The organism is Psychrobacter pacificensis (assembly GCF_018336615.1).
In the GTDB taxonomy this organism is placed as follows: Bacteria; Pseudomonadota; Gammaproteobacteria; order Pseudomonadales; family Moraxellaceae; genus Psychrobacter; species Psychrobacter pacificensis.
This window is the reverse complement of sequence record NZ_CP048752.1, coordinates 1672471-1903156: the sequence shown is the minus strand read 5'-3', so window position 1 is coordinate 1903156 and position 230686 is coordinate 1672471. Positions and strand designations below refer to the sequence as shown.

The following is a 230686-nucleotide window of genomic DNA, read 5'->3' as shown; positions in this document are numbered from 1 at the left end:
GATGATTCTGAAGCCTTTACAGGGTCGCTACTACTGTCTGTCGTCAACTGACTGGGATGGACGAAAACTGCCTTGTTATCAAACGAGCGAAACGTTAAGGCTAGATCATACTGTTTGCCCTCAGCGTTTAGCGCGTCGTAAGCATGACTCTCTTTTTGATGTGTATTGTTTTTAATCGCTTCGATTTTACTTTGGTATTGGTCGCTACGAAAGCGTTGGCTTAGTCGCTTTTTTGCCTGTTGCCACAAGTTATTGACCTGCTGTTGTAGCAAGGCGGCTTGTCCTGCAGGTAGACGCAGAGCCAGTGGCGTACGTGGATCGGTAAAATTGTGCACATAAACCCAATCATCAGGCGTTGGTGCGTCGGCGGCAATACGGGCCAACAGGCGACTGATGACAGTACGCTTACCCAAGCCGTTCTCACCAGCAGCAAACACATGATAGCCACTTGCATTGATGTCTAGCGCTGTATGCAAGGCTTTGAGCGCACGTTGTTGACCGAAGCCAACATCTAAGTCAGGCGCAGTACGTGTGTCTGTAGGCAGCTCATCAGGGTCGCTATAGCGTTTTAGTTGCTCAGCTGAAATACGGCAGCTTTTTTGAACCTCAGTAAAAATAGGATTTGGGGCGTTAGATATTACTGGTTTATCGTCTTGTGAGTCAGCGGTAGGTGGTACCATATTATTAGCGTCTTTTGATATTTGAGACATAAGGGGGTAGGGTCGTTCGGTCATAGGCGTTTAAGAGATCATCTTAGCAATAGTAACAGAGTTAAAGAAGCAGTACGGTATTATAAAAAAGCGCTTCTTAGATTTTTATAATCAAGCAGAATATCTTACAAGATATGGCCACAATTTAGCGAAATCATTGAGCATACTTTTGTATCATGGTGAGATAACTATGTAGCAATAGGCGACTGGAGCATAAATTAAGCGGAAGTTTTGCGCTATTAAAGTAGAATAACGCCTCACAAACCGTGCAGATAGTATAAGATGTCCCACATTGGCGCAATCTGCAACTATTCAATGAGCAGACTGCATGATAAAATAGGCGGTTCACATGTCAAAACTGGATAACTCGTTGTATGTCAGCTTCCGCTAAAACCTCTTCGTCGTCTACTAGCACGGGTAATATCAATATTGATCCGACTGGCTTTGTGAAGCTTGGCTCACAATTGCCAAAGCTGGCCAGTATCTTAGCCCAAGCCGTAAATGAGCTAAGTCTATCACTAAGTGAGAAACAGCAGCGCACGTTATTATTATACTTAGACCAGCTTTTGTTGTGGAATAAAGCGTATAATCTGACCGCCATCACCGATCCAGAAGAAGCGCTGATCAAACATGTGATTGATTGCTTGTCTATTATAACGCATTTGCCGACAGGGTCGCTGCTTGATATCGGTACAGGTGCAGGGTTGCCTGCAGTGATTATTGCGATTTGTCAGCCTGAGCGCTCGTGTACAGCCCTTGATAGTAATCAAAAAAAGATTCGCTTTATTAAGCAGATCAGCAGTGAGCTTGGCTTACGTAATATGCAACCGATCGCTTCGCGTATTGAAGCGCACGAAGCCAGCTATGATGTGGTGACTTCTAGAGCGTTTGCCAGTTTGATAGATTTTGTTGAAGTAGCGCAGCCGAGATTGGCAGATGGCGGTTATTTGTGTGCTATGAAAGGCAAAGTGCCAAGCGATGAAGAGCTACAAGCGCTTGATAGTGATTGGCACATTAAGACGATTAAGCTGACAGTGCCGCGTCTGCATGATAGTCGTCATTTGATTGAAATGTCTGCTAAAAATGCCTGAAAGGTAGATACTTCTCAGTCATGAAACAGCAGTCGTTTTTTGTGAAACGCAGTTTACGTTTGTACCTAAATGGCATAGTATTTAAAAGGCACTGAAAATATACAAACGAAAATTGGGTGATTTATAAAAGAATTTTTTTATAAATGGCTGACTTTCATGAAGCGCTGATTTAGTAGCACTGCATAAGCATATAAGATTGAGCGGCAAATAAATTAAAAGAAAAAGTCAGTAACAGACCTTAATAAAATTGAGTGAGTGTATGGAAATCATAGCAATTGCGAATCAAAAAGGCGGCGTGGGCAAAACCACGACGGCGGTAAACTTGACCGCCAGTTTAGCTGCTAAGCGCAAGCACGTACTACTGATTGACTTAGACCCACAGGGCAATGCAACCAGCGGTACGGGTGTCGACAAAAACGAGCTGATGCTTACCATAGCCGATGTTTTACTGGATGGTGTAGCGCTTTCAGAAGCGATTGTGACCAGTCCGGCAGGGTTTGATGTGATCGGTGCCAATCGTGATTTGGCTGGTATGGACATCACATTGATGAGTAAAACGGACAGTCACGAGCTGTTCAAAACGGCGATGAAAAATCTGGTTGATGCGCAGACATCCTCGCAACAGCCGCCATACGATTACGTGATTATAGACTGTGCACCCAGTTTGAACCTACTGACGATTAATGCCTTGGTTGCAACTGATAGTGTGATTATCCCAATGCAGTGTGAATATTATGCATTAGAGGGATTAGCGGATTTATCACAGACGATTGAGCGTCTTACTGAATTAAACCCTAAGTTATATATTCGCGGTGTTGTGAGAACGCTGTTTGATGCGCGTAACACGCTTGCCCGTGATGTGTCTGCTGAATTAGAAGCGCACTTTGGCGATATTATGTATAAGACTCATATTCCAAGAAACATTCGCCTAGCAGAAGCACCCGCGCATGGTCTACCAGTGATTGCTTATGAGAGATGGTCAAAAGGCGCGCGCGCCTATCAAAAATTGGCTGCTGAAGTGATGAAGCAAAGTAGCTAGTTTTTCTATAAAAGCTTTCGAACAATAAAGCACTTAACATTGTATTTAGTAAGCCGCAGCAGTAATCAATTGGCTTTTATTTTAGCGTTAGAGGATAGGTAATCATGGCGAAGAAAAGAGGGTTGGCTGCCAATCGAGGCTTAGATGCCTTATTAGGGTCAATCAAGAAAGAAAAGCAAATCACCGCCTCTGCCTTGCAAGATGATATGGCTGCACGCGATGTGGCCGTGCCAGCTGAAACGCTAGACACCAACATGCCTGTGAAAACTGCCCCCGTCGATGCGGCTGCGCCCAAAGCCAGTAAAAAATCGGCTGCAAAATCCACTGATAATGACACTACTGTCAGTAATAGTACTCGTTCATCACGTGTGACAAGCAAGACGGCTATCAACAAAACGCGTGGTAATAGCACAGACGTAAACGCTTCAGAGGATCAAATCAGCCTCGTGCAGATCGATGTCACGCGTCTACAAGCAGGTAAGTATCAACCGCGCCGTGACATGAGTGAAACGGCACTGGCAGAATTGGCATCTTCTATTGAGCAGCATGGCGTGATGCAGCCCATCGTTATCCGCCCATTGCTCGCCAATGAAGATAAGAGTGAAGTATTTGTCACTCATGAAATTATCGCTGGCGAACGTCGCTGGCGCGCGGCAAAAATGGCGGGTAAGTCGGTTATTCCAGCGATTGAGCGTGCGTTATCTGATGAGCTTGCTATTGCACTGGCCTTAATTGAGAATATCCAGCGTGAAGATCTATCGGTGATAGAGCAGGCAGCCGCGTTGCAGCGCTTTCATACAGAGTTTGGTATGAGCCATGCGATGATTGCTGAAGTGGTGGGCAAGGCGCGTACAACGGTATCGAATTTACTACGCCTAAATCAATTGCATGATACGGTAAAAGATCATTTGGCAAATAGCGCACTAGACATGGGTCACGCTCGAACGCTTTTAGCATTGTCTTCTGAGCAGCAGCCAATCATTGCACAAAAAATCATCGATGGCGGTATGACGGTGCGAGAAGCTGAAAAGCTGGTCAAATCCATTTTGAATCCTACACCCAAGGTTAACCGTGTCGAACAAGCACAGTCTCGTGACGAAGAGCGTCTCACGCAAAGATTGACAGATATGTTGGGTGCTGAAGTGAAGCTTAAGCACAAAAAAGACGGGCAGGGTAGTGTTGAGATCTTTTTTCACAGTCAAGACCAGTTAGCTGCTTTGATTAAACACATAGAAGCACAGGCTTAAGACAATACGCAAGCTAGTAGGACTGATTTATTAGTAACGACTATTTACGTATAAATCCATCTACGTAATAACTGTTTTTAAAAATATGGAAGAGAGCAAATATGTGGGAGTTAGTAAAGGCAGGCGGCTGGCTAATGACACCTATTGTCGTCTGCTCTATATTGGCATTGGTTATCATTATTGAGCGTAGTCATACATTGCAATTTAGCAAGACTGTGCCTAGCAGACTGCGTGAGCAGCTCATCACTCGCCTGCGCGAAAATGGCGATATCGGCCGTACACAATTGATGAATGTCAAAGAGAAGACAGCGCTTGGTGATATTTTGGCAACGGGGCTGCTCTATCGTCAGTACGGCCTAGAGTCTATGACCATGCATATGCAAAATCGTGCTAGCGTACAAGTCCACCAGCTAGAAAAAAATATCAATATGTTGGGTACAATTGGTGCCATTGCGCCATTGCTTGGATTATTAGGTACGGTATTAGGTATTATTTCTTCATTCTTAGCGATTACTGATGGTGCGATGCAAGATCCAACAATGCTTGCTGCTGGTGTCTCACAAGCACTAATTACCACGGCTGCTGGTATGATCGTCGCCATCCCAGCGCTTGTCGCGTATCGATACTTTCAGCGGCGTATCATCGACATCAATGCACAGTTCGAGACTCAAGCAGGGCTGATGATTCAAGAGCTATACGACTACCAATTGCTCGACAATACTTACGTAGCGGCACCTGCTAATAGTATGACTACTATTGATGAGCGTGCTACTGATCGATTAGATGTAGATAAAAGCAATATGGCGACAATATAATTGTCATAGTTTTGATCCTGAGTTTGATGCTCAAAGTACGTTCGTAATAGCAGGTAAGTAGAAGAGATTCATATGCGCTTTAGAAAACCGACTGTTGAGCCGCTTGAAATTAATCTGACGCCCATGATTGATTGCTTATTGTTTTTAATCGTCTTTTTACTACTGGCTACTTCTTTTAATCATTTTAGTCGTTTAAATATTATCCTTCCTGAAGCAGAAGGTGTGGCGCAGACAGAGCAAAAAAATAGTATAGAAGTAGCTGTACAAGAAGATGGCAGTTATTTGGTGAATGGTATTACGCTTGCTAGTAGTAACGAGGCTGAACTGACCAGCATGTTGCAGCAAGAAGCAGGAAGCAATCGCGATATGCTATTTGTCATCGCAGCGGATGCCAACGCTACCCATCAATCTGTCGTACGGGTGATGGATGTTGCTGGTAAACTCGGATTTTTGAACTTAAATATCAGCACCGTTGTCCCACTTGGTCAAACTTTGCCGCAATAATATTTGCCGCATCATTACTATAAACTGTGTATCAAGCACAGCCCATTCATGTCATGACACCTACATTGAGGCTTTTATGAGCCAAGCTTATACACCTGACTCTACAAAACCTTCTGCTAAAAAACCTTCAGCAGCCCCGTCTAATCCGCCAAAAAGTAAAACTTTACTGCGTCTATTAAAATATCTAAAACCGTATTGGTGGGCTTTGCTACTGACTGTTTTGGGCTTTGCTATCAACGCAGGAACTGAGATTTGGATTGCCAAGCTGTTGCAATACATTACTGATGCCATTAACCAAAGTGATCGAAGCAAACAGGCATTATTTCCATTACTCATCATTGCGCTATTTTTCGTACGCGGTTTGGGCAGTTTTTTGGGTAACTATTACTCGGCTTTGGTCTCACGTAATTTGGTTTATGAGCTGCGGGTCGAGGTTTTTAATAAACTACTGCGCTTGCCAAGTTCATTCTATTTGGCCAATCCTGCTGGTACGATCTCATCCAAGTTGATATTTGATGTTGAGCAAGTCACTGCTGCCAGTACAGACTCAATGAAGACCTTGCTGCGTGATGGTTTGACGGTTGTGGCATTGATAGGGTTTTTGCTTTATAGCAACTGGCGCTTGACTCTAATCCTATTTGTCGTATTGCCACCAATACTATGGCTCATTCGCATTGCCTCCAAGCGTTATCTTAAGCTCTCTAAAGGTATCCAAAAAACGATGGGTAGTGTCAGTCATATTACCAATGAGGTCATCAGTGGCTATCAGGTGGTAAAGAATTATGGCGGACAAGCATATGAAGCCGAGCGCTTTGATAAGACTTCAAAAAAGAACTTACGTCAAGGCATGAAGGTGGTCGTCACCAATAGCATCAATACCCCAGCAGTACAGCTGCTGATGGCGATAGCGATGTCGGTGGTGGTATGGCTTGCATTGAGACCTTCAGTTATTAGCGGTATTTCAGCAGGAGAGTTTATCTCTTATATTGCGGCAGCTGGTCTGCTCAGTAAGCCCGTCCGTTCATTGACTGATGTCAATCAAAAACTGCAAAAAGGCATTGCTGCTGGTGAGTCGATTTTTGCATTACTTGATGAGCCAGAAGAGGAAGACACAGGCACTATCAGCAAGGCGTTATCTGGTCAGATGTCTTTGGATAATATCAGTTTGGTATATCCAGATTCGACAGTTGCTCTACGTGATTTTACGTTAAATATAAAAGCAGGCGAGACGGTTGCATTGGTAGGACGAAGCGGAGCAGGCAAGTCCTCCTTGGTTAATCTCTTAACGCGTACTTTAGAAACCTCTTCAGGACAAATTACCTTAGATGGTGTGCCGATAGACCAGATTAAGCTAGAGAGCTTGCGCGCACAAATTGCGATGGTGAATCAGCAGGTTGTACTATTTAATACCACAGTATTTAATAACATTGCTTATGGGGGATTGGCCAACAAGAGCCAAGCTGAGGTCGAGGAGGCTGCAAAAGCGGCTTTCGCGCATGACTTTATCATGAAAATGCCAAACGGCTATCAAAGCGAGATTGGGGCCGAAGGGCTCCAGCTGTCTGGCGGCCAGCGTCAACGACTATCTATTGCTCGCGCGTTGTTAAAAGATGCGCCGATTCTGATTTTGGATGAAGCCACCAGTGCGCTTGATAATGAGTCAGAGTATTATATTCAGCAAGCGCTCGATAACGTCATGAAAAACCGTACGACGCTAGTGATTGCGCACCGCTTAACGACTATTGAATCTGCGGATCGTATTGCTGTGATGGATGGTGGTCAGATAGTTGAGCTTGGTACCCATAATGAGCTGATGCAGCTGCAAGGCCATTATGCGCAAATGTATGCTCGAGACTTTGAGTAGAATAGATTTATTTGATAAAGCGTCAACGCCTAAGCAGCGAATCGATAGGATACATGGCAATTATTTATGAGTATTGAGACGATAATTACTAATGCATGGCAACGTAAGGCCGCTTGGTTATGGCTGTTGCTACCTATTAGCTGGCTTTATGGACTGATCACCTTGCTTCGTCGTCACGCTTATAAAGTTGGGCTGCTATCAAGTTATCGCGCACCTATACCCGTCATGGTCATTGGTAATATCAGTGTGGGTGGTAGCGGCAAAACACCGTTAATTATCGCCTTGGTCAATCACTTGCAAAAACGAGGCATAAAAGTCGGCGTCATCAGCCGCGGTTATGGTGGCGATACGAGCCAAATGCCAGCATTGGTCAATGCCACCAGTTTGCCTAACGTAGTAGGCGACGAGCCATGTTTGATTGTTCATATGACAGGCGTTGCCATGGCAGTATGCCCGAATCGTCAGCAAGCAATTACTACCTTGTTGGATGCTGAACCTGATTTGCAATTGATTATCGCTGACGATGGTTTGCAACATTATGCGCTCAAGCGGGATATAGAGTGGATTGTGGTAGATGCCGCGCGAGGGTTTGGTAATGAGCAATTATTACCAACCGGATTTTTGCGTGAGCCAATGTCACGACTAGAAGGTGCTCATGTGATTTATCATGACAAGCCAAAAACAGACTTGTCGCATTATCATGAAAGCAGTAAAAATTCACACCCTCCTGAGCGCTTGAGCATGCATTTGCAAGCTGATGAATTGCAACATCTATGGAGTCCTCAATCACCTATTAAGCAAATAGATAATGTCGTTCCTGCCAGCAATAGTAGAGTACACGCAGTCAGTGGTATCGGCTACCCACAGCGTTTTTTTGATACGTTGGAGTCTCTTGGTTTTGACGTGATAGGGCATCCTTATCCTGATCACTATGACTTTAGTTTGGCTGAGCTTTTACAATACAGCGATTATCCTATCGTCGTTACCAGTAAAGATGCGGTAAAAATAAAAGCATTGTTGTCAGACTATACGGCGGAGCAAGCATCAAGTGATGAGTATGCACAGCTCGTTAGCAGGTTGTGGGTTTTGCCTGTGACGGCCGTATTATCCGATAACTGTTATGATAATCTAAACCAGCAATTAAAAGCTTTGGGTATTGAGGCTGACTCTGATGTTGGTACAAAAACGCCATCATAGATAATAGTCAATACGTCAAACTGACACAATTTTTAGGAATAAACCATGTCGCTTGTCACCACACCTGCCAAAACCCATATTGTGATTCCTGCACGCTTTAAGAGCACACGGTTACCCGGTAAGCCATTATTGAGCATTCATGGCAAAGCGATGATACTTTGGGTGGCTGAAAAGGCAAAAACAGCAACCTTTGCTGACGATATGTGTATTGCGACTGATGATGAGCAAATTGCAAAGGTCTGTATCGATGCCGGTTTTGATGTCGTGATGACAAGTAGCGAGCATGCTTCAGGCACTGACCGCTTGGCGGAAGTGGCGGCTATCAAAGGCTGGGCTGATCATGATATTGTGGTCAATATGCAGGGTGATGAGCCTCTTGTGCCGCCCTTACTGCTCGAGCAGGTACAGGCGCTTTTGGTAGCGGATGAGGCCAGCGTCATGGCGACACTCTGTGAGCCTATCGATGATTACGATACATTCCAGCGACCTTCTGTGGTAAAAGTGGTCAGCCAACATACGAATAATTTGCAGCGCGCGCTTTATTTTAGTCGAGCACCGATTCCTTGTGATCGTGATATCGTATTGGCGGATGACAATCAAAGACAGCCACCGAAGAACGCATATCGTCATTTGGGTTTATATGCTTACCGCGTTAGTCTATTACAGCAGTTTGTTGCATGGCCACAGACGCCGCTTGAGCAGCTTGAAAGCCTAGAGCAGCTACGAGTGCTAGAAAACGGTAAGCTTATCGCCATTGCAGAGGCCGCCTGTCAACTGCCGGCTGGTGTCGATACCCAAGAGGATCTAAACCGTTTAAATGCCATGCGCTTGGCTGATTTTCAAAACCCCACTAAATAATGATCTGAGCAAGCGCTCGCACATTATCCAGAGTATCATTAGCGTGCCGCATCCTAAATATCTAAAAACGTGATAGAGCTATTGTTATGAATGATCTGACAGCAAATGTAGGCGCGCAAGAGCGTTCAGATAGTATCTATTTTGCGCCCTTATTGCCGTGGCAACAGACATTGTGGTCGCAATTGACGCAGCGAGTATTGACTCAGCAGTCCTTGCCGCATGCATTGCTCGCTGCTGGTATGCAGGGAATGGGTAAACACGCCTTTGTATGGCGGTTGGTGGCTTGGTTATTATGCCGCGAGCATGATACGAATCCACTAGGCGCATGCGGCACGTGTGAAAGTTGTCAATGGCTCAAGTCGGGTACTCACCCAAGCTTGCAAGTGCTGCCAATCGTGAGTATGCCAATCAATGCGGATAGCGACACCCTCCAAGACAAATCAAGCAGCGCAAAAGACAAAAAAGCCACTAAGAGCACCAGCAACAGCGCGATTAAAATCAAAGTGGATGACATTCGTGCCTTGCAGCCTTTTATTTATCAAGGCGGGCAAGGGATGCGCATCTGTGTGTTAGATCATGCTGAGCAAATGACCGTCGCCGCTGCCAATGCGTTACTCAAAACCTTGGAGGAGCCGCAAGCGCAAGTTCATCTATTTTTAATCAGTGACACGCCTGCTCAGCTGCTTCCGACCATCAAGAGCCGTGTACAACAGCTGGCATTACAGACTATTGAGCCCGCTGTTGCTATCGATTATGTGACAAAAGCGCTCGGTCATACCATCAATCGTGAAGCCGTCAGTAAGATGGCGATTGAGCAGTTGATACAATTAGCAAACGGCGCACCTCTCGCTGCGGTAGCATTGGCACAGGCACCGTGGTACAGCAAACGTGCACTGTGGCTGACCACATGGCAGGCACTGCGAAGTGGTAAACGTAGTAGCGTAGCGGCAAGTGATTATTGGCAAAAACAGCTGAGTATTAAAGAGTTTATTCAACTGTCTGAACGGATGCTCCTAGACATAAAGCGCATCTGCCTAGGACTGAATGAATTACAAACAGATATCAACCTATCAGAAGCATTAGCCTCTTATCAACCCGATGCTCTCAATCTAGAAGTATTCGGCGATAGTTTGCAGCAAACCAAAGTTGCACTGCAACAAAATGTGCAAGAAAAATTTGCCTATGATAAGCTAATGCAAGAATTGGCCTGCTTGTAGGAGTGGTGACATAGCCTTTGTGAGCTATTGAAACTTATTGATATAAATTGCTTTTGTTTATATCTCACAATCATTTATAAAAATATATTTGACCCAATTGATAAAGGAAGCTGATTATGGCAATGCCAGGACGCGGCGGGATTTTAACCTGCCATATTGAGACTATCGAAACGTTGTATGCCAGCTATCTGTCTTTTGTGAACAATGGCGCTTTGTTTGTGCCCTCTGATCAGCCGCAGCAATTGGGTAATGAAGTTTTTATTGCTGTTACACTGCCCAACTCTAGTGAGCGTTTGCCAATGAATGGTAAGGTTGTTTGGATCAACTCCAAAACGCAGAGCGGTCGACCAGCAGGCTTTGCTGTGCAAATTGGTAGTGATATCGCAGGACAACGAATCAAGAACGAAGTTGAGCGTTTATTGGCTGGTAAAATAGATAGCCTGCAATCCACTTATACCATGTAGCCCATACCACTTAACCCAAAAACCTAGGCGTCTTTATCGATGGTCATCATGGCTATATTGTATGATTAATAAAAAAGCCTTATAACTGTATAAGGCTTTTTTTAGGATATATATCCATGAGTGCTAGTAGCGCGACGGTACGTACATATCATCAGGAATAGGCTCGCGGTAGTATTCGTCATCACGTTTGCGACTGGGCAATTCAACTTCCTCACGAGGTATCTCTTTATAAGGAATCTGGTCGAGCAGATGTGCAATACAGTTGAGCCTAGCGCGCTTCTTATTGTTGCCTTCAACCACCCACCATGGGGCCTCAGGGATATGAGTGCGCTCAAACATGGTCTCTTTTGCTTTGGTATAATCCTCCCAGCGCCTACGGGATTGTAAGTCCATCGGCGAGAGTTTCCACTGTTTTAGCGGATCGTATATTCGGCTCATAAAGCGTGCATGCTGCTCATCGTCAGTAATAGAAAACCAGTATTTCACCAAGCGAATGCCTGATCGCACAAGCATGCGTTCAAACTCTGGCACTGACTGGAAAAATTCCTCATATTGCTCATCAGTACAAAAGCCCATGACGCGCTCGACACCGCCGCGATTGTACCAACTACGATCAAACAAAACGATCTCACCTGCGGCTGGTAGATGCGCGACATAGCGCTGAAAATACCACTGGGTTTGCTCGCGTTCAGTAGGAGCAGGTAAGGCGGCAACACGGCACACGCGTGGATTTAGCCGCTGAGTGATACGTTTAATGGCCCCACCTTTGCCAGCAGAGTCTCGCCCTTCAAAGATAACGACGATACGCTCACCATTTGCGACCACCCAGTCTTGCAGCTTAATAAGTTCTCGCTGCAATCGTACCAACTCATGGAAATAGGTACGCCGATCCAGTTTTTCTTGCTCACTCATCTCACGACCATTGAAGCGAAAGTCACGTGCATAGTCATCTATTTCGTTTTCTAGCTCTTCATCGTAGGTATCGATAAGGTCTTGATGCATTTTTCGACGTAGCTCATCATCAAGAATGTCTTTTTCGATGCGCTCAGCCAAGATGGCTTGTTCTCGGTTGTATTGATCTAATTGCTCCTGGGTGGTGAGTGATTGAAAGTCAGTGGTTGTAATGGGTTTTGTCGTTACCAATTTATCAGAGCCAAAAATGATTTGTCTCATTTTTCTTAATAGAAACTTTTTTTTAAGTAGAAATTCTGTCTTACCCATAAATATTACCTTTGTTTGGCGTGTCAGCTTTTTTAAGAGGCTACTATCTAGGTCGGTTCTATCATAGCAAAGTACAGACAATAAAAAATGCCCTTTAACTATTTAAAGGGCATTTTTTATGAGAATAGATGAGCTGATAAAAATGATGAATCAAGTACTCATTTTCATTCGTTACTTACCGAACTTATTTTTCTAAGATGCAAGTCACGCCTTGACCACCGGCTGCGCAGATAGAGATTAGCGCACGGCCTGAGCCTTTTTGGTCAAGTAGTTTTGCGGCGGTGGCTAGGATACGACCACCGGTCGCGGCAAATGGATGGCCTGCTGCTAGCGATGAGCCATTCACGTTTAGCTTGCTGCGATCGATCGAGCCTAGTGGCGCATCAAGACCTAGGCGCTCTTCACAGAATGTCTCATCTTCCCAAGCGGCGAGTGTCGATAGCACTTGTGAGGCAAACGCTTCATGAATCTCATAGAAATCAAAGTCTTGTAGCGTGAGGCCAGCGCGCTCAAGCATACGCGGTACCGCATAAGCGGGTGCCATGAGTAAGCCTTCGGTAGTACCAGATTTACCGATAAAGTCTACCGCTGCTGTCTCTTGGTGCACGATATAAGCCAGTGGTTTTAGACCATGCTCTTTTGCCCATTCATCAGTACCCAATAGGACACAAGATGCGCCATCAGTCAGTGGCGTTGAGTTAGCAGCAGTCATCGTTGGATTGGCGTTCTTTTTGCCAAATACTGGCTTTAGCTTACCCAGTTTCTCTAGCGTGGTGTCTGGACGTAAGTTGTTATCACGAGTCAGACCTTTGTATGGGGTGATCAAGTCATCAAAGAAACCTTCGTCATAAGCGCGTGCTAGGTTTTTGTGACTGTTAAAGGCAAGCTCGTCTTGAGCTTCACGAGTGATGTTCCACTCAAGCGTGGTGATGGCTTGGTGCTCGCCCATCGATAGACCAGTGCGCGGCTCGCCATTTTGCGGTGAGTCAATCAAGTCTTTTGGATTTAGACCCATCAATGCCTTTAGGCGTTGCTTGTTGTCTTTGGCGGCACCAAGCTTGATCAGTACTTTACGCAGACCATCACCAATAGCGATAGGCGCATCTGAAGTAGTATCTACGCCGCCTGTAATGGCTGAATCGATAATACCCAGTGCGATTTTGTTCGCAGAAGCAAAGGTCGCTTGTAGGCCAGTTCCGCACGCTTGTGAGATATCATAGGCTGGTGTGTGTGGGTTCAGCGCTGTGTTCAATGTTGCTTCGCGAGTCAGGTTGATATCGCGGCTTAGCTTCATAACGGCACCAGCGACCACTTCGCCGATGACTTCGTCTTGTAAGTTGTAGCGCTCAACCAAGCCGTCTAGAGCCGCAGTCAACATATCTGTATTGCTGACGTCAGCGTATGAGCCATTTGAGCGAGCAAATGGAATACGGTTACCACCTAAGATTGCCACACGATTCTGGTTTGTAGCAGGTTTGGTTGTACTCGCTTTTTTAGTTGCAGTCGCTGGTTTTTTAGCTGCTGTGGTTTCTACTTTTTCATCATCTGGTTGTTTGCTAGTGGTATTTTTAGTCTCTGAGTCGTTGGTATCAGTTCCTTTAGCGTCAGATTTTTTAGTAGCTGGCGCTTCTTTTTTTGTGTTGTCAGCTTGTGTGCTATCAGCCTTGGTATCGTTGGCCTTAGTATCAGCTTTAACGTCAGCAGTTTTAGCAGGTTCATTGTTTTCAGCAATTTCTTGTGGTTTTGCATCGCTGGCTTTAACAACAGTGCTTTCGACAACTGGACTATCAGGGTGGTTATTTTTATTACTCATAATATTATCCTTAAAAAGTATGGGCAGAAAAGTTGAAGGGTAAAAATAAAAAGTGGCAAAGTCATGTTAAGCAAAAATCAAATATTATCATTTATCGCCTAGTGTCGCTGTGTATGATAAGTCGTTTTGTGCTCGTTTAATGTATGTCTTTAGCAAACGATGTGTCGCTTGTATAAGTTCAATGACAGCTTTAAGCGTACTGGTTAAGGCGCTGATAGACTGACGAGTACCAACGAATATCAGATAGTAGCATTGCATAATGATATGTTTGATAATATATTGTTATCAATAATTATGTTTGCCATAACTTATACGTCAGATTTTAACATGTTATGATGGTCAGTAAGTGGGTAAAAAGTCGTCAGCTTGTATACTGACTTGTTTACAGATTGTTGTAGACATTGTCTGTTTTTGGACATGTTTTTAATGGCAGTGTATAGTTTGGCCAGTTTTAAAATGATTTACCAAATATCAATAATTACAATGTTGATGAGTCTATATAATAGGCGTATTACATTTAGTGTTTATTATTATTTCAACCATTCATTATTTATAGGGAATATATTATGTCAGACCGTTATGGTGATTTTGTTCAATCTTCTATTGGTAAAAAAGTCGCAAAGAACTTAGGTTTGCCAATGCCAGCGACGCTTGATCGTTTTGAAAGCGGTGAGCGTTTGGTTCGTGGCAGTGTACTAGTTGGCCGTGCTAATGGTGAGGACAAAAGCATTAGTGAATCTGTTGCACGTATTTTGTTAGATGTGCATGCTGATGTATATGTAAACAGCAGTGATGATGTTAAAGACGCCCTTGCTGATGCAGGCGTTGAAGCAAAAGCCAATACAGGTGGTGACGATCAGTTCAAAGTATTGCTTTTTGATGCAAGTAATATCAGCAATGCAGATCAGCTAAAAGAAGTGTACGAGTTTTTTCATAGCGTTGCGCGCCGCGTTGAAAAATCAGGCCGTGTGATCGTTATTGGTCGTACGCCAGAGGACATCACTGATATCGAAACTGCCATGGCACAACGGGCACTTGAGGGCTTTGTAAAATCAGTAGGCAAAGAGTTCAAGCGCGGCATTACAGCTCAGCTTATCTATGTAGAAACAGGCGCTGAGCAAAACCTAGACTCGACCTTACGCTTTTTCACTTCAGCACGTTCAGCTTATGTCTCAGGACAAGTGGTACGCGTGAGCAAGGGCGACTCAGTTGATGTCGATTGGAATCAGCCTCTAGGCGGTAAAACGATGCTAGTGACGGGCGCAAGTCGCGGTATTGGCGAAGCAATTGCTCGCGTCTTGGCTCGCGAGGGCGCGCATGTAATCTGTCTTGATGTACCGCAGCAGCAAGCTGACCTACAAAAAGTTGCTAGCGAAATCAGTGGCTCTGTATTGACAGTAGACATCACTAGCGATGACGCTGGTGCAGAAATCGCAGATGCGGCGCAAAAGCGTGGTGGTCTGGATTCAGTCATTCATAATGCTGGCGTGACTCGTGATAAGACATTGGCCAGAATGGATGAGAAAAAGTGGGACATGGTCATCGATATTAACTTGGGCAGCATTGCTAAGCTGAATCGCTACTTGCTTGATAATGACGTGCTAAAAGAAAACGCCCGTATCGTCTGTGTGTCATCTATTTCAGGTATCGCTGGTAACATGGGTCAGACCAATTATGCCACTTCTAAAGCGGGTGTTATTGGCTTGGTTAATGCGACTGCTAAGCAGTTAGAAGACAACGCAAAAGGCATGACCATCAATGCAGTAGCACCAGGGTTTATCGAAACACAAATGACGGAAGCGATTCCGTTTGCTATTCGCGAAGCTGGTCGTCGTATGAATTCAATGAGCCAAGGCGGTTTACCAGTTGACGTGGCTGAGACCATTGCATGGTTGGCTTCACCTGCTTCGGGTGGCCTAAATGGCAACACAGTTCGTGTTTGTGGTCAAAGCTTACTTGGCGCATAATACTGATTTATTAGTGAGGCTATGTGGCAAATGAGGAGAAGGTAGCGTGATGGTATTATCCCTTGTTTTTGATTTGCCTCACATATGCTTACGAAATATTTGCTGATAAATTGTAATAAAGCTGCCCACGGGTGGCTTTTTTATGATAAAAACACAAGAGCCATCAGCCAAACTATTTTTTGCTATTAAAGATACTTGCAAAATTGATTGAATATAGTACTCATTGATAATAGGTATCAGTCAATGACTGCTTAATGTCTTTAGATACGTTAAAAATCTTGTTCAAGCCACATTTAGGATTTACTTATGCCAGACACCCATTATGACGCGTTGCCAAAAGCGCACACTACCTATGCCAATATTGTCAAAAGCTTACTACCGATTGGTAACAGCGGCAAAGTCAGTAAAGATCAATTGCCACAGGCCACCTATTACGTCGATGATTTGCATATCGATCATGATAATCTAAACGACTATCGTAAAATTTGTGGCTTTGCTGATAATAGTAAAGTTCCAGCGACGTACTTTTCAGTACTATCACAGACTCTACAGATGAATATGATGGTCAAAGAGCCGTTTCCGTTTGCGATGTTGGGTCTGGTACACGTAGACAATAGCGTCACGCAGCATCGTCCTATCGGTGAGCGCGAAACGGTGTCCATGTCGGTCACTTTTGATAACTTGCGTGACCATGCTCAAGGTCAGCAATTTGACTTTGTCACCACGGTCAAAGCAGAGGACAAAGTGATCTGGGAAGGAACGTCAACTTACCTATCACGCAGCAAAAAAACGGCCAGCAGCAAAGATAAAAAAAGCACACCGCGTCCAGTTGCTGTGAAGCCAGAAGTAGGTAAAAAAGACGTACACAGTATTTTTGAAGTGCCAGAAGATATCGGTCGCCGTTATGCTTTTGTTTCAGGTGACTTTAACCTGATTCATTTGCACCCACTATCAGCGCGCGCGTTTGGCTTCCCTAAAGCGATTGCACACGGCATGTGGTCAAAAGCTAAGTGTCTTGCTCTAATGGATGAGCTGCCTGATGCTTATACCGTTGATGTTTCTTTCAAGTTACCGATCTTTTTGCCAGCAGAAGTGGAGCTTATTGCGCAGCCAATCGCTCAGCTTGAAAGTGTCGGCGATACCTGTGATTTTGGCTTATATAGCTCCAAAAACAGTAAGCCACATTTGGCGGGTGTCGTGACGTTAAATAGCAAGTAGCAAGCATTGTACGACGTATTCAAACCGATATCTTAATAGCCATATTTAACCAACACGTTTATCATTATGACTGCACAAAACATGAATTCACAAAATAGCGCGACAAGTACGGATCAAGCTGACAGATCAATGACTATTGATACAGTAGCTGCTAATGACAACGCTGTCACTAATATCTCAATTAATGACCATAGCGATTCTGACAATGGTGTTGATTTGTCCGCTGTCTTTGAGCCTTATTTTCGTCCGGATGCCAATACTATTGTGTGCGGCGCGTTAAATGAGGAAAAAGTCGCCGCTCTAGCAAAAGCTGGCGTTGAGTTGGTGATTAATTTGCAGTCAGAGGATGAGTTGAGTTTTAATGAATCAGCGGCCGTTGAGCGTGCAGGAATGAGCTATGAGCACCTGCCTATTAATGGCGCTGAAGAGCTAAAGCAGCTTAAGATATTGGCTTTTGATAATATATTGCGTCAGTATCATGGTAAAAAGATGGCCATACACTGTGGTTCAGGCAACAGGGTAGGGGCTGCCATTGCACTACGCGCAGGCTGGTTGCGTGGTCGCAAGATGGATACGGCTATGGAGCGTGGACGTAGTCACGGCTTGACCAAGCTTGAACAAGAAGTCCATAATCGCTTGCTAGTACCGCGCTAAATTATCATAATAATTGAAGCATAAAAAGGCGACCGATAGGTGGCCTTTTTTATTGGTTATCAATGCATTTATACTGATCTCCAATATCTCTATAACGCATGTACCCAACTGATTTTAATACGAGGTCAGTTCACAATACTGGAGCAAGGTAGCAATGATGGACGACAACAAGCAAAATAATGATAAAAATATCGATACATCTATGAGCATAGATTTACAACGCCGCTTACAGCAGTTATTTACAGACTTACAGCTAGATGACGCGCCAGCTGGTGGTGCTGTGGTTGTGTATCAGGCAGGCGAGTGTATTGCACAGGCAAGTACAGGTATGGCGCGTTTGGATGCATCATGGCAGTCTGATACGCTTGCCATCAATTTTTCTACCGGTAAAGGCATCTTAGCGACGCTACTGCATGTATTGGTTTCGCAGCAGCTGCTTGGTTATGATGTGCCTATTGCTCACTATTGGCCAGAGTTTGCCGCAACAGGTAAAGACAAAATTACCTTGCGACAGGTGATGTCACATCAGGCGGATTTGTTTTCGATCACCAGTATCGATGTCGATAGTGACACGATGCTCGATTGGCGCGTTATGCTGAATCATATTGAAGAAATGCCTATCACAGCACCTGAGGACGCCGCTGTATATGACAGCGCTTATAGCGCGTTGGTCTATGGTTGGGTACTTGGCGGTGTGATAGAAGCCGTAACGCATATGTCATTAGCCGAAGCTTTACGTCAGTATCTAACCGAGCCTTTAGGTATTGCAGACAGTTGCTATTTTGGTGTACCAGATAGCAAAGTAGATCAAGTAGCAAAGCTTGCCAAAGACTTTGAGTCATCAAATGAGGATAGCGTACAACTGCGTAACAAGCGCCAAAAACCAACCCTAAAATCCGACTCACCAAGCACCTTACATACTTATGCAAGTCTGCCTAGCTATTATTGCTGGCAACAGAAAATGCTCAATGATGAGCGTACAGCTGAAACGCAAAGTAGCCTTAACGACGATCTGGACGATAAAAATATTGATAACATACAACCTGTATTAAATACTGCGCGTATTAATAGCCTATATTTTAATACCAGTCAGCTCAATCTTAAAAACTATAAAGCAGCGCTCATTCCTGCCGGAAAACAAGCACTTGATTATCACAATCGCAAGACACTACAGGCAATCATTCCCGCTGCTAATGGCGTCGCTTCAGCGGATGCGCTAGCCACTATCTATGCTATGTTGGCCAATGGTGGGGTTTGGCAAGGGCAGACGCTAATTGATAGTGCTACGTTTAAGCAGCTCTCCGCAATACAAGTCACAGGCCTAGATGCTGTCATGCCAGCGCCTATGCAGTGGCGACTGGGCTACCACAGATTATTCAGTATATGCAGTGGTAACGACACTATCGATAATAGCATTGATCCAGCACTATCAGGGTTTGGGCACATGGGATATAACGGCTCAGTCGCTTGGTGTGATCCTACGCGTCAACTGTCATTTGCCTTTATCCATAATTTTGATACCACCATGCTCAACGATATTCGTCAGTTTGCATTGACAGAAGCGGTTCTGGGCTGGGTTGATGAAGTACGCTGATAAAGGCAATTCTATAAATGAATCCACTTTATCAATGATAATAACAGCATGAGTGGTTAATGATGCTCTTTTGGTGTCATTTTAAGTAGCCTTGTTGCGCTCAGACCATGGATGAAGATGGAGGTCAGAATCACAATCGAGCAGACAATCCATAGTTTGAGCGCATCATCCTCAGCAAAGAAATCTGTGTTGAGCGCATAAGACAGATAGTACAAAGTACCAATACCGCGTATACCTAGTGCTGAAATTGCGTATTTTTCAGTACGGGGTAAATGAAGTCCTGATAACGCGATAAATCCGCCAATTGGGCGTATGAGTAGTAGGAAAGTAAAACTGACGATATACACACGCCATGTTAGCTCAACACCAGCTTGCAAACCTTGACCCAAGAACATACCAAAAATAACCAGTACTAACGACATCAACAAACCTTCTGATTGCTCAGCAAAATCGTGTAGTTTTTGATGGTAGGAGTGCTCACATTCTGAACGCCTAAATGCAAATGCAGCGACGAAGACAGCGATAAAACCATAGCTGTGCACATACTCTGCGACACCATATGCCACCAAAGTCAGAGCAATAACTACATATCCTTGCGATATCGTGGTCTCACGGGTGTGTTTAGAAAATACTACTTTGGCCATCGCCTTACCAACCAGCACACCAACCAATACCCCTGCGCCAATCTTCCACAAAACATCATGGGTGAACCATGACCACAGCATCTCACTGGTAAAAGCGTTTCCTTCACTAAAAGCTTCCGCAATTTTAATCGCCAAGTAAACAAAAGGAAAAGCCAATCCGTCGTTTAACCCTGCTTCTGAAGTCAACGTAAAGCGAGGTGTGTCTTCTCTTCCTGTATTAGGGGGGCCCACCTGAATACTAGATGCCAGAACAGGATCGGTAGGTGCTAATACCGCACCCAGCAAAATAGCAGCGCCAAGGCTCAAGCCAAAGGCATAATAGCCTAACCCTGCCATCGCAAAAATACCGATGGGCATCGTAATGAGTAAGAGCCTAACCGTCGGTCGCCACAGCTGCCAAGAGAAATCAGTATCAATTTTGATACCCGCACCAACCAATGAGACTAAAATGACAATTTCAGTCAGTTTTTCGATGATTATTCCATTATTGATAGGGTCCAAAAACGATAGAGACGTCCACCAGTAACCCATCATCAAGCCAAAACTCACTTGTAGCATAGGCAATGATATCGAGGTGCGTTTAAAGATAACAGGAAACAATGCCCCTAATAAAAAGGCGATACCGCAGATTAATAAAAATAAATTGTAGTTCTCAATCATAAGGTTTTCGCACGTTGTTATATTTTAAGGAATTGTTTTGAGAGGTTTGCTTTCGATATTGATAATGGTTGGTATAGATGTTTAATATCTAGCCTGCAATATGACTTATCATAACGATAAAAAAGAATTATTACCGAAAGAAATAGTTATCAGAACGACAGATGCGTTGTTTTTTGGTGAAAAAAAAGCCTGCATGGCGCAGGCTTGATAGATTTTTATAAATAAGTTATGAAAACGAAGGGTTTAGATAGAGTTCTTAGCGCTCAACTTGGCTTACGTCGCGCACAGCGCCAGTGTCCGCACTGGTCGTCATTGCAGCATAAGCACGTAATGCCGGCGAGACATGACGATCACGACTGACGGGTTTCCATGCGTCGCGACCGCGTGCTTCCATAGCTTCTCGGCGTGCGGCTAAGTCTGCATCACTGACTTGCATGTTGATAGTACGATTTGGAATGTCGATGTGAATGCTATCACCTTCTTCAACCAGACCAATGGCACCGCCTTCAGCAGCTTCTGGGCTAGCATGACCGATTGATAGACCGGATGTGCCACCAGAAAAACGACCATCAGTGAGTAGGGCGCATTCTTTACCCAAACCTTTTGACTTCAGATACGTCGTTGGATAGAGCATCTCTTGCATACCAGGGCCACCTTTAGGGCCTTCATAGCGGATGATGACCACATCGCCTGCAACGATTTTGTCGTCTAAAACTGCCGCGACAGCTGCATCTTGTGATTCAAAAATACGTGCGCGACCGGTAAAGGTTAAGATACTCTCATCGACACCAGCGGTTTTGACCACGCAGCCACGCTCGGCAATATTGCCATACAGTACAGCCAATCCACCATCTGCAGAGTAGGCGTGTTCGGCACTACGGATACAACCTGACTCACGGTTGACGTCAAGGTTTGACCATTCTTTTGATTGTGAAAACGCCTCGGTGGTGCGAACGCCACCCGGTGCAGCAAGGAAACGCGCGCGTGCCTCATGGTTATCATGATTCATGATATCCCATTTATCAATCGCTTCTTTCATTGTCGTACTATGGATAGTCGGTACGTCAGTTTTCAACAATCCCGCACGATCAAGTTCAGCCAACAACGCAAAGACACCGCCCGCACGATGCACGTCTTCCATATGGAATTTTTGTGAGGCAGGGGCTACTTTTGCTAGACAAGGCACACCGCGGCTTAGACGGTCAATATCAGCCATTTTAAAATCAATTTCGGCTTCATTGGCCGCAGCAAGTAGATGCAAGATGGTATTGGTTGAACCCCCCATGGCAATATCTAAGCTCATTGCGTTCTCAAAAGCGGCTTTGGTCGCGATTGAGCGTGGTAATACTGAATCATCATCTTGCTCGTAGCGACGTTTCGCAAGCGAGACAATAGTGCGTCCCGCTTCTAAGAACAGCTCACGGCGTAGTGAATGAGTAGCGAGTAGCGAGCCATTACCCGGTAGGGCCAAGCCTAACGCTTCGGTCAAGCAGTTCATCGAGTTGGCTGTGAACATCCCAGAGCACGAGCCGCAAGTCGGACAGGCTGAGGCTTCGATAGTGGCCACATCCTCATCACTGATGCTGTCATCAGCTGCGTCCATCATTGCATCGACGAGGTCAAGCTTACGAACGGCACTGTTATCATTACTATCGGTATTGTGGCTCTTACCGACGGTACTGGCTAGGATTTTGCCCGCTTCCATTGGGCCACCTGAAATAAATACCACAGGTATGTTGAGACGCATTGCCGCCATCAGCATACCGGGGGTGATTTTGTCACAGTTAGAAATACAAACCAGCGCATCTGCACAGTGGGCATTGACCATATACTCGACAGAATCAGCGATCAAATCACGGCTTGGTAGCGAGTACAACATACCGCTATGGCCCATCGCAATACCATCATCGACCGCAATGGTATTGAACTCTTTTGCAACGCCGCCTGCTTGCTCAATCTCACGGGCGACCAGTTGTCCAAGATCTTTTAGATGCACATGGCCGGGTACAAACTGGGTAAAAGAGTTAGCAATCGCAATGATTGGCTTGCCAAAGTCGCCGTCAGTCATGCCAGTGGCACGCCATAATGCGCGCGCGCCTGCCATATTACGACCGCCGGTAGAGGTTTTTGAGCGATAATCCATGTGATATTCCTTACAAATAGGCGGGGTTGTTAAAATCTGCACCCTCAGTTCTGATAAGGATAGTGTGCTTTTTATAGAGGGTGAGGACTAGTGAATAATACTAATTCATTACCATACCATTAGATATGAATAATAAAAAATCATGTGCCAATAATAATGAAGTTATAACCATAAAAGATGGGTAAAAATGGACTATTCAAGACGCGCTAAGATGGCTTTTTCAAACCAAGGTAGTTCAGCTTTATCGGCTTCTAGCTTCATAATAACTGCCAGCGCATGGGTGGCCAAAAGCTGTTGATAGCCACTACTCGCATCAATCGTCAATAGCGATTCGGCAGCTAACGCTTGAGTGTTGGCATTTTGCGCATCAATACTGATTAATATCTGCTTATTATTTTTATAAAGGACGTCTACACGACCAAAAAACTGCCAGTCTTCAAAGGCGGCAATAATAGCGTCGGCGGCATCCTTAGTATAGATTTGCTGCGTCTTTTTGCCCGTATTGGTCCAATGCAGACGAACGGCTAACTGCAATGCCTCACTAAATACCACCAATGAGCCCATAATTTTTACATGCCAAGGACTGGTCAGCAGCTCCTCGTCAATGCCAATTAACTGAGCCGCTTCACGAGCGGACATAGGTGTATTGAATTGAAGCAGTAATTCAGGTGTAAGCGGATGCGACTGCTTGACGGCATCGTCTAAGCTATCATAATGATATAGAAAAGGCAGTGGCAAATCTTGCGTGACGGTCTTTTTGATGATTTTACAGTTGTGTATCTGCCAGCTAATCGCCTTGTCAGTCAAAGCTTCTGCTAAGATGATAGCGTTTGGATCGATAGTTTGAGTACTGCTTTCACTCTCAATATCAGAGTGTTCTTCCTTATTATCAAGTGTTATAGCAGTATTATCCATATCTGTTTGAGTTGGCAAAGTAGACGAATCCATAAACATAGCGTTATTAAAGTAGAGGGTTAATATAACATTTAAAAGGCATGACCCGCCAATAAATTAGTGGGATAAGCTAGGGAGTGTACAGCTTGATTTTATCAACGACGGAAATGATAGCAACTTGTACTAAACTTATATTTCGTCCACTATATGACAAGCGCTCTAAACCATTTTAAAAGCTGTTAAGCATCCAACAATCAAATAATCAAAGGAAAAAATAATGACTGAAGTAAATCAAAAGACTGCTTATGACGACAATAATATTTTTGCCAAAATGTTAGATGGTGATATTCCTTGTCATAAAGTCTATGAAGACGATAAGACCCTTGCTTTTATGGATATCATGCCGCAAGCCGAAGGTCATGTATTGGTGATACCTAAGCAAAAGGCAGTGGACTTGGTAGATCTTGAGCCAGAGTATGCCGCTGCTGTCCTGATGACTTCTAAAAAGGTTGTGCAAGCACAGCGTCAAGTGTTTGAGCGTGAAGGCGTTATTCAGATGCAGTTGAATGGCTCACAAGCCGGTCAAACGGTTTTTCATTATCATGTGCATTTGATTCCATCGAGTATTCATGAGTTAGGACGTCATGCAGTAACGCAGGCTGATCAAGGTGAGCTTGCAGATATTGCTCAGCGACTTGCTACAGCTATTAGTGCTGCCTGATATCGAGGCATAAATTTTTAGGATGATAGGTATATAAGATTGAAGGGCAACTAACAAGTTGCCTTTTTTATTGCCCAGTAATCATTGTGTAATAAACGTTAAGTTATTGTTGTAAACACGCGTTTATCTTGGGATTCGGCTAAAGTTTATGTTACATAGTATTCCCATCTATACAGAATGCGTCGGTATTATTGCTAACGTGCTGTTTTAATATTGATGACATCTATTGTTTGTAGATTGATATCTATTATGTTGATGAGTATCAGGGATAGGATTCTTTATCACTTATTTTTACGGATTTGAGGACATCACTGCTTATGATTAACGGTTCACGCTCTACCATTTTACTACCAGTCTTTATACCCGCAGCTGTGATTATGCTGCTGTTGGTCATCGGTACCGCCATCAATCCTGAGGCAGCGGGTGCTCTGTTCAGTGATGTGCTTAGTTTTACGACCGAGACCTTCGGCTGGTTTTACATGCTGGCGGTTGCCCTGTTTTTGATGTTCATTATTGTACTGGCGTTTTCGTCTTATGGCAGTATCAAGCTGGGCCCTGATCATGGGGAGGCGGAATACGGATTCCTTGAATGGTTTGCCATGCTGTTTTCGGCAGGCTACGGGATTGCGCTACTATTTTATGGAGTAGCGGAACCAGTGATGCATTTTTCTAGTCCGCCAATGTCGGATCCGCAAACTATCGCCGCGGCAAAAGAGGCGATGCAAATTGCGTATTTCCATTGGGGTTTTCATATTTGGGCGATTTATGGTGTTGTTGGTCTATCCTTAGCGTATTTTGCCTTTCGCCATGGTTTGCCCCTATCGATACGCTCAACACTGTATCCACTCATCGGTGATAAGATTCATGGTCCTATTGGGCATATTGTTGATGTGTTTGCGATATTGGGTACGATGTTTGGTATTGCTACCAGTCTTGGTCTGTCAGTATCGCAAATCAATGCAGGTCTAAACTACTTGTTACCTGATATTATCCCCGTGAATACTACCATACAGGTCGTGGCGATTGCATTAGTGACATCAGCAGCACTGGTGTCCGTATTGGCAGGGATGGATAAAGGGGTAAAACGCTTGTCTATTCTAAATATGGTATTGGCAACCGCGTTGATGGTGTTTGTATTTGTAGTAGGGCCGACGATCTTTATCCTAAATGCCTTTATGGAAAATACGGGTAGTTATTTGGGTAATATCGTTGAGCGTACCTTTAGCTTACAAGCGTACGAGAATAGCGATTGGATCGGTAGCTGGACCTTGTTTATCTTTGCATGGACGATTGCATGGGCGCCTTTTGTCGGTCTGTTTATCGCCAAGATTAGCCGTGGTCGTACCATCCGTGAGTTTGTACTCGGTGTGATGTTGGTGCCAACGTTCTTTACGTTCTTCTGGTTTTCGGTGTTTGGTGATACTGCCCTACACATGATTATGGTCGATGGCTATAACTCACTCATCAGCGAGGTACAAAACAACCAAGCGATTGCTTTATTTAAATTATTAGAGCGGTTACCGTTTACCGAATTTGTGTCGTCATTGACTATTTTGTTGATTATTACGTTTTTTGTGACGTCATCGGATTCTGGCTCATTGGTGATCGATTCGCTGGCGGCTGGTGGTCGTAGTGATACGCCATGGTGGCAGCGCAGCTTTTGGGTAGTGACTGAAGGGGCCGTAGCCGCGGTGCTTTTGATTGCAGGCGGTCTCACAGCGCTACAAACGGCAGCAATCGTTAGTGCACTACCATTTGCGATTATCATTCTGATCTCCATGTTCGGTATGTGGCGCGCATTGCGTATCGAGGGACATCGTAATCAAAGCCTTGATCAAAATAACAAACTACCGCCGCACTTACTTAAACCGTCTGCATGGCGTGAGCGCATTGACTATATGGCTGATAAGCCCACACGTGACAAGGTGCTAAACTACATCAAAGAAGTGGTGATGCCTTCGATGATGGAAGTGTCGTCTAAATTTGCAGAAACCGGCTGGACGACTGAGGTGAATTATGATGCAGCCAATAACCGTGCCGTGCTTGAGTTGCAACGTGGTGACGATGTCGAGTTTTGGTATGAAGTGCGCTTGTCTGAACATGAAGCGCCTGATTATTATACTGAAAGTAGCGCCGACACCTTGCCGCAAGAGCACCATCATCGCGCTGAGGTGTATCTGCGCCGTGGTGGTCAGACCTATGACTTATACGGCTATAAGTCTGAATCGGTGATCAATGATATCATCGATCAGTTCGAGAAGTATTTGCACTTCTTGAATGTGTCACCTGATAGCCTACCGTGGCGTATGCAAGCGCATGATGATGCTATCACGCTAGAGCAGGGCAGTGTGCTTGATAAATAATGAATAGAATGTATCAAAAATGAGTAATGCTTATGCAAGCTATTCACGTTAATCGCTTGCAATAAATGTAAGAATCCTTAGAATAACGGCTTGTTTTCCTTACAAATCAAGCCGTTTTTTTATGTCTATTGATTCTCCTGTGTTACCTTCATCCTCGACTTCGTCCGACCATCCATTGTTGCAACCCTTAAACATAGGTGGCCTGACGATTGAAAACCGTTTGATGGTTGCGCCGATGGCGGGCGTGACGGACAATCCTTTTCGCCGATTGTGTAAGTCATTTGGCGCAGGTCATGCGGTCAGCGAGATGATCATCGCTGATACGGCACTTTATGCACGCAAAAAATCCCTGTATCGTGCCAATTTCGACAATGAGATTGCGCCTATTTCTGCACAGATAGCAGGCGCAGAGCCAGACAAATTGGCTGAAGCGGCTCGTTATCAAATCGATAATGGCGCGCAGATTATCGATATCAATATGGGCTGTCCGGCCAAAAAAGTCTGCCGTAAGCTGGCAGGCTCAGCGCTGCTGCAAGATGAGGATTTAGTAGCAAGATTGCTTGATGCTGCAGTCAATGCCGTTGATGCGCCTGTGACATTAAAAACACGATTGGGGTTTGAAAACGGTCGTGAAAACATCCTGCGAGTCGCCAAGCGGGCAGAGCAAGCAGGTATTGCCGCGATTGCGATTCATGGGCGTACGCGCGAGGATATGTATACTGGCGAGGCGCGTTATGAGTTAATACGCGAAGTCAAAGACAGCATTAGCATTCCTGTCATTGCGAATGGCGATATCGATAGCGCGCAAAAAGCGCAGCATGTTTATGAGATGACAGGCTGTGATGCAGTAATGATTGGACGAGCCGCACAAGGTCAGCCGTGGATATTTCGTGATATTGAGCGCTTTTTGCGCACAGGTGACGTGCTTGATGCCCCAAGTGTGAGCGAGATTAAGGAAGTTGTACTGGCGCATTTGCAAGAGCTGTATGACTTTTACGGCGAGTACTCCGGCTGCCGTATCGCCCGCAAGCATATTGCGTGGTATACGACAGGCATCCCCAACTCCAACGCCTTCCGTCAAGCGATGTATGGCGAGGAGAGTACAGCAGGGCAGTTCCGCGTGGTTGAGCGTTTTTTGCAGACGCATGAGTAGTAATGATCTGTACAGTTTCATCACGCTTATCATAAGCATAAATCACTGATACCTCTTTCAGCTCTATTGATTAGAGCTATATTTTATCAACAGGAGCGGCTTCGTTAAAAGGCATAGCATCAGGGTTTTTCTCAGATATTGGCTTTTCTTTTTGCCAAGGGAATCGGCCTTCTAGCTCAACTTGTAGTGATAAACTCAAAAACGTACGAATAAGCACGATAATACCCAATACTAAGACTCTGCGTAATGTCGGCTCTGTCACCACTGTTGCCATAATGTCTGCGGCAATCAGTACCTCAAGTCCCAAAAGAATGGATTTGCCAACGGTCTGCCTGCTCTCTACATAGGTATTATGGTTCAGGCCGCCCGATATCCGAAATGCTTTGTAAAAGGCAAAGAGGAGTCCAAAGAACATAATCAAGACACCAATGACTTCGACTATCTTGGCAATCAAGTCAATATAGTGGGTTAGGTTTCCGATCAAAATAATGTCTCCTCTGTATCAGTCAGCAAAAAGTATGGCGCTAAATATCGTCACTATTATATGATGATATATCACTATAAACCTCTAAAACCGTCAAGTTAACTATCAGCTATTGGTGTTTTGTTCACTGTATGCGATATTTTTTTGCTATGCTGTAAACGAATATTCATTGGCATAGGACAGACAAAAAGGACTTTTTATGGCTAATCCCTCGAAAAAAGCAATAACAAAAGCAGTAAAAGGCAAGAATATTATCATTACGGGTGCATCAAGTGGTATTGGCGAGCGTACGGCTTTTTTATTAAGTGAGTGCGGGGCGCATGTTATTTTGTTGGCGCGTACTGAAGACAAACTAAAAACCGTCAAAGAAAATATTGAAATATTGGGTGGCAGGGCCAGTTATTATCCATGTGACCTCACCAATATGGATGAGATTGAAAAAATCAGCGAACAAATTCTTGCTGATTTTAAACATGTGGATGTATTGGTCAATAATGCTGGTCGTTCGATTCGCCGTTCAGTCCATGAGTCGGTCAACCGTTTTCATGACTTTGAGCGCACCATGGAAATCAATTATTTTGGCGCGGTCAAAATTATTTTGGGTTTCTTGCCGACGATGATTAGCCGCCAAACAGGTCAAGTCGTCAATATCTCTTCGATTGGGGTATTGGCCAACAGCCCTCGTTTTGCCGCGTATGTGGCGTCAAAATCTGCACTAGATGCGTTTAGTCGTTGCTTAGCCGCGGAAGTCAAAGGCGATAATATCAAGGTCACCAATATCTTTATGCCTTTGGTACGTACCCCTATGATCGCCCCAACCAAGCTATACCGTTATATGCCAGCTTTGATGCCTGATGAAGCCGCGCTCATGGTCGCAAAAGCGATTGTCCATAAGCCAAACAGTATTGCCAGTAATATGGGCAAATTTGCCTCAGCCACTTACTCGTTGGTGCCAGCATTTAACGTCGGTATTCAATCAATTGGTTATCGTATCTTCCCAAGTTCGACAGCGGCGCAAACCACCGATAGTAAGCCGAATTTTGCGCAGCGTGCCTTTGCTAGAATTCTCCCTGGTGAGCATCACTAAGATAGGTTTACTCTCAATTATTACGAAAACAAAAAAAGGATACGATGGTATCCTTTTTTAATGCCCTATCTATTTGTATTAATGTTCCTATAATATAGATAGGTAAGGCGTTAGTAGCCTTTTATTCTTAGCAATTTGCTTCGGTTAAAGTCTATTTACCATAATGTACCTGTATAGGAATAAGAGTGGTCCCCTAGTGAGGACTTGAATCTTTGGCTGTGAGCTAATGGTATTAAGGTTTCAACTTGCTGAGATAGCCACAGTGTACTTCATGATGTACTTACCATAGATATTCTATCTATGATCGGTGCGCTAGTGAGGACTTGAAGAGACCATCCCAGATTCTGTGTAACTGACGTTTAGATTAAATACTTACACAAAATTTAGGAAGGTCTCTGAAAATTAACCACCTGACACAACTCGTCACCTACTAACAGATCTTGGCGGTCATAAAAGTTGCCCCAACGCTTATAATTATTATCCGTTCTCGACTCAGGGTTATAAGTAATGGCGATGTAGGTTTGAATTTTATTAGTGTCCTAAATTAGTTGACCACCACCAGATTCTTATCAAAGACTTCATCATCTATTATTCGCCAAACGGCAACTTGCTGATGGTCTTTGGTGGTGACTAGATTTAAAGTTTGTTCAATCATTGCTTGAGGTCTCATATCCTTATGATGTTTATTTGCTTCAAACCCAGTTACTTTACACTTAGCGGTTTAATTAAGCTACTTACTTGAGCTATTTGCTTCAGTTATTAGGCTTGGCTACTTACTCAACTTCAATATTCTAAAGGCGCCCTGAATAACTAAAGCAAATACGATGCTACCAATAATCAAATCAGGCGTACTAGAGTGTAACCAATTAACCAAAATCCCTGCAACAATTACCCCTAAATTGATAATCACATCGTTTGAAGTGAAAATCATACTGGCTTGCATATGGGCTTCTTCTTCTTTGCTTTTCGATTTTTGTAGTAAATAGAGGCAAATCAAGTTTGCAATTAGCGCAAGAATCGATATGACTATCATGGTAGAAAAGTCAGGTAACTGCTCATTGCCAAAGAAACGTCTTAGTACTTCTAAAAACCAAGAATCGCTAGCGTAATTTGAAAATATCCGGCAATTCTAGCAACTCCGTTTTTTCTTAATGACCGTTCCACCGACCGCAAATAAGCTAATTCCGTACACGAAGCTATCTGCTAACATATCTAAGCTGTCGGCGACCAACCCCATCGAACGAGAAATCAGTCCCGTGCTCATTTCAATAATAAAGAAAGCAAAGTTAATGACCAGCACTATCCATAGTAGCTTTCTTTGCTCAGCATCTTTTTTGTGACTAGAGTCAGCAACAATTTTAAAATTATTGTTGGGATCAGAGGGGTCAATGGTTTCGGTCGAGAGTAGGGTGTCTCCTAATTTTAGGTCATGAATAGCAGTCTCTATCCCTTCTATATTGTCATGATGAAACACAGTTAATTGACGGTTAGGAATGTCGAACTCAAGATGTTCAATATTCGAGTGGCCCTCTAATTTCATTCGGATTAGGTTTTCCTCCGAAGGGCAGTCCATCTTCGATATTTTAAAAGTTGTTTTATTCATAGTTACATTTATATCCGGGTGGTGGTTCAAAAAGTAGGCTGAAAAAAACAGGCTGAGAAATTGATAAATAGTGAAATGCAAATGACACTATACATCAAATGCCCAGCCTGTCTAAGTGACAATATAGTCGATACACTTTAAAAATGTCATAGCGCTACTGAGATGAATTTCGCGCAGCCTCTGGGCACGCAGCACGCAAGTAAAATTTATACCAGTAGCGCGTTTAAATCCATAACAGTTTTACATTCAGCTAACTATATAAAGAAAAATGGTTTCAAAAGCCATACCCCAAGGGAACTAGCAAAACAGACCTCTTAATCAATTAACAGACCACTTAAAACAGACTGGTATAATGGAACCACTTATAACAGACTAGCGAAACCAGCAGACCTTGCTTGGCTTTTCTATTATCCAGCCTGTGAGTAATAATACTCGCAGGCTACAGTATCAGCGATAAACGGTTCTATAAAAAGTATCGCGATTTAGTACTTTATTCAACCAAACACTCGCCACAATATCCAAAATATACCTATCATCAAGACAGCGATGACGAGTAATCGTTTTAGCCAATAAGGGAGTAAAGGTTTTTTATAGCCCAAGTCATTGAGTTGACTGTCGACACCCGCTTGTAAGCTTTTAAACCCTTGCCCTGGCTGAGTAGATTTGACACGATTTTTTACCAATGGACCAGGCTCATCTTCGACCTCTTGCTCTCTATCAAAGCTAATGGCTTGATTGGGGATGCCTTGTTTGCTGGCGATGGTATTGAGCTTTTGCTGTTGTTTTACTTTGAGTGCAGTCTCGTAGGCATCAATTCTGGTTTTGGCTTCATCCATACTGATGTTTTCGTCGGCCGCCAAGGTTTTTATGGCCATTACCAAGTTGTTTTTTTCGACCATCATGATGACGTCTTTTGGCAACTTGGTATTGACCGGCTTTTTGCTAGGGTCGGGGTTAAACATGGCTGTCCTTATTACGGCGTATGCGTGTGAATGAGTAATCGCGTTTATTATAACCATTTTACATATAGAGTATTCAAGTTACACACAGAGTATTCAAGCAAAAAAATACCGCGATCACATTGCGATCGCGGTATTTTGGTATTTATCTATGATTAGCATTTACGCCAATTTTAATAAATTATAGGTCTTTCCAGCGTTGGATAGATTCTTTGATGACCTCTTTCGCTTGCGCAACATCACCCCAAGATTCAACCACAGTAGTGCCCGCTTTTTTCAGGTCTTTATAGTGGCTGAAATGGAACTCTAGTTGGTTGATTAACTGCTTTGGTAGGTCTTCTAGGCTGTTGTAAGTATTACCTGTGTCACGGTCATCAGCAGGTACGACAACGATCTTGTCATCGACTTCGCCATCATCAACAAACTTCATGACACCGATGACTTTTGCTTTTAGGAAAACACCAGTCGGTAGTGGCTGTTCAGTCAAAATCAATGCATCTAGCTCATCACCATCTTCGTCAAGCGTTTGCGGGATGAAACCATAGTTACATGGCTTAGCAAAAATCTGTGGATCAATACGATCAAGCTCAAATACGGCCAATTCGCGATTCCACTCAATTTTATGGCTGCTACCAGCTGGGATCTCTACTACTACGTTGATGATACCGCCGTCTACGTCGCCTGCGTCCAAAATTTTATTAAAATCTGCCATGAAATACTCCAATTTGCTTTTGTTTTAGAGGTTTGAATGATTGATTTAGCTGGGGATACTGCAAAATCTTTGCCGCACCCGATTTGTACTGGGTGCGATTATAACAAGTTTGGTCTAAATTTTCTCTTAATGCTTAAGTCTAAGCGTGCAAGATATTATGCAAAAAAAGATTATGCAAAAATGGACTCAAAACTCACTTTGGCGCTATTGCTCGTAATTCAATCAGTCCAGCATGACGCTTGGCGATATTATCGATAAGTTTTTGAGTAACTATCTTGTAGTTTAATGCGTCGCTGATTTGTTGAGTCGTTTGTGTTTCTGACTCTTTTTGCTCTGAATCTATCTGCATGGCCACAAAATCAGACAAGCGCAACATCTGCATCCCCGCATAACCGCAAGGATTGATAGCATTAAATGCTGACAAATCACAGTCTAAGTTAATTGCGATACCATGATAGCTAAAGCCATGCTTAATCTTGAAACCCAACGACGCTATTTTTCCAAGCATAATCTTATTATCAGGAGATGGGTCATCTAGCGAGTTGCTATTAGCATTGCTACTGTCATCCGCTACAGTGGGGTCAGAATACATATAAACGCCAGGTGCATCACGGCGAGCATGGGCGCTGATATGCTCACTGCTAGCAGATGCTGAGTGACGCAGACAATCATTTACCACATCCTCTATCGCCTGCTCAGCGTGGGAGACCAGATGGCGTACACTCCAGCCCAAACTGTTTAAGTCAAACAACCAGTAAAGTACCAGCTGTCCGTGACCATGCCAAGTTACCTGACCACCGCGGTCGGTCTTGATGATAGGCGTGTCGGTGCGCTGCAATATGTGTTCTTCTTTGCCTGCTTGTCCAAGCGTATAAACATCGTTGTGATCAACGATCCATAACTCATCAGGCGTGCGCAGTCCTTGCTGTTTTTTTAGATCGATACGTTCGAGAGTACGTGACAGCATGGCATCGAGAGTGGGAACATAATCGGCTGCTGACAGAGATTTACTGATCAGCATGTCATTGAGCGGTTGTGTGTCGTTTTGCATGAGCGTGTCTGTCTTATGATTGTCCAGTGTAAAGGCGGAGGATGCCGATGGCTAGTGTAGCAGTTTTGGCAGGTATCGCTCAAAGATTATATGCTATCACGCAGTCTAAAAGACAGTTAAATACTAAGGGTGAAAAGTCATGAAGGATCCATAAAAATATTTATATATCATTGAGTTAGCTGATAGGTAGACAACACTAGTACAGACGCACTAGTCAACCAAAGAAGCTGTTCATTGCGCAGTCAATGCGCTACATTAAAGTTTGATAAGCAAAACCGAATAAAATGTACGGTCAGGGCATATAACGGATGCGCGCGTCTGACTAACAAAGTAACACCATAATTCAATAAACATAGTGACCATGTGACATCATATGAGCACGACAAGGAAGATAAATGACAGATAGCAACCAACACGCCCATGAGCAGGCACCAACCGATGCAGGTTTTGCGCTGCAGCGTATGCCTGAAGCGTTGAGTACCGCAAAAACCATCGATGAGATGAAATCTCAATTCTCACGCCTGCAAACATTGAGCCGTACGCGGCCGATCAATGACTGGGGCACTCGTGAGACTCAGCTAGATAATTTAGAAGTGATGCTGAGCGACAATCAAGAAAGCTTTGCAAAAGCAATCAGCGCAGACTTTGGCTATCGTAGCCAATCAGAGACTCAGTTTGCCGAGCTGTTCCCGAGCTTCACCGGTATTAGTCATGCCAAAAAGCACGGCAAAAAATGGATGAAAACGTATCGTGCGCCTATTTCACCTCTATATATGCCCGCTCACAACGAGATTCAGCCGCAGCCATTGGGGGTAATCGGTATCATGGTGCCTTGGAATTATCCTTTATTTTTGGCAATTGGTCCGATGATTGATGCAATCACCGCGGGCAACCGAATCATGGTCAAAATGAGCGAAGCTGCGCCGCAGTTTGCTCAGACATTTGCTGATGCCATTTCTCGTTATTTTTCGCCAGATATGATCTGTGTGGTACTGGGCGAGGTTGATATTGCTGCTGCCTTTAGTGAGTTACCATTTGACCACTTGCTATACACGGGTTCGACTGCGGTCGGCAAAAAGGTGATGGCTGCCGCCGCGCCTAACTTGACACCAGTGACGCTTGAGCTTGGCGGTAAGTCACCAGTAATTGTATTGGATGATGCCAATCTAGAGTCGGTGGTCAACCGTGTCATGATGGGTAAAACACTAAATGCAGGTCAGACGTGTATTGCCCCAGATTATGTATTGATTCAGCGTCAATATCATGACCAGTTTATCCATTTAGCAAAAGAGTGGATGGCCAAGCACTATCCCAATATCGAAAACAATCCAGACTATTCACGCATTATCAATGGTGAGCAGTTTAAACGTGTCAAAGGCTACTTGGATACGCTGACAGCGGGAGAGGTCTATGCCCTTACAACTACTGACGCCAATATAGAGACGCGCTTGATGCCGCCCGTGATCGTGAGTGAGCCTGATCCTGATAGCGATCTGATGCAAAACGAGATTTTTGCTCCGATTTTGCCATTGGTGCATTATGAGACATTGGATGATGCGATTTCTTTCGTCAACGCGCGTCCACGTCCATTAGCGCTGTATGTCTTTAGCGACAACCACAGCTATATCGAAAATGTGCGCAATCATACCGTCTCTGGTGGTCTATGTATCAATGAAGTGATCATGCATGTCGCCCAGCATGACTTGCCGTTTGGTGGGGTCGGTGACTCTGGTACAGGTGCATACCATGGCAAAGCGGGCTTTGAGCGCTTGAGCCATATGAAACCTATCTTTGTACAGACCAAGCTAAATGGTCTCAATTTTTTATTGCCGCCTTATGGTGGACTGTTTAAAAAGGCGATGGCATTGTTTTTGAAATAATTGCTCTATGGAAGTTATTCAAAAATTGATTTTGAACTCTCTTCATTCGATACCTATATCTATAGCATCTATGCAAATAGGTGCTATTTTTTTGTCCAAAAAATCAAAGGTTAGCATTGGGAAAAGATTTATCAATGATAGCGTTATATCTTCATGGCATGAAGTTTAACCATCTCAGTAATCGACAAATAAGCATTTGTTATTACTCCTATAAGTCGCTACACTTTGTAGTAAGTCTAAACAGCAGTGAATGATTCATAGATGTTGTGAGTCAATATGACATCGTGATGCTCTGTGGTTTTGATACTTCTTTCATACCAGTACAAAACAATAAATAGGACAAAGTATGCGCCAATGGATTGCATTAAGCTTACTGTGTATGAGCGCGTTGTTGCTGCCTTTATCAGCATCCGCAGCTTGTGAGTCACCGATCAAGTTTGGCGCACTGACGTGGGAGAGCGGACAGTTTACCTCTGGGGTACTTAAATATATTGCTGAAGAGGGTTACGGTTGTACGGTGGAAGAAGTGCCAGGGGCAGGACCTGCGCTTGAGACCGCGTTGTCTCAAAACGATATTCAGATCATCGGTGAGCAGTGGATTGGACGCTCACCAATCATGGAAGATGCCATCGAGCAGAACAAAGTGGCTGTCATTGGCGATACACTCAAAGGCGGCGCAACCCAAGGGTGGTATGTCCCAAAATATGTATTAGAAGAAAACCCAGGGCTACGTCGTTATCAAGACTTGCCCAAATATGCTCATCTATTCAAAGATCCTGAAGATCCGAGCAAATCTCGCTTTATGAATTGTCCTTCTGGATGGACCTGTGAGATTTTTAATACGCGCCTTCTAAAAAATACGGGGCTTGATAGTATTTTTAATAATGCTCATCCCGGTACGGGCGCTGCGCTCGATGCTGAAATCGCCTCTGCTTTTGAGCAGCATAAGCCACTATTGTTTTACTACTGGCAGCCTACGGGCCTAATGGCAAAGTATGACTTTGCTGCTTTAGAGTTCCCAGATCACAAAGATGCCTGCTGGCAAGACCTATTACTCGCTGACGGCACGTCTGATTGCGTATCAGGCTTTCCCGTATCGCCTCTTGGTATTGCAGCATCGACCCCATTTATCGACACCAATCCTGAGCTGGCAGAGGTCTTCAAAAAGATACAGTTTACGCCTGATGAGCTGAACGGCGCTATCTTGGAGATGAGTGAGAGTAAGCGTAGTGGCGATGAGCAGGCGTTGGTGTTTTTGCGTGATAACCCAGACGTTTGGCGCGGTTGGTTGTCTGAGGAAGCTGCTACCAATCTTGCGACTAAGCTAGGTGTCAGTTTGGACGGTACCACCTCGATTGATGATACTGCTTCTACTATGGATCAGTCGGTATTATCATCCAGTTTTCCATCATGGTCACTTGAGACCCCGCTCAACAATGCCTTATCAAGCGTCGTCCAAAACTACGGAGACGTATTTCGCACTATTAGCACGGTGACACTTACGTACTTGCTCTTACCTATTGAGCGATTATTAACGATTATTCCGCCTTGGCTGATTATCGCCTTAGTGGCTGTATTGGCGTGGTTTGGTGTACGCAAGATTTGGTTTGCGTTGGCATGCGGCGCGGGGCTATTTTTGATTGGTGCTTTTGGGTTATGGGGCGCGCTGATTGATACCTTAGCGTTACTCATCGTGTCAGTATTGGTCACGGTGGTGATTGGTATTCCTATCGGTATTGCCATGTCGGGTAGCAAGCTGCTGCGCAAGATTGTGACGCCAGTACTCGATGTGATGCAGACGATGCCAAGCTTTGTGTATCTCATACCGGTACTGATGCTGTTTGGTATTGGTAAAGTGCCTGCACTTTTTGCAACGGTTATTTACGCGCTGCCACCACTGATTCGCCTGACAACGTTGGGTGTTACCCAAGTGAATCATGAAATGGTCGAGGCAGGACGCTCTTTTGGTAGTACGCATTTGCAGCTACTCATTTGGATCAAGCTGCCACAAGCACTGCCCAGTATTATGGCAGGTATTAATCAGGCGGTCATGATGTCACTTGCGATGGTGGTGCTGGCGTCGATGATTGGTGCCCCAGGCCTTGGTGAAGATGTATTGCAATCTATCCAAACGCTTAATATCGGGCAAGGCTTACAAGCGGGTATGGCGATCGTTATCGTTGCCATTATCATTGACCGCATTACTCAAGCCTTTGGTCAAGGAAAGCGTGCTCGTCAAAAAACGATCAAAGCAGGCAGGCGTCCGATTGGGTAGAAACTTGTCCAATAGTCAATGAGTAAAGCCAGCATAAAAATCAAGCAAATAGCGAGAGTCACGATGAATCATATCCAGCTAAAAAATATCAGTAAAATCTATAATGCCAATAGCACGCAAGCCCAGTCTGCAATGGCGTTACTGGCTGAGGGTATGGATAGCGTTGCAGTTAAAGAACAAACTGGCTACTCGGTGGGGCTCTACGATATCAACTTGAATATCAAGGCAGGCGAGCTACATTGCATCATGGGGTTGTCAGGCTCTGGCAAGTCGACCTTGATACGTCATCTCAATCGATTGATTGATCCAACCAGCGGGGAGATATGGGTTAACACGACGGTCAATACCAAAACGCATGCCAAGGATAATACTCAGGCAAACACTGCGCCAGTAGACGAAAGCTCATCTAACGCTATCAATATTTTAGAACTTAATGATAAACAATTGCAGCACTACCGCCAGCAAACGGTCAGCATGGTTTTTCAGCATTTCGGCTTAGTTCCGCACATGACTGTGATTCAAAACGTCGCTTATGGTCTGCGTGTCCGTAAAATGAGTGTGAGCGAGCGTCATGAGATCGCGCGTTATTGGCTCAATGAAGTAGGGCTGACCAACCTAGAGCACAGCTACCCTGATGAGTTATCTGGCGGTATGCAGCAGCGAGTTGGGCTGGCTCGTGCGCTAGCAACGGACAATCCCATCTTATTGATGGATGAGGCATTCTCTGCGCTTGATCCGCTTATTCGCGCGCAGTTGCAAGATCAATTATTAGAACTACAAGAGCGCCTGAACAAAACCATCGTTTTTATCACCCATGATATCGATGAGGCTATTAAAGTTGGTCAGCGCATCAGTATTTTAAATGGCGGACGCTTAGTACAGACAGGAACACCAAGCGACTTAAGACACAATCCTGCTGATGATTATGTCGAGCAGTTTATGCGTGCCAAAGCTTAATTGGGATTGATGAGGGTGTCAGATACTTCTCTATCAGCACTCTTACTATCCTGTTAAATAAGTGTAGCTATCAACAGCTTACTATTAAAGTAGGCTCCAGTAGCGTTGTATACTATTAAGATGAACTAATGCGTCTCAACCATCAGAATCACTGTCTCTCCACCATTTTTCAAAGTCTTATCTCTTTAACTTGAGTTCCCTCATAATAGAATTTTGAGCTATTTATCGCTCATGGTTGCCAAAACTCGCACCATTCGTAACAAGGACATGTCATGTCATATAAAAACAATCAAAAAAATAGTAATCATGAAGAAATTAAGAAACCTCGCTCACCAAGCTGGCTAAAAAATGTTAGCGCCTTTAGCATGACAACAGTGCTAAGTGCAGGCATATTAGTCGCCTGTGGCCAGATGAGTAATGCAGAAAGCAGCGCAAGCAGTAGTACCAAATCAGGTAGTCAAAATACTGGTGTCACAAGCTCTCGTGACATGTTGCCTTCCGACATGCTCAAACAAATGCAAGCATTGCCGCAGCTAACGAGCGGCTTAGGCGACACAGGTGCGGCAGTGATTGATCCTAATAAGCCAACCTTGGTAAAATTTTGGGCGAGTTGGTGCCCGTTATGCTTGGGAACGTTAAAGGAGACTGAGACATGGCGCACTGATCCTAAATTTTCAGGGCTGAATGTCATGACTGTCGCCAGTCCTGGTCACCTGAATGAAAAAGCGGATGGTGAGTTTAGTACTTGGTATGCAGGCGTACAAGCGGACCACCCAAACTTGCCTGTCTTGACTGACCCTTCAGGTGAACTTATCAATAAGCTTGGTGTACAAGTTTATCCAAGCTGGGCTATCCTTGATAAAAATGGCAATCTAGTACACTTGGTAAAAGGTAATATATCAGTAGAGCAAGCCTACGCACTTGCCGAAAATGCAGATAATGGCTTCGCTGAGCTCAAAGCAGGTAACGCTAAACCTGCCAATGCACAAGCATCAGATAACAATAAAATCGAAACCATCAAGCAAAAAGATGGCGTGTACTACAATGAGACCGGCAAACCAATCAACACCCGCTCAATCTACCTTGCAGGGGGCTGTTTTTGGGGTGTTGAAGCTTATATGGAGCGCGTTGATGGCGTCATCGATGCCGTATCAGGTTACGCCAATGGCGATACAGCCAATCCAAGCTATGAGCAAGTCATTCGTGGCTCAGGTCATGCAGAAACCGTAAAAGTTACCTATGATGCCGACAAAACAGACCTCGATACCATCTTAAAATACTATTTCCGAGTGGTTGATCCAACGAGTCTGAACAAGCAAGGCAATGATCGCGGTGTGCAGTATCGCTCAGGTGTGTATTACACTGACAAAGAAGACAAAGCGGTGATTGATGCTGCGCTCAAGCGTGTACAAAGCAAATATGAGCAAAAAGTCGTGGTCGAAAATGAACCCTTAGATAATTTTTATTTGGCTGAGATGTATCATCAGGATTATCTGGCAAAAAATCCAAATGGCTATTGTCATATTGATTTGAGTCTTGCTGATGATAAGCCTGAAGGGGCAGCTCGCACCAAGCTTGCGCCAGTTGAGACTATTGCTGAGACGTTAGATCCCAAGCGCTATGCTAAATTTGACAAAGATGCGCTAAAGAATACCTTGACCAAAGCGCAATACAATATCACGCAAGAGGCTGGGACGGAGCGTGCTTTTAGTCATGAATATGACGATTTATTTGCACCAGGGATTTATGTCGACGTGGTGAGCGGTGAGCCGCTGTTTTTGTCGACTGATAAATACCAGTCAGGGTGCGGCTGGCCCAGCTTTACCAAGCCTATTGATATGCAAGTGATTACTCAGCATCAAGATACGGCATTCAATATGGTACGTACTGAGGTGCGCTCGCGCGTAGCAGATTCACATTTAGGTCATGTATTTTCTGATGGTCCAAAAGACCGTGGCGGGCTGCGTTATTGTATCAATGGCGGGGCGCTACAGTTCATCCCAGTCGATGTGATGCCGCAATCGGGCTATGCACCATTGGTAAAACTGGTGAAATCATAGTCGTTTTATTGCCACCTTTGAATAAATAAAAAAGACGTTAAGTTCACTCTTAGCGTCTTTTTTGTACCATGTACTGTTAGATATTCGATGATCATTTTCGCTAGTTGTACGAATTTTGCTGCAATCTCATGCGAACTCTGACATCAATACCAAACTTCGTTATACTGGATGGTTTATGGATGACGCATACTTTATGGGCGTCTATTATCCAGATGTTATTTATTATTCAGACATAAGGTCGCTTGGTTGATTCGGTGACACTTGTTTCTCATTTCTGCACTTTTAAGGCCATAGCATGACTGCTACTTATTCACCTATTATTACCTCACTGCTTGATAATGATTTGTACAAATTTACGATGTTGCAAGCCATGTTGCATCAATTTCCGCAGACGCATGGGGTCTACCGTTTTCGCTGCCGCAATCATAAAGACACCGCTTATCCACTCGCCAATATCAAAAAAGATCTAGAGCAGCAACTAGACAGTCTGTGTGAACTGCGCTTTTTGCCAGATGAGCTGGACTACCTACGTGGTTTGCGCTTTATGCGCTCAGACTTTGTTGATTATCTAGAATTATTTAAGTTAAAACGCCGGTTTATTACCGTCAGTATCGATGAAAAAGGTCGTTTGTCTATCGACATCGAAGGGCCGATGATTCAGGCAATGTTCTTTGAAGTATTTGTGCTGGCTATCGTCAATGAGCTTTATTTTAATGCGTTATCTGACGATAGTGTGATTGTAGAAGGACAGCGCCGCCTTGATGAAAAAGTGGCATTGCTGCATCAATATGCGGCAGAGCAGAAAAAAGAAGATCGTAATACGCCGCCGTTTATCGTCGCTGATTTTGGAACGCGTCGACGCTTTAGCAAACGCTGGCAGGCGCATGTGGTAGAGACACTATACAAGGCTGCGCCAAAAATCGTAGGCGGTACTTCTAATGTATATCTGGCAAAGCAGCTTGGCATGACGCCGATAGGCACGATGGCACATGAGTTTATGCAGGCATTTCAGGCATTGGATGTACGTCTGCGCGATTCACAAAAGGCAGCGCTTGAAGCATGGGTGCATGAATATCGCGGTGATTTGGGTATTGCATTGACAGACGTGGTTGGTATGGATGCGTTCTTGCGCGACTTTGATTTGTATTTTGCCAAGCTCTTTGATGGGCTGCGTCACGATAGTGGCGACCCTTACATCTGGGGTGATAAGGCAGTGGCACATTATGAAAAATTAAAAATAGATCCAAAGACAAAGATTTTGACTTTCAGTGATGGGCTGGATTTAGAAAAGGCTTGGGAGCTGCATCAATACTTCAAAGATCGTATTAGAACCAGCTTTGGCATTGGCACCAATTTGACCAATGACATGGGCATCACACCGATTAATATCGTGCTCAAATTAGTAGAGTGCAATGGTCAGCCAGTGGCCAAGCTGTCTGATAGCCCAGGCAAGACCATGATCAATAATGACACGTATCTTGCCTATCTACGCCAAGTCTTTGAAGTTGATGAGCCTGAATAAACTAACTGTCCGTGCTGCTAGTAGATTTTTCTTCGGCGAAGGCCGCATCCAATGCTTGCTGTACCGCGTTAATACGGGTTTCGCAAACGCGATAAGCCGCAATAGACTCTTCAACCGTGGTCATCAGATTATCAATATCAGGCTCGTCTTGTTGCTGTAATTCGGCCGCATTGGTTTTTAAAATATCGTAAGCCGCCTTAAAGGTTTTTGGGGCGGCTTTTTTGCGTCTGCGAGTAGGGGTGGTCATAAAATTTCCTAATTGTTAAAGGTAAGTAGATAAGTAGTTGTTAGATATTATTATATGATTAAATGGGCATGTCTGAGGTTTCAGTCGCTTTCTTGTCGATATTGACATCGATAATCTGCGCTTTTGCATTGCCATCTTTTAAAATGATATTGACGGTTTGCTCAGGAGACAGTTGGGTGCTGGTCGTGAGCGTTTGGTTGTTTTTGGCATCCGTGAGCATGGCATAGCCTTGTTTGAGCACGCGAGACGGGCGATGTAATAGCACAATATCACGTAGATGTTCGCTATCACGCTGTGATTGTATGACTTGCTGCTGCACGTTTTGCATAATCGATTCTTGATGAGTTTTGCTATTGGTCGCGGCTTTCGTCAGTTGTTGACGTGCCGAGGTTTGCGTTTGTGTATATCGCTCAGCCGTCAGTCTAGCGGCTTGCTTTACTTGACGCTGTGCGCTTTGTTGAATGCTGCGCCACGCATAATCATTGTCTTTTCGCAGAGCGGTGAGTTGCCCAATAGTTTGCGACTGTATTTGGCTCAACTGGCGTGTGCTTTGTTGTTCCGCCGTATTGAGTTGGCGCTGAGCGGCTTGTTTGATTTGCGCTTGATATTGTAGCGTCTGAGTGACGAGCTGGGCTAAATGACTATGGATAGCGGCAATCACTTTTGAGGGCGTATCAAAGCTGGTGTGCGCCACTTCATCTAAGATGACTTTGTCACGCTCATGACCGATACCCACCCAGACAGGCACAGGCTGCTCAGCCACCAACGCTGCCAGCTCATAATCATTAAGATAAGCCAAATCACCAACCGCACCGCCGCCGCGAATAATCACCAATAAATCAGGCAAACGCTGATAAATTTCATAAAACTGCTGCTGAGCACTAACGATGGCTTGGCGTATCTCAGCGGGTGCATGATTGCCTTGAAAAGTCGCATTATGGTAGTGGAAATGACAAGCACCTGTACTGGCTAAGCGATCCGCATCTGCTTGAAAGTCACCCAATCCAGCCGCCTTTTCAGGCGCGATGACCAGCACATGCTCGATATCAAAAGGGGTAGGCAGCTGCTGATTGAGGTGTAATAGCCCTTCGCCTGTTAAGCGATCAACCATTTCTGCATACTGCCGTGCCAAGTCGCCTAGGGTATAGCTGGGATCGATATCCTCAATCGTGATTGAAAAACCGTACTGGGGATGGAATCCTGCCGATACTTTAAGGAGTACGGTCAAGTCACGCTCAAGCGGCATACCCGTTGCGCGCTCAAATTTGGCTAATACACGAGCCGCTTTAAAGCGCCAAAGGTTGCCGCGGCAGCTGGCGACCACTTTGCCATCATCGTCTTTTTCTGCCAATTCAAAATAATAGTGACCACCCTTGCTCGACAGATTACGGATTTCAGCTTTGACCCATACCCGGTGGTCAAAGGTCTGTTTGATGACCATTTCAACCGCGGATAAGTAATCACTCAGGCGTAGGACCGTATCCTCTAAATGGTCTTCTTGCTCAGCGAGCTCGGCCTCTAGAGTGGCCAAATCTTTGGCAGGTGCGAGTACTTTGGCCTGTTTGATATTTGAAAGGTTAGGTTTGCGCATGATATAAGACCAAAGATAATGAAAATATAAAGACTGATGAAGATATGCTGAATACGATAGCGGATAGTTTAACCCAAAAGGGCGCGCACAAAAAGCAAAGCCAACAAGCTTTGATTGATATATCATCCATATCGCGGCTTGTTGGCTATTCCATCAATCACAGTATGTCAGGTGATGCTAGAGAAACGCAAATGGCGTCGCTCATTTAGAGAGTTGCTGATAGAGAGTTACTGGCAACGAAAATTGATCTTGTATTCATAATCATCATTGCGTGACAAATCTGGCGTGCCCGTGCCAAAGATTGAGCCGACCACGGAACCCACTTGCCCAACCATACGGCCAGTACGTTCATTTAAGATACCATTATATTTGACATTGTCATCAACAATAATGACTTGTTTGCTTCGACAGGTTTTTTGCGCACTATCAATTGCATTTTGCTGCGCTTTGACTTTGGTATCAGCGATTCCTGTGGTTTCATAAATAGAGTTGGCACGTTGAATCACTGGTGATGATGGCGTGCTTTGACAAGCGCTTAAAACGAGCGCACTGGCCAATATTGCACCTAAACTGGCAGTTTTGTTAAAGGTATTCATAAATAATTCCTAATGTATATAAACAGAACGTCTTAGCGATAGGCAAAGCTTCATGAATGTAGCGCATCTAGATATTACCTGTCTAGACGCTTATTGTGTGCGGTATTACAGCAGTATTACCTATCCAATTTATGACAAAAAAAGCGTGCTTAAATAAATCATATACTCAGCTGCTGGGCATCAACTTTGGCCTAACATAAAACAAGTCGCACCCGTACACAGCAAATCACTTGAAATAAAAATCATATCTAGGATAATTGAGCCATTCATTTTTATTAATAAGTAATACTATGCAATTGATTCCTGCTCCTGCTGGTGTGCTCGAGGTCGACGCACTATGGCAAAATGACAATCCTAACGACCCAAATACAGATACCGTTGCGCTGCTGTGTCATCCCAATCCGTTGTTCGATGGGACAATGAACAATAAAGTGGTCACGACTATGTACCGCTTTGCCCGTGACAATGGTATGCATGTGGTGCGCTTTAATTTTCGCGGTGTTGGCCAATCGACAGGCGAGCATGATTATGCGGAAGGTGAAGTGGTCGATGCAATGACCGTGCTACAATGGATTGCTGAACAAACCAATGCCCGAAAGCTATGGCTGGGCGGTTTTTCTTTTGGTGGTTATGTCACTGCCCGCGTGGCTGAGCAAGTACTTGAAGCCGCGCATATATGGGGATTGGGTGATTTTGACGTGTCAAAAATCGCGCTTATCGCACCCTCAGTTGAAAAAAATGACAGTACTGATATCAATTTACCCGCTGATAAAACCTTTGAGATTTATGGCAATGCGGATGAAGTAATCGCGCCTGAAAATATGCAGGCATTTGCAGATCGTTTAGGAATTGCAGTAAGCGTTGTCGATGGTGCTGGTCACTTTTTTCACGGTCGATTATCAGAGCTCAAAAAGTTATTAGAAACGCATAGTAATACGTAGTTTTAACCTTAACCGCTAATTTATGTTTTAGGGTAGCACTTAGCCACTCCAATATTTTGATATTTATTTAATCCAACGATGAGTCGTATTATGAGTTTATCTCCATTGCAACGTTACGAGAAAGCCGTCAGTACCGATGAGTTTACTCGGGATGAGCAGCAATTTCAGGCCATGAGCTATCTTGATGAGATCTACCATCAGCTCATCAATAGCGCACCGCAAAAGAAAGGGTTCTTTGGGTTTTTAAAATCTAAGCCTGCCGCGCCAACTGGATTATATATGTGGGGCGGTGTCGGTCGCGGCAAGACGTGGATGATGGATATGTTTTATGATTCATTGACCATTGAGCGCAAAATGCGTCTGCATTTCCATCATTTTATGCAGCGTGTTCATCAGGAGTTGAATAAGCTTCAAGGCGAAAGTGATCCACTCGAAAAAGTCGCCGATATTATTTATAAAGAAGCGGTCGTTATCTGTTTTGATGAGTTTTTTGTGTCTAACGTCTCTGATGCGATGATTTTGGGTGATTTGTTTACGATGCTGTTTAATCGCGGTATCACTTTGGTGGCTACCTCAAACATCGAGCCTTCTGGTTTATACAAAGATGGTTTGCACCGCGACCGTTTTCTACCCGCCATTGCAGAGGTTGAGAGCCATACGACTGTGATGAATATCGACTCCGGTGTTGATTATCGTCTGCGCGTGCTTCAGCAAGCAGAGTTGTACGAATCACCAATGACCAAAGCCAACCATCACTGGCTCGCCAACCGCTTTGCCAGCTTGTCTAATAATCAAAAAATCAGCAATGACCCGATTATTATCAATGGCCGCGAGATCCCAATCAACGCGCGTACCGAAGATATCTTGTTTTGCGATTTTCGACATCTGTGCATGGCACCGCGCTCGGCATCTGATTTTATTGAACTTGCAAAACAATTCAGCACGGTATTAGTTGATTCAGTACCCGCTTTAGATGATGATTTGCGTGATCCAACGCGCCGTTTTATTTATCTGGTCGATGAGTTTTATGATCGCCGTGTAAAACTGTTGGTACGCGCAGAGCAATCGATTTTGGACTTGTATCAAGGGGAAAAGCTAGCGTTTGAGATTGAGCGTACCCGCTCACGCTTGCTTGAGATGCAATCAGAAGATTATCTACGCATGGATCACCGCGTCGAAGATGCTGCGTAGTGGATGTTTTTTAAAACAGCATTGCTACAGCTTAAATATTTTTTCGCATTCGGTGCTTAGTATTTTCAATGACAAGTATCAGATTTAAAAGTAGTTCGTAAAAAGAAATAAATAATAATAAGTAAGGACAGGCAATGACGACAACAGATGAAAATAACCAAGCGCCACAGGACAATAAACTGCCCGTTAAAAATGTAGCCACAAATGATGTCTCAGCTAGCAGTGAAGAGCTGATTGGTTGGATTAATTCAAGACGCAGCATGGGCAATTTGGATACACCAGCGCCAACACGGGATCAAATCGAGTCTGCTATTGGGTGTGCAGCGACAGCGCCCGATCACAAAAAACTGCGTCCATGGCGCTTTATTGTGACCCAAGGAGAGGCACGTCACGAGTTAGGTAATGCTTTGGTAGCCGCAGCAAAAGAAAAAGCGCTCAAAGATGGCGAAGAGCTGTCTGAGAAAACCATCAAAAAAACCCATACCATGCCGCTCCGAGCACCTGTTATCATAACGGTCGTGACGCAAATGCAAGAGCATAAAAAAGTGCCACCTTTTGAGCAAATGCTCAGTGCAGGTGCTGCTGTGCAAAATTTGATACTGGCACTCAAAGCTCAGGGATTTAGTACAGTTTGGCGTACTGGGTTGTTATGTAATGAGCCTGCGGTAAAAGCTTATTTTGATGTGGGTCCAGATGATTATGTGACCGCTTTTGTTTATACTGGCACTAGTCCAAAAGATGAATCCAAACGCAAACCTATTGATATCGAGCCGTTAGTACGCTTCGAGTCGTAATTTGACTCGGTGTTGTCTCTTGGTAAAATTATTACCTCAAAAAGACCGCGAGCCCGAGTATCGGAGATATCTGGGAACAGTAGCTCCTATGAGAATAAGTCAGTCAACATGGATAAAAGAACATGACAAGTCCTAACGATAGCAATAAAAATAACAACAGCGCTAACAATGAGGCGGGCAACAATACGTCTGAAAAACAAAATGGTATGTTGGCAAGTATCTTAGAGCGTGCAAGTAAGTCAGGCATCGGTCGTAAAAAATCAACGCGCAGTCCAGTTGAGTCAGCAGTCGCAAAAGACATGGCAGATATTCACAGCAACCCTACCAAGCTGCGTTTGGCGTTTTTAGGTGGTGGTAGCTTTGGTACGGCAATGGCAAACTTGGCTGCGCGTAATGGCTGCGATGCTACGCTGTGGGTACGTAATAAACGTACGGTAAAAGCGATGGCAAAAACTCAAACCAATAAAAAATATCTGCCTGGCTACAAGCTTGATGACCGTTTGAAATACAGTCATGATTTGGCGGCTACCGTCAAAGACAAAGATATTATCTTTATCGCCGTGCCGGGATTGGCTTTTCGCGAAACGGTAAAAAACATTGCGCCTTTGATCAGTGGGCAGTCTATCGTATCGTTGACCAAAGGAATGGAGAAAGATACCTTTGCCATGATGAGCGACATTATTAAAGAAGTGTTGCCTGAAGTGAATTTCGGTGTTATGTCAGGGCCAAACCTTGCCATAGAAATCATGAAAAACATGCCGTCTGCCACAGTGATTGCAAGTGAGTCTGAGCCACTGCGTCATGCAGTACAAGCGGCCTTACACAGTGCCTTCTTTAGAGTGTTCGCGAGTGATGATGTACGCGGTGTCGAGCTTGGCGGCGCGCTCAAAAACATCTATGCCATCGCCATGGGTATGGCAGCTGCTTATGAAGTGGGTGAAAATACCAAAGCAATGATCCTTACTCGTGCCTTGGCAGAAATGAGTCGTTTCGGTGTTGAAGAGGGGGCCAACCCGCTAACCTTTTTAGGTTTGTCAGGAGTGGGGGATTTATATGCCACTTGTAGCTCAGAGTTAAGCCGCAACTATCGTATTGGTAATATGCTCGGTCGCGGCATGAGTATTGATGCTGCCGTCAAAAAACTGGGTCAAACTGCTGAAGGGGTCAATACGATTCAGCAAGTCCACGAAAAAGCCACTAAAGCGGGCATCTATATGCCTATCACCCATGCGCTCTATGCGGTCATTTATGAAGATAAAGCAGCATTAGGCGTGGCACTACATTTGATGGAAGCGGGTTTCCGTAGTGATGTTGAGTTTGTGATGGCGCATGATCATAGCAATGCTGCGCTTACCGCTCATATGAAAAACTCAAGTAACAGCGCCAAAGACGATGCCAAAAGTAAAAATAGCGATGCTGATAAGTAAGATATTTTATTAAAAGGTACTATTGAGAGACAGTGCTAACTCCGCGCACCAAGGAAGGTTATGAAAATTATATTAGTACGTCATGGTCAAGCCGAAGATGAGACGCGTCCGGATAGTGCGCGTCAGCTGACTGACTTTGGTCAACAGCAAGCGGCACAGACGGTAGAGTATGTGACTACACACTATCATCCAGATTGTTTTATCGTCAGTCCTTATGATAGGGCGCAGCAGACGCTGGCTGCATTCCAGTCACGAATGCCCAACGTACTTTCAACAGTACAAGATAATATCACGCCCTCTGATGATGCCCGTGAGGCTTTAATTGATATTGCGAATATTGATGCAGAATGTCTGGTCGTTGTTTGTCATATGTCAATCGTTGCTTATATCGCAGGCTTGTTGACTGGTGATTATCCTGAGTCATTCTCTTTGGCAGAAGCCAGAGTATTTGAAATGGAGTTTGTTATGACTGGGATGGCCACTGAAGTGGATCGTTTTGTACCTGACCAACCATACTAGGCTGACTTAGCCATTTCTTAGATAGGGTGAATTCAGAGTGAGGCAATCATGCCAATTAAGCGACTGGCTCAGCAGATAAAATGACTCAATCCTTTCTAAATAGTAGCACTGCTTCATCACAGTACTTTTATAACCGCAGCAATAATCGAGGACACGTTTAGTGTTACATGTTTGGTTACGAGCGCAGCATAGCCCGCTAGCTGTCTGGCGCGAAGATGTACAGCAATGGCAGACGGTTGATGGTTGGCAACAGTTACAAACTATCTATGGTCATCATAAATCGAATGGCCAAAAGGCAATTTGTTTATATTTCCCCTCAAGTCATGTATTGCAAGTAGACACAGCGCTTAACAATGCTCAGCTCAAGCAGCTGGGTAATAGTGGTAAGCAGTATTTGTTTGAAGAAACCTCCCTAACGCCAGTTGAGCAATTGGTTATTCGTCAGTTGAGCCATGCTGATACGACGCAGCTGTACGCATTGGCACAAAGCGATATTGAGGCATGGCAGCAAAGTGCTCAGCTCGTGGGTATGAATATAGTGGCACTACTGCCAGATTTCCTATTACTGCCACCGCCAGAAGAAGGTGCAGGTCAGCAAGTGACATTATATCAAGACGAGCAGACTCTGCTATTGCGCCAATCATTGCGCCAAGGTATGGCTGTCAGCTATTTGCCGTTGATCTTTGAGCGCTTTCCGCATTTAAGCGAAGTGATGTTGCTGACTTCTATTGAAGCCAATAGCCTTGCTATCAGTGATTCAGCCACTAATGAAATGGATAGTATGGGTATCAATGATATCCCAGCAGCATCAGCGACTACCAGTTCTATGGCACAAACTAAAGCGCTGATCGCTGATCACCAGCTGTTATTAACGAGCTTGCCCACGACACCAGCGCCCATTGACAACCCAGAACGTCATGCGCTGAACTTCTTTATCAAATCAACCGACTCACAGTTATCACCGTATTTACGGGTAGCAATGATGGTTGCGTTATCGGCCTTAGTGCTACAGATGGCAACCGATGGGGTGCAGTGGTACCAGTATAATGAGGCAACAGCTGCCACCAAGACTGAAATAGCAGCGCAATATCAATCTTGGTTCACTGATGAGCCCCTCAGCACTCGAACCAAGCTCCAAGTACAATTACAGCCAAAACTGCTTAGCGACAGCCAGGCACCTGCATCACACATGGCAGCGCTGTCAAAGATATCACCCTTAATCAAACAATCTTCACTGCGTGCGCAGACGCTAGTGATGCAGCCATCTGCACTCAGTTTTACGCTCATTGCACCTGATCGTGGCAGTTTGGATCAATTCACGAGCACGCTAATAGCGCAAGGTTTGAATGCCAAGCTTGCGCAAGTGAGTAGTAATGATCAAGGTCAATTTAGTGCTCAGGTCACTGTGGATGTGGTGGAAAACAGCGATACGGCGAACACTCCGGCAGCATCATAATTCATCAGTGTATTGGTAAGAAAAGGTCAAAACATGAAACAATTACAGCGCCGTACCAAACGCAGTGCAGCTGTCTCTGCAACCAATACTAAGGCGCACGCATTCTCTGAGCGTATGAGCAGTTACCAAAATATGCTATCAACGCGCTGGCAAGCATTACCACCACGCGATCAGCTAGCGTTAGCTATATTATCCGTATTTTTGTTGGTGTTTATCGGCGGTTATGGTGGTTATAGCATTCATCAAGCGGCAAAAGAGAGCGAAAATGATTATCAGGAACAAGTGGCTGATTATTTTTGGTTGCGGGCGCAAGCAGGTAATATCGATAGTAATGCATTAAGTGCTGGCAATAACGCTAATGGAGAGGCTGACATGCCGCCTGCCAATCGAATTAGTGCGCTGCTAAATACCACAGGAATTACAGATGCTCAGGTCGTTGCGGCTGGTGATTCGGTGCAGTTAAGCTTTATCCACCCCAGTCAAGCTGTCGTAAGTACCGCTCTTGGCAAGTTAGAGCAGCAAGGTTGGCAGTTCACGCAGTTATCCATGCAGCAAGACCTAACGAATAAATCTATCCAAGTGCAAGCCACTGTCACTTTATAACTCGATACTGTTTAGTGGCAGGTATGGTCTTAATAGTAGAATATGAGTAACAGAACATGATATGTTCCAATCCAATTTATTAGTAACTCGTTTTTCAAATGGCATTTTGAGTTAGATGTCATTGAAAAGCCTTTTATCTGTCACCATTAAATGTTTATTAGCCACTGCTAACGATAGATATTTAGCGTAAAGCACTTTCTTCATAACGATACTGATGAGCATAGTTTTCAGCAGACAAGATTACTGACCAGCAAGGACAACGCAAACCAATGAGTGACAGTATGAGCAACGATAAGCGCCGTTCTTTAACCATTTACAATCACATCACTTATTTCTTATATGTGATTAGCTATTTTACCGCTGGTCTGCTGTGGATCGTGCCGATTGTGATGAATTATGCTAAGCGTCACGATGCTGATGGTACATGGTTATCCACGCATTTTGATTGGCAAATCAAAACGTTTTGGTACAGTATCGTTTGGTTTATTATTGGTATTGTCATCACAGTTTTTGCTTTAGGTGGTTTTGGTGTGAGTATGCTAGCTGATAGTGGCAATATTGCTATTGGTTCGACGTTACTGGCTGGCTTTGGTCTGTTGATTGTGACATTCACCTTTATCTGGCATTTATATCGAATTATACGTGGTTGGATTGCACTCACTGACGGTCGCCCAGTACCTTGATATAATATACTAGTTGTCTTTCGCTGTTGATTCAGCTGAGCTTAAAAGACAGTGAATTATTATGGCTATTTAATAAATGCTTATATGCGCTGACGGCGGGTTAAATGTGGAAATTTACCGTGTGAAACTTTGCGCTTGTTTCTGTTAAGCTGATATAATCGCTCCGCCTGATTTCATTCATATTCTTTATCCACTATTTCTTTCGAGCAGGGTTTGCCATCACTATGTCTTATGCCTTACTTCGTCCTTTTTTGTTTAATATGGATCCCGAACACGCCCATGAGATGACGCTATCTTTATTGGATAAAGCACATAAAGCGCGTGTTTTAGGTTTGGCGTATGGTCAGTCGATGCAGCCTACTGACTGTATGGGATTACAGTTCTCTAATCCAGTGGGTCTTGCTGCAGGCTTGGACAAAAACGGTGACTACATTGACGCGCTAGCTGAGCTGGGTTTTGGTTTTATAGAAGTAGGTACGGTCACGCCAAGACCGCAAGCGGGTAACGATAGGCCAAGACTGTTTAGAATCAAGCAAGCAGACGCCATCATCAACCGTATGGGTTTTAATAATGAAGGCGTTGATTATCTGATTGACAATGTCAAACGCTGCAAATACAAAGGCAATATCGGTATCAACATTGGTAAAAATGCCGACACGCCGGTAGAGCAAGCCGCAGACGATTATGTGTATTGCTTAGAGCGTGTCTATCCGCATGCCTCATATATTACGGTCAATATCTCATCGCCAAACACCAAAAACTTACGTGACTTGCAAAGTGGTGAGGCTCTGACCCAGCTGATGGATACGATTAAAAACCGTCACAGTCAGCTGGCGACTGAATATGGGTTTTATGTGCCATTGGTGCTCAAGGTTGCGCCTGATCTAGAGCCACTGCAAGTTGACTATATCTCACAGCAATTATTAGACTTTGAAATTGACGGTTTGATTGCAACCAATACGACACTGAGCCGTGTGGGTGTCGAAGACCTACGTGATGGTGATCAAATGGGCGGCTTGTCAGGTCGTCCGGTGAGCCACATTAGTACCCAGATTTTACAACAGTTCTCTGATCAGCTAGATGGTAAAGTTGCTTTGATAGGTGTGGGCGGTATCGATAGCGGTGCCAAAGCCGTCAAAAAAATCGAAGCAGGTGCAGACATGGTACAGCTCTATACAGGACTGATCTACAGAGGTCCTGGCTTAGTACAATCCTGTATTCAAGCAATCGGTGGCTATTATGATGCCATGGAAAGCTAGTCAAGTGAATAAAATGGTGAGGCGCAAGATATGAGCGTTCTAGATATTGTGATTGCTATTGTTGTCTTGATTGGTTTGTGGCGCGGCTTTCAAGTTGGCCTGATCAAAACTGCGGTTGGCTTAGTAGGCTGGTTTATCGCTCTTATCGCTGCGACTCGGCTCGCAGAATCGGTGTCGCCTCAATTATCTGGTATCGTGCAAAGCCCAGTGCTACAAATGGCGATGGCCTTTTTGCTGGTGGTGATTGTGATATTGGCAGTTATGCACTTGGTGGCTTTTGTATTCTCAGGTGTGCTCAAGACACTGCGTCTGGGCGTAGTCGATAAAATGGCGGGCGGGGTGCTTGGTGCTGCCAAAAATGTACTCATGGTATTGGTTGTGTTAAGTGTGACTGCGCCACTACTAGTACAAATGCCGCAATGGCAAACCTCAGTCCTTGCCCCTGAGCTGCTACCTTATGCACCTATGGGGAAAGCATTGGTATCAGATGTGTTGGGCATGGCTTGGGATCAAGTCAATCAGTCGTAATTTTCTGTTGTTCTAATTCTTTTTATACTTCTAAACGTTTGCATGTGTTACTGATCATCGAAAACAGATGATCAAAAATTATCATGAAGTTTCTTGCAAAATCATCAGGTTAGCGGTGGACGACAGTGCGTGATTTTAGCCACATACTGTCAGCAGTTTTGCCGTTATTGTCGTACTAATGTATGAGTTAAATAGGATATAGCTATATGTGTGGAGTCATTGGAGTTGCAGCTCATGAGCCAGTCAATCAGATACTTTATGACGGTTTAACGATGCTACAGCATCGCGGGCAAGATGCAGCGGGTATTGTTACTTTGCAAGATGGTCGACTTTACCTACGTAAAGAAAACGGTATGGTACGTGACGTATTTATGAATCGTCACATGATGAAATTGGTCGGTAAGTTTGGTATCGGTCACGTTCGTTACCCAACTGCTGGTACTTCTAGTAGCGCTGAAGCCCAGCCATTTTATGTTAACTCACCTTATGGTATCACGCTTGCGCACAATGGAAACTTGACCAATGCTGAGAGTTTGGCCAAATCTTTATATATCGAAGATCGTCGCCACCTCAATACCGATTCAGATTCTGAAGTGCTGCTGAACGTACTCGCACATGAGATGCAAAATCTAGGTAAGACGCATCCAACAGCCGATGACATCTTTGAAGCGGTAAAAGCCGTTTATAGACGCTGTGAAGGGGCTTATGGCGTTGTGGCCTTGATTACTGGTCATGGATTACTAGCGTTCCGCGATCCAAACGGTATCCGTCCGCTTATCTTTGGTAAGCGCATGGCAGAAAACGGCGGCACCGAATATATGGTCGCCTCTGAATCAGTCGCATTGACAGGTTCTGGCTTCACTATCGTTCGTGATGTAAAACCAGGCGAAGCTATTTTTATTGATTTGAACCATAAGCTACATACGCATCAATGCGTAGCGCCAAAAGAATACACGCCTTGTATCTTTGAATATGTGTACTTTGCCCGTCCAGATTCTATTATGGATAATATCTCAGTTTATAAATCACGCCTACGTATGGGTGAAAAATTGGCTGACAAAATCCTTGCAGAGTGGGGCGAAGATCATGACATTGACGTGGTCATCCCGATTCCAGATACGTCACGTACCTCAGCGATGGAGCTAGCGCTAAAAATGAACGTCAAGTACCGTGAAGGGTTTATGAAAAACCGCTATATCGGTCGTACGTTTATCATGCCAGGTCAACAGCAGCGCAAAAAGTCCGTTCGTCAAAAGCTAAGCGCGGTGCCGTTAGAGTTTAAAGGCAAAAACGTACTATTGGTTGATGATTCAATCGTTCGTGGTACGACGTGTCATGAAATTATTCAAATGGCGCGTGATGCAGGTGCTAATAAAGTGTTTTTTGCGAGTGCCGCGCCACCAGTCAAGTTTCCAAACGTATACGGCATTGACATGCCAGTGCGTACCGAGCTGATTGCTTCAGGCAACAGTGTTGAGGAAGTACGTGAGATCATTGGTGCTGACCGTCTGATCTTCCAAGACCTAGATGATTTGATCGATGCCGTCAAGGATACCAAGCACAGCAGAGTCGAAGGGTTTGATTGTGCTGTATTTAATGGCTGCTACATTACTGGCCAGATCAATGAAGCGTATCTTGACCATCTGCAAGAGCAGCGTAATGATACGGCCAAAACTGGCAAGAAAGGCGTGCAGATAGTGGCTGATACCCCAGTCGATATGATGGGTGTTGAAGAGCTTTAAGCCAGATAGTAATAAATATATTGCTTGAAAATAAAAAGCTGGATTCTATTAAGAGTCCAGCTTTTTTTTGCCAAAAATACCAGTAAAATCAATATTGGATGTTGGTATAAGATAGGCTGCTGTCAGATCAAAAAATTGGTAAATATCCAGACAAAACCATTGATCGCGGCAATACCAACGATCATGCTGACCAAGAGCTGGCGGCTAATATGATAAATAAAAAGTACCAGTATAAGTGCGCAAACCTGTGCCATCAATAGATGTAGCTCAGGATCACTCAAGGCAATGTCTACTGGCAGGTTTTGATAAGACAGACTGGTTAAGATAAGTAGCACCATCACTGACAACGGTAAGCTCTCATTCAGTCGATGTAGCCAAGGCGTATCTAAAACTTTTCTAGGGATTAATGCTGGTAACGCACGAGTGATGAACGTCACTGCCGCCATCGCAAGCGTCGCAAAAATAAGATAACTACTGGTCATAAGATTCTCCTATTTCATGACGCTGCATCCAAAATCCACGTACCAAAATCATCAACATACAGATAGTGATAGCCACCAACAATAACCAATCGCTAGTGAATAAAGACGCGACAATCAAGCCAATTACAGCGATGCCAATGGGGAAATAACGTTTAATACTTTGGAATTGCTCATAAGCCAAAATTGCAAACAGACAAACCAAGGCAAAATCCAAATGTGGAATTAAGTCACTAAGCGTACTTCCAATTATCACGCCGATGGCACTCGCGAGTACCCACCAGCTTTGGTTAAATAAGCTAATAGGGAGTATGAGTGCTTGTCGTGCCTCGTTTGGCAAACTGGTCATGACTGAAAAGGTCTCGTCAGTCAGGGCAAATAAGCAATACGTTTTTGCCAGTTTATGTTTTGGTAGATATTGCAATAGTGGTATACCATAAAACACGTGGCGTAAATTAATGGCGGCGATATTGGTCGCGATATTACCGATCGGCAGACCAGCGCTTAGCATTGGCAAACAAGCATATTGAGCCGCTCCAGCATAGAGCACAATGCTGAGCATAACCGTTGCCCATACAGGAATACCAGCAACTTGTGCCAGTACACCAAAGGCAATACCAGCAGGCAGATATCCCATGGCAACGGGCAAGCTTTTTTTGAAGCCCTCAGCCCAATCGTGAGTGCGTTCTTGTTGATGACTGAGTTCGTTTGAATGAGTGGTCACATGGCATCCTAAATTTTCTTACACTGTTTTTATAAACGGATTGTTTTACACTTAAAAATAAACACTGTATTGCGTCAAAACGGTATGTGATGGCTGTATGATAAATGACTGCGTGATCATTGGCTGTACAATAAAAAGTGTTTAAGCCTCTGGCTGTAGCCTCTCATAACTACCTGATTGATGAGCACGGTACAAAAATCCGCCTAAGATAATTAGCCTCAATAGCAGTAAGCACCATACACTCAGCCAAATACCGGTCATATCCCATTGCTGATAAAGCAGCCAGCTCAACGGAAAGAAAATAGCAGCTAGTATCAGGGCAGCATTACGAATCACATTGCCTGCTGTCAAACCAAAAAATATACCATCTAACCAGTAGGCTCCAACACCCACGAGGGGTAACAATACGGCATATAGGTGGTACTCATAGGCGAGGGCAAACACCGATTCAATATTGGTCATAAAATCTAGATAACTTGGCATTGCAAGCCACCAGATAGCGCTCAGCAGGATTGCTAGGCTATAACTGACAATGCCCGTGCGTTTTATGATCATCAAAAAACGTGGCCAGTCACGCCGACCAGCAGCTTGCCCACTTAACGTCTCAGCAGAGACAGCAACGCCATCAAGTGCAAAAGCTGAGATGCTCAATACCTGTAGTAAAATGGCATTGGCGGCCAATATCACATCGCCACTTTGAGCCGATAGCCGAGTAATCCAAGCAAAACTGAGCGTTAAAATAAGAGTACGGACAAAAATATCTTTATTTAAAGAAAATAGCCTAAGCATTTTATTTTTTGTAAAATGCTGCTTATCTGCTCTGAGTAAAGCTGTCCATGATACCTTTAAATGATGGCGGCTTAGTGATAACGCTAGTAACACACCTAACCAAAACGCAATGGTCGTACCCAATGCCACACCAACCAAGCCCATATTCATAATGAACACAAAAAATAAAGTCAGCACGATATTGATCAGAGCAATAAATCCCTGCTGATACAGCATATATCGTGTCTTGCCTTGCCCTGCAAACCAACCTATAAAGGCAAAGTTCATCAGCTCAGCGATCACTCCCCAAAATCGCACATCCAAATAGATTTTTGCAGCGCGACCACTTTCAGGATTGGCTGATAACACTTGTAACCCAACATCGATCAGCCACGGTTTGGCCAGTAGCAAAACTGCGCCGATTAAGAAGGCTAATAACAACGCGCGCTGTAAAATAGACAGTAACGGTGACGCTGTTGTCGCAGTGCGCCCATTGTTATCAGTATGATTGGCCAGTTGTCCTAAAGCTTGCGCGGATAAACCAGAGGAGGCGTATTGTAAAAAGTTAAAGCTAACGAGCAACAAGGACAACAGCTGTATTGCCAAACCCATGCCAGCCAGTTTGGCCGTCTCATTCATATTACCGACAATCGCTGTGTCGATCACACTTTGCAATGGCATGGCGAGATTGGCCAATAGGACAGGTAGGGCAATGGCAATGATACGCTTATAGCTGGTATCGATAGGCGGCATGACGTTGGATGCTGAGGTATTGGCTGGCATTGGTGGCTCGTTTATACTGAGGCGATAAAGAGGGCAATATATTATTTGGTTTTGGCAAAGCAGCAGTGCAACGCATTTGATAAGTGAGGCAAAATTGCTATAAAGACAAAAGCACCTAGACTCATTATTCATAAGTCAGGTGCTCTTGTCGAAACATTATTACTATTTCATCAGCGATAATACAAAGGCTAACCGTACGCTACATAAGTGTACTATGTCCTCTAATATACCTTACTAGACGTTGTCTTGCTCAAACATTTTTGGATCATTGAAGGTGACAATCTCTTCTTCAAACTCTGGCTTCACTTTTACGATAAAATCATCGCGTGATAGACCCATGCGTAATGGAATCGAGCTTGCAATATAGGTCGATGAGTAAGTACCTGCAAGTAGACCAATAAATAGCGCGACTGAGAACCAGTATAGCCCTTCACCGCCTAGGAACAACATGGCCAATACGACCAATAGGACTGTTGAGATGGTCATGATGGTACGGCGTAGGGTTTCGGTCAAAGACAAGTCAATCGTCTGCTCTGGGGTAATACCACGGACACGGCGGAAGTTTTCGCGGATACGGTCATAAACCACAATCGTATCGTTCAATGAATAACCAATCAACGCTAATACAGCAGCTAATACCGTTAAGTCAAAAGGGAAGCCAAATAGCGCAAATACACCAATGGTCACCACTGCATCATGAAATAGTGACAGCACAGCACCAAGCGACAATTTGAACTGGAATCGTAGCGCTACATAGCCCAGCATACAAACCAATGCCAACACCAATGCCATAACGGAGTTTAGATAAACCTCATTACCCACTTGGCTACCAATGATATTGACGTTACTGATAGTAGCGGTATTGTTAGGCAATGCTAATGCTTGAGTTAGGTCAGTATTCAGCCCATCCACATTATCAGACTGGGGCGGTAGTCGTACCAGTAGCTCTTCACGTGTACCGAGATATTGAACGACAGCATCATCAAAACCATTGTCTGCCAGTGCTTGTACAACAGCAACTTGCTCAACAGGCTGCTCATAACGCACGTCTGCTGAGACACCGCCCGTAAAATCAAGACCCAAGTTCAGACCGTTGACGGCAATAGCAATGATACTACCGATCACCATAAATAAAGATAGCAGCGCCATTGGCTTTTCTATCTTCATAAAGGGAATGATGCGCTGATTACCAACGGCTTTGATACCGCCCTCAGCCATGGCTGCGGCATCATCAGCCGCGTCACTTGCTGCTAGGTTAGGATCAACAGCAGTAGAGAGGGCTTGATTGTCTGTACCAGCTTGGCCTTTACCACCACGGCGGCCACTACTTTTGCCAGATTTGGTGGTAGTTGGGTTATTGGTTTTGGTATTGCTACCTTTGCCATCACGGCGTGGTTTTTTGCGGCGGCGGGTACTTGCAGTAGTCGCATCACCGTTCGAGCCATTTCGATCAGGATTATTCTGCTGTTCTAAAGGGTTATTATTTTCGATCGCCATAATGTTCTCCTAACCGATGCTCAGACTTTTGATGGATTTACGCTTACCATAAGCAATTTGTACCAGTGCACGCGTCACCAAAATAGCGGTAAACAGTGAGCTGACAATACCAATAGCTAGCGTAACCGCAAAGCCTTTAATCGGACCCGTACCAATCGCAAATAGGATAAACGCGACCAATAAGGTTGTGATGTTGGCATCAAAAATACTACTAAATGCCCGATCAAAACCTGCCACGATGGCAGATTTTGGCCGTACCCCATTGGCAATCTCTTCTCGTATCCGCTCAAAGATCAGTACGTTGGCATCAACCGCCATACCAATGGTCAAGACGATACCAGCAATACCAGGTAGCGTCAGTGACGAACCCAAAATTGACATAATCGCAATAATAATAATAACGTTCACCGCCAATGCCACGTTGGCAATCACACCAAATAGGCGATAGAAGATAATCATAAATACGAAGACTAATAAATAGCCGACCTGCGTAGAGAATAAGCCTTTATCAATGTTCTCTTGACCCAGCGATGGGCCAATGGTGCGTTCTTCTACAAAGTACATTGGTGCGGCAAGTGCACCTGAGCGCAGTAGTAGCGCAAGCTCAGCGGCCTCAGCTGTGCTATCAAGACCAGTAATACGGAATGATGAACCCAGTACTGCTTGAATATTGGCACGGTTAATGACCTTGGTTTCAGCATAAGGCGTACGTACTTCAGTTGTCTCACCAGTCGCTGGATCTTCTTCGTAAGTGATTCTTTGCTTGTTTTCAATGAACAATACAGCCATCTGCTTGCCGACAGCGGTGCGAGTGGCGTTTTGCATGAGCTTACCACCAGCACTGTCTAGCGTGATGCTCACTTCTGGCGAGCCGTTTTCGTCGACGCCTGTCTGTGCATTGGTCACTTTATCGCCCGTGACGATCGCTTGGCGATCTAGCAACACTGGTGGACCATCGAGTGTCTCAAATGGGAATGCTTCAGTACCTGCTGGAGGAATACCGCCTGTGTAGGTATCAGCGTCTTCTGCCACCATACGGAACTCAAGGTTGGCAGTACGTCCAAGGACACGTTTTGCTTCAGCAGTGTCTTGTACGCCTGGCAGCTCGACCACGATACGGCTAGAGCCTTGAGATTGTACCAATGCTTCAGTCACACCCAGCTCGGCAATACGGTTACGTAGCGTTGTTAAGTTTTGATTGACCGCGTAACTATTGATTTCGTCAAGCGTTGCGTCGTTATATGACAATACCAATGCAGGACCTTGGTTATCAATTGAAGATTGCAAGTTGAAGGTATTGCTCATCGAGCCTTGCAAAATGTTTTGCGCACGATTACGGGTATCTGTATCAGCAAAATGTAGTATAACGCCGCGGTCTTCGGTTTTTATACCTTTAATCGCCACTCGCTCAGCACGTAACTCGCGTCGCATATCACGACTGGCGCTGTTCAAGCGCTGTTCAAGCGCCTTGTCCATATCGACTTCTAGTACAAAACGTACACCACCGCGTAAATCAAGGCCAAGTTTCATCGGTCTGGCACCGATATCACGCAGCCACTGCGGGGTCGTTTGTGCTAAGTTGAGAGCGACCACATAGTCCTCACCCAAGTTTTGACGTAGTACTTCTTGCGCTTTTAGCTGATCGACTGGGTTGTTGAGACGTACCAGTGCACTGTTGCCCTCAAACGTACCATTATGATTCTCTAGACCTGCCTCTTCGAGTAAGCTTTGAGACTGGGTCAAGATACCTTCAGACAGTTGAGTCCCTGCTGCTGCGCTCGTAATCTGCACGGCAGGTTCGTCAGGGTATAAGTTAGGAGCAGCATATAGACCGGCAATGATGAGCACGACGGCAATAAGTAAGTATTTCCAAGCGGGATATTGCATAATCACTTCTTTAAGTTGATAAACGACTGGCGACGTGAGCCACAAGTTAGCAGATGGGAAGTTAGCGACAGCAATGGCTGACTGCTATATTTAGCAGGCTCCATTATTCATCAGGCTCCATTGCGATCATCCGCGGTGATAGTAAAACATAAAACAGTAAAGCAAATAATACAGACGTATCTTTACCCAGTCACCAAGAATATCATTGGTGAAACAGGCAAAGTCAATATATCTACAGGCTAGGCTAGCTTATATAACAGCCGTACCTTACTACCTTAATAGCGACTACCTTAATAGCGAAAAATGACCGTAAATGATATACGGTCATTATTTGGTCATTGCACCCAGTGGTGATACGACCATTAAATTACTACCGATAAAGCTCAGTAATAATTAAACGTTTTCGATTAAACGCTTTCGATTGTGCCAGCAGGCAATACTGAAATAACAGAAGCACGTTGCACTTTGACATCCGTGTTGTTATTTAAGCTCACAACTGCATAATCGCCTTCTATCGCTTTGATACGACCCATCAAACCACCAGCAAAGATGATTTCGTTGCCAACCGTCAATGCATTCACCATGGCACGGTGCTCTTTGGTACGCTTAGACTGCGGGCGAATGACCAAAAAGTAAAAAATGGCAAAAAAAGCAACAGGAAGTAAAATCTGACCGAATAGCGATCCAGCACCAGCGGCTTCTGGTGCAGCATGGGCAGCTTGAATAAATAAGCTCATAATGTCTCTCAGTGGTTCATAGATAATAATAAAATTAGACGCATAGTAACAAAAAATCCCAGACTTGGTAACTGTTAATCATAGGCTGAGCGTGTTTTTGTTGATGTAATGGCAGAGAATAAGCCGCCGGATAGCAGGATAATATTTTTGCTATATCAAATATATGATGCCAAAATGATCAATATCATATGCCATTGAGCCAAATAATATTGAGGCAATACCAAACAATAAAAGTCACCAAAAAATAAAAACTTAAAAATAGTGACTTATTGTGAAAAGATATCATCAATGCTACTATCAAATGGCAATGACTGCATGCATTTAGTATGCTATTTATCGAAGCACTATTTTAGCTTTGAGACGGTGTCTAAATCAGCATTGAGCCGTTATGACTATTGATCAGTAGATATCTGATATCACCTCGATAATGTATATGATTGGCTCGTTATATCATCTTCCTTTTTCTCTTTTTAGGTTACCCAACTTGTTCACCACTTTTATGTTTGTACCTCGTTTATGTCGTCCGCGTGCTCATCGTGAAGACGCATCTGCAGAGCCTCCCCCGAGAATGACGACTAGTTCTCGATTTGGTTATACCTTCTTTGCCGTGCTTTGTGCGTTGGCGCTGATGTTGCCGCATTCTGTGTGGGCGGCGGGCGCTGCATCGCCAACCGCCGTGGCAGCCGCACCAACTGCCCTAAACGTGGGACTATTGATATTTTTTGTTGTCCTCGCTATTGGTGTCTCTTTTGCCTGCTCGTTGGCTGAGTCTGTTTTGCTGAGCATGACGCCATCGTTTATTGCAGATGTACAAGAAACCAATCCCAAAAAAGCGGATATGCTAAAGAGCCTAAAGGTCGACAATATCGATCAATCACTGGCAGCTATCTTGACCTTGAATACCGTTGCTCACACGTTGGGTTCTATCGGAGCGGGTGCCCAAGCCACCATTGTATTTGGTAGCGCATGGTTTGGATTGTTCTCAGCCATTATGACACTGGCTATTTTGTTCCTGTCTGAGATTATTCCAAAAACACTAGGCACTGTCTATTGGCGTCAGCTAAGTGGTATGGTGGCGTACTTTGTCCGCGGTATCATTATGATTTTATACCCACTTATTTGGGTATCAGAGCGTTTGACGAAGTTATTAGTACGCGGTAAAGAACCGCAAACGTTCAGCCGTCGTGAGTTTGCAGCCCTTGCTAGCATCGGTGAAGAATCGGGTCAAATCGATCCACTAGAGTCGCGCATCATTCGCAATCTACTAGCATTCGGCGCGATCAAAGTTGAAGACATCATGACGCCGCGCTCAGTGATGCTCGCATTTGAAGAAAACAAAACAGTGGCTGAGTTATTGGTTGATCGTCCAAAGCTCACGTTTTCTCGATTGCCCATTTATGATGGTGATCTAGATAACATTACTGGTTTTGTTTTAAAAACTGACATGCTATTGGCAAAAGTCAACCATGCCACGCACAAGCCTTTGACGCAGTTCAAAAGAGACATCACGTTTGTATTCTCTAAAATGAAACTGTTTGATCTGTTGGAGCTTATGCTAAAAAATCGTATTCATATCGCAATTACGGTTGGCGAATATGGTGAAGTCAAAGGGTTGGTCACATTAGAAGATGTCTTTGAGACATTGTTAGGTCTTGAGATTGTCGATGAAATAGATCGCGTGGAAGATATGCAGGCATTGGCTCGACAAATGATGGACAGACGCGTAGAGCGTTTGGGTATGAAACTCAGTGATGATGAGCAGTATGAAGACAGCAATAGCGAAAACAAATTTTAGCGTTATCGATTGAGTGCTATTGCTATTATCACGACTAAAGTTGTTGAAATCAGAGGATATAATAACCTTCGATTCAAAGAACGGCTTTTGTGAGCATCCTGTGCTTTTATATTCGCAATAATTACACAGGGTGTCACACGGCTGTGAGAATTTGATGATAGGCTCGGCATATGATATGAGTATACTTACTATATAAGTACATCAACAACACAAATGATAAAAGAGCGTTGATCGTCACTACGGCGCAAACGAAAAAATATCGCTAAGGATTATCATGAAAAAATTATTGGGAAGTAGGCTTTTGGCTTTATTGGTAAAGGGCGCCAGCGTCACTGCGATATTAGCAGTCGCCAGCACCATTAGTATCAATGCGCAAGCCGCTACGATGACCGAAGCGTTAGTGCAAAACTACGCAGCAGCGATGAAGTCATCCGCAAATAGCAAGAGTATTAATCAGGTCGCGCGTCTGGTATCTGACGATGCCTTGATTTCATTATCTAGAAAAGGTAAATCTACCAGCTTAGACAAAGATGCGTATCTAAAGCTGCTGCAAAACAGCTGGAATGATACGTCCAATTATCGCTACGATATCTCTGTAGATAACATTGTTATTACAGGAGATCAGGCAAAAGCCAATGTAACGACAAATGAGAGCTGGACGAAAGACGGTCAGCAAACATCATTTGTTACGACATCTCGTGTAACGCTGACGGTATCTACTGGTAACGCTGTATTATTACGTGCAGTATCACAAGTAGCTATTAACTAGATACTGGTCAATACAATCTATTAGATACTAATAAAAATGATTATTAGTGTCTTTTATATTAGGCTGGTCTTTACTTTACGTTGCATACTATACTATCTCTCAACTTTGTCTTATCACTTTCTGTCGTTAGGAAACTTCCAATATCATGTCTACTGTGCTATCAAAATCTCGCTCGTTTGTTGCGTTACCATTGACGCTTGCGGTATCAACTTTACTTATCAGTGCGTGTAGCAACACCTCAACAGTAAAAAACAAAGGTGCAACCAATAGCTCAGCTATTATTACTAAGCGTCCTGCTAATCAAGGGGCGACTACGAGCAGTGCAGATTACTCAACTGCGTTTTTGGATGCAGAGAGCTTGGATGAATTGGCAGATCTATTAGAAGCCACTGACATGACGATGGTGGAGGGCAACCAGCTTGCTATTCAGCAGTATGGTGATCTATGGAATCGTTTGCGTGCCGGCTACCGTATGAACGGTGGTAAGCCGATTTATAATCAGCGTATCGAAGGGCAAAAGAGTTGGTTTACCAGCAGACAAGACTATCTAAACCGTTTGACGGCGCGTGCCAGTCGCTACATTTACCATACGGTACGAGAGGCTGAGCGCCGCAACATTCCAACAGAGCTGGCGTTGTTACCAGTTATCGAAAGCTCGTACGATCCAAGTGGTACCAGTAGTGCAGCAGCGGCAGGCCTATGGCAGTTTATCCCAAGTACAGGTCGTATCTATGGTCTGAATCAGAGCAGCACCTATGATGGTCGCCGTGACGTTATCGAATCAACGCGCGCCGCTTATGACTTTTTGACCGCGCTACACAATCAGTTTGGTAGCTGGGAGCTGGCGCTAGCCGCCTACAACGCAGGACCTGGTCGTATCCAAAAAGCGATTGATGCCAATGCCGCACGTGGGCTACCAACAGACTACTGGTCACTACAACTACCAACTGAAACCATGAATTATGTGCCGCGCTTTTTGGCAGTAGCCGAAATCGTGGCCAAGCCTGAACAGTATGGCGTATATCTACCAGCTATCGCTAACCGTCAGCATTTCCGTAGTGTGCCGGTCAACTACGGTGTGAGCTTGTCTGAAGTATCACAGCTTACAGGCGTGAGTTATGATGAGTTAGAGCGACTCAACACGGCATTGACTTCAGGTCGTGTGGATTCCTCTGGTCCACAGCGCGTTATCATTCCTAACGATGTTAGCTTGAACGCTGATGCCAAACTGAGTCTATTGCGTGGTAATGGCACAAGCAATGTATTGGCTTTTAGCAATACAAGCACCCCAACTACAACGACACCAAGCTACAATAGCAAGCCATACACTTCATCGTCATTACCATCCAGCAGTAGCGCATTGGCTGATTATGCTGCCAGCGCAAGCGTACCTCAGCAAACAACGAGCTATATCTCACCGTCCGCTCAAACGACTAGCAGCTCTGTCTATAGCGGTAATGCCTCAGTACGTACTGAGCCGCCAATAACCAATGCAGAGACCAAAAAGATTAATGCTGAGCTCAAGAGCAGCAACAGTCTACCGACTACCTCAGCTCAGATTACTCAGAATAATACGATTGTCCAAGAGCCACCGCTTAGCAAAGAAGAGCGCGACTTCATTGCCCACCAAATCCGTAGCAATACCTCTGAGACCAACGTTATTAACGCGGATGGTAATATCAACCTGTCAGCCGTACAGACGCAGCAGTCTATCTTAGAAGCAAGCGGTGAAGAGAAAAAGCTGAGCTTTGCTAAAACGTCAGTTAGTAAACCAAAACCACAAGGCACGCGTACCACTTATACGGTCAAACGTGGCGATACGCTATCGAATATCGCAAGCCGTGCAGGGGTAAATTGGCGTGATATCGCAGAATGGAACCAAATAGATGCTAGTGCCAACTTACTATCTGGCAGCACGTTGTATCTATACAATGCCAAAACTATCGAGCCGCTAAGCGCTGCCAGTAACCCAGCCGCCAATCAGCCTGAAAGCTATGTTGTACAAGGTGGCGACACGCTTATTGGTACGGCCAACCGTTTTGGTTTATCGGTCACACAGCTTGCCAGCTACAATAACCTCAGTAGCCGTGCTGATCTGCTCAGAGGACAAAAGCTCTGGCTAGTACCTGGTAAGGTAAAAGCGCCCGCCACAACACCTGCGGCACCATCTACCAGACCAAGTAAATCAAGCACTGCGACTAAGAACTATAAAGTAAAACCGGGTGACGGTCTGATTGTATTAGCGCGTCAATTTAACGTATCGACAGACACGTTAGCTAGCCTGAACGGTATCAATAGCACAAGCTCACTTTATGTGGGTCAAACACTAAAAGTACCTGCTAGTGTTAATTTCGATGCAGCAAGCACCACAAGCTCTAGTAGTGCTAGTAATACAAGATCAGTAGCGACCACTAGTTATAAAGTAAAATCAGGTGATACCTTGATCGGTATTGCAAATAGCTTGGGTGTTAGTGCAGCAGAGATCGCTGCTGTAAACAGTAACTTTGATGCAAGAGCGCGCCTGCAACGTGGGCAAACGATTAAAGTACCGGTTTCAAAAGAGTTAGTTGATCGCCAACTGAATGATAAAGCCGTCAGCTATAAAGTAAAATCTGGTGATACGCTAACAGGTGTCGCCAAACGCTATAATATCGGCTTGAGCGATTTAGCTTCAGCAAATAACCTGAGCACGACGTCTAACTTGATATTAGGTCGTACTATTACTATTCCTGCGGGCGGTAGCGTGGCAAGCTCTTCGGCTTCTACAAGCTCTTCGGCTTCTAATAGTAGTCAAAGCAACAGTAATCAAAGCAGTAGCAGTCAGAGTAGTAGCAGCGGTAAAAAGCTAGGAAATACTGAAAATTACAAAGTCAAATCTGGCGATGGCTTGATTGCCTTAGCTCGTCAGTTTGGTATCTCTGTAGAGGATTTGGCAGCGACCAATGACTTGGCGACGAATGCCCAGCTACAGCGTGGACAAACCCTAAAAGTGCCAAAAGCGACGGTGAGCTACACGGTTGGCTCAGGCGATAGCTTGATTGGTTTAGCTCGTAAATATGGTGTATCAACCCAAGAATTGGCTGAGATGAATAATATCGCTGCTGATACTATGTTGCAACGTGGTCAGCGTCTGACGGTACCCAATCGTTAAGCAATAACGTATTATCGAATGATGTATATATAAATATCGCCCACATAAATGGTAACGCATAAAAAAGCTGCTCTATATAAGAGCAGCTTTTTTTACGTAAAAATTAGGTATCTTAAGATATCCGATATCTAATGGAGTCTATTAACTAGACAGTTTGAGTTTTGATAGACTCAAGATAACTTCTGATGTTGCTAACATAGTGCATTGCTTGGCCATAACGGCTGTTTGATGCTTTGTTGTCCGCCAAATACGCATAAACGTTCGCCCAGCTCTTGTCGTCAATGCCTTGGGCGCGTAATTTACGCTGAATGCTTTTCACCGCATTTGGACCCATGTTGTAAGCAGCAAGGGCAAACCAGACGCGATCAGTCTTGGGTACATCCGCGAACTCTGCTTTCATTTGCTCTAGATAACGAGCACCGCCGCCGATACTTTGATAAGGATCAACGCGATCTGACACGCCCATAGCCTTTGCAGTGTTATTGGTCAGCATCATAAGGCCGCGTACGCCAGTCGGAGATACCGCATTGGCATCAAGATGTGACTCTTGATAACCCATAGCAACCAACAATTCCCAATCATGATTGTAATTGCGCGCTTGCTCTTCAAACGAAGACTGATAATCAGGCAGTTTTTCTGTCAGTGTTTTTTGGAAATGATCCTGACTATAAGCGTCTTTTAGCAAATTCTGATTGTAGAACGCCGCTAGTTTCTGTGTGTTTTTTAGCTTGATGCTATCGCACAAGAAGTAACTGGCTTTTTTGGACAGTGGATCATTAGGTGAGCTGAACGTCCAACTGACTTTTGGATGCAGACCGTTTTTAGTCAAGCTTGAGTCGTAGCCACAGCTGACATTAACAGATGAGAGATTGAGCTGGCTTTTTAGTTTGGTACTAGCCGTGGTCAACGCCATATCAGCGTCACCTGATCTCAAGGCTTTGAGTGCAGCCTCTTCATTGGCATAGGCTTTTAGATTGATATCCACACCGAGCTCGTCTGCATAGGTGCGCACGAGATCAAAACCAAAGCCATGTTGGAAGCCATCAGTGGCAAAATAAGTACTATCACCTGGGACAGCGGCAATGGTCAAAGTGTTTTGCAGCATGACATTGGCATAGGCTGATACCTTTGTATTCATTGTCGTTAGGCTCTGTGCAGGCAAAGAGAGCAGAGCGATACTGGATACTTGTGCCAGCTTCTTGGTTCTGGCAAAACGACCCGACGCAGTAGGGGTAGATGAAACGATGTTACTTTTGGTGTTAAGTAGGCGTTTAGATGGACGTAGTAAATGAGAAATACGACGTTTGGCACCTTGCGCAGATCCTTTGACACGATAAGTAATACGTTGCATGGATGTCTCCTGATTTTAGCCATCCTTCTTACCGCAAAAACGCGTAAAAATACATGCACATCATTTGGCATATATCAATACAGCATTTCAGACGACATCATACTCTTGAATAAAATAAGTATCAGTCATCCTGCTTGATTATAGCGCCACTAGCATGCTCTCTCTAAGAGTTAGCGATGTGGATTTGTGGGTCAGCCCGCTATCGAAGTGTTACTCATATGCTTAAAGTAAAAGCATAAAACAGTCGTTTCAAAATCTGGACGCACGACTACGCGAAGGATGTAAATCAGATGATTCCTTCATCGATAACGCAATATGGCTAATGGCCAAACAACTATATATCAAACATAGGTAAGGTCATGAGTAAGTTATTGAGACAACGACATCAAGCAAAGCGGTGAGGTAATGATTGGCCATTGAGACCAATATATTCATCTGCTTTGGTGATGCTAACTTTAATAACTAACGACACCTTGAGTGATTAGTAATAAGGTGGCTAGCTGCTAAAGTTAATTGTCCAGCAATGAGGGCAAGCAGCTCAACCATATTTGATAGCTTATAAAATATGCTATCAAAAAGGTGGTGCAAAACTGTCATCGCGACACTACAAATAAAAACACGGTATAAATCAAATATCGAGTGTATACATCGTGTTTTAACTGGCGACGTTCAAAAATTTCATTGCTCATAAAGCATGATAAAGTTTCAAATAACCGCCAGCATTATTTTAGTGCCATAACCGGAAGCTGTAATAATGGGAAGTTTCATGACAAAACGTTCTTTCTTACAGGTGGTAATATGCGGATATCGCTTGCATTATTCAAGTAGAGTTAAGAAAAAAGCGATAAAACTTAACAATTGAGATATAAACGGTTAAATGTCGCTATATTATGGGCGTAATATTCACAAACTCATTAATGAGTTTTGCGATAATGGCTATAACAACGCCTATATTCTTTATTAATCGTCTCGAGTTCTGCCCTAATGATGGCCACTATATTGGCTATCTTATGCTGGATTTTTAATATCAACAAAGGTTACTGGCAGTCCATATTCTTGGGCGACTATCTCTCCTAACGCTTGAATACCACCGCGCTCTGTTGCGTGATGACCACAAGCAAAGTAATCGATACCCAGCTCACGAGCGATATGCGTGGTACGCTCAGAGATTTCACCAGAGATATAGGCGTCACAGCCCATTATGGCAGCCTGTTCGATCATATCTTGGGCGCCGCCTGTACAAATACCGACACGTTTGATCACTCTCTCGCTATTGGCAGTCGTTTTCGCATTATTATCAGCATAATGCTTATAATTAGCTGAAATATATAGTGGGGTACGACCGAGCGCTTGGGTAATCTTTGCGATCAGGCTATCAGCACTCTGCGGTGTGCAAGTGGCGATATTACCAACAGGGTGTGTTTCGTTGGGGTAGAGCGCGCCAGTAATGGTCATATCTAGTACGTCTGCCAGTTTGGCATTGTTACCAATCACGGGGTGTGCATCGAGCGGTAAATGATAGCCAATCATAGAGATGCCATGTTGCATCAATTTGCGGATACGTCGACCTTTCAGACCTGTGATAGGCGCAGGTTCGCCTTTCCAAAAGTAGCCATGATGCACCACAATCGCATCGGCATTGTCAGCGATAGCCGCATCAATCAGCGCCTCGCACGCCGTCACCCCTGTGACGATACGTTGTATTGGACGACCGCCATCTACTTGTAGGCCATTTGGCGCGTAGTCTTTGAACGCACTAGCAGATAGATACTCATCACAAAATTGCGTCAATGATTCTGCGCTGATGCTGTTGGTCGAAGGTTCAGTAGTCGTGTTTTGGCTCATTAGGTTTCCTTATTGTTATTGCCTTGCAGTAACGCAGTATTATTCAAATATAGTGCTTAAAAAAAGTTGTTTGAAGACAAAGACTCATAAAAGATAAATAATTGATCATTATCTATCGCAAATATCTGATAGCGATGATTTTAACATGGCACTGTAAAAGAGTAGACAAGATGGATAACTGAAATGGTACACGATACGTTACTATTTCACGGCATTGCGGTTATAATTTATAAATGTGAGTCTGCCTAGCTCTGGCTATTAATTGCCTAATCAAGCAATTACCTAGTCAAGCCATAATGGTTGAATAATCCAAGCCATGATGGTTGAATAATCGCAGTCTTCTCACCTTATTTCTCACTGTCCGTCTGCATTACATTTATAGAGGTTCTATATGTCGTCATCCCAGAACACCAATAACACCCGTAACAAGGTTTCTTTATTAAAATGGTTGCCTTGGGTCTTATTGCTGCTGGTGTTAGTAGCGTTTATCTGGTTGTTCACGAGTATGAAGTCATCATCGGAGGCCACGTGGGAGCCGCCGAGAACCCCGCCAGCCGAGCAGCAAGCGTCAGAGCCAGTTGCGGATACACCAGCGCCCATCTCTTCTTATCATAATGCAGTTGCGCGCGCGTCGCAGTCGGTCGTCAATATCTACACCACACAAACGATGACAGAGCATCCTTATATGGATGATCCCGTATTGCGCCGGTTTTTTGAATATCATGGTGGCCCATCACAAGAGCAGGGCAATACCAATCTAGGCTCTGGTGTGATCGTATCAGAAGATGGCTATATCGTGACCAATGCGCATGTCATCGAAAAAGCGGATGAGATCACGGTTGCATTTAACGATGGACGCAAGAGCCGCGCCAAAATCATCGGTACAGACCCTGATAGTGATCTAGCAGTGATTAAGGTTGATATGACAGGATTGACGCCGCTTGGTTTCCGCGAAGATCCTATTCGCGTGGGGGATCTGGCTTTGGCAATTGGTAATCCATTTGGGGTTGGTCAGACCGTGACGCAAGGGATTATCTCAGCGACTGGGCGTACTGGACTGGGCGTCAATAAGTTTGAAGACTTCATCCAGACGGATGCGGCGATTAACCCAGGTAACTCAGGTGGCGCTCTGGTCGATGCTCGTGGTGAGCTAGTCGGTATCAATACGGTGATATTCTCGCGCTCTGGTGGCTCGATGGGTATTGGCTTTGCGATTCCTACATCATTGGTCGAGCAAGTGATGAACGCGCTGATCAAAGATGGTCGCGTCAGTCGTGGTTGGCTCGGTATCGAAATCCAGTCACAGCTACGTGACCCAACGCAGCTTGAGACCTCAACGGGCGTGGAAGTGCTAAACGTCATCGAAGGCAGTCCTGCTGCCAAGAGTGGTTTGCGTGTTGGCGATATCATCCTAACCATCGATGGTGTCGAGATGACCGATGCCAATACCTTGATCCAATATGTCGCTCGTAAGCCACCAACGACAGAGCTGAATGCACAAATATTGCGCCAAGGCAAAAATGCTCAAGTAAAAATAATGCTAGAGGAGCGTCCCGCACAAGAGCCCATCGAGCGTCCTGTCGTACTACAGGGTGAGAGTATGGATGGGATGGGTGGCAGTATCCAAGGTGATGAGCAAGCACCGATGATGTCAGAGGCAGAGCGTGATCGCATGCGCGAAGAGCTAATGAAACTGTTTGAGCAAGACTCTTTAACACAATAAAGTGTATTGCTAAATTACACAAAAAAGCGCGCTCCTTATCTAAAGGAGCGCGCTTTTTTATTGAGTTAAATTTTATCAAAGCATAAAAGCTAATGTTCAGGCCAGTCTTTAGTCCTCACTATACTGCTAAGGCTTTTCAATCAGCTCATGGTTGATATAGATGACACCCCGTACGCGGCAACAGCAGGGTAGGATTTCATCGTCCTCAATCATCGCAAGCGGGTTAAATGGATAATCGACCGTATGCGAGCTAGCAATACGCTTGACTCGGCAGCTACCACAGTAGCCCTCGCGGCATTGATAGTTGACATCGTGTCCGGTGCGTAGCAATCCATCTAGTAGACTTTCGTCATCATGTAGATAGAACTGCTTTTTACTGGTCATTACCCAAGTCATCGCTCATCCTATTGGGATATCTGTGCTATTACTATCCCTACTATTAACCGATAAAATGATTACAGATCAAGCCTTTATAATTTAAAACCTTTATAGCTCAAAGCTCTTACAACTCAGCTCTTATAATTCGGAGCCTTTATAGTTCAAAGTCGTCAAAATCACTGTCTGATAAGTCAGAGTCAATCTGACCGACCAAGTACGAGCTAATCTCGGTCTCTTGCGGGGCGACCTGCACATTGTCAGACGACAACCACGTGTTGATCCACGGGATTGGGTTTGATTTTGAGTTCGGGAACGCCGCTGGCAAGCCGACCGTTTCCATACGCAAGTTGGTGATGTATTCGATATATTGGCACAGAATATCTTCGTTGAGACCGATCATCGAGCCGTCTTTGAACAGATAGCCTGCCCATTCTTTTTCCTGCTCGGCCGCCTTGCGGAAGATCTCAATACTTTCATCAAAACATTCTGCAGCAATTTCGACCATCTCAGGATCGTCACGACCATTACGCATGAGGTTTAGCATGTGCTGCGTACCGGTCAAATGCAACGCTTCGTCACGAGCGATGAGCTTGATGATTTTGGCATTGCCTTCCATCAATTTGCGCTCAGCAAAGGCAAATGAGCAAGCAAACGACACATAGAAACGAATCGCTTCTAGGACGTTGACCGCCATGATGCATAGATACATTTGCTTTTTCAGCGATCGCAAATCAACGGTCACTTCCTCGCCATTGATATTATGCGTACCTGGCCCATACAGGCTATATAACTGTGAGTTGCGATACAGCTCATCATAGTACTGAGCGATATCAGAGGCGCGGCCTAAGATGTGCTCGTTTTGCATAATGTCATCAAAGATAATGTTTGGGTCATTAACGATATTACGAATGATATGCGTATAGCTGCGCGAGTGAATGGTCTCGCTAAATGACCATGTCTCAATCCACGTCTCAAGCTCAGGGATAGACACTAGCGGCAGGAGCACCACGTTTGGACTACGACCTTGGATAGAGTCGAGTAGGGTCTGATACTTGAGGTTGCTCAAAAATATATGCTGCTCATGCGAGGACAGATTGCTAAAGTCGATACGGTCGCGTGACACATCAACTTCTTCTGGACGCCAAAAGAATGACAACTGCTTTTCAATCAATTGCTCAAAGATAGGGTGCTTTTGTTGGTCATAGCGCGCCACGTTGACGGGCTGACCAAAGAACATCGGCTCTGTTAGCGCATTGTTTGGCGTTTGCGAAAAAATCGAGTAAGTCATGGGACTGCCTTTATCATTGATACGGTTATGAAATTATACAAATTGGATATGATTATATTATAAATTTTGGTCAATGGCTTTTTGGGTTAAAGGTTCTCTAGCGATATCTGTGAGGGCTCTTTGCCATCGTTCATATAGGCTTTGAATATCTCGCTCAGCTCACTATCATCGAGTGCTTCTAATTCATCCAGTGCGCTTTTACGTAGGGTACTCACATCAGACGCTTCTGCTGCTGTTTTTATGTCTTTTTTAGCCGCGCGCGATGCTGGTTTTTTGGCTGCTTTTGCCACGTTTTTTTTGGCGACGGCTGCCTTTGGCGCTTCATCCATCTCTAACTGCTGACGCACCGCTGCAATATCAACCTCGACTTGTACGATATGCGAGCCACCATCGTTTAGGTCTGAAAATACGTTTGGGATAAACAAACCACCGTCTTTGATGATTGCGGTATATTGCACATGACCTCCGTCGTTTTAGTTATTTCTAAGTTTTCGTTAGGGTTGACGCGTCGCCAGACTGTCATATACCTTGTTGTTTTCTCTTTTACCGACTGCCAATACATAAACCACCACCACGTCATCTTTGACGGTATATACCAAACGATACCCTAGGGTGCGTAATTTGATTTTATAAGTATCTGTATGTCCAGAGAGTTTTGACGCAGGCACATGAGGATTGGATAGTCGCTGCTGTAATTTTTTCTTAAACTGCTGCTGGATGCTTGGCGCTATCTTTTTCCATTCTTTTAACGCTAATGGGTGAAACTCAAGACTATAAGTCATCGAGCGTAACCTTTATCGGTGTCTGCCCGTCATTCATCCGTGCGTTTACGGTTTGGCTGAGTGCCATATCGTCCATCGCCTCCATCATACGCTCGTACATGTCTGTGGAAACTAAGTAAGCCACGGGTTTATTGTGGTTTAAAATCGCAATCGACTCACCATCTGACTGTTTAATGAGTGCTGAAGGGTTGGTCTTTAACTCTGAAATACTGGCTGTTTGTGTCGCAAATATTGGTTGCATGACCCATTCTCCATTAAAATTACGCTCTAAATATAGGGCTAATTTTAGCACGAAAATTAGGTCTTACTTGTTACTGTGTTAAATTAAATATTTTAGTAGCCAATCCCGCCTACCGCTTGTATCTGCCTAGCCGCTGTCGTGCAGTCTATTGTGTCTGAACGCATTCCTGTTGTCTCGATACTACGTCCAGCCACAGACTGCATCGCCATCGTTGTCAGCAGGATACCACTATAGTCGGGGCTAAAGGTCTCGTTGTAGCAAAGTTGGACTTGCTGATTAAATTTGCTATTTGAGCGTAATTTGTAGGGTGCTTTTTAAGTACCATCAAACATGATTTTTATATCATTGGTGCGCGGGACGCACCCTACAAAACTATGCGAGAGGTTATGTAATTTTTTCCGCAAAATCCCCAAAATAAGGTTTCAAGGCTTGTTTTATTTCTTCTATAGATTCACTATTTGCGAATCTCAACACTGTTTTTGCCAACTCTCCTTCCTTTAGTCCGAGTACAGCGCTTACTTGATGAGCTAGTGATTTTCTATTGTAGACTTTTAGTAGTTGTAGATAGTTATTAGACTCTATAGCCTCGGTAAATAACGCTTCTTTTTCACTATAAATTTTATCTACTTCAATGTTATCAGTAAGTGATGACAAAGCCATCTTGAGATTGTCTTCACCAGTTGCTTTATCATTGAAACAATTTAATTGAAACTTAATCTCACTTGCTACATGTAAGGATACTTGTTTTTCAAGTTCTGACTGCAATCTGTTAATAACAAAGCTTGCAACTGCATCTGAATCCTCATCAGGATTTCTTCCAAGTCTGGCACTTACTATTTTAATCACTTCTGGGAGACAAAAAAGATTCTCGACCTCTGCAACCTCTAAAGTATAAATACTATTATCTTTTAAAGATTCTATCTCATTCTCGACTCTTCTATCTCTATCTATAATTCCGTAAACATCAAGGTGATGAAGCTGCCCGCTTGATTTTAATGCCTTGACAGTTGAAATAACTTCTGTACATGAACCACTTGGAATAACTAAAAAATTATCAAGTATTGCTTGGTACAGTTTCGTGTCAAAACTACCTTTAACACCTTCAACAAGTACAATAGGCTTTCTACTACCAAGTATCTCTACTAATAAATTTTCAGGTAATCCATCTACCTCTTGAACTAATTCCCAATCCCAGTTTGTTCCATCATAAGATTTAAGCCATATTTTTTGAGAATCAGGTAGGGATACTGCAAAGTCAACATCATGGGTCATATAGACAAAAAGGCAATCTGATCTTAATTTTTGTATCTCAATCCATAGGGGAGCTTGGATAGATTTATGAAGATGTATTTCTGGCTCATCAATTATTATTACCCCATCCTCAGGTGCTGCCAAACATTGACCTATAAGATAAAACACAACTCTTTCACCATCGCTCATCTCTGAAGCAGAATAAGCACTTTCTTCATTACCTGCTGTACAGGTTTGAACATTCAATCCATTCAAAATTAATTGTCTATGGGGTAACACCTTTTCCCAAACTTGTTTAACTAAATCTAGTTTAGTTATAGGAGCCACTACTTTATTTGAAGTACGCTTAGATTCGTTTAGATATTTTGCACTCTCATCTGTAAACTCTGAAAACAAATAAACCATGAGTTTATCGAAATCATTAAGAAGGAACGTAGCTGGCAAATTTCCCCAACGATAACCTTTTTTGTAATAAATACGGTTTGATATAGTAGAATCTTTGTGTCCATGTAGTAGTTCATTTTCAGCTAGTTGAATCGATTTGGGCATAACATTGTCTGGCATTATTAATGATTTTTGCGCAGATATACGATGCACTTTTTCTTTCTGTGGAGAATCCATCTCAATCCATGTACCAAGTCTTGTTTTACCTGAACCGTTTGCACCGATTAGAACTAAGCTTTGAAGACATTCAATTTCTTCAGTTTCATTATTTTTTCTAGGTAGATTTAAAACAAACTGTTCTTTCATAGGTTTTTGCCTTTATATTTTTAAAGATGGTATATAAAATTTTCTTCATATACCATCTTGTCAAATCATAATTAATCAGCCATTTTAATTGTTCAAGGCGGATAAGACATTTGATGTTTTGATACACCCTACAACTAACTTCGGATAGAGAAAACACCATTTATTTAAAAACCTAAATCTTACAAGCACCGCCAGCACAATCATCTTCCATATCCGCTTGGGCATCGTTCGCACCATCACGAGTGTTATGGTAATACAACGTCTTCACACCCATTTTATAAGCGTTTAGCAAGTCTTTTAGCAATATCTTCATCGGTACACGGCCACCAGCATAACGAACGGGGTCATAGTTGGTGTTGGCAGAGATACTTTGATCGACGAATTTTTGCATGATAGCGACCAGCTTTAGGTAACCGTCATTGTTTGGCATTTGCCATAGTAGCTCGTACTGATCTTTTAGGGTAGCAATCTCAGGCACGACTTGCTTTAAGATGCCATCTTTTGACGCTTTGATAGAGACCAGACCACGTGGTGGCTCAATACCGTTGGTCGCGTTGGCGATCTGACTTGAGGTCTCAGACGGCATCAAGGCGGTTAGGGTAGAGTTGCGTAGACCGTGTTCCGTGATATCCCTACGTAGCGTTTCCCAATCGAGATGTAGCGGCTCTTGGCAGATTGTATCCAAGTCGGCTTTGTACGTATCAATCGGCAAGATACCTTGTGAGTACGTGGTCTCATTGAACGCAGGGCACGCGCCTTGCTCTTTTGCCAATTTGTTTGAGGCTTTTAAGAGATAGAACTGCAATGCTTCAAACGTCTGATGGGTCAGACCAAGTGCGCTGTCGTCAGAGTAGCGTGCGCCATTCTTAGCCAAGTAGTAAGCGTAGTTAATCACGCCCACACCAAGCGTACGTCGGCGCATACTGCCATTTTCAGCAGCTTTGACCGGATAGTCTTGATAGTCGAGTAGGGCATCAAGGGCACGGACGATTAGCTCGGCTGGCTCTTCGATGTCGCTGACGCTCTCGACTTTACCCAAGTTGACCGCTGATAGCGTACAAAGGGCGATTTCGCCTTCTTCGTCATTGATGTTATCCAGTGGTTTGGTCGGTAGCGCGATTTCCATACATAGGTTTGACTGGCGAATCGGGGCAACCGTCGCATCAAATGGGCTATGGGTGTTGCAATGATCGACGTTTTGGATATAGATACGACCCGTACTGGCGCGCTCTTGCATCATTAGGCTGAACAAATCAGCAGCTGGGATTTGACGGCTACGGATGTTAGGATCATTTTCGTATTTGGTGTATAGCGCTTCGAATTTGTCTTGGTCTTCAAAGAACGCATCATATAGGCCTGGCGTGTCACTTGGTGAAAATAGCGAGATGTCTTGACCTTTGATGAGGCGCGTGTACATCGTTTTGTTTAATTGTACGCCGTAGTCCATATGACGGACACGGTTGTCTTCGACGCCGCGGTTGTTTTTGAGTACCAGTAATGACTCAACTTCCAAATGCCATAATGGGTAAAATAGGGTCGCAGCACCGCCACGGACGCCCCCTTGTGAGCAGCATTTCACCGCTGTTTGGAACAGTTTGTAGAATGGGATACAGCCAGTATGCTGCGCTTCACCGCCACGGATCGGGCTACCAAGGGCACGGATACGGCCAGCGTTGATGCCGATACCAGCGCGCTGTGACACGTAGCGTACGATGGCGCTGGTGGTCGCGTTGATTGAGTCTAGGCTGTCACCACATTCGATCAGTACGCACGAGCTAAACTGACGCGATGGCGTACGCACACCTGACATGATCGGTGTCGGTAGTGAGATTTTGAATTCTGAGGTCGCATCATAAAAGCGTTTGACGTAGCTTAAGCGCTCAGCTTTGTCGTAATTGGCAAATAGACACATGCCCACGAGCATATATAAGAACTGCGGGCTTTCGTACACGGTCTTCGTGACACGGTCTTGTACTAGGTATTTCCCTGCCATTTGCTCGACAGCAGCATAGGCAAGGTTCATATCACGCCAATGATCCAGATATTCTTCTAACTCGTCAAATTCAGCACGGCTATAGTCCGCTAGGATATGCTTATCATATTTGCCCGCGTCGGTGAGCGTTTTGACATGGTCATACAGGTGCGGCGGCTCAAACTGGTTATACGCAATCTTACGTAGATGGAAGATCGCCAAGCGCGCGGCGAGATATTGATAATCAGGCGTGGTCTCAGAGATAAGGTCGGCAGCAGATTTGATGATGGTTTCGTGAATATCACGGGTTTTGATGCCTTCATAAAACTGGATGTGCGACTTTAGCTCAACTTGCGACACAGAGACGTTGTCCAATCCATCCGCCGCCCACGCTATTACCTTATGAATTTTGTCTAAATTAATAGGCTCTAAACGTCCATCACGCTTGGTTACTTGGATTTTATCAATATGTGTCATGTTGGCCTCTATTTTGATTGCTTATAGTGATGCTGCGCGCCAAAGGAGCGGCAGACATTCTTTATGACGCGATTGTAGTCGATGGTAGCAGTAGTTTTTTGGCAACAAGCAGCCACTACCCATAGTGATAGCAAAAATCACTGAGTACTACATATAGCGTGTTTGTTAATCGGTAGGCACAATATAGCGGGAAAATTTTGAAAATACTATATTGATTTTAGGATAAAACTATGTTGCTACAAGGTTGTAGGCAGTCCAAATTTTGGCAAAGGACGATGGGATAAGGGTTAGACGCAAATGCGGTCGATCATAAATTTTTTGTAAAAATAGTGTGGCCGTTTGCTTTTTATTTTCTCAGTGATTGTCGCCTGATAACTATCACCATGGCGGCAATAATGCGGGCGCAGATTGTACATCAAACCACAAAAAATCGCCACCCATATGTTATTACTAGCGAGTGACGACTTGGACCAAAAGGCGCTAAACCTGTCTGAACGATTTACAAAACCATGCGGACCGTCTTGGCGTTATCAAGCGCGGCATAAAGTGTATTGACTTGATCAGCGGCTGTTAGGTACAGATTGACCCGTGCTGAATGAAAGCGACCCGTTCTAGAAGGTTTCACTTCAATAGAGGCCAAATCAAAATCAGGGAATTGGCTACCCAAGATCAGCTTGATTTCATTAAGCAGGCTCTCGTGCTCACCTTCATGACCAATGATGCTGAGTGGGTAGTTCATCGGGAACTCCCAAAGCTCTGGGTTTTGAATGTCTGTTTTTTTGCCTTTCAGAACGCCTTTATTTGGCGTCAAATCAGTGACTTTCACTGATGGCTGATTGCTGGTTGGGTTATTTACATTGTTGTCGACGTTGTCGTTATTATTTTTTGAATCATCACTCATGATATGAGCCTCGCTTTTATAGATAATATTTTTGAATAAATCAGCTGGTTAGAGTAGAGATTTTACCTACAGTACCTTTGTCTGCTATTTATAGTGGCGTGCGGTAGATTATTCAAGTTACGTTTGCCGCTCGTTTATTGTATGGCGCTTAGATGACGGCAATATTTACGGCAAATAACCATCAATAGGCATAATGTCAGTCGGCAGATTGGTTTCTCCCAGCGCTTCTCGCAGATTGATTTCGATCGTGCGTGACAAGGCGGTCAGAGGTAACTGATTAGCCGCCAACCCAAATGGCTCTTCTAGCTCTTCACTCAATGCATCTAACCCAAAAAACGTATAAGCAATCACGGCACAAACCAAGGGCGTTGCCCAACCAAGCGAGGCGACCAAGCCAAAAGGCAGCATGATGCAATACAAGTAGGTCGTACGATGTACCAGCAGCATATAAGCAAAAGGTAGCGGTGTGTTATGAATGCGCTCGCAGGCTGCCAAGACAATCGTCATAGAGGTCAGGCGCTCATCCATGTTTTGGATGACTTGCTCTGAGACCAGTCCTTGACGCCGAATATCGCCGAGATGCTTACCCATGAGGCGCATTATATGGTCAGGGACATTTTTTGCTTGGCGCATACCATCATGATGTATGGATGCGACAAAGGGATCTATGTCCGCCCAAGGTGGCGTACCACGCAGCCTGTGGCGCACCGCATGTGCAAAAGCAATGGTCAGATATACCATGGTGCGCTGAGTCTCACGACCATGCTCGTTGTCATCATCTATAAAGGATAGGACTTGGCGCGTTAAGCTGCGAGCATCATATACCAACTGGCCCCATAGCATCCGTGCTTCCCACCAACGCTGATAGCTGGCATTATTTCGAAATCCCAAAAACAGCGATAGTGCAATCCCTAATAAGGTAAAAGTGGCGATACCATAATAAGGAAAAGAGTCAGGAATCCAGTGTTGAATAATGGTAATGGCTGTACTAAGGATGGTAACCAATAGCAGCTGCGGATATATTTTTGGAATGATTGAACCGCGAAGGGCGAAAAATATCTTAAACGGGTGGGGTGTTTGCCGGACAATCATGTCAGTTTCCTAGCGATGAAATCTGTGAGCGTAGTATTGCAGGTGCCGTATGATTCTAATACAGAATCTAAGTCTGTAAAGCCCAAAAGACTATAAATTTATTCAAACTAAGAAGTAGGGTGGTCACTTAAGCTCGGTAATTGGGATAGCCAAAAAGTTAAATCCTCGCCTATGCTTTTCGTCAGCAGAGCATATGATTGAATCCTTTGATATTAAAGAGTCTGTCTCTAAAGCAGTTATTGACGTGTCACGAGCACATTTTTGGGATGTGACAGCAATCGCTGCGATTGATAAAGTCATTATCAAATTTCGCCGTGAAGGCACTGAGGTAGAGCTTATTGGTTTGAACGAGGCAAGCCAGACGATGATAGACAATTTCGGTGTACATGACAAACCAGATGCTGAGCAAAATTTAGGCGCGCATTGATAACATAGATTAACAAACACAAAAAAGCCGAGATAAACTCGGCTTTTTTTATTTAGCTTCATTGAATATTAGTCATTTTCAAGGAAAGAACGTAAATGCTCAGAACGTGAGGGATGACGCAATTTACGTAGTGCTTTTGCCTCAATCTGACGGATACGTTCACGGGTAACATCGAACTGCTTACCAACTTCTTCTAAAGTATGATCCGTTGGCATGTCGATACCGAAACGCATTTTTAGGACACGGGCTTCACGCTCAGTTAGATTACCGAGTACATCACGAGTGGCTTCTTGTAGTCCAGCAGACGTTGCATCGTCGACAGGGCTTGAGATCGTACCATCTTCGATGAAGTCACCTAGGTGTGAATCTTCATCATCACCGATAGGCGTCTCCATAGAGATAGGCTCTTTGGCAATCTTCAGCACCTTACGGACTTTGACTTCGTCCATCTCTAGACGTTCGCCTAATTCCTCAGGCGTTGGCTCGCGGCCCATTTCTTGTAGCAGCTGACGTGAGACACGGTTGATCTTGTTGATCGTCTCAATCATATGCACAGGGATACGAATGGTACGTGCTTGGTCAGCGATAGAGCGCGTGATTGCCTGACGAATCCACCATGTGGCATACGTTGAGAACTTATAACCACGGCGATATTCAAACTTATCAACGGCTTTCATCAGACCGATATTACCTTCTTGGATCAGATCCAAGAACTGTAGGCCACGGTTGGTGTATTTTTTGGCAATAGAGATAACCAGACGCAAGTTGGCCTCAACCATTTCTTTTTTGGCGCGTCGCGCTTTTGCTTCACCAACGGCCATACGACGTGCCACATCTTTCATGTCGTGGATTTTCATATCGAGCTGCTGCTCATAATCACGAATACGGCGCTGAAGTAAAATAACGTCATCAGTGACTTTTTCTAGCGTGCCCGCAAATGCAGGCTTACCTTTGATACGCTCAATGAGCCAATCGACATTGGTTTCATTGCTAGGGAAGGTCTTACGGAACTCTTCACGCGGCATACGACCACGGCGAATCACCAAGCGCATGATTTGACGCTCTTGCTTACGCACGTCGTCGTAGACGTCATGCATGATCGCCATGACTTGGTCTGACAAGCGATTATTGAGCTTTAGCATCATAAAGCGTTCAGCAAGTAATGCGTACGCAGTATCCGCCTGCACGCTACCACGACCATAATCTAGTAGCGCTTGCTTGGCTTTGATAAATAGATGCTCGATCTCTTCTAGACGCAAACGTACTTCTTCTGGATCAAGACCGCTGCTTTCTTCTTCAGCTTCTTCTTCCACGTCGTCTTCGTCTTCATCTTCGTCATCATCAAGTGCGGCTGCCTTGGCATTCACTTTAGCTTTGATGATAGGCGGGTTTTCTTTTTCTTCTTTGATGCGCTCACGCTCTTCTTTCACCGCATCTTTGGCTTCTTGAGCGGCGATTTTATCTTCTTCGGTTTCAGGATCTAAGAAACCAGTGATGACGTCAGATAGCTTTTTTTCGCCATCTTGTACTTTTTGGTATTCATCAAGGACGAACTGTACGGTGCCAGGCCAGTAAGCCATGGCATGCTGTACATCACGAATACCTTCTTCGATACGCTTAGCAATGGAGATCTCACCTTCACGGGTAAGAAGATCAACTGTACCCATCTCACGCATATACATACGGACAGGGTCAGTGGTACGACCAGGCTCAGTCTCAACAGAGGCAAGTACCGCCGCTGCCTCATCTGCTGCCATGTCATCATCACTTGAATCATCGTTCATCAAGATGTCATCGGCATCAGGGGCAGACTCAAAGATTTTGATACCAACATCGGTTAGCATCTGCACAATATCTTCGATCTGATCGCTTTCGGTAATAGAGTCGGGCAGCTGGTCATTCACCTCAGCATAGGTAAGATACCCTTGCTCTTTGCCCATTTGGATTAAGGTGGCCAGTTGAGATGTGGACTGAGAAACTGACTTATCGTTCATAAATACTCGCTTACTTGCATCGGACATTTTTATATTGTGACTCGCTATCGCTCGCTCTTTGCGTTGATCTTATCAATCGATTGATCAAAATATGGCGTAGAGGTTGTCAATAATATCAAAAATGAGTTGATATGAATAAAGGCTCAAAACACTACAATAACAATGCTAAAAAACAGCTAAAAATTAGAAAAGCTAAAAAGACTTCAATACAGTACCTAAAAAAATATAGTACTTAAAATTTAATACTCAAAAATAGTATCTAAAAGCAGATACGTAAAATAATACCTAAAATTTGTGCTTAAAGATGCATGCTCACAATCATTAACCAAGCAGTGCTGTCAATATACAGCGACACAGTTTAACACAGACCGCAGTCGTCAAGCACGAGCTAGTGATAGCTACCGACCATTTTTTGCCGTTTATTTGCCATCAGCTAAATGATTTAGGAGTGACTCATGCTACTGGGCATAATCATTAGTAGTGGGGGCAGTGGCTAGAATTTTAAAGGGGCATGATTTGATAATTAAACATTAAGACTGCACGGTGACCATCTGTGCCGATTGCTCTGCCTGCTGTGCCCGTAGCCAATCGTTCAATAATTGGGTTTGTTTACGGACGATCGCAAGCTTAATATGATCAGGGTTTTTTATCAGCTCTTGTATTTTTTTCTTCATATTGCGCTCAAGCAGCTGACTGACCAGCTCTTCGATCAGGCCATCAAGCCCCAAAATATTGCGTGCGGTTAGCGCTTTATAAAAGCCGCCCCAATTACGGCTTAGCATCTCTTGGGTCGCAGGCTTCACATTTGATAAGATAAAATGCGCTGCTGCGTTGGCATCTTTTGGCAAATAATTAAGACAGCGTTTGATAGTGCTCACGATGTCAAGCAGAGCCACGTCTTGCAGGTCTTCCCAAGCAAGCGGACGCAGCGTATCGGCTGAAGCCTTTTGTTTGATATGCGCAGGTAGGTGTAAGCCATTAATACCAGACTGTTGCCAAATGGACTCGATGGGGTCATCAATGAGTGCGCGCGGCTGAAACAAAAAGCACAGCTGCAATTGTTGGCTGATGGTCATATCACCATCAAAGTCTAGCAGCGCATCTTTGGCCTCGACATTTTGACTGCGCCTGCCGCCAAGCTTTTGATAAACATCATTGTTGAGCAAATAGCGAAAGCTACTGCCTTTTGGCAAAGCGGTCGTCAATGAGCGTACTTGCGACATGAGCTTGGCTTTACCTTCAGCCAGACTCATGTCATAGCGCTCACTCAGATACGCAAAAATATACTGTGATAACGGCATGGCTTGGCTGATTTGCTCACGCATGGCATCGCTGCCATGACTTTTGATAAACGTATCAGGATCATGATTATTAGGTAGGGTTAAAAACCGCAACTCTTTATCATCAGCAAGCACAGGTAAGGCAACTTCAAGCGTACGCCAAGCGGCTTTTTGTCCGGCGCTATCACCATCAAAGCTCAAAGTCAGCGTTGGATTGAGTGTCAATAGCCGCGATATCTGACTTTCATTGATTGCCGTACCCATCGAGGCGACCGCCCCATAGATGCCCGCTTGATAGAGAGCAATGACGTCCATGTAACCCTCGACCACCAGCCAGCTATTTGCACGCTGCTGGCGCGACTCATAATAGCCGTAGAGTACATGCTGCTTATGAAAGACGGGGGAGTCTGAGGAGTTGATGTATTTTGGCTTGACCTCATCGTCGAGCGCCCGACCACCAAAACCAATGGTGCGACCTTGGTTGTCACGAATAGGAAAAATAACCCGATCACGCAGCAGATCGTAGTCACGGCCAGACTCTGATTGGCGCACGAGCCCTAGTGCCTTAAGTCCTTCAATATCTTGTGGAAACTGGTGCTCAAGATGCTGCCAGCCAAATGGCGCATAGCCAAGACCAAAAGTCTCAAAAGTCTCTTCAGTGAGTCCGCGTGACAAAAAGTATTGCTTGGCATGAGGGTGAGTGTGTAGATTATGCTGATAGAACTGCTGAATTTGCTCTAGCAGATCGTACAAATTGCCATCTTGATCAGACGTCTGATCGATACCAATACTATCCATGCCTGCGTCAGTTTCTGTCAGCCATACTGGCGGATAGCCACCATCGTCCGCATGGCTTGACGAATACGGCTCTGATGGATACGAGTCCATCGAATAAGGCGCTGACTCGTAAGCGTCTAGCGGCGGGAAATTATCGTAACCCTGAGCGTCATCATAACTTGACTGGTCTATGTGATTTTGGTCGCTTTGGTCAACATTATTTTGATGACTGGCTTGACGGTTGTTTTGATAGTTATTTCGATAGCTGTCTTGGTTTGTGCCGTCTTGGTTTGCACCGTCTTGATTTACTTTGCTGTGCTCTATCGTTGGGCTAGGTACATTGTGAACTGGCGGCGGTGCAATAGGTGTTGGCGTACGGCGTTGATAGCTGACGTTCTGTTGCTCTTCTTTTGGTACTTCAATGCCTGTTTGTTTAGATAGCTCATTGACTGCTTCGATAAAGGTAAGATTCTCGTAATCACGCAAAAAACTGATGGCATTGCCACCGACGCTACAGCCAAAACAGTGATAGATATTTTTTTGTGGATTGACATAAAAAGAAGGCGATTTTTCACCGTGAAAAGGGCAGCAGCCTTTATATTCACTACCAGCGCGTTTAAGCGTGGTGTGTTTGCCAATGATGCTGATCAGGTCAGCTTGGCTATTGAGTTGTTCAAGAATATGGTTAGGAATGCTCATACAAAAAACAGTTTACCATAGGTCGATTATGTTGGGGCAGAGGTAATGAGGTACTGCTAGAAAAATAAGGCCAACGTAATGTTGACCTTATTATCAATGAATACAGACTGTGTTAGCTAGGCTAAAAGACCTCACATAATCAATTATTATCCATATCACTCACACTGTCGTCATTTAGCGTAGTGCGACGTGTTGGATTGGTATTTAGTGGATCGACGTTGGCTTCTCGTGCAGTCGAGCCAGTGCTTGATTGGCTGGTCACGCGCTCAGCTGACGCTTCAGGCAGACCTAGGCCTACGCTAATACCATTACGTGCAGACGCATTGTTGGCGACTGGAGTGTTGGCAGGCGTTGTGTTTGTCCCTGCTAGTCTCAACTGGGCTGCGTTGCCAATCATTTGGGTTTTGGTCGCGCCATTATATTCGCCCGTTGCCACTGAGTTGTCAGTTGTGCTTGAACGACCAAGCTGTCCAAAGGTAATCTTATTGAGCCAAGAGCGATCACGTTTGGTGCTCAGTTTCACGCTGCCATTACTCGTCAGCATGTTTGGATAGTTGATTTGCAATAGGGTTTTGTACTCATTTGCCAAATCTGTTAGACCAAGTTTTTCGTGGCTATAGGCTAGGACAGCAATGGCATCTGGTACTGACTCACTCAGTGGATAGTACTGGAAGACCCATTTGGCACGGTTGACAGCTGCCACATAAGCTTCACGCTCGATATACCAGTTGGCTGCGCTCATCTCGCTCTCAGCAAACTGATTATAGATAAATGTCATGCGCTGGGCGGCATCTGGTGCATAGGGGCTATTTGGGTATTTGCTAATAAGTTCTTGGAAGTTGGCAAAGGCAATACGTAGATACGCAGTGTCACGCTCCGCTTGGTTTAATTTAAACAGCTTCAAACTCTCAGACGAGCCTTCCATATTGGCAACGCCGCGTACATAGTAAGCATAGCTGACTTGGGGATTAGAAGGATATAGACGGATGAATTGCTCAGCACTCGCTGCTGCCATCTCGTATTTATCGCTTTGATACTGTGCATACATCATATCAAGTAATGCCTGTTCAGCGTATTGCCCAGTTGGGTAAAAGGTACGCAGATTGGTCAGTTCTTCAACACCTTGAACATAGCGGCCTTTATCGATTTGAGCGATGGCATCGTTATAGTAACCTTGCTCTGACTTTTCCGCTGTTTCTACCGCGTCGACATCTTTGGCGCCAGTGAGGTTTTTGAATGTCTGGCAACCCACTAGATTGACGCTAAGCGCAAGTAAGGTGATTGAGGACAGTTTGATAAACGTATTGCCAACAGCTTGCATACTTCTTCTCCGACACAAGACGCATGATAGCAGCAGTGCTATCATGCTATATAAAAAATTAGTGATAAAAAACGATGCTGAGTATTCAGCGATGCACAAGCAACACGTTTTTCATCGAATGCAGTTTTTGTTATGACGTATTGTACTGGTAGATTGGGTCTGATACATAGAGCTTTTATAGTAAGCCTGTAATAGATCAAATGCATTTAATCATATTCAAAAGGTTTAAATGGCAAACACTGTCAATAAAAACCAATGGTATTTTTATACTGTATTTGAATATGGCATAGCAATACAGTGCCATAGCATACAGCAAAACATGGCTATACTTTATAGAATAACGTTTGCTTCGTCTATTTTTTCGCTATCTATATTTTACAGGCAGTTTACCATGAGCGGCTATCACGAGCGATACCGAATATCGCTGGCAGGAACAAATATACAGTAAATTACAGCAATGTTATGTTCTAGAGAGCTAAGCAGTAAAGCTTGGCACCTCAGAAGCGCTCAAAAATTCACAGATAGTATGCACTTTTATAGGGCTTGGACGCGTGACATGATACACTAGAGCGGTATTGTCTCCGCTTTTTTGACCTGCATAGCTTTTATTATTTGCTAGAGGTCAAAAAACGACAATTTTTTATTATTTTATCTTTGAATGAAGTCACCTAACAAAATATAGTTAGTAACTTTACATAGTTAGCAACTTTGCTAGGTATCAATCCGCTATGAATAATGATGCCATGACTACCCATTTATCACCGAATCAATCGCTAGAGACTGATTCATCAGCACAAGAGTCACCAATGCCAAATAACGTTTTAAATAATGACGAGCCTGACAATCAAGAAATGATGGATGAGCAGGAAATAATGGACGAGCATACTGATGCTCTTGATAATGACGACTTGCTCGAAGAAGATAGCGATATTGATGAAGAAATTGACGATGGCGACATGGATGAAGGCGACGACAATGAAGCGCCAGTAGCAGGTCAAGCGGTACCAGTGGTGGTAGATATAACGCATATCGTCACAGAAGATGAGTCTGGCTTACGTATTGATAAAGTCGCTTCGCAAGTATTTGCAGACTTTTCGCGCGTGCAATTACAAGGTTGGATCACGGACGGTAGCTTACTCTATAACGGCAGTGTGCAAAAACCAAAGGTTCGTGTCAAAGCAGATGACGTGCTACATCTATCGACAACATTGCAGCAGCATAGTGAAGATCAACCAGAAAATATCGATATCGATGTGGTCTATGAAGATGATGATGTATTGGTCATCAACAAGCCTGTCGGTATGGTGGTGCATCCAGGTGCGGGTAACCAGACAGGCACTTTGGTCAATGCTTTGCTATATCATTATCCGCAGCAGCATCACTTGCCGCGTGCAGGGTTGGTACACCGTATTGACAAAGACACCTCTGGATTACTACTCATTGGTAAAACCAAACCGGCTCAAATGGCGTTGATGGAGCAACTAAAAGACAAATCTGTTTATCGTCATTATCAGTGTGTGGTAGCAGGCGATCAAGCAAGCTTGCTGCGTCATCGCCGTATTGATGCGCCGATAGGGCGACATCGTACTCAGCGTACCAAAATGACAGTCATGACTGCCGGCCGTGAAGCGGTAACCCATCTATTAAATGTCACGCCACTGAATGACAACTACTGTCTGTTAGATGTCGGACTGGAAACAGGTCGTACGCACCAGATTCGCGTGCATCTGAGCCATGTGACCCATCCGCTAGTCGGGGACCGTGTCTATGGTGGTCGTCGTCAACTGCGAGCAGGTTTGACAGAAGCACAGCGCCAAGCCATCAGCAACTTCCCGCGCCAAGCATTGCATGCCTATACTCTTGGGTTTGTGCATCCGGTAACTGGTGAGGATATTGAAGTGACGACGCCACTGCCAAAAGACATGCAACAGCTAATAGCCGTATTAAGCGACGGCTATGATGACGAGTAAACGCTATTGAGAAAAGCGGCTGTCTAAAGGTGTTTACGACAATTGCTAAGTTTATAGTAGTGATTTAGTGATGCCAATTTTTAGACAGTCAGTAGATAAAAGGATGGGGCAGTCGTGACAAACAAGCTTCCGATAATAGATAATTTTCCAATGACCATGCTCGCGCAAATGGATGACGTGGCTGTTTTCCAAACGGCTGCTTTTGCGCCGAATAATATTGACGAACCTGCTACCGCAAGCCAGCAAAGAGGGCTTGACAGTCAAGCAAACCATCAAGCAAATTATGGCGCGCTAAATCTAGGCCTGCATGTCAACGATGAGGCGGCAAAGGTATTAGGTAATCGTATGAGTCTGTTGGCTGCGATTAATACACAGATGGCAAGTGAGTCATCACAAACTGAGCAACATACTGCTATTCACAGCTTACATTGGGTCAGTCAGATTCATGGTAAACAGATCCATGATATTGATACGACGCCTTTGAGCATGGCACCAATGGCGGCTGACGCCATAATCAGCAAGCAAAGTGGTCGTGGACTGGCGATCATGACGGCAGATTGTGTGCCGATTGTCTTATACCAACCCTTAAGCGGTAAAATCGCCGCCATTCATGCAGGTTGGCAAGGATTGGCGTGCGGCGTGATTCGAGAGACTGCTCAGCGCTTTACCGATTCAGGGGCTATACAGGCTTGGATAGGGGTGTGTATCAGTCAGGCCAATTATGAAGTGGGTCATCAAGTTCGTGACCAATTACTGGCTGGTTGCTTAGATAATCAATTACTCACGGCGTCAGATAGTGATAATTTTGACAGTTTATATGTGATGCGCTCAGATAATGGTCTTGAAAATCATAGCGATACTCAGCATTTACATAAGACAGTTGATAAACTATCGAATTGCGCTACAGTGCACGCGCATAAAGTTAAGCTAAACTTACCAAAACTGGCCGCTGATCAATTAACAGCCGCTGGCGTGTCGATAGATAACAAAGAACCTATCAGCTGTAGCTATGCAGATCGGCATTACTATTCTTATCGTCGTCAAACGCATATGCAGCAGCCTGCAACGGGAAGAATGGCGCTCGTGATTGTGCGCCGCGCCGCTACGTAGATGTCAGCTCACAACTAACAAACCTATTGAGTGCGCTGAGTCGTTTTGCACTCGTACACTATATTATTTTTATTTAACCATTATTGTCATTATTAGAGTCTGTATGAATACAACTAGCGAATCCTCAAAAATATCTCCTGATAGTACGCCTAACGTATCGATTGCCGTTATTTTCCATAGCAACTATGGTCATACTAAGCGTGTCGCTGAAGCGATTGTACAAGGCGCGCATCAGCAATTACCAGAGGCCCAAGCAAAAGCGGTTGATATTCATGATATTGACTGGGATTATTTAGATCAGGCAGATCTATTGGTTTTCGGTAGCGCGGTATATATGGGCAGCGTCACCGCTGAATTCAAAACCTTTATGGATGAAACCTCAAAGCGTTGGTACAACCGCACGTGGGAAGGCAAATGGGCCGCAGCTTTTGCCAACTCAGGCGGTCTGAGCGGTGATAAACTTTCCGTGTTGCAGCAAATTTCTTTGTATGCCATGCAGCACGGCATGAACTGGATTGGGCTGCCGCTTATGCCGACGGGTCATGAGGCACACGATCTCAATCGTCTGTCTAGCTTCTTAGGTTTGATGACGCAATCTCTCGATGGCCCGCCTGAGGAGACGCCAGGAAAAGGAGATATTGATACCGCTATTTGGTTTGGTGATCATTTGGCTAAAACCATCATTAAACATCAGCCAGCGGATAGTAAGCGTTAGATAACACAGTGGGTGACAGGCTACTCCAGTAAAAAAGCAGACACTATTGATGTCTGCTTTTTTTATGTCAATGTTATGGAGTAACCATTTTATGGAGCAACCAGATTAGTCGGTACAGGCTTAACAGGAATAGGGCTATCAACAAATTGGAAATGTTGACAACCAGTCAGCATTAGCGACGCTATCAGCAGACAAATAGAGGTAAGTGACTTCATAATAGTATCTCAGAGACGATATATTACCCAATAATATATCTTGTATGTCTATCTATCGTTAGAAGCGATGACAGTTAAAAGTAAGGTTTACTTTTAGGTATTATATATAAAAACAGGTCGGTTATATAACCTTAAAAAGGTACAAAGACTTGGCTTTGTTTTTGAAGAAATTATTTATTCAGTCATGACGTAACTTGTCTACTATGCGTTTGTATTAGCTATAGTCAATCAATATTAAAAGTGGTACGAGGCAGACGAGTGCAAGTACTACAGTAGTAGGCTAAACGAGTCTAACGCTGTAACACTTTAATAGTGGTTCGACTATATATCAATGACTAACATGACGAGTCTTAGAAACTATCTCTGCTGTTAGGATTGATAGCGGTTGTCAGATAGCGGCTTGAGGGTCAATCATTTAGCAGTATCGACAGATGTTTGAATGGGTTGTGTTATAAATAAGAATAGTGATAATATGTTGAAAGCTGACCAAATAGTCAGGTATATAGCAGTACTAATTCTTGGCAAAAGCTCCTGATAATTACTGCTATTTATGGTCGATTTATTTGCTATAAAAGAGTGTGCGATATCCTACTCATCGACATCCTGCAAATGCGACATAGAATAAATAGTAAGTATATTAAAAACTAAAAACGTACTTGCCGATAAACTTACTTGAGCGGTTGCAGCAAAATATAGATTAAGCGTTTACCTTTCGTACTCAAACCACTAATGCTTCTCAGTCTTATACTCACTTTCATTATTTTAGCCGAGCCTTGCTATGATTAGTTTTTATCTCAATGGAAAATACCATGAGCTAACCCAGCTTAACCCCAATACGACAGTGCTTGAGTATCTACGATTGCATGAAGGCCAAACGGATACGAAGGAAGGCTGCGGCAGTGGTGATTGCGGTGCTTGTACGGTAATGGCTCAACGCCTGCCTAGCACTATCCAGCAAACGCTTAATGATGAAAATGGCAACGAAAAAAATGCTACGCCTCCATTCTATACGATTAACTCCTGTATTACGCTATTGTCGCTGATGGACGGTCATCATCTTATGACAGCGTCCTACTTGGCGGACAATCCTGAGCATCATCCAGAACGTGCTTTGCTGCATCCAGCACAGCAGGCGATGGTTGAGTGTCACGGATCGCAGTGTGGTTTTTGTACCCCTGGGTTTGTCATGTCACTGGCCTGCGTCTACGAAAATAATCGTTTGCAGACAAGTTCGGAAGCAGCAAGTCAGAGTGATGCTAAGCAGTTGAGCTATGATGAAGTGGTTGCGTCAATATCGGGCAATTTATGTCGCTGTACAGGCTATCGTCCGATTATCGAGGCAGGCCTACTGATGAGCGATATCGGTCAGAAAAGAGAGGCAGAGCAGTCGGTGGTGAAAGACTTGACTATCAGTCTCGCAACAGACGCGATGGGTAGTACAAAGGAATCAGCAGTATCTGCAAATGCGCCAGCTGAAGCCGAGTCGGACAATGTAGAGTCAACAGCTATTGCCCCTGCACTCAATGATGCTGGGCGACGGTTATATATACCCAAGTCACTAGACGAGCTTAATCAAATATTAGCAGCTAATCCGCAGGCGACGATCTGGGCAGGTGGTACGGATTTGGGATTGAGTGTGACGCAGCATCTAATCGATCACGAGATCATTATTCAGCTCTCAGGTATTGAGGCGCTAAAGTCTTGGTCGCTATCAGATGCAAATAGTAACACATCGACTGACGAACAAACTCAAAGTCAGTCGCTAGTGCTAGGGGCTGGCATGAGCTATCAGCAAATGCTCCCTGTGCTTGAGCAGTATTTTCCACGCTTTGCGCAAGTGTTTGAGCGCATTGCCTCTCCGCAAATTCGTAATATGGGCACCATCGGCGGTAATATCGCCAACGCATCCCCGATTGGTGATTTGCCACCGATTCTCTTGGCGTTAGATGCGTCAATTCATTTGCGTCATTGCGCGCCGAATCGTGAAGAGTCAGGTAAAGATTTAGATAGTAGTGATTCGGTTTATACGGATGAAATCATACCGTTATCAGCATTTTTCTTAGATTATAAAAAGACCAAGTTGCAAGCAGGCAGTTATATTGTCGCTATTCATATTCCTTTGATGCAAGATCATCAGCATTTATTTATCCATAAGATTAGCAAACGCTACGAAGATGATATCTCAGCGTGCTTGCTTGCGGCGCGGCTTGATGTGTCAGCAGATGGTGCAATTATCGACAATGTAAAGCTTGGGCTCGGTGGCATGGCAGCGATACCACTGCTTGCGGTGCACTGTCAGCAAGCGCTTATTGGTCAAGCTACTGATATTGCAAGTTTTGAGCAAGCAGCACAGGTGTTATCTGCAGATGTCACACCAATGACGGATGTCAGAGCCAGCCGTGAATATCGCATGCATGTGGTGCAGCGTCTACTGGTGAAGTGCGGTAAACATTTAGTAGCAGAGATGCAGGCTGAGAGCGCTTGACTGTCAGCGTAATTGAGTATCAATACTGCGTCATGAGTGTATTTGTCAGAAATAAAAAAGCGCATCAGTAAATGCGTACTAATAGAAGAGATTTGCTATGAGCCATCATTCGTCTTTATTTGACAGTTATAGTATCCGCCGCGTGCGTCCGCCAAAAAACAAGATTGGCACGTCAGCCAAGCATGACAGTGCGATCACCCATGTGATGGGGACGGCAACTTATGTGGATGATATTACCAAACCACAAGGCACGCTACATCTAGCAGTAGGTAAAAGCAGCCACGCTCATGCACGTATATTAGGTATGGATTTGAGTGCTGTCAGAGAGGCTGATGGGGTCGTTGATGTTTTAAGTTTTAAAGATTTACCGGCGCAGACAGATATCGGTGCGGTGTTTGATGGTGAGCCACTGATGGTGAATGACATTACAGAGTATGTCGGTCAGACGCTATTTGTGGTGGTGGCAACCAGCCATCGCGCTGCCAAAAAGGCGGCTACCAAGGCAGTAGTAGAATATGAGCCATTGCCAGCGGTACTTAGTATTGATAAAGCGCTAGAGCAAGAGTTATTTGTGCGTCCGAGTCATTTTATGAAGCGTGGTGATGCGGCGACGGCGCTTGAGAGTGCACCGATTCGTATTGAAGGTCATATTCATATGCGCGGGCAAGAGCACTTTTATCTTGAAGGACAAGTATCTTATGTAGTGCCTTGTGATGATGGCGGGCTGGAAGTGTATACGTCGTCACAGCATCCAAGTGAAGTGCAGCAGCTCGTCGCCGAAGTGACGGATTTGCCCTTTCATGCGGTCAATACGGTCGTACGCCGTATGGGTGGTGGTTTTGGTGGTAAAGAAACGCAAGCCGCGGCATGGGCGTGTCTGTGCGGTATCGTTGCCAAGCGCCATAACGTTCCTGTCAGTATGCGGTTAGATCGCCAAGATGATATGGTCGTGACCGGTAAGCGTCATGAGTTTGCCAATCGTTATGAGGTTGGCTTAGATAAGTCTGGGCGTATATTGGGCGTCGATATGCAATTGGCTGGTCTGTGCGGTTATGCGCCAGACCTATCTGATGCCATCGTCGATAGAGCGATGTTCCACTGTGATAATGCCTATTATTATCCAGCGGCTCGTGTGGCGGGTCATCGCTGTAAGACGCATACCGTATCCAATACGGCCTATCGAGGATTTGGTGGTCCACAAGGGCTAATGACCGCTGAATATATGATGGACCATATTGCCTATACCTTGGGGCAAGATCCGCTGCAAGTGCGCTTAGCAAACTTATATCAAGATGGTCAAAGCACCCATTACGGTCAGACCATTGAACATTTCGATTTAGCAAACATCATGACCAAACTGGCAGCGGATTGCGATTACGACAAGCGCCGTCAGCAAATTATAGAATTCAATCAAAAAGCCGCCGCAGAAGGTAGTGACAAGCGTTTAGGTATCGCGCTAACGCCCGTAAAATTCGGTATTTCATTTACGGTGCAGACGCTCAATCAGGCGGGTGCGCTGGTACATATTTATACCGATGGCAGCATCCACCTCAATCATGGTGGGACGGAGATGGGGCAAGGTCTGTATATCAAAATCGCCCAAATTGTCGCCAATGAGTTCGATGTGGATCTAGATACAGTAAAAGTGTCAGCGACTCGTACGGATAAGGTACCTAATACCTCACCAACTGCCGCGTCATCAGGTACCGATATCAACGGTAAAGCAGCGCAAAATGCTTGCTTAAGTATCAAAGCGCGCATTGTTGAATTTGCTGCTGAGCATTTTGAGGTGTCACAAGAAGACATACGCTTTGAAAAAAACCACGTCTATATCGGTGATAAAAAGACACTAACCTTTGCCGAAATGATTCAGCTGTCGTATCAAAATCGCATCAGCCTATCGTCTACTGGCTACTATAAAACGCCGAAGATATTTTATGATCGCTCTAAAGCATGGGGACGTCCGTTTTTCTACTTTGCGCTAGGTGCAGCTTGTGCTGAGGTTGAGATTGATACGCTGACAGGTGAGTACAAAGTGCCGCGCTGTGATGTGCTGCATGATGCAGGACAATCGATCAATCCTGCCATTGACATCGGTCAGATTGAGGGCGGTTTTGTGCAAGGTATGGGCTGGATCACAGCAGAAGAGCTGATCTGGAATGATAAAGGAAAGCTTGCATCCGATAGTCCTGCCAATTATAAAATTCCAACGGCGCATGACTTGCCTAAGCAGTGGAATGTGAAACTATACGATCGCAAAAACGAAGAACAAACTATCTATAATTCTAAAGCCGTTGGTGAGCCGCCGTTTATGTTGGCTGCCAGTGTCTGGTGCGCTATCAATAACGCGGTGGCTAGCCTTGGTAATTATCAAAAAAATCCAGAATTGACCATGCCTGCGACCCCAGAAGCCGTATTAAAAGCAGTTATGCGTATGGAAGGGTCGTCTTGGGATCTAGAGACCAAAGCGGACAAGGATACGATGGATAGTCTTGTTGAAGGTATAGAAGAAAAGGGCGGTCTCTATAACGACAAAGTCATGCCGCAAGATGTGCGTCATGCCAAAGATATCGATCCAAAAGAGGTAGCCGGCAAACAGACCGATGAGCAGCCAGAGGCGATAGAGCACCCAAATGTTGCAGGGGCAAGAGGTCCTGCGCACAGTGAGTGAGTCATTGGTCCCACCAGTTATCTGGTATGAAGGTCTAGCGCGATATCAGCAGCGCGGCATGGCTCATGTGTTGGCAACGGTCGTGGCTGTGAATGGTTCGGCCCCGCGTGCACTACAGGCAAAGATGATTATCACGCAGGATGGTATCGTAGATACGCTGGGTGGCGGCGGTCTAGAGCACGATGTGATTACTACTGCTCGTCAGCTATTAAGTGGCGAGATATCCACCACGGTATCCAAACAAGTCAAACCAAAAGTTTCTGAAGCTAATGAGACAAGCGCGTCAGCTCCTTCTAAAGCGGTACGCCGAGACGCGGTTTATACTAAGCATTACCCACTGGGTGCGAAATTGGCCCAATGCTGCGGTGGTAGCGTCACTGTTATGTTCGAATGCTTTAACGTGACGCCGCCGATGACAGTACTGGTATTTGGAGCAGGTCATGTGGCATCAGCGCTCATGACTATCCTTGCTGAATTGCCATGTCAGGTAGATTGGGTAGACAGTCGCCCAGAGATGTTTGAGCGTTACTTGATTGATAAAACCAACTCCAGTGAAACGGGCCAAGCAGGCAACAGTGCCTACCAAAACCCCACACCGAATCAATCACAACTCTATCAGCTACCAAGGCATATCCGTGCGCATATCGATGACGATCCTGTCGATTTTGTGCGTCCATTTATCGAGCAGGGTGGTCAGCGTTTTATTTTGGTTATGACGCATGACCATAGTGTGGATTTTGAGCTGGTGCGCGCAGCATTAGATACTACTTCTGATATCTGCTTAGCTGATAGTAAGCGCTCAGATATCTCATTACCTTATATTGGCTGTATTGCCTCATCCACCAAAGCCAAGCGTTTTAGAGACCGTTTGATTCAGCGTGGCTATAGTGAGCAACTAGTCAATCAGCTCATCATGCCAATCGGATTACCCATCGGCGGCAAAGAGCCAATGGCGGTGGCTGTATCTATCGCGGCACAGCTATTACAACGTTATCATCAGGTTGCTCTTTGAAGGGACTAATTACTTCATGAAGCCGTGTCATTTTTCATTAAATAATTTAAACGCTCAGTACTACTACGCCATTGTGAGACTACCAAATGACCCTACATATTTATCAAGCTCATTTATTACATTATATTAGCGAAGATGACCTTGCTAAGCGTACGGCTGCTGAATTATCCGATACTAGAATTCCTGACTTTCTCGTAAATCTGACCGTTGATAAAGATACAACGTTGCTTCCAGTAGTTGCAGGCGTGCGTGTTTACCCTGAGTATATTGCCGACGGTGCACTTGTTATTGATGATGAGACTGGACTGGTTATCAATTATGGCAGTCGAGAGGCGATGCTAGCAAATTATGTGCTGACCGCTACTAATGACAGTCAAGAACCAGTACAGATTCATGACCATCGGCACAAACTCATCATGCCGGGTTTTATCGATACCCATGTGCACTATCCGCAGGTAGATATGATTGCCGCTTATGGTGAGCAACTGCTCGACTGGCTCAATAATTATACCTTTGTGACGGAAGCCAACTTTGGTGATCCAAAAATAGCGCATGATACCGCGCAGTTTTTTTTGAACCAATTACTTGCCAATGGCACGACCAGTGCGATGGTTTTTGCGACCAGTCATCCGTTATCTGCCGAGGCGTTTTTTGCTGAAAGCCACAGGCTCAATACGCGTATGATCACGGGTAATGTCTTGATGGACCAAAATGCGCCTGAGCCGCTATGTGTGCCTGCTGAGCAAAGTATCCGTGACACTCAAAATATCATTGATAATTGGCATGAGCGCGGGCGTCAGCATGTGGCCATTACCCCGCGCTTTGCGATTACGTCGAGCCCTACACAATTACGTCTGGCAGGTGAGTTGTATGCTAGCCATGACAGTGTGTATTTGCAAACGCATCTGGCAGAAAACCGTGATGAGGTGGCTTTTGTGCAGGAGCTGTATCCCAATCATAAAGGCTACCTCGACGTCTATGATGATATGGGATTACTGGGCCGCCGTACCACCTTGGCACATGGTATCTATCTTGAGACACTAGAATACGAGCGTCTACGCGCGACTGGTACGCAAATATCACATTGTCCAACGTCCAATCTGTTTTTGGGTAGTGGGCTGTTCGATTTACCCAAGACGTTAAGTTATACCGGTGTTAGTATCGCCACTGATGTTGGAGCAGGCACGAGCTTGTCGATGCTCACGACGTTATCAGAGGCGTACAAAGTCCAGCAACTACAAAGTAATCAATTATCAGCACACCAAGGGTTGTATCAGAGCACTTTGGGCAATGCACAGTCGCTACTATTAGATGATAAGATTGGTAACTTTATGCCCAATAAAGAAGCGGACTTTGTCGTGATTGATATGAAGGCCACAGCACTGTTAGAGCGACGTATGGCGCAGACCAAAACCCTTGAAGAGCAGTTATTTGTGCTGATGATGCTGGGTGATGATAGAGTGATTGAGCAGACGATAATTGCCGGTCAGAGCCGCTATCGAAAATCTACGGCCTGATGAACTGGCGAAAAACATGAGTCACAAAAAAGCCCCATTTATATATCATAAACGGGGCTTTGATTGGTCTGTATCTTTTGTTCTGTGCTTTTTTGTCTGTGCTTATGAGATAGCTTGGCGGCTTTTTTCCTAACTGGCATTTTCTAACTGACGTCTTCTAACTCAATAAGCACATCCCAGTCCGTAATGTCTATCTCATGGCAGTTGTTACCTTCGCCATTGATACGATCAATCACCAAAAAGTCACTGTCGCGTCCAAGCGCCAATAAGGGATGATGCCAGACGTTGGCAGCATACTGTACGCCTTGATGCGACTTGGCATAAAACACGGCCAGATCATCAGGCGACTGCGGCGGCGTGCCTGCTTTGGCAACGACGACGACATAGTCCTGACCTTCCATCGACATAAATGCTTGCGTGCCAAACGGATGATACTCCATGACGGACAGCGCAATCGGATTCTCACGTTTTTTGGCTCGAAAGATACTCATACCGACAGTACCACCCTCAAGCTGACTTGCAGCAAGCGCATGATGGCGAACCGCATAGCCATTATTGATCTCGTAAGTGTTGTCAGCGGTTTGCTCCTCCTCACTATAGCGCTCGATAACCGAGCCGTAAGGGGCAAAGTCGGCTTTGGTCAAAGGCTGAGCCGTTAGGATGACACTCATTATTTAACCTCTGTCTTATCAGTAGTACCAACATGATCTGCCACCTTGCCAAACACGCGCACGCGGCTGATACCGCCATCGGGGAAGATATTGACGCGAATATGCGTGATAGGCTGGTCTGTTAAGAGCTTGTCGTTACCAAAGGTATGGACATCATCCGCATTGGTTTTTTGCGGCTCAAGCAACGTATCCCAAAACATACTTTGAGTGACCAAGGTTTGCTCTGGGGTGTCTGGCGAGTAGACGGCTTGAATGGATACTTTATCAGGGTAGTTGCCTTTAAAATGAGCGGTATCGATTTCGATAGAATCCACGATACCTGCTTGCCCTAAGGCAATAATGCACCAGTCATTGCCTGGCTCACGGCGGCGACGTGTCTCCCAGCCATCCCCCATATTGGGCGCTTTGGTCGGTAACAGTAAGTTGCTGGCGGCACCAAAATGTGCGTCGTTACTAACGATTGCACGACCGCCATTTAACGCGCCTGCCAAGTCGAGCATTTCACCTTGATTGTTTAGGCTGGCATCAAGTTGGATATCACCATAGACACGCAGTCGAGCCACGCCGCCATCTGGGTAAATATTCAAACGGATATGTGTGACCGTTTGCTCGTTATCAGTTTCGATAAACTCATGGTGATTGCCCTGTAGTGGGGTCATGCCAACAAGGGGCTGCCAGTTTTTACTGTCCCAGTCTTTTTTACTGAGACTAGTAAGCTCAGTTTCATCTTGCTGTAGTAGCTCTGGCGCGTATAAGCTATCGACACTGGCAGAAGAGGGGAAGTTACCCGTAAAGTGACTGGTATCGATATCGAGACCTGCGATTTTGGTCGGACGCGCTAGCTGAATGACTAAATAATCATAGCCCAAATGACGCTTACGGCGCGTCTCCCAGCCGTCCATCCATTTACCGTTATCGTCGAATTTACCTACAATAAAGATAGGCGCATCAGGGTTTAGAATACGGCTTTTATCCGCAAAAAAATCATCGGTCGCAAATAGCGCTTTGGCACCCAAACGACTGTCAGCCACGTTAGATTTTTTAGTAAAGGCTGGCAGGCTCTCAGGTAGATTATTTGCTGAGATGATTTGTCCCACTTCTGAAGTGTTTTGACTCATCATGATTCCTTTTGTTTAATATTAGATTTAATTGATCGTGTGCCACTTGTTTTATTTATTCGACACACTGCGATGTATTCAATGAGCGAGGCAATGGCAAAAGCTACATCCAGTTGGCTGTATTGTCTGGTGTTGCAGGATGGTTCTCATACCAGTGTTTGGCAATCTCATCACGGCGGCATATCCACACGTCAGGCTTGTTGGTGATGTATTGCAAAAACTGTTTTAGCGCCTTGATACGTCCTGCCCGTCCGATAATACGGCAATGCAAACCGATGGTCAGCATTTTTGGGGTTTCTGCGCCTTCTTCATACAGGGTGTCAAAGCTGTCTTTGAGGTATTGATAAAATGGCTCGGAGTGAGTAAACCCTGGACTCGAAGAAAAGCGCATGTCATTGGTCTCTAAGCTATAAGGGATGACCAAATGCGGCTTGCGTGTGATTAGATCGCCATCTTGGGCTTTGACATTGAGCCAGTAAGGCAGCTCATCGCCATAGGAGTCAGAGTCATAGTGATAGCCACCTTGTTCAACGACCAGCTCACGTGTGTTTGGGCTATCGCGTCCCGTATACCAGCCGAGTGGCTGCTTGCCGAGCATGCGCTCAAATATGTCGGTTGCACGGCGAATGTGCTCACGTTCCGTCTCGCGGTACATATATTGATAAGTGATCCAGCGTAGACCGTGACTGGCAATCTCATGACCGTCTTCTAATACGCGCTCGATAATATGCGGGGTTTTTTCGGCAGCGGCAGCACAAGTAAAAGTGGTGATAGGAGCGCCGTACTCTTTAAACACATCCAACACCCGCCACACACCAACACGGCTGCCGTATTCAAATGCAGACTCAATAGACTGGTGACGGTTGTTAAATTCGGGCGTACCCAAGATATCCGACAAAAAGCGCTCGGACTGTCCATCGCCGTGGATGACGCTATTTTCTGCCCCTTCTTCGATATTTAAGACAAACTGTACGGCGATTTTTGCACCGCCTGGCCAATTGGCTTTTGGTGGCTTGCCACCGTAGCCTTTTAGGTCGCGTGGGTATGTATTTTGATCAAAATCACTGATGATTTTTTTGCTCATTGTTTATGTTCCTATATCTCATAGAGCCTTAAATATTTAATTGAATATTGCTCGCCAAGGAAAGTTTTCTATTGATAACAAACTACAGGGATGATGCGTATGCGACAAGCTGCTGACGTTCTGTATCTGTTAACTGAGTGATATTACCAAGTGGCATATAGCCAGTTTGTACCGCAGTGACGATTTTTGCTTTGTGTGTTTTTAGATCTTCTGGTGTTTGCAAAATGATACCTGCTGGCGGTGCGGCAAAGCCTTGCTGTGTGGGCTGCACTGCATGACAAGTGCTACAGCGTGTATGTACAACATCCATCATAGCGTCATCTACTGATGCGCTCACTGGTACGGCTTCAGCAGCAGTGGCGGCATTATTGCTAACACTGCTATTATTAACGTTATCAGTATTAGTAGTCGCGCTTGTAGCTGTTGGGGTGCTATTAGTTGTCGTAGGTGTTACTGCGGCAGTAGCGGGCATTGCAGGCGCTGGATCAATTGGTTCAGGTCGCATCCAAATAATCAATAATACCGTCAGTATGGCTGGGATAACCAAGTAGCGTGGTTTTTTATGCCCCAAATGTTTTTGGTTAAAATAATGACGTGCCGTTGCAGTGATAACGCCGACGAAGACCAATACCAACCAACCTTTTTCATGAGCATACATCATCGGATAGTGGTTGCTAATCATGGTAAAGATGAGTGGCAGGGTAAAGTAGTTATTCATCAGTGAGCGGTTTTTGGCTTGCAGTGCCAATTCAGCGACTTCTTTGCCCGGTTTTTCGCCGCGCCGCACACAGTCTACGAGTGCGCGCTGCGCTGGCATAATACCGAAGAATACGTTACCGACCATCACCGTGCCCAAAATCGCCCCGATATGGATGAACGAGGCGCGATCACTAAACAGCTGATAAGAACCCCAACTCGCGATAACCAACAAGATAAAAATCAGGGTACTAAAGATAAAGGCGTTTTTGCCCAAATGACTGCGCACAATGACTTCGTAAATAAAGTAACTACCAAATAAAAACAGCAAGCTTGTCGCAATGGCACCGATACTGGTAAAAGGCACTTTGCTTGGATCGATCAGATAGGCAGTTGCATTGGCATAATAGACGATAGACATCATCGCCGCGCCCGTCAGCCAAGTCGTGTAAGCTTCCCACTTAAACCAATGTAGCGTTTTTGGCATCTCCTCTGGTTCGAGCTTGTATTTGGCAATCTCATAAAACCCGCCGCCATGGACGGCCCACAGATCACCTGAGATGCCTTTGTCTGCTTTCCACTGTGGCGGCTTGCGTAGGCTCAGATCCAGCCACACAAAATAAAACGATGCACCAATCCATGCCACCCCTGCGATAACATGAAACCAGCGAAAAAATAAACTCAACCATTCGAGAAGATAGGCGCCCATGCGGTAAGTGTCCTTTAATATGACAGTGTCTTGATAAAATATTTGTGAGCGGATAACGATTTTCGCTCACAGTTTTTTGATAATAAGGGTCGGTTATGTTCCGCGGTAAGTACTATAACCATGCGCACTCAGAAGTAATGGCACGTGATAGTGGCTTGCGTCTTTTATCACAAAGTCGATGACCACCTGCGGATAGAATGCCGTCAGCTGCTGGGCATCAAAATATGCCTGAGTATCAAACGTCACGGTATAGCGCCCCGTATCTAGCTGACGCTCAGTGCCATCAATGCTTGACTCAAACTGCCAAGCATCTGGTGTCACGCGACCATCGCTATTGGTCGTTCCATGCGCAAGCAGTATCGTGTCACCGCTGTCTGGTACGCGGTGTAGGCGGACGGCGATATCAGCAGCAGGCGTGCCCAAATGAGTGTCTAAGATATGTGACGATAAGGTGGCAGACATAAGGCTTCCTTTGTATTTAGTAAAGACGTAAATAGAGTAATGATGCTAGCGTATTTGATAAGTAGAACGTCGGACAAACATTGATAGTAATAATGTGGTTTGATAGCTGTTGATCATCTAAGCATTACCTAATAGTTTGCTTAGACGTAAACGTGTGATTTTATTTTGTTCTGCGGCGGCATTGGCCAGCTCTGTGGCACGGTCGTTTGGCAGGCGCGCCAAGAGCAAATCGAGCATTTGCTGTGCGTTTTTGCCGGTTGCAAAGACAATAAAAATGAAACCAAATTTATCAAGATAATCTTGATTGCCTTTAGCGAGCGCTTCGAGTACATCGTCTGCCGCATCGTTAGCGCCAGACTGCTCATGTGCGGCGCTATCTTGTGTATTGCGATATTTCTCTTTTAAAGAAGCCACATTACCGATTTGTGGATGTCCATCAAATGCTTCTAGCAAGTTGGCCTCATTGGTTTGTACCTCATCCCAGATAGCGTCGCTATTCGCTAAGAGCGCATCGAAATCTGCAAAAGGACGCGCATTGGCAAGCTTATTTGCCCAAACGCTACTGGTACAGCAGATTAAAAGCTGAGCAATGGCTACTTCCTGAGACAAATTATTAAATTGCGCTAAGGTTAAGCTCATGGTGATATCCTTTTTGTTGATATGACAGCCCATTATGTGGACTGGATAACTATTGTTTAATAAAGGTTTATACATGGTGGTTTTTTGCTTAGACTTAGCGATAGCAATCGATGTTTTTATGGTTCATTTTTTAGTTTTTCGACGTTTGCATTTTTATTTAAGCAAACCCACAGTGCGTATTTAAGTTGCTAGCTTTCTAATCATGATAAATTGACGATACAGAACGTATTTTTTGAGGAAATACTAATAGTTGAGCTGCAAAATGACATGGCAGTATAGTTTTGGTCGTAATACGTGTGATTTATAATTACCATTCTGCTAAAACCTGACTAATTGGTCAACTGTTTTATGAGAATTTTTTTATTTGGTGGCTCATGCTGCGAAAATCTGTGCATTGATATATAAAAACATTCAAAAATATAGCGACTATTTTGTCGAACCAGCCATTTGGAGTGAGATACCATTGTTATGACTCAAGATAATCAGAAAGAGGATATCCTGACTACTGATGCGCCATCGCATCGTAGTCAACAAGTTACGCGCGCGCACAATCAAGCGTTGATACTGGCAGCGGCTGAAGAGGAGTTCGTGCTCCAAAGCTATCGCGGCGCTACGATGCAAGGCATCGCTGATCGAGCAGGACTGCCTAAAGCCAACGTTCACTATTATTTTAAAAACAAAAAAAACCTATATATGGCGGTGCTACGCTCGATTATTGAAGAATGGAATGACGGCTTGGTGACCATGACAGTGGACAGCGATCCAAAAACTGTCATTGAAAAGTTTGTCCGTACCAAGCTGCATCAAGCTTTTGTCAATCCTAGTCGTCATAAGTTGTTTGCCATTGAGGTCATCGGCGGTGCGCCTCACTTGCACGAATTTATGTCAACAACGATGAAAGATTGGGTAAATGATAAAGCGCAAGTCATGAAAGAGTGGCATAAGCAAGGCAAGATTGGGATTACAGATCCCTTGCAACTACTAATTTTGATATGGGCGACGACCCAGCGTTACGCTGAATTTGAGATTGAAATTGTCGGCCTGATGGACAAAACAGCTTATGACGCAGAAGATGAAGCGCGCGCAGCAGATTTTCTAGTGCCTTTTATTTTACGAGGCTGTGGACTTGAATGATTATATACAGTTAAGTCATTGTGATTAAGGGATCAGAGCGGACGAGGTGCATAAACAAATTTTATGGCACCTCGTTTTACTTTCAGACAGGGCTAAACATTCAAATTTATGCCACTTTTTGCGCTGTTTTTAAGCCATCTTCGGCATGTTGTTCAGCCGTATCAAATTCTACACCGTAGTTTTTTGGTAGGATTATATCAAGCGTGATTGCCACAATACCGGACATCGTCACCGCTGAGCCAAAGATGTTTTGGAAAAATTGCGGCGTCTGTGAGAGTACGTCAGGAACGAATGCAATACCCGTTGCTAATCCTAGTGACGTGGCGATAATCAAGACATTACGATGGGTAAAATCCACGGTGGATAGTATACGAATACCCGCAGTTGCGACAGTGGCAAACATCAGTAGCGTGACCCCGCCTACGACAGGCTTGGGCAGCTGCGTGAAAATCGCACCAAGGATAGGAAATAGACCCATCAGGCACAAGATACCGCCAACATAAAAACCAACATAGCGACTGGCAATCCCCGTCATCTGAATCACGCCGTTATTTTGGCTAAAGGTTGTCACAGGAAAAGTGTTGAATACAGCCGCAATCAGCGAGTTGACACCATCACCCAACACACCACCTTTAATGCGCTTCTCATAGAGAGGGCCTTTGATCGGTTCGCCTGAAATCATCGAGGTAGCGGTCAAGTCGCCTGAGGTCTCAATACTGGTAATGATGTACATAAAGGCAATGGGAATAAATGCCTGCCAATCAAAACCAAAACCATATTTGAAGGGAATGGGAACGGTGAAAAAATCCGCTTTAGACACCAATGAAAAATCAATGCGCCCCATAAATACGGCAGCGAGCAAGCCTAACATCAGACCGATAAAGATAGCACTTGAGCGAATAACCTTATTGTTAATAATGCTAATGAGCACCACACTGACGAGTACGCCACCACCTAAGAGTAGGTTTGGAATACTACCGAAATCCTCAGCACCAAACCCACCTGCCAAATCAGTGAGACCTACCTTTGTTAGGGACAAACCAATCGTGACAATCACACAGCCAGTAACAATAGGGCTCATAAATGATTTGAGTTTGGTGATAAATTGACTCAAAAATATCTCAACAAATGCACCGAGAAACGACACACCAAAGATAACGGATAAAATCTCTTCAGGACTACCACCGCGGTTTTTTACTACAAATCCTGCGGTCAATACTGCCGCCAAAAAACCAAAACTGGTGCCTTGTAATGCCATAAGGCCAGAGCCGATGGGCCCTACTTTTCGCGTTTGAATAAAAGTCGCGACTCCAGATACGATTAAGGACATGCTTAGCAGATAGGGGATATGTTCCCCTAAACCTAAAGTGCCACCGATGATTAGTGAAGGGGTAATAATACCAACGAAAGCAGCAAGTACGTGCTGTATGGCACCTAAGAATGCTTTGATAGGGTTGGGGCGGTCGTGCAGTCTATATAATAAATCAGTATTTGCTGGAACGTTTTCACTCATGGTGGTTTCCTCCTAGAATAACTGCTTAGCACCCAATTAGCTGTATATATCAGACAACGTAACAAATCATTAGATAAAAATTAAAACCCAATCCTTGACCTGTTTTTTATCGATTCAAATAATAGGGGTAAGTTCCCGACCTTAAAATAGACAACAGTAATAGTTTATATTTGTTGGCCAATATCTAAATAACCTGACCAATTAGTCAGACCTATTTAGGATATAGGTAAAATGAAAGTTAATGCAATGTTTTTTTTGGTACTAACCGGTTTACGGGTTTATTACTAACAATAAGGAAGAAAAATGAGTTCGAATGAAGGGTACCTAAGAAGAGTGCATAAGACGGCGGGCAGGTTTTACTAAGTAGGTTTTATCACTTTTCTTCTAGCAGCTTATGACACAAAAAAGCCTTAATCATATTCATTATGATTAAGGCTTTTTGTATGAGTAAATTCTAACGTTGTGATTCAGTTGCCTAAATTACTTTGGACTTGATGACCATACGGGTGAGCGGATGATGCCTTGTCCTGATTTGCCGAACGCTTCGCCACCATTCAATGATTTAATCGTTAGTACACCTTTGCCGCCTTGGGTTGACGCATAGACCACGCGCTTGCCATTGGGTGAGAAGCTTGGGGCTTCATCGATACCCGTATTACCAAGGTTGGTCGTCACCGCACCATTGCTATTCATAATCGCGGCTGAGCGTCCACTTAAAAAGGCGATTTGTGTTCCGTCGCTGCTAAACTGCGGACTGGTTGCATAGCCACCATTTGATACTTTGGTGGTGCGTCCCGAGCCAAATTCATAACGATAGACTTGTGGTTTATTGAATCCAGTTTTGTCACTGACAAATACAAATGACTTGCCATCAGGAGCGTAGCTTGGCTGCACCTCACTGCTTGGCAAATTAGTGAGGCGTCTAGGCGTACCGCCGCTTGCGCTTATCTCATAGATATCGGCGCTACCCTCAAAGCTACTAGAAAATAGGATTTTGCTGCCATCAGGAGAGAATGACGGACTCAAGTTACTACCAGAAAAAGGCGTTAGCACACTGGCGCCGCCGCCACTGACGTTTTGAATGTAGATGACGGGATATGATTTTTCACGTTGTACCGAGTAGGCAATACGATTGCCGTCAGGTGACCATGCTGGTGAGAAGATAGACCCTGCTACCTCAGTGATGGTTTTGGCGTTTTCACCATCAGCATCCATCACTTTTAGACGAGAGACTTTTTGTTTGCCAGTGCCTGTTTCTTCTATATAAGCAATACGCCCTGAGAAATCCCCTGGAATGCCCGTAATCAGCTCATAGACCTTATCTGCAATGACATGAGCCGCGTAGCGCATGCTTTCTCTGTTATTGTCAGCGGTTAGGCTTTGCTTGCCTTCTATCACGCGACCAGATTTGACATCGATGACCTCATAATCGGTGACGATTTTGCCGCGATTGGTACGAGTGCTGCCGACGACCAAATAAGGTATGCCCATACTTTGCCATACTGGCAGTGTGCCTGCCAGCTCGCTACTGCTGCGTGGCTGCTGCGGTAGGTTTTGGCTGGTGACTTTTAGTTCTGTATTATTCAAATCATTTAAAATAATAGGGGACAAAACAGAATCGCCTGCGAATGGTACAAACGCGACTTGGTTTTGTTGGACAGGAATCTCATAGTCCAATTCTAATACGACAGGGGCTGCGAGCACGTTTTGCGAGATAAGTAATGCTGAACTACCCGCAAGTAAAGAGGTTAGTAGTTTTTTATGAGTATACATGGGTCAATGGCGCTCCTAAAATTAATATGATAGTCATTTTTATAGTCGATGAGGCAAGTATAGATAAGTCAATTTAAAAATGACACAACGAGATTAAAGGCTATTTTTCGCAGCCTCTGGAGACGAAGTCACAGCAAGCAAGGAAAATAGTATTTAATCGAGTGTGTTTGTGATGCTATATCAGTTTTATTTGGGCTTTACTATATTTAGATGAAAAAACGATGCGATAAAAGCCGCTTAACATCACGTTATCAATAATACAAGACGCTAGCAACTGATTAATTGCTACCTTTAAACTGTATAGTAAAGGTAGGATATTTTGGGTCATCAGCATCGATTGGTAGGCTACCTGTGTTGAGCACTGCTTGTCTGGCAGCTTCATTGACGACGCTATCAGGACCAGATGCGATGACATTGACCACGTCACCATTGGCATTAACGGTGATGTTTAAGGTGGCACGCTGGGTAGAGCCTTTCGCTGCGGTAGGCGGCGTATAGTTGCGCTTGATTAGATTGATGATTTCACTATTGCTGGCACCGCGACTACCACTTGAGGCAGAGCGACTACTACCTTTAGAAGTACTAGAGGTTGAGGTCTCGCCGGAGATGGTTGATTGACCATCTGAGAGACTAAAGGTTCGGCCTGCATTGCTAGAGCCATCGGTATCAATCTGTATATTACGATCGTTAGCCGTGGGGCGTCTGATCTTGGGTGGATTGTTTTGCTTTTGACGAAAATCTCCAAGCCTTTTTTGCTCTTCGATCATCTGCTCTCTTTTGTCTTGCTCTACTTGATCAAGCTCCTCTATCGCGGATTCGTCTAGCTGCGCTGCCCACTCAGCCATTCTGCGCTCATATTCTTGGTTTTGCTCGCGCAGGCGTTGATGTTGCTCTTCACTCATAAGCATAGGCTGACTGGCAGGCTCGTCAGAACGCGTAAACACAGGGACACGCTGGGAGTTCGGCTGGCTTGGATTTTGAGCGCTTGAGCTGCTACTACTTGAGGTTTCTTGTTGAGCGCTACTGGCTGAATCGCTGGTGCTGCTGTCCATTTGCATGGCGCTGGCTGCTGCACGATTGGCCAATATCTGTCCTTGCATTTCAGCGAGCTGCTCAGGAGTTACCATGACCGTCTCGATGTTACCAGCAGTCTCAACCTCAGTGGACTGATAGTTATAAATCAGTATGCCGATTATAAGACCATGTGCTAGCAAACTGAGTAACGTAGGCAGTGTTAGCCCGTTGCCTTCAGGTTCGGTGGGGACATAGACGGCAGGCGCATTATGCATGGTATGGATACTCATGAACGTGGTTTATCGGATTGGCTGCTATGATGTGACATACCTATATAGAAGGTATAGCTATTGGAGTGATGGCGTCGGTAGAGGCGCACCAGTCAATAACCCTACTTTTTCAATACCTGCCTGCTGCAAAGTTGCCATGAGCGTCATGATAGCGCCATATTGGTTATTTTGATCAGCATTAATCATCACTTGCAATGGCTCAGTGTTGGTATTACCGCTCTGAGACTGTAAGTTGGATAAAGTGTTAATTAGCTCAGGTTCACTAATAGGCAAGTCGATATTATTTTCATAACTGATAAAAATCTCGCCCTTGTCAGTCAATGAGACAATGACGGGCAACTGGCTCTGACTCATGGTATTGGTTTGCTCTTTTGGCAAATCAACATCGACACCCGTAATGAGCATGGGTGCGGTCACCATAAATATCACCAATAGCACCAGCATAACGTCGATGTAGGGAACGACATTCATCTCTGCATTCAGCGCTTTTTTCTCACGGCGATAGGGGTTTGGTTTCATAGCCCATTCACCTGAGTGGCACTCACTTGCGTCTCTCTAGCAACGGGGATTTGCACACTGGTCTCGCGCTGTAGCATGCCTGTCATCTCGTCACAGAATAGTGCTCGTGAATCATAAAGACGGCTAGATTTTGCCGTAAAATGATTGTATGCCAATACAGCAGGAATAGCGGCAAACAAGCCCATGGCTGTCGCAATCAGCGCCTCAGCAATACCAGGCGCGACAGAGGCTAGGGTGGCTTGCTCGGTTTGCGACAGTCCCAAAAACGCGTTCATGATGCCCCAAACGGTTCCAAACAGTCCAATGTAAGGAGCCACCGAGCCGATACTCGCTAGCGTCGTCAGCCCTGACTCGAGTAATTGCTGCTGACGGCCCAAGCCGACGCGCAGTTTACGTTCAACACCGTCGATGATGTCATCTTTAGGTTGACGCTTTTTATGCATTCTCAGGTACTCTGAAAATCCCACATAAAAAATCTGCTCAAGTCCTTGGCGATCAGGTGAGCCTTGTACGCCTTGATACAGCTTTGCTAAATCTTCGCCTGACCAAAACCAAGTCTCAAATTGTTGATCAAAGTTTTTGGCTGTACCGAGCCGCGCACTCATACGGAAAATAATGACCCAACTGAACAAAGAGGCTAATAGCAATAACGCCATCACAATCTGTACCAATAGACTGGCTTGGGTAATAAGATCAATAATATTTAATGATTCAGGCATGTAATGGACTCACGGATAATTGACAACAGCTGGTTTAAATAAAGACATCCAAACCAAACGAACCCTAAAAATAATAAGCATACTTTATCGTTGAATCTTAAGCGCAGTAAAGATCTCGGCAATCGGGTTTAGTAAGAGACTATTTGAGACCACGCTCAACCACTGAGACATCAACATAATAACCTGTTAGTTTACTTCTAAATAAAAGAAACGTCATTATTAATGTGTTAACCAGACAAAAAGTACGATACATCAAATATTTTAACAATATAGTGGCAACACGCCCTACTAGTATACATAAATGATTTGAGCTAGAGACTATAAGAAAATTCAAATTTGTATAGACTTTTTATCGTTATAAAAGTGGTGTTTTTAATTGCTTTTTATACGAGTTAGCCATTATCAGCGATTGAGTTTGTAAGACAACTCGTCTAATATGTTACGCTTTGTTACTACATTATTCTTACTGCGGCATCGCCATTTTGCTGAGGTCATGTTTAGTTTTAGGTAGTGGTGATTTTTTATTAGCCAGTTGGGGGCGAACACTTATGAATGCAATTGAACGCTATTTTGGGATTAATGGTGACAATACCACGATCAAAACAGAAATCGTCGCTGGTATAACCACGTTTTTGACGATGGCTTATATTATCTTTGTTAACCCTAATGTCTTAGCCGATGCAGGTATGGACAAAGGGGCCGTATTTGTCGCAACCTGTGTGGCTGCAGCAGTCGGTTGTTTCATCATGGGTATCTATGCCCGACTACCAGTGGCATTAGCGCCAGGCATGGGACTTAATGCTTTCTTCACCTATGGCGTGGTCTTAGGTATGGGGTATGCATGGCAAACCGCGCTGGGTGCAGTGTTTTTGTCAGGTTGTATCTTTGTTCTATTAAGCCTCTTTAAGATTCGTGAGGCAATCATCAATGCGATTCCAAACTCTCTCAAAAACGGCGTAGTCGCTGGTATTGGTGCATTCTTGGCTTTTATTGCTTTGCAGAGTGCAGGTATCATCGTCAATCATGATGCGACCTTGGTTGCTCTTGGTGATATGACTTCATTTGGTCCTGTATTGGCATCTCTAGGTTTTGTCGTCATTATTGGTCTGTCTTATAAAAGAGTCCCAGGTGCGGTAACCATTGGTATTTTGCTGGTTGCTCTGATTAGTTTGCTAATGGGCTATACACAGTTTACCGGTATCATATCTGCACCGCCTTCTATCGCGCCGACACTGATGCAGCTCGATATCGCTGGCGCATTTGATGTGGGTATGATCAGTGTGATCTTCGCTTTCTTATTTGTGGACTTATTTGATACTGCAGGTACGCTAATTGCAACCACTAGCCAAGCCAAGTTGACTGACAAAGATGGCAATATTCCTAATATGGGCAAGGCGCTATTAGCAGACTCAACAGCGACAGTTGCAGGCTCTTTACTTGGTACGTCATCGACAACCAGTTATATCGAAAGTATCTCTGGTATTGCCTCAGGTGGCCGTACAGGATTGATGGCAGTCACTGTTGGTGTGTTATTTTTACTAAGCATTTTCTTTTCTCCATTAGCCGGTATGATCCCAGCCTACGCGACGGCCGGTGCCATATTTTATGTTGCCGTACTGATGATGGGCACCCTAAAAGACATCGACTGGAGCGACTTAACAGAAGCAGCGCCTGTTGTAGTTGTATTGCTGTTCACGCCGCTGACATACTCTATCGCTGATGGCATCGCACTTGGTTTTATCACCTTTACCGCGGTCAAAGCGATCTCTGGTAAGTTTGCTGATATCAGCATTGCTGTATGGCTTTTGACTCTTGTGCTATTGGTTAAAATTATCTTCTTATAAGGCGTATCGCGCTAGGTATGAGACCTAACCATACAACCCTCTTTATCACTTGATGGTAAAGAGGGTTTTTATTATTTGGAGATGGTACTTAGCTTACTAGTGAGCCCAAAATTGGTACGATTAAAACTCAAAATTTTGGTAATAATTAATCGGTAATAGTAAACTAAAAAATATAACCAAAGCGTCATGACTGAAAAATTGCTTGTAAATATTTGTTTTTTAAAGACAAATTTATTTTTAAAAATAAAAAAAAGCGTTAGTTTGAATTTTTTTTTCATGATATTATAGCCGAGTTAAGCGCATCACCTCAATCAACGCCGTAGAGGTTTTTCTTACAGTGAATTTGCACATTTAAGATGGTATGTTTGGGCTTGTTTAAGTGATTTTTTATCACTTCATTCAAGCGATATTTGTCCATCACACTCCTTTCACTACTAACAAGAAGAAGGCACTAATGCCGCTTAATTTTTCGTTGTTGCCTTTGTATTGTTAACGTAGCCCGTTTAACAGTGGAACGACCTACTTAACCATCTCCAGCATATGCTGGATTTTCTAGTTTTGTGATGGCGCCGTTTGGTCTTTTGATTATTACTGTGAATATCCCTCCATAACCTCTATTTTGATAGCGGTTACGAGCAGTTATGCAGGACGATCAGACTTCCTAAAGCACCATTTATTATGGTTTTTAAACGATAGTTATGGAGTTGTTATGAACCCAGTAGACCAGTTTACCCCGCAAGAGCCGATTTTGTTCAATCCTGTTGATATGCTGTCGCCAGAGTATCTTGCCCAGCCAATAGAAGAGTTATATAAGCGTATTTCGCCACTATATAGCGTTGATGAACAGCGTTGGTTGGCTGATTTATTGCCACTTGCCAAGCCTAGCGCAGAGGAGCGTGATGCTGCCGCTGAGCAGACACGCAGGCTGGTTGAGCATGTGCGTAACGATGGCAAAGCCGTCAAGATGGTTGACTCATTATTGCTTGAGTATAGCCTTGATACCCAAGAAGGTATCTTGCTGATGAGCTTGGCAGAAGCGTTGATTCGAGTGCCGGATAATTATACTGCTGATGCATTGATTCATGACAAAATGAGTGTGGCAGATTGGAAAAAGCACATCAAAAATGACAATGGTTTCATGGTCAATGCCTCTACTTGGGGCATGATGATGACAGGCCGTGTCGTCAGTATTGATAGCAGCACTACTGCCTCAGGTTTCTTGGATCGCATGACCAAAAAGATGGGTGAGCCTGTCATTCGGAGTGCCATGCAAAAAGCCATGCGTATCATGGGCCATCAGTTTGTATTGGGTGAAACCATCGAAGACGCCAATAAAAACAGCCAGCCATATCGTAATAAAGGTTATACCTATTCATTCGATATGCTAGGTGAAGCGGCTATCACGCATAGAGATGCTGAAAAATACTTTAATGACTACTTGCATGCGATCAAAGCGACGGCCAACGTCAAAGTCAAAGAAGGTATGCCTAAGCCATCAGTATCTATCAAATTGTCTGCGCTGCATCCTCGCTATGAAGCGACACAAGAAGCTCAGGTCATGGGTCTATTGCGTCAACGCTGCTTGCTCCTTATTGAAGCGGCACGCGAGGTCAATGTTGATCTTAGTATTGATGCCGAAGAAGCGGATCGTCTTGAGATTTCTTTAAAACTGTTTGAGTCTCTATACCGTGATAACTCAACAGCTGGTTGGGATGGCCTAGGTATCGTTGTACAAGGTTATTCTAAACGTGCTATCGCTGTATTGGCTTGGCTTGCTCGTTTGTCTTCTGAAGTAGGCGATCGCATTCCAGTACGTCTGGTAAAAGGCGCTTATTGGGATACTGAGATCAAACTTGCTCAGCAAAAAGGTCTATCAGGCTATCCAGTTTGGACACGCAAAGAAGGTACAGATACCGCATATCTTGCCAGTGCGCGTTTCTTATTATCAGACCATCTGCGCGGTCTTATTTGGCCACAGTTTGCGACGCATAATGCGCACACACTGTCTTCAATCATGACCATGAGCACCCATAAAGAGTTTGAATTCCAGCGTTTGCACGGTATGGGTGATGCACTTTATGACCATATTTTGCAAGCTTATGAGATTCCTGTACGTATCTATGCACCAGTTGGCGCACACAAAGACTTGCTACCATATTTGGTACGTCGTTTGTTAGAGAACGGTGCCAACAGCTCGTTTGTCCATCAGTTATTAGACAAGTCGTATCCGATTGAAAAACTAACTGTGCATCCATATGACAAGCTACTTGCCAACCCAACCTTACACAACCCAGATATCCCGCTACCACTAGAGATTTATGGTTCGCGCCGTGCAAGTTTCGGCCCTAATATATTTGTAGAGTCACAGTGGTTGCCGTTTAAAGCAGCTATTGATAGCCATCTCAATAAAAAATGGTCAGCGACACCTATCATCAACGGCCAAGCAATTAATGAATATGAAGTAGATGGCGTCACCCATCAGCTTGATGCGCAGCCTGTACGTGCGCCTTGGAATCATGACGTAAACGCTGGTGAAGTCAAATATGCCAATGCAGAATTGGCTCGTCAAGCGATTGATGTCGCTGTAGCGGGTCAAAGCATGTGGCAAAACGTAGCCGTGACCAAGCGTGCGGCAATACTGCGTAAAATCGCTGAGCTATTTGAAGAGAACTACGCTGAGCTAATGGCACTATGCCAAGTCGAAGCTGGTAAGACTATGCAAGACAGCATCGATGAAATCAAAGAAGCCGTTGATTTCTGTCGTTTTTACGCTGATGAAGCAGAGCGCCTAGACGATGTCGTGCATGAGTTTACAGATTTGTCTGGTAAGCAATCGCGTCAAGTTTATAAACCACGTGGCACTTTTGTGTGTATTAGTCCATGGAACTTCCCATTGGCTATCTATACGGGTCAAATCGTGGCGGCACTGGCAGCAGGTAATACGGTAGTCGCTAAGCCTGCTGAACAAACCAGCTTGATTGCGCATTTTGCTGCGCAACTCATGTATCAAGCGGGTGTACCAGCAGAAGCACTACAATTGGTGACAGGTGCCGGTGATGTGGGCGGAGCGCTAACGGCTGCTGATAACATAGCAGGTGTGATATTTACTGGCTCAACCCAAACTGCTCAGCGTATCAATCAAAGCTTGAATGATCATGCTCAAGCGAGTGGCGAGCTGCCTGTATTTATCGCTGAAACTGGCGGTCAGAACGCAATGATTGTTGACTCAACAGCACTGCCAGAGCAAGTCGTTCGAGATGCGGTATTGTCGGCCTTTGGTTCAGCAGGTCAGCGTTGTTCAGCTTGTCGTATATTGTGCGTGCAAGATGAGATGGCGGATGATTTGATTGAGCTGTTACAAGGCAATATGGCTGAGCTGTCTGTTGGCAATCCACTATACGCTGCCACAGATGTGGGTCCTGTGATTGATGCTGATGCCAAAAATGGTTTAGAGGCGCATATCGCCCGTATGGACGCTGAGCCAACCGCTACTATCTTGGCTCAAACCCCAATGAGTTCAAGCTCGGTTGTCAGCCAAGAAAACTCTACCTTTGTATTGCCAACCGCAATCGAGGTAAGCAGTATTGATGTGATTGGTGGTGAGCACTTTGGTCCAATCCTGCACGTATTGCGCTATCAAGCACGTGATCTGAATAAGCTGATTGACGCTATCAACAACACAGGCTTTGGTTTGACGATGGGTATTCATAGCCGTATCGAAAAAACTGTTGAGCATATCGAGCGCCGTGCTTTTGTAGGCAACACTTATATCAACCGTAACCAAATCGGTGCGGTCGTAAACGTCCAGCCATTCGGTGGTTGTGGCCTGTCTGGTACTGGTCCTAAAGCTGGTGGACCGCACTATGTTGCGCGTCTGATGCAGCTTAGCTCAGAATCAAATGGCAGCAACCAAGCAAATGCTAACACCCAAACAACCACTCAAACAGAACTCGCATAAGGAGTAGCAACATGGCGACTGAATTCAAAAAAAATCATGCCCAGGTTTGTGAATCTTGGCGACTACTTGGCGCGGTCAATCGCGCAACGTACCTAGAGGCGGCAATTCCAAAGTTGTCTCTATTGACTGGTGATGCCAACAAAGCAAAGCGTTTATTCAATCACCTATTGAGCGCGGCTCCTAGTTTGGATGAGACGCATCGTATGACTGGTGCGACAGGTGAGTCAAACGACTTGTACGTCACTGGTCGTGGTAAGACAATGGTCGTTGGTGGCGAATCAGCCAGAGCAATGGCCGTACTAGGTCAGCTTGTGGCTGCATTATTGACTGGTAATGAAGTCATACTGCATTGCCCAAGCCAAAATGAGATGTGCAATGAAGCCGCTAAAATCCTGTACGATACGGGTATTAGCGAAGATTTATTGAGCGTGGCTAATGACTCGCAAACCATCACGCTTTTATACATTGATCGTCTTGCTCAGGTGGCCGTTTCTGGTAATCACAGCGAAGTACAAGCCATCAGTCAAGAGCTTGCTAAGACAGACGGTATTTTGACGCAAGTGATCAGCGTCACTGATATGGAAGGACTGTCTGAGATGCTAACACCTGATTATCTCCATCGTTTTGTCACTGAGCGTGTTAAGACGATTAACACCACAGCAATCGGTGGTAACGCGAGCTTGCTTGAACTTGGTACAGAGTAATAGTATTAACGACCAACACGTTTAGTGTTTATAGTGGTTTTAATAAATACTAAGCGGCGTTTGATACATCATTATGAGTATTGAACGAGTAATTGTGTAATAGACTTCTTGCATAAGTCATCGTCAGCCCTTGTAACTCCGTCAGTGGAAGTCAATGAACTGGTACTTTTGCAAGAGATCTAATATGCATAAGAAAAAACCGCTATCTGAGTAATTATCAGATAGCGGTTTTTTTATTGTGCATTATTCAGCTAAAATTTGATGATTATGTTTTATTCAGTCATATTGACCCATATCCAACCGTTTTCTAACCATTCGCTTAAATCATCTGCATCGATATCCTTCACATCACTATATTGTAATGGCTCTCCATCAGCCAAACGTACCAACACTGCTATTGCTGCATTATCAAGTCCATCGAGACGCTGTCCGTTGGCATATAGCGTGATGCCATCACGGGTTTGATTATAGAGCAGACGATTGCTATAGTCCGCTTGCAATAGCGCACCTTCAGACAAGGCTTGTACAAGCTCATCGGTGCCCAGTGTTTCCTCTGGCATCAGCGCATCGTATTGGCGCTTACTCACCACCTCAGAGACTGCTTGACGAATCATATCATCACCGCGCTCAGATTGTAGCATCTCTAGCAATTGCGCTTTGATAGCAGCAACACTGTCTGCTTGCAGTTCACCTGATGCTTGTAGCGCTTGCGGCAGTAGCATAGGGATAAATAACTGGCTGTCATTGGTTGCAATATCTGCCACACTGTCGATGATTTGCATCAAGTTTGGACGACGACAGCCAAACGAGAAAGTCAGACAGTCATCTTGTGCCACCCCAAAGTGCGATAATTTAGGCGGTACATAAAGCACATCACCCGCTTCTAGTATCTCATCAAAGATAAGCTCACCCATATCGTCAAACAAGCGAATAGGCTCATCAGCAACAAACTCTGTCTGCTCATCACAGAATTTGCCCAACTGCCAGCGCCGTGAACCATAGCCTTGTGCCAAAAATACATCGTAGTCGTCATAATGCTTACCGACCGACCCACCTGCTGGCGCGTAGGAAACCATAATATCGTCACGCTGCCACTGCGGAATAAAGTCAAATGCTTGCCACAACTGACCGAGCTCTGGTGACCATTGCTCTAGGTTTTGTACCAATACGGTCCATTGTTCTGGTAGGTTCTCAAAATCAGTCTCGCTCAGTGGGCTTTTTTTGAGTTGCCACTGCGCTTGACCTTCTTTTTTACTGGCTGCTTGGGTTAGCAAGCGTGCGCTAGCATCTTCTTCAAGGGCAAGACCCATCATATCATCGGGCTCAAACATATCGATCAGCTGCGGTAAGCCTTGCTTGATAAGCAGTGGTTTTTTCTGCCAGTATTCAGCCAAAAACTGCTCAGGCGTAATAGAGTCGGGTAGACAAAGAGGAATAGAGGTCATGGGTAAATCCATATTTTAAATACGTACAAGATTGATGGTAAGGGATGCTTTATAGGAAGGGATTAATCGTTTATGATGATCACCTATCTGATGGCTATCATCAGAGCAGCCATCAAATCGTAGGAAAGTTATGAAAAAATTACATTTTGTTGTCATTATTGCTAGCGTGTTTTTCTTGCAAGCTTGTGTCCATAAAATCGTCACCGTGCCTGCCAAAGTCGCCTATAAAACCACCAAAGGCGTAGTCAAAGGCACGGTCGCGGTCGGTAAAGCTATCATACCAGGCGATAGTGATGACGATGATGATAAAAAGGATAAAAAATAAAACCTTACTTATCACCTATGAGTTTTTAAGATCATCATAGCATGCAAAGTAAGGTTGTTTTTTTATAGACTTAGGCGAATGTATAGCCAGTTTGAACAAATAGAGATGAGGCAATTGTGCCTTATCTCTATTGCTTTAAGGTATTCAATTCATCTTAGCAAACTTTACAGCTTGGCAAACTTTACAGCTTGGCAATCCACTCTTTAATAGCACGTGCTTGCTCAGCGGCATTACCGATATAAGTAGCAGGCGTCAATGCACGTAGGCGTTCTTTATCCGCGTCGCTAACAGCCAATAGCTCATCGCTTTCAACAAAGGTTAGCATGGCTTCACGAGTCATGGCATTACCGCGAGTCAAGGCTTTTAGTTTTTCATACGGGTTTTCAACACGGTAGCGACGCATGACCGTTTGAATCGGTTCTGCCAACACTTCTTGCGCTTGATTCAAGTCGTCATTTAAACGCTGTGCATTTAGCTCAAGTTTACCCACCCCTTTTAGGCACGCATCAAAAGCAATCATGCTCTGTGCTAGGCCAACACCGATATTACGTAATACGGTAGAGTCTGACAAATCACGCTGCATACGTGAAATCGGTAACTTCTCACCCAAATGGGCCAGCATCGCGTTGGCAACGCCTAAGTTGCCTTCAGAGTTTTCAAAGTCAATTGGATTAACTTTATGCGGCATGGTAGAAGAGCCAACTTCACCGTCTTTTAGGCGCTGTTTAAAATAGCCTAAGCTAATATATTGCCAAATATCACGGTTAAAATCGATCAAGATGGTATTGAAACGCTTAACAGCATCAAACAACTCAGCGATATAGTCATGTGGCTCAATTTGAGTCGTATAAGGGTTAAAGGTTAACTCTAGACGCTGATTGATAAATGCTTCAGCATGACTCTGCCAGTCGACGTCAGGATACGCTGAAAAATGCGCATTGTAGTTGCCAACGGCGCCATTGATTTTACCCAATAACTCTACTTGATTGATTTGCTTGATTTGACGAGCAAGGCGGTAGGCCACGTTTGCCATCTCTTTGCCCAATGTTGTTGGACTGGCTGTCTGACCATGTGTACGTGATAGCATTGGTTGATCAGCATGAGCAATCGCTAATTCAACGATGCTATCAGTCACTTGCTGCATTTTGGCAACGACAAGCTTGCGGCTGTCTTTGAGCATCAATGCATACGATAAGTTGTTGATATCTTCACTGGTACACGCAAAGTGAATAAACTCAAGAGAATCAATTAAAGCGTCCTGACCCCGGAACTTGTTCTTGATAAAGTACTCAACCGCTTTTACATCATGATTGGTCGTCGCTTCGATGTCCTTGATCGCTTGGGCATCGGCTTCACTAAAATCATCAACGATTGCATTCAAAAAAGCGTTGGTCTGGTCATCAAATGCTGCTAATTCACCAATTGCGCTGTTGTCAGCTAAAGACTGCAACCAGCGAATCTCTACCGTAACGCGAGCTTTGATTAGACCAAATTCAGATAAATAAGGACGTAAGCTGTCAGCCTTTGATGCGTAACGACCATCAATTGGAGAGAGAGCGGTAAGTGGGGTCATGGTTGTGCCTCAGTAGTTATGAAATAAAAAACTGCAAGAGTCTAGATAAAAAATTACCATATAAAAAACGACGTCGAAATCGTTGCGCGTAATATAGCAGAAATATGATATTAAAAAAGCGGTCTATGCAAATAAAGCGATGTTGACCCTCGTCAAAATAAATCTATTTGCTGCATCAACATCTGTGCTTTAAGTTGGGTGTTAGGAAGCAATTAAAATCCACATGGTGCATCGATAGATTCAATCACGCCGCCGCCTAAACATACTTCATCGATATAAAATACCGCTGACTGTCCAGGAGTGACAGCGCGCTGCGGCTCATCAAATACCACTTGAACCTCACTGCCATCAGCATTGGTCGCAAACACGCGGCACGCTTGATCAGGCTGGCGATAGCGAGACTTCTCCATACAGGCTAAGCCTTCGTCGCTAAACACATCCGCAGGCGCGTTACCATCAATCCAATCGAGCTTATAGGCTTTTAGCTCGTTGCTCATTAGCATGGGATGTTCATGCCCTTGACCGACGATTAAACGATTTTTCTCTAAGTCTTTTGCCAATACAAACCACGGCTCCTCGGGACGGTCTTTGACACCGCCAATGCCGATGCCGCCGCGTTGACCCAATGTGTAGTACATGAGGCCATCATGAGTACCGATGACTTTATTGTCATCAGTAAGTATCTCGCCTTTTTGCGCAGGCAAGTACTGTTGTAGGAAATCTTTAAAACGGCGCTCACCAATGAAGCAAATACCCGTAGAATCTTTCTTTTTAGCCGTCGCTAGGTCATGCTCTTCAGCGATTTGACGTACCACTGGCTTTTCAAGCTCGCCAACTGGGAATAAGGTTTTAGCGATTTTGTCACCGCCAACCGCATGCAAAAAGTAGCTTTGGTCTTTATTATTATCAAGACCGCGTAAGAGCTGCGCAACCTCGTCACCTTCGGCATTGATATAGTTCACACTGCGGCGCGTATAGTGACCGGTCGCGATATAATCTGCACCAAGCGTCAACGCATAGTCCAAAAACGCCTTAAACTTAATTTCTTTGTTGCACAAGATATCAGGGTTAGGGGTGCGTCCTGCTTTATATTCTGCCAAAAAGTGCTCGAATACGCGATCCCAATATTCCATCGCAAAGTTGGCCGTGTGCAGTTTGATGCCAATTTTGTCACATACGGCTTGCGCGTCTGCGAGGTCATCCATCGCTGTACAGTATTCGGTGCCGTCATCTTCTTCCCAGTTCTTCATAAACAGGCCTTCAACCTTGAAGCCTGCCTGCTGAAGTAATACGGCTGATACAGAAGAATCGACCCCACCTGACATACCGACGATCACATGCTTGGTGCTAGGATTTTCGACATCAGCAAGTGTTAAAGGGCGATGAGCATTAAAAGACTCTGAAACGGTTGTGCTTGAAGTGTATTGTATGGCTGACATAAAACGGCTCAACTATTTATACGTTATCCAAAGTACATGCCGACGCCAAGCGTTATGCAATCACTACAATACGTAGTCTCAGCACAACAACGTCAGCTTGTCTTTTGGATCTGGTATTATGATAAAATAAACGTCATATTATACCAGTTAATTGAAACTGGTGGCGACCGATGGTGTCTGGCTACTCGTAAAACCACTTTGAAAATTCAGATAATGGTTTTGAATTATTTTAATCACCTTTAACTCATCTTGGAATAATAATGATAAAAATTGGTCAAGGTATCGACGTTCATGCTTTTCATAATAATGGTCAGCAGCAACAATATGTCATTCTAGCGGGCGTGCCGATTGAGCATTCTCATAGTTTGCTCGCACACTCTGATGGGGATGTGGTCTTGCATGCATTGGCTGATGCGCTGCTGGGCGCACTTGCTCTTGGCGATATTGGGCAGCATTTTCCTGATACCGATGCGGCACATGCTGGATTGGATTCAAGGATTTTGCTGCGTTATGTTTATAGTAAAGTGCAAGAGGCTGGTTATAGTCTAGGCAATGCTGATATCACGGTGATGTGTGAACGTCCAAAGCTGGCACCGCACAACAAAGCGATGCGCGCTAATATCGCGAGCGACTTACAAACAGATATTAGCAATATCAGTGTAAAAGCCACCACGACTGAAAAATTGGGATTTACGGGTCGTCAAGAAGGCATCATGGCCAATGCCGTGGTATTATTAGTCCCTAATACTGTTGAACCTACATAGATCGAAATTCGTGCTTGTAATACAGCGGCAGTTGCCCCATGTATCAGCCACGTCTTTACACAATTATTTTTATATAAATAATCATTTTAATGAACCGCTTTATCAATAGGAGCTTTTATGAGTGAGCAAACCCCAAACACTACTGCAAACGACGTTGAACAATTGATCCGTGATCAAATCCGTGACAATAAAGTCATTATTTACATGAAAGGCACACCGCAATTTCCGCAGTGTGGTTTTTCAGCGCGCTCTATCGAAGTGTTGACTCAGATTGGTCGTCCATTTGCGTTTGTAAACATTTTAGAAAACCCAGAAATCCGTGCAACGTTGCCAAAAATTGCGAACTGGCCAACGTTCCCACAATTATGGATTGATGGCGAGTTGATGGGCGGGTCAGACATCATCTTGCAAATGTATCAATCAGGCGAGCTAAAGCCATTGGTTGAAGCAAACAGTCCTGCCGCTTAATACTTTGGCAACTTATTGAGATATCTTTGATATTTGAGTAAGCTTTATAAAGTACAGCAAACCCAAGTAGTCATTAATGGCTATTTGGGTTTTTTTATTATTGCTATTAGTGTCACTAATACTCTATCTATTCTTGTCCCTACTAGTATTTCCACGCGCCTATGTCATTAGGCTTCGTTGTTTTTATGGGATTTACCCCCATATAGTGTCCAAGATACCAGCGATATAAATAATAATTATCAGATAATTAAGAGAGCTTTATGAATAACCAAACCAATGAACAGTCAAATGAGCAGAGAGAAGCGGCTGCGCAAGCAGCGATTGAAAAGCGTCGCGCGCGTTTAAAAAACGAATCTACGCGGATCATTGAGATTGCTAATAATGAGTCATACTCAGCACTGAAGTGTATTCATCAGCTTAGTGTGGCAGGCGGTGCAACTGAAGCGACGTATATCGCTATTGAACAGCGCATTGTTGTGGACCAAGATCCAGCAGGTGCTTATCACTTGGCATTGTTGGCTCAAAACACGCCAGATTTGCCAATCGATGCTCGTCAACTTATCGAATTAGTAGTCAACAAGGGTGATAACCATCAGCGCTTGGCCTTACTCAAAAACTTACCATTACCGCCAGTTGAGCTTATCAAAGCGCAGATTTTAGCGAGTGATGATGGTGAGGCGATTGGTCAAATGAATGCCTATCTACAGATAAACCCAGAAGGGTATGGTAGCCATCATATGCTGTCTAGCGGTCAATCGGATCAGATCGTACCCTTGAGCCGTGGAAACAGTAATAACTAAGAGATCATTACGAACTCAAAAGCTAACAACCAAAGTGATGCTGGCGTAAGTATCTTTGCGCTTAATTATAATAGTTTTTATCCTAGCGTTTTTTAAGCGTGAAAAAATTGTTATAATGATGGGTTATTCAACCAATTATGAACGACTTAACTGAGTCGTTATCTTTTTTATAAATACGACTGACGTTTATTTGCTGATGGTTTTCTTATTTGAACATAAGATACGTCAATCAGCAGCGTTATGAGTCAAGTGAGGCACACATGCAATACCCAAAACATTACGACGTGATAGTAATCGGCGGTGGTCATGCTGGCACAGAAGCTGCTCTGGCGGCTGCACGTATGGGCGCTCAGACCTTATTGTTGACCCATAATATCGAGACGCTTGGTCAGATGAGCTGTAATCCCGCGATTGGCGGTATCGGTAAATCGCATTTAGTGCGTGAGATTGACGCGTTAGGCGGCGCGATGGCGCTAGCAACGGACAAAGCAGGTATCCAGTTTCGTGTACTAAACAGCCGTAAAGGCGCTGCCGTTCGTGCCACGCGTGCGCAAACCGACCGTATCTTGTATAAAGCGGCTATTCGTCATACGTTAGAGAATCAACCAAACCTAGATATATTTCAGCAAGCCGCTGATGATATCTTGGTAGAAAATGGCCGTGCTACAGCTGTTGTGACCTCTACAGGTATTGTTTTTAAGACCGAAACAGTCGTATTAACCTCAGGGACGTTCTTGGGCGGTGTCATTCATATTGGTCTAGAAAACTCGAATGGCGGACGTGCAGGCGATCAGCCTTCTATCAAGCTCGCCGATCGCTTGCGTGAGCTGAAATTGCCAGTAGGTCGCCTAAAAACAGGCACGCCAGCACGTATCGACGCCCGTAGCGTTGATTTTAGCGTGATGACGGTACAGCCAGGTGATACGCCGCTGCCTGTCATGAGCTATATGGGTGATGTCTCTATGCATCCTGAGCAGGTTAACTGCTATATCACACATACCAATGCGCGCACCCACGATATCATCCGTGAAAATCTTGACCGCTCACCGATGTTCTCTGGCAAAATTGAAGGCGTAGGCCCGCGTTATTGTCCGTCTATCGAAGATAAAATTCATCGTTTTGCGGACAAAGACAGCCATCAGATCTTTATTGAGCCAGAAGGCCTGACCACGCATGAGCTGTATCCAAACGGTATCTCAACGAGCTTGCCATTTGATGTGCAGTTAGACTTCATTCACAGTATGAAAGGCTTAGAGAAAGCGCATATCACGCGTCCAGGCTATGCCATCGAGTATGATTATTTTGATCCACAAAACCTAAAGCCAACGCTTGAGACCAAGTCGATTGATCGTCTGTACTTTGCTGGTCAAATTAACGGTACGACTGGCTACGAAGAAGCGGGCGTGCAGGGTCTGCTAGCAGGGACCAATGCCGCATTGGTCACTACTAACAATAGCGAGTTTGACACGTGGACCCCGCGCCGTGATGAAGCGTATCTTGGCGTGTTGGTCGATGACTTGATTACGCACGGTACTACTGAACCGTATCGAATGTTTACCAGTCGTGCTGAATATCGTTTACTGCTACGTGAAGACAATGCCGATCAGCGCTTGACAGAGACGGGTCGCAAACTAGGGCTGGTAGATGATGTGCGCTGGCAAGCATATCAAGAAAAAATGGAGGCGATCTCGACAGAGACGTCACGCCTAAAAGACATGTGGGCCACGCCGACAAATACCTTGGGTCAGAAACTGTCTGAGCAGACAGGTGAGGTACTCTCTAAAGAATCGACTGCCTTTGATTTGCTAAAGCGTCCGCAAATACATTTTGCTGATATCGCGGCTATTACTGACTCAACCGTTGATGCGCAAGTAGGAGAGCAGATCGAGATTTCTGTCAAATACGCCGGCTATATCGATCGTCAGCAAGAAGATATTGATCAAATGAAGCGCTTAGAAAACACGGCGCTACCGCTAGATTTTGATTATAGTGTGGTATCAGGGCTATCAAACGAGATTGTGCAAAAACTCACGCAAGTTCGTCCTGCGACGCTTGCTCAAGCTGGACGTGTCAGCGGTGTCACACCTGCGGCCATACAGTTATTGGCGATGACGGTCAAAAAACATAAAAAAGAAAAGGCTGCGCTTGACTCGTAACGGTAGTATGCTAAAGCCTTTTATAACAAAGCATCCATGACATAAAAAGCCCGTAATAATATTTTATTGCGGGCTTTTGTTTATTGAAAAACCACTCTATTATCGAAATAAAGTCTCATTCAAACTTGTCTTACTTGCTGCTTTGTCTCTATACTAGGTCGTAAAATCTGATTATTACTTATTAAATTTTCTTGTTGATGCTCATATCATGATGGGCTTGTCACCGAATTGAGCCTATTTATGATTGATGCTATTGTTTTTGCTATTACTATTGTCTTTCCCAACCTTGCTTTGATGTGGTTGGGTTTTTTTATGCAAAGACGTGGCGAGGCGAGCCAAAGTTTCATTGATCAGGCATCCAGCTTTGTTTTTAACTACTGCTTGCCTTGCTTGCTATTCTTTAGCGTGGTCGATAGCGATGTTGATTATGGTCAGCAAGTTAAGCTAATTTTTGTTGGTATTTTGGTGACATTTGTCCTGTTCTTTGGGGCGGAGCTGTATGCCAAACGCTTCGTCAAACGTCCTGCCGACCAAGGCGTGTTCGTACAAGGTATTTTCCGTAGCAACATGGCTATTATTGGCCTCGCAACCGTTGCCAATGCTTATGGTGAGCGTGGTTTAAGTATTGGTGCCGTTTACATGGGCGTAGTCACCATATTGTTCAATATTTTAGCGGTCATTACGTTAAGTCGTGTCTCTAAAAATGTGGATGATACTTTGATCAGTCGCAGTATTATGATCATCAAAAAGGTATTTACCAACCCACTTATTTTGGCATTGCTATCAGCATTTGCTTATAAGGCATTGCCATTGCCACCACTCACAGGTGTGATTCACACGACTGGTGATTTGTTGGCAGCGGTTGCATTGCCGCTGGCACTGATTTGCGCTGGTGCTAGTATTGATTTGAAATCGATGCTGAGTGCCTCAGGGTTATCTATGCAGGCAAGTATTGGTCGGATTGTGATTGCACCCCTTGTCGCCATTGCGATTGGCTTGGCATTTGGTTTGTCAGGCGTCCATATGGGCGTGTTATTCTTGATGGTGGCCTCACCAGCCGCTGCGGCCAGTTATGTGATGGCGAAGGCTATGGGGGGTAATGACATATTGGCGGCCAATATCTTGGCGTTTACGACGGTGGTTGGTATGTTTGGCATGGCGTTTGGTGCGGCCGCCTTACGTGCGCTTGGTTTGATGTAGCTTATATAGTCAGTGCTTTGTTGGACATAGCGTCAACTGGTCGTTGTAATACTAAAAACCCCCTTTTTTCTATTTTGAAAAAAGGGGGGTTGAATGTCAATTTATATTGTCTCGGTTACGTTTTTCTTCTCGACGTTGCTTACGCTTAGGACTGGTACGGTAGGTCAGATAACCACCGATGGCCATGACTGCAAGAAATGCCACGATATACATAAATATCGACGAGCCAATCATAAGTGATGCACCAACAATAGCAGTTGCTTCCATGTCAAAAATCCAGTTAAGGTTTGGCAATAATTATGCAAGTGTCTCATTTGATTGTAAAGTAAATAAGTTTAGCTCCGGTGTAAGTTCAAGTGAACGAATACGCGCTGCTTGATTATGTACATTAGCGGTTACAATCAATTCATCTGGTTGATGGGTTGCCAAAAACGCAGCCAATTTCGGTTTGACCGTTTCGACAGATCCGATGAATGAAACTGACAGCGCATTATCTACCATCATTTTTTCTGCTTGGCTCCAGATGCTGTCCATATCGTGTGTAGGTTTTGGCATTTGACCTGTCTCACCACGGCGCAAACGTACAAAACTCTGCTGTGCTGAGGTAAAGTGATACTGAGCAGTCTCATCGTCGTCAGCCAGTAACAAGTTTGCAGCAATCATGACATAAGGCTTATCTAAATAAGCAGACGGTTTGAACTGCTCACGATAGGCTTTAATTGCTTGTCCGAGCATTTGCGGAGCAAAATGAGAGGCAAACACATACGGTAACCCTAAGTGCGCCGCTAAGGTTGCGCCAAATAAAGATGAGCCTAATATCCAGATAGGGATGCCTGATTTGGCACCGGGGAATGCCTGTACTGGACTGCCATCTGTATCATTGCCCAAAAAGTACATCAGCTCTTGCACGTCTTGCGGGAAACGCTCAGCGTCTTTCATCTGGCGACGCAGTGCCTGAAACGTCGCGCCATCTGTCCCCGGTGCGCGGCCCAAGCCTAAATCAACGCGGTCTCCGTACAATGCCTGCAATGTGCCAAATTGCTCAGCGATAACCAGCGGGGCGTGGTTCGGCAGCATCACACCGCCTGCACCAATACGGATACGCTTGGTTTGGCTACCGATATGTGACAGTAGGACTGAGGTCGCTGCACTAGCGATACCTGGCATATTATGATGCTCTGCCATCCAGTAACGGTTTAAGCCAGACTTCTCTGCTTGCTGCGCGGTTTGTACCGTTTGAGCAATACCTTCAGCGATGGTATGGCCTTCAGGTACTGGTGCTAGATCTAAAAAAGATAAAGGGATTTTGTTATTCATAAATTATCCAGTAGAGTGATTAATTATTTTCTCTTGATATGCTTGTCATTGATATCGATTTCAAGCCGTGTGACCAAGCAGTAATAATTCATAACAAAGACAGATTATCGATGATTTAGGCACTTGGTGAGCAACAGCATCCGTTGATAAATAAGTCTATCATCATAAAAATAATCGTATAATAAAAAGCGTCAGCACATGAAAAAGCAGGCAACCTAAGTTACCTGCTTTTTCAAAATGACGTTATTTAACTGAATGGTTATTGCAGTCGATCACTTAGACCGATTATTTGGCTTGATCGCCAAGCTTATAAGCGACCACATAATCACCAATCTTCGTACCTACTGAACCATGTCCACCAGCTACCAATACCACCATCTGCTCACCTTTAGAGTTCAAGTAGGTCATAGGTGTAGCCTGACCACCTGCTGGAATACGAACATTCCATAGGACATCGCCATTTTTCAAATCATAAGCACGGAAGTTGTTTTCTGTTGCTGCTGACAAGAATGCGACGCCACCTTTAGTGATGATAGGGCCGCCAATACCAGGTACCCCCAATTCAAACTTGATTGGAATAGGAGATAAGTCCTGTACAGTACCGTTTTTGCGCTGATACGCAATCTCGCCTGTGGCCAGATCAGCACCTGCAATAGTGCCCCATGGTGGCTGCTGACAAGGTACACCAAGTGGTGATAAGAATGGTCCCATCTCTACCGCATAGTCTGCGCCTTCATTGGCATTCACACCTTGTTCACCTTTATTGGTCTCAACATCGCCAAGTGTGTCTTTAGGGATGAGTTTTGAGGTAAAGGCAAGATAAGTTGGCATACCGAACATCACGCCATTTTCAGGATCAACAGCGAGTCCGCCCCAGTTAAAGGTACCAAAGTTACCAGGATAGACTAAAGTACCATTGGTTGATGGCGGCGTGTAGCGGCCGTCGTAGTTGAGTTTGTTGAACTCAATACGGCACATCATCTGATCGATGAGACTTGCGCCCCACATATCTTTTTCAGTCAGTTTCTCAGGCGCAAAGCTCAAGCCAGAGTAAGGCTGTGTAGGCGATGCATGTTCACCAGCAATCAGGTAGCCTTGCGGTGCATCACGTTCTTTGATAGGTACAATAGGCTCGCCTGTGGCACGGTTCAAGACATAAACATCGCCTTGTTTGGTCGGTATAACTAATGCAGGCTGGACACCATCAGCGGTATCTAAGTCAAGCAGTGTTGGCTGCGCAGGCGTATCCATATCCCAAAGATCATGATGGACAAACTGCTGTACCCAGCGCGCTTCACCAGTTTTCAGATCTAGTGCGACCACAGAGGTTGCATACTTTTCTTCAGCAGCATTACGATAGCTACCGAGCTGATCGGGCGTGCGATTGCCCATTGGGAAGTAAGCCAAGCCAAGCTTTTCATCAGCACTGGCAGTCGACCATGAGTTTGGCGAGCTGGTGCGATAGACTTGAGTTGGATCATTGACATCAAAAGGGGCTGTGTTGTCAGGATCGCCTGAGTCCCAGTTCCACATAAGCTCGCCAGTATTCACGTCATAAGCACGGATCACACCAGAGGGTGAGTTTACATCGTAGTTGTCGTTAACAGCACCAGCAACAATAATAACGCCACCTGCAACCACTGGGGCAGATGTTGAGTAATAGTAGCCTGCTTGCTGGAACGGCATGTTATGCATGAGGTCTAATGCACCATCTTCACCAAACTCTTGACAGCGTTGTCCTGTTTTTGGATCTAATGCATATAGCTTGGCATCAGAGGTTGGAATAAAGATTTTGGCATCACATTGCTTGGAGGGATTTTCAAAGGTATTACCCGCGATTTTTTGTACCATTGTATCGCTAGTGGCAGCAGATTTGCGAGCGACGACGGACGTATCGTCAGTGGCGCTATTATTAGCTGACTCAACAGTAGCAACCGGAGCGGTATTATCCGTACCAGCTTGACCAGCGTAATAAGAGACACCGCGGCAAGTTTGATGCTGACGTTGGAGGTTTTCGCCAACCTTAGGATCGAACTTCCATAGAGTCTCACCAGAGTCGGCATCTAATGCTAGCACCCAGTTATGCGGCGTACACATATACAAGGCGTTGCCGATTTTTAATGGGGTTGCTTGATAAGTGGTTTCGCCAACGTCATTAGGACCTTTGACATCACCGGTTTGGATTTGCCAAGCGAGTTCTAAATCTTTGACATTATCAGTGTTGATCTGAGCCAGAGGAGAGTAGCGTTGTCCATAATCAGTACGGCCATACGCGCTCCATTCGCCATCTGGTGTTTGCTCGCCAGTGGATAATGGATCGCCAAGGTTGGTAGAAGTGGCGTTTTGATCGCCGTCATCTTTGGCAGTTAAATCGAGTTCGCCCAATTTGTCGGTGGCATTATTGGCCATACTACCGAAAGAGAGCAGTGCGCCCACAACCACACTGGCCATTAGTCCCCAATAATAAAGAGGACTTTTCTTAACGTTGTTTGTGGTTGTTACTTGAGCGTGTTTCCCGTGCATCTTCTTAGAGACCCACGGTAAAAGCATTAATAAACCAAATATTAGTGGGAAACCCAAGCGAGTTGCCAGCGCCCACCAATAAAATCCAGATTCCCAAAGCGACCATACTAGTGTTACAACGATAAATATCGCGTACACCCCGTAAGCGCTCCAGTGTTTTTTGAACAATAAAAATGCTGTCGTTAACATCATAACGCCAGCAAAAAGATAGTAAGGACTACCGCCTAAAGAGAGCAGATAAGCGCCGCCAATAATCAAGGGGACGGCAAAAATTGCCATAATGATCGCTACGAGTTTTTCCATGAGCGGTATCACCTGTTACATAGAAGCAAATGGACATGTAGTGATCGACACCCAGTACAATTAAATGTCTAGGCGTCCAGCAATACATGCAGAAATAAAAACGAAATCAAACGTTGAATAATGTTTGAGACTGTATTTTATCACTTATGCATAAGCTCGGTAAAGGTGGCGTAAGGTAGGACAGACGCGCTAGCCGCTTTGTTTAGTTGTCAAATTGTTTCTGACACAGCTCCATAAAGGCACGACCGTATTGGCGGATTTCCGCGTCATCGCGCACCGCCATCCAACTGGTAAAGCGTCCGAAGTGATCGACTGGAATCGCGGTCAAGTTCTGATAGTGACTTGGTTCAAAGGCCATCTCGGCAATGATACCGATGCCTAAGCCAAGTCCAACATAGGTACTAATCACATCCGCATCAAGTGCTGCTAACACAATATCTGGCTCTAGACCTGCTGCTTCAAAGGTTTTATCAATCGCGCCGCGACCGGTAAAGCCGCCATGGTAAGTCACAATCGGATAGCTGGCCAGCGTCGGCAGATCAATGGACTCTAAGCCTGCAAGCTCATGATCGCTTGGTACGATGACGCGATGCGTCCAGTCGTAATAGCGGTAGCATCTAAGATAGTTGTTGTGTAGCAAAGACTCCGTTGCGATGCCGATATCAGCCTGACCACGAATGACCATCTGCGCAATGGTTTCAGGATCGGCCTGTTGCAAGATCAAATTGACTTTTGGAAAGCGATCTTTGAATTCTTTAACCACCTTCGGCAGCACATAGCGTGCCTGCGTGTGGGTCGTCGCAATGGTCAATGTGCCAATATTAGGATTATTAAAATCTAGGCTTAGATTTTCAATGGTACGAATCTCGGCAAAGATAGATTCGATATGTGGCATAAGCGCGGTGCCCATGGTGGTCAGCCCTGTCAGACGCTTTCCTTGACGAATAAATACTTCGGTCTTCAGTTGGTTTTCAAGTGCCGCGATATGCTTTGACAAGCTCGATTGACTGGTATGTAGCACCGTGGCTGCTTGACTTAAGTTATAGCCATTGATCACCGTATGCCAGACTGTTTCCAACTGTTTGAGCTGAATTTGCAAATGTCGCTGATTGACCACTACATCGATTGCCATCACTGAATCCTATTGTGTAACAATACAAACCTTACCTATATTTGAAAGATTTGTATATGAAAGTAAAAACTTACAAATGTGCCATAAGAGCGTAGTGTAAAACAAAGCTATTATTCTTGTATATAATAAATAGCTATCAATTTATAATAATTATGAATATAAGTTTTTTATAGTCCTCTTGCTTTTACGGTATTTCTTATAGTCGTTTAGTTGTTTGTTTTATTTAGATGGGGTGTGTAACTCAGAATATTTAAGACTGTTGAATATCTAGATTTTAAGCATAAAAAAACAGCTACCTTCTAAAAGATAGCTGTTCATGATTGATAGACTTACTCACTGTTCATTAATCTAATCAATAACGCTTACTCAGCAACGTCATAACGATCCGCATTCATGACTTTACTCCAAGCGCTAACGAAATCACGAACGAATTTCTCTAAGTTATCGTCCTGCGCATATAGCTCAGCATAAGCACGCAAGATAGAGTTTGAGCCAAATACCAAATCCACACGGCTGGCTTGCCATTTGGTATTACCGGTACTACGCTCACGTATTTCGTAACTATTGACCGTGTTGCTTGGCTCGTCACCTGTTTTCACGGGATGCCACGTGTAGTTCATGTCGGTCAAGTTGACAAAGAAATCATTGGTCAAGACCCCAACACGGTCAGTGAAGACGCCTTGTTGGCTCTGTCCATGGTTGGTATCAAGGACGCGCATACCGCCGATCAATACTACCATCTCAGGCGCTGTCAATCCCATTAGCTGCGTGCGATCTAGCAGCATCTCTTCAGGAGAGACTGCATAGTCTTCTTTGACCCAGTTGCGATAGCCGTCATGCAAAGGCTCCAAGTCTGCAAAAGATTCGGTATCGGTCATTGCCGCTTCTGCATCACCGCGACCTGCGGTAAATGGTACCGTAACCTCTATGCCTGCATCATTCGCTGCCTGCTCAATAGCAGCATTACCAGCAAGCACAATCAAATCTGCCAAGCTTAAGTCTTTATCAAAGTCAGACTGAATGCGGGTTAACGCCTCAAGCACACGTTGTAGCTGCTCTGGCTCATTGCCTGCCCAGTCCTTTTGCGGGGCTAAGCGGATACGTGCGCCATTTGCACCGCCGCGATAGTCTGATGCGCGGAATGTACGTGCGCTGTCCCATGCGGTAATGATTAATTCACGGCGGCTCAAATCACTGTCCAATATTTGCGATTTCAGCGCTGCAATATCATCAGCATTCAAGTCTGCATTGCCTGCTGGAATAGGGTCCTGCCAGATAAAGTCTTCGCTCGGTACATCTGCCCCTAAGTAACGAGATTTCGGCCCTAGGTCACGGTGAGTTAGCTTGAACCATGCTTTGGCAAACACCTCATCAAAATACGCTGGGTCGTTATGGAATTTCTCTGAAATCTCGCGATAAACAGGATCTTTGATCAATGCCATGTCAGCATCAGTCATGATCGGATTACGGCGGACACTGGGATCATGAGCATCTAATGGACGGTCTTCTTCTTTAATATCTGTGGGCTCCCACTGCCATGCACCTGCTGGACTTTTGGTTAATGCCCAATTGTGGTTCAATAGTAATTCAAAATAGCCATGATCCCACTGAGTTGGATTGGTTGTCCACGCGCCCTCAATACCGCTTGAAACAGTATCACCGGCATTGCCATTACCTTTAGGATTGCGCCAGCCTAGACCTTGCTCTTTGACATCCGCCGCTTCTGGCTCGTCTTCTAGTATGGTCGCATCGCCATTACCGTGACACTTACCAACGGTATGACCACCCGCGGTCAAGGCAACCGTTTCTTCATCATTCATTGACATACGCCCAAACGTCGTACGCATATCTTGAGCGGTTTTCAATGGGTCAGGGTTACCGTCGACGCCCTCAGGGTTGACATAGATTAAGCCCATTTGTACCGCTGCTAGTGGGTTTTCGAGGGATGCACGGTCTTTATCGCTATCGTAACGGTTTTCGGTCGGTGCCAGCCATTCGCGTTCAGAACCCCAGTAGATGTCTTTTTCTGGATGCCAAATATCAGCACGACCACCAGCAAAGCCTAGCGTTTTAAAGCCCATAGACTCATAAGCCATGTTGCCTGCCAAAATCATCAAATCAGCCCATGATAGTTTGTTGCCGTACTTTTTCTTGATGGGCCATAGTAGGCGGCGCGCTTTGTCTAGGTTGGCGTTGTCCGGCCAGCTATTTAGTGGCGCAAAGCGTTGATTACCAGTATTAGAACCGCCGCGACCATCGGCACCGCGATATGTACCCGCTGAATGCCACGCCATACGAATCATCAAGCCACCATAATGACCCCAATCTGCTGGCCACCACTCTTGTGATTCGGTCATGAGGCTTTTCAAATCGGTTTTGACCGCTTCTAAATCAAGTTGTTTGAACGCTTCAGCATAATCAAAGTCTGCTCCCATTGGGTCAGTCTTTTTGTCTTGCTGATGCAATATGTCTAGGTTTAAGCTATTCGGCCACCAGTCAGTCACAGCAGAGGCGGTGGTAGTATGCGCTTGATGCATGACGGGACAGCCGCCCATGCTAGGACGCTGCGGTGCGTGTGTTTGATCAGCGTTTTCACTATGAATCGTCGGTCCCTTATCATCACCTTGATCATAAGTTGTATTTGTTGCGGTGTCGCTGTTACCTTGGTGGTTTATCGGGCAACCAGCGGTATCTTGCGTGGTGTTTTTGTCGGTTGGGGTGTTGGTTGAATCGGACATGGCAAAACTCCTGGGCTATGGTAATAGAAAGAACAAACCATCAATCAAGTTAATCATTGTTGATATAGAGAGCATAACGAAGCACTGTTTATTTATAAAACTAATATATAAAAATTATATGTTTTAAATTATTAATCATTAATTCTTGGTGTAGTACCTCATCCAGCTTGCTATTAACGCCATTGCTTTATCACGAGGAGAGATAGTGATGAGCCAATCAAACTGATACTGATGCTATCTCTATCTACATATTGCCGATAAATGAAAGCGTTGTTAGACATCTTTGATGAGAGTAAGTAGTAAGAAAACTAAGGACTGATTTAACCATAGTGAAAGATTGCTATAATCTTCGTTACTGCAGCGAAATATAAGCCGTTATGAAAGTGCCAGAATCAATGAGTTAATGCAAAAACATCTAGTCAAGGTAGCGGTTCTCAAGTACCATAACTGAATTTTGTTGTAATAAACGCATTGGTGCAACGTAAAGCAATTTTTATCGATCTCTTGATGGATAACTGATTCTAAAGATTGATAAAAATTGTGCGCAGTTGTGTTATTTGTCTCAATTGTTGGTGAGTTATTATGTCTGCTGTCAAATCTGTACCACCCAAACCTCCCATCGCCAAAAAATCATGGGGCGAGGCGGCGAAAGCCTATCTTGATCGGCGTGCTATGATCATGCTGTTTTTGGGTTTTGCAGCTGGTATTCCTATTTTGCTTATTTTCTCCAGCCTATCGTTATGGCTGCGTGAGGCAGGGTTTGATCGCAGTGTAGTGACGACCTTTAGTTGGGCGGCATTGGGATATTCGTTCAAGTTCATTTGGGCGCCCCTAGTGGATGCGGTGCCGCTACCGATATTGACTAGATTACTGGGCCGTCGTCGTAGTTGGATTTTGATTGCACAGCTCTTAATTATTTTGGCGATTTATATGATGGCCAGCATCAATCCGACCGATGAGAGCAGTTTGCACTATATGGCCATGGCAGCCGTGCTATTGGGCTTTTCATCCGCCACGCAAGATATTGTGGTCGATGCTTATCGTATTGAGCTTGCCCCTGCGAGTTTTCAGTCAGTACTGTCGGCAATGTATACCGCAGGCTACCGTTTAGGGATGATTTTTGCAGGCGCAGGTGCGCTCTATTTGGCAGATTATTTTGGTTCGACCGAAGAGCTTTATAGTTACGAAGCGTGGCGCAACACCTACTGGATCATGGCAGCGGTGATGGGCGTAGGTGTGGTGACCACGTTGATAATTCGGGAGCCTGTGAGCGAGCAGATACGTATTGATCGTCCCGCCTCTGACTATGCCCGTTTGGTATTGGTATTTGTATTGTCGGTCGCCGCTTTTATCATTGCTTTTGTCAATGTTGGTGCGTTACTGCCAGAGACAGACAGTGTGATGTTTGCCTTTGTACTCGAAGTGGTTCACCTGTTAGCCAGCTTACTGGTGGCATCAGTTGTGGGTTACTTATCTGTCAAAGTGGGCGTGGTCAAACAAGAAATGGCCTATACCACTTGGGTCGAACCAGTCGTTGATTTTTTCCGTCGTTATGGCAAAAAAGCATTATTGCTACTGGCCTTGATTGGTTTATACCGCATTTCTGATATCGTCGCAGGGGTCATCTCGAACGTCTTTTATCAAGATATGGGTTTTAGTAAGACAGACATTGCCAATGCTGTGAAACTGGTTGGTGTCATCATGGTTATTGCGGGTGGCTTTTTGGGTGGTATTTTGGCTCAAAAACTGCGTATGATGCAGGCGATGATGGTCGGTGCCATCTTGGCTTGTGTGACGAATTTATTATTTGTCCTGCTCACTTATCATCCTGGTAGCTTGCCGCATATGTATGTGGCAGTGATTTTTGATAACCTAGCGGCAGGCCTTGCCAGCGCTGTATTCATTGCGTTCTTGTCTGCCTTGACCTCGATTCGTTTTACCGCGGTACAGTATGCTATTTTCTCCTCATTAATGACGTTGCTACCTAAGGTGATGGGTGGCTACTCTGGGGCTATCGTTGACAATATGGGCTATCCGTTTTTCTTTATTTTCACCTTTGCGATTGGTATGCCAATTTTGATCTTAATCTACTTGGTCGATAAACATATTATTATTGGTGATAATGACGATATATATGGTGATGACAAACTAGCGAAAGCAAATCCAAACCTGACCGATACCAATGAGCCACCGCGCGCGTCAGAGTAGCATTGGCGCATTGGCAGTACTTTTATCTTTATTTACGATATCTTTAAGAGTGAGTTATGACCGCATTGACCATTCGTCAAATAAAGCAGCAAATTGGTCAACTGACGAATGGTGAGACAAATCGTCAGATACCGTCGTTTTGGCCAACGGATTGGCTGCTATATGTTATTGATAAACCTTCACTATTTTTAATTACTGACGAAGATTATCAGCTGACAGAAAGTGAGCAAAGGCGGTTTTATACTGGTATGGTTAAGATGCAAGAAGGGACGCCGCTCGCTTATTTGACGGGTCAGCAAGCATTTTGGTCGCTGAATTTTGTGGTCAATGAGCATACTTTGATTCCCAGACCCGATACCGAGGTATTGGTCGAGCAAGTATTGAATTGGATCAATGCTCAGCCGGTATCTAATCCTCATAAGCGCTTACTTGATTTGGGTACAGGCTCAGGTTGTATTGCTATCAGTCTGGCTCATGAATTAAAAAAAGACAATTGGCAAGTGGTCGCCGTTGATTTGTCGCTTGAGGCGCTCGATATTGCTCGGCATAATGCGGATTTTAATGGTGTCACTAATATTGAATTTATCCAAAGCAGTTGGTATCAAGCGTTACCTACTGATGACGAATGTCGGTTTGATGTGATTGTCTCAAATCCGCCTTATATTGATGAGGCAGATGAGCATTTGGCGGGACTAACCGCTGAACCGATCAGCGCGCTCAGTGCACCCAATCATGGTTTGGCTGATATCGAGCATATTGTCCAGCAGGCACCGTCTTATTTGTGCAAAAAAGGACTGCTGGCTATCGAGCATGGCCATGACCAAGGGGTTGCGGTTCGACGGTTATTTTTGGAGAATGGTCTTGAGTCAGTACACACGGTACAAGATTACGGTGGTAATGATCGTGTCACAGTAGGGCAATATCCATAAATAGGCTTTATGGATAGACATTTTTAATTATAGGTTGCAAAAAATATGGCAGACGATTTGGCACAGCTATCTGATGATGAGCTTCTCCGTTATGCACGGCAAATACTACTCGACGGTTGGGATATGGATGCTCAGCTGCGATTAAAGTCAGCACGCGTGGTGATAATAGGCGCAGGTGGCCTTGGTTGTCCAGCGTCTGAGACACTGGTGCGTGCAGGGGTTGGTTATGTGCATCTGATTGACGATGATGCGATCGAAGCGAGTAACCTGCAACGGCAAACGCTGTTTTTGCCAGAAGATATCGGTCAGTCCAAAGCGCTGACAGCAGCGGCTATGCTGGCACGCATCAACCCTTTGATAGAAGCTTACGGCACCGTGGCGCGGTTAGATGAAGACAATGCTTATGAGTTGCTCAATCTAGCCTCTGGTAAGCCAGACTTATTACTAGACTGTACGGATAATTTTGCGACTCGTGACGTCATCAATCGCATTAGCGTCCATTATCGGATTCCATTATTATCTGCCTCGGCAATTGCGATGCAAGGGCAGCTGGCGCTGTTTGAGCCACATCTGGACACAGGTTGCTATCATTGCGTGTTTGGCGCGCTTGTGCATGATGAGGTTGCCGATGAGCGTACCTGTGCCAATTCAGGTGTGCTTGCGAGCACCACTGCGGTTATGGGTAACCTACAAGCCAATACCGCCTTGCAATATTTGGGATTAACCAAAAATCCACTGACAAATAAGCTGCTTATATGGGATGGTAGGCAGATGCAGCAGCGGCTGATGGGTTATAGAAAAGATCCAGAATGCCCAGTCTGTAGCAGCCCTGATTGAATACTATGTCTTTGATATATTTTTAGTCTATTTTCGAAATTATCTATTTTCAAATCCTTTCTATTACCATAGTTGTTTTTTATGAAAATTCATCGTCCGCATTTGTTAAAGCATACCTTTAATGTCGTCAACCGTGTTCGCCAAACCGCGAGTGTCGCAGGCTTATCTGCGCTAAGAGTGGCAAAAGGGGAAAAACCTGATGCAATGCTACTCAAAGAAACCTTTGAGCAGTTAGGCACGACTTATATCAAAATCGGTCAGTTTATCGCCAGTACACCCTCGCTGTTTCCACGTGATTATGTTACTGCTTTCCAGAGCTGCTTGGATCAAACCACGCCATTGTCTTATGCTTATATCGAGCAGGTGCTAAAAGAAGAGCTGGCGACTGATGGTATGAGCCTTGATGATAAGTTTGCGCATATTGACTCAGAGCCGCTAGCCTCTGCCTCTATCGCTCAGGTTCATGCTGCCCGTCTGCATAATGGTGATGAAGTGGTGCTAAAGGTACAAAAGCCTGGCGTCGAGACGATTATGCAGACCGATTTGGGCGTATTGCATGGCGTGACCAAGCTGCTTGAAATAGTGATGCCATCGATGAAGTTCGCAAGTATCGCGCCAATTATCGATGAGATTCGCCTGCGTATGCTTGCCGAGACGGATTTTATCGCTGAAGCACAAAACATCCGCGATTTTCAGCAGTTCTTAGCCGTCTCAGGTAATACTCGGGTAGTGGCACCAACAGTGTATGACGATCTGACCACCAAGCGTGTATTGACGATGAGCCGCCTATATGGGGTTTCTATGGTTGATGAGTCGCTCATGCGTCAGTATTGCAGCGATCCTGCGCAAATCATGGCAGATACATTAAACACCTGGTTTGCCAGTCTTATGCTGTGCAATAGTTTTCATGCTGACCTGCATGCGGGTAACTTGATGCTATTAACCGATGGACGTATTGGTTTCTTAGACTTTGGTATTGTCGGTAAATTAAAAGCCGAGAGCTGGCGTGCGTGCATGGGTATGATGCAAGCGATGCAAGACAGTGACTATCAAGCGATGGCACGTTATATGATTGACATGGAAATGACGCATGGTGGCAATAAAGTTGATGTGGTTGCCTTAGGTAACGATCTAGAGCGCATGATGATAACGATCATGGCAGAAGATAAGACCTTTACCAGCGGTGTGCCTTTTAACAGTAAAGAGCAAGCTGACGAGCTCAATAAAATGATGCTTGAGATTGTCGAAGTTGGCAAACGTCATGGTATCCATTTTCCACGCGACTTTGCTTTATTGACCAAGCAGATGTTATATTTTGATCGGTTTATGCGTACGCTAGCCCCTGACATGGATATGTTTAGCGATCAGCGTGTACAAATGCTAGGACAGGATACGATAGGGACAACCACGTTAGATGTATTGTAGGGTTTGTTTTTATTTTATGATGTCCCAATAGCTCTAATAACTGTTTGACTCCTACTTATTTTACTATTGCTTTTAATTATCTAACACAAAGGATTGTGTGCTAATTGCCACAAAAATGGCGCTGTCATGATGACTGCTATTAAAAGCCGTGTCGCTCCTACCATCACCAACGAAGCGGCCATTGCCTGTATCGGTATGTACTGTTTGGCAGTTGTCATGGGCTATGGACGCTTTCTCTTTACCGCCACTCTACCTGATATTATGGTGCAATTGTCACTATCAACGACGATTGCTGGCTGGCTAGCATCAATCAACTATATCGGTTATTTTATCGGTGCCCTCATTGCTATGTTTGTGCCTCAGCGTGCGACATGGCAGGCGATGACGCTTTGGGCAATAATCAGTGTTGTCACAACAATGCTACTCGTTATACCAAATATGTCGCTCACGTTATGGTATGTCATTCGCCTAATCGCAGGCATTGCAAGCGGGGTAGCGATGATATTGAGCTCATCGTTTGTGATTCAAAACCTGAGCCCCGAGCGCCGTTCTATACTCTCGGCCATCCATTATGCAGGTATTGGTGTTGGTATTAGTGCTTCTGCCATTGTGACGTGGTGGCTTTTGATACTAGGCTATCACTTTGATGTGATTTGGCTGGTTGCAGGCTGCACCAGTTTACCGCTGATATGGCTCCTCTACGCGATAAAACCCAAACCAGTAGATAGTTTGGAGTCACAGTTGACCGATTCGAAACAGCACGTGTCCGTTTATCAGAGCTATTTGAACTTCAAACGCTCTTTATATGAAGCGATTTCTGGACACTATAAAGCGCTTGCTTTACTTTTTATGAGTTATATATTGGCAGGATTTGGTTATATCAGCTCAGCAACTTTCCTGCCCGTTATGGCAGCGCAGCGCTTAACGACGCAGACCTATGCTGGGTTGATGATTTGGTTGGTGGTTGGTATTTTTGCGATGCTATCAAACCCGTTATGGGGCGCGCTTGCCAAACGTATCGGTGAGGTAAAAACCCTAATGGGTCTCACGGTATTACAAGCGTTTGGCATGTGTTTGCCTATATGGTTTGATGGTGCGCTTGGATTATACGGCAATGCTATTATTCTAGGGTTGACCTTCGTCGGTATGGTATCGATGACCCTCACGTTGTTTAAAAATATCAATCCTGCTTATTCTAATTTACTGATTGCATTGGCAACGCTCGCCTATGCGCTAGGGCAGTTCTTGGGACCTTTGGTGACGGTAGCATTGGCAGGAGAGGATGGCAATTTCAATGCAGGGTTACTGGTCGCTGCTATTGGATTGATGATTGGACTGATTTTGATAATAATGTTTCGTAGACAGTCACCAACGCTCGCTTAGCATTTTTAACGCCATGAGCGCTCTATACGACGCTACGACTGAATACCTCCCGCAGCTCAAAACTGGTGTGGACTTGAGCAACGCCTTCAATACGATTGAGGCGATGCAATAAAAACTCCTCATAATGTGCCATATCGCGTACTCTCACCTTAATCAGATAGTCTTCTGTACGTCCTGTGACAATACTACAGCTCACGACTTCCTCAAAACTCTGAACGCTACGCTCAAATTGTTCAAAACGCTCAGCCGTATGACGATCCATACTGACGGCGATAAACACGGCGAGCGGATAGCCCAGTTTTTGCGCATCGGTTTTGGTATGGTAGCCTGTAATGATATTAGCGTCTTCTAAGCGTTTAATACGGCGGGCACAAGGGGTGGCAGAGAGATTGACACGCTCAGCAAGCTCCGTGATACTCATACGTGCCTGCGTCTGTAACAAGCGCAATAATTGCTTATCGATGTCATCTATATCTATTGTGCCCATACTTCCAAAATGACTTTCTGGCATTTTTAGTACCTCAATAGTGAATTTAATTGATTGTAACTACTAAATTGGGTTTTTTCACTAAAATCATAGAAAATAAAGTAAAAAATAGCAGGTTTCTATTCGCTAAACTTTGCTATTATTATGGTGTAACTACTCGTTATCTCGTATGATAAATACAATTCTAAACAACAGCTAATCATCTAGCTAAACATACAAATAACCATATCATCTAAGGATTGATTATGTCTGACCAAACCACGCCTACGGCAGTCGCAAAGACTGCAAAGATTACACCGAAAAATGCCGCTTTTGACTTCCGTAAATACCGTCCATTTGCCTTTGCGCCATCGCTGCCAGATCGTACGTGGCCGAGCAAAACAATTGAGAAGTCGCCAATATGGGCAAGTGTAGATCTGCGTGATGGTAACCAGGCACTGATTGATCCAATGACCATTGAACAAAAAATGCGCTTTTTTAAGACCTTAGTAGAGGTGGGTTTTAAAGAGATTGAGATTGGTTTTCCATCAGCGGCGCAGGTTGAATTTGACTTTACCCGTAAACTTATCGAAGAAAACCATGTGCCTGATGATGTGACGCTACAAGTATTGGTACAGGCGCGCGAGCATTTGATCGCCCGTACTTTTGAATCGCTAAAAGGCGTCAAACGCGCCGTCGTCCATGTCTACAACTCAACCAGCCGTGTGCAACGCGAAAAAGTCTACGCCAAAAACAAAGACGAAATTAAAGAAATTGCTATCACTGGCGCCAAATTATTGAAAGAGTATGCGGCCAAATACCCTGAGACTGAGTGGGTGTTTCAGTACTCGCCAGAGAGCTTTAGTCAAACAGAGACTGAGTACGCAGTAGAGGTTTGTGATGCGGTTTGTGATGTGTGGCAGCCACAACAAGGCCAAGAGGTGATTTTTAACTTGCCAGCGACTGTTGAAGCCTCTATGCCGAATGTCTTTGCGGATCAAGTAGAGTATTTCTGCCGCAATCTTCCTCAGCGTGAGCATGTCATTATTAGTCTTCATACTCATAATGACCGTGGCTGTGCTGTAGCCGCGGCCGAATTGGGTGTTTTGGCAGGTGCAGATCGTATCGAGGGCACGTTGCTTGGTAATGGCGAGCGTACAGGTAACATGGACATTATGGTCATGGCCATGAACTTGTTTAGCCAAGGTATCGATCCCGAGCTTGATTTTAGCAACATGAGTGAAATCGTACAGGTTGTGAGCGAGTGCAATAACTTACCGCTACACCCGCGCCATCCTTATGTGGGTGAATTGGTCTTTACCGCCTTTAGCGGCTCACATCAAGATGCCATTAAGAAGTCACTCGACTACAATGAAAATCATCAGAGCGAAACGGACAACGTGTGGGATGTGGCATATTTGCCAATTGATCCTGCGCACATTGGTCGTAGCTATCAAGATGTAGTACGTATCAATAGTCAGTCGGGCAAAGGTGGTGTTGCGTATATCTTGCAGCGTAATTATGGCTTTAACCTACCACGTTGGATGCAGATTGACTTTAGCCGTGTGGTACAAAAGCAAGCGGAAGCGGTTGCCCGTGAATTACAAAATGATGAAATTTTACAAACCTTTGAGGATACCTACTTGCAGCAAGGTAAGTTTGAGTTACTAGATTATAGTGTCAGTAACAAAGGCGGTGAGGTGTATTTCAGCGGCCAAGTCCAGATGAATAACGACACCATTGATATCGATGGTACGGGTAATGGTCCATTATCATCGTTTATCGACGGTCTTGCACAGCATACGGGTAAATCATTGCATATTATTAACTATGCAGAGCATGCCATTAACCCGCATCATAATAGTGGTAACGGTATCGATGATGATACCAATAGTGATAATAAAACGAATGCAAATGCCGCCGCTTATATTCAGCTGAATGTAGATGGCGAAGTGTACTCTGGCATCGGTACATGTAGTAGCACGGTCTCAGCCATGCTAAAAGGGGCGTTATCAGCCTTTGCTCAAGCATTGAGTGTAGCAGCTGCTTAGTATTAGATAACTATATCGTAATACTTTACTGGTCTTGATTTCATAAATATATAACACCGTAGCTCTTTGTACTCAACAAGCAAAGCTACGGTGTCATTTTTTTATGAGTAGAAAGCGACTAGATTATCGGGCATTATCTTACTTCAACGTCACTACTGACTAAGGTTTTGCTTATCGTTTGGATTAAGGTATTTTGCCCAATAGCATAATGTTACTTGTGTTTTTGGTGTCTACGACTTACGCTAATGTATATAAAATATTATAAATAAAAGGTTAATCATGGAACCTATATCATTTGCTTCATTTACATTGGCATCTATTCTGGCTTCATTGCCAGTGAATGGTGAGACAGTTACTGAGCCGACAATCACTACGCATATTAGTCCAGCCATTACAGGACAGTGGGAGATAGATTTAAACAGTTCTATCACCATGACCAAAGACGCGAAAGCTCAGCAAGCGGCATCATCGAATAGTCTGCAAAAAAACAGTTCAGAGCCTAAGGTGGTAGCTGATATGGACGGTGGCATAATCACTCAAAGTGAAGCGCGCATCGTGAACGCTGACCCAACAAGCCGCAAAAACTTAATGGCATCCGTAAATAAGTCAAACCAATGCCGTGAGCTATATAATTTTGGCGCGGACAATGAGATGTGGGCGGTCAGTGGCAAAGAGTGGACATACGGTCGCTATCTAGTCACACACCGCGAAGAAGGCCTGCCCGTCATCGCTATCAAGACGATTTATGATAATAACGAAGTAGACTGCTCAGGCAACCAAGTGGATCAAAGTGACGAAGCGTTGATTGCGTTTTTATACCATGATGGCAATCAGATGCAGTGGTGTGCTGATCCTGACGGTACAGAGTGCTTTATGACTTTTAATAGAGTATTGCCATAATAAGTGGCTTGTATCATATTGCACGAGTTATTCGACATCTACTAAGCATAAAAAAGCCGCTATATCGATAGCGGCTTTTTTTGTGGAAATTGATTTTTATGGGAAATGACTACTGTCCCAGTCAGTACGAGTAAGCAAACTACAGCTTAGCGCTGTTTTGATCTATGCCTCTTTCTCGGCTTTGTCTGTGTTTAGAAGCTCTCTTTCGAGATAATGAATGTTTTGCGCTTCCTTGGCAAAATTATCATCTGACAAAATCACATCACGGTGTAGCGGTATATTGGTTTTGATGCCTTCAATGATCAATTCATCTAATGCATGTAAGGTTTTAGCAACCGCTTGCTGACGAGTTTGACCATGGCAGATAAGCTTACCAATGAGTGAATCATAGTAAGTCGGTATCTCATAGCCAGGGTATAGATGTGAATCGAATCGAACACCTGCGCCACTTGGCGCAAACAGTTGATTGACAGTACCAGGGCAAGGAACAAAAGTTGCTGGATCTTCAGCATTAATACGGCACTCAATCGCGTGGCCTTGGATTTCAATCTCACTTTGACGATAAGATAAACCATAGCCGGCTGCAATTTTTAGCTGTTCAACGACGACATCGATACCAGTAATCATCTCGGTTACTGGATGTTCAACCTGTACGCGCGTATTCATCTCAATAAAGAAAAATTCATTATTCTCAAACAAAAACTCAAACGTACCAGCGCCGCGGTATTTCACAAGCTCACAGGCTTTCACACAGGCCTTCAAGATAGGTTCGCGGACATCATCTGGGATATCTGGCGCAGGCGCTTCTTCTAGTACCTTTTGATGACGACGCTGCAATGAGCAATCGCGGTCATACAGATGGATAGCATTACCATTACCATCACCCAGTACCTGTACCTCTACGTGGCGCGGGTTTTGAAGATAGCGCTCCATATAGACAGTATCATCACCGAACCAAAGCTCAGCTTCTTGCTTCGCCGCTTGGACTTGACCGACCAGCTCATCAAAACGTTCAACCACACGCATACCGCGTCCACCGCCGCCAGAAGCCGCTTTAATCAACAGCGGAAAACCGATATTGCGCGCTTGTTCTTCAGCATTATGTAGCGTAACGGTACCCACAGAACCAGGTACAGTTGGTACGCCCGCTTTTTTCATGGCGTTGATCGCAGAGACTTTATTACCCATCAAGCGAATATGGTCAGCGTTAGGACCAACGAAGGTCAATCCTGCTTCTTCTACGCGTTCAGCGAACTCAGCATTTTCAGACAAAAAACCATAACCGGGATGAATAGCATCCGCGCCAGTGATTTCAGCCGCCGTTAAGATGGTATTGATATCAAGATAACTTTGATTGGCATTAGGCTTACCAATACAAATTGCCTCATCAACAAAGCGCAGGTGCATCAAGTTGGCATCAGCAGTAGAGTAGACGCCTACCGTTTCGATACCTAGCGCTTTACAAGCTCGAACGATACGCAGGGCAATCTCACCTCTATTGGCAATGAGCAATTTTTTTATCATGGGTTCATCCTTGTCGAAGCATCAGTTATTGACCAAGTTTTGATATCTAGCATCCTGTTATTTGACTTTGATGCGATACCTATATCAAAAACCAGCCATAATGAAATAAAGTATGGCAAATATCGTTACGCTTTATAACGTATGACAGGTTGGCCGAACTGTACGACTTCAGAATTATCTACCAAGATTTCGTCAACAATACCGCTTTGAGTCGCTTCAAGAGGGTTCATAATTTTCATCGCTTCGATAATACCTAGAGTATCACCCGCTTGAACTTTTTGACCAACTTTTACAAATGGTGGGTCGTTAGGACTTGGCGCTGAATAGAAAACACCAACCATTGGCGAGTTTTCGACGCTACCCGCTTTTTCCGCAGGTTTTCCTTCAGCAGCAATAGGCGCTGCGCTAGCAGTTGGTGCGGCCATCATGGCTGGTGCAGGCGCATCATAGTGACGAGTCAAGCTAATATGCTCATCGTCTGAACTGATTTCTAAATTAACCAGTTCACTTTCTTCCATAAGGGCGATGAGGGTACGTATTTTTTCAATATCCATAGTTTTTATCTGACCTTGTACTAAATTCGAAAATAGTGTAACTAAATATTGTCTAATTAGTTGCTAATGATACCTAGATTCAGAGTAATGAGCAATCAATGTACAGTTGTTAACTGAGATTTTTTACATATTTTGACGTAAGCCATCTTTTTAGCAAGAAATCATCTACGATTTATCATAGTCTATGTGACCATATATCGCTAGCAATGGTTATGAGGTGTGACGTTTTAATCAATCAGTTTCAACCCCACAGCGCTGTTAAACGTCTTTGCTGATAGCGCAAACGAAGGGTCAATAGAATAGAAGATAAGAATAGGCCAGTGATTAATGCCATCCAAAAGCCTTGAGCGCCAACATCAGTGAAACGCACTAAATAGATACCCAGTGGTAGCGCCACTAACCAATAGCAAAAAAGCGTGACCCACATCGGTATAGTGGTGTCTTGCATGCCGCGTAATATACCCGCGATATTGACTTGCCAGCCATCAAATAACTGATAGGCAAGGGCAAAGATGAGCAAATGCATCGACTCCGTTCTGACCGCTGGATTATCGGTAAATGCTGCTGCCAACTCTGGTCTAAATAGCCATATACCAAGCATACAAGTCAAAGCGATCAATACGGTCCAGACAAGTCCAGTTGCTTGTACTTGACGTAAGGCTAAGAGGTTTTTTTGACCATAACGATTTGAGACCATAATCGTGAGTGCCATCGCAACAGATATCGGTATCATAAACAGCTGTGACGTCACTGATAACGCTACTTGGTGTGAGGCTGTTGCAAGCTCTCCGAGCGGACTGATAACAAGAGCGCCCAAACTAAATAAACTTGCCTCAAAAAAGATAGAGACACCAATAGGAATCCCCAATTTTAGAAGTTTTTTGATCTGTGTGCGATTTGGACTCGCAAATCCATAAAAAAAGCGAGTGCTGGCAAATTCCCGCCGCTTGCTGACGCTGGTATAAGCCGCCAGTAACAACACATTTATCCACAATACCAGTGCTGTTGCCACACCGCAGCCTGCGCCGCCCATCTCGGGCATGCCAAATAAACCATGGATAAAAATATAGTTCAGAGGAATATCTGCGAGTAGACCGACAATGCTAATAACCGTCACTGGCTCAGGTCGACCAAGCGCTTCGCAATAACTGCGTAACACAGCATAGACAGCTAATGCAGGGAAACCAAAAGACACACCATGCAAATATTGTGTTGCTATAGGCTGAATATTCTCAGGCACACCCATGATGCCAAGGACATTGGGTGCCAAATTGACAACAATAAAACCAATAAGGCCAAGAGCGCCTGCTGTCCACAAAGACTGCTGAGTAATATGAGGAACATGGTGATGCTGATCTTGACCGACAGCCTCACCAATGAGAGGGGTAGTGGCAATCAACACACCTGTTGCTAACAAAAACAGCGGTAGCCAAATGCCAGATCCAACTGCCACAGCTGCCAAGTCAAGCGCAGATACTTGGCCTGCCATAATGGCATCGACAACCCCAAGCGCTGCTTGGCAAAACTGAGTAATCAAGATAGGTAGGGCGAGTACCCCTAAGCGTAAACTGTAGCTTTTAAAGTCTCTGAAAGATAATGGGAAAACCATGGTAAGCAACTTTTTATTCTTTGCGGTAATTGTTATGAAAGTAGTAACGATGAATAAGCAAATACCGTCGTCAATTCAATATTGACACAGTATGAGAAGAGTGGTGCCGACGATGATACTCCGATAAATAATATGAGCAAGCTTATACAGACGGAGTCAGAAAATAAAAGTGAAGGCACTAAAATAAAAATAACCCGTCAATCCAAGCAGTAGATTGACAGGTCATATACACATAAGATGGTAAAGAAGCCAGACTATGATGTCAACGATTTAGAAGCGCTATATAAATATTCATCTTAGGTTTGTTTTACCTTGGTATTGATAATCAGTAGATAGAGGGTCGAGCTAATCGGTGTGTTCTGGCAGGAGTTCGAGTGTCTCGGCCATGTTCATAATCGCGTGCCAGTGTTTGGGCTCTAATGGAATGACCGTTAATTGCTCGCAGCCCTTTCTCAGCAGTAATGAGTCCTCGAGCGCAGGCAAAAATTTCAGCGCTGATAACGGCAACACCTCTGTAAAAGCTTGCTCAAAAGTGAGATCCACCATATACCAGCGTGGTTCTTCTTCAGTTGCAATAGGATCGTAATAGCGATGCTCAGGATGAAACTGAGTGGGGTCAGGGTAACCTGCTTGACTGACCGTCATAATACCAGCCACACCAGAGGGTCTTGCGCTAGAATGATAAAAGAATACCTGATCACCAACCTTCATGTCGTCGCACATAAAGTTGCGAGCGCGGTAGTTACGGACACCATCCCAGCTATCTGTACCGAGCCGTTGTAAATCGTGAATACCAAAAAACTTTGGGTTTGATTTCATTAGCCAATAAGCCATATGTCTTATCCTTTGCTTCATGTTTAAATTTAATATTATCAGGGTGGTTTTTTATTAAGCAGATTTCAAGCGCGCCGCAAATGTAACGGTTATATAGTGAATTCAGTATAAAAACGATACAGTGTGACTGGGATAAATTTTTCGCAGCATCGAGCAGCATAGGCACAGCACGCAAGGAAAATATTGACTATATTCTGAATACAGCGCTGCGCTTTGGATGCTGTACTGTTAATAGTCTTTTTATATACTGCCTGCAAGTTACCATGGTGAATAAGGGATTTGTGCGTGGCTTTGTTAATAGTTTTATGTCAGTTAGGCTTTTCTTTATATCATCTAGCCGTTATCCTAGCGATACTTTCGATACTGATCATTATTGCCCATTACACAATAAGTTTATTTATGTCCAAAATGAATGCTGATAGCTCGCCAAATAACCTTGATACGTTACAACTCACAGAAAAGATGACAGAGACTAGCGTTGTAGAGGTGACGAGCATTCCACTGTCGCTCTATATCCATATTCCGTGGTGTGTGAAAAAATGTCCTTACTGCGACTTCAACTCGCATGAGCTGCCTATAGACAGTCAGTTGTCTATGTATGATGATTATGTCGATGCGCTCCTTTTGGATGCGAATATGCAACAGTTATTGGCGCAAGGGCGTAAAATCAGCTCAATATTTATTGGCGGTGGCACACCATCACTATTGCCAATTGCTCAGTATCAGCGACTGTTCTCTGGTTTGCGGTCATGTTTTGAATTTGCAGAGGACATTGAGATTACGATGGAGGCCAATCCAGGGACACTCGAGCATGCACCATTTACTCAGTATCTAGAGGTTGGTATCAATCGATTGTCTATCGGTGTGCAGAGTTTTGACGCTGATAAGCTCAAAGTGCTTGGACGTATCCATGATCCTGTACAAGCGTTATCAGCGATACGCGCTGCTAAGGCTGCTGGGTTTACGCGAGTCAATGTCGATCTTATGCATGGTCTGCCGCAGCAAACCATGAACGAAGCATTAAATGATATTCAAATGGCGCACGATGCTGGCGCAACGCATATCTCTTGGTATCAATTAACGATTGAGCCCAACACGGTGTTTTATCGTAGTCAGCCTATTTTACCCGATGAAGACAACTTGGCAGATATCGAACAAGCGGGGCAAGCGCTGTTGCAGCAACTGGGGTACAGCAATTATGAGGTGTCTGCGTGGGCGGGCGAGTCAGATAAGCCTTGCCGTCACAATATCAACTATTGGCAGTTTGGCGACTATCTAGCAATAGGTGCTGGTGCACATGGTAAAGTGACGATTGATTGTCACGCAGACAGGGATAATAAGCTGTCAAAGGAAAGTGATAAATCAGAAAACGATTTGTTAGCAGAATCTGGCATCTATCGTTTTAGCAAATCACGTTTGCCAAAAGATTATGTAGGAGATATAGAGACAGAAACATCCAAGAGCACTCAAAACGTACCAAAAATGGTTGGTTGGCAAGCAATCGATACAGATGAGCTGGTTAGCGAGTTTATGTTAAATGTACTGCGCTTACATGGCGGTGTCGCTTGGGCGTTGTTTGAGCAGAGAACAGGGCTTAAGCTTGAAAGCGTTACCACACAAGTAGACAAGTTGATTAAGCAAGGGCTACTGATAGATAGTAAAACTCAGTTACAACCAACATTGTTAGGTCAGCGTTATCTCAATCAAATACTGCGTGCTTTTTTGTAGCATCTGATAAAGTGTATGTGCAGTAACTACTTAGAATAAAGAATTCGTGACCAAAAAAAAGGACTTACAAAATAGTAAGTCCCTCAAAAAATCTAAAAAAAGCAGACCTTAGATTTTATCTTGTACGTCTTGTGCGCTGCCAGTTACAGCATTTCCGGCGCTTGATACGTCTTGGCCAAGGCCTTTAAACGTGTTGCAACCAGTTAGAACAAACATAGCAGCTAAAGATGCGATGATTACTTTTTTCATAATAGTATCCTCAAAGATAAATGAATGGTTATAAATAACAACAGTGACGCTAAGTATCCTGTTCAAGCTTCACTGAAGGGGTATTGGATGAGACAGTCATACATAAATGCTATCTCGCTATCCATTACAGACATCATAGTGAAAGTTAAAAACCCTGCAAAGTATCAAAATGTAATTATTGGCAGTAAACTGTAACTTTTAATTACCTATCGCTCATAAATTTAAATAACAGAGCATCGACTAGTTGTGGAGTAAACAAATATGACCATTCATATCGTGTTGGTCGCCCCAAAAATGCCGAGTAATACTGGCAATATCATTCGACTGTGTGCCAACAGCGGCGCGCAGCTGCATTTGGTAAGGCCGCTGGGGTTTGAGCTTGATGACAAAAAACTACGCCGCGCAGGCCTTGATTATCATGAATACGCGCATTTGCAGGTGCACGAAGATTGGGCTGCAGCGAGGCAAGCCTTGCAAGCCGCCGACTGCCATATTGTCACCGCATTGACCACCAAACTGAGCAAACCATTCTATGATTATGATTTTGGCGGGCAAGCAGGCAGTGAAAAACCTGACAATAAAACCATGCCCAATATCGCGTTAGTATTTGGTTCAGAGACAGCAGGACTGGCAGATGATATACGGGAAGATATCGGTGCTGATAATTGGTTGAGATTACCAATGTTGGCTGATTCGCGTAGTCTCAATTTATCCAATAGTGTCGCCATATGCTTGTATGAAATATGGCGACAGCAAGGATTCTTGGGTGATGAAGGACGAAGTGTCGGTTATGAAACGCTGACAGTCTACGATCCGAAATAGCGGTCCAAAGTAGCGATGTACCAAATGAGTCGATGATATGACTCATTCATTAGTGCTCACTTGGTAAATAGCTACAGTTAAAAAAGACACTTTTATAGGCAGTTGGGCGGCTTGGGTAGCCCAGCTAAGCGATTGACATGGCGCGCAACCAATCCTGTATTAAATAGCTGTTGTAGTTTTTGATTGCTAATATCGTGCTCAGGCAAAGTTTTCTGTAGCCATTTAATCAATGGGCGAGTCGCTGGCGCATGATTAAATTTGACAAAAAACGCGCGCACTTGCTGCAAGATTTGTAAGTGCTCACTCGTTAGGCTGACATCTAGCGTGTCTGCTAGCTGTTGTGCGATATCAGGTGTCCAAATCGTATGGTCACACAAATGCCCATCTTGATCTAATGCAATATCGGTCGATGCTGTGGCAGTATGAGTTGTCGTAGAGGTATGAGTCGTCATAAGGCAATCGTCACCACTTTATCAAACTGACTATCCTGAGATAGGCTAATCCATTCTTCATCCGTTAAAATATCAGTCAATTTGCTCTCTAAATTTATCTTGCCAGCAGTGTTAACTGTCAGCTGCGATATATCATCCGCTAATGCATAAATACCTGCAATACCATCTATTTCACTATCATTCAAATAAGCATTGAGCCAGTCAATAAAAGCGGCTGTGGTACCAAGTAAGATAATACTGTCGCCAGTGCGCCAAGTGCGAGACATCTCTTCAGCACTGCGCCTGAGGGTATTCATCGTGCTGTGTAATTGATATAAAGTTGCCATAACAGTGTCCAAGTGTGTACTTTATTATTTTATAAGTTTGATTATATTGCCAATTAAAAAGTTAAAATCTGCTCAAAATCTTGCGAGCGGATCATTTCTGGCACCAGCATGAGCTGCGAAGTCAGATCTACTGGCATCATCCCAATCACCCAACCACTAAAGACATCATCAGGTAGCCAAGCCGCTGGCATGTCGTAAAGATCAAGCGACTGAATCATACCGTGCAAACGTGATTCAGGCTGCATCAATAAGCCAAAAACAGGTGCATCCAAGTACAGCTGCACTTCATGACCGAATGTCGCTAATGTCAGTGCCAGAGCGCAGCCTTCATAGCTTGCTGCTTCGGTGGGTGTATGCAGCTGGATTAATAATCTCATCATGTATTCCTAAATATATTTATCGCAGGCTAATGTCGTAATGGGTACGCTATCAAAACTGTATTAAGCGGCAGCCATCCTGCATCATCAGAGCGAGCTCACTGAGTCCCACCAACGTAAATCCTGTCGCCAGATTGTCACCATCAAGCTGATGGCGGGTACTGTTGTCTGTGTCACTCACACCGCGGCTAAGAGCTGTGCTAACACAAACAGGCAGTGGCAACTGATATTGTTCAGCCAATATTTGCCATTCTTTGGTCAAATTCATTTGATCAGCGGACTGCCAGCGTAGCCGATTCGCCAGATGCGCCGAATCCCCATAAAAAAAGACATTGAGCAATGGCCGTTTGGTGATAGGATTGTCGATGCCTTCTTTATTGACGATATCGTCTGCGTGACTGTCGATATTATGATCAGCTGATGCGCTCTTAAGATACGCGCGCGCATAACGTAATGCTAAATGCGCTAATGGGTGACTAGGATCAGCGGTAATGAGTAGTAGCGGGGTAGTAGTCATAGGGACAGTATCACATATTATAAATAAGCGTTTGAAGAGTGTTATAAGGGTGAGACAATATTATTGAAAGGCTATAAATGTTTTGTGTAAAGTAATCTAATCGATTTATAGTCGAGTTTTAGGGCGTGTTGAACATTCGCAAATAGGCACTGCTGATCGCTAAAATTGTTCCAGACAAGGCACAAAGCGAAGATAATGCAGATGCCTTAGCGAGATTTGTAACGCAGTATGGGGCAATTTTAGCATCAGCCCCAACGATAAAAGCAGGGGACAGGACTCTTTTTTGCCGCTTCATCGTTAAAAATAAGCGCTTAGAGTGACTAAACTTATTATTTTTAACATCGAATCGCCTAAAAAATAGTCGCTGTCAGTGCCATGGTCGAATGTTCAACACGCCCTAATATTTCTTAATACCATTGAGTCAAAACGCTATTTTTATTGAGTATAAAGGTGCGCTGCAATGAAGCTGTCTCAAAGCATTTCGATTAAAGACGTTTATGCTACCATAAAGCGACTCAAAGCAAATAGAGTCACTGTTACTAAACAGGGCTTTATGTTTTGTAATGATATATTGAGTATGTTCATCTGATGCTGTGACTGTCTCGTAAGAAAAAACAATAAACTTATGAGTTGGGTTCACGTAGTCTTACCATTCTATGTAAGGAGTTTTTGTCACTATGTTACCTGCTATGCCCTCACGTATGAACAGTGGTACAGATTATCAGCCGACAGCAGAGCAACTGCAAGTACTGCAAACAGCCAGTGAGTTTGCTTATCAAATTTGGGAGAGCCGAACGGTTTCCTGCCAAACATTTTTGCGTAGCTACCCCCTGAACAGTACGCTGACTCGTCAGCAAATCGATGATCTGATACAAGATTATACGCTAGATGAAAACTATCAACTCGCCGATGAAACGAAAGTCATGAGTGGCTTACGTAATTTGCGTAAGTTGTTAATGATGCGCTGGATTTGGCAAGATGCCTTGCAGATGATTAGTCTTGAGCAATTGACTGATGAGCTATCAGAGTTTGCAGGCGGTTGTATCTCCTTTGCCAAGGACTATACCTATCAGCATTTGATTGCTAAATACGGTGAGCCAACCTTTATCAATGAACAAGGCAATGTGCAGATCGATGATATGGCCATCATGGCCATGGGTAAGCTTGGTGCTCAGGAACTGAATTTATCGAGCGATATTGACCTAATATTTGTACATCAAGCGCGCGGCGAAACCAATGGTGACAAGGCAAAGGGCACGCGTAGCATAGACAATAAACGTTTTATGACTCGTCTGGGTCAAGGGATTATTAAGCTGCTTGATAATAAAACGGCTGACGGCTTTGTCTTTCGGGTTGATATGCGCTTGCGTCCATGGGGTGATGGCAGTGATTTGGCCATCCATCTCTCAGCGTTACAGAAATATTTTGCATTGCATGGACGCGCGTGGGAGCGTTTTGCTTGGCTAAAAGCACGAGTCGTTGGGCAGATAGATCAGCCATTTTATGATGCGATTCAGGCGCTAATCAAACCATTTGTCTTTCGCTATTATGTGGATTACAGCGCGTTTTCAGCACTCAGGGAGATGAAGTCGCTCATTCAAAATCAAGTTGCACAGCGTGAAGATCTAGACAATATTAAGCTTGGCGCGGGTGGTATCAGAGATATTGAGTTTATTGTACAAGCATTTCAGCTGATCTACGGTGGTCGGCATCCTCAGCTACAGGTAAAGCCTTGTTTGGAGGCGATGCAAGTGTTGCGTGAGCTTGGATATCTAGAGCAGATTACCTACGATAACTTACAAGCCGCGTATCGGTTTTTGCGTCGACTTGAACATGCGATTCAAGCCATTAACGATCAGCAAACCCAAAGACTGCCGCATGATGCTTATTGGCAGCATAATCTTGCAGTGACGCTTGGGTTTAATGATTGGCAGGCATTACTGACCCAATTAAATGCTCATCGAGACAATGTTAATGTGCCATTTGAGCGTATGGTGACAGAGCGTCAAGTACCTGACAATGATGATACCGATCTAGAGCCTGATCATTTAGAAGCGCAAATTGCGCGCTTAAATGAGGTACTAACAAAAGAAAATCGCGAGTTATTGCAGAATTTTTGGCAATCAAAGATGGTTGCCAACCTCAGCGAGGAGGCCCGAGAGCGCTTAGATGATGCGTATCCTGTCATTGTCCACGCGCTATTAGCCCATCAAGAGCAGCAAAAACTTGCCAATGCTGCCTTACCGCGATTGATTGCATTGCTTGAAGCCATTTGCCGACGTTCAATCTACTTGGTCATGATTGCAGAAAACCCCAATGCAACGATTGAGCTGATTCCGATGCTCTCGGCAAGCCCGTGGATTGCAAAAGAGTTGGCACAGTATCCTGTATTGTTAGACACCTTTTTACAGCAACACTATCGCCACCTGCCAGATAAGCCTGAGCTGCGTGACATCTTGCGCCAACAGCTATTGCGTGTCGAACCCAATGACGAAGAAGAGCTACTGAGTGTGCTGCGACTGTTCAAGAAAAACCAAGTGTTGGCTGTGGCTGCCAGCGATGTGTTGGCTGAGCGTCCAATCATGAAAGTCTCAGACTCACTGACTTATATTGCTGAAGTGGTACTAGAAGCCGCACTAGAGCGTGCGTTTGCAGAGATTGTTAACCGTTATGGCTATCCTATCGGTCAAGATGGCGATCCAGTCACTGAGGCTGACTGTGGTTTTGCGATCATTGGCTACGGTAAACTGGGTGGTTTAGAGCTCTCGTATTCTTCCGACTTGGATTTGGTATTCTTACATAAGATAAAAGAGCAGGGCTTGACCACTGGTGAAAAGTCAGTGAGTGGCATGAAGTTTGCCGCACGTCTTGTACAAAAGCTGATGAATTATCTCAATACCCAAACGCGAGATGGTAGGGCATATGAGATTGACATGCGTCTGCGTCCGTCGGGCAACGCTGGCATGATGGTCGTGTCCTGTCATGCCTTTGAAACCTATCAAATGGACAAAGCGTGGTCATGGGAGCATCAAGCACTGGTGCGCGCTCGGGCGATTTGTGGTGACAGACGAGTGACTGCGCGCTTTTGTGATATTCGCCGAGATGTGCTGGCGCTGCCGCGGACGTTAGAGCAAGTACGCTCTGAGGTCACCAGTATGCGTATCAAAATGCAGAAGCACTTAGGCACCAGCCAGTGGCAACAGCAAGCGGGCAAGTTTCAACTCAAACAAGATGCAGGCGGCATTGTCGATATTGAATTCTTAGCGCAGTTTGCGGTATTGGCCTATTCACATGAGCATCCAAGCTTGACCAAATGGAGTGATAATGTCCGTATTTTTGAAGAAGTTGCTTCACTTGGTATTTGGGAGGAGCAAGTTTGTCAGGCATTAACAGATGCTTATCTTAGAATACGTGCTGCGACTCATCAACTGGCACTATCAGAGCAATCATTATTGGTCGATGAGTCGCTTTGGCAAGAGACACGCGCACTGGTACAAGCGCAATGGCAGCATCTAATGGGCGTAAAATCTGTCAAAGAATAATTATGAGATTTGTTTTTATTAAGGCCTTGCTGATAACCAAAGAGGCGCTTAAACTGTAAGGCCTTATGATAATTAAAAACCGTAATTAAAAACTATAGGGTCTCAAACCAAAAGATTTCATTTGCCAATACGGCCAGTGATATAATCGGTCACACATCATTATAATACAGTCAAGTGTTCGTCATAATGAAGCGGTATTTGAGCAATAAAAATGAACGCTGCAGTATTATCACACGATGTTGATCAATACTATTAAATAAAACCTACCTAAAAAAAGTTAGACGTTAGCGCTAGCATAAGGACTATAAAATGAATATGGCAACACAAGATGGTAAGCTTTGGATGAATGGCACAATAATTGAACAACCAGATGCCAACGTTCATGTGCTTACCCATAGCTTGCATTATGGCATGGCTGTGTTTGAAGGCGTACGCGCTTACCAAACAGCTGACAACCGCACCGCTATTTTTCGCCTAAAGGAACACACCGAACGTCTCCTTGGTTCGGCAAAAATCTTTCAAATGGACGTGCCGTTTGATGCAGCCACGCTAGAGCAAGCACATAAAGATGTGGTCAAGCAAAATAACTTAGCAGAAGCCTATATTCGTCCGCTTATTTGGGTAGGTGCAGAAAAGCTTGGCTTATCATCACGTGATAACAGTATCAATGCCATGGTCGCAGCATGGCACTGGGGCGCCTATCTTGGTGAAGAAGGCATCAAAAACGGTATCCGTGTCAAAACCTCATCATTTACCCACCACATGACCAATGTGACCATGTGTAAAGCCAAAGCCTCGAGCAACTATCCTGTCTCTATCATGGCCAATCAAGAAGTCACCCGCAATGGCTATGACGAAGCCATCCTAATGGATCCACAAGGTTATGTCTGCCAAGGCGCAGGCGAAAACTTGTTTTTGGTCAAAGACGGTGTGCTACATACGCCAGATCTGGGCGGCGGCGCGCTTGATGGTATTACTCGCCGTACTATCCTTCAGTTCGCGGCTGATCTAGACATCAAAGTTGTTGAGCGCCGTATCACTCGTGATGAGTTCTACTTAGCAGACGAGATCTTTATGACAGGCACCGCTGCTGAAGTGACACCTATCCGCGAATACGATGATCGTACTATCGGGAATGGCGGCCGCGGACCATTGACTGAGAAACTCCAAACCCTATACTTTGATGTGGTTCATGGTCGTAATGAGAAATATATGGATTGGTTAAGCTTTATTGACTAATAAAGTCGTTAGTTTAAAGACCAAAAAGGCTGAACATAATTGTTCAGTCTTTTTTTTATGCTACTATAGCCATCATATTTATTCTTAAGATTAAAGTGAGCAATCCATGCCAATAGATTCTAGTACAGCAGATAATAAAAATATCAAACAAATTATTTGTATTAAATGGGGTACAAAGTACGGGGCTGATTACGCCAATAAACTGTATGGCATGGTATCTCGCAATATTACGCCACCGTTTCGTTTTGTCTGTTTTACCGATGATACCACCGATGTACGTCCAGAAATCGAATGTCAAGCATTGCCACCACTAGATGTCACCATGCCAACCAACACACTTGGCAAGTGGCCAAAATCACGTTTATGGGGTGAGAAGTTAGGTGATTTGACAGGGACAGTATTATTTGTAGATTTGGATGTGATTATAGTAGATAGCCTCGATCCTTTCTTTGAATACGGCGAGCCGGACGATGTTATTTTATCTTATAACCCAAGTAACCCGCTAGAGCGCCTCGGCCAGACGTCTTGCTTCCGCTTTCAGGTAGGGTCGCTTGTCTCGCTACAAGAAAAATTCAAAGCTGATCCACAAGGCATCGCGGACAAATATCGTTTTGAGCAGCGCTTTGTGACGCGTAATGCGCCAGGCGGTGTCAAGCTGTTTCCAAAAGCATGGGTTGCGCACTTTAGACGCAAATGTCGTCAACCGTTCCCACTTAACTACATCAAAGAGCCAAAGATTCCTAAAGGTGCTCGCATCGTTATTTTCCCTGGTGATTTATATCCTACACATGCGATCGAAGGTAGATATAATAAAAATGCTGCTAACAATGCCAAAGATCACTTAAAAAGATTAACTGAGCCCAAAAATCTAAAAAGACCGCTACGTCACTTGCGTCATTTTATCTTGCCAGTAGGGTGGATCGAAAAGTACTGGAAAGAATAGGTCCCATTATATATTTGAGTATTATGCATTGTATTAGCAAAGATAAATATTAATCAGTGAACGGATAAAATTATGAATACAGAAGATACTATTAAAGTCTTTGTTGGTTGTGACCCAAATAACTGTGATCTAGAGCAGATGATGGTATTAGATTATAGTATTCATAAACATACCAGTGTACCCGTTGAGATAGTATGGATGCAGCTGTCACGTGATCCTAATAGCTATTGGTATTCTAATCCTGAGACTGGAGAGGGTTGGAATACCACTAAATGGTCAACGCCTTTTTCAGGTTTTCGCTGGGCAATTCCAGAGTACTGTCAATACTCTGGTCGTGCCATCTACATGGACGCTGATGTCATTATTTTAGATGATTTGGCAAAGCTGTGGCACCATCCTATTGAAGGACAGTCTGTTGTAGCTGCTAAGACTAATGCGGATATGACCCGATTGTGTACATGCGTATGGGATTGCAAGGCGGCAAAAAACATTGTCCTACCAATTAAAAAACTCAGGAAAGATCCCAAAAGCCATAAAGAAATGATGGCTGTATTCAAAGATAATAATCAGCTCATTGAGCCTTATCAGGATAGTTACAACTGTATAGATGGCGAAAACTTAGCGTTAGAAGATATTAGGATTTTGCATTATTCAGATATGGGTACGCAGTTCAGTCATAAATATTCATTACCTAGAGTCAGTGAAGAAGGTATCGAGCACTGGTTTGACGGTGAAATAATGTCGCACCCGAGGCAGGATTTATCTGAGGTTTTTGATGAATATTATAACGAAGCACTTGCTGCTGGATACGATTTAGACAGTTATAGGGTGGAACCTTTCGGTCATTTTCCTAAAAAATCTCAAGAAGGTTATACCGGTAATAAGGTGACTCGTCCACACGCTTCTAAAACATTTTTTTCGAAGCTATTTAAACGCTAGTTTTTTAATGAAGCAATGATAAGCCTTTCTAAGAAAATGAAAAATTACTCCATAGGTTATCGTGTATGAAGCAGCATAAAAAAACAGTGTTACTCGTTATTAATTGTCTACAGGGCGGTGGTGCGGAACGTGTCGTATTAACATTGGGGCAAGGGTTTTATGAATTGGGCTATGAAGTACATATTCTAAGATTTAAGCCGTTAGTACAGTATGACTTAAGTCCGAATTTTAACTACCATGTACTTAAGTTTAAGCCGTATAAACTTATACCAGGGGCACAAAGACGTGACCAGATTTTTGCACGTGCTGTTGATAAATACGTGTCGAAAAATATCGGTCAGCCTGATATCATACTGTCCAACTTAGATCGTGCCGATAGTATTCTAAGTAATAGTAAACTGCCTAATATCACTTATATTATTCATAACACAGTATCACTACTCTATAAGTTTAATAAAAATCACGACGCTGAGCAGTTAAAGCAAAGAATGATAGATATATATGCCAAGCATCCTTGTGTGTGCGTCAGTGAAGGCGCTCAAAAAGATTTTGTTAAGAGCTTTGGTCATATTACGCCAACCACTGCCATTCATAATCCAATAGATAAAAACAGTATTCAACAACAAGCCGATGCTTTTGTCCCTGACTACCAAAACTATATTATCCATGTCGGTAGTTTCAAAGATGCCAAGCGTCATGATGTATTGGTAAATGCTTATGCAAAAACAGATCAATCTATGCCTTTACTGCTCTTGGGTCAAGGTAAGCATAAAGGTGAAACAGAGCGACTGGTAACAGAGTTAAGCCTAGAAGACAAAGTAATATTTTTAGGATTTCGTGATAATCCCTTCCCTTATATTAAAAATGCACAGTTTAAGATACTGACCTCTGACTGGGAGGGTTTTGCTTTAGTTATTGCCGAAGCTCTTGTGCTAGGTACTCCTGTTATCAGTACCAACTGTCCATCAGGCCCAAGTGAATTACTACCAGAACGTAACTTAATGCCGATGGGCGATGTTGATGCCATTGCCGCAAAAATGCAGCAAGCGATGAGTAATCCGCAAGCGTTTCGTGCGCCATTCGATGAAGCGCTGCTACCAGCCAAAATAGCAGAAAAATACGTAGAATTTACCCAAAATCTTTAGCTGGCAAAACAGTTGGGCCGCTACATCTCTAAGCCTAAATATTTATTTTTAAGAATACTTAATAAATGATTGATAATATTACAGAAAAAAAAGAAAATTCGAATAGTAAAGAAAAAGTGCTATTGGTTATTAACTGCTTGCAAGGTGGCGGTGCAGAGCGTTCGGTCTTGACGCTGGGACAAGGTTTTCACGAGTTAGGTTATGATGTCCATATTTTACGCTTCAAATCTAAAGTAGCTTATGAGCTCAATGATGATATTACTTATCATCAACTAGACCTAAATGATTATAACTCTATACCTACTAAAAGTCTTAGGTACTGGTATTTTGCAAAAGTATTAGACAGATACGTGCTCAAAGAGATTGGTACTCCAATATTGACGCTAGCGAATTTAGATAAAGCCGATATGGTCTTGCGCCATAGTAGTCTGCCCAATATCGCACACGTAATTAGAAATACTATTTCTAAAAAAATTGAATTGTTTAGAAGCCAAGGCAAAAAAGCAAATGATAAAAGATTAAGCAATATATATTCTCGGCATCCTTGTATATGTATTAGTAAAGGAGTCGAAAAAGACTTTCAAGCTACATTGGGTGTGATGAATACAACGACAATATACAACCCGATTGACCAAAGACAGATCGTGCAATTGGCATCAGAGTTTGAGCCAGAGTTTGGCAGTTACATTATTCACGTTGGTAGTTTTAAGACTCAAAAAGCTCATGAAGTATTGATTAGAAGTTATGCAAAGACTCGGAAAACATTGCCACTTCTATTATTGGGTGAAGGTGTATTGCTGGCGTCAATGAAAGAGCTGGTTACTTCTTTAGGTTTGGATAACCGTGTACATTTTTTAGGTTTTCAAAAAAATCCATATCCTTATATCCAAAAAGCACAGTTTATGGTTTTGTCATCAGTCTTTGAGGGATTTGGACGGGTTATTGCTGAATCACTGGCTTTAGGGACACCTGTTATCAGTACAGACTGCCCATCGGGTCCAAGTGAGTTGCTACCAACACACAACCTCGTCCCTGTGGGAGATATTGATACATTAGCTAAGAAGATGGATGAAGCAATGGAGAAGGCTGACACATATCAGTCCTCGTTTGACAGAGAGTTATCACCAATTAATATTGCTCAACAATATATAGATTTTATGAGAACTAATGGTTAGACATTACTCGGTTGCAACCTTGATAAAAGGTGTAGGGTGTAGTCGTGTAGTAATATATGAGATAGACTAATCCAACCACCATTTAGACCAATCATCTCTGTGCAACTGCCGTAGAGTAGCAAAAGCACTGTCATTATTCTGCAGTTTTTCAAACACTGCCAGTAACATGGTCGTGGCCAATTTATCAACTTTCTGAAATTTATTATAGCGTTTTCGCATATTTCTCAAGCTATCATCGGTGCCGATACGAAAATAAGTAAGACCATCGTACAGAGGCAAGTCACCAGCATAAAGCATATCGGTTTTTTCAGTTAGCAATGGCATAGATTCAGCATTAGTGGATAACTGCAGAAAGTTTTTGGTTTCATAAGTACGTAAAGTATTCATTAGAGTTACGACATTCATCAAGATAGCTGCTCTATGAGTATTGTTTGAATGATCAATAAACGTATCGCAAGCAGAGACAATCCAGCGCAACGACAGATGTGTCAATAAATAGTCGCTCTCTGCTTCCCATAGCCTTTCAAATTCAGCGAATGTTTTATCTATTTTGTACTTACGGCGCATTAGTATAATAAGCGTGTTGTGATAAAAGCAGAGCTCAGACTCACCAAGCGATTTGTATTTCAAGTTATTCAAATGGTTTTCTAAATCTGTACTTTTACGCTCATTAGTTAAGGCTTCAATATCACACATTGATTCAGTAATGGTTGTTGCTTTCATCTCATCAAAGCTTCTATCATTATAGGTTTTGATAATCTTACCCGCATTCAATCTTTTTTCGCTTCGAAACATCAATATCAATTTTCTCTGCCAACTTGAAGGTGTAGCCATGTTATCAAAATCCTTTAAAAATATATAAACATATTAGCGCCTTAATCTCTATGATATAAGCCTTAGAGATCATTGTTATTTGTTTAAACTGAATAATATTGTCTATACCAATCGACAAATTGTTTGATACCTTCTTCGATACTCGTTTCAGGTTTGAATCCGATATCATCTACCAATTCATCTATGTTGGCGTAAGTAATCGGTACGTCGCCTGCTTGCATGGACAATAAGTTTTCCTGTGCCTTTTTACCACAAGCATCTTCAATGGCAGTAATAAAACGGCGCAAAGTGACAGGCTGATTATTACCAATGTTGTAAATCTTGTAGGGGGCAGCTGCGGTCGTAATAGTAGAATGCTGGGGCGAAGGTGCTTTATTAATAATGCGAATGATACCGTTGACGATATCATCAATGTAGGTAAAGTCACGCTGCATATCACCATTATTAAATACATTAATTGGCTCGCCAGCTAGAATTTTCTTTGTGAACGAAAAATATGCCATATCAGGTCGACCGTAAGGACCATAAACAGTGAAGAAGCGCAGTCCTGTCGTAGGAATATTATATAAATGGCTATAGCTATGTGCCATAAGCTCGTTGGATTTTTTGGTGGCGGCATATAGACTAATAGGAAAATCAACACAATCAGCAGTGGTAAATGGCTGCTTAATATTCATACCGTAGACAGAACTGGAGCTGGCATAGATCAGATGCTTGATATCATGATGACGACAGCCTTCAAGTATGTTAACAAAGCCAACCACATTTGAGTCGATATACGCATTAGGGTTTTCGATAGAATAGCGCACACCTGCTTGGGCACCTAAATTAACAACCGTATCAAATTGATAGGTTGCAAAAAGCTCAGACATGGCTTCACGATCAGCAAGGTCTAACTTAATAAATGTAAAACTTTCTGGATCTGATATCTCACCTAATATTCTCAAACGCGCTTCTTTTAGATCTGTATCATAATAGTCGTTGATATTGTCGATACCAACGATAAAGTAATCCCTAGCAGATAGATCTGTTTCTAGTATCGCCTTGATTAAATGAAAACCAATAAAACCTGCCGCCCCAGTTACTAAAACTTTCATTAATCGCTCCCAAATAGATCTCGAGTAAATACTTTATCCGCCACATCTTTTATCTCATCAGATAGGCGGTTTGCGACAATGACATCACTCATTGATTTAAAGGCTTCTAAATCTTGAATCACACGCGAATTAAAGAAATTGTCTTCTTTTAGCACAGGCTCGTAGACAATGACTTCTATACCTTTTGCCTTGATACGTTTCATGATGCCTTGTATGGCAGATGCTCTAAAGTTATCTGACCCACTTTTCATTACTAGGCGATGTATTCCCACGATTTTTGGCTGTCTTTCGATGATTTTATCGGCAATAAAGTCTTTGCGGGTTCTATTAGAATCGACAATGGCTTTTATCAGGTTGCTTGGCACTTCATCGTAATTTGCGAGCAGCTGCTTAGTATCTTTGGGCAGACAGTAGCCGCCATAGCCAAAGGAAGGGTTATTATAATGATTGCCAATACGAGGGTCTAAACCAATCCCTTCGATGATTTGTTTGGTCTCAAGTCCAAAAGTTTGCGCATAAGTATCAAGCTCATTAAAATACGCTACTCGCATTGCCAGATAAGTATTAGAAAATAATTTAATGGCTTCTGCCTCTGTTGGCTCAACGAACAATAGCGGTACGTCTTTTTTGATTGCGCCTTCAAGTAATAAATTGGCAAATATTCGAGCCTGCTCAGTCTGTGCGCCTACAATGATACGTGAAGGATAAAGATTGTCATGTAGTGCCTTACCTTCTCGCAAAAACTCAGGCGAAAAAATAATGCGATCAGTCGCATAACGTTCTTTGATACTGGTTGTGTAACCTACTGGCACTGTAGACTTAATAATAATGGTTGCTTGTTGATTCACTAACAGCACTTGCTCAATGACGGCTTCTACTGTGGAGGTATTGAAATAATTGGTCTTGGTATCATAATCAGTCGGCGTGGCAACGATGATGAAATCTGCATCTTTATAAGCTTCTTTAGCATCCAGCGTCGCAGAAAAATTGAGCTCTTTATTCAATAAAAAATTGTCGATATCTGTATCTTCGATAGGGGATTGCTTATTATTTAGCAATTCTACCTTTTCAGCGACAATGTCGACAGCAACGACTTCATTATGCTGTGCTAACAGCATTGCATTCGATAAGCCTACGTAGCCTGTACCTACTACTGCTATTTTCATAATATATCCAAGTGATTTTTGAGCTTTTATTGGTTTAGATCAAGAGGAAGTGAAATTAATCACCATTCAATCTTAAACTAAATATATTTAAATTTATTTATCGGTGCTTGCTATCAAAGAAGCAGGTAGATAAGCCAAGAATTTGTGCCTCATGGCTTGACTGATTTTTTTATATAAGTCTGACTCAAGAAGATCCAAACTTTGAATACAGCCATATTTAATAGTTTTATCTTCTAAGGCAAGAATAAAATCTTCTACGCTATTCTCATTTTTTAAATAGTTGATAGAGGTGTTAGGTTTTAAACTTGCTTCGCCTTTTTGAATTTTTAGATGATTCATTAGCGTTATAGGATTCACTTGGGCCACATCTCTAAATTTATATTTTATCTGCTCGGTCAATAATTGCGGATGATTCAACAAATGGGACTGTAAGATATTTTTATCGACAATATGAGGGTAGTGATGAATTTCAAAAAACTGATTCATGCCCAGTATTTTAGCACTTAACATTTGCGCGATAGTATGCCTTGGCTGTATTGGTGTGCCAAACAATTTAAAGCGTGATTTTCGAAAATTGAGCTTGGCATTCAAAGCAGCACTTTTACGCCACTCACCATGAATGATTAGCTTCTCACTGTCTAAAAAGTCATCTATCGTCACTGGTTGATTAAAAAAGAAATCATCGTTCATATAGATAAAATAGTCAGACAATCCTTGGATATTCCAAATCATCGTCTCAATTGATCGAGTGTTGAAGGTCGGTAAAAATTCTTCATAACCCGAAAATATTTCCTTGTGATCGACAATACGTATTTTATCTGCTGCACAGATATTTTGCTTGGCAAATTCATCAATGAACGCAGGTTTTTGTTGGTCGGTGACCACATAAATATGACGACAAAAAGGCACGTATTTGATGATAGAGGCGATATTGTAATATATCTCATCATCACTTGCGAAGCGGGTGGCAGTTATGGCATCTGACGCTACGATGTTACTTGGCTTGTAGGACTCTCTTTTTTGTTTGAGTACAGGGTCTGAACCATCCACCCAAGCGATGACAATGTCTATTGCTTTCTCATCAAGTTGCTGCATGATTGATCCTGTTTTTTTTCAATAGGTGTCTTTAGTGGTTATACATTCTATTTAAATGTTGATTCTACTTAGATCAGCTATGATATTTATTGATAACTGTATTAGCAAGGGTTAACTGTTTTATAAAATCAACAATATTCATGATTTTTTACGCGTCAGTTGATAAGCCTAGCTTATACTGTAGTGAATAAAAGTAGATGAGACTAGCATAAAGAACCAAAATCCTGTAATCATTGTGAACATGGATGCCTTGTATGACTATCATTCAAAAAACCAAGTTGAGATATCAATGCCCATCATTCTATTTATTTTAAAAGCGCTTGAAGGCCGCGGTGCTGAGCGGATGGTGACTACATTAGCAAGTGCTTATGCAAAAATGGGTCATAGCGTCCATATTTTATGTCTAGAAGAAACACAGGATATGCCGTTAGATGCTGACATTCACTATCATATCGTGCCATACGATAAGGTGTTTTCTGAGCAAGATATTGAGCCAAACTCTAAACAGGCACAGGCTTACGAGGCAGTCGCTAAGCGCATTGATGAGTATGTGCTTAGCCAAATAGGGACACCAAATCTGATATTGGCTAATATTTATAAAGTGAATTGGATTATGGCGTACAGCCAATTACCCAACATCGTGAATGTGCTGCATACAGCGCTATCTAAGCAGTTTGAGTATCAATTATCTGATAAACCACGACAGACGATAAGTCACTTACGTATGGTCTATGGTGCTCATTTCTGTAGCTGCGTCAGCGATGGCGCTCGCAAGGACTTAATCTCACTTTTAGGAGACATCACTAAAACCACAACCATTACAACCATTTATAATCCTTGCGATGCCACTTGGATCCAAAGTAAAGCGTTACAAAAACCACGTATCGAATCGTTTGGCTTGAGAGACAAACAATATATTGTCCATGTCGCCTCATTCGATACCATGAAAGGTCATCGAGACTTGCTACAAGCCTATGCAAAAACAGAGCGGAAGCTGCCATTAGTATTGGTTGGTAAAGGCAAGCTTGAAGCAGAGATTAAAGCGCTGGCGTTTCAACTTAAGATTAATGACTGTGTTAGGTTTTTGGGCTTTCAGAGTAATCCTTATCCGATCATTGCCTCAGCGGCATTAATGGTGCTTACCTCTAAGTTTGAGGGTTTTGGCTATGTCATTGTAGAGGCGCAAGCTCTTGGCGTACCAGTAATCAGTACCGATTGTCCATTTGGTCCAAGAGAGTTATTGCCTGTCAAAAGCTTGATACCCGTCGGTGATATTGAGGGATTGGCGATACTCATCGATCAAGCAGTAAACAATCTGACGAATTACATAGTGCCGCTAAATCAGCAGCTACTGCCAAATCATATCGCGCAGCAATATCTAAAGTTTGGTCTATTGGTAAAGCAAGGTGCTAGACAGTAGAGACGAGAGATTAGAGAGTATCAAATAAGGCTTTTGAGACAGGAGAGTGATTGATGACATCGATACCGTGAGTCTTATAAGTTCTACCTAATAAGTTAAACGAAGGTACGATGCGCTCGTTCATGACTTTGTTCAGCGTGCTTGGCGCGCGGTTGTGGTTGTTTTCGTAAAATCGTGGTTGATCGCTATTGAGTAAGTCAATCCCGTATAGATGAATGGTCGCTGCATGGCGTGAGAAAGCCAGCTGTGTGGCTACGTAAGCAACCGTACCCGCCTCGACAAATCCATGAGTAACATTGAGTGAGACGCCGATCTCAGTTGCGCTTTGACCGCTATCAATAACAAAATTCGGATGATTGATAAAGTAGGATAAAGGCATTTTCTTATTCAGGCGTTTTTTCTTAAATATGAGCTTATTGAATGATAGCTTATTTGATTTGACCCCCCCCAGGGTCTGTCTACTGGATACAATACCCGCATGGCATGATGGTGCGTGCGCATGATATCAGGGTGAGTCGTGGCCATCGCTTCAAAGACGGCTAATGTTGCATACAAAGGTTGACCTGTATAATACTGACGTAGAATTTCAGGTTGATGATTGATAAAGCGCGCATCACTGATGACATAACCAGCAATATGATCGAAGGCGTGGTGCTCAGTAAGGCTGATACTACCGTTGACAAAAATAGTGGGCGTGTCTAATAGTTCTGACAACGATAGTTGTTGTACCGATGGCCCTGAGGCAATAATATTGACGTCTTGTCCAAGCAAACTTTGCTCTGCTTCATTGGCATTAAAAGCACTAATAACGATGAGCTCGCTATCAATGTTGAACCCAGCGGTAGCAGGTAACCTCAAATATAACGCCATACTATGTTCCAGTCATTGATCTCAAATAACTTGTATCCTAATGCATTGCCTGCAAATTGTTTGGACTATTGGTGAACTATATACACATGGTTCATGGCTATATATTTACTGCCAGTATTGCTTTAACCATGGGCTTGGTTTCACATGTCGATACCATTTACCGCCGCTACCAGCAATGGCATCGGGCGGGTTAATCTCACCATGAAAGATGACGATTTTTGCATTATCAGGTAGAGCAGGCGCTCGCACAAAGTTAAAAGGGATGGGCGCGATACATTGATACTTGAAGCTCACGCACCATGTCTTATCCCAGTACTCTAGGTGATGATGCTCGCGCAAATAGTTAGAGAGGTAAGCCTGCTCGTGACGCACTTGCGTACGAATAGTCTCAAAATTGCGCTCAAAGTTTGCCAGCAAATCAGGATAGGTATTCATGCCAACATTGAAGCGATACACGGAGCTATTACCAATCATACGCCACGGCTTTTTCCAGTCGCGGATAATGACCACACTGTCTTCGTGCTTCGCTTGATAAGTGAAAAACGCATCAATATTATCGACAATCACAATATCAATATCTAAGAATAGTGCCACACCTTTTAAATCATATAGCTCAGGTTTAAAGGTCGTGAGCTTTTTCCAACCACGTTCAGGACCTGCTGGTAGATCCATGTCAGGTATGGGATAACAAGCAATCGCAGGATCAATACCTGTGCTGTCATCAGTTAGGCAAACCATTTGAAAATCTAAGCTCAGATGACGGCTCACCATATTGTACAAACGATTGACGTATTCAGGACCGTATTTATCACCCCATTTCATACAAATGATATAACGCTGTTCAGCAGTATGGTTTTGTGTTGGTTCTATAGGTAAGGTTTTAGTTACGTCAGATGTCATAATGCACTCGTAGTGAGATAATAGTGAGGTAAATGAAGGGCTAATAGAAATTAGAGGGTACAGAACTTAGCCAATATTAGCATAACTGTGATTGATGATATGTCTAAATCAGTAAACGATAGTACAGTTATTACTTGCGATTATCGATGTTAGTGTCATCAGTAAAAGAACCACTTACATCGTTACCAGAACGACTAGCATTAGCGTGATGAGACCGAATAAAGGCTGCTAAAGTGGCTTTATCTTTTCGGTAAGGATTGCCTAGATTTGGTATGCGCTTAAAACGTCGATAGCCCCACATATAGTGACTATAGTTGTCTTTAATCATATGCTCCATAGCTTGATTGAGTGCGTGAGTCGCGACTTCGGTATTGCGGTCATATAGCGCTGGATCGTCGAGCTTATAGCAGTAAATATCAAAACCGCGTCCATCATTACGACGAATACAAGACAAGCCAACTAAGGCACATTTGGTTTTGCTCGCCAGTTTTGAGGCAAGGGTACTGGTTAATGTTTTGATACCAAAGAAAGGAACGACTACGCCGCCTGACGGATCTGGGACGTGGTCTGGTAATACAATACTAAAGCCGCCTTGCTTGAGGGTTTTAAACACGGCTTTAACACCGCTACCATCGGTAGGCACCAAGGTTGCATTGAGACGCGCACGCCCTTGAAGAATAAACTCATTAGCGAATCTGCCGTCCACAGGCTTGTACATAATAGTTGGCGAACCAAACTGATTGAGCCACGCGTTCATCATCTCCCATGTACCGAGATGAGGGACGATAGCCAGCATGCCATTGGGATTGGCAAGACCTTCTAGTAGAATATCTTTATTATGGACGTCACGAATCTGGGCAATACTCCATTCAGGTGGCATTGCCCAGCTTTTGATAGATTCAATACTGCTCAGACATTGATGATAGATGATGTCTTTGGTCAGTGCGCGTTTTTGCGGCTCAGACAATTTGTCAGTAATCAGCGCCATATTAATATGAATGGTACGCATGATGCTAAGACTTGGTATCTTGATGATAACCCAAGCGACAAAACGTGCCAGCATCTGTAGTACAGACAATGGCACGAATTTAAAAATATGATACGGATTCATAACCACTCACATGGTGATGAATCGCGTAACAAGCACTGTAGACAGCAATAGTACATCATTAAATGTTTTATTGAGCAGGTTTGTTGGTATCAGCCTGTGCTTTTTCACGCATACGGATACCAAGATCACGTAACTGTTTGCTATCCACTCCAGCAGGTGCTTGAGTTAGGGGGCACTCAGCAGTTTTGGTTTTCGGGAATGCGATCACATCACGGATAGAGTCAGCGCCTACCATAAGCATAATCAAGCGATCCAAACCAAACGCCAAACCGCCGTGCGGCGGTGCACCAAATTTTAGGGCATCAAGTAAGAAACCAAACTTGTCTTCTGCCTCTTGCTCGCCGATACCCAAGGCCTCAAGGACGGCTTGCTGCATATCATAAGTATTGATACGTAAGCTACCACCACCAATCTCAGTGCCGTTCAATACCATGTCATAAGCGATAGATAGTGCAGACTCTGGGTTGTTTTTCAGCTCTTCAACAGAGCCTCTAGGCTTGGTAAATGGATGATGCATTGACGTCCATTGACCGTCATCGGTTTGCTCAAACATCGGGAAGTCAGTCACCCAAAGCGGCGCCCACTCACAAGTTGTCATGTCTAAGTCTAGACCGATTTTCTGGCGTAATGCGCCGATTGCGTCATTCACGATACTGGCTTTATCTGCACCAAAGAAAATAATATCGCCATCTTCTGCAGCAGTACGCTCAATCAAGCTCACAAGTACATCATCAGTCATATTTTTGATGATTGGTGATTGTAGGCCAGACTCTTTATCCACACCATTGTTGATGAGGCTTGCGTCATTGACTTTGATATAAGCCAAACCGCGTGCACCATAGATACCGACGAATTTGGTATAAGCATCGATTTGCTTACGGCTTAATGAAGCGCCACCAGGAATGCGAAGGGCAGCGACGCGACCTTTAGGATCGTTAGCGGGACCTGCAAATACCTTGAAATCAACGTCTTTCATCAAATCGGCAACGTCAACCAGTTTCAATGGAATACGTAAGTCAGGCTTGTCTGATGCATAGTCGCGCATTGCTTCAGCGTACGTCATGCGAGGGAAGTCTTCAAACTCAACATCCATCATGGTCTTGAACAAATGCTTGATCAGACCTTCGTTGATGTTCATGATCTCTTCTTCGTTCAAGAAAGACGTCTCAATATCGACCTGTGTAAATTCAGGCTGACGATCGGCACGTAAATCTTCATCACGGAAGCATTTCGCGATTTGATAATAACGATCAAAACCTGACACCATCAATAATTGCTTAAATAGCTGTGGTGACTGCGGCAGGGCAAAGAAGTTACCAGGACGGGTACGTGATGGCACAAGATAATCACGCGCACCTTCAGGCGTTGCACGAGTCAAAATAGGCGTCTCTACATCCAAGAAACCATGATCATCTAAATAACGACGAATCGCTGAGGTGGCCTTGGCACGGAATACCATACGCTCTTGCATGTGCGGACGACGCATATCGAGATAGCGATATTTTAGACGTAAGTCTTCTGACACAGTCGTTTTTTCGTCATTCAATGGGAATGGCGGTGTTTCAGATTTGGCCAGTACTTCAATCTCTTTGCCCAATAGCTCAATTTGGCCACTGGTCATATTGTTATTTTCAGTACCTTCATAACGACGACGTACGCGGCCAGTGATTTTTAGTACGTATTCAGGACGTACCGCATCGGCCGTTGCAAAAGCTTCTGGTGTATCAGGATCGACAACCACCTGCAAGATACCCGCGCGGTCACGCATGTCTAAGAAAATCACGCCACCGTGATCGCGACGACGATGTACCCAGCCTACGATACTAATGGTTTGCTCAAGCAAGCTCTCGGTTACAGCTCCGCAATATTCGTCTCGGTATTCGCTTTGCGTCATAGTGCTTTGCGTCATAATATTGTTATCCAGTTATCAGCCCAATTCGAAGTACAATAATGCAGCCATTGCTGTGCGTTTCAAGCGATTTGCCAAAAAAACACACAAACAACGCGATCAAGACAAAGGGTCATCACGTTGGCTGCAGAAAATTTGATATAAACGCATATTATGCCTAATCTACCTTTGTTATACAACCGGCTGAGTTCAATCAAAGCGTAGCCATGCATTGGTATCGGCTGTATTCATTGAGCGATATTTATATTAGGTTAAATATTGTCATTTTGCTTGAAAATACCAGCGAGCGTGCGCATATCAACCATACCTGAATAAAAACATCTATAGTGATATACCTACTGACTTGAGGATTTGTAATCATGCTATTTCATCCACCAAAAAACCCAGTTGAGCTAAAAGTAAGACACTTAAATGAAGCGCAAAAACAGCGCCGTGAAGATTTAATGGAAGCCACCCAAGGCAAAGCTGCGCTTAAAGCATTCAAAAAAACAATGGCAAAAAAAGCCAAGCAGGCGCTAAAAGCAAAAAGTAAAAAGCAGAAAAAAAATACTGACAATGCCTCGCAAGTTTTTGTTTTGGATTTTGAAGGTGATATCAAAGCCACTGCCGTTAAGCATCTGCGCGAAGAAATCAGCACCTTAATCAGTACGGCTAACAAAGGCGATGAAGTGATTGTACGCCTCGAATCAGGTGGCGGTTTGGTGCATGGTTATGGATTGGCAGCCGCGCAATTGGTGCGCTTAAAGGACGCTGGTCTAAAGCTCACAGTATGCGTCGATAAGGTAGCGGCAAGTGGTGGCTACATGATGGCGTGCGTGGCGGACAATGTGGTGGCAGCGCCATTTGCGATTATTGGCTCAATCGGCGTGGTATCACAATTGCCAAACTTTCATAAATGGCTCAAAAACCATGATGTCGATTATGAGATGTTTACGGCTGGCGACTATAAACGCACGGTGACGGTGTTTGGCGAAAACGATGCCGAAGATCGTGCCAAATACCAAGAAGAGCTAGAGCAGACGCACGAGTTATTCAAGCATTTCGTCAATACCTATCGTCCAGAACTTGATGTTGCCAAAGTAGCCACAGGTGAGCATTGGTATGGTGAAGATGCGTTAAAGCTTAACCTGATTGACAGCTTGCAGACTTCTGACAGCTACATTTTAGAGCGTATGGAAGACAATGAGGTGTACGCATTACATTCACGTCAGAAACCGACGCTGGCAGAGAAGCTGGGCCTTGCGCAAGCCGCAGAAGCGACGCTCAGTATGGCAGTGGATAAACTGCCAGATGCGCTCGCACGTTTTGAGCTAAACAGCCGTTTGAATATTCTAAAATAGTGTTAGATATCATTATGATGTCTGATGGCTAATATTTTAGCGGTCATATGTTCAGCAATACACTGTTTGTATTTTGTAAAAGGCGTGTCCTAACGGGTCGCGCCTTTTTGCTGTTTAATCGTAATTGCTGTGTTATAAATGTAGGATACAGAAAACAGTATACGTCCGTACACTAAAGCTCGCATTAAAGATCTCGCAGAGCTTTTTGTCAAAACCCGATTTAGACAATCAATAAAGAAAAGGAAGTCATTTATGTCTAGCGACAATTTAATGTTTACCGCAACGGAACATGGTCAAGCCATGCATGCCAAAGTCAAAGCGTTCATTGAAAAGCATATTGAACCCATCGAAGCCCAATTCTGGGAAGAATGTCATAAGAAAAATCCTGATGGAAATTGGGAAAACTGGGAATGGCCAGACGCTTATGACAACCTACGCAAACAAGCACGTGAAGCGGGTTTATGGAACTTATTCTTACCTGACGACACCTTAGGTGCAGGGCTTTCAGTCACTGACTATGCACCGATTGCAGAGCTGACGGGGCGCAGTTTGCTCGCGCCGCATGTGTTTAACTGCAATGCGCCTGACAGCGGCAATATGGAGCTATTATGGCGCTATGGTACGCAAGAACAGCAAGACAAATGGCTCACGCCGCTATTAGAAGGTGAGACCCGCTCAGTGTTTTGTATGACTGAGCCTGATGTGGCCTCAAGCGATGCCACCAATATGCAAGCAACTGCTGTGGTCGATGGTGATGAAATTGTCATTAACGGTAGCAAATGGTGGTCATCGGGCCTTGGCGATCCTGCGGTTGATATTTTGATTGTTATGGCCTATACCGCGGATGAAAGCGCAGATCGTCATCATCAGCACTCGATGGTACTGGTACCAGTCAATACTGCGGGTGTGAATATTAAACGTATGCTTAAAGTGTTTGGCGATTATGATGCGCCGCACGGTCATGGTGAGATCAGCTTTGATAATGTACGTGTGCCCGTCAGTCACTTTATTGGTGGGCCGGGTAAGGGTTTTGAGATTGCGCAAGGTCGCTTGGGGCCAGGTCGTATTCATCACTGCATGCGTTGTATCGGCGCGGCTGAGAAGTCTTTAGAGCTGGCGGTGAAACGCGGCATGTCGCGCACGGCCTTTGGTAAACCATTACTACAATTGGGTGGAAACTTTGAGCGTATCTCTGAGGCGCGTATCAAAATTGATCAAGCGCGCTTGCTAACCCTTTATGCGGCGCAAAAAATGGATGCTCAAGGAACCAAAGCGGCATTGACTGAAATCTCTGCGATCAAAGTGGTTGCGCCAACTGTGCTACAAGAAGTGGTTGATATGGCGATTCAGATTCATGGTGGCATGGGTGTGTGCCAAGACACATTGTTACCAAATTTCTATGCGCAAGCTCGTGTGCTACGGTTGGCAGATGGTCCTGATGAAGTACATAAAACCATGATTGCTAAGCTAGAGCTAAAGCGTCAGGGCTTTAGCCGTTCTAAGTCTAGCAAAGCCTAATATTAATCATTGGGTGTGAGTAAACCTTAAGTTGCTCACGCCACTATTGCTGAAAATAAAAAATTGGAAATTCACTATTAACGATTTAGTAGTGAATTTTTCATCACTATGACTGTTTTTTACTACTAATTTTTTACTACTATAAGTATAAGTTATAAAAATAACTGATCACATGATAAGGAATGTCACATGTCAACTGACAATAAAGTACTCGATAAAGGCGGTGCCGTACGTGAGGGTGAGGAGCTTGATACCAAAGCGGTAAGTGAATGGCTACGTAGCCAAGGTGTCGATGTCGTAGGCGAGCCTACAGTCACTCAGTTCTCAGGCGGGGCTTCTAACTGGACGTATCGCTTACAATATGAAGGCGATGATAAAAACCAAGATCTTATCTTACGCCGTCCACCAAAAGGTACCAAGGCAAAATCTGCGCACGACATGGTACGCGAATATACCGTTCAAAAAGCATTAAAAAATGCTTATCCTTATGTGCCCGAAATGATTGCGCTATGTACAGATGAATCTGTCATCGGTGCTGATTTCTATGTCATGGAGCGTATGGAAGGGATCATTCCCCGTGCCAATTTACCAAAAGGGGTCGATCTAGATCCTGAACAAATCCGTCAGCTTTGCACCAATGTTTTAGATGCGCTAGTAGAGCTGCATCAAATAGATTATACAGCGCATCCTGATTTGGTTGATTTGGGTCGCGGTGATGGCTACTGCGCGCGCCAAATTAGTGGCTGGGACAAGCGTTATATCAAAGCAAAGACACCCAACGTCCCAAGCTTTGCCTTGGTCAGACAGTGGCTCAAAAAGCATACCCCTGCTGATAGCAAAACGTGCATTATTCACAATGACTGGCGCTTTGACAACGTCATACTCGATGCAAACGAGCCGACTAAAGTTATCGGAGTCCTCGATTGGGAGATGGCAACCCTTGGCGATCCACTAATGGACTTGGGTAGTGCGTTGGCTTACTGGATTGAGGAAGACGACAATATTGTCATGCAGCAGTTTCGTCGCCAGCCAACTCACTTAGAAGGTATGATGACGCGTGACGAAGTGGTTGCTTATTATCTAGAAAAATCTGGACTACAGATAGATAACTGGACCTTTTATGAAGTGTTTGGGCTGTTTCGTCTATCAGGTATCATTCAGCAAATCTACTATCGCTACTATCATAAACAAACCACCAATCCAGCATTTAAAAACGCGTGGCTTGCCATACATGTCATGCATGCCAAATGTCTCAAACTGATTGCACAATATGAAGGCGAAGCGCTGTTCAATACACACGTTCAGCCATATTTAGAAGACAGAGGAGTCGATGCGGCAACGATTGAGAAATTGCCAGACCCTGTACAAAAAGTAGTGAAAGGCATTTTACCAAAAGGCTATTTTGCTAAGCCCTCTGATTCAGCTGAAGTATAAGAAAAACCGCAATTTGGACAATATAATAAAAGGCAGTATTTTATGACAACCATACTTTTAGCCCGTCATGGTCAGGCTTCTTTTGGTCAAGAAAACTATGATCGGCTGTCAGAGCTAGGTGAAACCCAAGCAAAAATGCTGGGTCAACACTATGCAAATACCCAGCGCCGTATCGATGCGATATTTACGGGTAATCTGGTCAGGCAACAAGACTCTGCTCGCCATTTTTGGCAAGGGTATCAACCGTTTGCTCAGGCCAATAATGACGACATGGCCATTGCGACAGCCATCAACTTTGATGAGCATGAAAGCTATATTTTGCCACAATTTGACGAGTTCAATCACAAAGATGTGTTTGTGAAATCCGCTGGTGATTTTGATAACCAAGCTGAGATATCCGCTGAAATTGCCAATGCTCAATCACCAAATCGGCGTCTTGCTGAGCTGTTTGATCAAGCGATGCAGCGCTGGCATGGTGGCAACAATGATCAGGATTATATTGAAAGCTGGCCGCAGTTCAATGAGCGAGCGCAGCAAGCGCTTGAACAAGTACGTACAAAGATAGCCGATATGCACTTAGACCAACATAGCACTGTATTGGTCTTTACCTCAGGCGGTGTCATCGCTGCCATTACCGCAAAGCTACTGAGCCAAGGCAGTCAAACCGCTTATCAGTTAAATAAGAGCTTAGTCAATACGGGCGTGACATCGATCACCCTAAAGAGTCAGCGCGCGCATTTATTGTCTTTAAATGAATACAGTCATTTATTTTCTGAAGGTAAGCAGTTTGTGACGTGGCGATAATTGAGTCAATGGGTTTGGATGCGCTTTTATACACAATCGCCACGTATTTGTAGAGCATTAGCCATTACAATAAACGATTTTAGTCAACCAGTTTTTGTCGTTGGTACAGAGAATCTATAAAACTGGAGTGTCATGTAGAGTCGATACAAGGGAGGGCTTATGCAAAATAAACTGCTCAATTTAGTCACTAAAAGCGCCAAACAAAGTAAAGCTCAGGTATTTAGCGCCGTTCAGCCATCACGCTATCTAAAAAACCTAAGCAAACAGCAGGTTGGTCAAGGCAAAACCGTCCTGATCACAGGAGCAAGCTCAGGATTGGGCGAGGGTATGGCAAGATTGTTTGCTAAGCTTGGTTATAATCTTGCTATCTGTGCGCGCCGTACTGATCGTTTAGAGCGCTTGCAGTCAGAGCTGGTAGCAACATATCCTAATATACGCGTCGAATACCAAGCGTTAGATGTCAGTGATTATGAGGCTGTTTTTAAGGTATTTGACGCATTTGCTGCTGACTTTGGCACTATTGATCGTATCGTGGTCAATGCAGGGATTGGCGATAGTCGCCGTATTGGTAAAGGACGTTTTGATACCAATCGCCGTACCGTTGAGATTAATTTCATCTCGGCATTGGCGCAATGCGAAGCGGCGATGAATATCTTTCGGGCTCAAAACAGTGGTCATCTGGTCGTCATGTCGAGCATGTCAGCGATGCGCGGCCTGCCTAAGCACCTGACAGCTTATGGCGCGAGTAAAGCAGGTTTGGCACATCTTGCAGAAGGGATTCGTGCTGATATGCTATTGACTAAGTTGCCTATTAAAGTCTCTACTATTTATCCCGGTTACATCCGTACTGAGATTAATACGAATGCCAAGCCATTGCCATTTGAAGTCGATACTGAGACAGGTACCAAAGCGATCGTTGCCGCGATTGAGGCCGAGGTAGAAGAGGCGTGCGTACCGAGCTTACCATGGTCAATCGTGGGACAAGCGATGAAGCGTTTGCCGCTGCAAGTGATGAGTCGATTGAGCTGATGCAACACGCTCGTGCAATAAAAACAAAAAAGCCCACTCTAATAACAGTGGGCTTTTTTGTCTCTATGGCTAAATAATCATGTACAGATTATAGCGTTTGCGGGTTGTCTGACATGTGCTGCTCACGTAGCTTTTGACGCAATACTTTACCGACATTACTTTTTGGTAGTTCGCTGACAAACTCGATATGACGCGGGCACTTATAACCCGTTAAATTGTCTAATGCAAACTCTTTGATGTCTTCTTTGGTGACATTGTTGTCTGTAGGCACAATATAGATTTTGACGGCTTCACCTTGGTTTTCATCAGGGATACCAATCACGGCGCAATCGACGATACCTTCATGGTCAAGCATGACCGCTTCAATCTCATTTGGAAATACATTGAATCCTGACACCAAAATCATATCTTTTTTACGGTCTAGTAAAGTGAAGTAGCCTTTTTCATCCATGCTCACAATATCGCCAGTACGGAAGTAACCATCGCTTGTGAAATCATTGGTATTGTCTCGATTGAAATAGCCTGACATGACGTTTGGGCCTTTGATGCACATCTCACCTGCCTCATGCATGGCGACACGTTCACCATTTTCGTCGACGACGATAATATCCACACTAGGAACAGGTATACCGATAGAGCCATTAAACTTGCGATCAGTAATGACGTTGGCGGTACCCGCTGCAACACCTTCAGTCATACCCCAACCTTCAACCATCGGACAGCCAGTAACTTCTAACCAACGGTTTGCTGTTTGTTCTGTTGCTGCCATACCACCGGCTTGCGTGATACGCAATGAGCTAAAGTCCAAATCTTTGAAATTTGGCTGATCAAGTAAACCTTTAAACAAAGTGTTTACCGCAGGGAAAATATGGAATGGTTGTTTTGATAGCGTTTTGATAAACCCTGGCATATCACGCGGATTGGGTACTAGAATAAAAGTGTAGCCTGAGCGCATACCAAGTAAGCTGAGCATAAACGCAAAAATATGATATAGCGGCAATGCCATGACCATATTGATATATACCTCATTGATATCTGAGGTCACTGGACGATACCATGCTTCTGATTGCATTGCCGCTGCGACGACATTACGCTGCGTCAAAACAGCACCCTTAGACAGACCCGTTGTGCCGCCTGTGTACTGCAAAATCGCTTTTTGCTGCAAGGTGGCTTTGGGTGCTTGAAACGGTAGATTACGTCCTTTTTTCAGTACTTCAGGAAATTTCGTGACGTTGTACTTAGGATCATTTAGATTGTATTTAGGCACTAAGCGTTTGACTTGACGGATAACGGTATTTACCAAAATACCTTTTAAGCCCATCATATCGCCCATTTTTGAGAGGACAATACGCTTGATATTGGTCTCTTCAATGACTTGCTCTAGCGCTTGAGCAAAGTTATCCACCACAAAAATCACCTGAGCGCCTGAGTCATTCAATTGATGACGCAGCTCGCGACCTGTATATAATGGGTTGATCGGGGTACAGACGTAACCTGCGCGTAAGATACCAATCATGATTGGTAAATATTGTGGGACGTTTGGCATCATGAGTGCCACGACGCTGCCTTTAGGTAAGCCTTGAGCTTGTAACCATGCTGCTACTGCCAATGATGCTTTGTCAACGTCATCATAAGTATGAGTCACACCCATGCAGATAGTCATCGGATGCATACGAAAACGGTTGAAGCACTCTTCATACAACTCTATGAGGCTTTCATATTGATCGGGATTAATGGTCTTGGGTACGTTTTCTGGGTATTGAGCAAGCCAAGGTTTCTCTACTGTCATGCCAAGCGTCCTTAAATTAAGATAAGTTAAGGGTCTATAAAAAAGTAGTCACATCCATGTCGACGATATACATCAGTGCTCTTCGAGCGATGAATTGTCGAGTGCTATCCTTTGTTTTCACATACTGCTAACGTACAGAGTCCTCTATAAAATTTGATTTAACTACCAAGACTAAATGCTTAATAAATACGCTTCTGGGTAGATCAAATAACGGGTTACTGTTTCTAAAATTGAAATACCTTTCAAATCAACAGTTTTGACGTGTCTAAAGTCAATATTCGATTAATCTAAATCGACAGAAAACTTAGTGACACATTGCGGACTTACATTAACATAACTACAACTAAACTCGTTACAGGCATACGAGAACTTGGTAGTTTATATTTGGGTTTGATATATGAAAAAATATATGTTGGAGAGTGAAAGGTATAAAGAATTGATCAGAGTAGATAAAAATTTGTGCTCGATACATTTAGCTTTCAATGAGATATTAAAAGCAAATAGGCGCAACAAAAAAGCGCCTTATTATTGATATAGGGCGCTTTTTCAAGAGAAGTTACTTAGTGTTGAGGGTGGTCTGCATGATGTTTCTCACGCAGTTTTTGACGTAATACTTTACCGACATTACTCTTTGGCAGATCACTCACAAATTCAATATAGCGCGGACATTTATAACCCGTTAAGTTGTCCAGCGCAAATTCTTTGATAGCTTCTTTGGTGACATTGTTGTCCGCAGGCACCACATAGATTTTGACTGCCTCGCCTTGGCGCTCATCAGGAATACCAATGACCGCACAATCAATGATACCGTCGCAGTCAAGCATGACAGACTCGACCTCATTAGGAAAGACGTTAAAACCAGAGACCAAAATCATGTCTTTTTTACGGTCCAACAGTCTAAAATAGCCTTTTTCATCCATACTAACGATATCACCAGTACGGAAGTAACCGTCGCTTGTGAAATCATCACTGCTGTCTCTGTTTAAATAACCTGAGGTGACGTTAGGGCCTTTGATACACAGCTCGCCTGCTTGGTTTACACCGACGCGCTTGCCCTCATCATCAATCACAATGGCATCGACGCTAGGGACAGGCACACCAATTGTTCCGTTAAACTTACGATATGTGATGACGTTGGCCGTACCGACCGCCACGCCTTCGGTCATCCCCCAGCCTTCGATCATCGCACAGCCAGTGGTCTCAAGCCAGCGAGTGGCGGTTTGTTCGGTCGCCGCCATACCACCTGCCTGCGAGATACGTAGCGAGCTAAAATCTAGGTGTTTAAAGTCTGGATGATCTAGCAAGCCTTTAAACAGCGTATTGACCGCTGGAAAAATATGGAAAGGCTGTTTTGATAAGGTTTTGATAAACCCTGGTATATCGCGCGGGTTGGGTATCAAAATAAAGGTATAACCTGAGCGCATGCCGAGCAAGCTGAGCATAAAGGCAAAGATATGATACAGCGGTAGCGCCATGACCATATTGATATATACCTCATTGATCTCAGAGGTGATAGGGCGGGTCCAAGCCTCTGATTGCATCGCCGCCGCCACGATATTACGCTGCGACAAGATGGCACCCTTTGATAATCCTGTCGTGCCGCCGGTATATTGCAAAAACGCCTTTTGATCAAGTGACATTTTTGGCTTTTGAAAGGGAAGGTTTTTGCCTTTTTTGAGCACATCAGGGAGTTTGGTGACTTGATACTTTGGGTCGTTGAGCTTGTATTTGGGGACCAGACGTTTGACTTGGCGAATGATAGTATTGACCAAGATGCCTTTGAGCCCCATCATATCGCCCATTTTTGATAAGACAATACATTTGATTTTGGTCTCGCCGATGACCTGCTCGAGCGCTTGGGCAAAGTTGTCTACCACAAAGATAATTTGTGCGCCTGAGTCGTTGAGCTGATGACGCAGCTCGCGGCCTGTATAGAGTGGATTGACTGGGGTGCATACATAGCCTGCCCGCAAGATACCAATCATCGTGGGCAGATATTGCGGCACGTTTGGCATCATCAGTGCCACCACACTGCCTTGTGGTAGTCCCTGAGATTGTAGCCATGCGGCGACGGCCAACGAGGCTTCATCCACATCATGATAAGTATGAGTCACACCCATACAGATACTCATAGGGTGCATACGAAAGCGGTCAAAGCATTCCTCGTACAGCTCCATTATGCTGCTATATCTATCAGGGTTGATAGTCTTAGGTACACCATCGGGATATTGGTCAAGCCAAGGTTTGTTTCGCATCATAGTCAGCGTCCTTGCAGTTTGATATAGGTGAATGTTTTTTAAGAAAGCAGTCATATGCATGTCAATATCACAAATCAACATTAATGTGATTAACCTGCTATTGGATGCAGTAACGTCCATGTCTGCTTGCTGTTGTTGCCGTTGTTCAATCTAATTAACTACTGATGGGTGAGTTAAATGAATCAAACAATTAGATAATCCGATGACAGAAATAAGCTGTATTTCAAGTAGATATTATCTGGTTTTTGCAACTATGGTATCAAAAAAACGATACATTTAAGCAATACAGTAGCATGAATAATGTTGAAGACAATAATAGAAAGCAAGACTGAGCAGTGCATAGATAAAGCTGAACACTACAGCAGATATATGATGTATAAGAAATTTGCTACCGCAAGGTAAGTTTTTGAGTGAGTCAAACGTGTCAATAGGGTAGAAGGATTTATTGATAAAACAGAGAAGTGATTGCGTAAGTATTAAAATGGATATGACTCATTCATGGTGCAAGTCGCTAAGCTGGCAACGTTTGATGGTCAATAAGATGAATATCATGCAAAGAGAAAATGGTATCAATGAGGCAGAACAAACTGCTTGTTTTTATTAAAAAAGCGTCGATAAATGAGCAGCGCGCTGATGGTACAGCCAAGTGTGCTACTCACACAGATCAAAAACATCGTGATTATCTGATAGCGGACCGCTTGTGTGGGGTCGGCACCAGCCAATATTTGCCCCGTCATCATACCGGGCAAGCTGACAATACCGACGACTAGCATAGAGTTGAGCGTTGGGGTCATGCCATTTGTGATTGCGGCACGAATCTGCTCATGGACGGCCTCAAATGGTCGAGCAGAAAGACTCAGCATCATCTCGATACGCCCTTGCTGCTCATGAAAAGCTTCGATCAGCTGATTGCTCGTTAAGGAGATGGCTGTCAAAGAATTGCCCAATATCAGCCCCAATATAGGAATAATGAATTGCGGCGTATACCAAGGCTGTACTCTTAGGATAACGATCATCGCTACCGCAGTGACCAGTGTCGCTGAGGTGCCGACGGCTATTAGCGTATCGGTTAGCAGCCCTTTATAGCTGCGTTTGACACGATTTTTGGCAGCACTCCCTGCAATCAGGGTCATAATGGTCAAAATCAGCAACACTTCGTACCATTGTTCGCGTGCAAAAATCCATGCGAGTATCAGACCGATAAAGCTAAGCTGCACAATGGTGCGAATAGCAGCTATCAACAGCGTTTTTGTCAGTTTTAAGCGCAGTTGCCATGAGATGAGTAATACGATGACAATCAGACCGCTGGCAAGCGCAATATCACTGTAAGTTAAAAATACTTGCATATGATTCATACCGTTGATGGGGCTCATTATAAAGGAAGGCAGTAATGTCATGAGCACGATGTAATGAAGGTTTCGAACAAGTTTTTGAGCATCATATCGTGCCCTAGAGCGCTTCGGTTAGTACACCTGCTTGCATATGCCAATGTCTACTGGCCAATGACATAATCTCTTTGGTATCGTGAGTTACCCATAATAACGAGCGCTGCCTGTTGGCCTGCAACCATCTCATCAGCAAGCTGACCAACTGCGCTGAGGTGTCGATATCTAGCGCGGCGGTTGGCTCATCTAGTAATAGTACTCGCGGATTGAGTTGTAGTAGGCGTAAGGTATTGACCAGCTGACGCTCACCACCCGATAAGTGGTTGGCCTCTTGTTGCAAAAAGTCTGCATTTTTATTCAAAGACGCAAGTTGGGTCAAATGCCAGTTTATATCAAAACTTTGGGTCTGATGCGCGTCTAAAGCATAAGGCATCTTTAAATTATCAAGGACATTGCCCTCTAACAGCTGTGGCTGTTGAGCAAGCAGCGCCACTTGCTTGCGCCAAGTAATTGGCGATGTGGTGTGAATGCTTTCATCTCGCTGATGTGGCGTGGCATCACTACGCAAATGAATATCACCAGTGCTCATCGGCAACAATCCTGCCAGCACCCGCAAGAGGACAGATTTGCCACTACCAGAAGCCCCTGTCAACACGGTGATTTGTCCTGATAGCAGCTTGCCACTCGCACCGTTTATCAATATGCGGCTATGAGGCGATAGTCCATCAGATAGCGCATTTTTTTGTCGCTTATTTAACCACCTTTGATAGAGTTTATGCGGTACAAAGGTTTTTGTCTGTTCACCACTACTATGCTTAGGATTATCGCTACTGACTACCGGCCTGCCATGCACCCAGAGATTATTAAATTCAAGCAAGGGTCTATCAGGATCAATGCGCATAGCGTTCTACAGTCGCTCGTTCGTTTGCTCACTAATCGCCTGCTCAATGGCATCTCGTAATTCTTTTGGTACACGGATAGGACGCATGGGTGTGGTATTTACTGCGTTGTCAGGTTGAGCATTATTTGTTTCGTTATTAGCCATTGGTTCTGGCTTAACGAGGTTTTGTACACAAGCAATGACAATTTTGGTGCTACTTAATATCTGGCTAGTGGTTTTGTCTGTAGCGCTATTATCTGATGTGCTACGGCAAATGCTTTGATAAAATATGATGCTAGCAGGCTTTAGCTCTACTTTATCGATACGTACAGAGATGACTTCATCTAAGAGAATGGCTCTCTTGTATTGTAAATCCGCCTGACTCACGACAAAATGCTGTATGTCGCCATCATCAGTTTGCAAAAAATAACCGTTTAGACCCAGCTTGGTAAACCAATCACGGCGGCAGTTTTCAAAAAACACCAGATGGTTGGCATGATAAACGATGCCGCCTGCATCCGTATGGTTGATGTAGACGTTATAATCTTTAGCAAATAGTGGTTCAATGTCGTTATTTACGGCTGTATTTGTATTTTTATGCTCAGTTGTCGTCATAACGGGCTCAGTATTTTTGATAAAGGTTGTTTAGTGAACGTAATTTATATATGTGGGCAAATAAGAAACCCGACAAAAAATAGTCTCTATTATATTTATAATAAGCGCTACTCTAGCTCAAGATATAAGGCCATGCAACAGCTAGGGCAGCCTAGGTCTGTTATCATAGGCATTTGCATCGCATACATCTATATCAGCATCGTATTTTAATCAATCAGTATAGGACAGTTTATGACCCGTTTTGTCAGTTTTAATATCAATGGTATCCGCGCTCGCCAGCATCAGCTTGAGGCAGTGCGCGAAGTAATCGATCCTGATGTCATGGGTCTACAAGAGACCAAAGTCCATGACAATCAATTTCCACTTGATGACATAAAAGCTCTAGGATATCACGTAGAGTATTTTGGGCAAAAAGGACATTATGGCGTGGCATTACTGTCAAAAGTTGCGCCTATATTTGTACAAAAAGGCTTTCCTAGTGATGACGAAGAAGCACAAAAGCGTTTTATACATGCACGCTATGAGCTTGAAGGGCGTGAGGTTGATGTGCTCAATGGTTATTTTCCACAAGGAGAGAGCCAAGACCATCCGACCAAATTTCCGATGAAGCGTGCATACTATGCAGATTTAGTGGCTTATATTGACACACTGAAGGCAGAAGGTCGTTCGATCATTGTGATGGGTGATATGAATATTGCACCAGAGGACATCGATATCGGTATCGGTGAGGTCAATGCTAAGCGCTGGTTAAAAAATAGAAAAACCTCATTTTTGCCAGAGGAGCGCGAATGGTACTCAGCATTAATGTCGCGTGAGTTGACCGATACGTACCGTTTGCATTATCCAGAGAGTACCGAATTATACAGTTGGTTTGATTATCGCAGTCGCGGCTTTAATGATGAACCCAAGCGCGGCTTACGTATCGATCATATTTTATGCACATCAGACCTCGTTAGTGGATGTATCGATGCTGGCATCAGCTATGAGCTGCGTGCGATGGAAAAACCCTCAGATCATGCACCCATTTGGTCGGCATTTGATCTAAAAAAACCGTAATATTCAGATATATAGTCAATCCACTATAAAAGCATTACGGCGTTAACCTTGCTTGAAGTATGACATATACATCTGTACTCGGTTGCCTTGTACCACCTTTAAATTGGATCAACTATAGTGTTTATTACATCACCTAAAAACAACGATAAAAATTGAAAAATAAGGATTTTACTATGTCTGTTGGAAACGTAGCAGTACCTGATATTATTTATCCCATTGATGGCATTAAGCTGAGCGCAACTGCCGCGGGCGTACGTTATAAAAATCGTGATGATTTGGTCGTGATTGAAATCGCTGAACAGGCCACGACCGCAGTTGTCACGACCAAAAATACATTTTGCGCCGCGCCTGTACGGATATTACGTGAGCACTTTACCAAGGCTAGTCCGCGCTATTTGGTAACCAATACAGGTAATGCAAACGCAGGGACGGGCGCTGATGGCAAACGCCGCGCTACTGAAATATGTATTGCCTTGGCTAAAAAAGCTGGCGTAGAGGCTAATACAGTATTGCCATTCTCTACTGGCGTGATTGGCGAGCCATTAAATAGTGACGCGGTCATTGCAGGCTTAGACGATGCGTTAGCGAACTTAGCCTCTGATAACTGGTTGGCTGCTGCTAACGGTATCCGAACGACAGATACTATCCCTAAGCTTGCAAGCCAAAAAGTCGACGTTGCAGGTACTAGCTATCATATCACTGGCATGTCAAAAGGCTCAGGCATGATACGTCCAAATATGGCGACTATGCTGGGTTATGTCGCAACCGATGCCAATATCGCGGCCGACTTATTGCAAGAGATGCTCAGCGCTATCAATGAGCAGTCGTTTAACCGTATTACCGTTGATGGGGATACATCGACCAACGACTGCTGCGTGTTGATTGCGACAGGTGCTGCCAGCTCAGAGGTGATTGATAGTCCAGCGCATCCGCATTATCAGGCCGTTTTTGATGCACTGCGCGAAGTGTTTGTACGTTTGGCACAGCTCATTGTCCGTGACGGTGAAGGGGCGACCAAGTTTATGACGGTTAAAGTGACTGGCGGGCAGACCACGCAAGAGTGCTGCGATGTGGCTTATGCTGTGGCGCATTCGCCGCTGGTAAAAACGGCATTCTTTGCGAGTGATGCAAACTGGGGGCGCATCTTGGCGGCAGTCGGTTATGCTGGTATTGACGACCTAGACACCGAGCAAGTTGATGTGTATTTAGATGAGGTGATGATTTGTCAAAATGGCGGTGTCGCGCCCAGCTATACAGAAGAAGCAGGTAAGGCCGTCATGAGCCGCGCTGAGATTACCATTCACATTGATTTGGCTCGTGGTGATGCTAGCGATACGGTGTATACCTGCGATTTGTCATACGACTACGTCAAAATAAACGCTGACTATCGCAGTTAGAAACGGTCTTAAAAGTTTCAATCTTGACAGATTTTTTAAATCTATTTATAAAAAGCCAGAGTGATTATTGCTCTGGCCTTTTTATGTCTAATACTAAGCTGTTATCAAATTACTCTTTTATTCAATACGCTTTATTAACATCAGTTGCAAAAGCTGACGTTACTTTACAAAGCAGTCATAGAGAGTAAGGTGAATTGCGACCTATACTTGCTGGGGTAAACAGATGATATTCACTACACCGCTAGTAAAGCTGGCTAGAGATTTCAATTAGCGTGACTCTAAATATCATCATGATAGAAAGAAGCTTTGTTGTATGAAGAAATGCAGTAGAGTTTTTAAAATAATAAATTTAGATAGAAAATGAAGAATTATTACCAATTATCTGAGGATTGAATAATGAAAAGATTAGCACTTGCAGCATTGATGACAACTTTTGCTCTTACTGGTTGTTCTACTATGGACATGGACAATGAACGTACAATGGTTGTAGAAGGACAGCCTATGAACGTCAAAGTGGTAAATATTCCAAGTTTTGAAGTAGAAATCGCACCGCGTAAAGCAGTTTGTGACCTGACTGCAACAGACGGTACGATGGTTGAATCACAGTGCCTACAGTATCGCCAAACTTATCAGAAAAACTACACCACTTTAAGTGGTAACATTCAAGGTTTCACTTATGAGCCAAACTACCGTTATGTATTAGATGTACGCCAAGAAGCAGTCACTGCTGAAGGATCTAATGTGGTCAAACCAGTTTGGATTTTAAATGAAGTCGTTTCAAAAACTGCTGAATAGTACAGCTTGAAAGTATACAACTAGGGCGTGTTGAACATTTGCAAATAGGCACTGCTGATCGCTAAAATTGTTCCAGACAAGGCACAAAGCGACGATAATGCAGATGCCTTAGCGAGATTTGTAACGCAGTATGGGGCAATTTTAGCATCAGCCCCAACAATAAAAGCAGGGGACAGGACTCTTTTTTGCCGCTTCATCGTTAAAAATAAGCGCTTAGAATGACTAAACTTATTATTTTTAACATCGAATCGCCTAAAAAATAGTCGCTGTCAGTGCCATGGTCGAATGTTCAACACGCCCTAATAAAAAGGCCGCTAATATATAGCGGCCTTTTTATTGATACTATATCTGCTGCTATGATGAGATAGCGTGGTTAAAGGTAACATTTATCAATTGCATTAACATTGACTGTAGTTAACACTAACGCCGCGCATCGCAGTAGGAATTCTATTATCAGCATAGACAGCTAGGCCACCACGAGCGGTCTCTTTATATTTATCAGACATATCAGCACCTGTCTGCTTCATAGTTTCTATAGCCTTATCCAAAGAGACGAAGTGCTGGCCATTTCCTCTACAGGCTAGACGTGCTGCGTTGATAGCTTTGACCGCCCCCATGGCATTGCGCTCGATGCAAGGCACCTGCACCAGTCCACCAATAGGGTCGCAGGTTAGACCTAAATTATGCTCAATACCGATTTCTGCCGCATTTAAGCATTTAGCTGGTGTCCCATTCATGATCTCTGCTAATGCAGAACCTGCCATAGCACATGCCGATCCAACCTCGCCTTGGCAGCCGACTTCAGCACCAGAGATGGAAGCGTTTTGCTTGATTAGGCTACCGATAGCGGTGGCGTTCAATAAAAACTTGCGGACACCATCTTGGCTATAGTTAGGTAAAAAATCACGATAGTAGTGCAATACTGCAGGAATAATACCTGCTGCGCCATTGGTGGGTGCGGTCACAACTTTGCCGCCATTGGCGTTTTCTTCATTGACGGCGAGCGCGTACAAGTCTACCCAGTCCATGGCGGCCAATTTGTCATTGTTGGTGATAGGTTGGTCTTTTTCCGCAGACAGCTGCCTGTGCAAATCTTGTGCGCGGCGTTTGACATCCAAGCCACCTGGCAAAATACCGCCATTTTCACAGCCTTGCTTAACACAATCTTGCATGACCTCCCAAATACTATCTAGGTAGGCAAACACTGTCTCTTTGTCATGGAAGTGGCATTCATTGGCCAGTACTAATTCGCTGATGCTCAAATCATACTGACGACATTGTTCTAGTAGTTCTGCTGCATTATTAAAAGGATAAGGAACGCTATCGATCGTTGGGCTGGCATGATCTTCATCTGGATCGGTGGCATCTTCTTTATTGATGACAAAACCACCACCAATCGAATAGTAGGTCTGCTGATAACGAATACCGTCAGTCGATATAGCACGAAGCGTCAATGCGTTAGGGTGATAGGGCAGGACAGTATCGTCGTACCAATAAATATCCTGCTCTGTATCAAATGCAATCGTGTGAATACCTGACACATTTAATGTCTTGCCAGAAAAAATAGGAGAAAGATAGCTGCTGGTCATACGTGTATCGATGGTGCTAGGTGTATGGCCAAGTAACCCTAACAATATGGCAGTATCTGTTGCGTGCCCTTTTCCTGTCGCCGCCAAAGAGCCATAAAGCTCGATTTCAATCTTTGCGATAGCCGTCAGTTCCATTTGCTTGGTCAATGAGTCTAAAAATAAATTGGCTGCCACCATTGGTCCCACTGTATGTGAGCTCGATGGACCAATGCCGATTTTAAATAAATCAAAAATACTAATCATAATGAGTTACCGAAAATTCAAAGGCTTGAACAATTGTGATAATTGCCTTGAGCGCTTTTATTGAAAATATAATAGGCAGTCGTCACTCTCAAGGCCCACTACAGAAGACTTGTGAGCGACCGTCTATAAAAATATTGCTATTAAAGAGTACAGATGGTGACTGAATAATCACTTTTATTTGTTTTGAAACTCCGCTATCATGCTCGGAGTTAACGACTATGTAACATCCTGTAAGTTAATATCGCTATTAAATAGGCTGGTTGGCAGAAGAGCAAACGTGCTTTTGATCACACAGCATCTTTGGTTATACATAGTGATCCAATACAACCAGCCAAGAACTGGCTATCATACCAAATAATACTTTTGGTTTGTCATATTACAACATAAATGAATGAATTGGGATGATATATTATCGATAGAAGACGATAGTGCTTATTTATATTGTTTACGACTTCTATCGCGTTCGCTACTATCCCCCCAATTTCGCACCGTTTTTACTTTTTCCATTATTTTAGCCTATTACCTCAGCTCACATAGGACAAGCGCGCATGCCATCTCAAAAAGACCCATCACCAGCTTCAGACAACAGCGCTCAAAATCAGTCAGCTCACAATGCATTGGAAGCTGCAGGTATTGATTCAGCAGCCATCAGTTATCCGCACAATCCAGATTTTGAAAATGGTCGCTGGTTTCCGACATGGCGACCTTACAAAGGTGATTTGGATCGTGATCCTGTGGGTATCAATGATTATTTGCCACCGTCAAAGAGTGTATTACTTGGTATACAACATACATTTGCCATGTTTGGTGCGACCGTCCTTGCGCCATTATTGATGGGATTTGACCCTAACTTAGCCATTTTGATGTCTGGTATCTGTACGGTGATGTTCTTTATGATCACTGGTGGGCGTATGCCAAGCTACTTGGGATCAAGCTTTGCTTTTATTGGTCCAGTGATTGCGGTAACTGCGTATGCAGGGGCAGGGTTCAATGCCAATTTGAATGTCGCGCTAGGCGGTATCATGGCCTGCGGTATCATTTATGCGCTGATTGGCCTGTTAGTGATGAAAACAGGCACTGGCTGGATTGAGCGCTTGATGCCGCCTATCGTCACTGGTGCTATTGTCATGATTATTGGTCTTAATTTGGCACCAGTTACTATCCAAGGGGTTTCTGCCAATCAGTTTGATGCTTGGATGGCTACGTTGACCGTACTACTCATCAGTGGAGTGGCGGTATTTACCCGTGGCATGTTACGTCGTTTGCTGCTACTCGTGGGTTTGATATTATCATACATCGCTTATTTTGTGATGACCAATGTCCTAGGTTTTGGGACGGCAATTGATTTTAACGCAGTCGCTGCGGCTGCATGGTTTGGTCTGCCCAGTATCCATACCCCACGCTTTGAGATGAGCGCTATTATTCTCATTGCGCCTGTCGCCTTTATTTTGGTCGCTGAAAACTTAGGTCACTTTAAGGCAGTGGAAGGTATGACCAAGTCTCGCGTGACCCCTTATATGGGCCGAGCATTTTTTGCCGATGGCTTGGCAACGACTTTCTCAGCAGGATTTGGCGGTACAGGTGTGACTACCTATGCTGAAAACATCGGGGTGATGGCGGTCACCAAAGTATATAGCACAACGATATTTGTCGTCGCAGGTGTGGTCGCTATTATATTAGGGTTATCACCAAAATTTGGTGCCATTATCCAAACGATACCAGCGGCTTTATTGGGCGGCGCTTCTATCGTCGTTTTCGGTCTGATCACGATCGCTGGGATAAAAATCTGGATCGACAGCCACATTGATTTTAGTAAAAACAGCAATCTGATCATCGCGGCAGTGACCGTAATCATGGGTACAGGTAACTTTAGCTTGCACTTAGGTGGTTTTGATTTGGGTGGTATTGGTACCGCTACGTTGGCTGCTATCTTGCTAAATGCCTTATTTAACCAAAGTGGCGAGACCAAAACCGTGCCTTCATCGTTGGCCAAATAATCAATCTGTCAGTTGTTTGAGTCTTAAATATTGAGACAAGTTAAAAAGGCTTTATCAGTGTATTTACAGCGTCAACAAAAAGCGCCCATGCTATGAATAGTATGGGCGCTTTTTATTAAATGTCTGCGTGAGACAATCGTATCAATACTACTTAATTACTTATAGTCTCGCATATAAAACCTTGAAAAAAATCGATAGCGGCGTAGGGCGCGTGGTTTTGGTTTTAAGGAGCCTAAGTAGATTGCAAGCATGGTCAATAACGCGCCGCCCCATTGTAAGCTGTTGATAGGTTTGTCCAGCCAGCTATAATCAATGACAAGTGCTGCAATAGGCTCAGTTAATAGTAACAAACCAGTCAGTGCCAGAGACAACTTAGGAATAGAATAAGCAATCAGACCCCATGCCAAACACTGCATCACTGTGCCGTAGATAAGCACCCAACCAATCTCCGACCATGTGTTGGGCAAGATATGACCTGTATCGAATATAAACATAGGCACAATCATGGCTAAGACACCGCCTATGCTAATCAATTGCATCAGCATAAATATCGGTGTCGGTTCGGTATCATGTGTCTTTCGAATAAAAGTCATGGAAGCTGCCAGCATCGCGCCCGATACGATGCCTGTGACAAACCCCCAAGTAGCAGCGGTATTGTGTGCAAATTCAGGGCTGCCTATCATTGCAACGCCCAGCATCGCTAAAAATAAACTGATGACCTGCACAATCGATTGGCGCTCATTAAAATATAAAAATCCAATCGCTGCCAAGAAAAAGATTTGTAAACTATTGAGCAGGGTCGAAATACCAGGACCCACAGCATAAATACTCTCGTGCCAAAGCGCCAAGTCTAATCCTAAAAATGCACCTGACAATAAACCATAAAAAATAGCACGTTTTGATTGTGGCATCTGTTGGCGCATCACCTTGGCTAAAATCGTAAAGACAATACCTGAAATGGCCAGTCGCCAAAATGACATCGCCCAGCCACCGATATCGACGTGAGCGACAATCAGACTGCCCAGCCCGAAGATAATACAACCGATAACTAGGCTAATAGGGGCAGCGCGTGAAGAAGCAGTCGCCATAAAACGTCCTTATATTATTATTTTTATGGTCCTAGACCAATGTGAGGGTTAGCCAAAGCCCTATTGTCGTGGTTTTAAGCAAAAAATAAAATGGCAAAACCAAAATTTATTCTGGTTATTAGATAGATCGTTGCTGTAGATAATTTATTAAACCAAATAGTACGAAAAAGTCTCGTAGGCAGTAGAACCATCTTGTGACCTTACTCACACGATAATGCTTGTACAACAGCGCTTATATAATCGAGTCACATCCTTACAGGAATGATATTGGCTCTGATATTGCAATTTGTTAGTCTAGTACTCATAAAATCACCAGTCATGATTCGCTATATCAAACAATATTATTTGCCTAGGTTTGCTTATGCTTCGACATTTTATGTCAAAAATACAACCAAATGTGACCTCTTGTTTGCCTCTAAAAATATCGCAATTTAGCTTTGCGATAGGTATCGTCTCTAGTGCATTTTTTTTAATGCCTAGCGCCCAAGCGGCCAGTTGCAAGCTCCCCAAAAGCTACTATAAAAATGTCTCTTGTACATCTACTAGCGGCTATTTTTTAGCAATCAAAGATTTTGGTGCGCCAGTCGCTCTGATTGACAGCAAAGGTAAAAGGGTCGTTGATTTATCACGCTATCAGAAAGTCGATGCCGACAAGATATCGGGCGGGCTACTACCTGTATTGCGCAACAGTCGGGTCGGTTATCTCAATATGCAGGGACGCGAAGTCGTGCCTGCAATGTACGATATGCTCACAGGAAATCAAGGGTGGGCGCGTCCAGTATCTGAAGGACGTATCGTCGTAAAAAAAGATGGTAACTACGGTGTTATCAATACCTCCAACAGCACGGTTGTCTCGTTTTCAGCATCGATTGACGAGATCGATGATTATCGTAATGGGAGGGCGCGCGTCCGTAAAAACAGTGTGATAAGTTGGTTAGATAAAAATGGTAATGCAACGCGTGATCCAAATGCTCAGGATAATAGTCAGTCGGTTAAAAAATCCACAGCTTCTACTAACAATACGTCATCACAATCAAGACAACCTGCACCTACACGTTTTACGACATTACAATCACGTCAGCAAGATGGAAAATGGGGCTTCGTTGACGACAACGACGTCACGATGATTACCTATTCGTTCGATGAAGTCCGTCCATTCTCTGAAGGATTAGCGGGCGTTCGTATCGGAGAGGAGTGGGGCTTTGTTAATCTGGGCGGTGAGCTAGTGATTCCTTTTCGCTTCACTAGTGATGGGGTATTAACTGATGATAATTATAAGGGTCAACCCTCATTTGTATTTACAGGTGGTAAGGCATGGATCGGCAATTTAAAAAACGGCAATAAAATGTGCATCAATAAAGAAGGCACAGGTGTCAGCTGCGATTAGCGTTATATCCATAATCTATAATTGGTATACAACGAAAAAGAGTGTAAACCCTATTCGTTATCGATAGGGTTTACACTCTTTTTTATGGCTAGTGTTACTATAGGCGAATAGCTATTTTTCTAACAAATGATTGCTAATCAAATCGACCATATAAGGCTGATAATATTCTGGAATATCATGCGCCATACCTTCGATTAAATGAAACTTGGCATTAGGAATGGTTTTTGCCACCACTCGACCTTGTGACGCCGGTAGTAGTCCGTCAGCGCTACCATGTAAGACAATCGTTGGTGCTTTGACTTGCTTACTAAAGCGGCTGATAGAGCCTGATGCCAAGATAGCATTGAGCTGCTGCACCGTACCGAGTGGGTGAAAATTGCGTTGATAGCGAATTTTGGCAATTTCACGCACCATGCGCACATTGACGTGACCTGGTGTGCCAACCGTTTTCATAAACCAGACACTATGGCGTACGATATCACGCTCAGAGTGGCTCTCTGGACGATTGATAAGGGTGTATAGCTGCTTAGGTCTTGGGGGTTTTAAAAATGCTCGATTGGTCGTGGTAAACATAAGCGCCATACGCTGCACCAAGCTTGGATAACGTGCCGCCACAATTTGAGCAATCATCCCGCCCATAGAGGCACCAAGCAGATGTGTTTTGCCAAGCTTTAGCGCCTTGATCAACCGGGCGGTGTCTTCTGCCATGTCAGTCAAGTTATAAGCCACCTGAGTGCTTTTGTTCGATAGACCCGTTTGTAGGCGTACCATCATTTTGAGCTGGTTGATACGCGGTAGGCCCTCGATCTGTACTTTAGAAGACAGGCCGATATCACGATTATCAAAACGGATCACAAAAAAACCAGCATCAATAAAGCGCTTAATAAAATTGTCTGGCCAAAATATCATTTGCGAACCCAGTCCCATGATCATCAGTAGGGGCGGATTATTAGGGTTGCCACCGGCTTCGACACACAACTCTATACCATCACCAATATCAATCATCGCTTGATGAAGGTGTTGGCTAAGATCGGAGTCGCGCCACTGATGTTCCCCAAACCGTTGCCATTCAGGAGTAGGGTAAAAGTCTAGAGTATTGTCTAAACTGGTATCTGACGTTTCCGGCAATTTGGCACTATTAATGTCATTTGATGTTGTCATGAAGTGTCCTAATTAGAGGGTCATCTACTACAGCTCAAGCATCTCAAAATCAAGCTTGCCGACACCGCACTCAGGGCAGGTCCAGTCATCAGGGATGTCTTCCCATTTGGTGCCAGGGGCAATACCTTCTTCAGGGCAGCCAAGCGCTTCGTCATAGATCCAGCCGCAGACAATACATTCATAACGTTTCATAAATAGTCCTATCGATCATTACCAGTGTCACAGTGCGTCATAAACGCTTATATTTCGTATTACAGTCATTATATTAGACGGTAAAAGCGCACGTAGTTTAGCATATAACCGTTATTTTCATAGTTAAGTTTACACTTGTATATTGAGATGAAATTGGCTTTTATCAAGTCCATCATCTGTACCATTGTACCGAAGCGAAGTACGATCTTGGGCTATAAGCCGCCACAAAAAAGCCAATCATGCTATAATAACGGTCGCTAAATTGACACTGTCAGCCATAATTGCCTGCTGATCTATCAGTGTCTAACTATTGTCCAAGCCATATAACATATACAAGCTAAGGGTTTTCATGAGTATTAACGCCGCCACATCTGCCACTACCGAAAATGAGACGACTCCAATGCTCAATACAGACCATCCGTTTTGGCAGATTATTCGCACAGTACCAGACTTTCCAAAAGTCGGCATTGATTTTTATGATATTACCCCGTTACTGCGCAGTCATATTGATGCTGTCATTGATGCGCTGCTTGCCGCGTTGCCAGAGGGACTGATGGATGAGGTGGATTGCTTAGGGGCTGTTGAAGCACGTGGATTTGTATTTGCCAGTATGCTGGCAGGAAGATTGGGTAAGGGTATGATCTTGCTCCGCAAACCAGGTAAACTGCCACCACCTGTCGCTAATAAAGCATATGCGCTTGAGTATGGCAAAGACACGCTTGAGATGCAAAACAACTTGCCACCTGAACGTGTGTTACTGGTCGATGATATCTTGGCGACTGGCGGAACCCTAACGACAGCTTATGAGTTATGCCAGTCAGCCGATCATACTGTGGTCGGCGCATTAGTTTTATTAGATTTGGTTGAGCTACATGGCGAGTTCCCAGTACCTGTCTATACGGTATTAAAGGCGTAAGTTTGATTGTTCAAGAGAGTTTATAGAGTATAAAAAAGCGCCCTGAAAATCATCAGGGCGCTTTTTTTGTGGTAAGTCTAATGATATTACGATTTGTTTTGCTCATAGCTTTTACAGGCGTACTCGATCAGCGTGCGACCAACCGTCTTTGGTGTGGTGATCTTAAAGTCTTTGGTGGTCAGTATAGGCTTTTCTGATTGCCACGACTTAATGACTTTATTATCAGCGCTATAATCGACGTAAGCTCTTTTATAGTAACTGAAATCTTTACAAGAAATCAGTAATTGCTGATCGCTATGATGGATGGGTTTTTCTTTCACTGTGCTCTTATCTTTTTGCGTAGGATAGGTTCTTAGCAAAGAGACAGTGATATTTTCGACGTCTTTTTCGTCTATGATGTTGATGTCAGAGTGTTCGATAGAGTCTACATCTAAACTAAACGTCGATCCAGAGTCGCTCTCGGTCACCTCGACCCAATTGACCGCATGGGCGCTGGTCACTAAAACACTGCCTGCCAATAACATTGATAGCCGTTTCATACTTAAGCCTTGCTTCTTGTTATTTGAAGTCGCTCATAATAGCCAACTTACTGTGGGCAGGCAAATATCTTTTGTGCCAGACGAGTGCTTACTGTGTCTACTTTATTGCCCGCGCAGAGCCGCTAATGTCTTTGCCAGCTCATCACGTGCCCCAATAAAACCATCAATACCTTTTGGTAATAGGTCTTGTGTGACTGTGTCTTGCTGATAGGCCGCGCTAAACTCTTCATGCGTCAAGCTCACTTGGCTCATCGCTTGCATGTCCATGGACATGCTCGGCGATAACTGACGAGGCACATCAATATCCATGGCTGCCAGCTCATCGATTAGGTTGGGCGCAATGGTCAACAAATCGCAACCTGCAAGTGCCAATATCTGCTCAGTTGAGCGGAAACTCGCCCCCATGACTTGCGTATGATAGCCATGCTGCTTGTAGTATTGGTAAATAAGTTTGACAGATTGTACGCCCATATCCTCAGAAGCCGGTACATTTTGGCGGTTTTGTTGACGTTTTTGCCAATCTAAAATACGCCCTACAAAAGGAGAGATGAGCGTCACGCCCGCATCTGCGCAGGCGATTGCTTGATGCTGACCAAATAATAGGGTCAAATTGCAGTGGATGCCTTGAGTTTCAAGATAACGCGCCGCTTCAATACCCTGCCAAGTTGCTGCCATTTTGATCAATACTCGCTCTGAGTCGATGCCAGCTTTTTGATAAGCGTCCATAAACTCAAGGGCCTTATCGATCGTCGCCCCAGTATCGTAAGACAAACGCGCATCGACTTCGGTAGAAACGCGCCCTTCAATAAGCGCCAAAATATCACAACCAACTTGAATGGTCAGGGCGTCAATCACTGCATCTACATCGCCATTATGGCGGCTCATTGTTTCTGATAGCATACCTTGGTTATCAGGATGAATGAGGGCTTTGGTGATGAGGCTTGGATTGGTGGTCGCATCGATAGGTTTTAGTCGGGCAATAGCAGCAAGGTCGCCAGTATCAGCGACAATGGTCGTCATGGTACGTAATTGTTGTAATGCGCTCATCAGATATCCTTTTTCTTATTAATGATATGATGCTCCTCTTATATATCGCAGGGTAGGGAGCTGAATGGAAACTGTAACACAGTTTTCTACGTGTGTTTGCTCATAGTTGTGCTATGCGCCACTGTCATATCACTTAACTGTGATAATATTAGGGCGTGTTGAACATTTGCAAATAGGCACTGCTGATCGCTAAAATTGTTCCAGACAAGGCACAAAGCGACGATAATGCAGATGCCTTAGCAAGATTTGTAACGCAGTATGGGGTAATTTTAGCATCAGCCCCAACGATAAAAGCAGGGGACAGGACTCTTTTTGCCGCTTCATCGTTAAAAATAAGCGCTTAGAATGACTAAACTTATTATTTTTAACATCGAATCGCCTAAAAAATAGTCGCTGTCAGTGCCATGGTCGAATGTTCAACACGCCCTAATAATAATTTGCTGGCTTATCACTATTTACGAATGGGCACTGACCTGAGTTTTTGCTATAGTAGAGCCGGTCATCCGCTGGTCTGCTGTACTTGGCGACCAATATAGCAGTAATACCAGAGAACGCCAATGACGTGCGATATTTCTGATAGACTGTTTTTGGATGATGGTTAAAATAGTTTTGGTCATTGACCGCTATTTACCAATGACTTCATAATGACACTCTCAAGCACTATCGGTATATAGAGATAGTCGAAGCATTTAAAAAACACAGTAAAATTTAGCAGATATTCATATCTAAATATTAATAATACCTAACAGTGATAAAATCTAAAAAGGATGGGCGGTAATGAGCGAGCAGTCACCAGAACAAACCATGGATAATCTAAATCAAACCGCCGCAGGCGCTAGCGGCACCGCAACTGAAAAAGAATTTTTAGATAATATTCGCCAAAACATTGATGCGGTCGACTGCGAGATTCAAACACTCATCAATAATCGTGCCAAGCTGGCGCAACAAGTAGCAGCGGTAAAGAAAAACCACACGGCCGCTGATGACAGTAGTGACCCTATTTTTTATCGTCCTGAGCGTGAAGCACAGGTGCTAAAAGCGGTCATGGAGCGCAATACGGGTCCAATCGCTGACGAAAAGATGGCACGTTTGTTTCGTGAGATTATGTCGGTATGTTTAGACTTAGAAGCGCCGCAGCGTATTGCTTTCTTAGGACCAGTTGGCACCTTTACCCATGCCGCTGCATTAAAGCATTTTGGTAAAGCTGCTGATACCGTGCCAATGACGACCATTACCGATGTATTCCGTGAGGTTGAAGCGGGCACGGCGATGTATGGCGTTGTCCCTGTCGAAAACTCTTCAGAAGGGGTGGTCAATCATACTTTGGACGGATTCTTATCTTCTAGTCTAAAAATTATTGGTGAAGTTGAACTACCGATTCATCAAAACTTCTTGGTCGCTGAGCATACTAAGCTTGATGGTTTGAGCCGTATTTATTCGCACCAGCAGTCATTGGCGCAGTGTCGTCATTGGCTAGATGTGAATTTCCCTAATGTGGAGCGCGTTGCGGTATCAAGCAATGGTGAAGCGGCGCGTCGCCTCAAAAACGAATGGCATTCAGCAGCAATCGCTGGCGACGTTGCGGTTGCAGAGTACGGCTTGCATAAGCTTTACTCAAACATTGAAGACAATCCAAGCAATACCACCCGTTTCCTTATCATCGGACATGAGGCCATTGCGCCTTCTGGTCAAGACAAAACCTCCATCGTGGTCTCAGCCCATGACAGAGCTGGTGCATTGATCGAAATCTTGAAACCGTTATCATATCACGGCGTCTCGATGACCAGTATCGAGACACGTCCTGAGCGTCCTAATAAGTGGGCATATGTGTTCTTTATTGATATGAACGGTCATATCAATGATCCAAATGTTAGCGCCGCTATCAACGATATTCGCCCATTGGTAAAAGATCTGCGCATCTTAGGCTCGTATCCAAAAGCAGTATTGTAGAAACATATTGGCTCATCTATTAGCTTGTTTATCTATCGAGATCGACACCTAATAGATGAGCAATCGCATTTAGTGATAACCTCCAAGGATAAACCATGCAGCCTGATCAATTGACAGCATCAAACCTATCGCCATTAACGCCAGCTTATGACAGTATTCTGGCGTTGGCACCTTATCAGACAGGTAAACCAATTGAAGAGCTGACGCGCGAATATGGTGTCTCAGATGTGGTGAAGCTGGCCAGCAATGAGAACCCGATGGGGTGCTCACCGCGAGTGACACTAGCCATCACTGAGCAACTGGGTCAATTATCACGTTATCCTGATGGCAATGGTTATTATCTGAAGCAAGCGTTGGCTGACTTTAATGATGTCAAGGTCGAGCAGATCACGCTTGGCAATGGCTCTGATGATTTGCTCGATATTTTGGCACGCAGTTTTGTGGGTGCTGATGATGCTATCGTCTATAGTCAGTATGCGTTTGTGGTCTACTCTATGCTGGCAAAGATGCAAGGCGCGATGGATGTTGAGGTGCCTGCTCAACGGTTTGGTCATGACCTAAAAGCCATGAGCCAAGCAGTCCAAGATAATCCCAATACCAAAATCGTCTTTATTGCCAATCCCAACAATCCAACGGGCACGCAGTTAGAGCAAAAAGAGCTGCGCCAGTTCGTTGCCAGTGTGCCAAGCTCAGTCTTGGTGGTACTAGATGAAGCTTATATCGAGTATAGCCCTGAGAGTAACAACCGCGCATTGTTAGATGAGTTTGATAATGTCATCATTGTGCGTACGTTTTCTAAAGCTTATGGGCTGGCAGGTTTACGTGTGGGCTATGCCTTAAGCTCAGTAGCTGTTGCAGAGTTATTGAACCGAATTCGTCAGCCATTCAATGTCAGCCGTGTAGGCCTAGCTGCTGCCGCTGCAGCACTTGCTGATCAAGATTTTATCGAAAAAACGCACCAGATGAATGATGAGCAAATGCGTTGGTTAGAAAAGCAGTTTGATACATTGGGATTGGGTTTTGTGAAGTCGCATGCCAATTTTATTATGGTGGAAGTGCAGGTTGAGATGGAAGATATAACTGCCGCTTCAATCCATCAAGCACTCCTTGAGCAAGGCGTTATTGTTCGGCCATTGGGCGCTTATGGGCTGCCAAACTGGTTACGCATTACGGTAGGTGTGGCTGAGGACAATTTACGTTTGATTGATACTTTGCGTTCTATTCTCAGTGAAGACTAGAGCATGTCCCCAATTCAAACGTTTATCACCATTTTTAAAATAGGGACATGTCCTCATCACATCCATCGATATGTTTTGATCAAAGGTATTATTTAGTAAGAAGTGATCTTAACTAGCCATTAACTTATATAACGCTGGGATTTACCGAAATTTATCCGAGCGCGTTCAACGAGAAAAGCCGTGAGTCGTCAGAAAAAAAACAATCTTCAGCCCTCTTTAAATATGCATCGACCTATATTCGAACAAGTTTGTGTGATTGGACTTGGGCTCATTGGTGCTAGCTTCGCGCAAGCTATTGAAGATAATGGCTTAAGTGAGCGTCTTGTCGCAGTCGATAGTCATGCACCAAGTATTACAGAAGCTATCGAGCATGGTCTGCTTGATGCTGGTAGTGCAAACCTACAAGACGTCATAAGCGGTAGTGATTTAATCATCATTGCAGTGCCTGTACAGGCAGTACAAGCAGTGTTTGTAGATATCAAACAGGCAATGGATAACGGACAGCTTGCCGCTGACTGTATCTTAACCGATGTTTGTAGTACCAAAGTCAATATCATTGACGCGGCCAAAGCGGTGTTTGGTTCGTTGCCGGTAGGTCTAGTGCCAGCGCATCCAATTGCTGGGGCTGAAAATTCAGGGTATCATGCCAGACGCGCCAGTTTATTTGTCAATCATAGTGTCATCATCTGTGAGCTAGCTACCACAAGCAATGTCGCGATTACTAAGTTGCGACTATTGTGGGAATCAGTGGGTGCAAATGTCATATCGATGGATGCAGGTCACCATGATCGTATATTGGCGCATACCAGCCATTTGCCGCATCTGCTTGCCTTTAACTTGGTTGAGCAATTAGCAAGCCACGATGATAATTTAGATATGTTTCGTTATGCTGCCGGTGGGTTCCGCGATTTTACGCGTATCGCCGCAAGCGACCCCAAAATGTGGCATGATATATTTTTTGCCAATCAAAGCGCCATTGTGAGCGCCCTTGATGAGTATGGTGTCTATCTGCAAACCATGCGCCAGCTCATCATTGATAAAGATTCAACCGCCCTGATGGGACTTTTGGGCCGCGCGCAAGCCGCACGGCGACATTTTGGCCATATGTTAGCCAGCACCCCTTATACGGATACTTCTGCCATGTCAGCTTCTTATAATATTACCCCTAGCAATACTGTCTCTGGCACCATTGCCATTCCTGGTGACAAATCTATCTCGCATCGCAGCATCATGCTTGGCAGTCTTGCCACAGGCGTAACCCACGTTACTGGATTCTTGGAAGGGGAAGATGCCCTTGCAACGCTGCAAGCATTTCGGGATATGGGTGTGACCATCGAAGGCCCTGATAATGGTAATTTGACCATTCATGGTGTCGGTATGAATGGCCTAAAGCCTAGCAAAACGCCTTTGTATATGGGTAACTCGGGCACGAGCATGCGCCTGCTATCTGGTATCTTGGCGGCGCAATCGTTTGATAGCGTATTAACGGGTGATACTAGCCTAAACAAACGCCCGATGGAGCGTGTGGCTGCACCGTTACGCACGATGGGTGCCGTCATCCAAAGTACGGGTCATAGTGGTACGGCACCGCTTAGCATTACGGGTCGTGATACCGCTGGTAAGCCATTGCAAGGCACCGAATATGATATGCCAGTGGCGTCAGCACAAGTAAAATCTTGCTTGCTGCTAGCAGGTCTATGGGCCGAGGGTACGACAACGGTCACTCAGCCTGAGATCAGCCGTGACCATACCGAGCGTATGCTATCAGCCTTTGGTTATCCAGTAATTGTAGAAGGCAACCGTATCAGTGTCACCGGTGGCGGCATACTAACAGGTGGCGATATTGCGGTTCCTGCTGATATCTCATCTGCGGCGTTTTTTATGGTGGCCGCTGCTATTAGCCAAAATAGTGAGTTGACCTTGACGCAAGTCGGTATCAATCCTACGCGTACTGGCGTTATTGATATTCTAAAATTAATGAATGCAGATATTAGCCTAAGCAATGAGGCCCATGTTGGCGGCGAGCCAGTGGCTGATATTACCATTCGCAGCTCAAACTTGGTCGGTATTGAGATACCAGAGCATCTCGTACCACTAGCGATTGATGAGTTCCCTGTACTGTTTGTCGCGGCTAGCTGTGCCAAAGGGCGTACCGTCTTGACTGGTGCTAAAGAGTTACGCGTCAAAGAGTCGGATCGTATTGCGGTGATGGCAGAGGGCTTACAGACGCTTGGCATCGATTGTACCGTCACTGATGATGGGCTGATTATTGAAGGCAAAGGCACTGCTACTGAGAACGGCGATATAAATAATAGCCAGCCTGTTTTTGGTGGTGGTCACATTGTCTCGCATCATGATCACCGTATTGCGATGAGTTTCTCTGTTGCGAGTCTGCGTGCATCTGAGCAGATCACCATTGAGGGGGTTGAGACGGTCAATACCAGCTTCCCAGGTTTTGCTGAGCTGGCTAACCAAATCGGTATGTCTATTCAAGTGGATACTGATGCTGAATAAATGAGTGAGTACGGATCAACATTTTCCTATAATCATGCACTGTAAAGCATTCATAAAAAGCTCAATCTAATATCGTTAGCAATGTACTCATGTCACTATTGGCATGAGTATATTGCTTTTTATCTTATAATTTCACTGTAGTGACCCTGCGCTTTCACCACTAAATTGATAATAATAATCAGAATTAGGTGATGGTGCGCTTTGCTCTAAAAAGTTGTCCTGTATTATGACTACCCAAAATGTTGTCAAAAAACCTGTTGCCCCGATTACCACAACCAGACGCGGTATTATCACTGCCCTTGGTGCCTTTTTTATCTGGGGTGGTTTCCCTTTATACTTTAAGCAATTATCCAATTACGATGCAACAGAGATTATCGGGCACCGTATTGTTTGGACGTTTTTTTGCCTACTCATTGTATTGGTAGCGACCAAGCGTTGGGGGTGGATAGAGACGCTCAAACAAAACCCAAGATGGATCGCGTTGTCACTCGTCTCTGGGTTAATTATCGCAACCAACTGGCTGACTTATGTGTGGGCGGTCAATCATGATCGTATCCTTGAGGCCAGTTTGGGATACTTCATTGGGCCATTGGTAGGTGTTGGCTTATCGATGATTTTATTCAAAGAGCGCCTGCGCACGCTACAATGGGTAGCCATTGGCTTTGCACTACTGTCTGTGGTCATTCAAGTGGTGATGCTTGGTAGTCTGCCGTGGATATCATTGATTTTAGCATTCAGCTTTAGTATTTATGGCACCATTCAGCGGCAAACGCCATTGACTGCTGTCGATGCTATGTTTGTTGAAACGGCCATGCTAGTACCTTTATGTATTTGGTGGTTTTGGCAGTCAGATGTCGTCAGCCATCAGCTAAGCTTTTGGTTCAGCTCAAACATTTGGCTACTGATGCTCGCAGGGCCGATTACGTTGATACCGCTTTTATTATTTAATAAATCGACCAAGCTTGTGGCATATAGTATCTTAAGCTTTATGAATTATCTGACGCCGACCTTTATTTTCTTCTTAGCGGTATTTTATTACAATGAACCATTTGATCTACATCGTCTGGCAGTATTTGGTTTGATTTGGTTAGGGTTACTCTTATTTAGCATTGATCTGTGGCGACATCGTCCAAGTAAAGTATTAAAGGCTGAACGTCTCCGTGAAGAGGCTTTATAATCAGTTAATTAAAAAATCAAAAATACGCACAAAAAATTAGCAAACAAGGATGGAAGCATGTTTCATACCCAGTCTGATGTGGTATTTATAAAAGGTCTAAAGGTTGAGGCGGTCATTGGTGTGTTTGATTGGGAGCGCGCCATTACTCAGCCGTTACTGATCGATATCGCACTTGAAACGGATATTAGCCGTGCCGCTGTGTCCGATGATGTCAGCGATGCGCTAAGCTATAAAGAAGTATGCGATGATGTGAGCGTGTGGTGCCAAGCCATTCAAGCAAAGCTGCTTGAGCATTTGGCTGGTCAAATATCTGATAAGCTATTTGCAAAATATGACTGCCAAAAAATCACGTTGAGCATTGCCAAGCCGACTGCTATTGCCCAAGCAGATGCGGTAGGGGTACAAATAACACGTTATGCGCCAGCATCAACCAATGAGCCAGCTACTAAAGACGTTACCAAAGAAGTTAATGACAGCCAAGCCGATGATGCATAAAACGTCGATGGAGTTGAATGTGGCAACGCTAACACAATGCGCACCTGAGATTCTGCAAGCGCAGACCGTGGTAGAGGTGGTATTAGCGCTGGGTAGTAACTATCAAGCCGAAAAATATCTACCGATTGCTCGAGAGAGTTTGGCAGCGCTGGGTGAGGTGCGACTATCTACGGCTTTTCAAAACCCTGATTTTACTGCAACCTTGGAACAGCCAAAGCCTGATTATACCAATCAATGTGTCCATTTAGCACTGAATACACCGATGAGTTTGCAGCAACTACAGCAAACCTTTAAAGCGCTTGAGGGGAACTGTAATAGACGTCGACAGACTGAGCCAAAGCAAGTGCGACGAGTGACAATGGACATTGATATTTTGATGATTAAATTGGCTACTATAGAAAATAGCCTAAGCAAATATTCGACATGTAAATCAAAATCTGATTGGATTGTAATGGCGAATCGTTATCCCTTTAAAGCACATGAAGTTGTAGGGATTGAAGAGTTGACTGCATTTACTGATTAGCTGTTTGAATAGCGTTTTGAGAAAAAATTAATAATAAATAATAAATAGACAGTTAGTGGGGTGACTTATTTTAACTCACACTGATAACATCTGATATTTTTGCAGTAGATAAGACTAAGGGGCGTACAATGTATTGTACGCCCCCTGGTTTTATTTGTTTTACTGAAACTCTCGTATTCACTTCTGCTCGTTATCTGCTGCATCGATATCAGCACGACCAATCACATCTAAATCCTCTAGGCACAGCTTATCGTATTTCTTTTTACAAAAATTAGGATCGATATCACACATCGCTGACTGCAACTGATCGAGACGATTCTCTGATTGTTGAATGTGTTCGAGCATTTTAGCAAATGCTTCTGCGACAGGGTCTTGCGAATAGGGATCGATACCGTAGGCGCGAAAGGTATTGGTGCGTTTTGCAGTAGAGGTGGTGTCAGCTGCTTGATCCTTAACGCTCTCGCCAGCTTGCGCGACTTTTTCTTGTTGCTTGGCATCTTGTACTTTTGTCGCGATGGGATTGCCTTTTTCATCGTGATGATCTGAGATCATACGAGCAGCACTGCCAACCATCGTAGCGCCTGCTGGTACTGGTTTGACTACCACTGCATTCGAGCCGATTTTGGCATTTTTACCGACGGTAAATGGCCCCAAAACTTTGGCGCCAGCACCAACGGTCACACCATCTTCTAGCGTTGGATGGCGTTTCCCATTATTCCATGACACCCCGCCTAAAGTCACACCATGATATAGAGTGACGTCATTGCCAATTTCGGCCGTTTCTCCTATCACAACACCAACACCATGATCGATAAAGAAACGCTTGCCAATCTTGGCAGCAGGGTGAATCTCAATACCTGTAATAATACGCGAGCCATATGAGATGACGCGAGCCGCCAGTTTCTGTTCATGATTCCACAGACAGTGCGCGCCGCGATGTAGAATGAGCGCATGGATACCTGGGTAGGTTAGGATGACTTCCAGACTATTGCGCGCTGCAGGATCACGGTTAAATACCGCATCGACATCTTCTTTAAGCTCTTTTTTGATGCTGGCAAGTGTTTTGAACAATTTGGCTGGCACTGACATAAAATGTCCTATCTATTCGTCGGTAAAGTAGCGTTGCTAAAGTAGCAATGTCTTTATTTTATGGTCATGATGGTTAAATAATGATGAGAGTATATTGTTGCTCATTTTTCTAAGTTATAACAGCTTTGTACCGCAAAATATAGTAAAAAGCTGTCAAATGAAAGCGAGCTGATAAACAATGACTTGTTTTAGTCTTTGGATAGTTTTGCAATCAAAGCACTTAATAGCTGATACTCTTTTTGATCAAGCTGTAGGCGTGACCCAAGTCTAGACAAGCGTGATGGCAATGACTTTAGATGTTCGCTATTTGCCAGACCGCGCTGTACCATAAGGTCAGTAGTACGCTGAGTGAGCTGTTGCAGCTGCTGCTGATTAATAGCAGGCTCATCCCATTGCTGACGCAAATTCACGTTGATTGTCGATTGGGAGTCGTTGTTCTCGTCTAAACTGTCCGCTGTCTGAGTATGCGTTTGAGCATAAGCAAAAATAAAGCTGGCAATGACCTGCACTGCTGAGGCGACATTTAGTACAGGGTAAGCAGGATTGGCGTCGATTTGAATGTGATAATCAGCATAAGCCAACTCTTCATTGGTCAACCCGCGATCTTCACGCCCAAATAATATAGCGATATTTGGTTTGCTAGAAACAGCGTCTGATGAGGTGTCAACGTTATTATCATTTGCACTTAAAGCCGACTGTGTATCAATAAAATCAAACATAATCTTAGCGGCTTGCGTGGGTGTCACAACAGGGCGCGGCATATGACGACTGCGGCTGCTGGCTGCAAATACCAGCTGACAGTCGGCAATGGCAGACTCTAGAGTAGGTGCGATCACAGCAGATGACAGCAGCTCACTACCACCTGCCGCATGAGAGACACTGGTCTCATCAATTGGCAATTTGGGGTCGACAACGGTCAAACGGGACAAGCCCATTGTATGCATGGCGCGTGCGGCTGAGCCGATATTGGCAGGCAACGTCGTATTGACCATGATGACTTGTAAGCAGTCGAGGTAGTCATTCACTGTACGGGCTTGCTCAGTAGATGATAAAGAGTCGTTACTCATTATTGCCCCAATCTTTGATAGATTTCTTGTTCAGCACGTTGTAATGCGGCGGCAATCTCTTCAATAAGATCAGCTTGTTCACTAATGTGGCGCTCACGGCAGCATTCTTGTAGTTGGCTGCTAAGACGAACCAGCTGAGTCGTACCCAAATTGGCACTTGCGCCTTTTAGGGCATGAGCGGTCTCAAAGCCATTGGCGTTATCATCTTCTTGCTGAGCGATTCGCAGTGCTGCAACGCGTTTTTGACTGTCATTGAGGTACACTTGTATCAGCTCGACAAAATCTTCTTCTAGCAAGTCACGCATGTCTTCGAACTGTTCGTGATTGATAATCTCTTCATCAGTCTGACCAGTCATATTATTATTCGTCATGTCAGTCATGGCTTTTATCCAATTGTTAAAAGTTAAAGCAGTCAAATTACTATAGTAAATTTTTGGTTGGATTGTGCATTTTAGCTGTAATGAAAGTGTAAGTTATCTTCACTAACTAACGTCTTCAGTTGTTGCAAGTTATCATCGTTCGGGTAAACCCGCCAATGTTCGGATAGTCCCACGTTTGCGATACCATAAACGTCATACACGCTCAAACCAAGTGGCAAGCAGTTATCATTGATAGAAGTATCTGTATTACTGAGCGCATTGTTTGCATAACTTTGGGGCATGCTATTTTGATTAAATGCGTCATGGTTCATATCGTTCTCTAGAGCCAATAAGTCATTGCCATTTTCATCATACAAACTGCCGCCCATGGCAGGGTCGTAAGTGTTACTACCACTATTGCCTGGCTCATCTTGCTCTTGATTATAAGCCAAGCGTGGCTCAGGTATGATATCAGCCTGTGCAGATTTGAGTAATGGTTGCAAGCGTGTGAGTAGGTCGATATCGCTACCATGGACTTTGATACTGATTTTTTTGAGCCAACGCAGGCGCGCATCGACCATGCTCATGGCACTATCAAGACGCGCAAACAAGCGCCCATCACGCTCACGAATACTGCCTTTGATAATGACGACTTCATCGATTTTCAATTGCTCTTTGACACGGTTGAAACGCTCAGCATAGCAGCTGACTTCTAATCTTGAGGTGCCATCATCTAAAGTAATCACATTACGATTACCAAAGTTAGCGATGTCTATAATGAGTCCTGCAAAATAGCAACTACCGTTATAACCAGTATCTGTCAATTTATTGAGGCGCGTGCCTGAGGTGTAACGTTTTAACTCATCTAAATATTCATTAATTGGATGACCCGTTAAGTACAACCCTAAGGTGTTCTTTTCCGCCTTTAGGCGGTGCTTATCACCCCAGATCAGCTCTGGCGTCATCACGAGTGGCGGCGCTGCAACAACACCGTCCATTTCGCCAAACAGATCCATCATGCCAAGCTCGTTATTTTGACGATCTTGCTCAGCCGCTTGCACCGCGCTTGGCAGTTGGCTCATCAAGGCACCGCGAATCTCGTAAGCTTCGTCGGCTGGTAAGTCGGGTCGTAGCGTCGCAGCAAAGTCATCAAAACAGCCAGCACTGACCAATGCTTCGAGAGTACGCTTATTAACTTTTTTGATGTCCACACGGCGGCAAAAATCATATAAGTCTTTGAATGGTCCATCCGTTCGACGAGCATTAACGATGGACTCGACAGCCCCTTCACCTACGCCTTTAATCGCGCCCAATCCATAAATGATATTGGTTGGAGTGTCTGCGACAAAGTGCCACTCGCTGCGATTGACTGACGGATTGACCACAGTCAAATCAAAGTTTTCACGGCAATCATTGATAAAGAACACCACATTGTCGGTGTTGTTCATATCGGAGGTTAATACTGCCGCCATAAATTCAGCAGGATAGTACTGCTTGAGATAAGCCGTCTGATAGGCAAGTACCCCATAAGCCGCAGAATGCGAGCGGTTAAAACCATAACCTGCAAACTTTTCCATCAAATCAAACACACCGCCTGACGTGACTTCATCGATGCCTTGTGAAGTTGCACCAGTGACAAAGATATCGCGCTGCTTTGCCATCTCTTCAGGTTTTTTCTTACCCATGGCGCGGCGCAGCATATCAGCACCGCCCAAACTATAACCTGCCATCACCTGTGAGATTTGCATCACCTGTTCTTGATAGACGATAACGCCATTGGTATTCTCTAAAATCGGCTCAAGATTGGGATGGTCATAAATGACCTCTTCACGACCGTGCTTACGGTCGATATACATCTCTACCATGCCGGCATCAAGCGGGCCGGGACGATAGAGCGCACACATGGCGATGACGTCCTCGATATTGGTCGGCTGCAGTTTGGCCAGATACTTTTTCATGCCCATACTTTCTAGCTGAAAGACGGCGGTGGTTTTGGCATCTTGTAGCAGCTTATAGGCTTTGACATCATCTAACGGCAAATCTTCCAATACCAATGCGGGTACATTTTCTTTGGCACGGCGCAAGTTGATGTTCTCAACCGCTGCGTTGATGACCGTTAAGTTACGTAGACCCAAAAAGTCAAACTTCACTAGTCCTACGGCTTCGACATCGTCTTTATCAAACTGGCTGACACGGTGACCCTCATCGTCACAATAAATGGCGCTAAAGTCTGTGATTTTGTGCGGCGCAATCAATACACCACCAGCATGTTTACCGACGTTTCGGCAGACACCTTCGAGCTTGACTGCCATCTCCCAAATCTCAATGGCATCTTCATAATCCATGTTGTCAGGGTTAGAGATCAAGTCTTTGAGCTGTGGTTCTTGCTCTAGCGCTTGGCTGAGGGTGATACCGGGTGTTTTGGGAATGAGCTTGGATATTTTATTGGCCAAGAAGTACGATTTACTTTGGACGCGTGCCACATCGCGCACCACCGCTTTTGCCGCCATGGTACCAAAAGTGATGATCTGTGAAACGGCATCACGACCATAGGTTTGCGCCACATAGTCAATCACGCGATCGCGCCCTTCGATACAAAAGTCGATATCGAAATCGGGCATCGATACCCGCTCAGGGTTTAAGAAGCGCTCGAATAGTAGATCGTAATGAATCGGATCAAGGTCGGTAATATTGAGCGCGTAGGCGACCAATGAACCTGCACCAGAACCACGTCCAGGGCCTACTGGCACGCCATTGGCTTTCGCCCAGCGGATAAAGTCCATGACGATAAGGAAGTAACCCGGGAAACCCATTGATAGGATAATATCCAGCTCGTAGGCGAGACGCTCGTCATATCTTTGACGGAAATCGCTCCAATTGTCCGTACGGGCCTCAACAGGGAAAAGCTTATCTAAGCGCTCTTCCAGACCGCGCTTTGACTCTGCCCGAAAAAACGATTCAATCGTCTCGCCTTCAGGGACAGGGAAGTCGGGCAGTACGTTAATGCCCAGCGTTAAAGTCACATTACAGCGAGTCGCCAAGCGTAAGGTGTTGTCAACCACCTGCGGAATATCGGCAAACAGCTGCGCCATTTGCTCTTGGGTTTTTAGATACTGCTCATCAGAATAATTCCGCGGACGGTTAGGGTCAGCCAGTACGTACGAGCCTGCGATACACACGCGGGCTTCATGCGCATCAAAATCCTCTTGCGCCAAAAAACGTACGTCATTATGCGCAATGATGGGGATGTTGTGTTTGGCACCTGAGTGAATGGCTGCTCTAATAAAAGCGTCCTCGCCTGAGCGATTGGTACGCTTGATGGCAAAGTATAAACGATCGCCAAATTGCGCTTGCCACTCGGTGAGCAGCTCATCGGCTTTTTCTGGCATAGAGCCAACCAGTGCTTGGCCTACGTCTGACTTTTCGGTGAGTAGGACAATGACGCCTGCTGCATGTTCTAGAATATGACTGCGTTTAATCACAGGTGTGCCATGATTGACAGGGTCAGCGCGACCTTCGGTAAACCCAAGCGACACGATACGGGTAATGTTTTGATAGCCTTCGTTATTCATCGCAAGTAGGGTGAGGCGTGTGTCTTCATTATCCATGATGACTTCGCTGCCGATAATGGGCTTGATACCCGCGCCTAGGCAAGCACGATAAAACTTCACCGTGGCATATAAATTGGACAAATCAGTCAAAGCCAGCGCCCGCTGATTGTCAGCTGCCGCCGCTTTCACGAGTGGCTTGATGCGCACGATAGAATCGGTGATGGAATATTCGCTGTGGATACCAAGGTGTACAAATGCCATAGAAGACTCTTACTAGTACGATCAAAAGAAATAAGCTAGCGATAAAATACAGGATGATTATCAATCATTTGTAGTGTTATCGAGAGGTGGTTAAGACCTCGGTAGCCATGTTGATACGCTTTAAATGGGGTCGTTAATAATAGCATTATTTGCGGCATGCAGCCACTGATTGCAAGGGTTTAATCTGAGGGATGTGAATTATCATGTCAATTTAATTACGTAAGAAATGATATAAAAAACCCTCAACACGGTAAAGTGCGGAGGGCTATATAATTGATAAGTAATGACAATTTAACTTAGTACCCAACCACCGCTGCATCCACAATACGGGGATCAGAAGATCCATACAGGCCGTTTGGTGTGAGCATAATCGACTGCGTGGAGCCCATGGCGGACTTTGGACTGACCGTGTGCCCCATAGATTCAAGCTTTTTGACCGTATCGACATTGAGCGCTTTTTCAATCCGAATCTCATCAGGGAGCCACTGATCATGAATACGCGGTGCGTGAGTTGCCTCAGCGATATTCATATCATGGTCGATGACGTTAGAGATAATCTGGGTGACAGTCGTGATGATACGACTGCCCCCTGGGCTGCCCGTAACGATATACGGTTTGTTGTCTTTAAATACCAGCGTTGGACTCATCGAGGAGAGCGGACGCTTATTGGCTTCAACAGCATTGGCGTCACCACCAATCAATCCGTAACCATTGGGTACACCCGGCTTGGCAGAAAAATCATCCATTTCGTTATTTAACAAGATACCTGTGCCGTCAGCCACGAGACCAGTGCCATAAGAGAAGTTCAACGTATAGGTGTTGGCGATGGCATTGCCGTCTTTATCAACAATAGAGAAATGCGTGGTTTGATCGCTCTCATAAGGGAGCGGGTTGTTGGCTTTGATGGTCGCGGCTGGCGTGGCTTTATTGGGGTCAATCAGTGTACGCAGGTTATCCGCATAGGCTTGTGACGTTAGGCCGCTAGCAGGTACGTCGATAAAGTCAGAATCCCCTAGGTACTCAGCACGATCTGCATAAGCCAGTTGCATCGCTTCCGCCATCAAATGAATGGTCTGTGCGCTGTTTTGACCATAGTCCCCCAGTGGATAGCCTTCTAAGATATTTAATATTTCGATAATGTGAATACCACCAGAGGAGGGCGGTGGCATAGAGACAATCTCATAACCACGGTAATCGCCTTTGACAGGCACGCGGGCGATGGCTTCGTAATCGGCTAAATCCTGCAAGCTCATGCTACCGCCTGCTTCATTGACGGCTTTTACGATGTCACGCGCGGTTTTCCCTTTATAAAATCCGTCTGCGCCTTGTACCGCGATTCGCTTTAGCGAGCGGGCAAGCTCAGGCTGCTTTAATCGCTCACCCGGTTGATAAGCGCTGCCATCAGGCTTGAAAAATACCTTTTTGGTGCTCGGCCATTTTTGCAAGCGATCACTCAAAGCAGTAAGCGATTCGGATAAGCCTGCGGTAACCTCTATACCGTCTTCTGCCAATGCGATCGCTGGTGCCATGACTTGCTCGCGGCTCATGGTGCCATGCTCTTCTAATGCTTTTAGTAGCCCTGCGACTGTCCCCGGCACCCCAACGGCTAAGCCATGATAACGAGATAAGTCACTGACTGCGTTGCCCTCATCGTCGAGATACATATCACGAGAGGCGCTACTTGGTGCTTTTTCACGGTAATCAAGCGCAACCGTTTTGTCTTGCTTGGCATCATAAATCATCATAAAACCGCCACCACCGATATTACCAGCACGTGGCAAGGTCACAGCAAGGGCAAAGCCAACCGCAACCCCAGCATCTACCGCATTACCACCGTCTTTCAAAATCTGTAAACCGATGTCAGAGGCCAGCGCTTCTTGGGTGGCGACCATGCCATTTTTTGCCCATACTGGATGATGAATGGCATCTTCAGAGTAGATAGCCTGATCGCTATTGGCATTGTTTGAGGTGGTTGTGAGAGTAGTGGTTTTTGCCCGTGTGATGCGTTTGGTTTCAGATACGACGGTTGGGTTGTCCCTCATAATGGCTAGATTGATGGCATTGGTATCAATCGAGGTGTTATTGACCGTGGGGCTATTGGCTGAAACGGTTGGCTCTAGTGCATGGGCTGAGACAGATAGTAGTAGCGCACTCGTAATAAGGGCTGCGCTAGATTTTAATTGGTTATGAGTCTTGGGTTTTTTTTGCTTATCATAAGAGAGTGGCTGTGACATCGCAAAGTCCTTTTTGGGCAAGTAGAAAAAACAGGGTATCAAATAAATACACTTAAATAGTAACGAAAATATCAAATAGTAGAAAGTTGTTTATCATATTTTGTCATTTGAGTTTTTATATGATGTGCAGTATGAGTGGTCTTCTATCGATATATACATAATTAGTGTCATGTAAATTGTGCAGAGAAGCTCACTAGCCAGTGAAGATTTTCTTTAAAAATAAGTCTTAATATTACTAAATTGTAACGTCTTGTGATATAAAGTACAGTACTAATGTACATCCGTTAACGACTGGCTATAAAGAGATTTTTATGTCATCAAACCATGTTAATAACCGTAATCGACAGTGCCACTCTGAGATGGCGAGTAATTATTTGCCTATCATCAACAATAAAAATAATAATGGTCATGTATCTCAAACAAGCAAATTAACCTCTATCGCTTTGCTAGTTGGTAGTGCGTCGCTTGTGCTTACAGGTTGTCAATCAAATCCGACTGCCTCAACGGATGTGGCAGCCTCCAGTACCCTTATGGATTTTAGCACTGCAAATCCTGCTCAGAGCCAACGTCAAGGTCACGCTTTTACGGCTAGTCAAGAGGCCCAAGCTGAGCGTTACGCGCAACTGTTTAATCAAGAAAAATATCCCAACACTGAGCACCAAGCCAAGGCGCATTTATTGGCAGCGATTCGCCAGCATTTGGCAACAGAGCATGTGGCCGTCGCGCAAGCCAATTACCAAGCAGTACCATTTATCGATGCCGATAGTATTGATGCAGGCTCAAGCAGCTTACTCAGAACGATTATAGAGACCTATGCCTATCAGCCTAAGGGAATGTACGATAGTAGCGATGATGAAGCGCAAGCTGAGGCTAGAGCAGAATTAGCAGCGGTAGGTGTAGAGTCGAATAAATGCAATGAAAACGAAGATGATGACGCTTATGAAGTCTGTGTGGTAGAGGGTATTAACTACGATTATGATGATGCGAAAGATTCGATAGAGTCCGACTATCCTAGTGACTATTATAAGTCTAGAGCAGAAGCTGAAGCAGAAAGAAAGGCCATTGCTGCTATATTGTCTGAAGCAGGGGAGAATGAGCCGACGAGCAGTGATGCTAGCAGCGATAACGAGTATGCCTACGATGCAGCAGATGATTACAGTAGTGACGACTATAATAATTATGATGAATACAGTAACGGTGGTGAAGGCATTCTCTCCGGCATGTCAGGGTTAAACCCGAAAACAATGGCTGCAAAATATGAAGCCATGCAAATGGATAAGCAGCGTGCTAAGACAGAGCCGACCAGTCGCGATGAGATAACATCCTCTACTGGCGTGATCGGTAGTATATTGACAATGTTCCATCGTACTCCTGAACAAATCGCTGCTACCAACGCCTATCAATATCAGCATTTGACGTTCAATAGCGTCAGTCAGTACAACCCAAAACAGCGGCAATTACAAAGCGTCTATAGCTACGACTATGCCACGCCAACCATCAGCTCATCTATACAGATACCAGTGGCATTTGATTTTAACAACAGCAGTGTCACGCTTGATCCATCGGCAATCATGCCAATCGTTGCGCTCGTCAATCCTGAGAACACCCCGCTGCCGTCGCAGATGGCCTCACATACGGTCAGCTTTGGTTTGCCTGACAGTATCACGGCGCAGTTGCCACCAGCAGTGCTTTATGATGCGGTGCTAAATGCCATACAGAGCAGCATGGCAGAATTGGCACCTGAGCATTTTAGCGCCGTAGACATCAGTGGTGATGCGTTTGCCAAAGAAGTTGGCGCGACTCGAGTAGTAAAAGTTTATTTTGGCAGTCAGCAAAGTGGTGAAATGATTGGTAAGACTCTGAAATATGTGACCAAGTCGTTGCAAGAGTATGTGGATGCCAACCCAGAAAAATATCCTAATGGAGCCATGCTAAAAGCCGCGCTTGCCAAAGCACAGCTATACAACAAAGGCTACCAAAGTGCGGATGTGGGTTCGCTACTACAGCTGATCGAAGCCATTGGCCCTATCTCTTTTAATCAGATTAATTACTATTATTTAGATAACTCAGATCGCCTGCTTGCCAAGCAGCAGCGCGTCAATATCGGTGGTGATTTACTTGGCTCTACGACGACCATGCTCAATCAAGTCCGCTATGATAAAGCCAGCTTTGACCACCATGCCCTAACGCCACTATTGGCAGAGTCATTTGGCTCAAATGCCGCAGCGCCTATCGATGGCAATGCATGGATAGCAGCACAGCGCCAGAAAAAAGACAGACTACAAACGGCACGCTATGCGCGTTACGATTATGAGGATGGCAGCTTAGAGACTGATTATAGTAGTGACGAATATGACAATCGTTATGATGCAGAATCAATTGATGAGAGCCGTATTGGCGATGCTAAAGATGATAATGAAAAATAGAGACGACGTCGCATTATCTTATCGCATTTACGCATATGTCTATTAAGGATAAAAAATGAAAACAGCACATCAAACGCTTACACTACGTCTGTCATCTATGATAAAAAATCACTTATTATTGACCAGTGTTTTTCTATCAGGGGCGCTTTTGCTAACTGGTTGCCAAACGACCAATGTGAACCCTTCAAATACGCTGGCGACAAACCCGTCACCCAGCACCGCCAAAAAAACATTGGCCAGCGCATTACAAAAACAGCGCCGCCAATCGTTCAGCTACCATAGTAATATTGAGATCAGTAACCATCAGCAGCGTACGGCGACATCTGGCACACAAATAGTGGCATCAGATTATGTGGATGCACATTGCGAAGAGACACATGACCAAGCCTATGCGGCATTGATCATGCAGGCAGAAAAACAAAACAAAGATATTTTAGCCACCGATTATGATGACAAGCGCGATGCTCTTAAACAGTCTTATTTTGAGTGCGTCGATGCTTATTATGCGTGGGAGGAGCACCAGTACGATAGCGATGTGACAGTGCCAGCAGGTTATCAAGCACTATTTGACAATTATGAAGACAAACCAAAGCCGCTAGATATAAAAAAAGCGCAACTGCTAGATGAGTATCTACTAAAACCGTTATCTATCAATGCTCAAGGCATCTATCAGCCCATGGCAGGCAGGGCGACGATGCTCGCCAGCGCCCAATATCTAGCACGCAATCATCATAGCAGTATCAATCAGCCCATCTACATCGACATGAAAAACGGTGATATCTACCTATGGGCAGATAACTTTGCGATGATAAACTCTGAGCTGTTAGACGATAAGCTTGGCGCCAAATGGCGAAACAAATGGTTAAAAATAGCCATTGATGATGGAACATTGCCAAAAGGATTCGGTAGAGAGGTGATAAAAAGCCACTTTGCTGCATCGGATCTGACTTATGAGGCGGCGCCTGTTAGCCAGTTCGATTATGTCGCGCCCAATACGCTTGCCGCGCTCTCGTCCAAGTTGCCGGCGCATCAGCTATCAGCAATGCTCTCAAGTGCCCAAATCATTCGCCGAGTACAAAGCTTTGAGAGTTATCAAGAGGACTATCAAAATTATCTGCAAATCTTCTACAAGCGCATTAGCCAAAAATATCCGGAGCTGGTAAAAGAAGCCGAGCCTATGACAGCCTTTGAGACGATTCAAAGCTCAAAGGAACTCACTAGTAAAGCGATGGTGCAAACAATACTGGCTATGATAAATGCTCAAATAAATGATGAAGATAAGACGGAATCTAAAGTCGCTGCAAACGCCACAGTAGAAGAGCTATATGGATTTGACAAACGTGGTCAGCTCAAATGGCAGCATCTGCACCGCCAATTAGATAACACTGGCAAAACTGCGCCAGATAAAAGTATGACAATAGATGTCTTGCAGCAGTATTCTGTTATTAATAGCAAAGACAAGGCATTCCCAAATCTACCACGTGAGGTTCAGACACCAAATGCGAGCAACAGTATTGATCTGCGAGACTATGCGTCAGAGTTGCTGGAATATTATCGTGACGGTAATGGCACAGCAGTGGGTAAAATGATATTTAACATGATGCCAATGGCGAAAGAACGTTTTGGGGCGACAGACTAACTGGAAGATAGCATCATTGAGTGTTAAGTAGGATACTGTCGTAAAAAAGCGCATCGTATAAACGGTGCGCTTTTTTTAATATGGCCATCACTTATGTTGTGACAGACTTTTTACATGCCTTGATGATGTGGCTTGTCATGGCCTTTACGATCTTTTGAGTGCTTACGATCTTTTTCTTGTCTTTCTGATTTGAGCTGTTCCATTTTTGCACGCTGCTCAGCGGTCAACACCTGAGAGATGGCATGCTGCGTTTGGACGCGCTCAATAAAGCGCTGTTTTGCTTTTGCCGCTTGCTGATCGGCCAAACGGTTTACCGCCGCGTTGTTCAACGTACTTGCATTGGTCAGTGCTTGTATTTGTTGTTCCATTTGTGCGCGTTCTGCCTGATGTTTTTCACGGTCAGCTACGCGGTCGCCATGTTTTTCTTGCATGATGGCTTTGATTTGCGCTTGCTGCGTCGCTGTGAGATTCAGTTTTGACATTGGACCTCTCATGGCGCCGTCTTTATGGTTCTTTTGCATTTGATTCATTGGCGCGGTATCAGAGGCTGCATTGACACTAGAACATGCTGTCACAGTAAATACGCTAGAAGCTGCTAATACTGAGCCCAATAATAATTTTTTCATGATGACATCCTTTAATTACAGTGAGTTTGGTTAAGTAAATACTAAAGTCGTATCTTGCAAGCATCGCATTCTAAGCGCTATTAATCGTTGTGATTGGTCGTCTTAAAAGTGCAGGTCTTGCGGTTGATAGAAGCTATCTTACGGCAGTTAAAGGTTACGAACATTTATGAAGTATTAAGAAAGGTAACGTTTATAGCGAATTGACACGCGCTTGCCTGATAATATGGGCAAGTAAATGAATAAAAGCCAATTAAAATCATGGAAAGGAGGTGAGTGTGCCAAATATATTGATAGGCGATGATGATGAAGAATTGACTCAGTTACTACAAGAGTATTTGCACAACCATGGTATTCATTGCGACTGTGTCCATGATGGGGCGGCAGTTATACAGCGATTAAAAGCGGTGGCGCACGATGATTCCGCTTATGATTTGCTCGTCCTTGATATCATGATGCCAAAAATAGATGGGCTAAGTGTGCTGCGGCAACTGCCAAATATCAGTGATATCCCTGTGATTATGCTGACGGCAAAGGGCGAGGAGATTGATCGTATTATTGGTTTGGAGCTGGGCGCTGACGATTATATCACCAAGCCCTGTAACCCCCGCGAGCTACTGGCGCGTATCAATGCTGTGATTAAGCGTACCAACACGACCACGTCTGAGCATACGCCGCTACCAGAGAGTCGCTTGCATCTTGATCAAAACCAGCGTGTTTGTGAAATAGATGGTGTGGCGCTACAAGTGACGGGAACAGAGTTTGACTTACTCGTGGCGCTGCTCAAGCAAAAAGGAGATGTGGTTAGCAAAGCATGGCTGTCAGAGAATGTCTTGCAGCGTGAGTTGCAGCCTTTTGATCGTAGCCTTGATGTGCATGTGTCTCGCCTGCGCAAAAAACTTCAGCCTTTTCATGATGAACCAATAAAAGCGGTGCGCGGTAAAGGCTATCAACTGGTGCTCTAATGATAAAAACTTCCAGTAATCCCGTCAAATCACCGAAATTCAAAGTGCGAATCACGCTGTTTTGGCGTTTATTCCTGAGTCTATTACTGACGATACTAATTACCTCACTATTATCCATTATGGTGGAGCGCTGGCTGGCTGAAAAAGAGCTGACGGCTCGTATGGACGTACAAATTGAGAGTTTATTAATTCAGCGTCAAGAGATGGTCGATGCGCTGCGAGTAGGTGATTTGATAGCTGTCAGGCAGATGTATCGTCAAGATCGACGCCTCATGAGTCAAATCAGAGTCTACGATGAGCAAGGCGCTATTATATTTCCGCGTTATCGAGATAGAGACGAGCGCACGCAAGGACGTGGGCAAAGCGGCCAGCAGTCGATGGAACGTGCCATGCAGCGACCACTGCCGCCACCGCCTAGAGCTTACGATAATAAACCAAGCAATCTGAATGATGAGATACCCGCAAGACAGCCTTCTGTTTTGCACGAGATCCTAAAACCAATAATGCCGAGCAGTGCTGCGATAGCGGATATTGATGCGCGTCCTGAGCTGGCAGATATCTCGGTTGAACTGCCTGATGGACAATCAGTCATCATACAGTTGCGCCCGCATCTACGTTTTGCAGACGTGGTGGAGCTACAGCATGGTAATTTTCCCCTACGTTTGCTATTGATTATTGCTTTTAGTGTGTTGGTTTGTGTCTGGCTTAGCCGTACGTTGACTCAGCGTATTGGACGTGTACAGAGTACCGTGCACCGTATGATTGATGGCGACTATCAAGCCAATCCAGCGCTATCAAAAATGGGTGATGATGAGCTGGGATTACTGGCCAAAGACGTGGCTCATTTGTCAACGAGACTGGCTGATAGTGAGCTGGCGCGTAAGCAGATGCTCAGTGATATCTCGCATGAGCTGCGCTCACCGCTCGCGCGTCTCGATGTTGCAACTGAGCTGACTCGTGATTTTGCACCCAACGCCCATCGTTATTTAGACCGTATTGACAAAGAGTCTGCGCGGATGAATGAGTTAATTGAGCAAATTATCCATATTCAATCCCTACAAATGCAGCAATACACGATTGATAATTTGGAGAGCGAAGCAGTCGATTTGTCCGAGATTATCAGTGACATCGGACAGGATGTGTGTTTCGAGTTTCAGCATAAAGAGGTCAGATGGCAATGGCAACCACCTGAATATTCATTTGCCAATGACTTAAAAAGCGCTTGGACAGTACAGGGCAATCAAGAGCAGCTGCATAGTGCGCTTGAGAATGTCATTCGCAACGCTTTTATGCATACGGCAGCGGGCTCAACAGTCATCGCTGAGATGAAAGCGGTGCAGATAGATAATAAGATGCCTGCGATTCAAATCAGTATCACGGACGAGGGCGGCGGCGTCGCTGACGATGACTTAGAGCGTATCTTTCAGCCCTTTGTCCGTCTCGACACGGCTCGTCATCGTGATACGGGCGGTTATGGGTTGGGGCTGGCTATTGTTCATGCTGTCGTGATGGCGCATAAGGGGTATATCAACGCCCATAATCGACGAGATGGTGTACTAGGATTGGTGGTGCAGATAGTATTACCGATTAAATAGTAAAATTTATCATGAGGAAGAGGAAAAAGCTCAACGTATCAGTAGATGCTTTTCATGGATTGATGTTCTATGTTCTATAGTGAAACCATTATAAAAATGGTATAGCAAGATTAAACGCTATTTTTCGCAGCATCAAAAGACGCAGTCACAGCAAGCAAGAAAAGTAGCGTTTAATCGAGCGCGTTTCCTATGCTGTATCAATTTTATTGAGGTTCTACTATATAAACATTAAGACAGTGATATTAAAAGAAACATCAAAAAAAATTATTAGAATAACGATGGCGCAACCGGACCCAATGCTATGGCGATGGGCAGTAATGCTAGTGTTACTGGCGGGCAAGCCATTGCCATTGGTAGCGGTCAAAGTGGTCAGAACACCTCGCTATAAGATTAATACCGAATCAGGCGGCGCCGCCTCCATCGCTATTGGAGCAAAGGCATTATCTAAAGGTGCATTATCTAAAGGTGCATTATCTACCGCAATTGGTGTGCAGTCATCGTCATCTGGTGTTGCGCCTTCTGCCTTTGGCATCGGTGCTTCAGCAAGCGAAAAATGCCATGGCTGCTATTAATGCTTTTGTAGTATGCTTCATACGAATCCTTGTAAAGAAACTTTGAGTGATAGGGCGGTTAAGAGTCGATATCATTTACCATCAAAAGTTAACATAATAATACCCTTATTAAGTCCTGTTTTAATATATTGATATTTATGCATGTTTTGGCGCATCAGGCTGCACCATAGGATCGGCATCTGCAAAAGCCTTTAGTGTGCGGCAATGCGTATCAATAGCGACGATATTGGGATAAGGAGTCAGGTCTACCTTAAAGCGCCGCGCAGAAGAAACCTGCGGGATCAGATAACAATCTGCAAAAGTGGGCCTGTCACCATAGCAGAACTGCCCCCGGTTTTTATCTGCTGCCAACCGTGTCTCTAACGCTGCAAACCCTTCAGTAATCCAACGATTGCACCATGCAATGACTGCCTCTTTATCTACTGACAACTCATTACGTAAGTACTGTAAAATACGGCGGTTATTAATCGGATGGATATCGCAGCCAATCATCGCACTTAGCGCACGCACGTGCATGCGACCAGCGGCATCTTGGGGCAATAAAGCGTGCTCAGGGTAGGCTTCTTCTAACCACTCCAAGATAGCGGGACTTTGGTATAATAATAAATCGTCCGCTCTTAAGACTGGCACCAGTCCTTGCGGATTAATCGCTTTAAATGCGTCCTCTAACTGCTCATCTTGTGCCAGATTGATCGCGATATCATCATAATCTAAGCCTTTTAAATTCAAGGCAATACGGGTACGGTGAGAAGTACCACTGCGAAAATAGCCGTAAAGTGTCATCATTATTTATGCCCTTATTGTGATAGGTTATTTGTATCAAGCTTATGTGAGATAAAGTTAGTATTATTGAGTCGTGTCACTATTAATTTGGCCTGTATGTCACCGCCAGTTCATTGAGCAATTCTCATTGAGCAACTCAGTATCAAGAAAACATAATTAAGTACACTAGAGACGAGCCATCATGTCAGCAGATAAAAATTTTTTAGATAAATCCGTCACGAGTAAAAACCAGAGTGGCATCCAGTCACTTGAGATTGGATTGTCGATACTAGATGTGCTTATCGATCGCCATGAGCCTATGATGCTAAAGGATATCGCTGAGACCATGCAGATGCATCCCGCAAAATCCCATCGTTATTTGGTCAGCCTCATTCGCAAAAACTATGTTCGCAAGCTTGATGATGGGCGCTATGGGCTTGGCGATAGAGTAAATGCATTGGCAGCATTAGGTCATACTGGCTTAAATCCAAACAATATTTTGGCGCAATTGACTCAAGTGGCCAATGAGATTAAAGATACCCTAAATTGCGGTGTGCAAATTGCTAAGTGGTTTAGCGAAGGCCCAATTATTATTCAGTCCGTTGAACCAGACAGTCCGATTAGCATCATCACTCGCATCGGCTCACGTATGCCTTTGACGACATCAGCTACAGGACAATTGTTTGCCAGCTATCAATCTGACGCGGTCATTCAGCCATTAGTCACCGCTGAATGGCAGTCGAGTCATGCCGCAGCAGATATGACAGAGAAGTGGCAGAATTTTGCTCAGCTGCAAGCCAAGATACGTACTCAAGGCTATGCGACAGTGACAGGCGATATGCTCATGGGTATTAATGCCATTACGATACCTGTGATATTGCCGCATTTTGCCAATAGTACTGCTAATCTATCCGCGAGTAGTGACAAAACCGCTAGCGAGGCTCTGCCGCTAGAATATGCCATTACTATCATCGGCACCACAGAGCAACTACCAATGAGTGAGCAACAGAACGTGGTTGAGCAAATACTAGCAATCGCACAGCGCTACCAAATAGCATAGCCAAAATGTTAACTACAAGCTGATTGGCTATAGTAGAACCTTAATAAAATTAATACAGCATATGCATCATAGGTGGCACCCGGCTTACTGAGAGTGGCAGACGGATAAATTTCAATCTTTAAACGGCCCTTTGAGTCTTCTTCGATTTTTTGGCCCATGGCTCCAATGCTTCGGTATTGATGTTGTCATTGGCGGTCATAAAGTGTGAAAATCTCAGTGTCGTCACATCGTCTGTATTGGTATCCGCGCTTTTGGCTTGTTCATTTTGATCATTGTTAGAACAGCCAGTCATCGCAACTGAGGCGGCGAAGAGTATGCCTAAAGGGAATGTTACTTTCCTCATTGAGTCCTTTTATGATGGTGAGATATGGTTCGCAAGCTATGCCATCTCTTCATTATAGTCGAACCACTATTAAAGTGTTACAGCGTTAGCCTCGTTTAGCCTACTACTGTAGTACTTGCACTCGTCTGCCTTGTACCACTTTTAATATTGATTGACTATATTTTGAACTGATCACTACTTATCTAATTTCAAAGTAATGATTGATAGATAATGTAAAAAAGGTAGCAAGTAGAAAGACGACGCAGTTACTCTCCGACAGGCGCAATGTCACGGGCTTCAGCGAACTCATCACTGTGTAAAAACTGTGTGTGGGCTGGGGCGCGTTTGGTACGAGACCATTCATCTAGCATGTCGTGCTTGATGGCGTCTGTAATCATCGAGACTTTGTCCTCTGAGGTCGGGTCGTCATAGGTCAACTCGAGACGATGCCCATTAGGATCAAAGAAATATATCGAGTGAAAGATACCGTGATTGGTCACGCCAATGACATCAATACCTGCACGTTCTAGTTGTTCTTTGGCGGCCATCAGCTCATCACGATCTTTGACTTTGAGCGCCAAGTGTTGCACCCAGTTTGGAGTATTGGGGTCAAATCCCATTTCAGGCTGGTTGGGCACTTCAAAAAACGCCAATACATTACCATTACCAGCGTCCAAAAAGACGTGCATATAGGGGTCAAAGGCTTTGGTTGAGGGTACATGGTCTTCTGCAAATGCCAAGATAAAATCCATATTGAGGTTTTTTTTATACCATTCGACCGTTTCTTTGGCATCCTTGCAGCGATAAGCCACATGATGGATTTTTTCAATTTGAAAGCTCATATTCAACTCCTTTTGATAAGGCCTAGTGTGAATGTAAGAGGAACGATGCCCGTACTAATAGACCAAATGTCATGATGGTTCTAACGGCTCAAATCTACTGTCACTACGCCTTTTGTCTATGCAACTATTATTCGTTAAAATCGAAGCTAAGCGCGGGCAGTACTTTGCCTTGTACTTCACCGAACCCAACACGCACGCCATCTTTTTCGCTATAGCCTTTCATAATGACGGTATCGCCATCTTCGATGAAGGTGCGCGACTCACCGCCCTCAAGTGCTACGGGTTTGGTGGCATTCCAAGCGATC

General features: G+C 44.3%; 186 protein-coding genes and 2 pseudogenes (2 of these 188 running past the window's edge). 95 read left to right on the top strand and 93 right to left on the bottom strand.

Features of this window, described 5'->3' with window-relative positions; genetic code table 11:
* Positions 1–710, bottom strand: partial view of an AAA family ATPase gene (locus tag GYK50_RS08040; RefSeq protein ID WP_379542897.1) — the 5' end (the start) only. Its footprint begins 2056 nt before the window's first position; 710 of the gene's 2766 nt are visible here — the first part of the coding sequence; it begins with the start codon at positions 708–710; its stop codon lies off the left edge, out of view.
* A gap of 374 nt (positions 711–1084) precedes the next feature.
* Between GYK50_RS08040 and rsmG the strand changes: the two genes are divergently transcribed.
* The 10 genes from rsmG to GYK50_RS07990 all read left to right on the top strand — a co-directional run bounded on the left by rsmG (position 1085) and on the right by GYK50_RS07990 (position 11006).
* Positions 1085–1801, top strand: a complete 717-nt coding sequence (rsmG, locus tag GYK50_RS08035; RefSeq protein WP_071001351.1) for a 16S rRNA (guanine(527)-N(7))-methyltransferase RsmG — start codon at positions 1085–1087, stop codon at positions 1799–1801.
* Positions 1802–2060: 259 nt separating this feature from the next.
* On the top strand, positions 2061–2840 hold the full coding sequence (locus GYK50_RS08030; protein WP_093070840.1) for a ParA family protein: 780 nt from the start codon (positions 2061–2063) through the stop codon (positions 2838–2840).
* Positions 2841–2944: 104 nt separating this feature from the next.
* Entirely contained in the window at positions 2945–4087 is a 1143-nt protein-coding gene (locus tag GYK50_RS08025; protein ID WP_212563653.1) for a ParB/RepB/Spo0J family partition protein, read from the top strand.
* A gap of 101 nt (positions 4088–4188) precedes the next feature.
* Positions 4189–4902: a MotA/TolQ/ExbB proton channel family protein gene (locus GYK50_RS08020; RefSeq protein ID WP_071001354.1), complete on the top strand. Its 714-nt coding sequence runs from the start codon at positions 4189–4191 to the stop codon at positions 4900–4902.
* 72 nt (positions 4903–4974) lie between these two features.
* Complete coding sequence (locus tag GYK50_RS08015; RefSeq protein ID WP_058024949.1) at positions 4975–5406, top strand: ExbD/TolR family protein; 432 nt, start codon at positions 4975–4977, stop codon at positions 5404–5406.
* Between the two features lie 76 nt (positions 5407–5482).
* Positions 5483–7270 (top strand): lipid A export permease/ATP-binding protein MsbA, encoded by a 1788-nt coding sequence (msbA, locus tag GYK50_RS08010; protein ID WP_071001355.1) that lies wholly within the window; start codon positions 5483–5485, stop codon positions 7268–7270.
* A gap of 66 nt (positions 7271–7336) precedes the next feature.
* Positions 7337–8467 carry a tetraacyldisaccharide 4'-kinase gene (gene lpxK, locus GYK50_RS08005; RefSeq protein WP_071001356.1) on the top strand — a complete coding sequence of 377 codons (1131 nt, stop codon included), beginning with the start codon at positions 7337–7339 and terminating at the stop codon, positions 8465–8467.
* 45 nt (positions 8468–8512) lie between these two features.
* Positions 8513–9325, top strand: a complete 813-nt coding sequence (gene kdsB, locus GYK50_RS08000; RefSeq protein WP_071001357.1) for a 3-deoxy-manno-octulosonate cytidylyltransferase — start codon at positions 8513–8515, stop codon at positions 9323–9325.
* Between the two features lie 86 nt (positions 9326–9411).
* A complete protein-coding gene (locus tag GYK50_RS07995; RefSeq protein ID WP_071001358.1) occupies positions 9412–10542 on the top strand; it encodes a DNA polymerase III subunit delta' in 1131 nt (376 codons plus the stop codon).
* 116 nt (positions 10543–10658) lie between these two features.
* Positions 10659–11006 carry a PilZ domain-containing protein gene (locus tag GYK50_RS07990; RefSeq protein WP_058024954.1) on the top strand — a complete coding sequence of 116 codons (348 nt, stop codon included), beginning with the start codon at positions 10659–10661 and terminating at the stop codon, positions 11004–11006.
* Between the two features lie 123 nt (positions 11007–11129).
* Here the strand turns inward: GYK50_RS07990 and ppk2 are convergent, their stop codons facing one another.
* Together ppk2 and GYK50_RS07980 are read right to left on the bottom strand one after the other, a co-directional pair.
* Positions 11130–12179 (bottom strand): polyphosphate kinase 2, encoded by a 1050-nt coding sequence (gene ppk2 / locus GYK50_RS07985; RefSeq protein ID WP_228724600.1) that lies wholly within the window; start codon positions 12177–12179, stop codon positions 11130–11132.
* A gap of 232 nt (positions 12180–12411) precedes the next feature.
* A complete protein-coding gene (locus GYK50_RS07980; RefSeq protein ID WP_071001359.1) occupies positions 12412–14040 on the bottom strand; it encodes an acetyl-CoA C-acetyltransferase in 1629 nt (542 codons plus the stop codon).
* A 566-nt stretch (positions 14041–14606) separates the two neighbouring features.
* On the opposite strand from GYK50_RS07980, the gene GYK50_RS07975 reads away from it, so the two are divergent.
* The 4 genes from GYK50_RS07975 to GYK50_RS07960 all read left to right on the top strand — a co-directional run bounded on the left by GYK50_RS07975 (position 14607) and on the right by GYK50_RS07960 (position 19473).
* On the top strand, positions 14607–16007 hold the full coding sequence (locus GYK50_RS07975) for a 3-oxoacyl-ACP reductase (RefSeq protein ID WP_058024956.1): 1401 nt from the start codon (positions 14607–14609) through the stop codon (positions 16005–16007).
* 306 nt (positions 16008–16313) lie between these two features.
* Entirely contained in the window at positions 16314–17225 is a 912-nt protein-coding gene (locus GYK50_RS07970; protein ID WP_071001360.1) for a MaoC family dehydratase, read from the top strand.
* Positions 17226–17306: 81 nt separating this feature from the next.
* The gene (locus tag GYK50_RS07965) at positions 17307–17879 is read left to right on the top strand and encodes a protein tyrosine phosphatase family protein (RefSeq protein ID WP_227517162.1); all 573 of its coding nucleotides are present in this window, start codon (positions 17307–17309) and stop codon (positions 17877–17879) included.
* Positions 17880–18036: 157 nt separating this feature from the next.
* Positions 18037–19473 (top strand): serine hydrolase domain-containing protein, encoded by a 1437-nt coding sequence (locus GYK50_RS07960; protein ID WP_083328791.1) that lies wholly within the window; start codon positions 18037–18039, stop codon positions 19471–19473.
* 56 nt (positions 19474–19529) lie between these two features.
* Here the strand turns inward: GYK50_RS07960 and GYK50_RS07955 are convergent, their stop codons facing one another.
* The 3 genes from GYK50_RS07955 to GYK50_RS07945 all read right to left on the bottom strand — a co-directional run bounded on the left by GYK50_RS07955 (position 19530) and on the right by GYK50_RS07945 (position 23868).
* A complete protein-coding gene (locus tag GYK50_RS07955; protein ID WP_071001361.1) occupies positions 19530–20777 on the bottom strand; it encodes a cation:proton antiporter in 1248 nt (415 codons plus the stop codon).
* A gap of 256 nt (positions 20778–21033) precedes the next feature.
* Entirely contained in the window at positions 21034–22920 is a 1887-nt protein-coding gene (ilvD, locus tag GYK50_RS07950) for a dihydroxy-acid dehydratase (RefSeq protein WP_212563651.1), read from the bottom strand.
* Between the two features lie 192 nt (positions 22921–23112).
* Complete coding sequence (locus GYK50_RS07945; RefSeq protein WP_420070449.1) at positions 23113–23868, bottom strand: hypothetical protein; 756 nt, start codon at positions 23866–23868, stop codon at positions 23113–23115.
* Positions 23869–24091: 223 nt separating this feature from the next.
* Here GYK50_RS07945 and GYK50_RS07940 point away from each other — a divergent pair, with 223 nt between their 5' ends.
* From GYK50_RS07940 to dusB, 3 genes are all read left to right on the top strand, one after another.
* Entirely contained in the window at positions 24092–24535 is a 444-nt protein-coding gene (locus GYK50_RS07940) for an HIT family protein (protein ID WP_186474719.1), read from the top strand.
* Between the two features lie 317 nt (positions 24536–24852).
* Positions 24853–26898 (top strand): BCCT family transporter, encoded by a 2046-nt coding sequence (locus GYK50_RS07935; RefSeq protein ID WP_212563650.1) that lies wholly within the window; start codon positions 24853–24855, stop codon positions 26896–26898.
* A 121-nt stretch (positions 26899–27019) separates the two neighbouring features.
* The gene (gene dusB, locus GYK50_RS07930; RefSeq protein ID WP_212563649.1) at positions 27020–28051 is read left to right on the top strand and encodes a tRNA dihydrouridine synthase DusB; all 1032 of its coding nucleotides are present in this window, start codon (positions 27020–27022) and stop codon (positions 28049–28051) included.
* 76 nt (positions 28052–28127) lie between these two features.
* On the opposite strand, the gene GYK50_RS07925 is transcribed toward dusB, so the two are convergent.
* A complete protein-coding gene (locus GYK50_RS07925) occupies positions 28128–28535 on the bottom strand; it encodes a DUF1622 domain-containing protein (RefSeq protein ID WP_420070448.1) in 408 nt (135 codons plus the stop codon).
* Between the two features lie 199 nt (positions 28536–28734).
* Between GYK50_RS07925 and GYK50_RS07920 the strand changes: the two genes are divergently transcribed.
* On the top strand, positions 28735–29622 hold the full coding sequence (locus GYK50_RS07920; protein WP_071001368.1) for an SDR family NAD(P)-dependent oxidoreductase: 888 nt from the start codon (positions 28735–28737) through the stop codon (positions 29620–29622).
* 769 nt (positions 29623–30391) lie between these two features.
* On the opposite strand, the pseudogene GYK50_RS07915 reads toward GYK50_RS07920, so the two are convergent.
* The 4 genes and pseudogenes from GYK50_RS07915 to lipB all read right to left on the bottom strand — a co-directional run bounded on the left by GYK50_RS07915 (position 30392) and on the right by lipB (position 33863).
* Positions 30392–31162, bottom strand: a pseudogene (locus GYK50_RS07915) (cation efflux transmembrane domain-containing protein).
* 557 nt (positions 31163–31719) lie between these two features.
* The gene (locus GYK50_RS07910) at positions 31720–32187 is read right to left on the bottom strand and encodes a hypothetical protein (protein ID WP_212563648.1); all 468 of its coding nucleotides are present in this window, start codon (positions 32185–32187) and stop codon (positions 31720–31722) included.
* 178 nt (positions 32188–32365) lie between these two features.
* Positions 32366–32896, bottom strand: a complete 531-nt coding sequence (locus tag GYK50_RS07905) for an inorganic diphosphatase (RefSeq protein ID WP_212563646.1) — start codon at positions 32894–32896, stop codon at positions 32366–32368.
* Positions 32897–33089: 193 nt separating this feature from the next.
* On the bottom strand, positions 33090–33863 hold the full coding sequence (gene lipB, locus GYK50_RS07900; RefSeq protein ID WP_420070489.1) for a lipoyl(octanoyl) transferase LipB: 774 nt from the start codon (positions 33861–33863) through the stop codon (positions 33090–33092).
* A 479-nt stretch (positions 33864–34342) separates the two neighbouring features.
* Here lipB and GYK50_RS07895 point away from each other — a divergent pair, with 479 nt between their 5' ends.
* The 5 genes from GYK50_RS07895 (at position 34343) to pncB (ending at position 42641) form a co-directional block, all read left to right on the top strand.
* A complete protein-coding gene (locus tag GYK50_RS07895; RefSeq protein WP_212563644.1) occupies positions 34343–35827 on the top strand; it encodes a coniferyl aldehyde dehydrogenase in 1485 nt (494 codons plus the stop codon).
* A gap of 346 nt (positions 35828–36173) precedes the next feature.
* Positions 36174–38102, top strand: a complete 1929-nt coding sequence (locus GYK50_RS07890; RefSeq protein ID WP_212563643.1) for a glycine betaine ABC transporter substrate-binding protein — start codon at positions 36174–36176, stop codon at positions 38100–38102.
* Between the two features lie 63 nt (positions 38103–38165).
* Entirely contained in the window at positions 38166–39059 is an 894-nt protein-coding gene (locus tag GYK50_RS07885) for an ATP-binding cassette domain-containing protein (protein ID WP_071001373.1), read from the top strand.
* Positions 39060–39373: 314 nt separating this feature from the next.
* Positions 39374–41119 (top strand): bifunctional peptide-methionine (S)-S-oxide reductase MsrA/peptide-methionine (R)-S-oxide reductase MsrB, encoded by a 1746-nt coding sequence (gene msrAB / locus GYK50_RS07880; protein ID WP_379542890.1) that lies wholly within the window; start codon positions 39374–39376, stop codon positions 41117–41119.
* Between the two features lie 295 nt (positions 41120–41414).
* Positions 41415–42641: a nicotinate phosphoribosyltransferase gene (gene pncB / locus GYK50_RS07875; protein WP_071001375.1), complete on the top strand. Its 1227-nt coding sequence runs from the start codon at positions 41415–41417 to the stop codon at positions 42639–42641.
* Between the two features lies 1 nt (position 42642).
* Here pncB and xseB read toward each other — a convergent pair whose 3' ends face one another.
* The 3 genes from xseB to GYK50_RS07860 all read right to left on the bottom strand — a co-directional run bounded on the left by xseB (position 42643) and on the right by GYK50_RS07860 (position 45075).
* On the bottom strand, positions 42643–42888 hold the full coding sequence (xseB, locus tag GYK50_RS07870; protein WP_071001376.1) for an exodeoxyribonuclease VII small subunit: 246 nt from the start codon (positions 42886–42888) through the stop codon (positions 42643–42645).
* Between the two features lie 58 nt (positions 42889–42946).
* Positions 42947–44479, bottom strand: a complete 1533-nt coding sequence (xseA, locus tag GYK50_RS07865; protein WP_071003576.1) for an exodeoxyribonuclease VII large subunit — start codon at positions 44477–44479, stop codon at positions 42947–42949.
* A gap of 227 nt (positions 44480–44706) precedes the next feature.
* A complete protein-coding gene (locus GYK50_RS07860) occupies positions 44707–45075 on the bottom strand; it encodes a hypothetical protein (RefSeq protein ID WP_071001377.1) in 369 nt (122 codons plus the stop codon).
* A 290-nt stretch (positions 45076–45365) separates the two neighbouring features.
* On the opposite strand from GYK50_RS07860, the gene GYK50_RS07855 reads away from it, so the two are divergent.
* The 11 genes from GYK50_RS07855 to purF all read left to right on the top strand — a co-directional run bounded on the left by GYK50_RS07855 (position 45366) and on the right by purF (position 56218).
* Positions 45366–46016: an alpha/beta hydrolase gene (locus GYK50_RS07855; RefSeq protein WP_071001378.1), complete on the top strand. Its 651-nt coding sequence runs from the start codon at positions 45366–45368 to the stop codon at positions 46014–46016.
* Between the two features lie 90 nt (positions 46017–46106).
* Positions 46107–47207, top strand: coding sequence for a cell division protein ZapE (gene zapE, locus GYK50_RS07850; protein ID WP_071001379.1), 1101 nt, complete (start codon positions 46107–46109; stop codon positions 47205–47207).
* 134 nt (positions 47208–47341) lie between these two features.
* Entirely contained in the window at positions 47342–48001 is a 660-nt protein-coding gene (locus GYK50_RS07845; RefSeq protein WP_071001380.1) for a nitroreductase family protein, read from the top strand.
* A 122-nt stretch (positions 48002–48123) separates the two neighbouring features.
* Complete coding sequence (locus tag GYK50_RS07840; RefSeq protein WP_212563642.1) at positions 48124–49428, top strand: NAD(P)H-dependent glycerol-3-phosphate dehydrogenase; 1305 nt, start codon at positions 48124–48126, stop codon at positions 49426–49428.
* A 60-nt stretch (positions 49429–49488) separates the two neighbouring features.
* Positions 49489–49947 (top strand): SixA phosphatase family protein, encoded by a 459-nt coding sequence (locus GYK50_RS07835; RefSeq protein WP_212563641.1) that lies wholly within the window; start codon positions 49489–49491, stop codon positions 49945–49947.
* Positions 49948–50107: 160 nt separating this feature from the next.
* Positions 50108–51403 carry a type II secretion system protein GspL gene (gene gspL / locus GYK50_RS07830; protein WP_212563640.1) on the top strand — a complete coding sequence of 432 codons (1296 nt, stop codon included), beginning with the start codon at positions 50108–50110 and terminating at the stop codon, positions 51401–51403.
* 33 nt (positions 51404–51436) lie between these two features.
* On the top strand, positions 51437–52006 hold the full coding sequence (gspM, locus tag GYK50_RS07825; RefSeq protein WP_071001383.1) for a type II secretion system protein GspM: 570 nt from the start codon (positions 51437–51439) through the stop codon (positions 52004–52006).
* Between the two features lie 281 nt (positions 52007–52287).
* On the top strand, positions 52288–52689 hold the full coding sequence (locus GYK50_RS07820; RefSeq protein ID WP_093070974.1) for a DUF4870 family protein: 402 nt from the start codon (positions 52288–52290) through the stop codon (positions 52687–52689).
* Positions 52690–52913: 224 nt separating this feature from the next.
* Positions 52914–53948 carry a quinone-dependent dihydroorotate dehydrogenase gene (locus GYK50_RS07815; protein ID WP_058024983.1) on the top strand — a complete coding sequence of 345 codons (1035 nt, stop codon included), beginning with the start codon at positions 52914–52916 and terminating at the stop codon, positions 53946–53948.
* 30 nt (positions 53949–53978) lie between these two features.
* A complete protein-coding gene (locus GYK50_RS07810) occupies positions 53979–54476 on the top strand; it encodes a CvpA family protein (protein ID WP_212563639.1) in 498 nt (165 codons plus the stop codon).
* A 206-nt stretch (positions 54477–54682) separates the two neighbouring features.
* Positions 54683–56218 (top strand): amidophosphoribosyltransferase, encoded by a 1536-nt coding sequence (gene purF / locus GYK50_RS07805; RefSeq protein ID WP_058024985.1) that lies wholly within the window; start codon positions 54683–54685, stop codon positions 56216–56218.
* A 122-nt stretch (positions 56219–56340) separates the two neighbouring features.
* Here the strand turns inward: purF and GYK50_RS07800 are convergent, their stop codons facing one another.
* The 6 genes from GYK50_RS07800 to yajC all read right to left on the bottom strand — a co-directional run bounded on the left by GYK50_RS07800 (position 56341) and on the right by yajC (position 63093).
* Positions 56341–56700, bottom strand: a complete 360-nt coding sequence (locus GYK50_RS07800; protein WP_071001385.1) for an AzlD domain-containing protein — start codon at positions 56698–56700, stop codon at positions 56341–56343.
* Positions 56690–57421: an AzlC family ABC transporter permease gene (locus GYK50_RS07795; protein ID WP_071001386.1), complete on the bottom strand. Its 732-nt coding sequence runs from the start codon at positions 57419–57421 to the stop codon at positions 56690–56692. The genes GYK50_RS07800 and GYK50_RS07795 overlap by 11 nt, the downstream gene beginning before the upstream one ends.
* Before the next feature lie 141 nt (positions 57422–57562).
* Entirely contained in the window at positions 57563–58972 is a 1410-nt protein-coding gene (locus GYK50_RS07790; protein WP_071001387.1) for an MATE family efflux transporter, read from the bottom strand.
* A gap of 234 nt (positions 58973–59206) precedes the next feature.
* On the bottom strand, positions 59207–60469 hold the full coding sequence (gene secF, locus GYK50_RS07785; protein WP_071001388.1) for a protein translocase subunit SecF: 1263 nt from the start codon (positions 60467–60469) through the stop codon (positions 59207–59209).
* 9 nt (positions 60470–60478) lie between these two features.
* Positions 60479–62356: a protein translocase subunit SecD gene (secD, locus tag GYK50_RS07780; protein ID WP_212563638.1), complete on the bottom strand. Its 1878-nt coding sequence runs from the start codon at positions 62354–62356 to the stop codon at positions 60479–60481.
* Positions 62357–62763: 407 nt separating this feature from the next.
* Positions 62764–63093 carry a preprotein translocase subunit YajC gene (gene yajC / locus GYK50_RS07775; RefSeq protein WP_071001390.1) on the bottom strand — a complete coding sequence of 110 codons (330 nt, stop codon included), beginning with the start codon at positions 63091–63093 and terminating at the stop codon, positions 62764–62766.
* A gap of 499 nt (positions 63094–63592) precedes the next feature.
* Between yajC and GYK50_RS07770 the strand changes: the two genes are divergently transcribed.
* The 3 genes from GYK50_RS07770 (at position 63593) to GYK50_RS07760 (ending at position 68808) form a co-directional block, all read left to right on the top strand.
* On the top strand, positions 63593–64888 hold the full coding sequence (locus tag GYK50_RS07770) for a CNNM domain-containing protein (RefSeq protein ID WP_083328794.1): 1296 nt from the start codon (positions 63593–63595) through the stop codon (positions 64886–64888).
* A gap of 274 nt (positions 64889–65162) precedes the next feature.
* The gene (locus tag GYK50_RS07765; RefSeq protein WP_071001391.1) at positions 65163–65657 is read left to right on the top strand and encodes a nuclear transport factor 2 family protein; all 495 of its coding nucleotides are present in this window, start codon (positions 65163–65165) and stop codon (positions 65655–65657) included.
* A 145-nt stretch (positions 65658–65802) separates the two neighbouring features.
* Complete coding sequence (locus GYK50_RS07760; protein WP_212563637.1) at positions 65803–68808, top strand: LysM peptidoglycan-binding domain-containing protein; 3006 nt, start codon at positions 65803–65805, stop codon at positions 68806–68808.
* 145 nt (positions 68809–68953) lie between these two features.
* Here GYK50_RS07760 and GYK50_RS07755 read toward each other — a convergent pair whose 3' ends face one another.
* Both GYK50_RS07755 and GYK50_RS07750 read right to left on the bottom strand, forming a co-directional pair.
* Positions 68954–70159 carry a transglycosylase SLT domain-containing protein gene (locus GYK50_RS07755; protein WP_093070949.1) on the bottom strand — a complete coding sequence of 402 codons (1206 nt, stop codon included), beginning with the start codon at positions 70157–70159 and terminating at the stop codon, positions 68954–68956.
* A gap of 1008 nt (positions 70160–71167) precedes the next feature.
* Positions 71168–72004: a Nif3-like dinuclear metal center hexameric protein gene (locus tag GYK50_RS07750; protein ID WP_212563636.1), complete on the bottom strand. Its 837-nt coding sequence runs from the start codon at positions 72002–72004 to the stop codon at positions 71168–71170.
* Between the two features lie 391 nt (positions 72005–72395).
* Between GYK50_RS07750 and GYK50_RS07745 the strand changes: the two genes are divergently transcribed.
* Positions 72396–73727, top strand: coding sequence for a S1C family serine protease (locus tag GYK50_RS07745; RefSeq protein ID WP_212563635.1), 1332 nt, complete (start codon positions 72396–72398; stop codon positions 73725–73727).
* A gap of 126 nt (positions 73728–73853) precedes the next feature.
* Here the strand turns inward: GYK50_RS07745 and yfaE are convergent, their stop codons facing one another.
* The 9 genes from yfaE to GYK50_RS07700 all read right to left on the bottom strand — a co-directional run bounded on the left by yfaE (position 73854) and on the right by GYK50_RS07700 (position 82859).
* A complete protein-coding gene (gene yfaE, locus GYK50_RS07740; protein WP_212563634.1) occupies positions 73854–74123 on the bottom strand; it encodes a class I ribonucleotide reductase maintenance protein YfaE in 270 nt (89 codons plus the stop codon).
* 136 nt (positions 74124–74259) lie between these two features.
* Positions 74260–75393 (bottom strand): class Ia ribonucleoside-diphosphate reductase subunit beta, encoded by a 1134-nt coding sequence (nrdB, locus tag GYK50_RS07735; RefSeq protein WP_071001397.1) that lies wholly within the window; start codon positions 75391–75393, stop codon positions 74260–74262.
* A gap of 86 nt (positions 75394–75479) precedes the next feature.
* A complete protein-coding gene (locus GYK50_RS07730) occupies positions 75480–75851 on the bottom strand; it encodes a hypothetical protein (protein ID WP_212563633.1) in 372 nt (123 codons plus the stop codon).
* A gap of 36 nt (positions 75852–75887) precedes the next feature.
* Positions 75888–76175 carry a type II toxin-antitoxin system RelE family toxin gene (locus GYK50_RS07725; protein WP_058025000.1) on the bottom strand — a complete coding sequence of 96 codons (288 nt, stop codon included), beginning with the start codon at positions 76173–76175 and terminating at the stop codon, positions 75888–75890.
* Entirely contained in the window at positions 76165–76416 is a 252-nt protein-coding gene (locus GYK50_RS07720; protein ID WP_212563632.1) for a type II toxin-antitoxin system Phd/YefM family antitoxin, read from the bottom strand. Before GYK50_RS07720 ends, GYK50_RS07725 begins: the two co-directional genes overlap by 11 nt.
* A 384-nt stretch (positions 76417–76800) precedes the next feature.
* Positions 76801–78417 (bottom strand): DUF4435 domain-containing protein, encoded by a 1617-nt coding sequence (locus GYK50_RS07715; protein ID WP_212563631.1) that lies wholly within the window; start codon positions 78415–78417, stop codon positions 76801–76803.
* A 172-nt stretch (positions 78418–78589) separates the two neighbouring features.
* On the bottom strand, positions 78590–80866 hold the full coding sequence (gene nrdA / locus GYK50_RS07710; RefSeq protein WP_071001402.1) for a class 1a ribonucleoside-diphosphate reductase subunit alpha: 2277 nt from the start codon (positions 80864–80866) through the stop codon (positions 78590–78592).
* Between the two features lie 499 nt (positions 80867–81365).
* The gene (locus tag GYK50_RS07705) at positions 81366–81656 is read right to left on the bottom strand and encodes a YbeD family protein (RefSeq protein WP_058024867.1); all 291 of its coding nucleotides are present in this window, start codon (positions 81654–81656) and stop codon (positions 81366–81368) included.
* 276 nt (positions 81657–81932) lie between these two features.
* Positions 81933–82859, bottom strand: a complete 927-nt coding sequence (locus GYK50_RS07700; protein WP_212563630.1) for a bestrophin family protein — start codon at positions 82857–82859, stop codon at positions 81933–81935.
* A 175-nt stretch (positions 82860–83034) separates the two neighbouring features.
* Here GYK50_RS07700 and GYK50_RS07695 point away from each other — a divergent pair.
* A pseudogene (locus GYK50_RS07695) lies at positions 83035–83286 on the top strand (STAS domain-containing protein); the annotation flags it as partial.
* Positions 83287–83354: 68 nt separating this feature from the next.
* Here the strand turns inward: GYK50_RS07695 and rpoD are convergent.
* The 3 genes from rpoD to GYK50_RS07680 all read right to left on the bottom strand — a co-directional run bounded on the left by rpoD (position 83355) and on the right by GYK50_RS07680 (position 89357).
* A complete protein-coding gene (gene rpoD, locus GYK50_RS07690) occupies positions 83355–85280 on the bottom strand; it encodes an RNA polymerase sigma factor RpoD (protein WP_071001404.1) in 1926 nt (641 codons plus the stop codon).
* A 530-nt stretch (positions 85281–85810) separates the two neighbouring features.
* Positions 85811–88036 (bottom strand): DNA primase, encoded by a 2226-nt coding sequence (locus tag GYK50_RS07685; RefSeq protein ID WP_212563628.1) that lies wholly within the window; start codon positions 88034–88036, stop codon positions 85811–85813.
* Between the two features lie 139 nt (positions 88037–88175).
* Positions 88176–89357 (bottom strand): outer membrane protein assembly factor BamD, encoded by a 1182-nt coding sequence (locus GYK50_RS07680; RefSeq protein WP_093070971.1) that lies wholly within the window; start codon positions 89355–89357, stop codon positions 88176–88178.
* A gap of 872 nt (positions 89358–90229) precedes the next feature.
* Here GYK50_RS07680 and GYK50_RS07675 point away from each other — a divergent pair.
* The 7 genes from GYK50_RS07675 to guaD all read left to right on the top strand — a co-directional run bounded on the left by GYK50_RS07675 (position 90230) and on the right by guaD (position 101052).
* Positions 90230–91327 (top strand): RluA family pseudouridine synthase, encoded by a 1098-nt coding sequence (locus GYK50_RS07675; protein ID WP_474200143.1) that lies wholly within the window; start codon positions 90230–90232, stop codon positions 91325–91327.
* Between the two features lie 114 nt (positions 91328–91441).
* Entirely contained in the window at positions 91442–92437 is a 996-nt protein-coding gene (locus tag GYK50_RS07670; protein ID WP_284719294.1) for a purine nucleoside phosphorylase YfiH/LACC1 family protein, read from the top strand.
* A gap of 103 nt (positions 92438–92540) precedes the next feature.
* Positions 92541–93152 carry a flavodoxin family protein gene (locus GYK50_RS07665; protein ID WP_212563627.1) on the top strand — a complete coding sequence of 204 codons (612 nt, stop codon included), beginning with the start codon at positions 92541–92543 and terminating at the stop codon, positions 93150–93152.
* A 993-nt stretch (positions 93153–94145) separates the two neighbouring features.
* Entirely contained in the window at positions 94146–95852 is a 1707-nt protein-coding gene (locus GYK50_RS07660; protein ID WP_093068999.1) for a xanthine dehydrogenase small subunit, read from the top strand.
* 97 nt (positions 95853–95949) lie between these two features.
* Complete coding sequence (xdhB, locus tag GYK50_RS07655) at positions 95950–98523, top strand: xanthine dehydrogenase molybdopterin binding subunit (protein WP_212563626.1); 2574 nt, start codon at positions 95950–95952, stop codon at positions 98521–98523.
* A complete protein-coding gene (locus GYK50_RS07650) occupies positions 98516–99535 on the top strand; it encodes an XdhC family protein (protein ID WP_227674244.1) in 1020 nt (339 codons plus the stop codon). The genes xdhB and GYK50_RS07650 overlap by 8 nt, the downstream gene beginning before the upstream one ends.
* 86 nt (positions 99536–99621) lie before the next feature.
* Positions 99622–101052 (top strand): guanine deaminase, encoded by a 1431-nt coding sequence (gene guaD, locus GYK50_RS07645; RefSeq protein WP_212563625.1) that lies wholly within the window; start codon positions 99622–99624, stop codon positions 101050–101052.
* Between the two features lie 143 nt (positions 101053–101195).
* Here the strand turns inward: guaD and GYK50_RS07640 are convergent, their stop codons facing one another.
* The 6 genes from GYK50_RS07640 to uraD all read right to left on the bottom strand — a co-directional run bounded on the left by GYK50_RS07640 (position 101196) and on the right by uraD (position 106431).
* A complete protein-coding gene (locus GYK50_RS07640; RefSeq protein ID WP_212563624.1) occupies positions 101196–101723 on the bottom strand; it encodes an ureidoglycolate lyase in 528 nt (175 codons plus the stop codon).
* A complete protein-coding gene (gene alc / locus GYK50_RS07635) occupies positions 101723–102841 on the bottom strand; it encodes an allantoicase (RefSeq protein WP_212563623.1) in 1119 nt (372 codons plus the stop codon). The genes GYK50_RS07640 and alc overlap by 1 nt, the downstream gene beginning before the upstream one ends.
* Positions 102842–102944: 103 nt before the next feature.
* Positions 102945–103925 (bottom strand): allantoinase PuuE, encoded by a 981-nt coding sequence (puuE, locus tag GYK50_RS07630; protein WP_212563622.1) that lies wholly within the window; start codon positions 103923–103925, stop codon positions 102945–102947.
* Positions 103926–104007: 82 nt separating this feature from the next.
* Complete coding sequence (locus tag GYK50_RS07625; protein ID WP_212563621.1) at positions 104008–105330, bottom strand: urate hydroxylase PuuD; 1323 nt, start codon at positions 105328–105330, stop codon at positions 104008–104010.
* A 93-nt stretch (positions 105331–105423) separates the two neighbouring features.
* Positions 105424–105792 carry a hydroxyisourate hydrolase gene (gene uraH, locus GYK50_RS07620; protein ID WP_212563620.1) on the bottom strand — a complete coding sequence of 123 codons (369 nt, stop codon included), beginning with the start codon at positions 105790–105792 and terminating at the stop codon, positions 105424–105426.
* Between the two features lie 117 nt (positions 105793–105909).
* Entirely contained in the window at positions 105910–106431 is a 522-nt protein-coding gene (uraD, locus tag GYK50_RS07615; RefSeq protein ID WP_212563619.1) for a 2-oxo-4-hydroxy-4-carboxy-5-ureidoimidazoline decarboxylase, read from the bottom strand.
* Positions 106432–106899: 468 nt separating this feature from the next.
* Here uraD and GYK50_RS07610 point away from each other — a divergent pair, with 468 nt between their 5' ends.
* Complete coding sequence (locus GYK50_RS07610) at positions 106900–107565, top strand: TetR/AcrR family transcriptional regulator (RefSeq protein WP_071001416.1); 666 nt, start codon at positions 106900–106902, stop codon at positions 107563–107565.
* 106 nt (positions 107566–107671) lie between these two features.
* On the opposite strand, the gene GYK50_RS07605 is transcribed toward GYK50_RS07610, so the two are convergent.
* The 5 genes from GYK50_RS07605 to tolQ form a co-directional block, all read right to left on the bottom strand.
* Positions 107672–109078 (bottom strand): nucleobase:cation symporter-2 family protein, encoded by a 1407-nt coding sequence (locus GYK50_RS07605; RefSeq protein ID WP_071001417.1) that lies wholly within the window; start codon positions 109076–109078, stop codon positions 107672–107674.
* A gap of 480 nt (positions 109079–109558) precedes the next feature.
* Positions 109559–110851, bottom strand: coding sequence for a PD40 domain-containing protein (locus GYK50_RS07600; protein WP_212563618.1), 1293 nt, complete (start codon positions 110849–110851; stop codon positions 109559–109561).
* Positions 110852–111129: 278 nt separating this feature from the next.
* Positions 111130–112155, bottom strand: a complete 1026-nt coding sequence (locus tag GYK50_RS07595) for a cell envelope integrity TolA family protein (protein WP_420070447.1) — start codon at positions 112153–112155, stop codon at positions 111130–111132.
* Between the two features lie 57 nt (positions 112156–112212).
* Positions 112213–112674, bottom strand: coding sequence for a protein TolR (gene tolR, locus GYK50_RS07590; protein WP_058025343.1), 462 nt, complete (start codon positions 112672–112674; stop codon positions 112213–112215).
* On the bottom strand, positions 112671–113393 hold the full coding sequence (gene tolQ / locus GYK50_RS07585; protein WP_058025342.1) for a protein TolQ: 723 nt from the start codon (positions 113391–113393) through the stop codon (positions 112671–112673). Before tolQ ends, tolR begins: the two co-directional genes overlap by 4 nt.
* Positions 113394–113941: 548 nt before the next feature.
* On the opposite strand from tolQ, the gene GYK50_RS07580 reads away from it, so the two are divergent.
* The 3 genes from GYK50_RS07580 (at position 113942) to GYK50_RS07570 (ending at position 119899) form a co-directional block, all read left to right on the top strand.
* Complete coding sequence (locus GYK50_RS07580; RefSeq protein WP_093069039.1) at positions 113942–115237, top strand: NCS2 family permease; 1296 nt, start codon at positions 113942–113944, stop codon at positions 115235–115237.
* Positions 115238–115946: 709 nt separating this feature from the next.
* Entirely contained in the window at positions 115947–119195 is a 3249-nt protein-coding gene (putA, locus tag GYK50_RS07575) for a bifunctional proline dehydrogenase/L-glutamate gamma-semialdehyde dehydrogenase PutA (RefSeq protein WP_212563617.1), read from the top strand.
* 11 nt (positions 119196–119206) lie between these two features.
* Entirely contained in the window at positions 119207–119899 is a 693-nt protein-coding gene (locus GYK50_RS07570) for a 1-pyrroline-5-carboxylate dehydrogenase (RefSeq protein ID WP_212563616.1), read from the top strand.
* Between the two features lie 272 nt (positions 119900–120171).
* On the opposite strand, the gene GYK50_RS07565 is transcribed toward GYK50_RS07570, so the two are convergent.
* The gene (locus tag GYK50_RS07565; protein WP_212563615.1) at positions 120172–121344 is read right to left on the bottom strand and encodes a cupin domain-containing protein; all 1173 of its coding nucleotides are present in this window, start codon (positions 121342–121344) and stop codon (positions 120172–120174) included.
* A gap of 130 nt (positions 121345–121474) precedes the next feature.
* On the opposite strand from GYK50_RS07565, the gene GYK50_RS07560 reads away from it, so the two are divergent.
* The gene (locus GYK50_RS07560; protein ID WP_071001425.1) at positions 121475–121669 is read left to right on the top strand and encodes an NF038104 family lipoprotein; all 195 of its coding nucleotides are present in this window, start codon (positions 121475–121477) and stop codon (positions 121667–121669) included.
* Between the two features lie 181 nt (positions 121670–121850).
* Here the strand turns inward: GYK50_RS07560 and purB are convergent, their stop codons facing one another.
* Together purB and mnmA are read right to left on the bottom strand one after the other, a co-directional pair.
* A complete protein-coding gene (purB, locus tag GYK50_RS07555; protein ID WP_212563614.1) occupies positions 121851–123242 on the bottom strand; it encodes an adenylosuccinate lyase in 1392 nt (463 codons plus the stop codon).
* Between the two features lie 212 nt (positions 123243–123454).
* The gene (mnmA, locus tag GYK50_RS07550) at positions 123455–124681 is read right to left on the bottom strand and encodes a tRNA 2-thiouridine(34) synthase MnmA (RefSeq protein WP_212563613.1); all 1227 of its coding nucleotides are present in this window, start codon (positions 124679–124681) and stop codon (positions 123455–123457) included.
* Between the two features lie 260 nt (positions 124682–124941).
* On the opposite strand from mnmA, the gene ispF reads away from it, so the two are divergent.
* The 5 genes from ispF to GYK50_RS07525 all read left to right on the top strand — a co-directional run bounded on the left by ispF (position 124942) and on the right by GYK50_RS07525 (position 130069).
* Positions 124942–125445 carry a 2-C-methyl-D-erythritol 2,4-cyclodiphosphate synthase gene (gene ispF, locus GYK50_RS07545; protein ID WP_058025333.1) on the top strand — a complete coding sequence of 168 codons (504 nt, stop codon included), beginning with the start codon at positions 124942–124944 and terminating at the stop codon, positions 125443–125445.
* 117 nt (positions 125446–125562) lie between these two features.
* Complete coding sequence (gene grxD / locus GYK50_RS07540) at positions 125563–125913, top strand: Grx4 family monothiol glutaredoxin (protein ID WP_071001428.1); 351 nt, start codon at positions 125563–125565, stop codon at positions 125911–125913.
* 260 nt (positions 125914–126173) lie between these two features.
* On the top strand, positions 126174–126713 hold the full coding sequence (locus GYK50_RS07535; protein ID WP_212563612.1) for a hypothetical protein: 540 nt from the start codon (positions 126174–126176) through the stop codon (positions 126711–126713).
* 260 nt (positions 126714–126973) lie between these two features.
* A complete protein-coding gene (gene mnmG / locus GYK50_RS07530; protein ID WP_212563611.1) occupies positions 126974–128869 on the top strand; it encodes a tRNA uridine-5-carboxymethylaminomethyl(34) synthesis enzyme MnmG in 1896 nt (631 codons plus the stop codon).
* 240 nt (positions 128870–129109) lie between these two features.
* Complete coding sequence (locus GYK50_RS07525; RefSeq protein WP_212563610.1) at positions 129110–130069, top strand: AEC family transporter; 960 nt, start codon at positions 129110–129112, stop codon at positions 130067–130069.
* A gap of 96 nt (positions 130070–130165) precedes the next feature.
* Here the strand turns inward: GYK50_RS07525 and GYK50_RS07520 are convergent, their stop codons facing one another.
* The 5 genes from GYK50_RS07520 to katG form a co-directional block, all read right to left on the bottom strand.
* A complete protein-coding gene (locus tag GYK50_RS07520; protein WP_156770945.1) occupies positions 130166–130336 on the bottom strand; it encodes a hypothetical protein in 171 nt (56 codons plus the stop codon).
* A gap of 30 nt (positions 130337–130366) precedes the next feature.
* The gene (locus GYK50_RS07515) at positions 130367–131386 is read right to left on the bottom strand and encodes an LLM class flavin-dependent oxidoreductase (protein ID WP_212563609.1); all 1020 of its coding nucleotides are present in this window, start codon (positions 131384–131386) and stop codon (positions 130367–130369) included.
* Between the two features lie 285 nt (positions 131387–131671).
* Positions 131672–134212: a membrane-bound PQQ-dependent dehydrogenase, glucose/quinate/shikimate family gene (locus GYK50_RS07510; RefSeq protein WP_212563608.1), complete on the bottom strand. Its 2541-nt coding sequence runs from the start codon at positions 134210–134212 to the stop codon at positions 131672–131674.
* A 202-nt stretch (positions 134213–134414) separates the two neighbouring features.
* Entirely contained in the window at positions 134415–135344 is a 930-nt protein-coding gene (locus GYK50_RS07505; protein WP_212563607.1) for a LysR substrate-binding domain-containing protein, read from the bottom strand.
* Positions 135345–135706: 362 nt separating this feature from the next.
* Positions 135707–137899, bottom strand: a complete 2193-nt coding sequence (gene katG, locus GYK50_RS07500; protein WP_212564526.1) for a catalase/peroxidase HPI — start codon at positions 137897–137899, stop codon at positions 135707–135709.
* A 765-nt stretch (positions 137900–138664) separates the two neighbouring features.
* On the opposite strand from katG, the gene GYK50_RS07495 reads away from it, so the two are divergent.
* From GYK50_RS07495 to GYK50_RS07475, 5 genes are all read left to right on the top strand, one after another.
* Positions 138665–140290: an AmpG family muropeptide MFS transporter gene (locus GYK50_RS07495; protein ID WP_212563606.1), complete on the top strand. Its 1626-nt coding sequence runs from the start codon at positions 138665–138667 to the stop codon at positions 140288–140290.
* Between the two features lie 56 nt (positions 140291–140346).
* Positions 140347–141219 (top strand): peptide chain release factor N(5)-glutamine methyltransferase, encoded by an 873-nt coding sequence (gene prmC / locus GYK50_RS07490; RefSeq protein WP_071001436.1) that lies wholly within the window; start codon positions 140347–140349, stop codon positions 141217–141219.
* A gap of 45 nt (positions 141220–141264) precedes the next feature.
* Positions 141265–142056 carry a HesA/MoeB/ThiF family protein gene (locus GYK50_RS07485; RefSeq protein WP_071001437.1) on the top strand — a complete coding sequence of 264 codons (792 nt, stop codon included), beginning with the start codon at positions 141265–141267 and terminating at the stop codon, positions 142054–142056.
* An 81-nt stretch (positions 142057–142137) separates the two neighbouring features.
* The gene (locus tag GYK50_RS07480) at positions 142138–143481 is read left to right on the top strand and encodes an ABC1 kinase family protein (RefSeq protein ID WP_071001438.1); all 1344 of its coding nucleotides are present in this window, start codon (positions 142138–142140) and stop codon (positions 143479–143481) included.
* 126 nt (positions 143482–143607) lie between these two features.
* Positions 143608–144864, top strand: a complete 1257-nt coding sequence (locus tag GYK50_RS07475) for a YbfB/YjiJ family MFS transporter (RefSeq protein ID WP_212563605.1) — start codon at positions 143608–143610, stop codon at positions 144862–144864.
* Between the two features lie 22 nt (positions 144865–144886).
* Here the strand turns inward: GYK50_RS07475 and GYK50_RS07470 are convergent, their stop codons facing one another.
* Complete coding sequence (locus GYK50_RS07470) at positions 144887–145375, bottom strand: Lrp/AsnC family transcriptional regulator (RefSeq protein WP_420070446.1); 489 nt, start codon at positions 145373–145375, stop codon at positions 144887–144889.
* Positions 145376–145596: 221 nt separating this feature from the next.
* Between GYK50_RS07470 and leuA the strand changes: the two genes are divergently transcribed.
* Positions 145597–147381 carry a 2-isopropylmalate synthase gene (leuA, locus tag GYK50_RS07465; RefSeq protein ID WP_212563604.1) on the top strand — a complete coding sequence of 595 codons (1785 nt, stop codon included), beginning with the start codon at positions 145597–145599 and terminating at the stop codon, positions 147379–147381.
* Between the two features lie 279 nt (positions 147382–147660).
* Positions 147661–148281: a hypothetical protein gene (locus GYK50_RS07460; protein ID WP_071001442.1), complete on the top strand. Its 621-nt coding sequence runs from the start codon at positions 147661–147663 to the stop codon at positions 148279–148281.
* Between the two features lie 162 nt (positions 148282–148443).
* Here GYK50_RS07460 and accC read toward each other — a convergent pair whose 3' ends face one another.
* The 4 genes from accC to GYK50_RS07440 form a co-directional block, all read right to left on the bottom strand.
* Positions 148444–149805, bottom strand: coding sequence for an acetyl-CoA carboxylase biotin carboxylase subunit (gene accC / locus GYK50_RS07455; RefSeq protein WP_212563603.1), 1362 nt, complete (start codon positions 149803–149805; stop codon positions 148444–148446).
* Positions 149806–149930: 125 nt separating this feature from the next.
* Positions 149931–150359 (bottom strand): acetyl-CoA carboxylase biotin carboxyl carrier protein, encoded by a 429-nt coding sequence (gene accB / locus GYK50_RS07450; protein ID WP_075106157.1) that lies wholly within the window; start codon positions 150357–150359, stop codon positions 149931–149933.
* A 241-nt stretch (positions 150360–150600) separates the two neighbouring features.
* Positions 150601–151968: an MATE family efflux transporter gene (locus GYK50_RS07445; RefSeq protein WP_212564525.1), complete on the bottom strand. Its 1368-nt coding sequence runs from the start codon at positions 151966–151968 to the stop codon at positions 150601–150603.
* Positions 151969–152313: 345 nt separating this feature from the next.
* Positions 152314–152802: an EVE domain-containing protein gene (locus GYK50_RS07440; protein ID WP_212563602.1), complete on the bottom strand. Its 489-nt coding sequence runs from the start codon at positions 152800–152802 to the stop codon at positions 152314–152316.
* Between the two features lie 462 nt (positions 152803–153264).
* Here GYK50_RS07440 and hemW point away from each other — a divergent pair, with 462 nt between their 5' ends.
* A complete protein-coding gene (hemW, locus tag GYK50_RS07435) occupies positions 153265–154530 on the top strand; it encodes a radical SAM family heme chaperone HemW (RefSeq protein WP_212564524.1) in 1266 nt (421 codons plus the stop codon).
* Positions 154531–154638: 108 nt separating this feature from the next.
* Here hemW and GYK50_RS07430 read toward each other — a convergent pair whose 3' ends face one another.
* Complete coding sequence (locus tag GYK50_RS07430) at positions 154639–154779, bottom strand: entericidin A/B family lipoprotein (RefSeq protein ID WP_071001446.1); 141 nt, start codon at positions 154777–154779, stop codon at positions 154639–154641.
* 261 nt (positions 154780–155040) lie between these two features.
* On the opposite strand from GYK50_RS07430, the gene GYK50_RS07425 reads away from it, so the two are divergent.
* A complete protein-coding gene (locus GYK50_RS07425; RefSeq protein WP_212563601.1) occupies positions 155041–155601 on the top strand; it encodes a tRNA (cytidine(34)-2'-O)-methyltransferase in 561 nt (186 codons plus the stop codon).
* A 92-nt stretch (positions 155602–155693) separates the two neighbouring features.
* Here GYK50_RS07425 and GYK50_RS07420 read toward each other — a convergent pair whose 3' ends face one another.
* The 4 genes from GYK50_RS07420 to tusD are packed head-to-tail and all read right to left on the bottom strand — an operon-like array spanning position 155694 to position 157273.
* The gene (locus tag GYK50_RS07420) at positions 155694–156053 is read right to left on the bottom strand and encodes a TusE/DsrC/DsvC family sulfur relay protein (RefSeq protein ID WP_102092846.1); all 360 of its coding nucleotides are present in this window, start codon (positions 156051–156053) and stop codon (positions 155694–155696) included.
* Positions 156050–156379 carry a hypothetical protein gene (locus tag GYK50_RS07415; RefSeq protein WP_212563600.1) on the bottom strand — a complete coding sequence of 110 codons (330 nt, stop codon included), beginning with the start codon at positions 156377–156379 and terminating at the stop codon, positions 156050–156052. The genes GYK50_RS07420 and GYK50_RS07415 overlap by 4 nt, the downstream gene beginning before the upstream one ends.
* Before the next feature lie 53 nt (positions 156380–156432).
* Entirely contained in the window at positions 156433–156756 is a 324-nt protein-coding gene (locus tag GYK50_RS07410; RefSeq protein ID WP_075106164.1) for a hypothetical protein, read from the bottom strand.
* A 52-nt stretch (positions 156757–156808) separates the two neighbouring features.
* Positions 156809–157273 carry a sulfurtransferase complex subunit TusD gene (gene tusD / locus GYK50_RS07405; RefSeq protein ID WP_212563599.1) on the bottom strand — a complete coding sequence of 155 codons (465 nt, stop codon included), beginning with the start codon at positions 157271–157273 and terminating at the stop codon, positions 156809–156811.
* 677 nt (positions 157274–157950) lie between these two features.
* Between tusD and glnE the strand changes: the two genes are divergently transcribed.
* The 6 genes from glnE to GYK50_RS07375 all read left to right on the top strand — a co-directional run bounded on the left by glnE (position 157951) and on the right by GYK50_RS07375 (position 166256).
* Positions 157951–160815 carry a bifunctional [glutamate--ammonia ligase]-adenylyl-L-tyrosine phosphorylase/[glutamate--ammonia-ligase] adenylyltransferase gene (gene glnE, locus GYK50_RS07400; RefSeq protein WP_212563598.1) on the top strand — a complete coding sequence of 955 codons (2865 nt, stop codon included), beginning with the start codon at positions 157951–157953 and terminating at the stop codon, positions 160813–160815.
* 309 nt (positions 160816–161124) lie between these two features.
* The gene (locus GYK50_RS07395; protein WP_071001452.1) at positions 161125–162054 is read left to right on the top strand and encodes a branched-chain amino acid transaminase; all 930 of its coding nucleotides are present in this window, start codon (positions 161125–161127) and stop codon (positions 162052–162054) included.
* A gap of 106 nt (positions 162055–162160) precedes the next feature.
* The gene (locus GYK50_RS07390) at positions 162161–162997 is read left to right on the top strand and encodes a glycosyl transferase (RefSeq protein WP_212563597.1); all 837 of its coding nucleotides are present in this window, start codon (positions 162161–162163) and stop codon (positions 162995–162997) included.
* Between the two features lie 72 nt (positions 162998–163069).
* Positions 163070–163936, top strand: a complete 867-nt coding sequence (locus tag GYK50_RS07385) for a glycosyltransferase (RefSeq protein WP_212563596.1) — start codon at positions 163070–163072, stop codon at positions 163934–163936.
* A gap of 65 nt (positions 163937–164001) precedes the next feature.
* Positions 164002–165081 carry a glycosyltransferase gene (locus GYK50_RS07380; RefSeq protein WP_212563595.1) on the top strand — a complete coding sequence of 360 codons (1080 nt, stop codon included), beginning with the start codon at positions 164002–164004 and terminating at the stop codon, positions 165079–165081.
* A gap of 65 nt (positions 165082–165146) precedes the next feature.
* Positions 165147–166256: a glycosyltransferase gene (locus GYK50_RS07375; protein WP_212563594.1), complete on the top strand. Its 1110-nt coding sequence runs from the start codon at positions 165147–165149 to the stop codon at positions 166254–166256.
* A 66-nt stretch (positions 166257–166322) separates the two neighbouring features.
* Here the strand turns inward: GYK50_RS07375 and GYK50_RS07370 are convergent, their stop codons facing one another.
* The 4 genes from GYK50_RS07370 to GYK50_RS07355 form a co-directional block, all read right to left on the bottom strand.
* Positions 166323–167090: a hypothetical protein gene (locus tag GYK50_RS07370; protein ID WP_212563593.1), complete on the bottom strand. Its 768-nt coding sequence runs from the start codon at positions 167088–167090 to the stop codon at positions 166323–166325.
* Positions 167091–167173: 83 nt separating this feature from the next.
* Positions 167174–168187 carry an NAD-dependent epimerase gene (locus GYK50_RS07365; RefSeq protein WP_212563592.1) on the bottom strand — a complete coding sequence of 338 codons (1014 nt, stop codon included), beginning with the start codon at positions 168185–168187 and terminating at the stop codon, positions 167174–167176.
* Complete coding sequence (locus GYK50_RS07360; RefSeq protein ID WP_212563591.1) at positions 168187–169353, bottom strand: nucleotide sugar dehydrogenase; 1167 nt, start codon at positions 169351–169353, stop codon at positions 168187–168189. Before GYK50_RS07360 ends, GYK50_RS07365 begins: the two co-directional genes overlap by 1 nt.
* Positions 169354–169446: 93 nt before the next feature.
* The gene (locus GYK50_RS07355; protein ID WP_093069087.1) at positions 169447–170448 is read right to left on the bottom strand and encodes a stealth family protein; all 1002 of its coding nucleotides are present in this window, start codon (positions 170446–170448) and stop codon (positions 169447–169449) included.
* Between the two features lie 289 nt (positions 170449–170737).
* Between GYK50_RS07355 and GYK50_RS07350 the strand changes: the two genes are divergently transcribed.
* Complete coding sequence (locus GYK50_RS07350) at positions 170738–171868, top strand: glycosyltransferase (protein ID WP_227674312.1); 1131 nt, start codon at positions 170738–170740, stop codon at positions 171866–171868.
* A 10-nt stretch (positions 171869–171878) separates the two neighbouring features.
* Here the strand turns inward: GYK50_RS07350 and GYK50_RS12910 are convergent, their stop codons facing one another.
* The 5 genes from GYK50_RS12910 to aspS form a co-directional block, all read right to left on the bottom strand.
* Positions 171879–172247 (bottom strand): hypothetical protein, encoded by a 369-nt coding sequence (locus tag GYK50_RS12910; RefSeq protein ID WP_227674311.1) that lies wholly within the window; start codon positions 172245–172247, stop codon positions 171879–171881.
* An 8-nt stretch (positions 172248–172255) separates the two neighbouring features.
* Positions 172256–172738, bottom strand: coding sequence for a hypothetical protein (locus GYK50_RS12905; RefSeq protein WP_227674310.1), 483 nt, complete (start codon positions 172736–172738; stop codon positions 172256–172258).
* A gap of 105 nt (positions 172739–172843) precedes the next feature.
* A complete protein-coding gene (locus tag GYK50_RS07340; protein ID WP_212563590.1) occupies positions 172844–173638 on the bottom strand; it encodes a glycosyltransferase in 795 nt (264 codons plus the stop codon).
* A gap of 130 nt (positions 173639–173768) precedes the next feature.
* Positions 173769–174749 (bottom strand): lysophospholipid acyltransferase family protein, encoded by a 981-nt coding sequence (locus GYK50_RS07335; protein ID WP_212563589.1) that lies wholly within the window; start codon positions 174747–174749, stop codon positions 173769–173771.
* 67 nt (positions 174750–174816) lie between these two features.
* Complete coding sequence (aspS, locus tag GYK50_RS07330; protein ID WP_093069229.1) at positions 174817–176643, bottom strand: aspartate--tRNA ligase; 1827 nt, start codon at positions 176641–176643, stop codon at positions 174817–174819.
* A gap of 374 nt (positions 176644–177017) precedes the next feature.
* On the opposite strand from aspS, the gene sohB reads away from it, so the two are divergent.
* From sohB to GYK50_RS07305, 5 genes are all read left to right on the top strand, one after another.
* Positions 177018–177998, top strand: a complete 981-nt coding sequence (sohB, locus tag GYK50_RS07325) for a protease SohB (protein ID WP_212563588.1) — start codon at positions 177018–177020, stop codon at positions 177996–177998.
* Between the two features lie 270 nt (positions 177999–178268).
* A complete protein-coding gene (locus GYK50_RS07320; protein ID WP_212564523.1) occupies positions 178269–179516 on the top strand; it encodes an acyl-CoA dehydrogenase family protein in 1248 nt (415 codons plus the stop codon).
* 189 nt (positions 179517–179705) lie between these two features.
* The gene (locus tag GYK50_RS07315) at positions 179706–180950 is read left to right on the top strand and encodes a phosphotransferase family protein (RefSeq protein ID WP_212563587.1); all 1245 of its coding nucleotides are present in this window, start codon (positions 179706–179708) and stop codon (positions 180948–180950) included.
* A gap of 42 nt (positions 180951–180992) precedes the next feature.
* Positions 180993–181754, top strand: a complete 762-nt coding sequence (locus tag GYK50_RS07310; protein ID WP_071001466.1) for a histidine phosphatase family protein — start codon at positions 180993–180995, stop codon at positions 181752–181754.
* Between the two features lie 159 nt (positions 181755–181913).
* On the top strand, positions 181914–182783 hold the full coding sequence (locus GYK50_RS07305; RefSeq protein WP_212563586.1) for an SDR family oxidoreductase: 870 nt from the start codon (positions 181914–181916) through the stop codon (positions 182781–182783).
* Positions 182784–182871: 88 nt separating this feature from the next.
* On the opposite strand, the gene GYK50_RS07300 is transcribed toward GYK50_RS07305, so the two are convergent.
* From GYK50_RS07300 to GYK50_RS07280, 5 genes are all read right to left on the bottom strand, one after another.
* Positions 182872–184572, bottom strand: a complete 1701-nt coding sequence (locus tag GYK50_RS07300; RefSeq protein ID WP_212563585.1) for an AMP-binding protein — start codon at positions 184570–184572, stop codon at positions 182872–182874.
* A 560-nt stretch (positions 184573–185132) separates the two neighbouring features.
* Entirely contained in the window at positions 185133–186830 is a 1698-nt protein-coding gene (locus tag GYK50_RS07295; protein WP_071001469.1) for an AMP-binding protein, read from the bottom strand.
* 569 nt (positions 186831–187399) lie between these two features.
* Complete coding sequence (locus tag GYK50_RS07290) at positions 187400–188176, bottom strand: ABC transporter permease (protein ID WP_420070445.1); 777 nt, start codon at positions 188174–188176, stop codon at positions 187400–187402.
* A 103-nt stretch (positions 188177–188279) separates the two neighbouring features.
* Complete coding sequence (locus GYK50_RS07285) at positions 188280–189116, bottom strand: ABC transporter ATP-binding protein (protein WP_212563584.1); 837 nt, start codon at positions 189114–189116, stop codon at positions 188280–188282.
* Positions 189117–189122: 6 nt separating this feature from the next.
* Positions 189123–189710 (bottom strand): hotdog family protein, encoded by a 588-nt coding sequence (locus GYK50_RS07280; protein ID WP_212563583.1) that lies wholly within the window; start codon positions 189708–189710, stop codon positions 189123–189125.
* A gap of 231 nt (positions 189711–189941) precedes the next feature.
* Between GYK50_RS07280 and xthA the strand changes: the two genes are divergently transcribed.
* From xthA to GYK50_RS07265, 3 genes are all read left to right on the top strand, one after another.
* Positions 189942–190766 (top strand): exodeoxyribonuclease III, encoded by an 825-nt coding sequence (xthA, locus tag GYK50_RS07275; protein WP_212563582.1) that lies wholly within the window; start codon positions 189942–189944, stop codon positions 190764–190766.
* Positions 190767–190939: 173 nt separating this feature from the next.
* A complete protein-coding gene (gene argJ, locus GYK50_RS07270) occupies positions 190940–192163 on the top strand; it encodes a bifunctional glutamate N-acetyltransferase/amino-acid acetyltransferase ArgJ (protein WP_212563581.1) in 1224 nt (407 codons plus the stop codon).
* Positions 192164–192559: 396 nt separating this feature from the next.
* A complete protein-coding gene (locus tag GYK50_RS07265) occupies positions 192560–192958 on the top strand; it encodes a DUF4377 domain-containing protein (RefSeq protein WP_058024290.1) in 399 nt (132 codons plus the stop codon).
* A 398-nt stretch (positions 192959–193356) separates the two neighbouring features.
* Here GYK50_RS07265 and GYK50_RS07260 read toward each other — a convergent pair whose 3' ends face one another.
* Positions 193357–194790 carry an L-serine ammonia-lyase gene (locus GYK50_RS07260; RefSeq protein WP_093069127.1) on the bottom strand — a complete coding sequence of 478 codons (1434 nt, stop codon included), beginning with the start codon at positions 194788–194790 and terminating at the stop codon, positions 193357–193359.
* Between the two features lie 548 nt (positions 194791–195338).
* Between GYK50_RS07260 and GYK50_RS07255 the strand changes: the two genes are divergently transcribed.
* A complete protein-coding gene (locus GYK50_RS07255; protein WP_212563580.1) occupies positions 195339–196787 on the top strand; it encodes a solute carrier family 23 protein in 1449 nt (482 codons plus the stop codon).
* A gap of 155 nt (positions 196788–196942) precedes the next feature.
* Here the strand turns inward: GYK50_RS07255 and GYK50_RS07250 are convergent, their stop codons facing one another.
* The gene (locus GYK50_RS07250) at positions 196943–197875 is read right to left on the bottom strand and encodes a DMT family transporter (protein WP_093069131.1); all 933 of its coding nucleotides are present in this window, start codon (positions 197873–197875) and stop codon (positions 196943–196945) included.
* 376 nt (positions 197876–198251) lie between these two features.
* Here GYK50_RS07250 and GYK50_RS07245 point away from each other — a divergent pair, with 376 nt between their 5' ends.
* The gene (locus tag GYK50_RS07245; RefSeq protein ID WP_227674308.1) at positions 198252–199262 is read left to right on the top strand and encodes a WG repeat-containing protein; all 1011 of its coding nucleotides are present in this window, start codon (positions 198252–198254) and stop codon (positions 199260–199262) included.
* Positions 199263–199373: 111 nt separating this feature from the next.
* Here GYK50_RS07245 and GYK50_RS07240 read toward each other — a convergent pair whose 3' ends face one another.
* Positions 199374–200423, bottom strand: a complete 1050-nt coding sequence (locus GYK50_RS07240; RefSeq protein ID WP_186474614.1) for an alpha/beta fold hydrolase — start codon at positions 200421–200423, stop codon at positions 199374–199376.
* Between the two features lie 27 nt (positions 200424–200450).
* A complete protein-coding gene (locus tag GYK50_RS07235; protein WP_057759803.1) occupies positions 200451–200615 on the bottom strand; it encodes a rubredoxin in 165 nt (54 codons plus the stop codon).
* Positions 200616–200964: 349 nt separating this feature from the next.
* Here GYK50_RS07235 and GYK50_RS07230 point away from each other — a divergent pair, with 349 nt between their 5' ends.
* The gene (locus GYK50_RS07230; protein ID WP_083328800.1) at positions 200965–201531 is read left to right on the top strand and encodes an adenine phosphoribosyltransferase; all 567 of its coding nucleotides are present in this window, start codon (positions 200965–200967) and stop codon (positions 201529–201531) included.
* Between the two features lie 86 nt (positions 201532–201617).
* Here GYK50_RS07230 and GYK50_RS07225 read toward each other — a convergent pair whose 3' ends face one another.
* Both GYK50_RS07225 and GYK50_RS07220 read right to left on the bottom strand, forming a co-directional pair.
* Complete coding sequence (locus GYK50_RS07225) at positions 201618–202070, bottom strand: surface-adhesin E family protein (RefSeq protein WP_212563579.1); 453 nt, start codon at positions 202068–202070, stop codon at positions 201618–201620.
* 102 nt (positions 202071–202172) lie between these two features.
* On the bottom strand, positions 202173–203117 hold the full coding sequence (locus GYK50_RS07220) for a transaldolase (RefSeq protein WP_212563578.1): 945 nt from the start codon (positions 203115–203117) through the stop codon (positions 202173–202175).
* 777 nt (positions 203118–203894) lie between these two features.
* Between GYK50_RS07220 and pheA the strand changes: the two genes are divergently transcribed.
* From pheA to GYK50_RS07190, 6 genes are all read left to right on the top strand, one after another.
* On the top strand, positions 203895–205067 hold the full coding sequence (gene pheA, locus GYK50_RS07215; RefSeq protein WP_186474609.1) for a prephenate dehydratase: 1173 nt from the start codon (positions 203895–203897) through the stop codon (positions 205065–205067).
* A gap of 95 nt (positions 205068–205162) precedes the next feature.
* Positions 205163–206305 (top strand): histidinol-phosphate transaminase, encoded by a 1143-nt coding sequence (gene hisC / locus GYK50_RS07210; protein WP_071001480.1) that lies wholly within the window; start codon positions 205163–205165, stop codon positions 206303–206305.
* Positions 206306–206527: 222 nt separating this feature from the next.
* Entirely contained in the window at positions 206528–208819 is a 2292-nt protein-coding gene (locus GYK50_RS07205; protein ID WP_071003592.1) for a bifunctional prephenate dehydrogenase/3-phosphoshikimate 1-carboxyvinyltransferase, read from the top strand.
* 226 nt (positions 208820–209045) lie between these two features.
* On the top strand, positions 209046–209996 hold the full coding sequence (gene rarD, locus GYK50_RS07200; protein ID WP_071001481.1) for an EamA family transporter RarD: 951 nt from the start codon (positions 209046–209048) through the stop codon (positions 209994–209996).
* Between the two features lie 57 nt (positions 209997–210053).
* Positions 210054–210491, top strand: coding sequence for a dihydroneopterin aldolase (gene folB / locus GYK50_RS07195; protein WP_071001482.1), 438 nt, complete (start codon positions 210054–210056; stop codon positions 210489–210491).
* Complete coding sequence (locus GYK50_RS07190; protein WP_227517168.1) at positions 210430–211014, top strand: 2-amino-4-hydroxy-6-hydroxymethyldihydropteridine diphosphokinase; 585 nt, start codon at positions 210430–210432, stop codon at positions 211012–211014. The genes folB and GYK50_RS07190 overlap by 62 nt, the downstream gene beginning before the upstream one ends.
* 177 nt (positions 211015–211191) lie before the next feature.
* On the opposite strand, the gene cysE is transcribed toward GYK50_RS07190, so the two are convergent.
* The 5 genes from cysE to ggt all read right to left on the bottom strand — a co-directional run bounded on the left by cysE (position 211192) and on the right by ggt (position 219575).
* Complete coding sequence (gene cysE, locus GYK50_RS07185) at positions 211192–212103, bottom strand: serine O-acetyltransferase (protein WP_071001483.1); 912 nt, start codon at positions 212101–212103, stop codon at positions 211192–211194.
* Between the two features lie 188 nt (positions 212104–212291).
* Positions 212292–213170 carry an RNA methyltransferase gene (locus GYK50_RS07180; RefSeq protein ID WP_071001484.1) on the bottom strand — a complete coding sequence of 293 codons (879 nt, stop codon included), beginning with the start codon at positions 213168–213170 and terminating at the stop codon, positions 212292–212294.
* Positions 213170–213550 carry an Hpt domain-containing protein gene (locus GYK50_RS07175; protein ID WP_071001485.1) on the bottom strand — a complete coding sequence of 127 codons (381 nt, stop codon included), beginning with the start codon at positions 213548–213550 and terminating at the stop codon, positions 213170–213172. The genes GYK50_RS07180 and GYK50_RS07175 overlap by 1 nt, the downstream gene beginning before the upstream one ends.
* A 71-nt stretch (positions 213551–213621) precedes the next feature.
* Entirely contained in the window at positions 213622–217341 is a 3720-nt protein-coding gene (gene dnaE / locus GYK50_RS07170; RefSeq protein WP_071001486.1) for a DNA polymerase III subunit alpha, read from the bottom strand.
* Between the two features lie 296 nt (positions 217342–217637).
* Entirely contained in the window at positions 217638–219575 is a 1938-nt protein-coding gene (ggt, locus tag GYK50_RS07165; RefSeq protein ID WP_071001487.1) for a gamma-glutamyltransferase, read from the bottom strand.
* 311 nt (positions 219576–219886) lie between these two features.
* Here ggt and GYK50_RS07160 point away from each other — a divergent pair, with 311 nt between their 5' ends.
* Positions 219887–222001, top strand: coding sequence for a hypothetical protein (locus tag GYK50_RS07160; protein WP_071001488.1), 2115 nt, complete (start codon positions 219887–219889; stop codon positions 221999–222001).
* Between the two features lie 55 nt (positions 222002–222056).
* Positions 222057–223640 carry a hypothetical protein gene (locus GYK50_RS07155; RefSeq protein ID WP_093069176.1) on the top strand — a complete coding sequence of 528 codons (1584 nt, stop codon included), beginning with the start codon at positions 222057–222059 and terminating at the stop codon, positions 223638–223640.
* A 110-nt stretch (positions 223641–223750) separates the two neighbouring features.
* Here the strand turns inward: GYK50_RS07155 and GYK50_RS07150 are convergent, their stop codons facing one another.
* Positions 223751–224266 (bottom strand): Spy/CpxP family protein refolding chaperone, encoded by a 516-nt coding sequence (locus tag GYK50_RS07150; protein ID WP_071001490.1) that lies wholly within the window; start codon positions 224264–224266, stop codon positions 223751–223753.
* Between the two features lie 275 nt (positions 224267–224541).
* Here GYK50_RS07150 and GYK50_RS07145 point away from each other — a divergent pair, with 275 nt between their 5' ends.
* From GYK50_RS07145 to GYK50_RS07135, 3 genes are all read left to right on the top strand, one after another.
* The gene (locus GYK50_RS07145) at positions 224542–225228 is read left to right on the top strand and encodes a response regulator transcription factor (protein ID WP_071001491.1); all 687 of its coding nucleotides are present in this window, start codon (positions 224542–224544) and stop codon (positions 225226–225228) included.
* A complete protein-coding gene (locus GYK50_RS07140) occupies positions 225228–226823 on the top strand; it encodes a sensor histidine kinase (RefSeq protein ID WP_212563577.1) in 1596 nt (531 codons plus the stop codon). Before GYK50_RS07145 ends, GYK50_RS07140 begins: the two co-directional genes overlap by 1 nt.
* A gap of 301 nt (positions 226824–227124) precedes the next feature.
* Positions 227125–227211: a hypothetical protein gene (locus tag GYK50_RS07135; protein ID WP_212564521.1), complete on the top strand. Its 87-nt coding sequence runs from the start codon at positions 227125–227127 to the stop codon at positions 227209–227211.
* Positions 227212–227530: 319 nt separating this feature from the next.
* Here the strand turns inward: GYK50_RS07135 and maiA are convergent, their stop codons facing one another.
* Positions 227531–228178, bottom strand: coding sequence for a maleylacetoacetate isomerase (gene maiA, locus GYK50_RS07130; RefSeq protein ID WP_212564520.1), 648 nt, complete (start codon positions 228176–228178; stop codon positions 227531–227533).
* A 181-nt stretch (positions 228179–228359) separates the two neighbouring features.
* On the opposite strand from maiA, the gene GYK50_RS07125 reads away from it, so the two are divergent.
* Positions 228360–229217 (top strand): IclR family transcriptional regulator, encoded by an 858-nt coding sequence (locus tag GYK50_RS07125; RefSeq protein WP_212563576.1) that lies wholly within the window; start codon positions 228360–228362, stop codon positions 229215–229217.
* A 118-nt stretch (positions 229218–229335) separates the two neighbouring features.
* Here GYK50_RS07125 and GYK50_RS07120 read toward each other — a convergent pair whose 3' ends face one another.
* From GYK50_RS07120 to fahA, 3 genes are all read right to left on the bottom strand, one after another.
* Positions 229336–229560: a hypothetical protein gene (locus GYK50_RS07120; protein WP_212563575.1), complete on the bottom strand. Its 225-nt coding sequence runs from the start codon at positions 229558–229560 to the stop codon at positions 229336–229338.
* A 245-nt stretch (positions 229561–229805) separates the two neighbouring features.
* The gene (locus GYK50_RS07115) at positions 229806–230381 is read right to left on the bottom strand and encodes a VOC family protein (RefSeq protein ID WP_071001498.1); all 576 of its coding nucleotides are present in this window, start codon (positions 230379–230381) and stop codon (positions 229806–229808) included.
* 127 nt (positions 230382–230508) lie between these two features.
* Positions 230509–230686: the end of a fumarylacetoacetase gene (fahA, locus tag GYK50_RS07110; protein ID WP_071001499.1), read on the bottom strand. The gene runs 1112 nt beyond the window's last position; 178 of the gene's 1290 nt are visible here — the last part of the coding sequence; its start codon lies beyond the right edge, outside the window; the stop codon is at positions 230509–230511.

Coding starts and splice junctions, on each gene's coding strand:
- rsmG (WP_071001351.1), top strand. CDS start 1,085: ATGTCAGCTTCCGCTAAAACCTCTTCGTCGTCTACTAGCACGGGTAAT.
- GYK50_RS08030 (WP_093070840.1), top strand. CDS start 2,061: ATGGAAATCATAGCAATTGCGAATCAAAAAGGCGGCGTGGGCAAAACC.
- GYK50_RS08025 (WP_212563653.1), top strand. CDS start 2,945: ATGGCGAAGAAAAGAGGGTTGGCTGCCAATCGAGGCTTAGATGCCTTA.
- GYK50_RS08020 (WP_071001354.1), top strand. CDS start 4,189: ATGTGGGAGTTAGTAAAGGCAGGCGGCTGGCTAATGACACCTATTGTC.
- GYK50_RS08015 (WP_058024949.1), top strand. CDS start 4,975: ATGCGCTTTAGAAAACCGACTGTTGAGCCGCTTGAAATTAATCTGACG.
- msbA (WP_071001355.1), top strand. CDS start 5,483: ATGAGCCAAGCTTATACACCTGACTCTACAAAACCTTCTGCTAAAAAA.
- lpxK (WP_071001356.1), top strand. CDS start 7,337: ATGAGTATTGAGACGATAATTACTAATGCATGGCAACGTAAGGCCGCT.
- kdsB (WP_071001357.1), top strand. CDS start 8,513: ATGTCGCTTGTCACCACACCTGCCAAAACCCATATTGTGATTCCTGCA.
- GYK50_RS07995 (WP_071001358.1), top strand. CDS start 9,412: ATGAATGATCTGACAGCAAATGTAGGCGCGCAAGAGCGTTCAGATAGT.
- GYK50_RS07990 (WP_058024954.1), top strand. CDS start 10,659: ATGGCAATGCCAGGACGCGGCGGGATTTTAACCTGCCATATTGAGACT.
- ppk2 (WP_228724600.1), bottom strand. CDS start 12,179: ATGAGACAAATCATTTTTGGCTCTGATAAATTGGTAACGACAAAACCC.
- GYK50_RS07980 (WP_071001359.1), bottom strand. CDS start 14,040: ATGAGTAATAAAAATAACCACCCTGATAGTCCAGTTGTCGAAAGCACT.
- GYK50_RS07975 (WP_058024956.1), top strand. CDS start 14,607: ATGTCAGACCGTTATGGTGATTTTGTTCAATCTTCTATTGGTAAAAAA.
- GYK50_RS07970 (WP_071001360.1), top strand. CDS start 16,314: ATGCCAGACACCCATTATGACGCGTTGCCAAAAGCGCACACTACCTAT.
- GYK50_RS07965 (WP_227517162.1), top strand. CDS start 17,307: ATGAATTCACAAAATAGCGCGACAAGTACGGATCAAGCTGACAGATCA.
- GYK50_RS07960 (WP_083328791.1), top strand. CDS start 18,037: ATGGACGACAACAAGCAAAATAATGATAAAAATATCGATACATCTATG.
- GYK50_RS07955 (WP_071001361.1), bottom strand. CDS start 20,777: ATGATTGAGAACTACAATTTATTTTTATTAATCTGCGGTATCGCCTTT.
- ilvD (WP_212563651.1), bottom strand. CDS start 22,920: ATGGATTATCGCTCAAAAACCTCTACCGGCGGTCGTAATATGGCAGGC.
- GYK50_RS07945 (WP_420070449.1), bottom strand. CDS start 23,868: ATGGATTCGTCTACTTTGCCAACTCAAACAGATATGGATAATACTGCT.
- GYK50_RS07940 (WP_186474719.1), top strand. CDS start 24,092: ATGACTGAAGTAAATCAAAAGACTGCTTATGACGACAATAATATTTTT.
- GYK50_RS07935 (WP_212563650.1), top strand. CDS start 24,853: ATGATTAACGGTTCACGCTCTACCATTTTACTACCAGTCTTTATACCC.
- dusB (WP_212563649.1), top strand. CDS start 27,020: ATGTCTATTGATTCTCCTGTGTTACCTTCATCCTCGACTTCGTCCGAC.
- GYK50_RS07920 (WP_071001368.1), top strand. CDS start 28,735: ATGGCTAATCCCTCGAAAAAAGCAATAACAAAAGCAGTAAAAGGCAAG.
- GYK50_RS07910 (WP_212563648.1), bottom strand. CDS start 32,187: ATGTTTAACCCCGACCCTAGCAAAAAGCCGGTCAATACCAAGTTGCCA.
- GYK50_RS07905 (WP_212563646.1), bottom strand. CDS start 32,896: ATGGCAGATTTTAATAAAATTTTGGACGCAGGCGACGTAGACGGCGGT.
- lipB (WP_420070489.1), bottom strand. CDS start 33,863: ATGCTGTCACGTACTCTCGAACGTATCGATCTAAAAAAACAGCAAGGA.
- GYK50_RS07895 (WP_212563644.1), top strand. CDS start 34,343: ATGACAGATAGCAACCAACACGCCCATGAGCAGGCACCAACCGATGCA.
- GYK50_RS07890 (WP_212563643.1), top strand. CDS start 36,174: ATGCGCCAATGGATTGCATTAAGCTTACTGTGTATGAGCGCGTTGTTG.
- GYK50_RS07885 (WP_071001373.1), top strand. CDS start 38,166: ATGAATCATATCCAGCTAAAAAATATCAGTAAAATCTATAATGCCAAT.
- pncB (WP_071001375.1), top strand. CDS start 41,415: ATGACTGCTACTTATTCACCTATTATTACCTCACTGCTTGATAATGAT.
- xseB (WP_071001376.1), bottom strand. CDS start 42,888: ATGACCACCCCTACTCGCAGACGCAAAAAAGCCGCCCCAAAAACCTTT.
- xseA (WP_071003576.1), bottom strand. CDS start 44,479: ATGCGCAAACCTAACCTTTCAAATATCAAACAGGCCAAAGTACTCGCA.
- GYK50_RS07860 (WP_071001377.1), bottom strand. CDS start 45,075: ATGAATACCTTTAACAAAACTGCCAGTTTAGGTGCAATATTGGCCAGT.
- GYK50_RS07855 (WP_071001378.1), top strand. CDS start 45,366: ATGCAATTGATTCCTGCTCCTGCTGGTGTGCTCGAGGTCGACGCACTA.
- zapE (WP_071001379.1), top strand. CDS start 46,107: ATGAGTTTATCTCCATTGCAACGTTACGAGAAAGCCGTCAGTACCGAT.
- GYK50_RS07845 (WP_071001380.1), top strand. CDS start 47,342: ATGACGACAACAGATGAAAATAACCAAGCGCCACAGGACAATAAACTG.
- GYK50_RS07840 (WP_212563642.1), top strand. CDS start 48,124: ATGACAAGTCCTAACGATAGCAATAAAAATAACAACAGCGCTAACAAT.
- GYK50_RS07835 (WP_212563641.1), top strand. CDS start 49,489: ATGAAAATTATATTAGTACGTCATGGTCAAGCCGAAGATGAGACGCGT.
- gspM (WP_071001383.1), top strand. CDS start 51,437: ATGAAACAATTACAGCGCCGTACCAAACGCAGTGCAGCTGTCTCTGCA.
- GYK50_RS07820 (WP_093070974.1), top strand. CDS start 52,288: ATGAGCAACGATAAGCGCCGTTCTTTAACCATTTACAATCACATCACT.
- GYK50_RS07815 (WP_058024983.1), top strand. CDS start 52,914: ATGTCTTATGCCTTACTTCGTCCTTTTTTGTTTAATATGGATCCCGAA.
- GYK50_RS07810 (WP_212563639.1), top strand. CDS start 53,979: ATGAGCGTTCTAGATATTGTGATTGCTATTGTTGTCTTGATTGGTTTG.
- purF (WP_058024985.1), top strand. CDS start 54,683: ATGTGTGGAGTCATTGGAGTTGCAGCTCATGAGCCAGTCAATCAGATA.
- GYK50_RS07800 (WP_071001385.1), bottom strand. CDS start 56,700: ATGACCAGTAGTTATCTTATTTTTGCGACGCTTGCGATGGCGGCAGTG.
- GYK50_RS07790 (WP_071001387.1), bottom strand. CDS start 58,972: ATGCCAGCCAATACCTCAGCATCCAACGTCATGCCGCCTATCGATACC.
- secF (WP_071001388.1), bottom strand. CDS start 60,469: ATGGCGATCGAAAATAATAACCCTTTAGAACAGCAGAATAATCCTGAT.
- secD (WP_212563638.1), bottom strand. CDS start 62,356: ATGCAATATCCCGCTTGGAAATACTTACTTATTGCCGTCGTGCTCATC.
- yajC (WP_071001390.1), bottom strand. CDS start 63,093: ATGAGCTTATTTATTCAAGCTGCCCATGCTGCACCAGAAGCCGCTGGT.
- GYK50_RS07770 (WP_083328794.1), top strand. CDS start 63,593: ATGTTTGTACCTCGTTTATGTCGTCCGCGTGCTCATCGTGAAGACGCA.
- GYK50_RS07765 (WP_071001391.1), top strand. CDS start 65,163: ATGAAAAAATTATTGGGAAGTAGGCTTTTGGCTTTATTGGTAAAGGGC.
- GYK50_RS07760 (WP_212563637.1), top strand. CDS start 65,803: ATGTCTACTGTGCTATCAAAATCTCGCTCGTTTGTTGCGTTACCATTG.
- GYK50_RS07755 (WP_093070949.1), bottom strand. CDS start 70,159: ATGCAACGTATTACTTATCGTGTCAAAGGATCTGCGCAAGGTGCCAAA.
- GYK50_RS07750 (WP_212563636.1), bottom strand. CDS start 72,004: ATGAGCCAAAACACGACTACTGAACCTTCGACCAACAGCATCAGCGCA.
- GYK50_RS07745 (WP_212563635.1), top strand. CDS start 72,396: ATGTCGTCATCCCAGAACACCAATAACACCCGTAACAAGGTTTCTTTA.
- yfaE (WP_212563634.1), bottom strand. CDS start 74,123: ATGACTTGGGTAATGACCAGTAAAAAGCAGTTCTATCTACATGATGAC.
- nrdB (WP_071001397.1), bottom strand. CDS start 75,393: ATGACTTACTCGATTTTTTCGCAAACGCCAAACAATGCGCTAACAGAG.
- GYK50_RS07725 (WP_058025000.1), bottom strand. CDS start 76,175: ATGACTTATAGTCTTGAGTTTCACCCATTAGCGTTAAAAGAATGGAAA.
- GYK50_RS07720 (WP_212563632.1), bottom strand. CDS start 76,416: ATGCAACCAATATTTGCGACACAAACAGCCAGTATTTCAGAGTTAAAG.
- GYK50_RS07715 (WP_212563631.1), bottom strand. CDS start 78,417: ATGAAAGAACAGTTTGTTTTAAATCTACCTAGAAAAAATAATGAAACT.
- nrdA (WP_071001402.1), bottom strand. CDS start 80,866: ATGACACATATTGATAAAATCCAAGTAACCAAGCGTGATGGACGTTTA.
- GYK50_RS07700 (WP_212563630.1), bottom strand. CDS start 82,859: ATGATTGTCCGGCAAACACCCCACCCGTTTAAGATATTTTTCGCCCTT.
- rpoD (WP_071001404.1), bottom strand. CDS start 85,280: ATGAACGATAAGTCAGTTTCTCAGTCCACATCTCAACTGGCCACCTTA.
- GYK50_RS07685 (WP_212563628.1), bottom strand. CDS start 88,036: ATGAGCATTCCTAACCATATTCTTGAACAACTCAATAGCCAAGCTGAC.
- GYK50_RS07680 (WP_093070971.1), bottom strand. CDS start 89,357: ATGCAAGCTGTTGGCAATACGTTTATCAAACTGTCCTCAATCACCTTA.
- GYK50_RS07675 (WP_474200143.1), top strand. CDS start 90,230: ATGGACGAGCATACTGATGCTCTTGATAATGACGACTTGCTCGAAGAA.
- GYK50_RS07665 (WP_212563627.1), top strand. CDS start 92,541: ATGAATACAACTAGCGAATCCTCAAAAATATCTCCTGATAGTACGCCT.
- GYK50_RS07660 (WP_093068999.1), top strand. CDS start 94,146: ATGATTAGTTTTTATCTCAATGGAAAATACCATGAGCTAACCCAGCTT.
- xdhB (WP_212563626.1), top strand. CDS start 95,950: ATGAGCCATCATTCGTCTTTATTTGACAGTTATAGTATCCGCCGCGTG.
- guaD (WP_212563625.1), top strand. CDS start 99,622: ATGACCCTACATATTTATCAAGCTCATTTATTACATTATATTAGCGAA.
- GYK50_RS07640 (WP_212563624.1), bottom strand. CDS start 101,723: ATGAGTGTCATCCTAACGGCTCAGCCTTTGACCAAAGCCGACTTTGCC.
- alc (WP_212563623.1), bottom strand. CDS start 102,841: ATGAGTCAAAACACTTCAGAAGTGGGACAAATCATCTCAGCAAATAAT.
- puuE (WP_212563622.1), bottom strand. CDS start 103,925: ATGAGCAAAAAAATCATCAGTGATTTTGATCAAAATACATACCCACGC.
- GYK50_RS07625 (WP_212563621.1), bottom strand. CDS start 105,330: ATGGGCGCCTATCTTCTCGAATGGTTGAGTTTATTTTTTCGCTGGTTT.
- uraH (WP_212563620.1), bottom strand. CDS start 105,792: ATGTCTGCCACCTTATCGTCACATATCTTAGACACTCATTTGGGCACG.
- uraD (WP_212563619.1), bottom strand. CDS start 106,431: ATGAGCTTAACCTTAGCGCAATTTAATAATTTGTCTCAGGAAGTAGCC.
- GYK50_RS07610 (WP_071001416.1), top strand. CDS start 106,900: ATGACTCAAGATAATCAGAAAGAGGATATCCTGACTACTGATGCGCCA.
- GYK50_RS07605 (WP_071001417.1), bottom strand. CDS start 109,078: ATGAGTGAAAACGTTCCAGCAAATACTGATTTATTATATAGACTGCAC.
- GYK50_RS07600 (WP_212563618.1), bottom strand. CDS start 110,851: ATGTATACTCATAAAAAACTACTAACCTCTTTACTTGCGGGTAGTTCA.
- GYK50_RS07595 (WP_420070447.1), bottom strand. CDS start 112,155: ATGAGTATCCATACCATGCATAATGCGCCTGCCGTCTATGTCCCCACC.
- tolR (WP_058025343.1), bottom strand. CDS start 112,674: ATGAAACCAAACCCCTATCGCCGTGAGAAAAAAGCGCTGAATGCAGAG.
- tolQ (WP_058025342.1), bottom strand. CDS start 113,393: ATGCCTGAATCATTAAATATTATTGATCTTATTACCCAAGCCAGTCTA.
- GYK50_RS07580 (WP_093069039.1), top strand. CDS start 113,942: ATGAATGCAATTGAACGCTATTTTGGGATTAATGGTGACAATACCACG.
- putA (WP_212563617.1), top strand. CDS start 115,947: ATGAACCCAGTAGACCAGTTTACCCCGCAAGAGCCGATTTTGTTCAAT.
- GYK50_RS07570 (WP_212563616.1), top strand. CDS start 119,207: ATGGCGACTGAATTCAAAAAAAATCATGCCCAGGTTTGTGAATCTTGG.
- GYK50_RS07565 (WP_212563615.1), bottom strand. CDS start 121,344: ATGACCTCTATTCCTCTTTGTCTACCCGACTCTATTACGCCTGAGCAG.
- GYK50_RS07560 (WP_071001425.1), top strand. CDS start 121,475: ATGAAAAAATTACATTTTGTTGTCATTATTGCTAGCGTGTTTTTCTTG.
- purB (WP_212563614.1), bottom strand. CDS start 123,242: ATGACCCCACTTACCGCTCTCTCTCCAATTGATGGTCGTTACGCATCA.
- mnmA (WP_212563613.1), bottom strand. CDS start 124,681: ATGTCAGCCATACAATACACTTCAAGCACAACCGTTTCAGAGTCTTTT.
- ispF (WP_058025333.1), top strand. CDS start 124,942: ATGATAAAAATTGGTCAAGGTATCGACGTTCATGCTTTTCATAATAAT.
- grxD (WP_071001428.1), top strand. CDS start 125,563: ATGAGTGAGCAAACCCCAAACACTACTGCAAACGACGTTGAACAATTG.
- GYK50_RS07535 (WP_212563612.1), top strand. CDS start 126,174: ATGAATAACCAAACCAATGAACAGTCAAATGAGCAGAGAGAAGCGGCT.
- mnmG (WP_212563611.1), top strand. CDS start 126,974: ATGCAATACCCAAAACATTACGACGTGATAGTAATCGGCGGTGGTCAT.
- GYK50_RS07525 (WP_212563610.1), top strand. CDS start 129,110: ATGATTGATGCTATTGTTTTTGCTATTACTATTGTCTTTCCCAACCTT.
- GYK50_RS07520 (WP_156770945.1), bottom strand. CDS start 130,336: ATGGAAGCAACTGCTATTGTTGGTGCATCACTTATGATTGGCTCGTCG.
- GYK50_RS07515 (WP_212563609.1), bottom strand. CDS start 131,386: ATGAATAACAAAATCCCTTTATCTTTTTTAGATCTAGCACCAGTACCT.
- GYK50_RS07510 (WP_212563608.1), bottom strand. CDS start 134,212: ATGGAAAAACTCGTAGCGATCATTATGGCAATTTTTGCCGTCCCCTTG.
- GYK50_RS07505 (WP_212563607.1), bottom strand. CDS start 135,344: ATGGCAATCGATGTAGTGGTCAATCAGCGACATTTGCAAATTCAGCTC.
- katG (WP_212564526.1), bottom strand. CDS start 137,899: ATGGGCGGCTGTCCCGTCATGCATCAAGCGCATACTACCACCGCCTCT.
- GYK50_RS07495 (WP_212563606.1), top strand. CDS start 138,665: ATGTCTGCTGTCAAATCTGTACCACCCAAACCTCCCATCGCCAAAAAA.
- prmC (WP_071001436.1), top strand. CDS start 140,347: ATGACCGCATTGACCATTCGTCAAATAAAGCAGCAAATTGGTCAACTG.
- GYK50_RS07485 (WP_071001437.1), top strand. CDS start 141,265: ATGGCAGACGATTTGGCACAGCTATCTGATGATGAGCTTCTCCGTTAT.
- GYK50_RS07480 (WP_071001438.1), top strand. CDS start 142,138: ATGAAAATTCATCGTCCGCATTTGTTAAAGCATACCTTTAATGTCGTC.
- GYK50_RS07475 (WP_212563605.1), top strand. CDS start 143,608: ATGATGACTGCTATTAAAAGCCGTGTCGCTCCTACCATCACCAACGAA.
- GYK50_RS07470 (WP_420070446.1), bottom strand. CDS start 145,375: ATGCCAGAAAGTCATTTTGGAAGTATGGGCACAATAGATATAGATGAC.
- leuA (WP_212563604.1), top strand. CDS start 145,597: ATGTCTGACCAAACCACGCCTACGGCAGTCGCAAAGACTGCAAAGATT.
- GYK50_RS07460 (WP_071001442.1), top strand. CDS start 147,661: ATGGAACCTATATCATTTGCTTCATTTACATTGGCATCTATTCTGGCT.
- accC (WP_212563603.1), bottom strand. CDS start 149,805: ATGATAAAAAAATTGCTCATTGCCAATAGAGGTGAGATTGCCCTGCGT.
- accB (WP_075106157.1), bottom strand. CDS start 150,359: ATGGATATTGAAAAAATACGTACCCTCATCGCCCTTATGGAAGAAAGT.
- GYK50_RS07445 (WP_212564525.1), bottom strand. CDS start 151,968: ATGGTTTTCCCATTATCTTTCAGAGACTTTAAAAGCTACAGTTTACGC.
- GYK50_RS07440 (WP_212563602.1), bottom strand. CDS start 152,802: ATGGCTTATTGGCTAATGAAATCAAACCCAAAGTTTTTTGGTATTCAC.
- hemW (WP_212564524.1), top strand. CDS start 153,265: ATGACAGAGACTAGCGTTGTAGAGGTGACGAGCATTCCACTGTCGCTC.
- GYK50_RS07430 (WP_071001446.1), bottom strand. CDS start 154,779: ATGAAAAAAGTAATCATCGCATCTTTAGCTGCTATGTTTGTTCTAACT.
- GYK50_RS07425 (WP_212563601.1), top strand. CDS start 155,041: ATGACCATTCATATCGTGTTGGTCGCCCCAAAAATGCCGAGTAATACT.
- GYK50_RS07420 (WP_102092846.1), bottom strand. CDS start 156,053: ATGACGACTCATACCTCTACGACAACTCATACTGCCACAGCATCGACC.
- GYK50_RS07415 (WP_212563600.1), bottom strand. CDS start 156,379: ATGGCAACTTTATATCAATTACACAGCACGATGAATACCCTCAGGCGC.
- GYK50_RS07410 (WP_075106164.1), bottom strand. CDS start 156,756: ATGAGATTATTAATCCAGCTGCATACACCCACCGAAGCAGCAAGCTAT.
- tusD (WP_212563599.1), bottom strand. CDS start 157,273: ATGACTACTACCCCGCTACTACTCATTACCGCTGATCCTAGTCACCCA.
- glnE (WP_212563598.1), top strand. CDS start 157,951: ATGTTACCTGCTATGCCCTCACGTATGAACAGTGGTACAGATTATCAG.
- GYK50_RS07395 (WP_071001452.1), top strand. CDS start 161,125: ATGAATATGGCAACACAAGATGGTAAGCTTTGGATGAATGGCACAATA.
- GYK50_RS07390 (WP_212563597.1), top strand. CDS start 162,161: ATGCCAATAGATTCTAGTACAGCAGATAATAAAAATATCAAACAAATT.
- GYK50_RS07385 (WP_212563596.1), top strand. CDS start 163,070: ATGAATACAGAAGATACTATTAAAGTCTTTGTTGGTTGTGACCCAAAT.
- GYK50_RS07380 (WP_212563595.1), top strand. CDS start 164,002: ATGAAGCAGCATAAAAAAACAGTGTTACTCGTTATTAATTGTCTACAG.
- GYK50_RS07375 (WP_212563594.1), top strand. CDS start 165,147: ATGATTGATAATATTACAGAAAAAAAAGAAAATTCGAATAGTAAAGAA.
- GYK50_RS07370 (WP_212563593.1), bottom strand. CDS start 167,090: ATGGCTACACCTTCAAGTTGGCAGAGAAAATTGATATTGATGTTTCGA.
- GYK50_RS07365 (WP_212563592.1), bottom strand. CDS start 168,187: ATGAAAGTTTTAGTAACTGGGGCGGCAGGTTTTATTGGTTTTCATTTA.
- GYK50_RS07360 (WP_212563591.1), bottom strand. CDS start 169,353: ATGAAAATAGCAGTAGTAGGTACAGGCTACGTAGGCTTATCGAATGCA.
- GYK50_RS07355 (WP_093069087.1), bottom strand. CDS start 170,448: ATGCAGCAACTTGATGAGAAAGCAATAGACATTGTCATCGCTTGGGTG.
- GYK50_RS07350 (WP_227674312.1), top strand. CDS start 170,738: ATGCCCATCATTCTATTTATTTTAAAAGCGCTTGAAGGCCGCGGTGCT.
- GYK50_RS12910 (WP_227674311.1), bottom strand. CDS start 172,247: ATGCCTTTATCCTACTTTATCAATCATCCGAATTTTGTTATTGATAGC.
- GYK50_RS12905 (WP_227674310.1), bottom strand. CDS start 172,738: ATGGCGTTATATTTGAGGTTACCTGCTACCGCTGGGTTCAACATTGAT.
- GYK50_RS07340 (WP_212563590.1), bottom strand. CDS start 173,638: ATGACATCTGACGTAACTAAAACCTTACCTATAGAACCAACACAAAAC.
- GYK50_RS07335 (WP_212563589.1), bottom strand. CDS start 174,749: ATGAATCCGTATCATATTTTTAAATTCGTGCCATTGTCTGTACTACAG.
- aspS (WP_093069229.1), bottom strand. CDS start 176,643: ATGACGCAAAGCGAATACCGAGACGAATATTGCGGAGCTGTAACCGAG.
- sohB (WP_212563588.1), top strand. CDS start 177,018: ATGCTATTTCATCCACCAAAAAACCCAGTTGAGCTAAAAGTAAGACAC.
- GYK50_RS07320 (WP_212564523.1), top strand. CDS start 178,269: ATGTTTACCGCAACGGAACATGGTCAAGCCATGCATGCCAAAGTCAAA.
- GYK50_RS07315 (WP_212563587.1), top strand. CDS start 179,706: ATGTCAACTGACAATAAAGTACTCGATAAAGGCGGTGCCGTACGTGAG.
- GYK50_RS07310 (WP_071001466.1), top strand. CDS start 180,993: ATGACAACCATACTTTTAGCCCGTCATGGTCAGGCTTCTTTTGGTCAA.
- GYK50_RS07305 (WP_212563586.1), top strand. CDS start 181,914: ATGCAAAATAAACTGCTCAATTTAGTCACTAAAAGCGCCAAACAAAGT.
- GYK50_RS07300 (WP_212563585.1), bottom strand. CDS start 184,572: ATGACAGTAGAGAAACCTTGGCTTGCTCAATACCCAGAAAACGTACCC.
- GYK50_RS07295 (WP_071001469.1), bottom strand. CDS start 186,830: ATGATGCGAAACAAACCTTGGCTTGACCAATATCCCGATGGTGTACCT.
- GYK50_RS07290 (WP_420070445.1), bottom strand. CDS start 188,176: ATGCAAGTATTTTTAACTTACAGTGATATTGCGCTTGCCAGCGGTCTG.
- GYK50_RS07285 (WP_212563584.1), bottom strand. CDS start 189,116: ATGCGCATTGATCCTGATAGACCCTTGCTTGAATTTAATAATCTCTGG.
- GYK50_RS07280 (WP_212563583.1), bottom strand. CDS start 189,710: ATGACGACAACTGAGCATAAAAATACAAATACAGCCGTAAATAACGAC.
- xthA (WP_212563582.1), top strand. CDS start 189,942: ATGACCCGTTTTGTCAGTTTTAATATCAATGGTATCCGCGCTCGCCAG.
- argJ (WP_212563581.1), top strand. CDS start 190,940: ATGTCTGTTGGAAACGTAGCAGTACCTGATATTATTTATCCCATTGAT.
- GYK50_RS07265 (WP_058024290.1), top strand. CDS start 192,560: ATGAAAAGATTAGCACTTGCAGCATTGATGACAACTTTTGCTCTTACT.
- GYK50_RS07260 (WP_093069127.1), bottom strand. CDS start 194,790: ATGATTAGTATTTTTGATTTATTTAAAATCGGCATTGGTCCATCGAGC.
- GYK50_RS07255 (WP_212563580.1), top strand. CDS start 195,339: ATGCCATCTCAAAAAGACCCATCACCAGCTTCAGACAACAGCGCTCAA.
- GYK50_RS07250 (WP_093069131.1), bottom strand. CDS start 197,875: ATGGCGACTGCTTCTTCACGCGCTGCCCCTATTAGCCTAGTTATCGGT.
- GYK50_RS07245 (WP_227674308.1), top strand. CDS start 198,252: ATGTCAAAAATACAACCAAATGTGACCTCTTGTTTGCCTCTAAAAATA.
- GYK50_RS07240 (WP_186474614.1), bottom strand. CDS start 200,423: ATGACAACATCAAATGACATTAATAGTGCCAAATTGCCGGAAACGTCA.
- GYK50_RS07235 (WP_057759803.1), bottom strand. CDS start 200,615: ATGAAACGTTATGAATGTATTGTCTGCGGCTGGATCTATGACGAAGCG.
- GYK50_RS07230 (WP_083328800.1), top strand. CDS start 200,965: ATGAGTATTAACGCCGCCACATCTGCCACTACCGAAAATGAGACGACT.
- GYK50_RS07225 (WP_212563579.1), bottom strand. CDS start 202,070: ATGAAACGGCTATCAATGTTATTGGCAGGCAGTGTTTTAGTGACCAGC.
- GYK50_RS07220 (WP_212563578.1), bottom strand. CDS start 203,117: ATGAGCGCATTACAACAATTACGTACCATGACGACCATTGTCGCTGAT.
- pheA (WP_186474609.1), top strand. CDS start 203,895: ATGAGCGAGCAGTCACCAGAACAAACCATGGATAATCTAAATCAAACC.
- hisC (WP_071001480.1), top strand. CDS start 205,163: ATGCAGCCTGATCAATTGACAGCATCAAACCTATCGCCATTAACGCCA.
- GYK50_RS07205 (WP_071003592.1), top strand. CDS start 206,528: ATGCATCGACCTATATTCGAACAAGTTTGTGTGATTGGACTTGGGCTC.
- rarD (WP_071001481.1), top strand. CDS start 209,046: ATGACTACCCAAAATGTTGTCAAAAAACCTGTTGCCCCGATTACCACA.
- folB (WP_071001482.1), top strand. CDS start 210,054: ATGTTTCATACCCAGTCTGATGTGGTATTTATAAAAGGTCTAAAGGTT.
- GYK50_RS07190 (WP_227517168.1), top strand. CDS start 210,430: ATGAGCCAGCTACTAAAGACGTTACCAAAGAAGTTAATGACAGCCAAG.
- cysE (WP_071001483.1), bottom strand. CDS start 212,103: ATGTCAGTGCCAGCCAAATTGTTCAAAACACTTGCCAGCATCAAAAAA.
- GYK50_RS07180 (WP_071001484.1), bottom strand. CDS start 213,170: ATGAGTAACGACTCTTTATCATCTACTGAGCAAGCCCGTACAGTGAAT.
- GYK50_RS07175 (WP_071001485.1), bottom strand. CDS start 213,550: ATGACTGACATGACGAATAATAATATGACTGGTCAGACTGATGAAGAG.
- dnaE (WP_071001486.1), bottom strand. CDS start 217,341: ATGGCATTTGTACACCTTGGTATCCACAGCGAATATTCCATCACCGAT.
- ggt (WP_071001487.1), bottom strand. CDS start 219,575: ATGTCACAGCCACTCTCTTATGATAAGCAAAAAAAACCCAAGACTCAT.
- GYK50_RS07160 (WP_071001488.1), top strand. CDS start 219,887: ATGTCATCAAACCATGTTAATAACCGTAATCGACAGTGCCACTCTGAG.
- GYK50_RS07155 (WP_093069176.1), top strand. CDS start 222,057: ATGAAAACAGCACATCAAACGCTTACACTACGTCTGTCATCTATGATA.
- GYK50_RS07150 (WP_071001490.1), bottom strand. CDS start 224,266: ATGAAAAAATTATTATTGGGCTCAGTATTAGCAGCTTCTAGCGTATTT.
- GYK50_RS07140 (WP_212563577.1), top strand. CDS start 225,228: ATGATAAAAACTTCCAGTAATCCCGTCAAATCACCGAAATTCAAAGTG.
- GYK50_RS07135 (WP_212564521.1), top strand. CDS start 227,125: ATGGCGATGGGCAGTAATGCTAGTGTTACTGGCGGGCAAGCCATTGCC.
- maiA (WP_212564520.1), bottom strand. CDS start 228,178: ATGACACTTTACGGCTATTTTCGCAGTGGTACTTCTCACCGTACCCGT.
- GYK50_RS07125 (WP_212563576.1), top strand. CDS start 228,360: ATGTCAGCAGATAAAAATTTTTTAGATAAATCCGTCACGAGTAAAAAC.
- GYK50_RS07120 (WP_212563575.1), bottom strand. CDS start 229,560: ATGAGGAAAGTAACATTCCCTTTAGGCATACTCTTCGCCGCCTCAGTT.
- GYK50_RS07115 (WP_071001498.1), bottom strand. CDS start 230,381: ATGAGCTTTCAAATTGAAAAAATCCATCATGTGGCTTATCGCTGCAAG.